This is a genomic window from Achromobacter sp. ISS7 (genome assembly GCF_056523125.1).
This window is the reverse complement of record NZ_JAWRZD010000001.1, coordinates 1745799-1976484: the sequence shown is the minus strand read 5'-3', so window position 1 is coordinate 1976484 and position 230686 is coordinate 1745799. Positions and strand designations below refer to the sequence as shown.

At 69.3% G+C, this 230686-nt stretch carries 178 protein-coding genes (1 of these 178 running past the window's edge); 82 read left to right on the top strand and 96 right to left on the bottom strand.

Annotation, left to right across the window (positions count from 1 at the left end):
- The 5 genes in view from AC1HFW_RS08870 to AC1HFW_RS08850 are tightly spaced (at most 4 nt apart) and all read left to right on the top strand, a layout consistent with a single transcriptional unit that may run on beyond the window.
- Nucleotides 1–1551, top strand: partial view of a TauD/TfdA family dioxygenase gene (locus AC1HFW_RS08870; RefSeq protein WP_479282804.1) — the final stretch only. Its footprint begins 2856 nt before the window's first position; only the last 1551 of its 4407 coding nucleotides appear in the window; its start codon lies off the left edge, out of view; its stop codon occupies nucleotides 1549–1551.
- A gap of 4 nt (nucleotides 1552–1555) precedes the next feature.
- Nucleotides 1556–4696, top strand: a complete 3141-nt coding sequence (locus AC1HFW_RS08865) for a non-ribosomal peptide synthetase (protein ID WP_479282802.1) — start codon at nucleotides 1556–1558, stop codon at nucleotides 4694–4696.
- Nucleotides 4693–12558, top strand: coding sequence for an amino acid adenylation domain-containing protein (locus AC1HFW_RS08860; RefSeq protein ID WP_479282800.1), 7866 nt, complete (start codon nucleotides 4693–4695; stop codon nucleotides 12556–12558). Before AC1HFW_RS08865 ends, AC1HFW_RS08860 begins: the two co-directional genes overlap by 4 nt.
- The gene (locus AC1HFW_RS08855; protein WP_479282798.1) at nucleotides 12558–20411 is read left to right on the top strand and encodes an amino acid adenylation domain-containing protein; all 7854 of its coding nucleotides are present in this window, start codon (nucleotides 12558–12560) and stop codon (nucleotides 20409–20411) included. The genes AC1HFW_RS08860 and AC1HFW_RS08855 overlap by 1 nt, the downstream gene beginning before the upstream one ends.
- 4 nt (nucleotides 20412–20415) lie before the next feature.
- Nucleotides 20416–35505: a non-ribosomal peptide synthase/polyketide synthase gene (locus AC1HFW_RS08850; RefSeq protein ID WP_479282796.1), complete on the top strand. Its 15090-nt coding sequence runs from the start codon at nucleotides 20416–20418 to the stop codon at nucleotides 35503–35505.
- A 49-nt stretch (nucleotides 35506–35554) separates the two neighbouring features.
- Here the strand turns inward: AC1HFW_RS08850 and AC1HFW_RS08845 are convergent, their stop codons facing one another.
- From AC1HFW_RS08845 to fhuF, 6 genes are all read right to left on the bottom strand, one after another.
- Nucleotides 35555–36514, bottom strand: coding sequence for an alpha/beta hydrolase (locus AC1HFW_RS08845; protein WP_061071165.1), 960 nt, complete (start codon nucleotides 36512–36514; stop codon nucleotides 35555–35557).
- A gap of 8 nt (nucleotides 36515–36522) precedes the next feature.
- Nucleotides 36523–38616 (bottom strand): TonB-dependent siderophore receptor, encoded by a 2094-nt coding sequence (locus tag AC1HFW_RS08840; protein ID WP_479282794.1) that lies wholly within the window; start codon nucleotides 38614–38616, stop codon nucleotides 36523–36525.
- A 112-nt stretch (nucleotides 38617–38728) separates the two neighbouring features.
- Nucleotides 38729–40195, bottom strand: a complete 1467-nt coding sequence (locus AC1HFW_RS08835) for a diaminobutyrate--2-oxoglutarate transaminase (protein WP_479282792.1) — start codon at nucleotides 40193–40195, stop codon at nucleotides 38729–38731.
- Between the two features lie 65 nt (nucleotides 40196–40260).
- Nucleotides 40261–41556, bottom strand: coding sequence for a lysine N(6)-hydroxylase/L-ornithine N(5)-oxygenase family protein (locus AC1HFW_RS08830; RefSeq protein WP_479282790.1), 1296 nt, complete (start codon nucleotides 41554–41556; stop codon nucleotides 40261–40263).
- A gap of 8 nt (nucleotides 41557–41564) precedes the next feature.
- On the bottom strand, nucleotides 41565–42611 hold the full coding sequence (locus AC1HFW_RS08825) for a GNAT family N-acetyltransferase (protein WP_479282789.1): 1047 nt from the start codon (nucleotides 42609–42611) through the stop codon (nucleotides 41565–41567).
- Between the two features lie 172 nt (nucleotides 42612–42783).
- Complete coding sequence (gene fhuF, locus AC1HFW_RS08820; RefSeq protein WP_479282787.1) at nucleotides 42784–43584, bottom strand: siderophore-iron reductase FhuF; 801 nt, start codon at nucleotides 43582–43584, stop codon at nucleotides 42784–42786.
- A 158-nt stretch (nucleotides 43585–43742) separates the two neighbouring features.
- On the opposite strand from fhuF, the gene AC1HFW_RS08815 reads away from it, so the two are divergent.
- Nucleotides 43743–45452, top strand: a complete 1710-nt coding sequence (locus AC1HFW_RS08815) for a cyclic peptide export ABC transporter (RefSeq protein WP_479282786.1) — start codon at nucleotides 43743–43745, stop codon at nucleotides 45450–45452.
- 2 nt (nucleotides 45453–45454) lie between these two features.
- Here AC1HFW_RS08815 and AC1HFW_RS08810 read toward each other — a convergent pair whose 3' ends face one another.
- The 12 genes from AC1HFW_RS08810 to AC1HFW_RS08755 form a co-directional block, all read right to left on the bottom strand.
- Nucleotides 45455–46279: an ABC transporter ATP-binding protein gene (locus AC1HFW_RS08810; RefSeq protein ID WP_479282784.1), complete on the bottom strand. Its 825-nt coding sequence runs from the start codon at nucleotides 46277–46279 to the stop codon at nucleotides 45455–45457.
- Complete coding sequence (locus tag AC1HFW_RS08805; protein WP_479282782.1) at nucleotides 46258–47316, bottom strand: FecCD family ABC transporter permease; 1059 nt, start codon at nucleotides 47314–47316, stop codon at nucleotides 46258–46260. Before AC1HFW_RS08805 ends, AC1HFW_RS08810 begins: the two co-directional genes overlap by 22 nt.
- Nucleotides 47313–48353: a FecCD family ABC transporter permease gene (locus AC1HFW_RS08800; protein ID WP_479282780.1), complete on the bottom strand. Its 1041-nt coding sequence runs from the start codon at nucleotides 48351–48353 to the stop codon at nucleotides 47313–47315. The genes AC1HFW_RS08805 and AC1HFW_RS08800 overlap by 4 nt, the downstream gene beginning before the upstream one ends.
- Nucleotides 48353–49447 (bottom strand): ABC transporter substrate-binding protein, encoded by a 1095-nt coding sequence (locus tag AC1HFW_RS08795; RefSeq protein WP_479282778.1) that lies wholly within the window; start codon nucleotides 49445–49447, stop codon nucleotides 48353–48355. Before AC1HFW_RS08795 ends, AC1HFW_RS08800 begins: the two co-directional genes overlap by 1 nt.
- A 43-nt stretch (nucleotides 49448–49490) precedes the next feature.
- Nucleotides 49491–51713, bottom strand: coding sequence for a TonB-dependent alcaligin siderophore receptor FauA (gene fauA, locus AC1HFW_RS08790; protein ID WP_479282776.1), 2223 nt, complete (start codon nucleotides 51711–51713; stop codon nucleotides 49491–49493).
- Between the two features lie 104 nt (nucleotides 51714–51817).
- Complete coding sequence (locus tag AC1HFW_RS08785; RefSeq protein ID WP_006395129.1) at nucleotides 51818–53011, bottom strand: multidrug effflux MFS transporter; 1194 nt, start codon at nucleotides 53009–53011, stop codon at nucleotides 51818–51820.
- Between the two features lie 166 nt (nucleotides 53012–53177).
- Entirely contained in the window at nucleotides 53178–54146 is a 969-nt protein-coding gene (locus AC1HFW_RS08780; RefSeq protein WP_479286481.1) for a helix-turn-helix transcriptional regulator, read from the bottom strand.
- Nucleotides 54147–54300: 154 nt separating this feature from the next.
- Nucleotides 54301–55467, bottom strand: a complete 1167-nt coding sequence (locus AC1HFW_RS08775) for an aromatic ring-hydroxylating oxygenase subunit alpha (RefSeq protein ID WP_479282775.1) — start codon at nucleotides 55465–55467, stop codon at nucleotides 54301–54303.
- A gap of 41 nt (nucleotides 55468–55508) precedes the next feature.
- Nucleotides 55509–56300: a siderophore ferric iron reductase gene (locus tag AC1HFW_RS08770; protein ID WP_428993850.1), complete on the bottom strand. Its 792-nt coding sequence runs from the start codon at nucleotides 56298–56300 to the stop codon at nucleotides 55509–55511.
- Nucleotides 56255–58108, bottom strand: a complete 1854-nt coding sequence (locus AC1HFW_RS08765; protein WP_479282772.1) for an IucA/IucC family protein — start codon at nucleotides 58106–58108, stop codon at nucleotides 56255–56257. Before AC1HFW_RS08765 ends, AC1HFW_RS08770 begins: the two co-directional genes overlap by 46 nt.
- Entirely contained in the window at nucleotides 58105–58710 is a 606-nt protein-coding gene (locus AC1HFW_RS08760; RefSeq protein WP_479282771.1) for a GNAT family N-acetyltransferase, read from the bottom strand. The genes AC1HFW_RS08765 and AC1HFW_RS08760 overlap by 4 nt, the downstream gene beginning before the upstream one ends.
- 25 nt (nucleotides 58711–58735) lie before the next feature.
- Nucleotides 58736–60136 (bottom strand): lysine N(6)-hydroxylase/L-ornithine N(5)-oxygenase family protein, encoded by a 1401-nt coding sequence (locus AC1HFW_RS08755; protein WP_479282769.1) that lies wholly within the window; start codon nucleotides 60134–60136, stop codon nucleotides 58736–58738.
- Between the two features lie 367 nt (nucleotides 60137–60503).
- Between AC1HFW_RS08755 and AC1HFW_RS08750 the strand changes: the two genes are divergently transcribed.
- The 3 genes from AC1HFW_RS08750 (at nucleotide 60504) to AC1HFW_RS08740 (ending at nucleotide 62701) form a co-directional block, all read left to right on the top strand.
- Nucleotides 60504–61118, top strand: coding sequence for an ABC transporter ATP-binding protein (locus AC1HFW_RS08750; RefSeq protein ID WP_479282767.1), 615 nt, complete (start codon nucleotides 60504–60506; stop codon nucleotides 61116–61118).
- A complete protein-coding gene (locus AC1HFW_RS08745) occupies nucleotides 61109–61909 on the top strand; it encodes an ABC transporter permease (protein ID WP_061071178.1) in 801 nt (266 codons plus the stop codon). Before AC1HFW_RS08750 ends, AC1HFW_RS08745 begins: the two co-directional genes overlap by 10 nt.
- A 150-nt stretch (nucleotides 61910–62059) precedes the next feature.
- Complete coding sequence (locus AC1HFW_RS08740) at nucleotides 62060–62701, top strand: VTT domain-containing protein (RefSeq protein WP_479282765.1); 642 nt, start codon at nucleotides 62060–62062, stop codon at nucleotides 62699–62701.
- A gap of 83 nt (nucleotides 62702–62784) precedes the next feature.
- Here AC1HFW_RS08740 and AC1HFW_RS08735 read toward each other — a convergent pair whose 3' ends face one another.
- Nucleotides 62785–65013, bottom strand: a complete 2229-nt coding sequence (locus AC1HFW_RS08735) for an NADP-dependent isocitrate dehydrogenase (protein WP_006395119.1) — start codon at nucleotides 65011–65013, stop codon at nucleotides 62785–62787.
- Between the two features lie 446 nt (nucleotides 65014–65459).
- Between AC1HFW_RS08735 and AC1HFW_RS08730 the strand changes: the two genes are divergently transcribed.
- Both AC1HFW_RS08730 and ilvA read left to right on the top strand, forming a co-directional pair.
- Entirely contained in the window at nucleotides 65460–66986 is a 1527-nt protein-coding gene (locus AC1HFW_RS08730) for a winged helix-turn-helix domain-containing protein (protein WP_479282762.1), read from the top strand.
- Between the two features lie 322 nt (nucleotides 66987–67308).
- A complete protein-coding gene (ilvA, locus tag AC1HFW_RS08725) occupies nucleotides 67309–68823 on the top strand; it encodes a threonine ammonia-lyase, biosynthetic (protein ID WP_479286480.1) in 1515 nt (504 codons plus the stop codon).
- On the opposite strand, the gene AC1HFW_RS08720 is transcribed toward ilvA, so the two are convergent.
- From AC1HFW_RS08720 to AC1HFW_RS08705, 4 genes are read right to left on the bottom strand one after another with little or no spacing between them, the layout of a single operon-like run.
- On the bottom strand, nucleotides 68820–69692 hold the full coding sequence (locus AC1HFW_RS08720; RefSeq protein WP_479282760.1) for an ABC transporter ATP-binding protein: 873 nt from the start codon (nucleotides 69690–69692) through the stop codon (nucleotides 68820–68822). The genes ilvA and AC1HFW_RS08720 overlap by 4 nt on opposite strands.
- Before the next feature lie 4 nt (nucleotides 69693–69696).
- Nucleotides 69697–70152 (bottom strand): azurin, encoded by a 456-nt coding sequence (gene azu / locus AC1HFW_RS08715; RefSeq protein WP_006395115.1) that lies wholly within the window; start codon nucleotides 70150–70152, stop codon nucleotides 69697–69699.
- Nucleotides 70153–70185: 33 nt separating this feature from the next.
- Nucleotides 70186–71262, bottom strand: coding sequence for a FecCD family ABC transporter permease (locus AC1HFW_RS08710; protein WP_006395114.1), 1077 nt, complete (start codon nucleotides 71260–71262; stop codon nucleotides 70186–70188).
- A gap of 20 nt (nucleotides 71263–71282) precedes the next feature.
- Nucleotides 71283–72404, bottom strand: coding sequence for an ABC transporter substrate-binding protein (locus AC1HFW_RS08705; RefSeq protein WP_006395113.1), 1122 nt, complete (start codon nucleotides 72402–72404; stop codon nucleotides 71283–71285).
- A gap of 215 nt (nucleotides 72405–72619) precedes the next feature.
- Here AC1HFW_RS08705 and AC1HFW_RS08700 point away from each other — a divergent pair, with 215 nt between their 5' ends.
- Nucleotides 72620–73303: a response regulator transcription factor gene (locus AC1HFW_RS08700; RefSeq protein WP_061071182.1), complete on the top strand. Its 684-nt coding sequence runs from the start codon at nucleotides 72620–72622 to the stop codon at nucleotides 73301–73303.
- Nucleotides 73296–74615, top strand: coding sequence for a sensor histidine kinase (locus tag AC1HFW_RS08695; protein ID WP_479282757.1), 1320 nt, complete (start codon nucleotides 73296–73298; stop codon nucleotides 74613–74615). Before AC1HFW_RS08700 ends, AC1HFW_RS08695 begins: the two co-directional genes overlap by 8 nt.
- Here the strand turns inward: AC1HFW_RS08695 and AC1HFW_RS08690 are convergent.
- The 10 genes from AC1HFW_RS08690 to kdgD (AC1HFW_RS08645) form a co-directional block, all read right to left on the bottom strand.
- The gene (locus AC1HFW_RS08690) at nucleotides 74593–76926 is read right to left on the bottom strand and encodes a TonB-dependent receptor (RefSeq protein ID WP_479282756.1); all 2334 of its coding nucleotides are present in this window, start codon (nucleotides 76924–76926) and stop codon (nucleotides 74593–74595) included. The genes AC1HFW_RS08695 and AC1HFW_RS08690 overlap by 23 nt on opposite strands.
- A gap of 142 nt (nucleotides 76927–77068) precedes the next feature.
- Nucleotides 77069–77809, bottom strand: a complete 741-nt coding sequence (locus AC1HFW_RS08685; protein ID WP_006386910.1) for an amino acid ABC transporter ATP-binding protein — start codon at nucleotides 77807–77809, stop codon at nucleotides 77069–77071.
- 60 nt (nucleotides 77810–77869) lie between these two features.
- On the bottom strand, nucleotides 77870–78973 hold the full coding sequence (locus AC1HFW_RS08680) for an amino acid ABC transporter permease (protein WP_006396239.1): 1104 nt from the start codon (nucleotides 78971–78973) through the stop codon (nucleotides 77870–77872).
- A gap of 1 nt (nucleotide 78974) precedes the next feature.
- Nucleotides 78975–80159, bottom strand: coding sequence for an amino acid ABC transporter permease (locus AC1HFW_RS08675; protein ID WP_479282754.1), 1185 nt, complete (start codon nucleotides 80157–80159; stop codon nucleotides 78975–78977).
- Nucleotides 80160–80162: 3 nt separating this feature from the next.
- Nucleotides 80163–81371, bottom strand: coding sequence for an aminotransferase class I/II-fold pyridoxal phosphate-dependent enzyme (locus AC1HFW_RS08670; protein ID WP_006395106.1), 1209 nt, complete (start codon nucleotides 81369–81371; stop codon nucleotides 80163–80165).
- Nucleotides 81372–81476: 105 nt separating this feature from the next.
- Complete coding sequence (locus AC1HFW_RS08665) at nucleotides 81477–82493, bottom strand: amino acid ABC transporter substrate-binding protein (protein WP_006395105.1); 1017 nt, start codon at nucleotides 82491–82493, stop codon at nucleotides 81477–81479.
- A 441-nt stretch (nucleotides 82494–82934) separates the two neighbouring features.
- Entirely contained in the window at nucleotides 82935–83657 is a 723-nt protein-coding gene (locus tag AC1HFW_RS08660; protein WP_479282752.1) for a FadR/GntR family transcriptional regulator, read from the bottom strand.
- 233 nt (nucleotides 83658–83890) lie between these two features.
- A complete protein-coding gene (gene kdgD / locus AC1HFW_RS08655) occupies nucleotides 83891–84805 on the bottom strand; it encodes a 5-dehydro-4-deoxyglucarate dehydratase (protein WP_061071187.1) in 915 nt (304 codons plus the stop codon).
- A 293-nt stretch (nucleotides 84806–85098) separates the two neighbouring features.
- On the bottom strand, nucleotides 85099–86679 hold the full coding sequence (locus tag AC1HFW_RS08650) for an aldehyde dehydrogenase (NADP(+)) (RefSeq protein WP_479282751.1): 1581 nt from the start codon (nucleotides 86677–86679) through the stop codon (nucleotides 85099–85101).
- Nucleotides 86680–86741: 62 nt separating this feature from the next.
- Nucleotides 86742–87656, bottom strand: a complete 915-nt coding sequence (gene kdgD, locus AC1HFW_RS08645; protein WP_061071187.1) for a 5-dehydro-4-deoxyglucarate dehydratase — start codon at nucleotides 87654–87656, stop codon at nucleotides 86742–86744.
- Nucleotides 87657–87902: 246 nt separating this feature from the next.
- Here kdgD (AC1HFW_RS08645) and garD point away from each other — a divergent pair, with 246 nt between their 5' ends.
- Both garD and AC1HFW_RS08635 read left to right on the top strand, forming a co-directional pair.
- On the top strand, nucleotides 87903–89477 hold the full coding sequence (garD, locus tag AC1HFW_RS08640; protein ID WP_116520929.1) for a galactarate dehydratase: 1575 nt from the start codon (nucleotides 87903–87905) through the stop codon (nucleotides 89475–89477).
- Between the two features lie 128 nt (nucleotides 89478–89605).
- Nucleotides 89606–90583 (top strand): Bug family tripartite tricarboxylate transporter substrate binding protein, encoded by a 978-nt coding sequence (locus AC1HFW_RS08635; protein WP_061071189.1) that lies wholly within the window; start codon nucleotides 89606–89608, stop codon nucleotides 90581–90583.
- Nucleotides 90584–90672: 89 nt separating this feature from the next.
- Here the strand turns inward: AC1HFW_RS08635 and AC1HFW_RS08630 are convergent, their stop codons facing one another.
- Entirely contained in the window at nucleotides 90673–91395 is a 723-nt protein-coding gene (locus tag AC1HFW_RS08630; protein WP_479282747.1) for a ProQ/FinO family protein, read from the bottom strand.
- 109 nt (nucleotides 91396–91504) lie between these two features.
- Here AC1HFW_RS08630 and AC1HFW_RS08625 point away from each other — a divergent pair, with 109 nt between their 5' ends.
- From AC1HFW_RS08625 to copD, 3 genes are all read left to right on the top strand, one after another.
- Entirely contained in the window at nucleotides 91505–91960 is a 456-nt protein-coding gene (locus tag AC1HFW_RS08625; RefSeq protein WP_241074862.1) for a hypothetical protein, read from the top strand.
- A 187-nt stretch (nucleotides 91961–92147) separates the two neighbouring features.
- Nucleotides 92148–92504, top strand: a complete 357-nt coding sequence (gene copC / locus AC1HFW_RS08620; protein WP_006395099.1) for a copper homeostasis periplasmic binding protein CopC — start codon at nucleotides 92148–92150, stop codon at nucleotides 92502–92504.
- 1 nt (nucleotide 92505) lies between these two features.
- Complete coding sequence (gene copD / locus AC1HFW_RS08615) at nucleotides 92506–93393, top strand: copper homeostasis membrane protein CopD (protein WP_006395098.1); 888 nt, start codon at nucleotides 92506–92508, stop codon at nucleotides 93391–93393.
- A gap of 17 nt (nucleotides 93394–93410) precedes the next feature.
- Here copD and AC1HFW_RS08610 read toward each other — a convergent pair whose 3' ends face one another.
- The 14 genes from AC1HFW_RS08610 to AC1HFW_RS08545 form a co-directional block, all read right to left on the bottom strand.
- Complete coding sequence (locus AC1HFW_RS08610) at nucleotides 93411–94871, bottom strand: hypothetical protein (protein WP_479282744.1); 1461 nt, start codon at nucleotides 94869–94871, stop codon at nucleotides 93411–93413.
- Complete coding sequence (locus AC1HFW_RS08605) at nucleotides 94865–95578, bottom strand: glutamine amidotransferase (RefSeq protein WP_479282742.1); 714 nt, start codon at nucleotides 95576–95578, stop codon at nucleotides 94865–94867. Before AC1HFW_RS08605 ends, AC1HFW_RS08610 begins: the two co-directional genes overlap by 7 nt.
- A 158-nt stretch (nucleotides 95579–95736) precedes the next feature.
- Nucleotides 95737–97113, bottom strand: coding sequence for an LLM class flavin-dependent oxidoreductase (locus AC1HFW_RS08600; protein WP_006395095.1), 1377 nt, complete (start codon nucleotides 97111–97113; stop codon nucleotides 95737–95739).
- A gap of 58 nt (nucleotides 97114–97171) precedes the next feature.
- The gene (locus AC1HFW_RS08595) at nucleotides 97172–98038 is read right to left on the bottom strand and encodes an ABC transporter ATP-binding protein (RefSeq protein WP_479282740.1); all 867 of its coding nucleotides are present in this window, start codon (nucleotides 98036–98038) and stop codon (nucleotides 97172–97174) included.
- Between the two features lie 18 nt (nucleotides 98039–98056).
- Nucleotides 98057–98881 (bottom strand): ABC transporter permease, encoded by an 825-nt coding sequence (locus tag AC1HFW_RS08590; protein WP_479282738.1) that lies wholly within the window; start codon nucleotides 98879–98881, stop codon nucleotides 98057–98059.
- The gene (locus AC1HFW_RS08585) at nucleotides 98878–99720 is read right to left on the bottom strand and encodes an ABC transporter permease (protein ID WP_192579573.1); all 843 of its coding nucleotides are present in this window, start codon (nucleotides 99718–99720) and stop codon (nucleotides 98878–98880) included. Before AC1HFW_RS08585 ends, AC1HFW_RS08590 begins: the two co-directional genes overlap by 4 nt.
- Before the next feature lie 13 nt (nucleotides 99721–99733).
- On the bottom strand, nucleotides 99734–100828 hold the full coding sequence (locus tag AC1HFW_RS08580; RefSeq protein WP_479282737.1) for an ABC transporter substrate-binding protein: 1095 nt from the start codon (nucleotides 100826–100828) through the stop codon (nucleotides 99734–99736).
- Nucleotides 100829–100909: 81 nt separating this feature from the next.
- Nucleotides 100910–102436, bottom strand: a complete 1527-nt coding sequence (locus tag AC1HFW_RS08575; protein WP_479282735.1) for an amidohydrolase family protein — start codon at nucleotides 102434–102436, stop codon at nucleotides 100910–100912.
- A 148-nt stretch (nucleotides 102437–102584) separates the two neighbouring features.
- Nucleotides 102585–104711 (bottom strand): laminin G domain-containing metallophosphoesterase family protein, encoded by a 2127-nt coding sequence (locus tag AC1HFW_RS08570; protein ID WP_479282733.1) that lies wholly within the window; start codon nucleotides 104709–104711, stop codon nucleotides 102585–102587.
- 58 nt (nucleotides 104712–104769) lie between these two features.
- Nucleotides 104770–105588 (bottom strand): sulfate ABC transporter permease subunit CysW, encoded by an 819-nt coding sequence (gene cysW, locus AC1HFW_RS08565; protein ID WP_479282731.1) that lies wholly within the window; start codon nucleotides 105586–105588, stop codon nucleotides 104770–104772.
- A 3-nt stretch (nucleotides 105589–105591) separates the two neighbouring features.
- Nucleotides 105592–106434, bottom strand: a complete 843-nt coding sequence (gene cysT / locus AC1HFW_RS08560; protein WP_035361542.1) for a sulfate ABC transporter permease subunit CysT — start codon at nucleotides 106432–106434, stop codon at nucleotides 105592–105594.
- Nucleotides 106435–106523: 89 nt separating this feature from the next.
- A complete protein-coding gene (cysP, locus tag AC1HFW_RS08555; protein WP_479282729.1) occupies nucleotides 106524–107540 on the bottom strand; it encodes a thiosulfate ABC transporter substrate-binding protein CysP in 1017 nt (338 codons plus the stop codon).
- A 185-nt stretch (nucleotides 107541–107725) separates the two neighbouring features.
- Nucleotides 107726–108406 carry a hydrolase gene (locus AC1HFW_RS08550; protein ID WP_006395080.1) on the bottom strand — a complete coding sequence of 227 codons (681 nt, stop codon included), beginning with the start codon at nucleotides 108404–108406 and terminating at the stop codon, nucleotides 107726–107728.
- A 134-nt stretch (nucleotides 108407–108540) separates the two neighbouring features.
- Nucleotides 108541–109485, bottom strand: coding sequence for a LysR family transcriptional regulator (locus AC1HFW_RS08545; RefSeq protein ID WP_006395079.1), 945 nt, complete (start codon nucleotides 109483–109485; stop codon nucleotides 108541–108543).
- A 181-nt stretch (nucleotides 109486–109666) separates the two neighbouring features.
- Here AC1HFW_RS08545 and AC1HFW_RS08540 point away from each other — a divergent pair, with 181 nt between their 5' ends.
- The 8 genes from AC1HFW_RS08540 (at nucleotide 109667) to AC1HFW_RS08505 (ending at nucleotide 118635) form a co-directional block, all read left to right on the top strand.
- Nucleotides 109667–110872 (top strand): aminotransferase class V-fold PLP-dependent enzyme, encoded by a 1206-nt coding sequence (locus tag AC1HFW_RS08540; RefSeq protein ID WP_479282728.1) that lies wholly within the window; start codon nucleotides 109667–109669, stop codon nucleotides 110870–110872.
- Between the two features lie 44 nt (nucleotides 110873–110916).
- Complete coding sequence (locus AC1HFW_RS08535) at nucleotides 110917–112470, top strand: ABC transporter substrate-binding protein (protein ID WP_006395077.1); 1554 nt, start codon at nucleotides 110917–110919, stop codon at nucleotides 112468–112470.
- 7 nt (nucleotides 112471–112477) lie between these two features.
- A complete protein-coding gene (locus AC1HFW_RS08530) occupies nucleotides 112478–113434 on the top strand; it encodes an ABC transporter permease (RefSeq protein WP_061071200.1) in 957 nt (318 codons plus the stop codon).
- The gene (locus AC1HFW_RS08525) at nucleotides 113431–114261 is read left to right on the top strand and encodes an ABC transporter permease (RefSeq protein WP_035360405.1); all 831 of its coding nucleotides are present in this window, start codon (nucleotides 113431–113433) and stop codon (nucleotides 114259–114261) included. Before AC1HFW_RS08530 ends, AC1HFW_RS08525 begins: the two co-directional genes overlap by 4 nt.
- The gene (locus AC1HFW_RS08520; RefSeq protein WP_479282725.1) at nucleotides 114258–115124 is read left to right on the top strand and encodes an ABC transporter ATP-binding protein; all 867 of its coding nucleotides are present in this window, start codon (nucleotides 114258–114260) and stop codon (nucleotides 115122–115124) included. Before AC1HFW_RS08525 ends, AC1HFW_RS08520 begins: the two co-directional genes overlap by 4 nt.
- The gene (locus AC1HFW_RS08515) at nucleotides 115121–115942 is read left to right on the top strand and encodes an ABC transporter ATP-binding protein (RefSeq protein WP_479282724.1); all 822 of its coding nucleotides are present in this window, start codon (nucleotides 115121–115123) and stop codon (nucleotides 115940–115942) included. Before AC1HFW_RS08520 ends, AC1HFW_RS08515 begins: the two co-directional genes overlap by 4 nt.
- 139 nt (nucleotides 115943–116081) lie before the next feature.
- Nucleotides 116082–116480 (top strand): DUF2946 family protein, encoded by a 399-nt coding sequence (locus AC1HFW_RS08510; protein WP_479282722.1) that lies wholly within the window; start codon nucleotides 116082–116084, stop codon nucleotides 116478–116480.
- A 91-nt stretch (nucleotides 116481–116571) separates the two neighbouring features.
- Nucleotides 116572–118635, top strand: a complete 2064-nt coding sequence (locus AC1HFW_RS08505; protein ID WP_479282721.1) for a TonB-dependent copper receptor — start codon at nucleotides 116572–116574, stop codon at nucleotides 118633–118635.
- On the opposite strand, the gene AC1HFW_RS08500 is transcribed toward AC1HFW_RS08505, so the two are convergent.
- Nucleotides 118625–119539: a LysR substrate-binding domain-containing protein gene (locus tag AC1HFW_RS08500; protein WP_006395069.1), complete on the bottom strand. Its 915-nt coding sequence runs from the start codon at nucleotides 119537–119539 to the stop codon at nucleotides 118625–118627. The genes AC1HFW_RS08505 and AC1HFW_RS08500 overlap by 11 nt on opposite strands.
- A 108-nt stretch (nucleotides 119540–119647) precedes the next feature.
- On the opposite strand from AC1HFW_RS08500, the gene metC reads away from it, so the two are divergent.
- The 8 genes from metC (at nucleotide 119648) to AC1HFW_RS08460 (ending at nucleotide 129177) form a co-directional block, all read left to right on the top strand.
- Nucleotides 119648–120796 carry a cystathionine beta-lyase gene (gene metC, locus AC1HFW_RS08495; RefSeq protein ID WP_479282719.1) on the top strand — a complete coding sequence of 383 codons (1149 nt, stop codon included), beginning with the start codon at nucleotides 119648–119650 and terminating at the stop codon, nucleotides 120794–120796.
- Between the two features lie 155 nt (nucleotides 120797–120951).
- Nucleotides 120952–122067, top strand: a complete 1116-nt coding sequence (locus AC1HFW_RS08490) for an amino acid ABC transporter substrate-binding protein (RefSeq protein WP_479282718.1) — start codon at nucleotides 120952–120954, stop codon at nucleotides 122065–122067.
- Nucleotides 122068–122086: 19 nt separating this feature from the next.
- Nucleotides 122087–123235: an amino acid ABC transporter permease gene (locus tag AC1HFW_RS08485; RefSeq protein ID WP_479282717.1), complete on the top strand. Its 1149-nt coding sequence runs from the start codon at nucleotides 122087–122089 to the stop codon at nucleotides 123233–123235.
- Nucleotides 123232–124329 carry an amino acid ABC transporter permease gene (locus AC1HFW_RS08480; protein ID WP_479282715.1) on the top strand — a complete coding sequence of 366 codons (1098 nt, stop codon included), beginning with the start codon at nucleotides 123232–123234 and terminating at the stop codon, nucleotides 124327–124329. The genes AC1HFW_RS08485 and AC1HFW_RS08480 overlap by 4 nt, the downstream gene beginning before the upstream one ends.
- The gene (locus AC1HFW_RS08475; RefSeq protein WP_006395064.1) at nucleotides 124326–125081 is read left to right on the top strand and encodes an amino acid ABC transporter ATP-binding protein; all 756 of its coding nucleotides are present in this window, start codon (nucleotides 124326–124328) and stop codon (nucleotides 125079–125081) included. Before AC1HFW_RS08480 ends, AC1HFW_RS08475 begins: the two co-directional genes overlap by 4 nt.
- Nucleotides 125082–125159: 78 nt before the next feature.
- The gene (locus tag AC1HFW_RS08470; RefSeq protein WP_061074326.1) at nucleotides 125160–125663 is read left to right on the top strand and encodes a sigma-70 family RNA polymerase sigma factor; all 504 of its coding nucleotides are present in this window, start codon (nucleotides 125160–125162) and stop codon (nucleotides 125661–125663) included.
- Nucleotides 125650–126636, top strand: coding sequence for a FecR family protein (locus tag AC1HFW_RS08465; RefSeq protein WP_479282712.1), 987 nt, complete (start codon nucleotides 125650–125652; stop codon nucleotides 126634–126636). The genes AC1HFW_RS08470 and AC1HFW_RS08465 overlap by 14 nt, the downstream gene beginning before the upstream one ends.
- A 162-nt stretch (nucleotides 126637–126798) precedes the next feature.
- Nucleotides 126799–129177: a TonB-dependent receptor gene (locus AC1HFW_RS08460; RefSeq protein WP_479286478.1), complete on the top strand. Its 2379-nt coding sequence runs from the start codon at nucleotides 126799–126801 to the stop codon at nucleotides 129175–129177.
- 24 nt (nucleotides 129178–129201) lie between these two features.
- Here the strand turns inward: AC1HFW_RS08460 and AC1HFW_RS08455 are convergent, their stop codons facing one another.
- Nucleotides 129202–130074, bottom strand: coding sequence for a LysR substrate-binding domain-containing protein (locus tag AC1HFW_RS08455; protein ID WP_116520901.1), 873 nt, complete (start codon nucleotides 130072–130074; stop codon nucleotides 129202–129204).
- Between the two features lie 130 nt (nucleotides 130075–130204).
- Between AC1HFW_RS08455 and AC1HFW_RS08450 the strand changes: the two genes are divergently transcribed.
- Together AC1HFW_RS08450 and AC1HFW_RS08445 are read left to right on the top strand one after the other, a co-directional pair.
- Nucleotides 130205–131326: an agmatine deiminase family protein gene (locus AC1HFW_RS08450; RefSeq protein WP_479282710.1), complete on the top strand. Its 1122-nt coding sequence runs from the start codon at nucleotides 130205–130207 to the stop codon at nucleotides 131324–131326.
- Nucleotides 131327–131385: 59 nt separating this feature from the next.
- Entirely contained in the window at nucleotides 131386–133059 is a 1674-nt protein-coding gene (locus AC1HFW_RS08445; RefSeq protein WP_006395058.1) for an NAD(P)/FAD-dependent oxidoreductase, read from the top strand.
- Between the two features lie 6 nt (nucleotides 133060–133065).
- Here the strand turns inward: AC1HFW_RS08445 and AC1HFW_RS08440 are convergent, their stop codons facing one another.
- Nucleotides 133066–133989: a LysR family transcriptional regulator gene (locus tag AC1HFW_RS08440; protein WP_479282706.1), complete on the bottom strand. Its 924-nt coding sequence runs from the start codon at nucleotides 133987–133989 to the stop codon at nucleotides 133066–133068.
- Nucleotides 133990–134091: 102 nt separating this feature from the next.
- On the opposite strand from AC1HFW_RS08440, the gene AC1HFW_RS08435 reads away from it, so the two are divergent.
- The 3 genes from AC1HFW_RS08435 (at nucleotide 134092) to AC1HFW_RS08425 (ending at nucleotide 136316) form a co-directional block, all read left to right on the top strand.
- Nucleotides 134092–135111 (top strand): aldo/keto reductase, encoded by a 1020-nt coding sequence (locus tag AC1HFW_RS08435; protein ID WP_479282704.1) that lies wholly within the window; start codon nucleotides 134092–134094, stop codon nucleotides 135109–135111.
- Nucleotides 135112–135125: 14 nt separating this feature from the next.
- A complete protein-coding gene (locus AC1HFW_RS08430) occupies nucleotides 135126–135548 on the top strand; it encodes an SRPBCC family protein (protein ID WP_479282703.1) in 423 nt (140 codons plus the stop codon).
- 141 nt (nucleotides 135549–135689) lie between these two features.
- The gene (locus AC1HFW_RS08425; protein ID WP_479282701.1) at nucleotides 135690–136316 is read left to right on the top strand and encodes a dihydrofolate reductase family protein; all 627 of its coding nucleotides are present in this window, start codon (nucleotides 135690–135692) and stop codon (nucleotides 136314–136316) included.
- A gap of 22 nt (nucleotides 136317–136338) precedes the next feature.
- Here the strand turns inward: AC1HFW_RS08425 and AC1HFW_RS08420 are convergent, their stop codons facing one another.
- Complete coding sequence (locus tag AC1HFW_RS08420; protein ID WP_061071217.1) at nucleotides 136339–137259, bottom strand: AraC family transcriptional regulator; 921 nt, start codon at nucleotides 137257–137259, stop codon at nucleotides 136339–136341.
- A 233-nt stretch (nucleotides 137260–137492) separates the two neighbouring features.
- Here AC1HFW_RS08420 and AC1HFW_RS08415 point away from each other — a divergent pair, with 233 nt between their 5' ends.
- Nucleotides 137493–138872, top strand: coding sequence for an NAD-dependent succinate-semialdehyde dehydrogenase (locus tag AC1HFW_RS08415; RefSeq protein ID WP_479282699.1), 1380 nt, complete (start codon nucleotides 137493–137495; stop codon nucleotides 138870–138872).
- A gap of 84 nt (nucleotides 138873–138956) precedes the next feature.
- On the opposite strand, the gene AC1HFW_RS08410 is transcribed toward AC1HFW_RS08415, so the two are convergent.
- Genes AC1HFW_RS08410 through prpB form a run of 3 tightly spaced genes read right to left on the bottom strand, consistent with a single transcriptional unit; the run spans nucleotide 138957 to nucleotide 143610 of the window.
- Entirely contained in the window at nucleotides 138957–139934 is a 978-nt protein-coding gene (locus AC1HFW_RS08410) for a Bug family tripartite tricarboxylate transporter substrate binding protein (RefSeq protein WP_479282697.1), read from the bottom strand.
- A 38-nt stretch (nucleotides 139935–139972) separates the two neighbouring features.
- Nucleotides 139973–142642, bottom strand: a complete 2670-nt coding sequence (gene acnA / locus AC1HFW_RS08405) for an aconitate hydratase AcnA (RefSeq protein WP_479282696.1) — start codon at nucleotides 142640–142642, stop codon at nucleotides 139973–139975.
- Nucleotides 142643–142701: 59 nt separating this feature from the next.
- On the bottom strand, nucleotides 142702–143610 hold the full coding sequence (gene prpB, locus AC1HFW_RS08400) for a methylisocitrate lyase (protein WP_006395047.1): 909 nt from the start codon (nucleotides 143608–143610) through the stop codon (nucleotides 142702–142704).
- Between the two features lie 174 nt (nucleotides 143611–143784).
- Between prpB and prpR the strand changes: the two genes are divergently transcribed.
- A complete protein-coding gene (gene prpR / locus AC1HFW_RS08395; protein WP_479282694.1) occupies nucleotides 143785–145731 on the top strand; it encodes a propionate catabolism operon regulatory protein PrpR in 1947 nt (648 codons plus the stop codon).
- Between the two features lie 73 nt (nucleotides 145732–145804).
- Entirely contained in the window at nucleotides 145805–146443 is a 639-nt protein-coding gene (locus tag AC1HFW_RS08390) for a LysE family translocator (protein WP_479282692.1), read from the top strand.
- Nucleotides 146444–146468: 25 nt separating this feature from the next.
- On the opposite strand, the gene AC1HFW_RS08385 is transcribed toward AC1HFW_RS08390, so the two are convergent.
- Together AC1HFW_RS08385 and AC1HFW_RS08380 are read right to left on the bottom strand one after the other, a co-directional pair.
- Nucleotides 146469–147428, bottom strand: coding sequence for a tripartite tricarboxylate transporter substrate binding protein (locus tag AC1HFW_RS08385; protein ID WP_479282690.1), 960 nt, complete (start codon nucleotides 147426–147428; stop codon nucleotides 146469–146471).
- Nucleotides 147429–147494: 66 nt separating this feature from the next.
- Nucleotides 147495–148304 carry an amidohydrolase family protein gene (locus AC1HFW_RS08380; protein ID WP_479282688.1) on the bottom strand — a complete coding sequence of 270 codons (810 nt, stop codon included), beginning with the start codon at nucleotides 148302–148304 and terminating at the stop codon, nucleotides 147495–147497.
- 72 nt (nucleotides 148305–148376) lie between these two features.
- Here AC1HFW_RS08380 and AC1HFW_RS08375 point away from each other — a divergent pair, with 72 nt between their 5' ends.
- Nucleotides 148377–149279 carry a LysR family transcriptional regulator gene (locus AC1HFW_RS08375; RefSeq protein ID WP_479282686.1) on the top strand — a complete coding sequence of 301 codons (903 nt, stop codon included), beginning with the start codon at nucleotides 148377–148379 and terminating at the stop codon, nucleotides 149277–149279.
- Nucleotides 149280–149484: 205 nt separating this feature from the next.
- Here the strand turns inward: AC1HFW_RS08375 and AC1HFW_RS08370 are convergent, their stop codons facing one another.
- The 3 genes from AC1HFW_RS08370 to AC1HFW_RS08360 are packed head-to-tail and all read right to left on the bottom strand — an operon-like array spanning nucleotide 149485 to nucleotide 155381.
- Entirely contained in the window at nucleotides 149485–152211 is a 2727-nt protein-coding gene (locus tag AC1HFW_RS08370; RefSeq protein WP_479282684.1) for a helicase-related protein, read from the bottom strand.
- On the bottom strand, nucleotides 152201–154138 hold the full coding sequence (locus AC1HFW_RS08365; protein WP_479282682.1) for a hypothetical protein: 1938 nt from the start codon (nucleotides 154136–154138) through the stop codon (nucleotides 152201–152203). Before AC1HFW_RS08365 ends, AC1HFW_RS08370 begins: the two co-directional genes overlap by 11 nt.
- Nucleotides 154125–155381: a hypothetical protein gene (locus AC1HFW_RS08360; RefSeq protein ID WP_479282680.1), complete on the bottom strand. Its 1257-nt coding sequence runs from the start codon at nucleotides 155379–155381 to the stop codon at nucleotides 154125–154127. Before AC1HFW_RS08360 ends, AC1HFW_RS08365 begins: the two co-directional genes overlap by 14 nt.
- A 479-nt stretch (nucleotides 155382–155860) precedes the next feature.
- Between AC1HFW_RS08360 and AC1HFW_RS08355 the strand changes: the two genes are divergently transcribed.
- A complete protein-coding gene (locus AC1HFW_RS08355; protein WP_479282679.1) occupies nucleotides 155861–156829 on the top strand; it encodes an SLAC1 anion channel family protein in 969 nt (322 codons plus the stop codon).
- Between the two features lie 27 nt (nucleotides 156830–156856).
- On the opposite strand, the gene AC1HFW_RS08350 is transcribed toward AC1HFW_RS08355, so the two are convergent.
- Entirely contained in the window at nucleotides 156857–158074 is a 1218-nt protein-coding gene (locus AC1HFW_RS08350) for a hypothetical protein (protein WP_479282677.1), read from the bottom strand.
- Nucleotides 158075–158275: 201 nt separating this feature from the next.
- Between AC1HFW_RS08350 and AC1HFW_RS08345 the strand changes: the two genes are divergently transcribed.
- Nucleotides 158276–159343: an aldo/keto reductase gene (locus AC1HFW_RS08345; protein ID WP_479282675.1), complete on the top strand. Its 1068-nt coding sequence runs from the start codon at nucleotides 158276–158278 to the stop codon at nucleotides 159341–159343.
- A 51-nt stretch (nucleotides 159344–159394) separates the two neighbouring features.
- The gene (mgrA, locus tag AC1HFW_RS08340; RefSeq protein WP_479282673.1) at nucleotides 159395–160435 is read left to right on the top strand and encodes an L-glyceraldehyde 3-phosphate reductase; all 1041 of its coding nucleotides are present in this window, start codon (nucleotides 159395–159397) and stop codon (nucleotides 160433–160435) included.
- Between the two features lie 85 nt (nucleotides 160436–160520).
- On the opposite strand, the gene AC1HFW_RS08335 is transcribed toward mgrA, so the two are convergent.
- Nucleotides 160521–161684 carry an MFS transporter gene (locus AC1HFW_RS08335; RefSeq protein WP_479282671.1) on the bottom strand — a complete coding sequence of 388 codons (1164 nt, stop codon included), beginning with the start codon at nucleotides 161682–161684 and terminating at the stop codon, nucleotides 160521–160523.
- A 120-nt stretch (nucleotides 161685–161804) separates the two neighbouring features.
- On the opposite strand from AC1HFW_RS08335, the gene AC1HFW_RS08330 reads away from it, so the two are divergent.
- Complete coding sequence (locus AC1HFW_RS08330) at nucleotides 161805–162719, top strand: LysR family transcriptional regulator (RefSeq protein ID WP_479282669.1); 915 nt, start codon at nucleotides 161805–161807, stop codon at nucleotides 162717–162719.
- A 57-nt stretch (nucleotides 162720–162776) separates the two neighbouring features.
- Here AC1HFW_RS08330 and AC1HFW_RS08325 read toward each other — a convergent pair whose 3' ends face one another.
- A complete protein-coding gene (locus AC1HFW_RS08325; protein ID WP_479282667.1) occupies nucleotides 162777–163391 on the bottom strand; it encodes a TetR/AcrR family transcriptional regulator in 615 nt (204 codons plus the stop codon).
- A gap of 95 nt (nucleotides 163392–163486) precedes the next feature.
- On the opposite strand from AC1HFW_RS08325, the gene AC1HFW_RS08320 reads away from it, so the two are divergent.
- On the top strand, nucleotides 163487–164608 hold the full coding sequence (locus AC1HFW_RS08320) for an MBL fold metallo-hydrolase (RefSeq protein WP_479282665.1): 1122 nt from the start codon (nucleotides 163487–163489) through the stop codon (nucleotides 164606–164608).
- Nucleotides 164609–164642: 34 nt separating this feature from the next.
- Here AC1HFW_RS08320 and AC1HFW_RS08315 read toward each other — a convergent pair whose 3' ends face one another.
- Nucleotides 164643–165728, bottom strand: a complete 1086-nt coding sequence (locus AC1HFW_RS08315) for a hypothetical protein (protein WP_479282663.1) — start codon at nucleotides 165726–165728, stop codon at nucleotides 164643–164645.
- A gap of 457 nt (nucleotides 165729–166185) precedes the next feature.
- Here AC1HFW_RS08315 and mqo point away from each other — a divergent pair, with 457 nt between their 5' ends.
- From mqo to AC1HFW_RS08285, 6 genes are all read left to right on the top strand, one after another.
- Nucleotides 166186–167886: a malate dehydrogenase (quinone) gene (gene mqo / locus AC1HFW_RS08310; protein WP_479282661.1), complete on the top strand. Its 1701-nt coding sequence runs from the start codon at nucleotides 166186–166188 to the stop codon at nucleotides 167884–167886.
- Nucleotides 167887–168057: 171 nt separating this feature from the next.
- Nucleotides 168058–169023: a hypothetical protein gene (locus tag AC1HFW_RS08305; RefSeq protein WP_479282659.1), complete on the top strand. Its 966-nt coding sequence runs from the start codon at nucleotides 168058–168060 to the stop codon at nucleotides 169021–169023.
- A gap of 163 nt (nucleotides 169024–169186) precedes the next feature.
- Nucleotides 169187–170512: an MFS transporter gene (locus AC1HFW_RS08300; protein WP_479282657.1), complete on the top strand. Its 1326-nt coding sequence runs from the start codon at nucleotides 169187–169189 to the stop codon at nucleotides 170510–170512.
- Entirely contained in the window at nucleotides 170509–171528 is a 1020-nt protein-coding gene (locus tag AC1HFW_RS08295; RefSeq protein WP_479282655.1) for a histone deacetylase family protein, read from the top strand. Before AC1HFW_RS08300 ends, AC1HFW_RS08295 begins: the two co-directional genes overlap by 4 nt.
- A gap of 67 nt (nucleotides 171529–171595) precedes the next feature.
- Nucleotides 171596–172567, top strand: a complete 972-nt coding sequence (locus AC1HFW_RS08290) for a LysR family transcriptional regulator (RefSeq protein ID WP_061071239.1) — start codon at nucleotides 171596–171598, stop codon at nucleotides 172565–172567.
- 129 nt (nucleotides 172568–172696) lie between these two features.
- Entirely contained in the window at nucleotides 172697–173320 is a 624-nt protein-coding gene (locus AC1HFW_RS08285) for a glutathione S-transferase family protein (protein ID WP_006394992.1), read from the top strand.
- A 72-nt stretch (nucleotides 173321–173392) separates the two neighbouring features.
- Here the strand turns inward: AC1HFW_RS08285 and AC1HFW_RS08280 are convergent, their stop codons facing one another.
- Entirely contained in the window at nucleotides 173393–173851 is a 459-nt protein-coding gene (locus AC1HFW_RS08280; RefSeq protein ID WP_006394991.1) for a DUF6389 family protein, read from the bottom strand.
- A 78-nt stretch (nucleotides 173852–173929) separates the two neighbouring features.
- Here AC1HFW_RS08280 and AC1HFW_RS08275 point away from each other — a divergent pair, with 78 nt between their 5' ends.
- From AC1HFW_RS08275 to pdxR, 6 genes are all read left to right on the top strand, one after another.
- Nucleotides 173930–174460 (top strand): GbsR/MarR family transcriptional regulator, encoded by a 531-nt coding sequence (locus AC1HFW_RS08275; RefSeq protein ID WP_006394990.1) that lies wholly within the window; start codon nucleotides 173930–173932, stop codon nucleotides 174458–174460.
- Nucleotides 174461–174571: 111 nt separating this feature from the next.
- Nucleotides 174572–175828 (top strand): SDR family oxidoreductase, encoded by a 1257-nt coding sequence (locus AC1HFW_RS08270; RefSeq protein WP_479282652.1) that lies wholly within the window; start codon nucleotides 174572–174574, stop codon nucleotides 175826–175828.
- The gene (locus AC1HFW_RS08265) at nucleotides 175825–176298 is read left to right on the top strand and encodes a DUF2269 family protein (RefSeq protein ID WP_061071241.1); all 474 of its coding nucleotides are present in this window, start codon (nucleotides 175825–175827) and stop codon (nucleotides 176296–176298) included. The genes AC1HFW_RS08270 and AC1HFW_RS08265 overlap by 4 nt, the downstream gene beginning before the upstream one ends.
- Before the next feature lie 282 nt (nucleotides 176299–176580).
- Nucleotides 176581–177567 (top strand): amino acid ABC transporter substrate-binding protein, encoded by a 987-nt coding sequence (locus AC1HFW_RS08260; RefSeq protein ID WP_061071242.1) that lies wholly within the window; start codon nucleotides 176581–176583, stop codon nucleotides 177565–177567.
- Between the two features lie 36 nt (nucleotides 177568–177603).
- On the top strand, nucleotides 177604–178806 hold the full coding sequence (locus tag AC1HFW_RS08255) for a trans-sulfuration enzyme family protein (protein WP_479282650.1): 1203 nt from the start codon (nucleotides 177604–177606) through the stop codon (nucleotides 178804–178806).
- Between the two features lie 63 nt (nucleotides 178807–178869).
- Entirely contained in the window at nucleotides 178870–180366 is a 1497-nt protein-coding gene (gene pdxR, locus AC1HFW_RS08250; protein ID WP_479282649.1) for a MocR-like pyridoxine biosynthesis transcription factor PdxR, read from the top strand.
- A 53-nt stretch (nucleotides 180367–180419) separates the two neighbouring features.
- Here pdxR and AC1HFW_RS08245 read toward each other — a convergent pair whose 3' ends face one another.
- The 10 genes from AC1HFW_RS08245 to AC1HFW_RS08200 all read right to left on the bottom strand — a co-directional run bounded on the left by AC1HFW_RS08245 (nucleotide 180420) and on the right by AC1HFW_RS08200 (nucleotide 189159).
- Nucleotides 180420–181400: a Bug family tripartite tricarboxylate transporter substrate binding protein gene (locus tag AC1HFW_RS08245; RefSeq protein WP_479282647.1), complete on the bottom strand. Its 981-nt coding sequence runs from the start codon at nucleotides 181398–181400 to the stop codon at nucleotides 180420–180422.
- 91 nt (nucleotides 181401–181491) lie between these two features.
- Entirely contained in the window at nucleotides 181492–182292 is an 801-nt protein-coding gene (gene hpaH, locus AC1HFW_RS08240; RefSeq protein WP_479286477.1) for a 2-oxo-hept-4-ene-1,7-dioate hydratase, read from the bottom strand.
- A 49-nt stretch (nucleotides 182293–182341) separates the two neighbouring features.
- Entirely contained in the window at nucleotides 182342–182749 is a 408-nt protein-coding gene (locus AC1HFW_RS08235) for a nuclear transport factor 2 family protein (RefSeq protein ID WP_479282646.1), read from the bottom strand.
- Nucleotides 182750–182767: 18 nt separating this feature from the next.
- Nucleotides 182768–183994, bottom strand: a complete 1227-nt coding sequence (locus tag AC1HFW_RS08230; RefSeq protein ID WP_479282644.1) for an NAD(P)/FAD-dependent oxidoreductase — start codon at nucleotides 183992–183994, stop codon at nucleotides 182768–182770.
- Nucleotides 183991–184311, bottom strand: a complete 321-nt coding sequence (locus tag AC1HFW_RS08225) for a non-heme iron oxygenase ferredoxin subunit (RefSeq protein ID WP_035361513.1) — start codon at nucleotides 184309–184311, stop codon at nucleotides 183991–183993. Before AC1HFW_RS08225 ends, AC1HFW_RS08230 begins: the two co-directional genes overlap by 4 nt.
- A 2-nt stretch (nucleotides 184312–184313) precedes the next feature.
- A complete protein-coding gene (locus tag AC1HFW_RS08220; protein ID WP_479282642.1) occupies nucleotides 184314–185582 on the bottom strand; it encodes a Rieske 2Fe-2S domain-containing protein in 1269 nt (422 codons plus the stop codon).
- Between the two features lie 22 nt (nucleotides 185583–185604).
- Nucleotides 185605–186096, bottom strand: a complete 492-nt coding sequence (locus AC1HFW_RS08215) for an aromatic-ring-hydroxylating dioxygenase subunit beta (RefSeq protein WP_006394982.1) — start codon at nucleotides 186094–186096, stop codon at nucleotides 185605–185607.
- 28 nt (nucleotides 186097–186124) lie between these two features.
- Nucleotides 186125–187225, bottom strand: coding sequence for a cupin domain-containing protein (locus tag AC1HFW_RS08210; protein ID WP_479282640.1), 1101 nt, complete (start codon nucleotides 187223–187225; stop codon nucleotides 186125–186127).
- A gap of 67 nt (nucleotides 187226–187292) precedes the next feature.
- Nucleotides 187293–188291, bottom strand: coding sequence for an ornithine cyclodeaminase family protein (locus AC1HFW_RS08205; RefSeq protein ID WP_479282638.1), 999 nt, complete (start codon nucleotides 188289–188291; stop codon nucleotides 187293–187295).
- 16 nt (nucleotides 188292–188307) lie between these two features.
- On the bottom strand, nucleotides 188308–189159 hold the full coding sequence (locus AC1HFW_RS08200; RefSeq protein ID WP_479282636.1) for a fumarylacetoacetate hydrolase family protein: 852 nt from the start codon (nucleotides 189157–189159) through the stop codon (nucleotides 188308–188310).
- Between the two features lie 219 nt (nucleotides 189160–189378).
- On the opposite strand from AC1HFW_RS08200, the gene AC1HFW_RS08195 reads away from it, so the two are divergent.
- Nucleotides 189379–190113, top strand: coding sequence for a GntR family transcriptional regulator (locus tag AC1HFW_RS08195; RefSeq protein ID WP_479282635.1), 735 nt, complete (start codon nucleotides 189379–189381; stop codon nucleotides 190111–190113).
- Between the two features lie 79 nt (nucleotides 190114–190192).
- Here the strand turns inward: AC1HFW_RS08195 and AC1HFW_RS08190 are convergent, their stop codons facing one another.
- Nucleotides 190193–190540, bottom strand: a complete 348-nt coding sequence (locus tag AC1HFW_RS08190) for a hypothetical protein (RefSeq protein WP_068980914.1) — start codon at nucleotides 190538–190540, stop codon at nucleotides 190193–190195.
- Nucleotides 190541–190659: 119 nt separating this feature from the next.
- Between AC1HFW_RS08190 and AC1HFW_RS08185 the strand changes: the two genes are divergently transcribed.
- The 12 genes from AC1HFW_RS08185 (at nucleotide 190660) to AC1HFW_RS08130 (ending at nucleotide 204068) form a co-directional block, all read left to right on the top strand.
- A complete protein-coding gene (locus AC1HFW_RS08185) occupies nucleotides 190660–191802 on the top strand; it encodes an NAD(P)/FAD-dependent oxidoreductase (protein ID WP_479282633.1) in 1143 nt (380 codons plus the stop codon).
- 13 nt (nucleotides 191803–191815) lie between these two features.
- Nucleotides 191816–192187 (top strand): RidA family protein, encoded by a 372-nt coding sequence (locus AC1HFW_RS08180; protein WP_479282631.1) that lies wholly within the window; start codon nucleotides 191816–191818, stop codon nucleotides 192185–192187.
- A gap of 131 nt (nucleotides 192188–192318) precedes the next feature.
- Nucleotides 192319–193764, top strand: coding sequence for a M81 family metallopeptidase (locus AC1HFW_RS08175; RefSeq protein ID WP_479282629.1), 1446 nt, complete (start codon nucleotides 192319–192321; stop codon nucleotides 193762–193764).
- Between the two features lie 49 nt (nucleotides 193765–193813).
- Entirely contained in the window at nucleotides 193814–195391 is a 1578-nt protein-coding gene (locus AC1HFW_RS08170; RefSeq protein WP_479282627.1) for an ABC transporter substrate-binding protein, read from the top strand.
- A 106-nt stretch (nucleotides 195392–195497) separates the two neighbouring features.
- Entirely contained in the window at nucleotides 195498–196433 is a 936-nt protein-coding gene (locus AC1HFW_RS08165) for an ABC transporter permease (RefSeq protein ID WP_479282625.1), read from the top strand.
- Nucleotides 196434–196446: 13 nt separating this feature from the next.
- Nucleotides 196447–197322 carry an ABC transporter permease gene (locus AC1HFW_RS08160; RefSeq protein ID WP_479282623.1) on the top strand — a complete coding sequence of 292 codons (876 nt, stop codon included), beginning with the start codon at nucleotides 196447–196449 and terminating at the stop codon, nucleotides 197320–197322.
- Between the two features lie 10 nt (nucleotides 197323–197332).
- Nucleotides 197333–198346, top strand: coding sequence for an ABC transporter ATP-binding protein (locus tag AC1HFW_RS08155; protein WP_479282621.1), 1014 nt, complete (start codon nucleotides 197333–197335; stop codon nucleotides 198344–198346).
- A complete protein-coding gene (locus AC1HFW_RS08150; RefSeq protein WP_479282619.1) occupies nucleotides 198343–199335 on the top strand; it encodes an ABC transporter ATP-binding protein in 993 nt (330 codons plus the stop codon). The genes AC1HFW_RS08155 and AC1HFW_RS08150 overlap by 4 nt, the downstream gene beginning before the upstream one ends.
- Before the next feature lie 28 nt (nucleotides 199336–199363).
- Nucleotides 199364–200818 carry an N-acyl-D-amino-acid deacylase family protein gene (locus tag AC1HFW_RS08145; protein WP_241074156.1) on the top strand — a complete coding sequence of 485 codons (1455 nt, stop codon included), beginning with the start codon at nucleotides 199364–199366 and terminating at the stop codon, nucleotides 200816–200818.
- Nucleotides 200819–200912: 94 nt separating this feature from the next.
- On the top strand, nucleotides 200913–201557 hold the full coding sequence (locus AC1HFW_RS08140; protein ID WP_035360387.1) for a helix-turn-helix domain-containing protein: 645 nt from the start codon (nucleotides 200913–200915) through the stop codon (nucleotides 201555–201557).
- Nucleotides 201558–201883: 326 nt separating this feature from the next.
- Nucleotides 201884–203176, top strand: coding sequence for an APC family permease (locus tag AC1HFW_RS08135; RefSeq protein ID WP_104021493.1), 1293 nt, complete (start codon nucleotides 201884–201886; stop codon nucleotides 203174–203176).
- Nucleotides 203177–203216: 40 nt separating this feature from the next.
- Nucleotides 203217–204068, top strand: coding sequence for an SAM-dependent methyltransferase (locus AC1HFW_RS08130; RefSeq protein ID WP_479282617.1), 852 nt, complete (start codon nucleotides 203217–203219; stop codon nucleotides 204066–204068).
- A gap of 30 nt (nucleotides 204069–204098) precedes the next feature.
- On the opposite strand, the gene AC1HFW_RS08125 is transcribed toward AC1HFW_RS08130, so the two are convergent.
- The 7 genes from AC1HFW_RS08125 to AC1HFW_RS08095 all read right to left on the bottom strand — a co-directional run bounded on the left by AC1HFW_RS08125 (nucleotide 204099) and on the right by AC1HFW_RS08095 (nucleotide 212226).
- On the bottom strand, nucleotides 204099–205247 hold the full coding sequence (locus AC1HFW_RS08125; protein WP_479282615.1) for a zinc-binding metallopeptidase family protein: 1149 nt from the start codon (nucleotides 205245–205247) through the stop codon (nucleotides 204099–204101).
- A 16-nt stretch (nucleotides 205248–205263) separates the two neighbouring features.
- The gene (locus AC1HFW_RS08120) at nucleotides 205264–206217 is read right to left on the bottom strand and encodes an LD-carboxypeptidase (protein ID WP_035361507.1); all 954 of its coding nucleotides are present in this window, start codon (nucleotides 206215–206217) and stop codon (nucleotides 205264–205266) included.
- Between the two features lie 393 nt (nucleotides 206218–206610).
- The gene (locus AC1HFW_RS08115; RefSeq protein WP_006394962.1) at nucleotides 206611–207336 is read right to left on the bottom strand and encodes an RNA pseudouridine synthase; all 726 of its coding nucleotides are present in this window, start codon (nucleotides 207334–207336) and stop codon (nucleotides 206611–206613) included.
- 206 nt (nucleotides 207337–207542) lie between these two features.
- Nucleotides 207543–208721: a cystathionine beta-lyase gene (locus tag AC1HFW_RS08110; RefSeq protein WP_479282614.1), complete on the bottom strand. Its 1179-nt coding sequence runs from the start codon at nucleotides 208719–208721 to the stop codon at nucleotides 207543–207545.
- 153 nt (nucleotides 208722–208874) lie between these two features.
- The gene (gene ydiK, locus AC1HFW_RS08105) at nucleotides 208875–209975 is read right to left on the bottom strand and encodes an AI-2E family transporter YdiK (protein WP_006394960.1); all 1101 of its coding nucleotides are present in this window, start codon (nucleotides 209973–209975) and stop codon (nucleotides 208875–208877) included.
- Between the two features lie 73 nt (nucleotides 209976–210048).
- Nucleotides 210049–211104 carry a DNA-binding protein gene (locus tag AC1HFW_RS08100; protein WP_479282612.1) on the bottom strand — a complete coding sequence of 352 codons (1056 nt, stop codon included), beginning with the start codon at nucleotides 211102–211104 and terminating at the stop codon, nucleotides 210049–210051.
- A gap of 219 nt (nucleotides 211105–211323) precedes the next feature.
- The gene (locus AC1HFW_RS08095) at nucleotides 211324–212226 is read right to left on the bottom strand and encodes a LysR family transcriptional regulator (RefSeq protein ID WP_479282610.1); all 903 of its coding nucleotides are present in this window, start codon (nucleotides 212224–212226) and stop codon (nucleotides 211324–211326) included.
- 129 nt (nucleotides 212227–212355) lie between these two features.
- Here AC1HFW_RS08095 and AC1HFW_RS08090 point away from each other — a divergent pair, with 129 nt between their 5' ends.
- From AC1HFW_RS08090 to AC1HFW_RS08080, 3 genes are all read left to right on the top strand, one after another.
- Nucleotides 212356–213288: a 2-hydroxyacid dehydrogenase gene (locus AC1HFW_RS08090; RefSeq protein ID WP_061071265.1), complete on the top strand. Its 933-nt coding sequence runs from the start codon at nucleotides 212356–212358 to the stop codon at nucleotides 213286–213288.
- Nucleotides 213289–213442: 154 nt separating this feature from the next.
- Nucleotides 213443–214441 (top strand): Bug family tripartite tricarboxylate transporter substrate binding protein, encoded by a 999-nt coding sequence (locus tag AC1HFW_RS08085; protein ID WP_006394956.1) that lies wholly within the window; start codon nucleotides 213443–213445, stop codon nucleotides 214439–214441.
- 1 nt (nucleotide 214442) lies between these two features.
- Entirely contained in the window at nucleotides 214443–215543 is a 1101-nt protein-coding gene (locus tag AC1HFW_RS08080) for an NAD/NADP octopine/nopaline dehydrogenase family protein (protein ID WP_479282608.1), read from the top strand.
- Here the strand turns inward: AC1HFW_RS08080 and AC1HFW_RS08075 are convergent.
- Nucleotides 215459–216460 carry a LysR family transcriptional regulator gene (locus AC1HFW_RS08075; RefSeq protein WP_061071268.1) on the bottom strand — a complete coding sequence of 334 codons (1002 nt, stop codon included), beginning with the start codon at nucleotides 216458–216460 and terminating at the stop codon, nucleotides 215459–215461. The genes AC1HFW_RS08080 and AC1HFW_RS08075 overlap by 85 nt on opposite strands.
- A 100-nt stretch (nucleotides 216461–216560) precedes the next feature.
- Here AC1HFW_RS08075 and AC1HFW_RS08070 point away from each other — a divergent pair, with 100 nt between their 5' ends.
- Together AC1HFW_RS08070 and AC1HFW_RS08065 are read left to right on the top strand one after the other, a co-directional pair.
- Nucleotides 216561–217643: a site-specific integrase gene (locus AC1HFW_RS08070; RefSeq protein ID WP_479282605.1), complete on the top strand. Its 1083-nt coding sequence runs from the start codon at nucleotides 216561–216563 to the stop codon at nucleotides 217641–217643.
- 118 nt (nucleotides 217644–217761) lie between these two features.
- Nucleotides 217762–219315: a sensor domain-containing diguanylate cyclase gene (locus AC1HFW_RS08065; protein ID WP_238889754.1), complete on the top strand. Its 1554-nt coding sequence runs from the start codon at nucleotides 217762–217764 to the stop codon at nucleotides 219313–219315.
- A gap of 12 nt (nucleotides 219316–219327) precedes the next feature.
- On the opposite strand, the gene AC1HFW_RS08060 is transcribed toward AC1HFW_RS08065, so the two are convergent.
- The gene (locus AC1HFW_RS08060) at nucleotides 219328–219744 is read right to left on the bottom strand and encodes a DoxX family protein (RefSeq protein ID WP_006394950.1); all 417 of its coding nucleotides are present in this window, start codon (nucleotides 219742–219744) and stop codon (nucleotides 219328–219330) included.
- Between the two features lie 123 nt (nucleotides 219745–219867).
- On the opposite strand from AC1HFW_RS08060, the gene soxR reads away from it, so the two are divergent.
- Both soxR and AC1HFW_RS08050 read left to right on the top strand, forming a co-directional pair.
- Nucleotides 219868–220332, top strand: coding sequence for a redox-sensitive transcriptional activator SoxR (soxR, locus tag AC1HFW_RS08055; RefSeq protein WP_006394949.1), 465 nt, complete (start codon nucleotides 219868–219870; stop codon nucleotides 220330–220332).
- Between the two features lie 213 nt (nucleotides 220333–220545).
- Nucleotides 220546–222309, top strand: a complete 1764-nt coding sequence (locus AC1HFW_RS08050; protein ID WP_479282602.1) for a GGDEF domain-containing protein — start codon at nucleotides 220546–220548, stop codon at nucleotides 222307–222309.
- A 77-nt stretch (nucleotides 222310–222386) separates the two neighbouring features.
- On the opposite strand, the gene AC1HFW_RS08045 is transcribed toward AC1HFW_RS08050, so the two are convergent.
- Entirely contained in the window at nucleotides 222387–222536 is a 150-nt protein-coding gene (locus AC1HFW_RS08045) for a hypothetical protein (RefSeq protein WP_006394947.1), read from the bottom strand.
- A gap of 489 nt (nucleotides 222537–223025) precedes the next feature.
- Here AC1HFW_RS08045 and AC1HFW_RS08040 point away from each other — a divergent pair, with 489 nt between their 5' ends.
- Complete coding sequence (locus AC1HFW_RS08040; protein ID WP_006394946.1) at nucleotides 223026–223604, top strand: TetR/AcrR family transcriptional regulator; 579 nt, start codon at nucleotides 223026–223028, stop codon at nucleotides 223602–223604.
- Nucleotides 223605–223686: 82 nt separating this feature from the next.
- Nucleotides 223687–224166 carry a nuclear transport factor 2 family protein gene (locus tag AC1HFW_RS08035; RefSeq protein WP_479282600.1) on the top strand — a complete coding sequence of 160 codons (480 nt, stop codon included), beginning with the start codon at nucleotides 223687–223689 and terminating at the stop codon, nucleotides 224164–224166.
- Nucleotides 224167–224179: 13 nt separating this feature from the next.
- Here AC1HFW_RS08035 and AC1HFW_RS08030 read toward each other — a convergent pair whose 3' ends face one another.
- From AC1HFW_RS08030 to AC1HFW_RS07985, 10 genes are all read right to left on the bottom strand, one after another.
- Nucleotides 224180–224632, bottom strand: coding sequence for a type II secretion system protein N (locus tag AC1HFW_RS08030; RefSeq protein WP_479282598.1), 453 nt, complete (start codon nucleotides 224630–224632; stop codon nucleotides 224180–224182).
- Nucleotides 224633–224655: 23 nt separating this feature from the next.
- Nucleotides 224656–225309 carry a PulJ/GspJ family protein gene (locus tag AC1HFW_RS08025; protein WP_479282596.1) on the bottom strand — a complete coding sequence of 218 codons (654 nt, stop codon included), beginning with the start codon at nucleotides 225307–225309 and terminating at the stop codon, nucleotides 224656–224658.
- Nucleotides 225306–225746, bottom strand: a complete 441-nt coding sequence (gene gspI / locus AC1HFW_RS08020) for a type II secretion system minor pseudopilin GspI (protein WP_479282595.1) — start codon at nucleotides 225744–225746, stop codon at nucleotides 225306–225308. The genes AC1HFW_RS08025 and gspI overlap by 4 nt, the downstream gene beginning before the upstream one ends.
- Nucleotides 225718–226251 (bottom strand): type II secretion system minor pseudopilin GspH, encoded by a 534-nt coding sequence (gene gspH / locus AC1HFW_RS08015; protein ID WP_479282594.1) that lies wholly within the window; start codon nucleotides 226249–226251, stop codon nucleotides 225718–225720. Before gspH ends, gspI begins: the two co-directional genes overlap by 29 nt.
- Nucleotides 226248–226832, bottom strand: a complete 585-nt coding sequence (locus AC1HFW_RS08010) for an RNA polymerase sigma factor (protein ID WP_006394938.1) — start codon at nucleotides 226830–226832, stop codon at nucleotides 226248–226250. The genes gspH and AC1HFW_RS08010 overlap by 4 nt, the downstream gene beginning before the upstream one ends.
- Entirely contained in the window at nucleotides 226816–227439 is a 624-nt protein-coding gene (locus AC1HFW_RS08005; protein WP_006394937.1) for a transposase, read from the bottom strand. Before AC1HFW_RS08005 ends, AC1HFW_RS08010 begins: the two co-directional genes overlap by 17 nt.
- A gap of 106 nt (nucleotides 227440–227545) precedes the next feature.
- Nucleotides 227546–228100: a transposase gene (locus AC1HFW_RS08000; protein ID WP_006394936.1), complete on the bottom strand. Its 555-nt coding sequence runs from the start codon at nucleotides 228098–228100 to the stop codon at nucleotides 227546–227548.
- Between the two features lie 136 nt (nucleotides 228101–228236).
- On the bottom strand, nucleotides 228237–229220 hold the full coding sequence (locus AC1HFW_RS07995) for a FecR family protein (RefSeq protein ID WP_006394935.1): 984 nt from the start codon (nucleotides 229218–229220) through the stop codon (nucleotides 228237–228239).
- Between the two features lie 99 nt (nucleotides 229221–229319).
- Nucleotides 229320–229835: an RNA polymerase sigma factor gene (locus AC1HFW_RS07990; RefSeq protein ID WP_006394934.1), complete on the bottom strand. Its 516-nt coding sequence runs from the start codon at nucleotides 229833–229835 to the stop codon at nucleotides 229320–229322.
- Between the two features lie 37 nt (nucleotides 229836–229872).
- Entirely contained in the window at nucleotides 229873–230460 is a 588-nt protein-coding gene (locus AC1HFW_RS07985) for an STN domain-containing protein (protein ID WP_061074332.1), read from the bottom strand.
- Between the last annotated feature and the right edge of the window lie 226 nt (nucleotides 230461–230686).

Below are 230686 nucleotides of genomic sequence, written 5' to 3'. Positions count from 1 at the left end.
ATCGGCTTCTTCGTCAACGTGCTGCCGATCCGGCTCCACGTTCCCGAGGCGGGCCCTTTCACGGATTGGCTGGCGCAAGTTCGGGACACCCTGCTGGCGGATCACGAACACCGCGAAGTGCCTTTCGATCGCATCGTCGAGGCGGCGGGCGTGCCGCGCGAGCGTGGCCGCAATCCGCTGGCGCAGGTGCTGTTCGTCATGCAGAACACGCCCGCTTGGCCGTTGGCGCTGCCGCAATTGCAGGTGACCACGCTGCCGGCGCCGTTGCCCGAAGCCAAATTCGACCTCGCGGTATTCGTCCACGAGCGCGAGGACGCCTTCGAGGTCGAGTGGATCCATGCCCGCGCCCGCTACCAGCAGGCCACGGTGGCCGCCGTCGCCGAAGAATGGACATCCCTGTTGCGCCAGCTTGGCCGGCAAGCCGACCTGGCGCTCTCTTTTCGCCCTGAACCCCTTTCCAAGGAGGCCGGCATGTCGATGACCCCAGCTCCTGCGGCCAACAAGCAGGAAAAACTGAAGAAATTCGCCGCTCGCGCGCCGCTGGCGGGCGCGCCGGCGCCGCGCCCACTGGTGCGCACCTCGTTCCTGTCCAGCGAGCGGCAGTTCCCGCTGGTGGTCCAGGCGCTGGATCCGACGCTGGATGCGGTGGCTTGGGCGTCTGCCCAGCGCGACCAGATCGAGGCGTGGATCGCCCAGCATGGGGGCATCCTGTTCCGCGACTTCGCGATCGCCTCGCCCCAGCAATTCGAGGCCTTTGCCGAATCGGTCGAACCGACGCTGTTCGGTGGCTACGGCGACCTGCCGAAGAAGGAGGGCGGACGCAACACCTATCGGTCGACGCCGTATCCGGAAAAGCAGATGATCCTGTACCACAACGAGAGCGCCCACCTCGACAGTTGGCCTCGCAAGCAATTGTTCTACTGCGAATTGCCGTCCCGGGTCGGCGGCGCCACGCCCATCGTCGACTGCCGCGAAATGCTGCGGCGCCTGCCGGCCGATCTGGTCGCCGAATTCGAGCGCAAGGAACTGCTTTACGTACGCACCTTCACCGAACGCTTCGACGTGAGCTGGCAGTCGTTCTTCAAGACCGATGCGCGGGCGGACGTCCAGGCGCGCCTGGATGAACGGGGCGTGGCCTACCGTTGGCTGGACGACGACACGCTGCAGACCCGCACGCGCTGCCCGGCTGTCATCACGCATCCCGTGACGGGCGAGCGGGTGTTCTTCAACCAGGTGCAACTGCATCACCTCCATTGTCTCGAGCCGGAGGTGCGGGAGCACATCATGGAGACGATCGGCCTGGAGCGGGCGCCGCGCCACGTCACCTTTGGCGACGGTTCGCCCATTCCGGATGCCGCCATGGACCTGATCGGCGCCGCCTACGAGGCTTGCGCGGTCCGTTTCGACTGGCGCCGGGGCGACGTCGTCATGCTGGACAACATGCTGGCCGCGCATGCGCGGGATCCCTACGAGGAACCGCGCAAGGTCGTCGTCGCGATGGGGGCCATGTTCGATCGCGCGGACCTGGCGCCGCGCGCGGCGGGGGAGTGACCGGATGCAACCGAATCCCGTACTGCGGTCGGACAGCGCCCTGGCGCTGAGCATGGAACAGCGCGCGCACGAAGGCGCGGCGCAACCGGTGACATTGTTGGTTCGCCTGCCGGCGGGCTGGGACGAGCCGGCGTTGCGCCGGGCGCACGCCACGGTCCTGGACCGGCTGCCGGCGGCGCGGCTGGTGTTCGGCGAGGTGGCGGGCTTTCACGGCCTGCGGCAGGCGAACGGCGCCGCGCCGGAAGGTTCCTGGCGCACATACCAGGCGGATATGGCCGATCCGGACGCGCGTCCGCAAGCCTACGGGGCCTGGCGGGCCGACCTGGCGCTGGCGCTGCGTTCCGGTCGTCACACCGGCCTGCACGCGGCCTGGTTCGATGCCCCCGAGGGCGGCTGGCTCGCGCTGGGGGCATCGCCGCTGGTGGCCGATGGCGGCTCGCTGCATGCCCTGGCCGAATCGCTGCTGGGCACGGCCCGCGGTCTCGCCACCGGGGACGACGAACCGTTCGACTACCTCAACTACGTGCTTTGGCGACAGGACATCGAGGCCGATGACGCCGCGCCGGCCCAGGCCTACTGGGCCGCCCATGCCACGGCAACGGCTGCCGTGCCGCGCCTGGCGTTAAGGCGCGACGAGGCTGGCACGGACGAGGAATCCCCGGCCATTCAGGTCGCGCTGGATGAAGCGTTGGCGCGGGCCGTGGATGCGGTCGCGGCGCGGCTGGCGCGCTCGCACGAAGAGGTGCTGCATGCCGCATGGTTGGCATTGCTCGGACGTCTGCAAGGGGATGGGCCGCTGGTATCGGGTTGGCAGCACGATTGCCGGGATGACTACGAGATGCTGGTGGGCGCGGTCGGAGCGTACGAGAAACGCCTGCCGCTACATCTGTCCTGGAGCGGCGAACAGTCCTTCGAGGACTGGACACGGGCATTGGCGGACCTGCGGACGACGCATCGCGAAGTCCAGGAGCACTGGCAGGGTGGCGGCCAGGCGGCGCACACGGCGCTCGGCTTTGCCAGCCGTCGCGCCGGCGCAGGCTTTGAAGGGGTTTCAGTGGTCGATGCGCCGCTGCCGACGGCATTCGAGCTGGGCTTGAGCGTCATTGGCGATGCCGCGGGACGGCCCGTTCAACTGTGGCTGAACGCTCGGCCCGGGGCGTACGAGGCCGCCGCGCTGCGGACACTGGCTGCCCACTATCGCGATGTCCTGACGGCCTTGGGCGCGGATCCGCGATTGCCGCTGGCGCGGGTATTGGAGCCGGCCGAACCTGCGTGCCTGCAGGGGCCGGCGCTCGAGGTTGGCACCCGTTCGCTCTATGAACGCATTGCGCAATGGGCGCGCGATACCCCGCAGGCGCCGGCCGTGGTCGATGTCGAGCAAGGTATCACCCTGGATTACGCCACCTTGTTCGAGCGGGTGGAATCGCTGGCGGGCGCACTGCAGGCGCGCGGCGTGCGGGCGGGGACGGTCGTGGCCCTGCACCTGCCGCGCAGTGCCACGCTGGTGGCGGCGATGCTGGCGGCATGGCGTTGCGGCGCGGCCTATCTTCCGCTGGATCCGGCCTGGCCGGCGGCCCGCATCGAGACCATTCTGCGTGACGCGAACGCCGCGGCCGTGGTGGCGCCAACGGCCGCAACCCTGCGGTATCCCGTGCCGGCGGTCGCGCCCGAGATGGACGCCACGCAGGCGGAACCGGCCGCGTTCGACCCGGGGTCGGCGCGGGATGGCCACGCGTACATCCTCTACACCTCCGGGTCGACGGGAACGCCCAAAGGCGTGCCCGTCGGCCAGCGCCAGCTGCTCAATTACGTGGTGGCGGCCAGCCAGGCCATGGCGCTGGCGCGGTGGCGCCGCTGGGCCATGACGGCCACTATCGCGGCCGACCTCGGCAACACGGCGGTGTACGCCGCGTTGCTGCATGGCGCCGCGCTGGTGATCGCGCCGGAGCCGGCCCTGCACGACGCCAAGGCCTATGCCCGATTCGTCCGGCAGCAGGGCATCGATGCCGTGAAAATGGTGCCTTCTCACCTGGCCGCATTGCTGGAGGACGAGGCGAGCGCCGTGCCGGCGTGCGTCGTGCTCGGTGGCGAGGCCACTTCGGGCGCGCTGTTGCGGCGCATCCTCGCCTTGGCGCCGGCGTGCGAAATCCATAACCACTATGGCCCGACAGAGACCACGGTGGGGGTGCTGGTGCACCGCGTCGCCGGCCCGGACGATACCCGGGGCGGCATCGTGCCGCTCAGCCAGCCGCTGGCCAATTGCCGCGTCTACCTGCTCGATGGCGAGGGCCGACCGGTGCCCGTCGGGGCGCTGGGTGAACTGCATGTGGGCGGGGCCCAGGTCGTGGAGGGCTATCTCGGCCAGCCGGAACACCGCGCTTTCGTGGCCAATCCGCTGGCGCCGGGCCAACGCTGCTACCGCACGGGCGATCTGGCCTATTTGCTGCCCGGGGGCCGCTTGCGGCTGGCGGGGCGCGTCGATCACCAGCTGAAAGTGCGCGGATTCCGAGTCGAGCCCGCGGAGATCGAGGCGGCGTTGCTGGCGCAGCCCGGCGTCCTGCAGGCGGTGGTGCTTGCCCACGACGTGGCGCAGTCGGTGCAACTGGTCGCTTTCGTCGTGGCGCGGGTCGAACCGGCCGAGATCGAGGCGCGACGCGAATCCCTGCTGCGGGCGTTGGCCGAGGCGCTGCCCGAGCCCATGATGCCGGCCCGCATCGTTTTCCTGCCGGTGCTGCCTCGACTGGCCAACGGCAAGATCGACCGGCTGGCGCTGGCGCCGCAACTGGATCAGGCGGCCGAACCGCTCGACCTGCCGCGCGACGCGCTGGAGACCGTCATCGCCGACAGCGTGGCGACCCTGCTGCAGCGCGATCGCGTCGGCGTGCATGACGATTTCTTTGAACTGGGCGGGCATTCGCTACTGGTCATCAAACTGGTGACGCGCCTGCGCAAGCAATTGCGCGAGGAGGTGGAGCCGGGCCTGGTGTTCGATCATCCGACCGTGGCCCGGTTGGCCGCCGCGCTGCGCGCCCAGGCCGCCGATGCCGCCGCGCTGGATGAGGTGGCGGCGGCGCGTATGCAACTGGCGGCCCTGGCGCCGCAGGAACGGGCGGCCCTGGTCGCCACTCTCTCGGAGTCCGCATGAGTTCTGTCAATCCGTCCCTCCTGAAAGCGTTGCTCGACGAGGATCAGGACGATGCGCCTGAGGACCTGGACGTGCCGGCGTATCCGGACGACCAGGACGCGCCGTTGTCGTTCATGCAGGAACAGTTGTGGTTCCTGGGCCGGCTGGACCCGACGTCGACCGCCTACCATCTACCGCGGGCCGTGCGATTGAAGGGCCCGCTGGATGTCGCCGCGTTGCGCGAGGCGTTCGCGGCCCTGGTCGCGCGCCACGATATCCTGCGCACGACCTTCCATGACGACGACGGGCAGCCGCGCCAGCGGGTGCTGCCGGCCGGGCGCTTTGCGCTGCCGTTGCACGACCTGGGACCGCTCACCCCCGCGCTGCGGGAAGCCGCCGTGCGCGAAATGTGCGAGCGCCTGGCCGGGCATGCCTTCCAGCTGGATCGCGAACCCGCGCTGGTCGCGTCGGTGGCGCGCCTGGGGCCGCGCGAGCACGTGCTGGCCTGGTGCATGCACCACATCGTCTCCGACGCCTGGTCCAATCCCATCTTCATGCGCGACCTGGCGGACGCGTACCAGCAAGCGACGCAGGGCCAGCCCCCGGCGCTGCCGCCGTTGCGCCGCCAGTATCGTGATTTTGCCGCCTGGCAACGGGACCAGGCCGAGGCCGGACGCTACGCGGCCAGGCTCGATCATTGGGATGCCCATCTTGGCGACGACCTGGTCGACCTGGACCTGCCGACCGATCACGCCCGTCCCGCCGTGCTGGAGACGCGCGGCGCGACGCACTATTTCGAGGTGCCGGCCGGGCTGGCGGGCGAGATCAAGGCGCTGTGCGCGCAATTGCGCTGCACGCCTTTCGTGGCGCTGTTCGCGGCATGGCAGATTCTGCTGGCGCGCCTGAGCGGCCAGCGCGGTTTCGCCGTGGGCGTGCCCAGCGGCAATCGCACGCGGGCCGAATTGCAGGATGCGATCGGCTTTTTCGTCACCACGCAGGTGTTTCGCGTCGACGTGGCGGCGGATCAGACCTTGCGGCAGGTGTGCGAGCGCGTGCGCGCGGATGCGCGGGCCGCCCTGGCGCATGCCGATCTTCCCCTGGATCTGTTGATGGCGCGGCGTGGCGTGGCGCGGGATCCCGCGCGTACGCCGCTCTACCAAACCCTGTTTGGCCTCCAGGTTGGCAGCATCGGTCCCGGCCTGTCGCTGCCCGGCCTGGAAGTGGCGCGCGAGCCCATGCCGGAGGGCGGCGCGAAGATGGAGTGGTCGCTGGACATGCTGTGGGATGAGGCGAAGCAGGGGCCCGTGCTGCATGGACGTCTCGAGTTCAACACCGCGTTGTATTCGGCCGACACGGCGGGCCGCATGGCCGAACGTTACCTGCGGGTGCTGCGCTGCCTGGCCAGCACGCCGGATACCCGCGTCGGCGCGCTCGATCTGGTGGCGCCGGACGAGCATGCCCGGCTCCAGGCCTGGAGCCAGGGCCCGCTGGGCGCCGCTTTCGACGAGCCGGTGCAGGCGTGGATCGCCCGTCAAGCCGCGGCCACGCCCGCGGCCGTGGCGGTGGTCAGCGGCGCGGACAGCCTGACCTACGCGGAATTGATGGCGCGGGCCGACGATTGGGCCGCGGCGTTGCAGGCGTGCGGGGCCGGGCCGGACGCGCCGGTGGCCATCGCCATGGAACGCTCGCTGGAAATGGTGGTCGGGATCCTGGCCGTGCTGCGCGCCGGGGCGGCCTACGTGCCGCTGGATCTCGATTATCCGGCCGAGCGCCTGGGCTACACCCTGCGCAGCAGTGGCGCCCGCATCCTGCTGGTGGCGGGAGGCCTGCCCGAGGTATTGCGCGAGGCGGCGCCCGAACGGGTGCTGGACCTGCGCCAAGCCCCGCCCGCCGGCGGTGACTGGACGCCGGTGCCCACGCATGGGGAACATATCGCCTACATCATCTATACCTCGGGCTCGACCGGCAGGCCCAAGGGGGTGGCGAACCGGCACGCCGGGCTGGCGAACCGCCTGCGCTGGATGCAGGACGCCTACGGCCTGGAGCCGGCGGATGTCGTGCTGCAGAAGACGCCATTCGGCTTCGACGTGTCGGTCTGGGAATTCCTGTGGCCGCTCATGGTCGGCGCGCGCCTGGTCATGGCCGCGCCGGGCGACCACCGTGATCCGGAGAAGCTGGCGGATCTGATCGTGCGCCATGGCGTGACCACGCTGCACTTCGTGCCATCGATGCTGCAGGCGTTCCTGGCCTGCGGCGAGGCGGCGCGCTGCGCGTCGCCGCGGCGCATCCTTTGCAGCGGCGAAGCCTTGCCCGCCGATGTGCGTGATGCCGCGCTGGAAGCCTGGCCCGGCGCGGGCCTGTACAACCTGTATGGGCCGACCGAGGCCGCGATCGACGTGACGGCGACGGCTTGCGCCCGGGAGGACGGCGGCCGCGTTCCGATTGGCGCACCCATCCAGGCCACCCAGGCCTGGGTCCTGGATGCGGACCTGAACCTGACGCCGCCAGGCGCGGCGGGCGAACTGTATCTGGGTGGCGTGCAGCTGGCGCGCGGCTATGTGGGCGCGGCCGGTCTCACGGCGGATCGCTTCGTCGCGGATCCACGGGGCGACGGGGCGCGGCTGTACCGCACCGGCGACCTGGCCGCGTGGCGCGATGATGGCGTGCTGCTGTACTTGGGGCGCACCGATCACCAGATCAAGATTCGCGGCTTCCGTGTCGAACTCGGCGAGATCGAGGCGCGTCTGGCCGCGCGGCCTGAAGTGGGCGCCGCCGTGGTGGTGGCCCAGTCCACGCCCCAGGGGGCAAAACTGGTGGCGTATGTGAGCGGTTCGGACGAGGCCGCCGGCGCGCCGGACGCGGCGGTATTGCGCGCCGCGCTGGGCATGGCGCTGCCGGACTACATGGTCCCGGCCGCGATCGTGGTGCTGCCGGCGTTGCCCCTGAGCGACAACGGCAAGATCGACCGCAAGGCCTTGCCCGCCGTGAACTTCGCGCAGGCGGGAGGGCAGGCTGCGCCCGAGGGCGCGGTGGAGGTCATGCTCGCCGGCATCTGGCAGGAAGTGTTGGGCGTGGAGCGCGTGGGCCGCGACGACAACTTCTTCGAACTTGGCGGCGATTCGATCCTGACGCTCAAGATCGTGGCCGCCGTGCGCAAGCAGGGCTGGCGCGTCTCGCCGCGTGATGTCATGGAGCGGCAGACGATCGCGGCGCTGGCCCGCGCGGCAAGCCCGCTGCGGGAAGCGGCGGGCGCGCAGGCGCCGGCGCAGGGCGAGGCGCCTCTCACGCCGGCCCAGCGCGGCTTTTTCCAGCTCGATCCGGCGTCGCGCGACCATTGGAACCAGTCCGTCGTGTTGCGGCCTGAAGGTGTCGTCGATGCCGCGCGGCTGGAACGCGCGATGAATGCGGTGCTGGCGGCGCACGACGCGTTCCGCCTGCGCTTCGAGGCCTCGGGTGAAGGCTGGCGGCAACGGTACGAAGCGGCCCCTGTCGCGCCGAGGCTGGTCCGGACCGCGCTGCGTCCGGGCGAAGACCGCGAGGCGCGGCTGGCCGCGCTGTCGCGGTCGATGCAGGGCGGCCTGGACCTGGCGCGCGGCCCGGTGGTGGCGGCAACGTGGCTGGACGAGGGCGAGGCGGGCGCCGGCACCCTGCTGTGGGTGGCGCATCACCTGGTGGTGGACGGCGTGTCGTGGCGGGTGCTGGTCGACGATCTGCAACGCGCCTACCAGGATCCCGAGGCCGCGCTGCCCCAAGGGCCTTCCCTGAAGGCATGGGGCCAGGCGTTGCGCATCTACGGCGAACGTCCCGAAACCCTGGCGCAGCTCGACCATTGGAAGCAGGCCTGCGGCCAGGAGCCCGCGCGCTTGCCGCTGCGTCGTCCCGACGGCGCCAACCGGGTAAGCGATCAGCGCAGCGTGGTGCTGAGCCTGCCGGCCGCGCGGGCGCAGGCCCTGTTCGCCGCTGCCGCGCGCAGCTTGCGCGCCCAGGCGCACGAAGTGCTGTTGAGCGCGGTCGCGCATGCGCTGGGACAATGGATGGGCCAGGACAGCGTGCGGATCGAACTGGAAGGACACGGCCGCGAGGAAGGCGCGACCCACCTGGCCGCCGACCGCATCGTGGGCTGGCTCACGGCGCTGTATCCGGCGTGCCTGCCGGCCGGCGCGGCCGATCCGGGCGAGGCGCTGGCGCAGGTCAAGGCCGCGCTGCGCGGCATACCGGACAAGGGCCTGGGCTACGGCGTGCTGCGTCATCTGGCGCCACAGGGCGCGGTATTGGCGGATCTGCCGTACCCGGCGATCACCTTCAATTACCTCGGCCGGGTCGACATGGCCGGTAGCGGCTGGCGCTGGACCGGTGAAAGCGCCGGCGCGGACCGCGCCGGTGACGGCCGGCGCCGCAACATCATCGACATCGGCGTATCCCTGCGGGAAGACGAGCTGCGCTTCGTCTGGACATACAGCGCGGCAATGCTGGACGAGGCCGATGTGCGCGCGCCGGCCCAGGCGTGCCTGGACCGCCTGCTTGCCCTGGCGCAAGCCCTCGACCGGCCTGGGGCCGGTCGGATGGCGCCGGAGGATTTCCCCCTGGCCGCCGTGACGCAGGCGCAGCTGGACAGGCTCGCCGTGCACGCGGATGACGTCCAGGACATCTATCCGCCCACGCCGTTGCAGGAAGGGCTGCTGCTGCATACCCTCATGACCCCGGGGTCCGGCATGTACCTGATGCAGGATCGCTACCGCTACGGCGAACGGGTGGATCCGCGGGCGGTGGCGAACGCCTGGCAGGCCGTGGCGCGCCGCCACGAAGCCCTGCGCGCCGGCTTTGCCTGGCACAGCGGCGAACGACCGGTGCAGGTGATCCTGCGCGAGATCGAGGTGCCGGTATTGGTGCATGATTGGCGCGCGCTGCTACAGGCCGAGGGGCTGGCGAGCCTGGAGCGGTTGCTGGCCGAGGAGCGCGACAGCGGCTTCGACATGGCGCGGGCCCCCTTGTGGCGGATTCACCTGGCCCGCACCGCCGAGGCCGACCTGATGATCGTGAGCTATCACCACATCCTGATGGACGCGTGGTGCCGCTCGCTGTTGCTGGCGGATTTCTTCGCCGCCTGCGAAGCCCAGGCCCGGGGCGTCGAACCGCCCCGGGCGGCCAGCGTGCCGTTCCGCGACTACATCGCCTGGCTCGGGCGCCAGGACCTGGCGGCGTCGCGCCAGTACTGGCGCGACACCCTGCGCGGTTTCAACGACATCACGCCGCTGCCGCTCTCGATGCGTGCCGAGGTCCGCGCCGATGCCGCGCGAGCGGCGGATGCGGTGCTGGCCCTGACGCCCGCCCAGACCACCGCGCTGCAACAGATGGCGCAGCGCCATCAGCTGACGATGAATACCTGCGCGCAGGGGGCCTGGGCCTTGTGGCTGGCGCGTTGCGCGGGCGTGGACGAGGTCGTGTTCGGCGTCACCGTGGCCGGCCGCCCGACCGAACTGGATGGCATCCAGCAGACCATCGGCCTGTTCATCAACACCTTGCCGCTGCGAGTGCCGGTGCCATGCGCCACTGGTGCCAGCCGGTTGGGCGTGGCGCAGTGGCTGCGCCAGGTGCAGGATCGCAACGCCGGGCTGCGCGAGCACGAGCAGGTCTCGCTGGCCGAGATCCAGGCCGATGCGGACGTCCCGCGTGGCTCGTCGCTATTCGAAACGCTGTTCGTGTTCGAGAATGCGCCTGTCGAGGAGGCGTTGTTGGCCCAGGCGGCGCGGATCGGCGCGCGTGCCGACGGCGCCCGCACGCACACAAACTATCCGTTGACCGTGGTGGTCAAGCCGGGCGATGCGCTGGTGCTGCAGATCACCTACGATCCGGCCCGTTTCGAGGCCTCGGAGGTGCAGGCCGTCCTGACCGGCCTGCGGCACGTGCTGATGCAGTTTGCCAGCCAGCCCGACGCCGCGCTCGACGGGATCGAACTGCTCGATCCCGAGCAGGGACGCCTGGCGCTGGCGGCGGGAGCCGGCCCCACGCCGGATTATCCGTTGGACGCGGGCTATGCCGTGCTGTTCGAGGCGCAGGCGCGCCGGTATGCCGATCGCATCGCCGCGCGCGACGCGATCGGCGAGATCCGCTATGTCGCCCTGGACCGGCTGGCGAACCGGCACGCGCATGCGTTGGCGCTGGCCGGCGTGCGCCGTGACGACGTGGTGGTCGTGCTGGCCGAGCGCGGCATTGCGATGCTTGCCGGCGTGCTGGGCGTTTTCAAGGTCAATGCGGCCTATCTGGCCCTCGATCCGTCGCAGCCGCCACAGCGGATTGCCCAGATCTTCGCCCTGAGCCGGGCGCGGGCGCTGGTGGTGGATCCGGTCGCCGCGCGCCAGCATGCGTCCTTGATCGACACGCTGCGCGGCACGGTGCCGGTGCTGGCATTGGCCGACGTGCCCGAGGCCGGCGCGGATCGTGGCCCGGCCGAGCCGGCCCGCCCGGGCCAGGCGGCCTACGTGATCTTCACTTCCGGGTCGACCGGCACGCCCAAGGGCGTCGTCGTGACCAGCGCCGGAATGCTCAACAACCAATTGAGCAAAGTCCCTGCGCTGGCCCTGGGAATGGACGATGTGATCGGACAGACCGCGTCGCAGAGTTTCGACATCTCGGTGTGGCAATTGCTCGCGGGCCTGCTGTGCGGCGCCTGCGTGGACATCGTGCCGGACGCGGTCGCGCGCGATCCGCAGGCGCTGATACGCCATGCCAATGCGCGTGGCATCACGGTGCTGGAGTGCGTGCCGGCGCTGATCCAGGGCATGTTGATGGGCCAGGCCGAGGACATGCCGCGGCTGCGCTGGATGCTGCCGACCGGCGAAGCCAGCCCGGCCGCGTTGGCCCGGACCTGGTTCGAGCGCTATCCGGGCGTGCCATTGATCAACGCGTACGGCCCCGCGGAGTGCGCCGACGACGTGGCCCTGCACCGGCTCGACACGGCGCCGACTGACGCGGGCGCGGCGTTGCCCATCGGGCGGGCCACCGACCACACCCGCCTGTATGTGCTGGACGCGAATCTGGCGCCCACGCCGGCCGGCGTGATCGGCGAGCTGTGCGTGGCCGGCGTCGGCGTGGGCCGCGGCTACCTGGCCCAACCGGGACTGAGCGCCGATCGCTTCGTGGCGGACCCCTGGGCCCTGACGCCCGGCGCGCGCATGTACCGGACAGGCGATCTCGCGCGCTGGCGCTCGGAAGGCGTCCTGGAATACGCGGGGCGCCGCGACCATCAGGTCAAGGTGCATGGTTTTCGCATCGAGCTGACCGAGATCGACGCCGTGCTCGCACGCCAGCCGGGCATCAGGCAGGCCATCACCACGGTGCGCGACGACGGCCAGGGCCGGCGGCTGGTCGCCTACGTGGTGCCCGTCGATCCGGCGGCAGCCATGGAAGGCGGCCGCCAGGACTGGTGGCAGCCGGCACGCGAGGGGCTGGCGGCGGCCTTGCCCGCGTACATGGTGCCGACCGTCTGGATGACGCTCGACCGCCTGCCGCAGACGCCCAACGGCAAGATCGACCGCAAGGGCCTGCCGGCGCCCGATCCGTTGCGGACCGGACGCGAGCACGTGGCGCCCGAGGGGCCGTTGCAGCAGCAGCTGGCGCGGATCTGGGGCGACGTGCTGGGCGTGGCGCGGGTGGGCCGCCATGACAGCTTCTTCGAGCTGGGAGGGCATTCGTTGCTGGTGATGCGCGTCGTCGCCAGGATCCAGGTCGATCTGGGCCTGGAGGTGCCGCTGGTGGCGCTATTCGAATCGCCGACGCTGGCAGCCTTTGCCGAGGCCGTGGACCGCGCCGGCGCGCGGGCGCAGTCGCAGGACCGGGCGCTTCAGGACATTGGCGCCTTTATCGATACGCTGGAGACACACTGATGGACGACACGCTGGCCAGGCAGATCGCCGCCAAATTTGCCACGTTGGCCGCGCCGCAGCGCCGTGCCGTGTATGAAAAGATGCGCGAGCAGGGCCTGGATCCCGGCGCACTGCCGATCCTGCCGCGCGACCGGCCGGCCGTCATGTCCCACGCCCAGGAGCGCCTGTGGTTCCTCTGGCGCCTGGCGCCGGAGGACGCCTCGTACCATCTGCCCGGGGTGTTGCGACTGCGCGGCGACCTGGATCCCGACGGCGTCCGGGCGGCCTTTGACCGGCTGTTGGACTCGCATGAGTCGCTGCGGACGCACTTCGACATGGACGAGCTGGGAATGGGCCGGCCGGTGGTTCAGGCGCAGGCCCGGGTGGCGCTCGTCGAGTCGGACCTGCGCGGCCTCGGTGCGAACGCGGAGCAGGGCGCGAAGGAACTGGCCGCGCAGTGGATCGCCGAGCCGTTCGACCTGTTGGCCGGGCCGCTGTTCCGGGTCGGACTGATCCGGATCGGCCCCCAGGATCATCTATTGGTCACCGCCATGCATCACATCGTGTCGGATGGCTGGTCCATGGGCGTGTTGATCGAGGAATTCGTGCAGTCCTATGCGGACTGGCGCAGCGGCAAGACGGGCGCGGTTGCCGCCGGGCGGCTGCGCTATGCCGACTATGCGCACTGGCAGCGCGATCTGCTGGAGGCCGGAGAACGCGAACGGCAGGTTGGCTATTGGCGGTCGGCGCTCGACGCGGACCAGCCGCCGTTGGTGCTGCCCGGCGACGCCCGCAAGCGGACGGGCGCACCGTATGCGGCCGACGCGGTGACGCGTCGGCTCCCCGCCACGCTTGCCGGCGCGCTGCGCGGCCTGGCACCCGGCGGCTCCCTGTTCGTGACGCTGCTGGCGGCATTCCAGGCATTGCTGGCGCGCTACGCGGGCCAACATGACCTCAGTGTCGGCGTGCCCGTCGCAGGGCGTGGCCGGCCCGGGCTGCAGGACGTGGTCGGCCTGTTCGTGAACACGCAGGTCATGCGCGCCCGGCTGGCGCCCGCGACCTCGTGGCGCGACCTGCTGGAACAGGTTCGGCTGGCCTGGCTGGAGGGGCAGGCCCACCAGGAGTTGCCGTTCGATCAATTGGTCGACGCGCTGCGACCGCCCCGCGTGGCGGGCGAAACGCCGTTGTTCCAGGTGCTGTTCAATCACCAATCGCTGCCCGCGCGGCATGACTGGCGCGTGGCGGACCTGGTGTGCCAGCCCGTCGCGATGGCGGCGCCGATGTTGCCTTTCGAGCTGCAATGCGACAGCGTCGAGTACGACGATGGCAACGTGCAGTTCACGCTACGCTACGCCCGCGACGTGCTGTCGCGCGCGCTGGTCGAACGGATGGCAGACGCCTACGAGACCCTGCTGCGCGAGTTGGCGCGGGCGCCGGACGCGGCCGTGCTGGCGGTGCCGTTGATCGACGCCGAGGCCGAGCCGCTGCAAAGGGCTTGGGAGCGAGGCGCGGCCTTGCCGGTTGTGGAGGGGTCGGACGACCCGATGCCGGTGCGCATCGCGGCGCAGGCGCGGCGCACGCCGGGCCGGGTGGCGCTGCGGGTGGGCGAGGCGGCCTTGACCTATGCCGAGCTGGACAGCCGCGCCAACGCGCTGGCGTGGCGGCTGCGGCAGGCCGGGGCGGGGCCGGAGCAGGTGGTGGGCATCCTGGCCGAACGCTCGGTGGAGATGGTGCTGGCCCTGCTGGCGGTGCTCAAGGCGGGCGCGGCCTACGTGCCGCTGGACCCGGAATACCCGGACGAGCGGCTGGCCTACATGATGGCCGACAGCGGCCTGGGGCTGCTGCTGGCACAGCCGGCGCTGGCCGCTCGCGCCGCCACGCTGGCGCCGACGGCGCGGGTGCTGGCGCTGGACGAGGCCCTCGTCGCTGGCTCGGCCGAGACGCCGCCCGAGGTGGCGTGGCACCCGGAACAGCTGGCCTACGTAATTTACACGTCGGGCTCGACCGGCCGCCCCAAGGGCGCGGCCAACCGGCATTCGGCCTTGGGCAACCGGCTGGCGTGGATGCAGCACGCGTATGACCTGCAGGCCAGCGACACAGTGCTGCAGAAGACCCCGTTCAGCTTCGACGTATCGGTGTGGGAGTTCTTCTGGCCACTGGCGCAGGGCGCGCAGCTGGTGCTGGCGGGACCGGGCGAACATCGGGAACCGGAACGGCTGGTGCAGTTGATCGAAGCTCATGAGGTGAGCACGCTGCACTTCGTACCGTCGATGCTGCATGCGTTCCTGAGCCATCTGGAAGCATCGCCGGATCGGCGCTGCGCCAGTCTGAAGCGCATCGTGTGCAGCGGCGAGGCGTTGAGTCCGGAACTGTTGCAGCGCGCGCTGCGGTGCCTGCCACAGGCCGAAGTGGAGAACCTGTACGGGCCGACGGAAGCGGCCATCGACGTCACCGCGTGGCATGGTGCGCTTGACGAACAAGGCCAGGCCCCGGGCATCGTCCCAATCGGCCGCCCGATCGCGGGCGTACAGACGCGAGTGCTGGATGGAAACCTGAACCCGGTACCGGTCGGCGTGGCCGGCGAGCTGTATCTGGGCGGCGCCGGGCTGGGTCGAGGTTACCTGGGCCGGCCCGGTCTGACGGCGGACCGCTTCGTGGCCGATCCGGACGGCGGCGGCGCACGCCTGTACCGCACGGGTGATCTGGCGCGCTGGCGCGAAGATGGCGAACTGGAATACCTGGGCCGGCTGGACCACCAGGTCAAGATCCGCGGCCTGCGCATCGAGCTGGGCGAGATCGAGTCGGCGCTGCTGGCGCAGGACGGCGTGGAGCAGGCAGCGGTGCTGGCGCAGGATGGCCCCGCGGGCGCGCGGCTGGTGGCCTACGTGGTGCCGGCCTCGGTGCCGGTCACCGCATTGCGCGAAGCGCTGGCGGCACGGTTGCCGGACTACATGGTGCCAGCAGCCTTCGTGACGCTGGACGCGCTGCCGGTCAACGCCAACGGCAAGCTGGACCGCCGCGCGCTGCCGCAGGCGAGCTTCACGGCGCAGCAAGCCTACGAGGCGCCGCAGGGCGAGGTAGAAATCGCGCTGGCGGCGATCTGGTCGCAGGTGCTGGGCGCCGAGACCGTGGGCCGCCACGACAACTTCTTCGAGCTGGGCGGCGACTCGATCCTGAGCCTGCAGATCGTGGCGCGGTTGCGCCAGGCGGGCTGGCGCATCACGCCGCGCCAGGTGTTCGAGCGCCAGACGGTGGCGCAACTGGCGGCGGTGGCCGAGGCGGCGCGGGGCGAGGCGGTGGCGCAGGGGCCGGCCTGCGGCGAGGTGGCGCTGCTGCCGATCCAGGCGCAGTTCCTGGCGCAGCCGCTGGCCACGCACGATCATTGGAACCAGGCGGTGCTGCTGCACAGCGACGCGCCGGTCGATGGCGACGCGCTGGCCCGGGCGCTGGCCGCGCTGGTGGCGCACCACGACGCGCTGCGCCTGCGGTTCAGCCGTGAGGGCAATGGGTGGCGCCAGCGCTACGCCGACGTGGACCTGGGTGACGGCACAGGGCTGTTGTGGCGCCGAAATGCAACGGATCGCACGCAGATCGAAGCAGTCTGCGACAGCGCGCAACGCAGCCTGTCCATCGGCCAGGGCCCGCTGCTGCGTGGCGTCCTGATCGAGGTGGCCGATGGCTCCTGGCGCGTGCTGCTGGCGATCCACCACCTGGCGGTCGATGGCGTGTCGTGGCGCATCCTGCTGGAGGATCTGCGCACGGCCTATGGCCAACTGGTGGCCGGTGAACCGGTCCGCCTGCCGGCGCGCACCAGCAGCTACGGCGACTGGTCGAGCCATCTGTGGCAAGCGCATTCCCCGAGCGCGGCAGAGTCGGCCTATTGGCGTGCGTTGCTGGCCGGCGATGCGCTGCCGGTGGACCACCCGCAAGGCGCCAACCAGGTGGGCGACCAGCGCCAGGCCGTATTGGCGCTGGACGAAGCCACGACCCAGGCGCTGCTGCGCCAGGCGCCCGCGGCGTATCGCACGCAGGTCAACGACCTGCTGCTGGCGGGCCTGGTGCGGGCGCTACGGCGTTGGGGCGGCATGACGCAGGTGCGGATCGACCTGGAAGGGCATGGCCGCGAGACCGGCGACTCGCCACTGGATCTGTCGCGCACGGTGGGGTGGTTCACGAGCGTGTATCCGGTGGTGCTGACCGCCGAGGACGATGACGCGGCACTGATCACGGCGGTCAAGGAGTATTTGCGCGCCGTGCCGGGACGGGGACTGGGCCACGGCCTGCTCGATGCCCAGGGGGTGGCGCAATCTTCGATCCTGTTCAACTATCTGGGCCAGTTCGAGGAGACGGGGGCCGGGCAAGGCTGGCGCATCGCGGCCGAAGGCGTGGGCGCGGGCCAGTTGGAGACGGCGCCGGCCTCGCATGCATTGACGATCAACGGCCAGGTGTACGCGGGCACGCTGCGCCTGACGCTGGGTTACAGCGGCGAGCGCCACGACGCGGCGCGCATGCAGGCGCTGGCCGACGCCTATGCGCAGGCGCTGCGCGAGCTGGTGGCGCACTGCGCCAGCGGCGCGCAGGGCGTGACGCCGTCGGACTTCCCCCTGGCCGGGCTGGACCAGGCCACGCTGGCGGCGCTGCCGATTGGCGCGCCGGTCTCGCAATGGGAGGACCTTTACCCGGTCACGCCGATGCAGGCAGGGATGCTGTTCCACAGCGCCTGGGCGCAGAGCGAGGAAGAGGGCGAGCCGGCCTACGTGAACCAGCTGTGCGTGGACGTGCAGGGGCTGGACGAGGCGCGCTTCGAGGCGGCCTGGGCGGCGGCGCTGGCGCGCCACGAGGTATTGCGCACGGGCTTCGTGCAGGGCGCCGGCGCGCCGCTGCAATGGGTGGCGCGCGAGGTGGCCGTGCCGTTCGAGCGGTGCGAACGGCTGGACGCGGACGCGGCGCAGTTACAGGCGCTGGCGCGCCAGGCGCGGCGCGGTGGCTTCGACCTGTCGCGGCCGCCGCTGATGCGGCTGCTGCTGGTGCGCACGGGCGCGGACCGGCACCACTTCATCTGGACGCACCACCACCTGCTGCTAGACGGCTGGAGCGTGTCGCAGTTGCTGGGAGAGGTGCTGCGGGCCTACGAAGGGCAGGAAGTGACGCGCGGCATCGGCCGCTACCGGGATTACCTGGCCTGGCTGGGCCAGCGCGATGGCGTCGCGATGCAGGCGTACTGGCAAGGTGTGACCCGGATGCTGGACGAACCCACGCTGCTGGCACCGGTTGTGCCGCATGGCGCGCAGGACGGCTCCGACTCCTTGTCGCGGTCACTCGATGCCAGCGTGACGCTGGACGAAACGCAAACCCGGCGCCTGACCGCGGCCGCGCGCCGTCATCGCATCACATTGAACACGTTGCTGCAGGCGGCCTGGTCGCGCGTACTGGCGCAAGCCACCGGCCATGACACCGTGGCTTTCGGCGTGACCACGTCGGGGCGTCCGGACAGCCTGGCCGATGCCGGACGCATCCTCGGCCTGTTCATCAATACGGTGGCGCTGATCGTCCCGAGCGCCGCGAACCAGGAGCTGGGTGAATGGCTGCGGGCCATCCAGGCGCAGAACCTGGCGTCGCGCGAAGCGGAGCATGTGCCGCTGGCCGATGTGCAACGCTGGGCCGGCCACAATGGCCGGGCGCTGTTCGATACCCTGCTGGTGTTCGAGAACTATCCCGTGGACGCGGTGTTGCGGGGTACTGGCGGCAGTGTGCGATTCGGTGAACTGGCCACCGAAGAAGACACCAACTTTGCCTTGACCGTGCTGGCGTCGGGTGATCGTTGCCTGAGCCTGCGCCTGCGCCGCGATCCGGCCCGGGTGCCGGCCGCCGCCATGCGGGCCTTGGCGCAACGGTTGCTGGCGCAGTTGATGGGGATCGCGACGCACGACGGCGCCGTCGGCGCGCTGGCGATGCCCATCGCCGCCGAAGACAGCGAACGGCTGGCGCATTGGGAGCGGGCCGAGGCCTTGCCGGCGGCGGACGGTTCGGACGACCCGATGCCGGTGCGCATCGCGGCGCAGGCGCGGCGCACGCCGGACCGGGTGGCGCTGCGGGTGGGCGAGGCGGCCTTGACCTATGCCGAGCTGGACAGCCGCGCCAACGCGCTGGCGTGGAGGCTGCGGCAGGCCGGGGCGGGGCCGGAGCAGGTGGTGGGCATCCTGGCCGAGCGCTCGGTGGAGATGGTGCTGGCCCTGCTGGCGGTGCTCAAGGCGGGCGCGGCCTACGTGCCGCTGGACCCGGACTACCCGGACGAGCGGTTGGCCTACATGATGGCCGACAGCGGCCTGGGGCTGCTGCTGGCGCAGCCGGCGCTGGCCGCTCGCGCAACAGCGCTGGCGCCGACGGCTCGGGTGCTGGCACTGGACGAGGCCCTGGTCGTCAGCACCGCCGAGGCGCCGCCGGAGGTGGCGTGGCACCCGGAGCAACTGGCCTACGTGATCTACACGTCGGGTTCGACCGGCCGGCCCAAGGGCGCGGCCAACCGCCATTCGGCGCTGGGCAATCGGCTGGCGTGGATGCAGCAGGCGTACGGTTTGCAGGCCGGCGACACGGTGCTGCAAAAGACCCCATTCAGCTTCGACGTATCGGTGTGGGAGTTCTTCTGGCCGCTGGCGCAGGGCGCGCAGCTGGTGCTGGCCGGGCCGGGCGAACATCGGGAGCCGGAACGGCTGGTGCAACTGATCGAGGCCCACGAAGTGAGCACGCTGCACTTCGTGCCGTCGATGCTGCATGCGTTCCTGAGCCATCTGGAAGGATCGCCGGATCGGCGCTGCGCCAGCCTGAAGCGCATCGTGTGCAGCGGCGAGGCGTTGAGTCCGGAACTGTTGCAGCGCGGGCTGCGGTGCCTGCCACAGGCCGAAGTGGAGAACCTGTACGGGCCGACGGAAGCGGCCATCGACGTTACCGCGTGGCATGGTGCGCTTGACGAACAAGGCCAGGCCCCGGGCATCGTCCCAATCGGTCGCCCGATCGCGGGCGTACAGACGCGAGTGCTGGATGGAAACCTGAACATGGTACCGGTAGGCGTGGCTGGCGAGCTGTATCTGGGCGGCGCCGGGCTGGGTCGTGGCTACCTGGGCCGGCCCGGGCTGACGGCGGACCGCTTTGTGGCCGATCCGGACGGCGGCGGTGCACGCTTGTACCGCACGGGCGATCTTGCGCGCTGGCGCGAAGATGGCGAACTGGAATACCTGGGCCGGTTGGACTACCAGGTCAAGATCCGCGGCCTGCGTATCGAACTGGGCGAGATCGAGTCGGCGTTGCTGGCGCAGGACGGCGTGGAGCAGGCGGCGGTGCTGGCGCAGGACGGCCCCGCGGGTGCGCGGCTGGTGGCCTACGTGGTGCCAGCGGATCTGGCCGTCGCCACGCTGCGCGAAGCGCTGGCCGCGCGCTTGCCGGACTACATGGTGCCGGCGGCCTTCGTGACGCTGGACGCGCTGCCGGTCAACGCCAACGGCAAGCTGGACCGCCGCGCGCTGCCGCAGGCCAGTTTCACGGCGCAGCAAGCCTACGAGGCGCCGCAAGGCGAGGCCGAGATCGCGCTAGCCGCGATCTGGTCGCAGGTGCTGGGCGCCGAGACCGTGGGCCGCCACGACAACTTCTTCGAGCTGGGCGGCGACTCGATCGCCGTGATGACGGCCACCGCCATGTTGCGGCAGCGCCATGGCGTGGAATTGTCGCTGCGGGCGGTGTTCGACACCCCGACCCTCGCGGCCATCGCGGCCCAACCTGAACTCGCGCGGCTGCGCAATGGCGCCGGCGCGACTGGGCAAGACGAGCGACAGGCGGAACTTGCCGCCATCGACTCGCTGTTGAACGAATTGGAGATTTGAGCACATGGGACTGGATCCTCGCACGCTGGCCGAACGCATCGCAAAACTGGATTCCGTGCAGCGCCAGGCGCTGTTGGACAGGTTGCTGGAGCAGGGTATCGACCCCGCATCGCTGCCGGTCGTGCCGTTCCCCGGCAGGGAAACCTACCCCCTTTCCCACGCCCAGAACGCGCTTTGGCTGACCTGGCGCATGGCGCCGGACTCCGCGGCCTACAACCTGTCCGGCACGCTGGCGTTGTCCGGCCCCCTGGATGTGGACGCGCTGCGCCGCGCGGCGCGGCGGCTGGCCGCGCGCCATGCCGTGCTGCGGACCGTCTTCGAGGCGAGCGATGACGCGGCGCCGGTGCAGCGGGTGCTGGCCGATCCGGCAGTCGAATGGCGCCAGGTATCGGTGCGGGAAGTCGATGCGGACCAGCGCATGGAAGCCGCCCGACGGGCCAGCGTGGCGATGGTGGAGGCCGCATTCGACCTGGCGCATGCGCCGGCCTGGCGGCTGGGCGTGGTCAGCCTGGATGCGGAGCAACACTGGCTGACGCTGTGCGTGCATCACATCGTGGCCGATGGCTGGTCGCAGGCGATCCTGGTGCGCGAGCTGGCGGCCCTCTACGACGAGGAGGCGACCGGCGCCGCCGCGGCGTTGGCGCCGCTGCCGGTACAGTTTGGCGACTATGCGTCGTGGTTGCGTGAGTGGCATGCGCTGCGGCGCCTGCCGGCGCAGATGGAATACTGGAAGGCCCGCCTGGCCGGCTTGCCCGAGAACCTGCGGCTGCCGCTGGACCGGCCGCGTCCGGCGCACCGCGACGCGGTCGCCGGCTCGCACACGTTGCGGCTGGACGCCGTCACCAGTGACGCCGTGCGCCAATTGGCGCGCGCCAGCGGCGCCTCGGTGTTCATGGTGATGCTGGCGGCATTCAAGTACACGCTGTCGCGCTATTGCGGCGCGGACGACGTCCTGGTGGGCACGCCGCTGGCCAATCGCGACCAGGCGGAAACGCATGGCCTGATCGGCTATTTCACCAACACCGCGGTGCTGCGCACCCGTGTGAACCGCGACGCGAGCCTGCGGGAACTGGTGGCCGACGTGCGCGATACGGTGCTGCAGGCGCAGTCCCATGCCGATTGCCCCTTCGATGTGCTGGTGTCCGAACTCGCCGGCGAGCGGGTGCCCGGCTTGAACCCGTTGTTCCAGGTCAAGTGCACGGAGCAGGCGCAGGGCGATGCCATTGGCGCCGGTTTCGGTTCCCTGGGGATGCGGCCCATGTCGCTGCACGCGCAACAGGCGCACTTCGACCTGAGCCTGGACGTGACCAATGGCCGCGATGCCATCCAGTGCCAGTTCGACTACGCCGCCGATGTGTTCGACGCCGCGACGATCACGGCGTTGGCCGAGGCGTTCGGCCAATGGCTGCGCCAAGGCGTGGCCGACGCGGATATCCCCCTGGTCGAGCTGCCGTTGGCGCATGCCTCGGGCGAAGCCGGCGGCGAGACGGTGGCGTGGGCGGCGACGGATGTGCTGACGCTGTGGGACGCCTGGGTCGCGCATGCGCCGACGGCGACCGCCGCGGTGCAGGAAGACCGCAGCCTGTCCCGCGAGGCGCTGGACGGCATCGCCACCACGCTGGCCGGCAGATTGCGCGGATTGGGCGTGTCTTCGGAGACGCGCGTCGCCGTGCACGCTGGACGCGGCCTGGCCTTCGTCGCCGGCATGCTTGCCGTGTTGCGCGCGGGCGGCGCCTATGTGCCGCTGGATCCCGCGTTGCCCGAGGCGCGCCGCCGCCAGTTGATCGATGACAGCGGCGCGATTTGCGTGCTCTGCGAAACGGAATGGGAGCCGGCGGGCGTGCCTTGCCTGGATATCGACCTGAGCGCGTGCGCGGCGGTCGAGAAGCCGGTGGCGGTGGCTGTCCATCCCGCTCAGACGGCCTATCTGATCTACACGTCGGGCTCGACCGGCCAGCCCAAGGGCGTGGCGGTCAGCCGGGGCGCGTTGGCCAACTATGTGCAGGGCGTGCTGGCGCGCCTGGAATTGCCGGGGACGGCGCGCAGCATGGCCATGGTTTCGACGGTGTCGGCCGACCTGGGGCACACCACCCTGTATGGCGCCCTGTGCGGCGGCTGCGCCTTGCATCTGATCGCGCCGGAGCGGGTCTTCGATCCGGACCGGTTCGCCGAATACATGCGCCAGCATGAGGTCGACGTGTTGAAGATCGTGCCCAGCCATCTGCAGGCGTTGCTGCAGGCCGCGCGGGCCGCGGACGCATTGCCGCGCCATACGCTGGTGTTGGGCGGCGAACGCACGCCGGGCGCGCTGCTGGACACCGTCCGCGAACTGGCGCCGGCGTGCCGGATCTACAACCACTATGGCCCCACCGAAACGACGGTCGGCGCGCTGGTGCAAGCCGCGGCGGACACCGGCCGGGAAGAGGGCAGGAACCTGCCCATCGGGCGGCCGTTGCCCAATCTGCGCGCCTATGTCCTGGACGCCTATCTCGACCCGGTGCCGGCCGGCGCCGAGGGCGAACTGTACCTTGCCGGCGCCGGCCTGGCGCGCGGCTACCAGGGACGGCCGGGCCAGACGGCGGAACGTTTCGTGGCCAGCCCCTTCGGGACGGGTGAGCGGCTGTATCGCACCGGCGATCGCGTCCGCATGAATGCGCAGGGCGCCCTGGTCTACCTGGGGCGCGGCGACGACCAGGTCAAGGTGCGCGGCTACCGGGTCGAACCGGGCGAGATCGCCGTCCTGTTGCGCGCGCAGTCCGGCGTAGCGGCCGCGGCGGTGGTCGCGCGGCACGACGACGGGCGGACAGCGCTGCACGCCTACGCGGTGGCGGCGGGCGAGGCGGTGGCGGATGCATTGGCGGTGCTCGCCGAAAAACTGCCGGATTACATGGTGCCGGCCACGCTGACCTGGCTGGACAGCCTGCCACTGACGGCCAACGGCAAGCTCGACACCCGTGCCTTGCCGACGCCCGCCGTTCAGGCGCAGGCCGATGGCGAGACGCCGCAAGGCGAGGTCGAGCTCGCGTTGGCGGGCATCTGGCAGGAAGTACTGGGCGTGCCGGCGGTCAAGCGGCAGGACAATTTCTTCCAACTGGGTGGCGACTCCATCCTGAGCCTGAAGGTCATGGCGCGCGCGCGTCGCCTCAAGCTGCCGATCAAGCCCCGCCAGATCTTCGAATGCCAGACCCTGCAGGCGCTGGCCCGGGCGATCAGTCCCCAGCCGCAGGCCGAGCCGCCAGCCGCGGCCGCCGGCGGCCTGGCGACCCCGGCGCAGGAACCCGCCGCAACGGTCGCGGCCCCTGCCCAACAGGACGAACCGGCGCCGCAGCACCCCGGGCATCGCATGGCGGTGCTCTCGCATGCGCAGCAGCGGCAATGGTTCCTGTGGCGCATGGATCCCCAGAGTTCGGCGTATCACATCAGCGGCGCGCTGCGCTTGTCGGGTGCGCTGGACGAGGCCGCGCTGGCCGCCGCGTTCGAGGCGCTGGTGGCGCGCCATGCCAGCCTGCGTACGCGATTTGTCGCGACCGACGATGGCCAGGCCGAGCCGGTGGTGCAGCCACCGGGGCCGTTCACCTTGCTGCGCCAGGCCGCCAGCGATCCCCTGCGGGCGCAACGGGCGGTGCAGGCCTGGACGCAGGAACCCTTCGACCTGGAGGTGGGGCCGCTGCTGCGCGTGGGGTTGCTGCGCCAGGCGCAAGACGACCATGTGCTGGTCGTGGTCATGCACCACATCATCTCCGACGGCTGGTCCATGCAGGTGATCGTGGAGGAGTTCGCGGAACTGTACCGCGCCCGTGTCGAGGGTCGGGCCGCCGCGCTCGCGCCCGTGGGCCTGGCCTATGAAGACTACGCGGCCTGGCAGCGCGGCTGGCTGGCGCGGGGCGAGGGCGAACGCCAGCGCGAGTACTGGCTCCGCACCCTGGGCGGCGAACAGCCGGTACTGCAATTGCCGACGGCGGCGCCGCGCCAGCCCAACGCTTCGTATCAGGCGGCGCGCCACACCTTGTATTTGCCCGCCGACCTAGTCACCCGGCTGCGCGCCGCGGCGCAGGCACGAAGCGCCACGCTCTTCAGCGCGCTGCTCGCGGGTTTCCAGGCCGTGCTGTACCGCTATAGTGGCCAGGCGGACGTGCGCGTCGGCGTTCCGATCGCCAACCGCCATCGCGGCGACACCGAACGCGTGGTGGGCTTCTTCGTCAATACGCAGGTCCTGCGCGGGCGCTGCGATCCGGGCGAGACACTGGACGGGCTGCTGGCCCAGTTGCGCGACCGCGCGCGCGAGGCCCAGGAGCACCAGGATCTGCCCTTCGAGCAACTGGTCGATGCGCTGCAGCCCGGACGCGATGGCCATACGCCCTTGTTCCAGGTGCTCTTCAATCACCAGCGTCCCGACTACCGCGCCTTGCGCGACCTGGGCGGCTTGCGCACCAGTGACTACGGCATGCCCGAACAGCAGGCGCAGTTCGAGCTCAGTTGCAATACGGCGGAACTGCCGGATGGCCGGGTCCAGGTGGCGTTGTTGTATGCGCGCGAGCTGTTCGACCCGCGCTTGATCGTCCGTTTGGGAAGCCATCTCGAACGGATGCTGGAAGCGTTGATCGACATGCCGCAGCAGCGCCTGGACCGCGTGGCGTTGCTTTCCGACGCCGAAGCGGCCCAGGTGATGGCATGGGGCCGCGCCACCGAGGCAGACCCGACCGCCGCGCATGACACGCTGCACGGCCTGATCGAAGCGCAGGCGCTGCGCCAGCCCGGCGCCATCGCCTTGAGCTGCGACGGCGCGCAGATGGACTATGCCGCGCTCAACGCGGCGGCAAACCGTATCGCGCATCGGTTGATTGCGCTGGGTGTGGGGCCGGAAACCAAAGTGGGCGTGGCCTTGCCGCGCTCCATGGCGCTGGTCCAGGCCCTGCTGGGCGTGTTGAAGGCGGGCGCGGCCTATGTGCCGCTGGATCCGGCCTATCCGGAGGATCGCCTGCGCTATATGGCCGCGGACAGCGGTTTGCGGGTGGTGCTGACGGGGCAGGCCCAGGCCGATGGCCTGGCTTGGCTGCGTGAAGACCTGCCCGGCGTCACGCTGGCGTGCATCGACGGGGACGAGGTGTCGCAAGCGCCGGCGCACAATCCCGCGCTGCCCGTGCATACCGACAACCTTGCGTACGTCATCTACACATCGGGCTCGACCGGCCGGCCCAAGGGTGCGCTGTTGGCGCATCGCCAGGTGTGCCGGCTGTTGTCGCGCACCGCGCATTGGTTCGGCTTTGGCCCCCAGGATACCTGGACGCTGTTCCATTCCTACGCTTTCGACTTCTCGGTGTGGGAGCTGTTCGGCGCGCTCTGCACCGGCGGGAAGCTGGTTGTGGTGCCGTACGAGCAGAGCCGCGAGCCGGAGGCGATGCTGGCGTTGCTGCGACGCGAGCAGGTCACTGTGTTGAACCAGACGCCGTCGGCGTTCCTGCAACTGATGCAGGTGCCCGGGCTGCTGGGCGCAACGACGTCCACCGGCCTGGCGTTGCGTACCGTGATCTTTGGCGGCGAAGCCCTGGATCCGCGCAAATTGAAACCCTGGTTCGACCATGTCGGCGACGCGATGCCGGCCTTGGTCAATATGTATGGCATCACCGAGACCACGGTGCATGTCACGCACCGCCTGCTGCGGCACGACGATCTGGCGGCGGGCGGCAGCCCCATCGGGGTGGGCATTCCCGACCTCGGCCTGCACGTCTACGACAACGAGCTCAACCCCGTGCCGCCCGGTGTCAGCGGCGAGCTGTATGTCAGCGGGCCGGGCCTGGCGCGCGGCTATCTGGGCCGCGGCGGGCTGAGCGCCGAACGTTTCATCGCCGATCCGGCGGGCAGCGGCGGCCGCTTGTACCGCACGGGCGACCTGGCGCGCTGGCGCGAGGATGGCGAACTGGAGTACCTGGGACGCGCGGACCAGCAGGTCAAGATCCGCGGCTTCCGCATCGAGCTGGGCGAGATCGAGTCGGCGCTGCTGGCGCAACCGGGCGTGGAGCAGGCGGCGGTGCTGGCGCAAGACGGTCCCGCGGGCGCGCGGCTGGTGGCCTACGTGGTGCCTGCGAATCTGGCCGTCGCCACGCTGCGCGAAGCGCTGGCGTCGCGCTTGCCGGACTACATGGTGCCGGCGGCCTTCATGACGCTGGACGCGCTGCCGGTCAACGCCAACGGCAAGCTGGACCGCCGCGCGCTACCGCAGGCCAGCTTCACCGCACAGCAAGCCTACGAGGCGCCGCAAGGCGAGGTAGAAACCGCGCTGGCGGCGATCTGGTCGCAGGTGCTGGGCGCCGAGACCGTGGGCCGCCACGACAACTTCTTCGAGCTGGGCGGCGACTCGATCCTGAGCCTGCAGATCGTGGCGCGGTTGCGCCAGGCGGGCTGGCGCATCACGCCGCGCCAGGTGTTCGAGCGCCAGACGGTGGCGCAACTGGCGGCGGTGGCCGAGGCGGCGCGGGGCGAGGCGGTGGAGCAAGGACCGGCCCGTGGCGAGGTGGCGCTGCTGCCGATCCAGGCGCAGTTCCTGGCGCAACCGCTGGCCACGCACGATCACTGGAACCAGGCGGTGCTGCTGCACAGCGACGCGCCGGTCGATGGCGACGCGCTGGCCCGGGCACTGGCCGCGCTGGTGGCGCACCACGACGCGCTGCGCCTGCGGTTCAGCCGCGAGGGCGATGGCTGGCGCCAGCGCTACACAGATGTGGATCAAGGCGATGGCGAGGGGCTGCTGTGGCGGCGGTCGGCCGCCGACCGCGCGCAGATCGAATCGATCTGCGACGGCGCGCAACGCAGCCTGTCCATCGGCCAGGGCCCGCTGCTGCGTGGCGTCCTGATCGAGGTGGCCGATGGCTCCTGGCGCGTGCTGCTGGCGATCCACCATTTGGCGGTGGACGGGGTGTCGTGGCGCATCCTGCTGGATGACCTGCGCACGGCCTACGGCCAGCTGCTGGCCGGTGAGCTGGTCCGCCTGCCGGCGCGCACCAGCAGCTACGGCGACTGGTCGGGGCATCTGTGGCAGGCGCATCGTCCGGACGCGGCGCAGGCCGCCTATTGGCGTGCGTTGCCGGCCGGCGATGCGCTGCCGGTGGACCACCCACAAGGCGCCAACCAGGTGGGCGACCAGCGCCAGGCCGTATTGGCGCTGGACGAAGCCACGACCCAGGCGCTGCTGCGCCAGGCGCCCGCGGCGTATCGCACGCAGGTCAACGACCTGCTGCTGGCGGGCCTGGTGCGGGCGCTACGGCGCTGGGGCGGCATGACGCAGGTGCGGATCGACCTGGAAGGCCACGGCCGCGAGACCGGTGACTCGCCACTGGACCTGTCGCGCACGGTGGGCTGGTTCACCAGCGTATACCCGGTGGTGCTGACCGCCGAGGACGATGACGCGGCACTGATCACGGCGGTCAAGGAATATCTGCGCGCCGTGCCGGGACGGGGGCTGGGCCACGGCCTGCTCGATGCCCAGGGGGTGGCGCGATCTTCGATCCTGTTCAACTATCTGGGCCAGTTCGAGGAGACGGGGGCCGGGCAAGGCTGGCGCATCGCGGCCGAAGGCGTGGGCGCGGGCCAGCTGGAGACGGCGCCGGCCTCGCATGCATTGACGATCAACGGCCAGGTGTACGCAGGCACGCTGCGCCTGACGCTGGGCTACAGCGGCGAGCGCCACGACGCGGCGCGCATGCAGGCGCTGGCCGACGCCTATGCGCAGGCGCTGCGCGAGCTGGTGGCGCACTGCGCCAGCGGCGCGCAGGGCGTGACGCCGTCGGACTTCCCGTTGGCCGGGCTGGACCAGGCCGCGCTGGTGGCGCTGCCGATCGACGCGCCGGTGTCGCAATGGGAGGACCTTTATCCGGTCACGCCGATGCAGGCAGGCATGCTGTTCCACAGCGCCTGGGCGCAGAGCGAGGAAGAGGGCGAGCCGGCCTACGTGAACCAGCTGTGCGTGGACGTGCAGGGGCTAGACGAGGCGCGCTTCGAGGCGGCCTGGGCGGCGGCGCTGGCGCGCCACGAGGTATTGCGCACGGGCTTCGTGCAGGGCGCCGGCGCGCCGCTGCAATGGGTGGCGCGCGAGGTGGCCGTGCCGTTCGAACGGTGCGAACGGCTGGGCGCGGACGCGGCGCAATTGCAGGCGCTGGCGCGCCAGGCGCGGCGCGGTGGCTTCGACCTGTCGCGGCCGCCGCTGATGCGGCTGCTGCTGGTGCGCACGGGCGCGGACCGGCACCACTTCATCTGGACGCATCACCACCTGCTGCTCGACGGCTGGAGCGTGTCGCAGTTGCTGGGAGAGGTGCTGCGGGCCTACGAAGGGCAGGAAGTGACGCGCGGCACCGGCCGCTACCGGGATTACCTGGCCTGGCTGGGCCAGCGCGATGGCGCCGCGATGCGGGCGTACTGGCAAGGCGTGACCCGGACGCTGGACGAACCCACGCTGCTCGCACCGGTTCTGCCGTCCGGCCAGATCCGACAGCAGGGAGACACGGCCGCGGGCCATGCCGACCTGCTGCTCGATTGGGACGAAGCCGCGACCCAGGCGCTGGTCGCATTTGCCCGGGCCGAGCGCGTGACCGTCAACACCCTGGTGCAGGCGGCCTGGGCGCATGTGCTGGCGCAGGCCACCGGCCACGACACCGTGGCCTTCGGCGCCACCACGTCGGGCAGGCCGGAAGCCTTGCCCGGTGCGCAGGCCATGCTCGGGCTGTTCATCAATACGCTCACCATGGTGGTGCATGTGCCGACGGCCTCGCCCACGGGTGACTGGCTGCGCCGGATCCAGGCCGACAGCGTGGCGTCCCGGGAATGGGAGCACGCCGCCTTGGCGGACGTCCAGCGTTGGGCCGGCCACAATGGCCAGGCGCTGTTCGATACGTTGTTGGTATTCGAGAATTTCCCGGTGGACGAGGCCCTGCGCCAGTCACGGCCCGCCGGACTGGCCTTCGAAGGGCTGGCCAGCCGCGACCACGCCAGCTATGCGTTGAGCCTGGTGGTGGCGCAGCGGGAGAGTTTGAGCCTGCGGTTGAGTTACGCGCGGTCGCAGGTCGACGACGCGGCCGCCGCGGCCTTGGTGGCGCGCGTCGATCTGGCGTTGCGCGGCCTCATGCGGGACGGCGCCGCACCGGTTGCCGATCTGTGCACGCTTACTCACGAAGACAGCGCACGCCTGCGTGGCTGGGAGCGGGCCGAGGCCTTGCCGGCGGCGGACGGTTCGGACGACCCGATGCTGGTGCGCATCGCGGCGCAGGCGCGGCGCACGCCGGGCCGGGTGGCGCTGCGGGTGGGCGAGGCGGCCTTGACCTATGCCGAGCTGGACAGCCGTGCCAACGCGCTGGCGTGGCGGCTGCGGCAGGCCGGGGCGGGGCCGGAGCAGGTGGTGGGTATCCTGGCCGAGCGCTCGGTGGAGATGGTGCTGGCGCTGCTGGCGGTGCTCAAGGCGGGCGCGGCCTACGTGCCGCTGGACCCGGACTACCCGGATGAGCGGTTGGGGTACATGATGGCCGATAGCGGCCTGGGGCTGCTGTTGGCGCAGCCGGCGCTGGCCGCCCGCGCCGCCACGCTGGCGCCGACGGCGCGGGTGCTGGCGCTGGACGAGGCCCTGGTCGCCGGCTCGGCCGAGGCGCCGCCGGAGGTGGCGTGGCACCCGGAGCAACTGGCCTACGTGATCTACACGTCGGGTTCGACCGGCCGGCCCAAGGGCGCGGCCAACCGGCATTCGGCGCTGGGCAATCGGCTGGCGTGGATGCAGCAGGCCTACGGCCTGCAGGCCAGTGACACGGTGTTGCAGAAGACCCCGTTCAGCTTCGATGTATCGGTGTGGGAGTTCTTCTGGCCGCTGGCGCAGGGCGCGCAGCTGGTGCTGGCGGGACCGGGCGAACATCGGGAGCCGGAACGGCTGGTGCAACTGATCGAGGCCCACGAAGTGAGCACGCTGCACTTCGTGCCGTCGATGCTGCATGCGTTCCTGAGCCATCTGGAAGGATCGCCGGATCGGCGCTGCGCCAGCCTGAAGCGCATCGTCTGCAGCGGCGAGGCGTTGAGCCCGGAACTGTTGCAGCGGGCCTTGCGGTGCCTGCCGCAGGCTGAAGTAGAGAACCTGTACGGGCCGACCGAGGCGGCTATCGATGTGACGGCTTGGCATGGCGTACTGGATGAAGATGGCCTGGCACCGGCCATTGTTCCGATCGGTCGTCCTATCGCCGGCGTGCAGACGCGGGTGCTGGATGGAAACCTGAACCCGGTACCGGTCGGCGTGGCCGGCGAGCTGTACCTGGGCGGCGCCGGGCTGGGTCGAGGTTACCTGGGCCGGCCCGGGCTGACGGCGGACCGCTTCGTGGCCGATCCGGACGGCGGCGGCGCACGTTTGTACCGCACGGGCGATCTGGCGCGCTGGCGCGAGGATGGCGAACTGGAATACCTGGGCCGATTGGACCACCAGGTCAAGATCCGCGGCCTGCGCATCGAGCTGGGCGAGATCGAGTCGGCGCTACTGGCGCAGGACGGCGTGGAGCAGGCGGCAGTGCTGGCGCAGGATGGCCCCGCGGGTGCGCGGCTGGTGGCCTACGTGGTCCCGACGAATCTGGCCATCGCCACGCTACGCGAAGCGCTGGCGGCACTCTTGCCGGACTACATGGTGCCAGCGGCCTTCGTGACGCTGGACGCGTTGCCGGTCAACGCCAACGGCAAGCTGGACCGCCGCGCGCTGCCGCAGGCCAGCTTCACCGCGCAGCAAGCCTACGAGGCGCCGCAAGGCGAGGTCGAGATCGCGCTGGCGGCGATCTGGTCGCAGGTGCTGGGCGCCGAGACCGTGGGCCGCCACGACAATTTCTTCGAGCTGGGCGGCGACTCGATCCTGAGCCTGCAGATCGTGGCGCGGTTGCGCCAGGCGGGCTGGCGCATCACGCCGCGCCAGGTGTTCGAGCGCCAGACGGTGGCGCAACTGGCCACGGCCGCCGAGGCGCTGGGTGACGCGGGCGATACCGCTGCCGAGCGCCAGGCGGCCGGGTCCCAGGGCCTGCAAGACCACGCCGGCGCGCCTTCGCTGGCCAGCCTGGGGCTGCGGCCCGAACAGGTCGAGGACGTCTATCCGTTATCCCCGACGCAATCCGGCATGCTGTTCCATACCCTCGAGGCGCCGGGTTCGGGCCTCTATGTGAACCAGCTCAGCGTGCCGGTCCAGGGATTGGACGCGCCGCGCCTGGTCGCGGCCTGGCATGCCATGGTGGCGCGTCACCCCGTCCTGCGCACGGCGTTCCTGTGGCAGGAGGGAATGACGCGGCCGCTGCAGCTCGTGCTGCGCCAGGCGCCGTCGCCGGTCGAAGAGGTCGATCTGCGTGGCCACGAGCCGCACGAGCAGCAGGAACGGGTGCGGCGCCTGGCCGGGCGGGACCTGTTGCTGCCGTTCGATTTCCTGCGTCCGCCCGTCGTCCGCCTGACTTTGGCACGGACAGACGAAAAGGCGTATCAGTTGATCTGGACATACCATCATCTGCTGTTGGATGGCTGGAGCGCCTCGCGGCTGATCGGGGAATGGCTGAGCGCCTACGGCGGGCAGTCCCTGGGCCAGGCGGGGCCAGGGTATGGCGACTACGCCCGTTGGCTCGAAGGCCAGGATCGCGCCGAGAGCGAACGGGTCTGGAAGCATGAGCTGCGCGATTTCGACGGGCCGACCTTGCTGGCGCAGGCGGCGCGGCAGGTCACGCAGGCCGGCGCCGCCGCGCCCACGGACGACGCCATGCCGGCGCAGGCCGACTACGGCAAGCTGTATACCCGGCTCGACGGCGCGGCGACCGAAGCGCTGCGCCGGCTGGCCCGGGAACAGCGGGTCACGCTCAACACCGTGGTGCAGGCGGCATGGGCATTGGTGCTCAAGCGCTACACCCAGCAGGACACCGTGGTGTTCGGCGCCACCGTGGCGGGCCGCCCCGCGACGCTCGCGGGCGTCGAGGAGATCGTCGGCCTCTTCATCAACACGTTGCCGGTGCCGGTTCGCCCGGATCCGTCCCTGTCGCTCTCGGCCTATCTGCAAGCCTTGCAGCAGGGCAACCTGCGCCTGCGCGAGCAGGAGCACAGCGCGCTGGCCGACGTGCAGCGTTGGGCAGGTTCTTCCGGACGGCCGCTGTTCGACAGCATCGTGGTGTTCGAGAACTACCCGATCGACGAGACCCTGCGCCGTGGCGATCGCCACGGCCTGCATTTTGGCGCCATCGAAGGCATGGGCCTGACCGGCTACGCGATGGACCTGCAGGTAGTGGCCCGCGACGATCTCGAGATCGAGTACTGCTACGCGCGCGCCGACATCGCGCCGTGGCTGGCCGCCCGCATGCGGCGCCAGATGGAATGCCTGCTTGCCGCCATGGCGGCGCATCCCGGGCGCACCCTGGGCGAGCTGCCCTGGCTGGATGAGGCCGAATGGCATGATCTGGGGCGGTGGACCGTCGACGCCGACCAGGCGCCGGCGCCGGCCGACGGCCATGGCTACGTTCACACCCTGATCGCGCGCCATGCCCTCGAGCGTCCGCAAGCCCTGGCCGTCGTGATGGGGCTGGCGGGCCTGACCCATGGCGAACTCGAGCAGCGGGCCAACCAGCTCGCGCATCACCTGGTGCAGGCTGGCGTGGGGCCGGAGCAGCGGGTCGGCGTGGCCATGCCGCGCTCGCTGGATACGCTGGTCGTTTTCCTCGCGGTGCTCAAGGCCGGCGGCGCCTACGTGCCGATGGATCTCGAACACCCGGCCGAGCGGCTGGCCTATGTCATGCAGGACAGCGGCATGCGCCTGGTCGTGACGGCCGCCGAGTCGCCAGCGCATCTGCCCGCCGTCCAGGGCGTCGTTCGCCTGGGCTACGTCGCGGACGCGTTTGCGACGCGGCCGGTGACGCCGCCGCGGGTACGGCTGTCGCCCGACAACATGGCTTACGTGATCTACACCTCCGGGTCCACGGGCAAGCCCAAGGGCGTGGCGGTGACGCATGGCCCCCTGGCCATGCACTGCCGTGCCACGGCCCGCATCTATGGCCTGACGCCGGACTCGCGCGAGCTGTTGTTCATGTCGTTCTCGTTCGACGGCGCGCACGAGCGCTGGCTGACCGCGCTCACCACCGGCGCGCAACTGGCCGTGCGCGGCCCGGACCTGTGGACGCCGGAACAGGCCCTGGACGCGCTGCGCCAGCACGGCACCAGCCACGTGGCATTCCCGCCGGCCTACCTGACGCAACTGGCCGATTGCGCCGCGCAACAAGGCGAGGCGCCGCCGGTGTCGCTCTATGTCTTCGGCGGCGAAGCCATGCCGCGCGCCGCCTACGAACGGGCGCGGGCCCATCTGCGGCCGGATTGGTTCATCAACGGCTACGGGCCGACCGAAACCGTGGTCACGCCGCTGATCTGGAAGACCCCCGCCAGCGCCAGCTTCGATACCGCTTACGCGCCGATCGGCAAGCCGGTGGGCGAGCGCACGGTCTACGTACTCGACGCCGACCTGAATCCCGTCCCGCCCGGGCACCTGGGCGAGCTTTACGTCGGCGGCTACGGCGTGGCGCGCGGGTATCTGGGCCGGCCCGGCCTGTCGGCGGATCGTTTCGTCCCCGATCCCTTTGGCGCGCCCGGCGCCCGCATGTATCGCAGCGGCGACATGGTGCGCTGGCTGGCCGACGGCAATATCGAATATGCGGGCCGGGGAGACCACCAGGTCAAGATCCGCGGGTTCCGCATCGAACTGGGCGAGATCGAGGCGCGCCTGATGGCGCTGCACGGGGTCGCCGAGGCCGCGGTGATGGTGCACGAGGGACCCGCGGGCAAGAAACTGGTGGCCTATGTGGCGCCGGCGGCCGAGGTCGGCGCCGACTTCACCGCCGGGTTGCGCGCGCTGTTGGCGGCGCAATTGCCCGACTACATGGTGCCGGCGGCCTTCGTCCGCCTGGCGCGGCTGCCGCGCCTGGTCAGTGGCAAGCTCGATCGCGCCGCGCTGCCCGAGCCAAGGCAGGTCGAAGCGCGCGAGTTCCATGCGCCCAGCACCGACGCCGCCCGCCGCCTGGCCGAAATCTGGCAGGACGTGCTGGGGGTGCCCAGCGTGGGGCAGCGCAACAATTTCTTCGAACTGGGCGGCGATTCCCTGCTCAGCCTGAAGGTGCTGACGCGGGTGCGGGCCTTGCGTGATCCCGCGCTGACCTTCACCCTGCGGGACCTGATGCAGCGGCCGACCATCGGCCAACTGCTGCGGATCGAGGAAGCGCCGTCGCCCACCGCGCGCGCCAGCCTGCCGCTCAATGGCGGCCAGGGCGACGCGGCGCCCTTGTTCTGCGTGCACGCCGGCATGGGGACGCTGTTTGATTACCAGCCGCTGGCGCGTGCGCTGGATGGCGGGCGCGCGGTCCATGGCCTGCCGTTCCGCATGCTGGATGATCCGGCGCATCGTGACGTGTCGCTCGCGCAGATGGCCCGGGACTACTGCGCGATGATCCGCGCGCGCCAGCCCCAGGGGCCGTATCACCTGCTGGGCTGGTCGCTGGGAGGGACGCTGGCGGCCTTGATGGCCGCCGAGCTGGAGGGGCAGGGGGAATCCGTGGCCTACCTGGGGCTCATCGACCCCTATGTGCCGGGCCGGGAGGACGGTGCGCTGCGTGAGTGGCAGGAAGACCTTGGCCACTTCGCCGCGGCGTTGGGGTTGCCCAGGCCCGCGCCAGTCACAGGGAGTGCCGGCGCGGCCGCGGTGCCCATTTCACTTGACGCCGTGCAGGCGCGCCTGGCGCCATGGGTGGCGGCGGCGGAGGGCGCCGAAGGCTATGGTGCGCTCGGCGCGGATGAATTGGCGCGTATCTTCCTGGCGGCGCGTGCCTTGCAGGCCCTCTCGTTGCAGGCGGGGCCGGTCGGCGAAGTTCGCGCGCCGCTCGACTGCTGGTGGACGCCGCCGCGCGCCCGGGCGGTGCGTGACGCATGGGCCGAACAGCTGGGGCAGCCCGTGACGGCCGAGCGCGAGATCGACGTGGACCACTACGCGATCATGCGCGACCCGAACCTGCTGCGCGAAGTGGTGCAGGCACTGGCGGCGCTGCCGCTGGCGCAAGGGCAGGCGTGCATGGTGGAGAAATGAAAATGGGCCGGCGCTCTCGGGCGCCGGCCCCTTCATTGCATCAGGCGGGTCAGGCGGACGTGGCGCTGTCGAAGCTGCGGCGCAGATGATCCGCGAGATCGCGGCGCAACCCGGCCGTCTGGGCGACGATGTTGCCGAAACGGGCAAAATCGTGGGTCATTCCGGCATGCACGCGCAGTTCGGTGCGCACGCCCGCCGCCCGCAGACGATCGGCATAGGCCCGACCTTCGTCGATCAGCAGATCGTGTTCGGCCAGCGCCACATGGGCGGGAGGCAGGTTGCGCAGATCGGGGTGCGTCAGCGGCGCGAAGCGCCAATCCCGCGCGTCGCCGTCCGGGCCCAGGTAGTTCGCGTACATCCAGGCGAGGGTGTCGGCCTCGAGCAGATAGCCGCGCGCGTAGCGACGGCGCGACGGGCTGTCGTCGCCCGGGCTGGTGCAGGGATAGAGCAGCAGCTGCGTCAGCGCGGCCGGGCCGCCGTCGTCGCGGGCCTGGATGCAGACGGTGGTGGCCAGCGTGCCGCCGACGCTGTCGCCACCGACGGCCACGCGTCGGGTATCCAGGCCAAGCGCCGCGCCCTGGTCATGCAACCAGCGCCAGGCATCCACGGCGTCGTTGAACGCCGTGGGAAAGCGATGCTCCGGCGCCAACCGGTAGTCGATTGCCAGCACGGCGCAATCGGCCAGCGCGGCCAGGTCCCGGCACAGGGAATCGTGCGAATCCAGTCCGCCCACGACGTAGCCGCCGCCATGGAAGAACAACAGGACCGGCAAGGCGGTATCGGCGCGGCTTTGATAAAGGCGCGCGCCGATACGCGCGCCGTCGCGGCACGGCACGTCCAGGTCGCGCACCTGCGCCAGCGGTGCTCCCGGAGCGTCGATGACCGCGGTGGCCGCATCGTAGCCGAGCCGGGCGAGGGCCGGCCCGGCCTCGTGCATGGGCCGGCCCTCGCTGGCGGCGGCCAGCTCCAGGAAGGCGGCCAGATCGGGATCCACCTCGCCGTCGAGCATCGCGCCGCTTACCATCGATAGGCCACGCTGGCGATGAACGTGCGCTCCAGGCCGTATCGGCAGTTGGACTGGGTGTTGTTGCGGCACACGATGGTCTCGCGGTTGAAGAGGTTGGTGGCATCGAGCGCGAAACGCCACTTGTCGAGCTGGTAGCTCAGGCCGGCGTCGACCATGAACGACGAGCCGTTTTCCATGGTGTTGGCGACATCCACATAGGTCTTGCCGACGTAGCGCACGCCGACGCCCATGCCCAGTCCGCGCAGCGCGCTGTCGGACAGGGTGTAGTTGACCCATGCCGAGGCCATGTGGCGCGGCGTCACGATGGGCGTGTTGTTCTTCTCGAGCGGATTGTTGCTCTGGGTCACGGTGACATCGTTCAGCGTATACGAGGCCACCACGTCCAGGTTGCGGATCAGTTCGGCCTTGCCTTCGAGTTCGATCCCGCGCGAACGGATCGCGCCGGTCTGGACGCTGAAGTTGATGTTGCGCGGGTCGGGGGTCAGCGCATTGCGCTGCGTCAGGTCGAAGAACGACGCGGCCACCATGCTCTTGGAGCCCGGCGGCTGGTACTTGATGCCGAACTCGTATTGCTCGCCCTTGGTCGGCTTGAAGGGGGTGGCGTCCATCGACACGCCCGCTTGCGGGTTGAACGAGGTCGAGTAGCTCACGTAGGGCGTGACGCCGGAATCGAACAGGTAGGCCAGCCCCAGGCGGCCGGTCAGCGCGGTATCGTTCTGGCGGGTGGTGCTGCTGGTCAGGTTGTTGCGGCTTTCGGACCTGGCCCAATCGTGCCGCAGGCCGGCCGTCACCACCACGCGATCGACCTTGATCTGGTCCTGCAGGTACAGACCGTACTGCCGGTTGACGTCCTTCTGGTCGATGAAGGCGTTGGCGGCGCCCGGATACGGAATATTCTGGTCGTATACCGGATTGTTCAGGTCCAGGTCGGGCGCGAAGCCCTGGCGATACCATTGCTGGCCGTCCTGGAAGCGGTAGTCGAAGCCCGCCAGCAAGGTATGGACGGCGCGGCCGGCATTGAAGCGGAATTCTCCCTGCGTGTCCACGACCACGCCATCGGCGCTTTCCTTCGAGACCATGGCATAGCGGCGCAAGGTGTGGCCATCGGGCCTCAGCCCCTGGGCGTAGAGGTCACGCTGGTCGAGCTTGCCATGCTGGTAGCGCGCATTCTGGCGCACCGTGACGCTGTCATTGAACCGGTGCTCGAACAGGTAGCCGATGGCGTACTGTTTGCGGTCGTATCGGTTGAAGCCGTAATCGCCCACCGGCACGTGGGTCGGGTACACCGGGCGCGACTCGCCGTCGGTCTCGTCGTGCTGATAGTGGGTCAGCAGCGTGAACGAAGTATCCGAGTTCGGACGCCAGGTGAAGGCCGGCGCGATGTAGCCGAGGTCGTCCGGGTAGCGGTGGTCGCCGTCATACTTCACCTGGGTGCCGCTATCGCGCAGAATGCCGGTCAGCCGGTACAGGTACTTGCGGTCCTCGTCGATCGGGCCGCCGATGTCGAAGGCGGCCTGGCGCCGGTCGAAGTTGCCGGCCTGCAGCACGACCTCGCCGAACGGATCCAGCGTCGGGCGCTTGGTGATGCGATTGACCAGGCCACCGGGCGCCACCTGTCCGTACAGTACCGACGAGGGGCCGCGGATCACTTCGACGCGTTCGAGCGCGTAGGGGTCGGTGCGTGCCCGGATCTGGTCATAGGGCAGCTGGTTCAGGCCGTCGCGGTAGTCGCCGGTTATCTTGGCGTCGAAGCCGCGCAGCACGATCCAGTCGTTGCGCACCTCGGCGCCGCCGAAGTTGGTGATCTGCACACCCGGAACATACTGGATCGCCTGCGACACGCTTTGCACGCCCCGATCGCGCATTTCCTGCGCGCCCACCACCGAGATGGATTGGGGAATCTCGCGCAACGGCGTATTGGTCTTGCTGCCCGAGGTGGTGTCTTCCGCCACGTAGCCCTGCACCGGGCCCGTGCCGGTATCGGCGGTGCCGCTGACGGTGACGCTGGGCAGCGTGCTGACGTTTTCCCCTGTGGCCTGTTGCGCAAGCACCGGCGCGGCGACGACCAGACCCAATAGCGTCAACGTGCGATGCGGGCGAAGCGTAAAGGCTGTGCGTGATGTGTTTTTATGGTCTTTCATGATGTCTTCAGGTAGTCGGGCGCGCCTGCTTCCAGGCTCGCCCTTTTTGAGAGCGTCAAGCTGCCTGGGCGGCCGCCGTCGGCTGTAACGGCGCACGCGCGTCTGGCGTGCTCCGGGCAAGGGAAGCCGTGTTCACGGCATGTCGGAGCGCCGCGGCGAAAATCTCGCAGACGTGGTCGATCTGCGCGGCGGTGATGATCAGGGGCGGCAGGAAGCGCACCACGCAACCGTGGCGTCCGCCCAGTTCGACGATCAGGCCGCGCCGCAGGCATTCGGCCTGCACCTGGCCCGCCAGGGCCGTGGCCGGCGCGCGGCCGTCGTCCTGGGCGGGGTCGATCAACTCCACGCCCTGCATCAGGCCGCGGCCGCGTACGTCGCCGATCTGCGGCAGGTCGCGCTGCAGGGCGCGCAGATGCCCGGCCAGGCGTGCGCCCATTTCGGCGGCGTGATCGGCCAGCGCTTCTTCGCGCAGGACCTTCAGGGTGACGCTGCCGGCGGCCATCGCGAGCTGGTTGCCGCGGAAAGTGCCGGCATGGGTGCCGCTGGTCCATTGATCCAGGTCCTGGTCGTACACCACCAGCGACAGCGGCAAGCCGCCGCCGATGGCCTTGGACAGCACCACCACGTCCGGTTCGATGCCTGCGTGCTCGAACGCGAACCGCTTGCCCGTGCGGCAGAACCCGGATTGGATTTCGTCGGCGATGAGGGGCACGCCGGCACGCCGGGTCAGGTCGCGCACGCCCGCCAGCCAATTGGCCGGGGCCGGAATCACTCCGCCTTCGCCTTGCACGGGTTCCAGGATCATCGCCGCCGGGGTGGCCACGCCGCCCTCGGGATCCGTCAGGACCGATTCGATGTAGCGCAGGCCCGCTTTCACGCCGGCGTCGCCATGCAGGCCGAAGGGGCAGCGGTAGTCATAGGGATACGGCAGGAATTGCACGCCGGCCAGTGGCGAGCGCAGCGACTGCTTGGGTCGGGTGTTGCCCATCAGTTGCAGCGCGCCCTGGGTCATGCCGTGGTACGCGCCCTGGAAAGCCAGCACGTCGGCGCGGCCGGTGGCCGTCTTGACCAGTTTCAATGCCGCCTCGATGGCATCGGTGCCGGCCGGACCGCAGAACTGCACCCGTGCGCGCGCCGCCAGCCGCGCAGGCAGGAAATCGAGCAGATCACGCATGAATCGATCCTTGACCGGGGTGGTCAGGTCCAGCGTCAGCAAGGGCAGCTCGTCGCGCAGCGTGTTCTGCATGGCCTCGGCGACGGCGGCATGGTTGTGGCCCAGCGCGAGCGAGCCGGCGCCGGCCAGGCAGTCGATGAAGACGCGGCCCTCGACGTCCTCGACATAGATGCCTTTGGCCCGCCGCAGCGCCAGCGGAATGCGCCGGGGATAGCTGCGCGCGTTCGACTCGCGCTCGGATTGGAATTGCAGCAGCGGATGGTGCTTGATCACGTAAGGATGGCGCAATGCATCGTGCCTGCGTTCCAGGTCCTGCTCGGTCGTCGAGGGTGCGAGATGGGTTGCCATGAGAATTCGCCTTCAGTGAGCCGCCCGGCGCGGGCGGCGGGGCGGGGCGGCGGCAGCCGCCCCGGTCATGAGATCAACGCGGCCGCCGGCCGCACAGGCGCGGCGACGCGCGCGTCGGCGGGCATGTCCAGCAGGGCGCTACCGATTTCCTGTGAGCGGATCGCCAGGATCGACAACAGGCTGTCGCTGATGCCATGGGTGCTTTCGCTGCCGCCCTGCACATAGATGGCGGGCAGCAGGCGGTCGGTGGCCCGCACGCGGTAATTGCGATCGATCTGGAAATCAGGCAGGAAGGACGCCAGGGGATTGAGCAGCGCCCGGTGCTGGTCGCGCACGTAGCCGGTGGCCAGCACCACCGCGTCGTAGCGGCATTGCGTCCGGTCGCCGCTCTCGCTGTCCTGCAACTGCAGGGTGATCCCGTCGTCGCCAGGCTGCACGGCCGTGATCCGGCAATGGCGTTGCAGGCGATGGCGCGTCTCGCGCCGGACCCGCTGTTGATACAGCACGTCATAGATGCGTTCGATCAGTGCCAGGTCCGGCGCGGCATAGTTGGTGTGCCAGACGTCGGCCAGCAGGGCATCGCGCTCGTGCGGCGGGCGGTCGTAGATGTAATCGGTGTGTTCGGCGTTGAAAATCTCGTTCATGAAGGGGCTGTCGTCCGAAGGACGCAGCGCGCGGCCGCGGATCAGCAGGTCGACGGCCGGCTGGCGGGGATGGCCATGCAGGTCCATGAAGATTTCGGCGGCGCTCTGCCCGGCGCCCACCACGGCGACGCGGCCCAGCTCGCCGGTCTGGCTGATGGCGCTCAGGTATTTGCTGGAATGGATGACGCGCGCATCGTCCCGTGCCTGGGCGAAGATGTCCGGCACATTGGGGCGCCCGCCGACACTGACGATCAGGTTGCGCGCCAGGCGCTCGGTGATTTTTCCCTGGGCGTCGCGCGACACCACGCGCAGCAGCGTCACGGTGTCGCCGTCGAATTCGGGGCGGACCTCGATCACGTCTTCCCCGTAGCGCACCTGTTCGTCGAAATGGTCCGCCGCCCACTTCAGGTAGCCATTGAAGTCGTGGCGGCTCGGAAAGAAGGTTTGCAGGTTGATGAACTGCTGCAAGCGGCCCTCGGCGTGCAGATAGCTCAGGAATGAGAAGGGGCTGGCGGGATTGCGCAGCGTGACCAGGTCCTTCAGGAAGGAGATCTGCATGTGCGTGCCGTCGAGCATCATGTGCGGATGCCAGGCGAATTCCGCTTGCCGTTCCAGGAACAGGGCGCGCAGCGGCGGACCGGCGCGCTCGCGCAGGGCGATGGCCAGGGCGATGTTGGACGGCCCGAAGCCGATACCGATGAGATCGTGTACAAGCATGGCGGCCTTCAGTGCAAGGAGGGGGAAACGGGGCGGTCGGCCTGGCGCGGCTGGAGCGGCGTCAGTGCCTGGGGGGTGATGCCATCGGCGGCACGCGGGACCCAGAGCGATTCATTGAAGAACCGTTCGCGCGTGAGCGTGCCCAGCATGGCGCGTTTGTGGGGGAAGTCGAAGGTCTTTTCCAGCGCGTAGCCGCTGCGTGCCAGGCTGCGCAGCATCTTCGCGTTGTCGATGCGGGGCTCGATGACCAGGCGTTGCGTGCGGGGATCGTCCAGGAACAGGTAATGCGAGATCGACGGCATCCAGGCCGAGACGAAATGCTGGCCGCGATAGGCGGGATCGCCGATCAGTACATGCCAGCCGCGATCATGGTCGGCGGCGCCGCAGAACGCGGCGATGCGGTCCTCGCGGGCCCAGTAGGCCTCGACGTAGCCGAACGGCACTCCGTCCAGGCAGATCACCAGCGGCAGCGTATGCGCGTCCTCGGTTTGCTTGCGCAGATAGGCGCGGTGCTTTTCGATGGGGCCCGCCTCTTCCCAGAAGTGCGCGACCGTCGGGTCGTTCATCCACAGGTTGAGACGGACGGCATCGAGCTCTTCGGTGGCGACCCGCAGGGACAAGGTGGCCTGCAGCCAGGGAATGTGGCGCCGGTACACCACGCTGGCCGGCTTGGGCGGACGGCGCGGATGGCGGGCCGCGCCCGTCATGACGTAGTCCAGCGGGTAGGGCGCCGCCGCCGGGCCGGCGAGCCAGGGATGCTGCTGCTGCCAGAAGAGGCCGGCCTGGGCGATGATGGGTTCGTCCGGCGGGCGCCGCAATATCCCTTGCGTGAACAGCGGCGATTGGCGTGGCAACGGCGCGACCACGCGGATCGTGCGCGGGGCCGGGTGCAGCGCGAACGTGGCCTCCAGCGCGGCCAGCAATTCGGGCGTGTCCGGGCCGGTCGAGCAGGGTCCCAGCCAGTCGAGCTGGGCCTGGTCGCCGGCGTGGTGCAGGCGCCAGGCGCTGGCGGCATCGCGATCGATGACCTTGATGGTCAGGCAGGACCCTTGCATGACGGCTTCATGGGGCACCCCGCCGGGGTGGCAGAGATAACGGTGCGATTGCGCGTGTCCAATCGAGGTTTGCTTGGTGACGGGTGGCATCTGCGTCCAGGGAAGGAGAACAACCGGGCGGGCCGGCGTATGAAGCGCTCTTCTTAACTAGACGAATGAGAATCGCTGCCGTTCAGCAGGCCGCCGTGTCGACATCGGCGCATGGGCCGGCCACGCGCCGGGCGGCGCGATTGCATGGCGCGAGCGGGCACAGATCGCAGTAGCCATGGCCCGGCAACTGGTAATAGAGGCAGCAGCGGCGCAACAGCGTGTGGGTCGTGTCGCCCTGCGCGTTGCCGCGCGTGACCGCGCGCGCCGGCCGGTACATCGGGTTTTCGAGGCCGTCCCAATCGGGACGCGCGAGCAGCCAGGCGTGATCGGCGCGCAGGCCTGCATGCGTCGGCAGCATGCGCGCGAGTTCGCTGAAGATCACCTCGAGATAGCGGGCCGCATTGCCCCACACGATGCGCGGCGCCACGCCGCAGCATTCGGCCAACCGGGTGGCGACGGGCGCGATGTGGCCGTGCAGCAGGGTGGCATAGCGCTCGGCGCTGGGCGCGCCGGGCATGGCGTGGCCGTCGTGAGGCAGCAGGAAAGGCATGGGTGCGCCATCTTCGGCCAACGCCAGGCGAGCCTGCGTGGCGCCGACAGGCAGGACACGCTGCAGCACGCTGGCCGCCGCCACAACCGGAGGCAGCAGGCGCCAGAAATAGGTAAGCGACCAGACCGAGGCCAACGCCGCCAGGGGCGCCTGCGGATCCGTGACGGGCGGGTCGAGGTGGCGGGCGTAGGCCTGGCAGGCGGCGGCAAGCGCCGCCGGGCATTCCAGCCACGCCGCCACCGTTGGCGCCGTGCTGCCGGATGGCGCCAACGCCACCCCTGCGCCGTGCGTGCGCCATTCCCCGGGAAAGAGCGGTTCCAGGCAGGGGATCATGGGATGACGGCACCGTCACGGTTATGGCTCATAGGAATACAGACGAATCAGCCTGGCGAAAATTCAATGCCCAGGCGTTCGGCCCGATCCATGGGTAAATTTCGGCTCGGCCGGTTCGTCTATCCATAAGACCCCTCCGCTTTTTCTAGGAATCCGGCTTGATTACCCATTTGATCCGGCAGTCTCGCGCCGCGCTGGTCCTGGCGTCGCTTGCCTGCCTGTGCGCAGGCGTGGCCAGCGTGTTGCTGGTCGTCTTGATCAACACGGCATTGACGGCCGATCCCGATGCCCGCGGCGGGTTGGCATGGCAATTCGCGGCCGTCGCCATCTTCGCGATGCTGGCGCGCATGGCCGCGTCGTTGATGTTCGAACGCCTGGGGCAACAGGCCCAGGCCGATCTGCGCCGCTACATCACGGACCGCGCCATGCGCGCCGACTATGCCCGGCTCGAGGAAGTGGGCGCGGATCGCCTGCAGTCCGCGCTCACCGAGCACAGCGCCAATATCGCCCAGTACTTCGTGATGCTGCCCGCCATCCTGACCAACGCGGTGATCGTCGTCGGCTGCCTGCTCTATCTGGCGCTGCTGTCCTGGCAGGTATTCCTGGTGGCGGTGCTGGTGGTGGGCCTGGGATCGCTCGGCTACCATTTCGCCCATCTGCGGGCCATCCGTCACCTGGAGGTGGCCGCGCGTGAGCAGGACGGCCTGTTCGCGGGCTTCCGTTCGGTCAACGCGGGCGCCAAGGAATTGCGGCTGCACCAGGGCAAGCGCGCCGCCTTCACGCAGGACGTGCTGCATCGCTCCATCGAGGCGGTGCGGCGCGCCCGCACGCGCGGCATGTCGATCTTCGTGGTGTCGACCAGCTGGAGCCATTTCCTGATCTATGCCTTCATCGGCCTGGTGCTGTTCGCCCTGGCGGGCGAGGGCGCCAGCCAGCAGCGCGTCATGACGGGTTTCGCGCTGGTGTTCCTGTACATGGTGGCGCCGCTGGAGGCGCTGCTGCTGAACATCCCGCGCGCCAACCTGGCGCGGGTGGCGGCCCGGCGCATCGATGCGATCGTGGGGGGGCTGGTGGCTTCCGAATCCGCCGCGCCGCCGGCCGAGTCGCCAGCCACGCTGCGATCGGTGGCCTTGCGGGGCGTCACCCATGTCTACTATCACGAGCAGTCCGACGATACCTTCCAGCTCGGGCCGGTGGACCTGGCTTTCGGTCCCGGCGAGATCGTGTTCCTGGTGGGGGGCAATGGCAGTGGCAAGACCACGCTCGCCAAGCTGCTGGTGGGCCTCTACCGGCCGGAACAGGGCGCGATGACCGTCGATGGCGTCGAGGTGACGGACGCCAACCGGGATGCCTATCGCCAGCGCTTTTCGGCGATCTTCTCCGATTTCCACCTGTTTGACCGCCTGCTCGAAGCCAGCCGGGGCAACCTGGATGACGAGGGCAATCGCTGGCTCGAACGCCTGCTGCTGAACCACAAAGTGCAGGTGCGCGACGGCGCCTTTTCCACGCAGGCGCTGTCGCAGGGGCAGCGCAAGCGGCTGGCACTGGTCGTGGCCTACCTGGAGAACCGCCCGTTCATCGTGTTCGACGAATGGGCGGCCGACCAGGATCCGGTGTTCAAGGACGTCTTCTATCGCGAACTGCTCCCCGAGCTGAAGGCGCGTGGCAAGACGGTGCTGGTGATTTCACACGACGACCGCTACTTCGACCTGGCCGATCGCATTCTGCGCATGGAGCACGGGCAATTGCTGGGCGAGACCGCAAAGGCGCCGGCCACGCCCGCGTCAGCGCCGGCGGGGACTCGCCCGGGCTTGATCGACGCGGCGATTCCCCGGGCGGAAATGGTGCCTGGCGCAAGCCCTATCTGAACTCAGCCCTGGCCGCCGCGCCGGGGCACGATCATCGGGCTGCCGGTCTCCGGATCCGGCAGTACCCGGCATTCCAGGTCGAACACCTGCCGCATGGCGTCCTCCGTGACCACCTGCCGCACCTCGCCCTGCGCGGCGATGCGGCCGCCCCGCATCATGACGACGCGGTCGGCGTAGCGGAACGCCAGGTTCAGGTCGTGCAGCACCACCACCAGCGTGCGTCCGGCCCGGTGCAGGCGCGCGCACAGTTCCAGCAGGTCGATCTGGTGGCGGATGTCGAGAAAAGTGGTGGGTTCGTCCAGCAGCATGATGCCGGCGTCCTGCGCCAGCACGAGCGCCAGCCAGGCGCGCTGCCGCTGGCCGCCCGACAGCGTGTGCACCGGCTGGTCGGCCAACTCCGCCAGGTCGGTGTCGGCCAGGGCCGCGTCGACCGCCTGGGCGTCGGCCGGCGACCACTGCCGCAGCAGGGTCTGGTGCGGATAGCGGCCGCGCGCCACCAGGTCGCGCACCGTGATCATTTCCGGCGCTACCGGATTCTGCGGCAGATATGCCAGGCGCCGCGCCACCGCCTTGCGTCGCAGGCTGGCCAGGCTGGCGCCGTCCAGGAAGGCCTGGCCGCGGCTGGGCGCCAGCGCGCCACCCAGCACGCGCAGCAGCGTGGACTTGCCACAGCCATTGGGGCCGACCACCGCCGTGAAGGCGCCCGGGGCCACCGCCAGCGACAGCTCCCGCAGCACGGGCGTGTCGCCATAGGACAGGCTGACCTGCCGCAGTTGCAGGGCGGACATGCCGTCGGCCGGATCGTTCAGGTCGAGGTCTTGCGCCATTCGAGCACCAACAGGAAAGCGAGATAGATGCCGCCGATGCCGGCGCTCAGCACGCCGACCGGCAGGCCATTGGGCCCGGCGGCGCGGGCCAGCAGGTCGGCGGTCGCGAGCAGCACGGCGCCGGTCAGCGCCGCCAGCAGCGGCTGTGGACCGCTGGCGCGCACGCAGCGGCGGGCAATTTGCGGCGCCGACAGGGCGATGAAGGCGATCGGGCCCGCCACCGTGACGGCGGCCGCGGCCGCCAGCACCGCCACCAAGGTGGCGGCCAGCCGGCTGCGCGAGGGCGTGGCGCCGAGGGCCTGGGCCAGGTCATCGCCCATTTCCAGCAAGCGTAGCCGGGCGCACAGCGCCAGCCCCAGCGGCAGCAATACCGCGCAGGCGGCGCCGATCAGGGCCGCGTCGGCCCAGGTCTTGCCCGCCAGGCTGCCGTTGAGCCAGGCGGCGGCCAGGTAGGCTTGCTCGCGCCGCAGGTTGGACAAGCCATATTGCACGAAGGCGAAGGCGATCGCGCCCACCGCGATGCCCGCGATGACCATGCGCTGGGGCGCGGCAAAGCCGGCGCCGGAGCCGAACCAGACGCCGGCCGTGGCCAGCAGCGCGCCCGCGGCAGCGCCCCAGGCCACCGGCATCAGCCCCGGCCAGACCATGGCCACCGCCACCGCGCCCGCCGACGCGCCGGCCGTCAGGCCGATGACGTCGGGGCTGCCCAGGGGGTTGCGGGTCAGGCTCTGGAACAATGCGCCGGACAGGCCCAGCGCGGCGCCGGCGCCCAGGGCCGCGAGCACGCGCGGCAGGCGCACCGTGTGCACCAGCCATTGCTCCACGGCGCCGCCCGCGCCTTGTAGCGCCAGCCACAGCGCGCGCCAGGAAAGGCCGGGATCGCCGGCCCGCAAGGTCGCGATGACCACGGCGCAGGCCAGCATCAGCAGCAGCGCCGCATAGGCCAGCGCGCGCGGCGCGACGGGCCACGCGAGCCAGTTGCCGGCGCGCAGCAGGCATGCGGGCCGCGGAGCGGAAAATGGGACGTCCCGGGTCATGCCAGGCCCCGCGCGCGGCCACGCAGCGCCGCCAGCAGGAAGGGCGCGCCGATGAAGGCCACCACCACGCCCGTCAGCAGTTCGGCCGGCGCGCGCAGCAGCCGCGCCAGGATGTCGGCGACCAGCATCAGCAGCGGACCGAGCACCACGCAATAGCCCAGCAGCCAGCGCAGGTCAGGGCCGGCATAGCGGCGCGCGATGTGCGGCACGGCCAGGCCCACGAACGCGATCGGGCCCGCGGCGGCGGTGGCCGCCGCGGCCAGCACCGCCACGCACAGCAGGCCCAGCATGCGGTACAGCCCGGCCCGCAGCCCCAGGGCCTGCGCCAGCGCCTGGCCCAGCGTCAGCAGGTTGAGCGGCCGCGCCAGGATCGCCGCCAGCAGCAGGCCGGCGCCGATGTAGGGCGCGGCGCGCAGCGCGGCCTCCAGCGATTGGCCCGCCAGCGAGCCTACCGCCCAGAAGCGGTAGGCATCGAAGATGTCATCGCGCAGCAGCGCCACGGCCTGCACGTAGGCGAACAGCACCGCGTTGACCGCGGCGCCGGCCAGGATCAGCCGCACGGGCTGCAAGCCGCGGCCGCCCGCGCCGATCAGGTACACCGCCGCCGCGGCCGCCAGCGCGCCGGGCAGGGCGGCCCAGAACGGATGCGCGGGCAGGCCGCCCAGCAGCAGCGCCGCCGTCACGATGGACGCGGCCGCGCCGGCGTTCACGCCGAGCAGGCCGGGCTCGGCCAGCGGATTGCGGGTCAGCGCCTGGATCAGGGCGCCGGCGACGGCCAGGGCGGCGCCGGTCAGCAGGGCCAGCACGGTGCGGGGAATGCGCGAGGCGACCACCAGTGCGGCGTGGCTGTCATCCGGCCGCAGCAGGACGCGCCAGACCGTGGCCGCCGACAGGCCGTGCGAACCGAGCCACAGGCTGGCCAGGGCGGCGGCGGCCAGCAGCATACAGGCGGCCAGCAGCAGCGGCGCCCGCAAGCGCCGCGCGGCCAGGGTTGGCGTATCGGGCCGTGCGGCGGGCGGCAGGGGGAACCGCCGCATCAGTCGCCGGCTCCGTCGCCACGGGCATGGCGCGCGGCCTCGGCCAGGCGGGGCGCCAGCCGGTCCAGCATCCAGGCCACCGCCAGCGGCGTGCCGGAGGACGAGGCCATGACCAGCGCCGGGTCGCTCAGCGCCACGTAGGCGCCGCGCCGCACGGCCGGGATCGAGGCATACAAGGGCAGGGCCGCGGTGCGGTCGCGCTCCTCGGGCGTATAGAACCAGGACACCAGGATATCGGCGTCGCCCAGGGCGTCGGCGTGTTCGAACCCCAGGTAATGGGCGAAGTGCCCGGCGCTGGCGCGCAGTCCGCGCACCGAAGGCGCCAGGGTCAGGCCCATGGCCGTGAGCGTGTCGACGCGGGGATCGCCGGCGACGTAGGCGGCGAAATTGCCGGAACCCAGGTCGGCGCGCACGTAGGCGAAGGTCTTGCCGGTCAGTTCCGGGTAGCGGCGCGCCACCTGGGCCAGGACGTCATGGATGCCGCCCTTGAGCGACGCGGCGGCCTCGGGTTTGCCCAGGGCGGCCGCGATCAGGTCGATCTGCGTGTCCACCGGCGTCAGGAACGGTTGGTCGGGATAGGCCACCACCGGCACCAGCCGCGACAGCTGTGCATACGCCTCGGGGCTGACGCCGGAGAAGGGCGCCAGCACCACGTCGGGGCGCAGCGCGATGATCTTCTCGATGTCCAGCTCGGGATAGACGGTGATGCGCTCGGGCAGCGCCTGCCCCCGGGCTTCGATGGCGGCGCGCACCCAAGGCCAGTAGTGCTCGGGGTCGCCGCCCCAGTCGGCGCGGCCCACCCCCACGGGCACCACGCCCAGCGCCAGCGCCAGGTCATCGGCGCCCAGGCCGAGGGTGACGACGCGCTTGGGCGGGGCCGGGATCACCGCCTCGCCCAGGGCGCTGCGCAGCGTGACGGGAAAGCCCGGGACGGACGCCGTGGCCGACGCGCCGGCCGAGGACGGCGCGGACGCGGCCGGCGCCGGCGCCGGCGCGCGCTCGCAGGCGGCCAGGGTCAGCACCATGGCCAGCGCCGCCACGCCGGCCAGGGCATGGCGGCGCATGCGCGCCGTGACAGCCGGATTCAAACGCATCGTGCCGCAACACTCCCTGGCTGGTCGCCGTATGCCATCGCCATCAGTACTGCGCGCGCACGGTCAGCATGACGTTGCGGGGCGCGCCGTACCAGCCCTGGCTGTAAAAGCCGATCTGGTCGTAGTACTTGCGGTCGAAGACGTTGTTCAGGTTGAGGGTGGCCGAGACCTGCTTGCTGAAATCGAAGCGGGCCATCAGGTTGACCAGCGCGTAGCTGCTCTGCTCGACATCCACGTTGCCGCGCGGGCTGGCGGCGGACTGGTACATGCGGCTCTGCCAGTCGACGCCGCCGCCCACCGTCAGGCGGTGCAGGTCGCCCGGCAGGCGGTAGGTGGTGTACACCTTGAACAGGCTGCGCGGGTGGCTGGTGTTGATGGCCTTGCCGTCGGCGTCCTTGGCGGTGAAGTGGGTGTAGCTGGCGCCGATGTTCCAACCGGGCGTGAGCTGGCCGCTGGTTTCCAGTTCGAAGCCCTCGACCTTGGCGCCGGCCACGGCGCGATAGGCCTGGGTGCCGGGCATGCCGATGACCGATTCGCCCGGGATGGCCTGCGCAAGATTGTTCTGGCGCGTCTGGTAGAGCGACGCGGAGGCGTTCAGCAGCCCTTCCAGGTAGGCGGCCTTCAGGCCGATCTCGTAGCTCTTGCCGTCGATGGGCGGCAGGATCGAGCCACTGGGCGTGCGCGCGTTCTGCGGCTGGAAGATCTCGGTATAGCTGGCGTAGGCCGTGTAGGTGCTGTTGATGTCGTACAGCAGGCCGGCGTAGGGCGTGAACTGGTCGTTGATCTTGTATTGGCGCTTGCTGCCGAAATAGGTCTGGTTGGTTTCCCAGTTGCTCCAGCGGCCGCCGACGATCAGGTGCAGCGGGTCGGCCAGCGAAAAGCGCCCGACCGCGTAGGCGCCGGTCTGCTTGACGCGCATGTCGTCGGCGGGCGTCTTGTTGGCGGCCCAGGTCGGCTCGGCGACGTGATCCTGGCGCCAGTCGAAGAAGCTGCCAATAGCCGGCTTGGCGCCGGTCTGCAGGTATTGGCCGATATTGCTATGGTCATTGACGCTCATCCAGCCCAGCGCCAGTTCGTGCTTGCGGCCGAACAACTGGAACGGACCCGATACGGTCAGGTGGATGTCGTCGCGCGAACGGTCGCCGTCATAGTTGTTGAATGCGCTGCTCATGCCCGCGCCGGTGACGCGGTTGGGGTAGCCGCCGCGGAACAGGTGCTTCATGCGATAGTCGCCGTCGTTGTGGCTGTAGGCGGCGCGCACCTTCCAGTCATTGGCAAAGCGATGCGTGAGGTCGACGAAGGTGGTGGTGGACTCGGTGTCGATGCGGGCCCAGCGGGTATTGTTGGCCACCGAGCGGTTGAAGTCGGTGCGCGAACCGTCGCTGTAGAACAACGGAAAGCCGCTGCCGAAGCCCCGGCTCTGGTTGCGCGAATATTCGACGCCGGCGGTCAGTACCGTGTCCGGCGTCAGGTCGGCGCTGATGATCCCGTAGAAGGTGCGCTTGCGCGTATCCAGGAACGTCACGTAGCTGTCGCCCTGGTCGTACGCGGCGACGAAGCGCGAGCGGATGCGGCCGCCTTCGGTGATGGGCACCGACAAATCCAGATTGCCGCCGACCTGGTCCCAGCTGCCGGCGCTGGCGCTGCCGGACAGGGCGAATTCGCGCAGCGGTTTCTTGCGGATGAAGTTCACCGCCGCCGACGGGTTGCCCGAGCCGGTCATCAGGCCGGTGGCGCCGCGCACGATCTCGACCCGGTCGTAGATGGCCGCGTCGATGTCGGTGGCGCCGTAGTTCCAGAGGCTGAGAATGGGCGAATTCAGGCCGTCGAACTGGAAGTTGTCGATGGCGAAGCCGCGCGACGAGAACGACAGCCGGTTGCTGTCGCTGCGCGTGACCGAGATGCCGGGCGCGCTGGCCAGGATCGAACCGGTGTCGCGCAGGCCCTGGTCCTCGATCTGCTGGCGCGTCACCACGCTGACGGACTGCGGCGTCTCGCGCGGCGACAGCGTCAGGCCGGTGGCGGTGTTCATTGCGTCGGTGGTGTAGGAGTGGGTGCCTTCCGTGGTGCCCGGGATACCCGCGCCGCTGACGGTGACGGCGGGCAATTGCGCCACGTCATTGGACGCGTCGCCGGCGGCGGCCGCATTCTGGGCGTTGGCTTGTTGATGGGCGAGTGCGGAGCAGAGCAGGGCCGTCTGGATCGCGTAGGCAAGGGGACGCACCCGGCGCGGCTGCGCGGCGGGCGAGGGCGGAACGGACGACATGAGAACAAGCTCCAGCGGTAAGGTTTGGTAATGAGAATTATTGATTTTTACCGTTGGATTGATGTATGCGCCGCGATGCGATGCGTATGGCAAACGCCGCCGGGCTATCCCGCCTTGGCCGGCGCTTCCGCCAGAGGCGCGGCGCAGCGGTGCAGCCACGCCCATCCCGCCGCGCTGGCCGCCACGAACAGCAGCATCGCCGCCGCCAGCCGCAGCGGCTGGCCATAGACCAGCGGCACGCCCCAGCCGCTGGCGAGCGAAAACGTCAGCATCTGCATGAAGCCCAGCACCGATGCCGCGGTGCCCGACAGATCCGGCACGTGCCCCAGGATGCGCAGGGTCATGGCCGGCACCCCCATGGCCAGCCCGCAGGTGAACAGCCCGGGCAGCAGCACCGCCCAGGGCAGGCGCGGCGGCTCGGCCGCGGCCATGTACAGCACATAGGCCAGGCAACTGCCGCCCATCAGCAGGAAGGCCAGCAACGTGATGCGGCCATCCGACCAGCGGCCGGCCTTGCGCGCCGCCACCAGGGCGCCCGCCATCGCGCCCACCACCAGCGGCACGAACAGATAGGCGAAGTCCGTTTCCGGCAGGCCCAGCACATTGCTGATGAAGTCGGGCGCCGCGCCGATCAGAAAGCCCTGGGCGGCGAACAGCAGGCTGAACGCCAGCCCCAATGCGGTGTAGCGCCGGTTGCCCAGCACGCGCGCGTAGTTGGCGGCCAGCGTGCGCCAGGCCAGCGGCTGGCGCCGTTCGGGCGGCAGGGTCTCGGGCAGGCGCCGCGCGCACAGCAGCCAGGCGGCGCCGGCCAGCAGGGTCAGCAGCAGGAACACCGCGCGCCAGCCCTGGTGCGCGGCCAGGTAGCCGCCCAGAATGGGCGCCAGCGCCGGCGACAGGTTGAACACCAGGATCAGGTAGGACATGGCGCGGCGCGCCACCGCGCCGTCGTAGCAATCGCGGATGATGGCCTGGCCGACCACGATGCCGGCGCCGGCCGACAGGCCCTGCACCGCGCGCCCGGCCAGCAGCCAGCCGAAGCCGGGGGCCAGCGCGGCCATCAGCGAGCCGCAGACGTACACCGCCAGCGCCGCCAGCACGATGCGGCGCCGGCCCAGCGAGTCGGACAGGGTGCCGTGCAGCAGCAGCATCGACGCATAGCAGGCCATGTAGACGCCGAGCGTCAGCTGCACGGTCTCCTGCGGCACGCCGAACTCCCGGCCCAGCGCCCCGAACGCGGGCAGGTAGGCGTCGATGGTGGCGGGCGCGACACAGGACAGCAAGCCCAGCATCAGCACCATGACGGGAAACGAGGGCAGGGGTTCGGGGCGTGACACGGGGGTATCCATGGCGGGCGCTTCCGGGGAGGGGAAGCTCTGCCGCATGGTCGCCCGTCACCGCGGATTGCAGGAATGGGAAATGCCGTAAGACCAATGGGCGCCGCCGGAAGCCATCCACGGCTGCCGCTCAGTTCAGTTCGCTGGGGGCGATGCCGTAGCGTTCGCGGAACGCCGTGGCGAAGTTGGTGGCGTGGCGGTAGCCGACGAAATGCGCTGCCTGCTGCACGCTGCAGCCCTGCGCCAGCTGCTCGCGCGCCACTTCCAGGCGGCGTTCGCGCAGCCAGCTGAAGACCGAGCGCTGGTAGGTGGCCTGGAACTTGGCGCGCAGGGTGCTGGGGCTCATGCAGGCCAGCCGCGCCAGGTCGTCCAGCGTGTGTTCCTCGCCGGGCGCGCTGTGCAGGCGCTCGCGCACCCGCTCCAGCAGCTGGCGGTCGCGTTCCGACACGGCGTTCTCGGCCGGCGCGCGCTGTTCCAGCGTGGCCAGGGCGTGGGCCAGCAGCTGGGTGCCGACGCCTTCGCGCAGCATGTTCCGCAGTGGGCCGTCCCAGCCGCAGTCCAGCAGGTGCTCGATGGCCTGCAGCAGATGGCCCTGCACCTGCCAGCGGCGCAGCCGCAACGACGGCGAACGCAGCGCCTTCCAGATCATTTCGCTGGTCTGGTCGTCGCCCGCGCCATCCGGGTCGGACAGCGACAGGTTGACGCTGCGCAGGCGCTGCCCGGCGGCATGGGTGCCGGTCATGGCGACGGTGTCGCCATACAGCGCGCTGACGCCGCTATGCGCCGCCAGGCGGACGTCGTCATGGCGGTCGATGCGGGTCTGGGCGTGGCCCTGCAGCATGACGATGGCCGAGAAGCGCGGCGACATCATCGAGGTGGCTTCGTAGTGCTGGTGCACGCGCACGTCGGACAGCACCAGCGTCAGGCCAGGCCGGATGGCATAGGTGTCGACCCGGCCTTCGGCGATGCACAGGGTTTCCGGGTCGGCGCGCACCGCGCCCGTGAGCTGCGGCAGGCGGTAGCGGAAACCGCTCTGGCTGCCCATGCGGTTGAAGTCGGCGACGGTGAATTGGGCGGGGGAGGCTGATGGGTTCAAGATCGTCACTCGCGTTACGGGATGAGCCCTTTGGCGGGGCGAAACGCCTCGTCAAATGTGAGAATGAGAATAGCATATGTTCTCATTGTTACGGCTTTTTGCCGAAGTGCTCCGGCACCGCTATTGCTCCGGGCTCCTGCCTGCGCCTTCCGGCGTCTCAAGGCGCGGCGCAATCTCCCAGCTCGTCGCCCATGACGTCGCGATACCACTCATGGAAATGCTGCATCCCGTCCTCCATCGGCGACTGGTACGGGCCGCTTTCCGAGGTGCCCCGGCGCAGCAGCGCCAGCCGGCCGGCATCCATGCGCTCGCCGATCTCGTCGTCCTCGATGGCGGTCTCCATGTAGGCCGCGCGCTGGGCCTCGACGAATTCACGCTCGAACAGCGCGATTTCCTCGGGGTAGTAGAACTCGGCGATGTTGATGGTCTCCTGCGGACTCTTGGGATACAGGGTCGACAGCACCAGCACGTGCGGATAGAGCTCGATCATGTGGGTCGGGAAATACGTCACCCAGATCGCGCCGTAGTCGGGCGCCGAGCCGCCGCGGTAGCGCATCAGCGTGTCGTGCCAGTCGCGATAGACGTCCGAGCCGGGCTTTTCCAGCGAATCGTGCACGCCCACGCGTTGCAGACTGTGTTGCCGGCCGAACTCCCAGCTCAGGTCGTCGCAGGTGACGAAGCGGCCCAGGCCGGGGTGGAAAGGCCCGACGTGGTAGTCCTCCAGATACACCTCGATGAAGGTCTTCCAGTTGTAGTTGCACTGGTGCACCTCGACGTGGTCGAGCACGTAGTCGGAGAAATCGAACTCGGGCCGGTCGAACAGGTGGCCCAGGTCGCGCTGCGGATCGCGCGGGCCCTCGAACAGCAGGCCGTGGCAGTTCTTGAGGGGGAAGCGCGGCAGGTTCAGGCACGGCGTGCTGGGAAACTGCGGCGCGCCCAGGATCTGGCCCTGGTTGTCGTAGGTCCAGCGGTGCAGCGGGCAGACGATGTTGCCGCCGCTGGCGGACAGGTTGCCGGCGGGATTGCCCGGGCCGGTCACCGCGCCGGTCTCGCCGCCCAGGATCAGCGCCTGCCGATGGCGGCAGACGTTGGACACCAGCTCCACCCCGCGCGCATTGCGCACCAGCACGCGGCCGCCTTCCTCGTGCGGCAGGCGGCGCCAGTCGCCCGGTTCGGGCACGCCTTTCTCGTGGCCCACGTACAGGGCCGATTGCTTGAATATCCGTTCCTGTTCGCGGGCGAACAGGGCTTCGTCGAAATAGGCCCGAACGTGCAGCGGGCTCAAGGCCTGCTGCACATGCTCGAGGCGGCCAATGTCCGTCATATCCGACTCCTTGTGCCGTCCCGCAAGGCCCCGGGCCGCTGTCAGGCGGGCACGGCGCTCTCGGCGTCGATCCGGGCAATGCGTTCGGCAAGATCCAATTTGGGGCAGGTGCTGCAATAGTCGCCATCGCGCCTGCGGAAATAGTGACAGCAGACCTGCCGGTCAACGGCGATGACCGGCAGCGAGGCGCGCTGCCAGGTCAGGTAGCCGCTGCGTCCTTGCAGGCCCAGCAGGTTCATCCATTCGGTGGCCTGGCGCCGCGCTTCGTCATTGGCGGCGGCGCCATCGTCGTGGCGCGCGGCCAGCAGGGCATACAGCACGCAATCGGCCTGCATGCTCTCGGCGGCGCGCGGGCTGACCCGCAGCACCTGGGTCAGCTCGCGGTAGAAGGTGGCGCAGATGTTGCGCAGCTGCGCGGCGGCGGCCTGCATGCGCTGGCGCAGGCAGGCGCGCAGGGGTTCATGGCGGTCCAGCGTGTAGCCGATGATGAAGCCGTCGTCCGGCACCGGCTGGGTCATGCTCGACAGATCGGGCACGATCGCGCTGCGATGCGCGGCGATCACGCTCAGGTAGACGGGCTGCCAGATCAGCAGCCCCCAGCAGCGCAGGGCCAGGTAGTGCGGCCCCGCTTCCGGATAGCGCTGCCCCCAGACATCGCGCAGTCGCGCGATGGCCTGGGCGTTGTCGGCGCCCGGGCGGATGCCCGGGCCGGCGGCCGGCGCGACCTGGCCCGACAGCCCGGGCACCAGGCGGCCGGTCAGGTCCAGCAGATCGTCCAGGTCGCGGTTCACGCAAGCGCCCGCGCGGTGTCGGCCTGGCCCTGGCCCAGCCATTGCGGCCGGTAGGGGGCGATCGGGTTGGCCAGGTTCGGCGCCATCTGGAAGCTGCCGATGGGATCGGCCAGGTTGACCATCTGCAGGTTGTTGGCCAGCTGCAGGCGGTTCAGGCACGAATGGATCATCTCGGGGGCGAACAGGTCGTACTGGCGGTACTTCTCCAGCCGTTCCGGATGCGCCTCCTGGTAGGCGGTGACGCGGCCGGCCACCAGTTTCCAGAAGGCGTCCTCGGCCATCACGCCATCGTCGGCCAGCACCTGCGCCAGGTGGCGGAAGTAGCCCTCGAACACATCGACGAAGATGGTCAGCAGCTTGTATTCCTCGGGCACGTCGGCGGCCAGGCGGCGGGCGTTCTCGGGCAGCGCGGCGTCCGGGTTGAGAATCGACGATTCCTCGGCGATGTCCTTCATGAAGGCGCGCACCGGCACGTGGTCCTCGATCACCAGGATGACGTTCTCGCCGTGCGGCATGAACACCAGGTCGTGGGCGTAGAAGCAATGCACCAGCGGCGTCAGGTAGGCGTCGACGTAGCGCTCGAGCCACGTGGCCGCGTCCAGGCCGGAGGCGCGGATCAGCTCGGGCAGCAAGGCGCCGCCCTGGGGATCGACGTGCAGTAGCGCCGCCATGGTCATCAGGCGCTGGTTGGGACCGATCAGCGCGGTGGGATTCTCGCGCCACAGCGCCGAGAACATCTTCTTGTACGGCGTGTCGACTGAGATGGCGGCTTCGTAGTAGTAGTTGCGAAAGCCCAGCGAGGCCGCCTCGCGCAGGATGGTGAAGCCGTTCTGGCGCAGCCACGGGTCGGCCGAGATCAGCCCGTGCAGGTATTCGTTGATGGCCGGCGTGCCGGACATGTAGTACGGCGACAGGCCGCGCATGAAGCCCATGTTCAGGATCGACAGCGAGGTCTTGACGTAGTGCTTGCCGGGCTGGCTGATGTTGTAGAAGGTGCGGATCGACTGCTGCGCCAGGTAGTCGTCGTCGCCATAACCCAGGCACACGATCTTGCGCGTGGCCACGTAGGGGGCGAAGGCTAGCGACAGCTTGTTGAACCACTGCCACGGATGCGAGGGCATGAAGAAGTAGTCGGCCGGGTCCAAGCCCTGGTCGCGCAGCATCTGCGTGTGGCGGGCGACGGTATCGGCGCCCAGCTCGTCGCGCAGCAGGCTGTCGTAGTCCATGGTGGACAGGCACGCGAAATGGGCGTTGTCCTTGTGCACCGCCAGCCACATCACGCGGATCGGGCTGGCGCATTCCGGCGCGTAGACGTGGTAGTCCTCGGCGTCGAAGCCCAGGCGGCCGTTGTTGGCGACGAAGCTGGGATGGCCTTCGATCATCGAGGTCTCGATGGTCTGGTAATCGGCCACGGCCAGCGCGGCGGCCGAGGGCGCGGCGCGGGTGTGCTTGTAGGCGCTGCCGTGCAGCGTGCTGGTGATCTCGTCCAGGTAGATCGGCAGCCGGTCCTCGGGCATGCCGAGCTTGTCGCGGATCTCGATCACGAACTGCAGCGCGTCCAGCGGCGCCGGCGTGCCGGCCATGGTCTTGCTGATCGACTCGGGCGGGATGCGCCAGTGGCGCATGGCCATCAGTTGCGCGTCGAAGCGGTATTCGGCGTGGCCGTCGGCCAGCACCAGGCGGTAGCGGTCGAAGCCGGGCGCGTCGGCCGGGCCCAGGCGCTCGGGTTCCAGCAGCCATTCATGGGCGTATTCCGAGATGGCCTTCTTCACCAGCAGGCGGTTCACTTTTTCCCAGGCCTCGGGGGCGAGGTGGCTGGCGATCTGGGCGGGATGGGGCTGGGTGTTCATAGGGACGACTCCTGGAGTTGGGCCTGTTCAAACTGCTGCCGGGTGCAGAAGGCGATGCTGGCGGTCTTCTCGCGAAAACGCGCCTGGCCGGCGTAGACAAAACCCATGGCCAGGTTGAGTGCATGGATTTTGCTGTTGTTGCTGTCGGGTTCCACCACCACGCGGCGGGCCTGGAGGCGGTCGAACATGAAGCGCATCACGAAGGCGAGCACGTCGCGGCTGAAATGGGGGATGCGCACCCGCGGCGGTCCGATGAAGATGTGCATGCCCAGGTCGCCGGGCCGCACTGGATAGTGCTCGCCGACCTGGTCGTGGGCGGGGTCGTAGCATTCCACCAGGAAGGCCGGATGGCCGTCGTGGCTGCCGAGCCAGGCGCCAGCGTGGCCGCTGTCGGCCAGCGCCTCGTAGAACTCGCGCACTTGCGCGTCGGTGAAGGTCTGCATCGACCAGAAATGGGCGTAGTCCATCGCGAACCACTGGCGCAGCAGCGCGGCGTCGCGCGCGGGGTCGAGTGGGCGCAGCTCCAGGCCGCGGCCCTCGTCGTAGTGGCTGCGCGCGTGGCGGTCGATCTCGCCCAGAAAAGCGGCGGTCATGGTGATCATGGGGAGCTCCTCGTGCGGTCGCGGGTCAGACCGTGGCGGCCCGATGGCCGTCCAGCATCGGCATTAGTTCCGGCGCGACGCCGCCGCGACATGCCGCCACCGCCGGCTGCGGCGCGCGATGGCCCAGCACGCCGCTGGCGGGCGGACGGAAGTCCTGCAGCGCGGTGCGCGGCTCGATGGCGTAGTGTTCGTGGCCGGTCAGCTCGCGCAGGATCTGCGAATTGCGGTAGCAGCAGAAACCCAGGTCCGGATTGGTCACGCCGTGGCTGAGCAGGCCGCTGTTCTGCACGAAGATCTCGCTGCCGCCGTGGTCGATGGTGTAGTTGCGCGCGATCTGGTAGCCGCCGTCCTCGGCCCAGGCGATGCGGTCGTTGATCGGGTTGACGCACGTGGGAATGCTGCGGGTGTAGCCGGTGGCCAGCACCAGCCCGTCGGCCGCGTGCGAGAACGCCTGGCCGGTGTCGACGTGGCGGAACTCCAGGTGGTAGCGGGCGGCGTGGCGGTCGTAGCGGCTGGCGCGCAGTTCGGCGTTGGTCAGCAGCGTGTAGCGGCGGTCGCCGTTGTGGATCTTCTCGTCGAGCAGGTCGTAGATCTGGTTGATGAGCGAGGCGTTGATGCCCTTGTACAGGCTGCTCTGCTCGGCCAGGATCTGGCGCCGGCGCGCCTCGGGCAGGTCGTAGAAGTAGTTGGTGTAGTCGGGCGAGATCAGTTCCAGCGTGAGCTTGGTGTTCTCCATCTGGAAAAAACGCGGCGAGCGCGTGATCCAGGCCAGGCTGTAGTCGTGCTCGTCGCTGTCGCGCAGCAGGTCGTGAAACACCTCGGCCGCGCTCTGGCCGCTGCCGACGATCGTGATCGACTGCCGGCGCTGCAGCGCCTCCTTGTGGCGCAGATAGTCGGCGCTATGCACATAGGGCGCCTCGCGCCGGTCGCAGCAGGCCGGCAGCACCGGCTGCGAGCCCAGGCCCAGCACCAGCTTGCGGCAGCGGACCATGAAGCGTTCGCCATTGATGCTGTGCTGGCCGGTGACCAGGTAGGTATCGGTCTCGGGATCGTGCAGCACGCTCTGCACATCGCTGTTGAAGCGCAGATTGGGCAGGCGGGCGGCCACCCACTTGCAGTAGCGGTTGTACTCGGCGCGCGTCAGGTAGTGGTTCTCGCGCATGTAGTACGAGTAGATGCGGCCGGTCTGCTTGCAGTAGTTCAGGTAGCTGTATTCGCTGCGCGGATCGGCCAGGCTGACCAGGTCCGCCAGGAACGGATTCTGCAGCGTCGACGCCTCGATCAGCATGCCGGGATGCCAGTCGAAGCCGGGCTTCTTGTCGAGGAACAGGGCGCGCACGCCGGGCAGCGGGGCCGACAGGCAGGCAAGGCTGAGATTGAACGGGCCTAGGCCGATCGCGACGAAGTCATAGATTTCACGGTTCATGATGCTGACGCCTTTTGCTGAGTCTGCGTTTCACAGGCGGCGCCCGGTGGTCGGGGCGCCGCGGGACAGGGCCGGCCGTGGCGCCTAATCGGGCGGCACGGGACACGACGAGCGGGTCTGCCCATCCGTCCACCGCATCAACAAAGGATTTCCAGCGCCGGTATTGCACGAATCAAACATCTGTGTCGGTATGATTTTCATTTGCAATATGGACACTCTAGCAAATGGTTTTTTGGCGCGCGGCGTCGCCAAAGGCAAGCAGGCGGCGCCCATATGCAGGGTGGCGAAGCGCATAGGGACATGGCCGCCGCGCATAAGCTCATGCGGCGCGCGGCCCGCGCCATGTCGGCGGGTTATGCTTGCCGCCATGTCAGATAAACCTCCTGTGCTCAGGCTGCGCGGCGTCTACAGCGAACGCCTGTCGCCGGTCAGCCTCGATCTCGCGGCGGGCGAGTGCGCCGCCATCACCGGCCCCTCGGGATCGGGCAAATCACTGCTGTTGCGCCAGGTGGCCGACCTCGATCCGGGCCATGGCGAAATCGAACTCGACGGCGCGCCGCGCTCGGGCATGCGCGGCCATCAATGGCGCCGCCAGGTGATCTACTGTCAGGCCGAGGCCGGCTGGTGGGACGACCACGTGGCGCCGCACTACACCGATGCGGCCCGCGCGGCCGATCTGTTCCAGCGGCTGGGCCTGGCGCCGGAAAAAATGGATGCGCTGGTGCAGGAACTCTCCACCGGCGAACGCCAGCGCGCCGCCTTGGCGCGCGCCCTGGCGCTGGCCCCGCGGGCCCTGTTGCTGGACGAACCCACCGCGGCGCTCGATCCCGAAGCCACCGCGCGGGTCGAGACCGAGCTGCATCGCTATCTCGATGGCGGCGCCGCCATCCTGATGGTGACGCACAACCCCGAGCAGGCGCGGCGCATGGCGCGGCGCGGCTGGCGCATGGAGCAGGGCAGGCTGGAGCCGCAATGGACGTGATCAAACTGCAGGCGCTGGACCTGGTCATCGCCTCGCTGCTGGTGCTGCTGTCGGCCGGCATCTCTTTCGCGCTGCGGCTGAACCTGCAGCGCCAGGTGCTGTGGGCGGCACTGCGCACTGTGGTGCAGCTGCTGCTGGTCGGCCATATCCTGCGCGTCGTGTTCGCGCACGCCGCGCCCTGGCTGACCGCGCTGGTGGTGGCGGTGATGATGGCGCTGGCCGCGCGCGAGGTCGCGGCCCGGCCCAAGGCCCGGCTGGCGCGCCATGGCAACGGCCAGGTGGGCGCGATGGCGGTGGTGGCCACCACGGTCGTGACCGCGTTGTTCATCCTCAGCACGGCGCTGCGGCCCGAGCCCTGGTACGACCCGCGCTACACCATCGCGCTGGTCGGCATCGTGCTGGGCAGCGTGCTGAACGCGGCCAGCCTGGCGCTGGACGGCGTGCTGTCGGGCGTGCGCCGCGACCGGCTGGCGATCGAGGCGCGCCTGTCGCTGGGCGCCACCGCGCACCAGGCCTTCGCCGCGCTGCTGCGCGAATCGGTGCGACGCGGCATCGTGCCCAGCATCAACCAGATGTCGGCGGCCGGCATCATCACGCTGCCCGGCATCATGACCGGCCAGATCATCGCCGGCATGGATCCGATCGACGCGGCCAAGTACCAGATCCTGCTGATGTTCCTGCTTTGCGGGGCCAGCGGCATGGCGGCCATGGGCGCGGCCTACGGCGCCATGCGGCGCCTGACCGACGAGCGCGGCCGCCTGCGGCTGGACCGCCTGCTGTCCGAACGCTAGGCGGCGCCCGCCCGGGGCGCACCTGTTGGCCCGCGGCCGGTGTCGTCGGCGCGGCCAAATTTGATGAAATATCGACGGGGCCCCCGGCATACTCGGCGTTTTCATAAGCAGGCCGGCATTGCCGGCCGCCGCGACAAGGACCGGATCCGCATGAGTATTACCGAGCTGTTCTCGTGGCTGACCAGCAAGCAGGGCCTGATGGCGTTGCTGGCGCAGAACTGGGTGCTGGGCACCTGCATCATCGCCGCCATCGTGTTCATCGAGACCGGCCTGGTGGTCATGCCGTTCCTGCCGGGCGACTCGTTGCTGTTCGCCGCCGGCGCTTTCCTCGGGCTGGCCGGGATCGATCCGATCGTCTCGCTGGCGGCGATCACCTTTGCCGCCATCGCCGGGGACGCGCTCAACTACGCGATTGCCTCGTCGCGCTGGGGCCAGAAACTGGCGCACAGCCGCTGGGTCAAGCCGGACCACCTGGAACGGGCGCGCGACTATTTCGCCCGCTACGGCGCGATGACCATCACGGTGGCGCGCTTCGTGCCGATCGTGCGCACGCTGGCGCCGTTCGTGGCCGGGCTGTCGCAGATGCCGCGCCGCACCTTCTTCATCTACAACGTGGTCGGCGCCATCGCCTGGTGCGGCTCGATGCTCCTGGCGGGTTACTGGCTCGGGTCGATCGCCTGGGTGCGCGCCAACCTGCACTGGGTGTCGGTCATCATCATCGGGTTGTCGCTGATCCCGGTGGCGCTGCAGTGGCTGCAGATCCGGCGGGCGCGCAGGGTGTCGCAGGCCTGAGCGGCGAAGAAAAAGCCGGCGGCTCCGCGAGGAACCGCCGGCTTTGACGCGACCAGGCCAGGCGGCCCGGGACGCGATGGGGCTTAGCCGATGTTGGCCAGCACCTGGTTCAGCGTGGCGCTGGGGCGCATGGCGCGGCTGGCCTTGTCTTCGTTCGGCTGGTAGTAGCCGCCGATGTCGACCGGCTTGCCCTGGGCGGCCTTCAGTTCTTCCAGGATCTTGGCTTCGCCTTGCACCAGCGCGGCCGCGGCCGGGGCGAACAGCGCGGCCAGGGCGCGGTCGTCGGTCTGCTCGGCCAGGGCCTGGGCCCAGTACGTTGCCAGGTAGAAGTGGCTGCCACGGTTGTCCAGGCCGCCGACCTTGCGGTCGGGCGACTTGTTCTCGTCCAGGAACTTGGCGGTGGCCAGGTCCAGCGTCTTGCCCAGCACCAGGGCGCGGGCGTTGTCGTAGGCGCGGCCGAGGTGATCCAGCGAAGCGGCCAGGGCCATGAATTCGCCCAGCGAATCCCAGCGCAGGAAGCCTTCTTCCAGGAACTGCTGCACGTGCTTGGGCGCCGAACCGCCGGCGCCGGTCTCGAACAGGCCGCCACCGGCGACCAGCGGCACGATCGACAGCATCTTGGCGCTGGTGCCCAGTTCCATGATGGGGAACAGGTCGGTCAGGTAGTCACGCAGCACGTTGCCGGTCACCGAGATGGTGTCCAGGCCTTCGCGGATGCGCTTGAGCGAGAACTTGGTGGCCTCGACCGGGGCCAGGATGCGCAGATCCAGGCCGTTGGTGTCGTGGTCGTTCAGGTACTGCTTGACCTTGGCGATGACCTGGGCGTCGTGGGCGCGCTTTTCGTCCAGCCAGAACACGGCCGGCGTCTGGCTGACGCGGGCGCGGGTGACGGCCAGCTTGACCCAATCCTGGATCGCGGCGTCCTTGGTCTGGCACATGCGCCAGAGGTCGCCGGCCTCGACGGCCTGCTCCAGCAGCACCTTGCCGGCGGCGTCGGTGACGCGCACGGTGCCGGCGGCGGGGATGACGAAGGTCTTGTTGTGCGAGCCGTATTCCTCGGCGGCCTGGGCCATCAGGCCGACGTTGGGCACGCTGCCCATCGTGACCGGATTGAAGGCGCCGTGTTGCTTGCAGTCGTCGATGACGGCCTGGTAGACGCCGGCGTAGCAGCGGTCGGGGATGACGGCCTTGGCGTCCTGCAGCTTGCCTTCGGCGTTCCACATCTTGCCCGAGTCGCGGATCATGGCGGGCATGGAGGCGTCGACGATGACGTCGCTGGGCACGTGCAGGTTGGTGATGCCCTTGTCGGAGTTCACCATGGCCAGCTGCGGCAGCGTCTTGTAGGCGGCGTCGATGTCGGCGGTGATCGCGGCCTGCTGGTCGGCGGGCAGCGATTGGATCTTGGCGTACAGGTCGCCGATGCCGTTGTTGGGATCGAAGCCGGCCTGCTTGAGCGCGGCGGCGTGCTTGGCCAGCACGTCCTTGTAGAACACGGACACCACGTGGCCGAAGATGACGGGGTCGGAGACCTTCATCATGGTGGCCTTCAGGTGCACCGAGAACAGCACGCCCTGGGCGCGGGCGTCGTCGATCTGGGCCTGCAGGAAGGACTTGAGCTTGGCGGTCGACAGCACGGCGGCGTCGATGATCTCGCCGGCCTTGACCGGGGTCTTTTCCTTCAGCACGGTCTTGCTGCCGTCGGCGGCCGTCAGTTCGATCTTGACGTCGCCGGCAGCGGCGATCAGGGCCGACTTCTCGGTGCCGTAGAAGTCGCCGCTGTCCATGTGCGAGACGTGCGACTTGGAGTCAGCCGTCCACGCGCCCATCTTGTGCGGGTGCTTGCGGGCGTAGTTCTTGACCGACAGCGGGGCGCGGCGGTCGGAGTTGCCTTCGCGCAGCACGGGGTTGACGGCGCTGCCCTTGACCTTGTCGTAGCGCGCCTTGACGTCGCGTTCGGTGTCGTTGGCCGGGGCGTCCGGGTAGTCGGGCAGCTTGTAGCCTTGTTCCTGCAGTTCCTTGATCGCGGCCTTCAGCTGCGGCATCGAGGCGCTGATGTTCGGCAGCTTGATGATGTTGGCTTCGGGCTGGACCGCCAGGGCGCCCAGTTCGGCCAGGGCGTCGCCCAGCTTCTGGCTGTCATCCAGGTAGTCGGGGAACAGGGCGATGATGCGGCCCGCCAGGGAGATGTCGCGGGTCTCGACCGTGATGCCAGCGGACTTCGCGAAGGTCTGGACGATCGGCAGCAGGGAACGGGTTGCAAGCGCCGGAGCTTCGTCGGTGAGGGTATAGATAATCTTCGGAGTAAGAGACATGATCCTTGAATCTGTTCGGCGGTGGCGCTAGGCGCAAACCCGAACATGCTATGCGGCGTCAGCCGGTAGATGTTGTCGAGAGTGGGTTCGTATGGGCAGACCCGGGCCAGGCCCCGATCGGCTCAACATGGCGCTGCCCGTCCTTTATTGCTGGTCCAATTGCCCGACCGCCTGGAAGGTGCGAGTGCCACGAACCAAACATTGTAATACCGTGACCCGCGTGGCGGGCGCGGAAATGGGCGCCAATCGTCCGCGGCGCGTGCGGCGGACCTCGAAAAACCGGAATTTTCCCCCAGGAATGGCGCCAAATTGACGCAACCTGCTGGCTTCGACCTGCAAGTATTGGCTAATATTCGGCATCTTCCCGCGCCGCCTGGCGGCGCGGGGCAGAGCGGGGCGCCGGATGACGATGGGCGTTGTAGCGCCCCGGCGCGGAGAAGAAATCAATGCGGTTTGGCAATTTGTTGTTCGATCCGAAGTTCCGCTACGCCAGCCGTTCCGATGGCAAGACAATCCAATTCACCCCGGTCGAGACCGCCGCGTTGGCGCTGTTGACCGAACACGTGGGCCAGATCCTGCCGCGCCAGCGCCTGCTGGACGCGACCCAGCGCGGCGAGGCCGAGGCGCTCGAGCGCAGCGTCGACCTGCTCATCAACCGCCTGCGCGGCAAGCTCGGCGATTCAGCCCGCGCGCCGCGCTTCATCGCCACCAGCTACGGCGAAGGCTACAGCTGGATCGCCGCGCCCGAGGCGGGGCCGGGCGGCGACGTCTATGTCGCCATCGGCCCGGCGGCCGGGCCCGAGGCGTTGCGCGCCGAGCCCCGGGTGCGGGCCTTCCTGACCGACCTGGCCGGCGCGCTGCGGGCGCGGCTGCCGAGCGAGCGCGGCGTCAGCCTCTTGTCGCTGGCCGCGGCGAACGAGGCCAACGCGCCGTTCCGCGTCGAAGTCGGGCTGCGCCAGGACGAGGCCGGCGTGCATTGCGCGGTGGTGCTGCGCGAGGCCGCCAGCGGCGCCGCGCTGCGCGCCGAGCGCTGGACCATCGCGCCCACGGACGAGGCCGAGGTCGGCCACACCGCCGCCTCCGCCTTCGCCGCCTCGATCAAGAGCGAGATCTGGCGCAGCCTGGCGCGCGCCCGCGGCGATGTGGCCGGGCCCACCGACGAGCCGATCGAATTGCGCCTGCATCGCGCCGCCGTGCTGCTGGCGCGCACGCCGCAAAGCTGGCTGGAGTCGGAGGCCGAGCTGGAAAAGCTGCGCGCCGAGCAGCCGGACGATCCGCAGACCGCGCTGATGTGGGCCTCGCATCTCTACGCCAAGCTGGTGCTGGACCTGGCCAGCGATCCGGCGGAACTGGAGCCGCGGATCGAGGCGCTGGTGTTCCAGGCCCTGCCGCACGTGCGGGGCAATCCGATGCTGGCGCTAGCCGCGGCCAAGCTGCTGTGCTTCGTCAGCCACGGGCATCTGGAACTGGCCGAGGCGCTGGCCGAAGAGGCCTTCGCCCACAGCACCGCGTTCGCGTCGGCCTTCGCGGTGCTGGGACAGCTGCGGCTGAACCGTGGCCGCCTGCGGGAGGCCATCGATTACTTCGACCAGGGCATCGAGCTGGCCGAGGCCGGCTCCGAATTCCAGGTGTTCCTGATGGTGCTCAAGTGCACCACGCTGCTGGCGCTGGACGACCGCCAGGCCTGCCTGGCGGCCTGCGAGACGCTGTACCGGACCAAGCCGCTGACGCGGGCGCAGATGGGGCTGTTCCTGTCCTCGCCCGACGAGGTGCTGCCCGACGACCTGCGCCAGATCCTGCTGGGGCTGGACGCGGACCTGCTGCGCCGGCTGCTGGCGCACTTCGAATACCTGTTCGTGCGGCGGGTGCCGGACGCGGCCGGCAGGAAGAACATGTTCCGCGGCGTGCTGGCGCAACTGGCGCGGCACCGGCCGCTCGATGGCTTGCCGCCGCGGGTGAGCGCCTACCTGTAGCCGCCCGCCGCCGCCCGCCTTTGCGAGGCGGGGCGGTTCGACTTGATAGTCCGATTTGACAAACGGCCGCGCATGCGGGAAGCTACGGCCCATGACTTCCCGCGCCGTTCGCATTTCGCTGATTATTACCATCATTCCTGGAATGGTGGGTTAGCGCGCGACCGCAGTCAGTCAAACAAACCCGCCCCACGAGGCGGGTTTTTTGTTGCCGCCTCTGCCGGGCCCAGCCCCCACGCCGCAGAGAGTTTTCATGCAACAACCGCAAGCCGCCACCGCCAAGACGTCCGAGACCGACACCTTCACCCCGGGCCACGCCACGCCCATGGAATACCTGCGCCAGATCCTGACGGCGCGGGTCTACGACATCGCCCGCGAGACCGAACTGGACCTGGCCCAGAGCCTGTCGCGCCGGCTCGGCAACCGCGTGCACCTGAAGCGCGAGGACAACCAGCCGGTGTTCTCCTTCAAGGTGCGCGGCGCCTACAACAAGATGCGCAACACGCCGCAGGCGGCGCTGGAGCGGGGTGTCATCACCGCTTCCGCGGGCAACCACGCCCAGGGCGTGGCGATCTCGGCGGCGCGGCTCGGCGTGCGCGCCACCATCGTGGTGCCGCAGACCGCGCCGCAGGTCAAGGTGGACGCGGTGCGCGCCTTTGGCGGCCCGACGGTGCAGGTGGTGCTGGCGGGCGATTCCTACAGCGATGCCTACGCCTACGCGCAGACGCTGGCCCGCGACCAGGACCTGGCTTTCATCCCGGCCTTCGACGACCCTTACGTGATCGCCGGCCAGGGCACGGTGGGCATGGAGATCCTGCGCCAGCACCCGGGGCGGCTGGACGCGGTGTTCGTGCCGATCGGCGGCGGCAGCCTGGCGGCGGGCGTGTCGGTGTACATGAAAGCGGTGGATCCGTCGGTCAAGGTGATCGGGGTGCAGACGGTTGATTCCTGCGCCATGGCGCAGTCGATCCAGGTGGGCGAGCGGGTCAGCCTGGCCGAGGTCGGCCTGTTCTCGGACGGCACGGCGGTCAAGCTGGTGGGCGAGGAAACCTTCCGCCTGTGCCGCCAGTACCTGGACGAGGTCATCCTGGTGGACACCGACGCGGTCTGCGCGGCGATCAAGGACGTGTTCCTGGATACGCGCAGCGTGCTGGAGCCGGCGGGCGCGCTGTCGCTGGCCGGGCTCAAGCAGTATGTCGAGCGCGAGGGCGTGAGCGGCCAGTCGCTGGTGGCGATCACGTCGGGCGCCAACATGAATTTCGACCGCATGCGCTTCGTGGCGGACCGCGCCGAGGTGGGCGAAGCGCGCGAGGCGGTGTTCGCCGTGACGCTGCCCGAGGAGCGCGGCAGCTTCCGCCGCTTCTGCGCCGTGATGGGCGCGCGCAGCGTGACCGAGTTCAACTACCGCATCGCCGACGCGAACACCGCCCGCATCTTCGTCAGCGTGCAGATCGCGCGCCGCGGCGAAGGCGCGGACATCATGCGCAGTCTGGAGCAGGAGGGCTTCGCGGTCAGCGACCTGAGCCACAACGAGGTCTCCAAGCAGCACATCCGCTACATGGTGGGCGGGCGCTCGCCGCTGGCGGGCGGCGAACGGCTGTTCCGTTTCGAATTCCCGGAGCGTCCGGGTGCGTTGATGAAGTTCCTGTCGGCGATGGCGCCAAACTGGAACATCAGCCTGTTCCACTACCGCAACCAGGGCGCGGACTTCAGCTCGGTGCTGGTGGGCATCCAGGCGCCGCTGGCGGACGACGCGGCGCTGGACCGCTTCCTGGCGCAGCTGGGCTACGCGCATTGGGAAGAGACGGCGAACGAGGCCTACCGCCAGTTCCTGATCTAGGCGGTGGCGGGGCGCCTGTCGCCGGGCTGCGCCGTGGCGGGCGCGACCGGCGTGAGCGTGCCGTTCGTCAACCCGTTATGGGCCAGCCCATGATGGGCCAGCCCATCCACATGCACCTGCGGCTGGCCTTGCGGACAGCGTTCCACCCGGGCCAGCACGCCGTAGGCGCGGCGCAGCGTATCGGGCGTCACGACCTGATGCGGCGGGCCTTCGGCCAGCAAGGCGCCGCCGTGCAGCAGGAGGGCGTGGTCGGCGTGGCGCAGCGCGATGTTCAGGTCGTGCAGCACCACCAGCGTGATGAGGCGATGGCGCGCGGTCTGGCGGCGCAGCACGTCCATCACGTGGAACTGGTAGTTCAGGTCCAGCGCCGACAGCGGCTCGTCCAGCAGCAGCAGGCGCGGGCGCCGCACCAGCGCCTGCGCCAGCGAGGCCAGCTGCTTCTGGCCGCCGGACAGTTCGTCCAGGTAGCGGCTGGCAAGGTGGCGGATGCCGAGTTCGGCCAGCACCTGCATCGCCTCGCGCATCAAGGCGTCGCCGCCCTGGCGCGCCCGGCCGGAGCGGGCCGCCACCAGCACCGATTCCAGCACGGTCATGTGCACGCCCTTGGGCAGGGCCTGGGGCATGTACATGGCATGCTCGGCGCGGCGGGCCGGCGAGAGGCCGGCGAAGTCCGCGCCGTCCAGCCGAAGGTCGCCGCCGAGCATGGGGTTGAGCCCCGCCAGCGTCTTGAGCAGCGTCGATTTGCCGCTGCCGTTCGGCCCCAGCAGGGCCGTCAGCGTGCCTTCGGGCAGCGGCGCCGCCCGCAGGTCGCGCAGCACCGGGCGGTTGCCGTAGCCGGCGGTCAGCGAGCGGATCTCCAGCGAGGCCATGGCGTCAGGGCTGCAGCGCCAGCGTGCCGCGCATGTGCTGGGCGTGGGCCGGGAACGAGCAGTAGAAGGTGTACGACTGACCCGCCGCCAGGCGGCTGACCGGGAACGTGACGGTGGCGGTTTCGCCGCCGCCGAGCATCGGCGTCTTGGCCAGGATGCGGGCGTCGCCGGGCGCCAGGAAGTCGTGCGCCGCGCCAGCCTTGATGCCGTCGACCATCACCGCGTCGATGTCCTCGGTCTTGGTCAGCACCCAGTTGTGGCCGGCCTTTTCCTTGCTGTTCTTGCCGGTGTGGATGAGGCGCACCGTGAAGTCCTTGCAGGTCGCGGGCACCACGATGTGGGCGGGCGCGAACTTCTTGCCGGGCTGGCCTTCGACGTCGATGCTGCAAGCGGGATCGGCGGCGTGGGCGGCGCCGGTGGCCAGCAGGGCGACGAGGGCGAGCGGGTAACGGTATTGCATGGGGAGGCGTCTCCGGGGTCGAGGGGAAAGGGGTCAGCTGCGCTTGAGGGCGCGGATGACGATGGTGAGAAAGAAGGGAATGCCGACCAGCGAGGTCACGATGCCGACCGGGATCAGGGCGCCCGGCAACACGGTCTTGGAAGCGACCGAGGCCAGCGACAGGATCAGGGCGCCGGCCAGCGCGCTGCCGGGCAGGTAGTAGCGATGGTCCTCGCCCAGCAGCAGGCGGGCGATGTGCGGCGCCACCAGGCCGACGAAGCCGATGGTGCCGACGAACGACACCGCCAGCGCCGCCAGCGCGCTGACCCGCAGCAGGCTGACCAGGCGCAGGCGCTTGACGTCGATGCCGAAACTGGCGGCGCGTTCCTCGCCCAGGCGCACGGCGGTGAGTTTCCAGGCGTCGCGCAGCGAGAACGGCAGCGCCAGCGCCAGCGCCGCGGCCATCACGCCCACGGTTGTCCAGGTGGCGCGCGCCAGGCTGCCCATGGTCCAGAACACGATGCCTTGCAGCGCTTCCTCGCTGGCGATGAACTGCAGCAGCATGACCAGCGCCTGGAACGAATACACCAGCGCGATGCCGAACAGCACCACGCCCAGCGTCGAACCGCCGCGCCAGCGCGCCACGCGCTCCAGGATCAGGACCGACACCAGGGTGCTGGCGAAAGCCGACAACGACACCACCATGCCGGGCGGCAGCGCCGGCACGTGCCAGTCCAGCGTGATGGCCAGCGAGGCGCCGAACGCGGCCGCGGCCGACACGCCCAGCGTATAGGGGCTGGCCAGCGGGTTGTCCAGCATGGTCTGCATCTCGGCGCCGCCCAGGCCCAGGGCCACGCCCACCAGCAGCGCCATCAGGGCGTAGGGCAGGCGGAACTGCCAGACGATGACGCGGGTGCCGGCGTCGGCCGCGTCGGGGTGCAGCAAGGTGCGTAGCAGGTCCAGCGGCGCCAGGCCGGCCGGACCGGTGGCGATGTCGGCCAGCAGGCTGGCGGCGATGGCCAGCGCCAGCACCAGGGCCAGCGCCAGCCGCCGCCGGCGGGTGCGATGGTAGCGGGCGACGGGATCGTCCAGGACGCCCTCGGCGGCAAGGACCGTAGCGGAAGTCTGCATGATGGCGAGCCTGCCTGCCGTCAACGGGCGGCGGGTGCGGTCCAGTAGGTGCCGGCGCCGTCGACGTCGAGGAAGTCGCGGTACAGCGTGGCCATCGTGGCGTCCGGGTCCAGCGCCGCGGCGCGTTCGGGGTACAGCCACTTGGCCATGGCTTCGATCGCCGCGACGTTGTAGGGCGAGTTGTAGAACGCGTGCCAGATGCCGAAGGCGCGGCCGCGCTTGACCGCGTCCAGGTCGCGGATGCCGTCGCGTTGCAGCACGGTCGAGAGGCTGGCGGCGGACACGTCGGCGGCGGCGCCGGGGCCGACCAGCAGGCCGGGACGGCCGGGGTCGGAGCGGCTGCCGGTGGCGATGTAGACCTGCGGCTGGGCCTTCAGCAGGAATTCCATGCTGACGTCGCCGATCGCGCCCGGCAGCACCGGGGCGGCCACATTGACGCCGCCTGCGGCTTCCAGCAGGTCGCCGAAGCTGCCGTTGCCGGTGGTGTGGCAGCAGGCGGGCCAGACGCCGGCCAGCATTTCCACGAACACGCGCGGACGCTCGGCCTGCGGCACGGGCTGCACCAGCTCGCGGACCTTGGCCAGGTGCGATTCATAGAACGCGATGTAGCGCTCGGCCTGTTCCGGGCGGTCGAGCGCCTGGCCCAGGATGCGCAGGCTGGGCACGGTGTTCTGCACCGGATGCTGGCGGAAGTCGATGAACACGACCGGAATGCCGGCCTGCTGCAGCGAGGCGATCATCGGGTTGTTGCGGCCCGGGCCATGCCCGCTCAGGCTGAAGATGGCGACGTCCGGCTTGAGCGAGACGATCTTCTCAGGGCTGACGCTGGCCTCCGAGGTGGTGCCGATCAGCGGCACCTCGGCCGCCTTGGGAAAGCGCTTGATCAGCTGCTGCCAGGAATAGGGGTCCTGCTGCTTGAGCTCGCCCTGCCAGCCGACCACGCGCGCCACCGGGTCGGCGCGGTCCAGCAACGCCATGGCGAAGACGAAGCGGCCTTCGCCCAGCAGCACCCGCTGCGGATGATCGGGCACGGTGACGACGCGGCCTGCCAGGTCGGTCACCTGGCGGGCCTGGGCGCCGGGCAGGGCGCAGAGCAGGGCGGTGGCGGCCAGCGCCGCGCGGAACATGTTTTTCAAACGCATGGGGAGATCCCGATCCAATGGCCACGACACGCCCCGCGGGCTTGCGGGTAACGCGAACCATTCCTATCGGCGAGCAGTCTCCGCCATCGCGGTTCAAGAATTCGTTAAGACGCGCGCCCCTCTGTGGCGGCACAGCCGCGAAATCGGCCCAATCCGCGCCCGGATACCGGTCGCGCTTACAATCTGAGATTGATTTCCATTCCCCGCTCCGCCCCATGCGCGTTCTTGTCATCGAAGACGACCCCGATATCCTCGCGAACATCACGCATCACCTGACGCGCCGCGGCTACATCGTCGATTGCGCCGAGGACGGCTTGCGCGGCTACGCCATGGCGGCCGAGGGCGGTTTCGACCTGATCGTGCTCGACCTGATGCTGCCGCGGCTGGACGGCTACGACCTGTGCCGCCGGCTGCGCACCGAGGCCGGCTGCGATACGCCGGTCATCATGGTGACGGCGCGCGACACGCTGGACAACCGGCTGACGGGATTCGACGCCGGCGCCGATGATTACCTGGTCAAGCCCTTCGCCCTGGCCGAGCTGGCGGCGCGCGCCAAGGCGCTGCTGCACCGCGCCAGCGGGGCCGGCGCATCGCGGGTGCTGCGGGTGGGCGACCTGACGCTGGACACCGGCACCCTGGCGCTGGCGCGGGCCGGACAGCCGCTGCGGCTGCCGCCGTCGCCGCTGCAATTGCTGATGCTGCTGATGCGCGCCAGCCCCGCGGTGGTGCACCGCGGCCGGCTGGAAGAGGCGTTGTGGCGCGATTCGCCGCCGGACAGCGACAGCCTGCGCACCCATATCCACCAGATCCGCCACGTGGTGGACAAGCCGTTCGCCACGCCGCTGCTGCATACGGTGCACGGCATCGGCTACCAGTTGCGGGCGGTCGACGATGCGTAGCGCGCGGCGCGGGCTGGCGCGCTACCTGGTGCGCACCTACCTGCTGCTGGCGCTGCTGGTCGGCGGCGTGCTGACCTGGGTGTCGATCTGGAGCGTGAACACACTCGAAGTCCATCTGCAGCGCATCGACATGGGCATGGCGGTCGAGCGCGTGCGCAGCGACTTCCTGGCAGGCATCGATCCGGGCCGGCCGCACCGGTTCTTCCATGGCGAGCCGGGCAGCGCGGCGTTTCCGCAAGGGCTGCGCGGCCTGGCGCCGGGGTTCCACAAGATCGAGCGCGAGGGCCGCGTCTGGCACGTGATGGTCGACGACAAGGACGGCCAGCGCTACATGCTGCTGCGCGACTACACCGAATACGAACGCAACCAGTCCACCTCGCACTGGACCGTGGTCAGCGGCCTGGCCGGCGGCTTGGTGCTGGCGTTCGTGCTGGGCACCCTGGCGACGCGGCGCATGCTGCGGCCGCTGGCGCGGCTGGCGGCGCAGGTCACGGCGCGCGGCGCGCAGCCGCCCCAGACCCGCCTGGCCGCGGACTATCCGCCGGACGAGATCGGCCGGCTGGCGGACGCCTTCGACGCCACCTACAACCAGCTCGAACAGGCCCTGCGGCGCGAGCAGCTGTTCACCGCCGACGTCGGCCATGAACTGCGCACGCCGCTGATGGTGATCTCCAGCTCATGCGAGCTGCTGCTGGAAGAACCCGGCCTGGACGCCGACGGCAGCGCCCGCGTGCGGCGCATCGCGGCGGCCGCGGCCGACATGGGCGAGCGGCTCGATACCTACCTGATGCTGGCGCGCGGCCGCGATGCCGGCGACCAGTTCGCGCGCGAAAGCGCCGGCGGCGCGGCGCGTGAACAACTGGCGGCCTGGAGCGCGATGGCGCAGCGGCGCGGCATGTCGCTGGTGCTCGATGCGCCGGCGCAGGCGAGCGCGGCGGACCCGGACGACGCGCCGGCTGGCGCCGCGCAGGCCGACCCGCCGCGTTTTCCCGCGCCCTTGCTGCGCGCGCTGTTGTCCAACCTGATCCGCAACTCGCTGCAATACGCCGGCCCGGGCGCGCGGGTCACGATCAGCGCCGGCCCGCATTACCTGCAGGTGGCCGACGACGGACCGGGCATCCCTCTGGAACGGCAGGAAGCCGTCTTCAGCCCGTTCGTGCGCGGCACGCAGGCCGATGCCGGCAACCTGGGGCTGGGCCTGTCCCTGGTGCAGCGCATCTGCGAGCACCAGGGCTGGCGCGTGTCGCTGCGCTCCGCGCCAGGGCAGGGCAGCGTGTTCCGGGTGGACCTCAGAACGACAGCTCGGCCGTGAAGGTCACGGTGCGGCCGGCGCCCGGCACGCCATAGAGCTGGAAGCCGTCGAGCGAGGCGCCGACGCGGCTGTAGTAGAACTTGTTGAACAGGTTCTCCACGTTCATGCCCAGCGTCAGCGACTTGTCGACGCGGTAGCGCGCGGCCACCGAGTGCAGCCAGTAGGACGGCGCCTTTTCATCGTCGCGCACCCAGATCGGATGGTTGCCGTACGGCCCGGAGACGGTGGAACTGTTGTTGTTCTTGCCGCCCACGTACTTGTTGTCGGTGTAGCGCCGCTTGCCCACGTACTGCGCGCCATAGCTCAGCGACAGCTTGTCGGTGGCCGCGTAAGTGGTCCACAGGTTGAACGTCAGATCGGGCACGTTCTTGGCTTCCTCGCCGCTGTTGGCGCCCTTGGTGATGCGGCTCTTCATGGCGCTGACGCCGGCGAACGCCGACCAGCGCGGGGTGATGTTGCCCGCCAGCCCCAGCTCGATGCCGTCGACCCGCTTGGCCGGCAGCGCGCGCACCACGTCGGTGGCGTCGTCGCCGTACTCCCAGGAGTCGGACAGCTCGGTGCGGAACACCGCGCCGGTCAACGACAGGTCGCCCTGGGCCAGGTCCCATTTGCCGCCCAGTTCGTAGGTCTTGGACACCGCCGGTTTGTAGCTGTCGCCGCCGGTGGCGCCGTAGATGTTGTTGTTGGTCGACGCGCCCAGCGCGGACGGCTGCGCGGCTTGGCTGTAGGAGGCATAGATGCTGGCTTCGGGCGCCGGCTTGTAGGTCACGCCGACGCGCCCGCTCCAGGCGCCATCCTCGACCCGGTTGGTGCTGTGCTTGCCGGCCGCACCGCTGACCTGGGTGACGCGGAACCGGTCATAGCGCAACGCGCCCTGCAGCAGCCATTGCGGCGTCAGCGTCAGGGTGTCGCCCACGTAAAGGCCCGTGTTGAAGACCTCGGCGCGATTGCCGTCGGCGCCCTTGACGGTGTCGACGCCGCCCATGTCGACGCCGCCATTGGTGCGCAGGTCGAAGGTCGGATTGGTCGAGGGCGCCTTGATGGTGCGCTCGTGGTCGCCGTAGGTTTCCTTGTAGAACTCCACGCCCGTCACCAATTGGTGCTTGATGGCGCCGGTCTGGAAGTCCAGGCTCAGGTTGGTCTGGTTGGCCAGGATGGTGTAGCGCTTGGAGGTGCCGAAATCGTTGCCGCGCAGCTGGCCGTAGGGGCTGGGATTATCCAGCGGCACGTAGCCGCTGTACGACGGGATGCCATCGGCGCTGTTGACCAGCGGCCCGGCGCCAACATAGCCGTAGGAAGTGCGCGAGGTGCTGTTCAGGCGTGCCGGCGACAACACGCCGATGCGGTCGGTCTGCTCCCAGCGGCTGATGTTGGTCAGGTGCACGCGGTCGTTGAAATCGTGCTCCGCCTTGAGCGTGGCCTGGTCGGTGCGGGTCTGCTCGGTGTACAGCGACGGGTCGCCGTACCAGGCGTTGCGCGACACGTTCGGCATGCGCTTGCCGCCGGTGCCCCGCTGGATCGGCACGCCGCCGTCGGGAATGTTGTTGTCTTCCTGGTGCAGGTAGTCCAGGGTGATGCGGGTGGGCGTGCCCAGCCCCATCGCCAGCGAGGCGGCCATGCCGGAGCGGTCGAACTCGGTCACGTCGCGCTCGGCCACGCCGTTGTGGTGGCGCATCAGGTTGATGCGCAGCGCCGAGCTGTCGGTCAGTTCCTGGTTCAGGTCGGCCGTGATGCGGCGGTAGTGGTCGGTGCCCAGGCCGCCCGAGGCCTTGTAGAACGACCCCAGCCGGGCTTCCTTGCTGACCAGGTTGACGCTGCCGCCGACCGCCGAGACGCCGGACTCGATCGAGCCGGTGCCCTTGAAGACCTCGGCCCGTTCCAGGTTGAAGATGTCGGTGCGGCTGGACATGCCGGCGTCGCGGATGCCGTCCACGGTGATGCTTTGTTCCGCCGAGAAGCCGCGGATGGTGAACATGTCGCCCCAGCCCAGGTTGCCCTCGCCGGAACTGAAGGTGATGCCGGGGACATTGCGCAGCACATCTTGCAGGCTCTGGGCATGCTGTTCTTCCAGCACCTCGTGGGGCACCACCGTGATGCTCTGCGGGGTGTTCAGCAGCGGCTGGACGAACTTGCCGGACTGCACCTGGTCGGCCTTGTAGGGCGCGGGGCTGTCGGCCTGCACCGTCACCGGCGCCAGCACCGTGGCGTTGTCGGCGGCTGGCTGCGCCTGCGCGCTGGCGGCGGCGCCAAGCGCCACGCCCAGGGTCTTGAGCGCCACCGCGCCGGGATGAGAGGGTTTGTACTGCGCCATGATCGGGTTCCAGAAAGAGTGCCAATGAGAATCGTTGCGATTCTAGGAAGGCGCGTCTCAAGATCTCGTTAAGGCGTGGGCCGCCGCCTTCCGGGGAAGGCGTTTTCACGCTGGGCGCATAGGCGGGCAGGCCCGCCCGGCCTCAATGCAGGATCTGGCTCAGGAACAGCTTGGTGCGCTCGTTCTGCGGGTTGTCGAAGAACTCGTCCGGGCTGTTCTGCTCGATGATCTCGCCGCGGTCCATGAAGATGACGCGGTTGGCGACCTTGCGCGCGAAACCCATTTCGTGGGTCACGCACAGCATCGTCATGCCGCTTTCCTGGGCCAGGTTGACCATCACGTCCAGCACTTCCTTGACCATTTCCGGGTCGAGCGCCGAAGTCGGCTCATCGAACAGCATGATCTTGGGGCTCATGCACAACGAGCGGGCGATGGCCACGCGCTGCTGCTGGCCGCCCGAGAGCTGGCCGGGGAATTTCTTGGCCTGGTCCGGGATGCGCACGCGCTCCAGGTACTTCATGGCCGTGGCCTCGGCTTCGGCGCGCGGCTTCTTGAGCACCCACATCGGGCCCAGCGTCAGGTTCTCCAGCACCGTCAGGTGCGGGAACAGGTTGAAGTGCTGGAACACCATGCCGACGTCCTTGCGGATGGTCTCGATGTGCTTGAGGTCGTTGGTGAGCTCCGTGCCGTCCACGATGATGTGGCCTTTCTGGTGCTCTTCGAGCCGGTTGATGCAGCGGATCATGGTGGACTTGCCCGAGCCGGACGGCCCGCACACCACGATGCGCTCACCCGGCGCCACGTCCAGGTTGATGTTGCGCAGCACGTGGAACTGGCCGTACCACTTGTTCACGTCCTGCAGTCGAATGATGGCATCAGACATGCCTGTACTCCCGTAAATATCGCGTTGCGGGCCCGCCTGGGGCGGGCCCGCGGCAAGGTTCTATCGTGCGTGACCGGTGGCCAGGCGTTTTTCCAGCGCCTGGCTGTATTTGGACATGGAGAAGCAGAAGACGAAGTAGATCAGCGAGATGAACAGATACGCCTCCACCCCGAATCCGCGCCATGCCGCGTCGGACAGGGCCGCCTTGGCCGCCAGCGTCAGGTCGAAGATGCCGATGATCACCACCAGCGAGGTGTCCTTGAACAGCGCGATGAAGATGCTGACCAGCGGCGGGATCACGATCTTGAGCGCCTGCGGCAGGATGATCTTGCGCATCTGCTGCCAGTAGTTCAGGCCGAGCGAGTCGGCGCCTTCGTACTGGCCCTTGGGGATCGCCTGCAGGCCGCCGCGCACCGTTTCGGCGATATACGCGGCCGCGAACATGATGATCGCGATCTGCGCGCGCAGCAGCTTGTCGATGGAGAAGCCCTCGGGCAGGAACAGCGGCAGCATCACCGACGACATGAACAGCAGGCTGATCAGCGGCACGCCGCGGATCAGCTCGATGTACACGACGCACAGCGCCTTGATGGCCGGCATCTTCGAGCGCCGGCCCAGGGCCAGCAGCACGCCGATCGGGAAGGCGAAAGCGATGCCGAACGTCGACAGGATCAGCGTCAGCGGCAGGCCGCCCCAGCGCGCGTTCTCGACGTAGGTCAGGCCCAGCACGCCGCCCCACATCAGGATCGCCACGGCGGTCAGGCCGACGGTCCAGATGATGGCGAGCTTCCAGTTCCAGAAACGGCGGATGCCGCTGCACACGATCACCGCGACCAGGATGATGGTCGCGATCAGCGGGCGCCACTGCTCGTCGAACGGATAGGTGCCGAACAGGATCAGCCGGTGCTTCTCGATGATGAAGGCCCAGCAGGCCCCGCCCACGGAAGCGCGGCATTCCTGCGCGTTGGCGGCGGTGTAGTTGGCCTTGATGAAGGCCCATTCCACCAATGCCGGCACCGACATCAGCAGGAACCACGCCACCAGCACCGTGATCAGGATGTTCAGCGGCGAGGAGAACAGGCGCGAGCGCAGCCACGCCCACGCGCCGACATGGGTCTTGGGCGGCGGCAGCCCTTCGCTGGGGATATGCGTAGTGCTGCTCATATCAACGCTCCACCAGCGCAATGCGCTTGTTGTACCAGTTCATGAAGATCGAGATCGACAGGCTGACCGTGAGGTACGCGCCCATGATGATGAGAATGCCCTCGATGGCCTGCCCGGTCTGGTTCAGCGTGGTGTTGACCACCGACACGATGTCCGGATAGCCGATGGCCACGGCCAGCGAGCTGTTTTTCAACAGGTTGAGATACTGGCTGGTCATGGGCGGGATGATGACGCGCAGCGCCTGCGGCAGCACCACCAGGCGCAGCACCTGCTTGCGGCGCAGGCCCAGGGCGCCGGCCGCTTCCCATTGGCCATTGTTGACCGCCTGGATGCCCGAGCGCACCACTTCGGCGATGAAGGCCGCGGTGTAGATCACCAGGCCCAGCAACAGCGCCGCGAATTCCGGCGTCAGCGTCAGGCCCCCCGTGAAGTTGAAGCCCTTCAGCTCCGGCACGTCCAGCGTCAGCGACGCGCCGCTGGCCAGCCAGCCGATCACCGGCAGGCAGATCAGGAGGCCGATGGCCGCGCGGCCCAGCGGGAACACGTGGCCGGTGGCTTCCTGGCGCTTCCTGCCCCAGTGGCCCAGGAACAGGATGGCGACGATGGCCAGGCCAAGGCCGGCCAGCACCCAGTCGAGCGAGGCGCCTTCCAGCCCCGGCACCTTCAGGCCGCGGTTGGAAATGAACACGCCCGGCAGCGGGTTGTGCGCCTGGCGCGGGCCCGGCATGTTCTCGGTGATGAGCGCATACCAGAAGAACAGCTGCAGCAGCAGCGGCACGTTGCGCATGACCTCGACGTAGATCGAGGCCAGCCGCGCCACCAGCCAGTTCCTGGACAGCCGGCCGACGCCGATCAGCACGCCCAGCATGGTGGCGGCCACCAGCGCCAGCAGGCCGACCCGCAGCGTATTGAGAATGCCGACCACGATGGCGCGGCCATAGGTGTCGGCCGGCGCGTAGGCGATGGGCGATTCGCCGATGGCGAAGCCGGCTTCGCGCGTGAGAAAGCCGAAGCCGGTGGCGATGTTGCGCAGCGCCAGGTTCTGCAGCGTGTTGTGGACCAGGAACCCGATCGCCGATCCCGCCAGCGCCAGCGCCAGGGCCTGGTAGGCCAGGGCGCGGGTGGCGGGATCGTTCCAGGACCAGCGGCGCGGTGGCCGCGCCGTGGCGTTGTTCTGCTTGTCCACGCGTCAGCCCGCCATCAGCGCGTTGACCGCGGCGGCCAGCCGGTCCATGCCCTGTTCGATCACCTCGGTGGCGGTGGCGAACGAGAAGCGCACATAGGGCGACAGGCCGTAGGAACCGCCGTCGATCACCGCCACGCCGGCCTGGCGTAGGAAGAACAGGCTGACGTCCAGGTCGGTCTTGAGCTCGCCGTCCGGGCCCTTGCGGCCGATCAGTCCGCCGACGTTGGCATAGACGTAGAAGGCGCCGTCGGGCGTGGCGCAGGAAATGCCGGGAATCGCGTTCAGGCGCCGCACGATCAAGTCGCGGCGCGCCTTGAAGATGGCGACCATCTCGGCCACGCTGGACTGGTCGCCTTCGAGCGCGGCCTGGGCCGCGGCCTGCGAGATGGCGCTGGGGCAGCTGGTGCTTTGCGACATCACCGTGCTCATGGCCTTGATCAGCTCGGCCGGGCCGGCGCCGTAGCCCACGCGCCAGCCGGTCATGGCGTACGACTTGGACATGCCGTTGACGATCAGGGTGCGGTCGGCCAGCTGCGGCTCGACCTGCACCGGCGAGACGTGCGCCTCGGCGCCGTAGCAAAAGGGCGCGTAGATCTCGTCGCTCAGGATCCAGACGCGCGGATGGCGCAGCAGCACCTCGGTCAGGGCGCGCATCTCGGCGCGGCTGTAGACGGCGCCGCTGGGGTTGCTGGGCGAATTCAGGATCAGCCAGCGGGTGCGCGGCGTGATGGCCGCTTCCAGGCTGGCCGCGTCGAGCTTGAAACCCTGCGATTCGGGGCCGGTCACGACCACCGGCTTGCCGTCGTTGAGCAGCACCATGTCGGGATAGGACACCCAGTACGGCGCGCACACGATCACTTCGTCGCCCGGTTCCAGGCTGGCGGTCAGGGCCGCGCCGATGATCTGCTTGGCGCCGGCGCCCACGGTGATCTGGTCCAGGCCGTACTTGGCGCCGATCGCCTGTTCCAGGCTGGAGGCGATGGCGCGGCGCAGGCCGGGCGTGCCGTTGGGGCTGGTGTAGCGGATGTCGCCGCCGGCGATGGCGTCCTGGCCGGCGCGCGCGATGTGGGCCGGCGTGGGCATGTCGGGCTCGCCCAGGGTGAAGTCGGCGATCTCGCGCCCGGCGCGGCGCAATTCGTCGACCACGATCTTGGCGGCCATGCTGGGGGAGGGTTTGATCTGCTTGAGGCGGGCGTTGACGATGCTGTTCATGGTGACTGCTTCAAAAAAAGCGGAGGCCGGCGCGTGGCGGCCGGTCCGCGGAAATCGGAAAAACGCGGCGCGGCCCGGCGCCATCACCGGGCCGCGCGAGGCCACTCAGCGCACGGGCCAGCCGTACATCAGGCCGCCCTGGGTCCACAGCTTGTTCAGGCCGCGGTCCAGCTTCAGGGGGCTGTCCTTGCCCATGGCGCGGTCGTAGCTTTCGCCGTAGTTGCCGACCTGCTTAATGATGTTGTAGGCCCACTTGTCATCCAGGCCCAGGTTCTTGCCCATGCCCGGCGTCACGCCCAGGATGCGCTGCACATTGGGGTTGGTGCTCTTGAGCATCTCGTCGACGTTCTTGGAGGTGATGCCGTATTCCTCGGCCTCGAGCATGGCGTTGAGCGACCAGCGCACCACGTTGAACCATTGCTCGTCGCCCTGGCGCACCATGGGGCCGAGGGGCTCCTTGGACAGGTTCTCGGGCAGGATTTCCCAGTCATCCGGTTTGGCCAGGCGGGTGCGCATGTTGGCGGCGGTGTTGGACTTGTCGTTGGTGTAGGCGTCGCAGCGGCCCGACTCCAGCAGGCGGAAGTTCTCGTCGTAGTTCTCGACCAGCACCGGCTTGAAGGTGATGCCGCGGGCGCGGAAGTAGTCGGCCAGGTTCAGTTCGGTGGTGGTGCCGGGCTGCACGCAGACCGTGGCGCCGTCCAGTTCCTTGACCGTCTTGACGTTCATCGACTTCTTCACGATCAGGCCTTGGGCGTCGTAGAAGTTCACGCCCACGCCAATCAGGCCCAGCGTGGTGTCGCGCGTCAGGGTCTGGGTGGTATTGCGCGACAGCATGTCGATCTCGCCCGATTGCAGGGCCGTGAACTTGGCCTGTGCCGTCAGCACGTTGCCCTTGACCTTGGAGGCGTCGCCGAACATCGCGGCGGCAACGGCGCGGCACATGTCCACGTCCAGGCCGGTCCATTCGCCCTTGCTGTCGAGCACCGAGAAACCGGGGATGCCGGCGAAGCCGCACTGCAGGAAGCCTTTTTTCTTGACGGCTTCGAAGGTGACGCCGGCCTGGGCGCCGGAGGCAACGCACAACAGGGTCGCCGCGACGGCGGTGGTCAGGAACTTGCGCATGAAAGTGTTCTCCAGGGATACGGAAGGGCAGGGAATGGCTAGGAAACAGACCGGCGGCGCACCGTCGCGTCCCCCGGGCGGGCGGGATGGGACATGCGGGTCGGACGGGGAGGGGGAAAGGCGGGGCGTCGGCGCCGTCGGCCTTCCGGGCGGCCTTACCTGCGAAGGCGGGTGGCGTAGCGTTGGAAGGTCGGGCGGGGGGCAGGCAACAGGCTCATCGGCGGCACTTGGACGGCAGATCTTGCGTAACTGATGAGACGTATGATGGCAGCCATCATACAAGTTAGCAAGTCAGGGGATTCCCGTAATTTGCAACATCGGTGCCGGTTATATGGCGCCGCCGGCAGGGCGCCGGGCGGGGCAAGACCGAGGCGCAGGCCGGGCCGCGCGGGGGTCGATGGGCGGCCTGCCGTGGCCGCCCGGAATGCGCCGCGGGGCCGGTCAGGCCGTCGGGTTGGACAACAGCTTGCGGTAGCGGGCGATGCTGTCGCCCAGGTGGCGGGCCATGGCGGCGCGCGCGGCGCCGGGGTCGCGGCGCATGATGGCGGTCAGGATGGCTTCGTGCTCGTGCACGTTGCGGGACTCGTAGACTTCGAGTTCCTCGGGCGTCTTGCCGCCGTGCTTGATGTTCAGGTCCAGCATCACGTCGCGCACCGCCGCCTGCAGCAGGGCCGGGAAGTGCGGGTTGTTGGAGGCGCGCGCGATCGACAGATGGAATTCGTAGTCGGCCTTGACCGCCGCTTCCATGTCGCGGGTGGCGCGGTTGAAGGCGTCGAAGGCTTCGACGATGCCGCTCAGGTCGGCGGCGCTGCGGCGCTCGGCCGCCAGGCCACAGGCCTCGACTTCAAGGCCGGCGCGTAGTTCCATGATGTGCAGCGCCCAGCGCGGGTCGGCGGCCGGGGCGACGACGAAATCGATGGGCTTTTCGCGGTCTTCGGTGACGAACACGCCGATGCCGGCCTTGCTGACCAATCGGCCGCTCAGGCGCATCGAGGCCACGGCCTCGCGGATCACGGTGCGGCTGACGTCGAATTCGGCGCACAGCGCATGCTCGGACGGCAGTTTGTCGCCGGGGCGGTACTGGCGGGCATCCAGGCGCTTGGTCAGTTCGTCGATCACGACGTCGGTCAGGCGCGATCGCTGGCGGGGCCGGGGAGTTTCCATTGTCTCTCTTGTAGGGTTGCGGCGCCGGGAGGGCCGGAAGCCCTATGATAAACGCCCGATGCCGTATGACAGCATACAGGAGCATTATCGGGCCGTGCCAGCGGGCGGGTTCGCGGCCGTGGCACGCCGAAAGCAGGACGCCCTCCGCTGGGCGGAGGGCGTCCTGGCGCGAGACCGCTGCGCGGACCCGCTGGGGCAGCGGACGGCGCGTGGGCCGCCCGGCTGGCTGGCGCTTACTGCGGGCCCAACTTGCGGATCAAGGCGTCGAGCATCTCCATTTCCTCGGGATGCAGATCGGTCAACGGGGCGCGCACCGGGCCGGCATCGTGGCCGACCAGCTTGGCGCCGGCCTTGACGATGCTGACGGCGTAGCCGGCGCAGCGGTTGCGGATCTCCAGGTAAGGCAGGAAGAACTCGTCGAGCAGGCGGTTGGTGGTGTCGTGGTCCTGGGCGGCGATGGCGCGGTAGAACTGCATCGCGGTCTTGGGCACGAAGTTGAAGACGGCCGACGAGTACACCGGCACGCCCAGGGCGCGGTAGGCCGCGGCATAGACCTCGGCGGTGGGCAGGCCGCCCAGGTACGAGAAGCGGTCGCCCAGCTTGCGGCGGATACGGACCATGGCCTCGATGTCGCCGACGCCGTCCTTGAAGCCGACCAGGTTGGGGCAGCGCTCGGCCAGCTGGGCCAGCTTGTCGGCCGACAGGCGCGACTGGGCGCGGTTGTAGACGATGACGCCGATCTTGACGGACTTGCAGACCTGTTCGACGTGGTCGGCGATGCCTTGCTGCGAGGCTTCGGTCAGGTAGTGCGGCAGCAGCAGCACGCCCTTGGCGCCCAGGCGTTCGGCTTCCTGCGCGTAGGCGATGGCCACGCGGGTCGGGCCGCCGGCGCCAGCCAGGATCGGCACCTTGCCGGCGCAGGTGGTGACGGCCGTGCGGATGACGTCCGAATACTCATCGGGCGCCAGCGAGAAGAACTCGCCCGTGCCGCCGGCGGCGAACAGGGCGGTGGCGCCGTAGGGAGCCAGCCATTCCAGGCGCTGGGCGTAGGTCTTGGCGTTGAAGTTGCCTTGCGCGTCGAAATCGGTCACGGGGAAGGAGAGCAGCCCTTCCGAGACGATGGCCTTGAGTTCCTGGGGTGTGGTCATGCCTGGGTCCATTGATGCGAAGTGAAGGCCGCCGTGGCGTCATGCCCGCGGCCAGGGATTGGGTAACTGATGATGTATGTCATCGTACAACATACAGGATGAGTGAGCAATGTTGGAAATGAGCGTACCGACGTTGTCGTACAACATCGCCCGACGGAGAACGGCCGGACGCGGCGAGGCGGGCGGATCGCGAGGACGGACGTCGCGAGCGACAGCGTGCCTGTCCTGCGCACCCGCCAAAAAGAAAAACGGGCGGCTCATCGCCGCCCGTTCCTGGCTTCATTGGCAGCGGATCAGGCCGACAGCACGCCGTCGGTCATGCGCGGCAGGCCGAGCGGATTGGCGCGCTTGAGGCCGTCGGGCAGCAGCGCGTCGGGCAGGTCCTGGTAGCAGACCGGGCGCAGGAAGCGGCGGATGGCGGTGGCGCCGACCGAGGTCGAGGCGGGGTTCGAGGTGGCCGGGAACGGGCCGCCGTGCACCATCGCATGGCTGACTTCGACGCCCGTCGGGTAGCCGTTGGCCAGGATCCGGCCGGCCTTGCGTTCGAGCACCGGCAGCAGGGCGCGCGCGACGTCGGCGTCGGCCTCGTCCACGAACAGTGTCGCGGTCAGCTGGCCTTCCAGGTGCTCGGCCACCGCGCGCATCTGCGCGGCGTCGCGGCACGCCACCACCAGCGAAGCGGGGCCGAACACTTCGGCCTCCAGCTCGGGCGAGGCCAGGAAGCGGGTGGCGTCGGTGCCGAAGACGGCGGGGCCGGCCGCATTGGCGGCGGGCCGCGACGCTTCGCCGCGTCCCAGCGTGGCGACGCTGGCGTGGCCGGCCAGCGCCTGTTCGCCTTGCGTGTAGGCCGAGAAGATGCCCGGCGTCAGCATGGTGGCGGCGCCCTTGGCCTGCACCGCCTGGCCGGCGGCCTGGCGGAAGCGATCCAGCGCCGGGCCTTCGATGCCGATCACCAGGCCGGGGTTGGTGCAGAACTGGCCCACGCCCATGACCAGCGATTCCACGAAGCCCTTGGCGATGGTTTCGGCGCGCGCTTCCAGGGCGGCGGGCAGCAGGAATACCGGGTTGATGCTGGACATCTCGGCGTACACCGGGATCGGCACCGGCCGCGCGTTGGCGGCCGCCACCAGGGCCAGGCCGCCGCGGCGCGAACCGGTGAAGCCGACCGCGGTGATGGCGGGGTGCGTCGCCAGGGCCGTGCCGATTTCGTTGCCGGCGCCGAACAACAGCGAGAACACGCCTTCCGGCAAGCCGTGCTTAGCGACGGCCTGCTGGATCACGCGGCCCACCATTTCGGAGGTGCCGGGATGGGCGTTGTGCGCCTTGACGATCACCGGGCAACCGGCGGCCAGCGCCGACGCGGTATCGCCGCCCGCCACCGAGAACGCCAGCGGGAAGTTGCTGGCGCCGAACACCGCCACCGGCCCGAGCGGCACGTTGGCCAGGCGCAGGTCGGCGCGCGGCAGCGGCTGGCGGTCCGGTTGGGCGGGGTCGACGGTGGCGTCCAGGAAATAGCCATCGCGCACTACCCGCGCGAACAGGCGCAACTGGCCGACCGTGCGGCCGCGCTCGCCCTGCAGGCGGGCCAGCGGCAGGCCGGTTTCCAGATGCGTGCGCTCGATCAGCGCATCGCCCAGCGCCAGGATGCCCTCGGCGATGCTTTCGAGGAATTGCGCGCGGGTCTCGAGCGGCGCGGCGCGGTAGGAGTCGAACGCGGTCGCGGCCAGTTCGGCGGCGCGCGCCACGTCCTCGGCGGTGCCGGCGCAGAAGCCGGGTTGCAGCGGCTCGCCGCGGGCCGGGTCGATGGCGTGCAGCGGCGCGCCAGCGCCCTTCACGGCCTGGGCGCCGATCAACATGTTGCCGGTCAAAGTCATGCAGTCTCTCCGAATGAAAACGCCCCCGGACCGGGGGCGAACAGGTAGGGCGCGAAGCGGGCTTACTGCGGACCCAGCTTGCGGATCAGGGCGTCGAGCATCTCCATTTCCTCGGGATGCAGATCGGTCAACGGGGCGCGCACCGGGCCGGCATCGTGGCCGACCAGCTTGGCGCCGGCCTTGACGATGCTGACGGCGTAGCCGGCGCAGCGGTTGCGGATCTCCAGGTAAGGCAGGAAGAACTCGTCGAGCAGGCGGTTGGTGGTGTCGTGGTCCTGGGCGGCGATGGCGCGGTAGAACTGCATCGCGGTCTTGGGCACGAAGTTGAAGACGGCCGACGAGTACACCGGCACGCCCAGGGCGCGGTAGGCCGCGGCGTAGACCTCGGCGGTGGGCAGGCCGCCCAGGTACGAGAAGCGGTCGCCCAGCTTGCGGCGGATGCGCACCATGGCCTCGATGTCGCCGACGCCGTCCTTGAAGCCGACCAGGTTGGGGCAGCGCTCGGCCAGCTGGGCCAGCTTGTCGGCCGACAGGCGCGACTGGGCGCGGTTGTAGACGATGACGCCGATCTTGACGGACTTGCAGACCTGTTCGACGTGGTCGGCGATGCCCTGCTGCGAGGCTTCGGTCAGGTAGTGCGGCAGCAGCAGCACGCCCTTGGCGCCCAGGCGTTCGGCTTCCTGCGCGTAGGCGATGGCCACGCGGGTCGGGCCGCCTGCGCCAGCCAGGATCGGCACCTTACCGGCGCAGGTGGTGACGGCCGTGCGGATGACGTCCGAATACTCATCGGGGGCCAGCGAGAAGAACTCGCCGGTGCCGCCGGCGGCGAACAGGGCGGTGGCGCCGTAGGGGGCCAGCCATTCCAGGCGCTGGGCGTAGGTCTTGGCGTTGAAGTTGCCTTGCGCGTCGAAATCGGTCACGGGGAAGGAGAGCAGTCCTTCCGAGACGATGGCCTTGAGCTCCTGCGGCGTGGTCATGGGCGGGTTTCCGTAAGTGGCGGGTCACCGCAGGCAGGCGAGCCTGTCGTGCGGATCCAGTTTAATAGGTACGTCATCGTACAACATGATTTTGGTCGATTCAACCAATCTCCTGGCGCACAGCGGGCAGACATTGGGGAAATCCGCAATGTGGACCAAGCCCGTCCAAACGCATAATCGCTCAGGTTGTACGATAACGTATCGCGCGCCGCCTACCGCGACGCCACTTTCGCAGAGGATTCCACCATGCTGCCCGCGGCTGGCCCAGCGCCCGTGCTGATCAAGATTCATCCCGACGACAACGTCGCCATCGTGGCCAATGATGGCGGCCTGGCGGCCGGCGCCGCGCTGCCCGACGGCCTGACGCTGGTCGAGGCCGTGCCGCAGGGCCACAAGGTGGCGCTGCGCGACCTGGCGGCGGGCGAGCCGGTGCGCCGCTACAACGTCATCGTGGGCTACGCCGCGCGCGATCTGCCGCGCGGCAGCTGGGTCAATGAACGCGTCACCACCATGCCCGCCGCGCGCACGCTGCGGGACCTGCCGGTCGGCACGCACAAGCGCGCGCCGCTGCCGCCGCTGGAGGGCTACACGTTCGAGGGTTACCGCAACGCCGACGGCACGGTCGGCACGCGCAACATCCTGGCGATCAGCACCACGGTGCAATGCGTGCAGGGCGTGGTCGAACACGCGGTCGAACGCATCCGCCGCGAACTGTTGCCGCGCTACCCGAACGTCGACGGCGTGGTGGGCATCGAGCACACCTACGGTTGCGGCGTCGCCATCGACGCGCCGGGCGCGGCGATCCCGGTGCGGACCCTGCACAACATCGCCCGCAATCCCAACTTCGGCGGCACCGCGATGGTGGTGAGCCTGGGTTGCGAGAAACTGCAGCCCGAACGCCTGCTGGCGCCCGGCGCGATTCCGATCCGCGCCGGCCAGGGCAGGGCGGGGGACGACGGCGTCGATACCATCGTGCTGCAGGACGACGAGCACGTGGGTTTCGAATCCATGATCGCCAATATCATGCGCACCGCCGAGCGCCACCTGCAGGCCCTGAACCAGCGCCGCCGCGAAACCTGTCCGGTGTCCGAGCTGGTGGTGGGCGTGCAGTGCGGCGGCAGCGACGCGTTCTCGGGCGTGACCGCCAACCCCGCGGTCGGCTTCGCGGCCGACCTGGTGGTGCGCGCCGGCGGCACCGTGATGTTTTCGGAAAACACCGAGGTGCGCGACGGCATCGACCAGTTGACCGCGCGCGCCGCCACGCCCGACGTGGCAGAGGCGCTGGTGCGCGAAATGGCCTGGTACGACGAATACCTTCAACGCGGCAGCGCCGACCGCAGCGCCAACACCAGCCCCGGCAACAAGAAGGGCGGCCTGTCCAACATCGTCGAGAAGGCGATGGGGTCGATCATCAAGTCCGGCACGTCCAATATCGACGGCGTGCTGTCGCCGGGCGAGCGGCTGACGCGCAAGGGCCTGATCTTCGCGGCCACGCCGGCCAGCGATTTCATCTGCGGCACGCTGCAACTGGCGGCGGGCATGAACCTGCATATCTTCACGACCGGCCGCGGCACGCCTTATGGGCTGGCGCAGGTGCCGGTGATCAAGGTCGCCACCCGCAGCGACCTGGCGCGGCGCTGGCACGACCTGATGGATGTGGATGCCGGCCGCATCGCCACCGGCCAGGCCAGCATCGAGGACGTGGGCTGGGAGCTGTTCCGGCTGATGCTGGACGTGGCCAGCGGCCGGCGCCAGACCTGTGCCGAGACGCTCAAGCTGCACAACGCCCTGGCGCTGTTCAACCCGGGTCCGGTGACCTGACGTCTTTCCGGCGGGTCCGCCAGGGGCGGATCCGGCGCAAGCGGCACCCCGGCGCGCGGCGGCGGGGGCTCGACCGGGCCTGCCGCGGCCGGCCCGGACACACGACCTACAACGACAACGGAGACAACATGGATTCAAACAGAAGGCACCTGCTGGCGGGCGCGGCCGCGCTGGGACTGGCGCGCCTGACGCCGGCCTGGGCCCAGGCGGACGCATGGCCGACGCGGCCGGTGCGCATCGTGGTGCCGTACCCGCCCGGCGGCTCGTCGGACATCATCGCCCGCGTGATCGCGCCGCGCCTGGCCGAGGCGCTCAAGCAGACGGTGGTGGTCGAGAACAAGCCCGGCGCCAACGGCAACCTGGGCGCCGGCATCGTGGTGCAGTCGGCGCAGGAAGGCCACACGGTGCTGCTGTGCGATGTCGGCGCGCTGGCGATCAGCCCGTCGGTCTACACCAAGCTGTCGTTCGATCCGTCCAAGGACCTGCGCGCGGTCGGCATGCTGGCGTACTCGCCGCACGTGCTGGCGGTGCATCCGGACGTGCCCGCCAAGACCGTGCCGGAGCTGGTGGCGCTGTCGAAGAAGCAGCGCCTGAATTTTGCCGTCACCGCCATCGGCAGCGCGCCGCACCTGGCGGCCGTGGCGGTGCAGCAGGCCACCGGCGCGCAGTGGGAGTACGTGCCCTACAAGGGCGGTTCGCAGGCGGTGACCGACACCATCGGCGGCCAGACCCAGGTCATCATGAACGGCCTGCTGGCGACGCTGCCGCACATCAAGGGCGGCAAGCTGCGCGCGATCGCGATCTCGAAGAAGGAACGCATGCAGCTGGTGGCCGACATCCCCACGATTTCGGAACAGGGCGTGGCGGGCTTCGAGTCCGGCACCTGGCAGGGCGTGATGGCGCCGGCCAACACCAGCGACAAGACCGCCAACCTGCTGGCCACGCTGATGGGCCAGATCGTCAACCAGCCCGACGTGAAATCGCAGCTGAACGAGCAGGGCGCCGAGATCGTGGTGCGCGATCCGGCGCAACTGGCGCAGTTCTTCAACAGCGAGCGGGCGCGCTGGGCCAAGGTGGTGCAGAGCGCCGATATCCGGCTGGATTGATCCGGGCGGCCGGCACGACCGGCGCCCCAAAAAACCGCGGACCGTGAAGCGCCTGGCGCCGCACGGTCCGCGGTTTTTGGAGACAGCGATCAGTCGGCGGTCGGCGTATCCGACGGCGCCTGGGTCGGCGTGTCCACCGAGGTATCGACAGACGCTTGCAGCGAGGTATCGACAGACGCGTCCACGGACGTATCGGCGGCGGCGGGCGCGGCAGCCTCGGCCTGCGCCGGCTGCTTGGCGCCTTCCGCGGCCGGCTTGCCCTTGTTCGCATTGCCCTTGCCGCCACGGCCGCCGCCCGCCTTGGCGTGGCGGCGCGAGGCCATGCGCTTGGCGTGCTGCGCTTCGTTGGCGGTGACGGCGCCGGCGGGTTCGCCGTTCAGGTCCACGCGCGCGGCGGCCTCGACCATGCAGTCCCAATATCGACGGCCATCACACCAGGTCTTGACGGCCTGCTTGATCTCGTCGGCGCTGAGCTGCAGGGCCTTGGCGTGTTGCACCAGGTCCTCGAGCACGCCCAGCTTGAGCGGCACCTTGGGCGCCGGCTTCTTGGGAAAGGCCTTGGGGAATTGCCGTTGCAGCCGCGAAATGGCGATCAGCACCGGGTCGACCGCCGGCGCCTCGCGTCGCTCGCCGGCCGGCGAACGCGCAGGTTTCTTCCGGGCGGCAGCCGCATCGTCGGACGGACGCGCGGATGGCTTGCGCGACCCCGCTTCGTTGGTGGCCGGACGGGCGGGTTTCTTTTTGGAAGCCGCCTCTTCGGGAGCCTGCTTCAACAGCAGTTCTCGGATTGCGGCGAGCTGTTCTAGACCCATGGTGTGCTGCGACTTCAAATGTTGAAAGCGTGGAGCATAACAGTTGTGGCGGGTCAGATTGAAGTTGCGGCCGTCCGGCGGCCGTCGTAAGCTCGGGGCCACCATGGGGATGCACACGCCGGTTACGTTTACGAGCCCGTCCGCCGCCGCCCGTCGCGCGGTGGCGTGGCTGGCGGCGGCGTTGCTGGTTTTCCAGTCGCTGGTGGCCTCCACGGCGTTCGGCGCGCCCGCGCCGGCGGTGTCCGCCGCGGCGTCCGGAAAGGGCGCCAGCGTCATCCTCTGCACCGCCAGCGGCCCGCGTGTGATGGTGCTGGAGGCGGATTCCCCGGCCGGCCCGTCGGCGGCCGGCCATGACGCCGGGGCCAAGGGCGGCCCGTTGCCGCACTGCTGCGCCTCGACCTGCGCCATGCTGGGCGGGGCTTGCCCGCCCGCGCCGGCCGGCGTGGCCTGGCGCCTGCCGGCCGCGCTGCCGGCGCTGCCCTTTGTGGCCGACGCCGCGCCGCGTCTGCGCGGCGAACCGGCCTGGCTGCCCCAGCAATCCCGGGCCCCGCCACGCGCGGCCTGATGCCGTCTTAGCGCCGCGCTGGCTCGGCATTGCCGGCTCGCCCGCCGTTCACGCGCACGGGATACCGGCCGTGGCGCCCGCCGCGGCCCGCCCTGCGCTCCATTTCCTTCGTGACTGTTCCGCGCGCCTGCCGCGTGTCCCTTTTTCGCCATGCGGCCTTGCGCCGCCTGTTTTCCAGGAGTTCATCATGTTCAAACCCGTTCTGATCGCCGCCACGCTGATCCTGGCCCCGCAATGGGCCTGGGCCCATGCCCACCTGCAGCGCGCCACGCCGGCCGACAAGGCCGAAGTGGCCACGCCGTCCTCGGTGAGCGCCAGCTTTTCCGAAGGGCTGGAGCCCGCGTTCTCTTCGCTGACCGTGCTGGATGCCGCCGGCAAGCCCGCCGTCACGGCCAAGGCGGCGCCGGCGCCCGGCGACGACAAGACGCTGGTGCTGCCCGTGGCCAAGCCCCTGCCGGCCGGCGCCTACACGGTCAAATGGCAGGCGCTGTCCAAGGACGGCCACAAGACCGACGGCGCCTGGACCTTCACGGTCAAGCCTTGAAATGACGTCGTTGTTGCTGGCGTTCGCGCTGTGCCGGGCCCTCGCCGCCGGCGCGGTGGCGGTGTTGTTCGGCGCTGGCGCGATGCTGGCCCTGGGCGGTTCGCCCCGCCTCGGGCTGGAGGCGGAAGCCGCGCTGCGGCGCGTTTTCCGCCTGGCGGGGAGCGTCGGGCTCGCCGCCACGCTGTGCCTGTTGCCGCTGCAGGCCGCCAGTATCGCCGGCGACTGGCACGCGATGCTCGATGGCGACATGCTCGATACGGTGATCCTGCAGACTCGCTACGGCCAGGTCTGGATCGTGCGGGCGCTGGCCACGGCGGCGCTGCTGGGCGTGGTGCTCGGCCTGCGGCCCGGCAGCCCCGGCCTCATCGCCGGGGTCGCCGCGCTGGCGCTGGCGCCGCTGGCCTTGAGCGGCCATGCGGCGATGGACGAGGGCTGGCTGGGGCTGGCGCACGCGGTGAATGACTTCCTGCACGTGCTGGCGGCGGCGTTCTGGCTGGGCTCGCTGCCGGTATTCCTGCTGTGGCTGGCGGCATGGCGGCGGCCGGGATGGCGCCGGGACGCCACGCGCGCGCTGCTGCGGTTTTCGGCCTGGGGGCATGTGGCCGTGGCCGTGCTGCTGTTGAGCGGGGTGGCCAACGCGGTCCTGATCCTCGGTCCGGGGCTGCCCGACCTGGCCACCGGCTATGCGCGGCTGCTGTTGGCCAAAGTGGCGCTGGCGCTGGCCATGACGGCCCTGGCGCTGCGCAATCGTTATCACTGGATCCCGCGCATCCGCTCAGGGCCCGTGCCGGCGCTGCGCGCGATCCGGCGCAACACTGTGTGGGAACTGGCGCTGGGCGCCTTGCTGCTGGCGGTGGTGGGCCTGCTGGGGCTGATGTCGCCGCACTAGCCGGGCGCGGCGGGCATTCAGCCCGCCAGCACCAGCAGCAGCGCCAGGCCCAGCAGGATGGCGAATGCGCCCAGCGCGAACGGCAGCAGTTGCGCGTAGACCGCGCGTTCCTGGCCGCGGCCGTGGGCCAGGCCGGCGGCGATCGACATGCGTATCGGCGAGAAAAACCCCATCGACGTGCCGGACACGTGCAGCAGTGCGGCCGCCGCCGGCAGGCTCAGGCCGGCGTGCAGCGCCAGCGACAGCTGCGACGGCATGAACAGGCTGTTGGGCGCGTTGCCGCTGTTGGCCAGGATGCCGAAGGCGCCGGCCAGGAGCGGCGTCAGCAGCAGCGTCCAGTCCTGCAGGCCGCGGAACAGCCCGTCGGCGAAGGCCTGCGAAATGCCGGCGCCCGCCAGCACCTCGGCCATCATCGCGAACAGGAACACGGACAGCACCGCGTGCTTGCCGGTGTTCCAGGCATGGCGGGCATTGCCGGCCAGCAGGCCGGGCTGGCGGCGCCACAGCGCCATCAGCAGCGCGCCTGCGATCAGCCAGCTGCCGGCGTGCAGGAACGGCGCCCAGGCGGGCAGGTCGGGGTACGGCGCGATCCTGGCCAGCCCCGCCAGGGCCGGGTTCAGCCCCGGCGCCAGGCGGGTCACGACCAGGCAGGCAATCAGCAGGATGTAGGGCAGGGCGCCGCGCGCCGCCGTGCGCAGCTCGGCGCGGCCGGGCCGGCGGTCGAGCACGAAGCGCAGCACGATCAGCGGCCCATAAGCGGCCAGCAAGGCGGTCTCGGGGCCCAGCAGCGCCGTGGCCGCCGTCAGCAGCCCCAGGCAGGCCAGCATCCAGCCGGCTTCGCGGAGGCGTTCGCCCGCCGCCACCGGCAGGCCGGCGCGGCTCGCGGTGCGCCAGAACAATGTCATCCAGACGATCATCAGCAGCGCCACCGGCACCATGCCGACCAGCGCCAGCTGCGCCGCCGGCACGCGCGCATAGGCCGAAGCCAGCAGCGTGCCGCTGCCCATGGCGCCCCAGGGGATCAGGGTCTGGCTCAACAGCGCGAACACCATCAGCTCGCGCGGCTTGAAGCCGAGCGGCCGGATCAGCAGTACCGTGCCCAGCATGCCGACGCCGAAGCCGGTGGCCGACTCCGCGAACGGCCCCACCAGGAAACAGGCGAAGAACAGCAGGCGGCGCCGCGCCAGAGGGTCGGCCGGCGCCTGGGCGGCGCCGTGGCCGGCATCGCCGCGCGCGGCCATTTGCCAGAACAGCAGGCCGCCCAGGATGTAGGGAGTGATGATGGCGCCGATCCACACACCGCGCGCCAGGGCATGGCCGAGTTGCCCCGCGCCGAAGACGCCGGGCGCCGTGAACAGGGCCACGGGCGCGGCCGCCAGCAGGCCCAGCACGGCGGCCAGGGTGGTGTTCAAGCGGCCGCTGGCGATGGCGGCGATGACGATCAGCGCCGGCAGCGACCACAGCAGATAGGTCAGCATGCCGCCGCGAAGCCGCGCAGGATCGATTGGGCGTGCGGGGTGGGCGCCAGCGCGGCGCGCAGGGCGGCGATGTCGTGCCCCTCCGCCGCGAACACGTCCTGGCGCCGCGCCAGGCAGGCGTCCATCAGGCCGGCGGTGAATTCGGGGTGGAACTGCACCGACAGCGCGCGCGGGCCGTAGCGCAGCACCTGGTGCGGATCGTGCGCCGTGCCCGCCAGCACCGTCGCGGTCGCGGGCGGTTGCAGCACGCTCTGCTCGTGCGTCAGGTGCGCCAGGAAGCGGTCGGGCAGGCCCGCCAGCAGCGGATCGGCGGCCGCGGCGGGCAGGCGCTGAACCGCATGCAGGCCGATTTCGCGGCCGCGCGGGTGATAGTCGACCACGCCGCCGAACGCGTGCGCCATCAACTGATGGCCGTAGCAGATGCCCAGCAGCGGCAATTGCGCCGCCATGGCGTCGCGCAGCCACTGCGCGGTGCGTTCGCTCCACGGCTCGCGGTCGGTGACCATGGACCAGGAGCCGGTCAGCACCGCGCCGCGCAGCGAGGCCGGGTCGGGCAGGGTGTCGGTGGCGGCGGGATGGAGCACGGCCAACGGAACCTCGACGCCCTCCAGGGCGGCGGCGACCCAGTCGGCCTGCTCCCCGTGAGTAGCGCGCAGGTCTTCGGGCGGGTGGCCCATTTGCAGGATGGCGAGCGGTTTGTGCGGCATGTCGGTGGCGGAATCGGCGCGGCCCGGACCGGGCCCCGCGCCATGATGAGGCCAGCGCGGTCATTCATCAATATGAAAAACCGCCTATCTGCTATGAGCCAGGATGATATCGCCGGGGCGCCGGCCAATGGCCGCCTGGCGCCCCGGCGGACCCGGCTTCAGGCGGCGGCGGTTTCCGCCTCCGTGGCGCCGGCGCCCACCGGCGCCACGGCCCGATGCGGCGGGCGCGCCAGCCCGAGATGCTGGCGCAGCGTGGCGCCCTCGTACTCGCTGCGGAACAGGCCGCGGCGGCGCAGTTCCGGCAGCGCCAGCTCGATGAAGTCGTCCAGCCCGCCCGGCAGCCACGGCGACATGATGTTGAAGCCGTCGGCGCCGTCCTCCTCGAACCATTGCTGCAACTGGTCGGCCACGCTTTGCGGCGTGCCGACCACCTGCTGGTGGCCGCGGGCGCCGGCGATGCGCAGGTAAAGCTGGCGGATCGTCAGGTTGTCGCGCCGCGCCAGGTCGATCAGCAGCTGCTGGCGGCTCTTGCCGCCGTTGGTCTCCGGAATGTCGGGCAGGGGCCCGTCGACCGGATAGCCCGACAGATCGAAGCCGCCGATCATGTTGGACAGCAGCTGCACGCCGACGACCGGATGGATCAGGTCCTGCAGGCGCGCGAATTTTTCCTCGGCCTCTGCCTGGGTGCGGCCGATCACGGGGAAGATGCCGGGCATGATCTTGATATCGTCGGGATCGCGGCCATACTCGACGGCGCGGCCCTTGATGTCGCGGTAGAACGCCTGGGCCTCGTCGAAGGTCTGGTGCGCCACGAAGATGACCTCGGCGGTGCGCGCCGCCAGGTCGCGTCCGGCGGGCGAGGCGCCGGCCTGCACCACCACCGGGCGGCCCTGCGGCGAGCGCGACACGTTCAGCGGCCCGCGCACCGAGAAATGCTCGCCGCGATGGCGCAGCGGATGCAGCTTGGCTGGGTCGAAGTACTGGCCGCTGTGCTTGTCGCGCAGGAAGGCGTCGTCCTCCCAGCTATCCCACAGCCCCAGCACCACGTCGTGGAACTCGGCGGCGCGGGCGTAGCGGCGGGCGTGCTCGACGTGCTCGTCCAGGTTGAAGTTCTGCGCCTCGCCCTGGCCGCTGGAGGTCACCAGGTTCCAGCCCGAGCGGCCGCCGCTGATGTGGTCGAGCGAGGCGAACTTGCGTGCCACGTGGTAGGGCTCGTTGTAGGTGGTCGAAACGGTGGCGATCAGGCCGATCTTCTCGGTCACGGCGGCCAGCGCCGACAGCAGCGTCAGCGGCTCGAAGTGGTCGCTGCGGGCGGTGCGCGACAGCGACGCCAGATCGGTGTTGCGCACGCCGACCGAGTCGGCCAGGAAGATGGCGTCGAACTTGGCGGCCTCGGCGCGCCGCGCCAATTCGGCGTAGTGGCGGAAATTGACCGGCGCGTCGGCCTGGGCGTCGGGATGGCGCCAGGCGGCGATGTGATGGCCGGTCTGCATCAGGAAGGCGCCGAGCTTGATCTGGCGCGGGGAACGGGTCATGGGGATGACTCCAGCAATGGGGTGGCCGGCAACGCTGCCGGGGATCGGAACGGGAACCTCACCAGGCCATGCGCAGCGAGGCCAGCGAGGGCAATGCGGGCACGCCGGTGGTGGCATCCACGCCCAGCGGCGGGCTGTCATCGGCGGGCGCGCCGTCCGGTTCCAGGAAGTCGGACAGCACGTCGTCGCGCAGCCTGATGAAGCGCGGGTCGCTGCGGTTGCGGGCATGCGGCAGCGGCACGTCGACGATGCGGCGGATGCGGCCGGGGCGCGGCTGCATGATGACCACCCGGTCGCCCAGGTAGACCGCTTCCTCGACGTCGTGCGTCACCAGGATCATGGTGATGCGCTCCTTCTGCCAGATGCGCTGCAGTTCGGCCTGCAGGCGCGCGCGGGTCAGCGCGTCGAGCGCGCCAAAGGGTTCGTCCAGCAGCAGCACGCGCGGCCGGTTGACCAGGCCGCGCGCGATCGCCACGCGCTGCGCCATGCCGCCGGAGATCTGGTGCGGGTACGACTGTTCGAAGCCCTCCAGCCCGACCAGGGCGACGTGCTCGGCCACGCGGTCGCGCTTTTCGGTGCTGGAAATGGCGGCGTTGCGCAGCCCCACCGCGATGTTCTGCGCCACCGTCAGCCACGGGAACAGGCGGTGGTCCTGGAACACGATGCCGCGTTCCGGGCCGGTGCCGCGCACCGGTTCGCCGCCCAGCGTGATGGCGCCCTCATAGGTATCGTCCAGCCCCAGGATCAGGCGCAGCAGGGTGGATTTGCCGCAGCCGCTGGCGCCGACGATGGAAACGAACTGGCCGGCGGGGATGTCCAGGTCCACGCCCGTGAGCACCTGCAGCACGCCGCCTTCGGCCTGGGCGCTGGGATAGCGCTTGCCGACCGCCTGCAGCGACAGGTCCAGCGAAGAATGTTGAGCCATGCTTGAGTCTTCCTGCGGTTATTGGTCCTGCCCGCGCAGGCGCGCGAGCCGGCGTTCGGCCACGCGGGCCAGGGCATTCATGAGCCAGCCGATCACCCCGACCACGAACATGCCGAAGATCACCAGGTCCATCTGGAAATGTTCGCTGCCCTCGATCAGCAGGTTGCCGATGCCGACGCCCGCCACCAGCAGGTATTCGGCGCCGATGGTGGCCAGCCAGGAATAGATCAGCGCCAGGTAGACGCCGGTGAAGATCGCGGGCGCGGCGGCCGGCAGCACCACCTGGGCGAAGGTCTGCCAGCGGCTGTAGCCGTACACCCGCGCCACCTCCAGCAGCTTGGGCGGCGCGTTGCGCACCCCGTCGCAGGTGTTGACCACCACCGGCACCAGCGCTGCCAGCGACAGGAACACCACCTTGGCGGTGTCGCCCAGCCCGAACCACACCGAGATCAGCGGAATCCAGGCGAACAGCGAGATCTGCTTGAAGGTGTTGAAGCTGGGACCGACCAGCCGGTTGAACAGCGGCGACAGGCCCAGCAGCACCCCCAACACCAGGCCCGACACGGTGCCGATGGCGAAGCCGGTCAACTCGCGCCCCAGGCTCGCGCCCAGCGCTCGCCACAGCTTGCCGCCGACGATCTGGTCGGCCGCGGTGGCCAGCACCTTGCCGGGCGAGACCAGCAGGGCCGAGTTCACCAGGTCGGCGCGGGCCAGCAGCCACCACAGGGCGATGGCGGCCACCGGCAGCGCCAGGCCGCGCCAGCGGCCGCCGCCGCGCACGGCCAGCGGTTGCGCCAGCGCCAGTTCGGCGGCGTCGCGCGAGGCGGGCGTCGGGGCGCTCATGGCCGCACCTGCGCGGTGACGGCGGCGCCGCGGCGGCCGTGGATCAGGCGGGTCTCGGCCCAGTCCAGCAACCGGTCGATGGCGTAGCCGATGGCGCCCACCACGATCACCGCGGCCATCACCAGGTCCAGCTGGAACAACTGGCGGCCGTAGACGATCAGGTAGCCCAGGCCTTCGCTGGACGCCACCAGTTCCACCACCACCAGCGACAGCCAGGCCTTGGTGAAGCCCAGCCGCAGCCCGGTGAACAGCGTCGGCAAGGCCAGCGGCACGACCACCTCCAGCACCTCCTGGCGGCGGCTGTAGCCATAGACCCGCGCCACTTCGCGCAGCGCCGGGCTGGCCTGGCGAAAACCCTGCAGGGTGTTGAGCGTGACCGGCACCAGCGCCGCCTTGGCAATCAGGATGTACTTGAGCGGTTCGCCGATGCCGACGATCAGCAGCACGAACGGCAGCCAGGCCAGCACCGGGATCTGCACCAGCGCGTTGAAGGTCGGCAGCACGTAGGCTTCGAGCCGGCGCGACAGGCCCATGGCCGTGCCCAGCAGCAGGCCCAGCAGGCTGCCCAGCGCGAAGCCGACCAGCACCCGCTGCAGGCTGGCGCGGGTGTTCAGCCACAGGTCGCCGCTGGTGGCCAGGTCGCGCAGGGTGTCCCAGACGAAGGCGGGCGGCGGCAGCACCTGCGGCGAGATCCAGCCCTGGCTGGCGCCGGTCTGCCACAACGTCAGCAAGGCCAGCGGCAGCAGCCAGGGCGCGGCGGTCCAGGCCGCCTGGCGCGCCCAGGCCGGCGCCGGGGCCAGGCGCGGCAGGGCGGAGGAAGAGAGGGAAGACAAGGCCATGGCGGCGCTCCGGTCAGCGCGCGGCGGCCTGGGCCGGCCCGGCGACCGGCTTGCCGGCGGCGTCGAACGCGGTCCAGTAGCGCTCCAGCCCCTGCGCCTTGAGCGCGTTCTGCAGATAGCGCGGATCGAACCAGCCGTCCAGCGAGACCTCGCGGCGGATCAGCTTGAGCTTGGCGGCGTCGGCCACCACCGCCTTGTAGCGGGCGATGATGAAGTCGTCGATCAGCGGCGAATTGCGCGCGGCCAGGTCCTGCTTGTCGAATTCGGCCGCCCACGAGGCGTAGGGCACGCCGCTCTTTTCCCAGATCTTGAACAGGGCGTCGCGGTTCTTCTCGTCGGACGACCATTGCGCGGCGCGCACGAACACGTCCACCAGCTTCTGCACCTGGGCCGGATTCTCGCGCTCGAAGTCCTCGCGCACCAGCAGCGAGGCCTGGCGCGTGTAGGCGGGGTCCTGGCCCTGGGTGCTGTAGATGACCTTGGCCAGGCCCTGGTCGCGCACCTTGAACCACTCGTAGCCGCCGAAGGCCGCGTCCACGCCGTTGGACACCAGCGCGGCCTGGGCGCTGCCCGCGTCCAGGTTCACCCCCTTGATGTCGCGCTCGGCCAGGCCGTGCGCGGCCAGCACGTTGATCGCCACCAGGTGGCCGTTGGTGCCGCGGAAGATCGACACCTTGCGATCCTTCAGGTCTTCGATGGACTTGAGCGGCGAATTCGGCGGCGCCACCAGGTACAGGTTGTTGCGCGCGCCGCTGACCAGCAGCAGCTTGGTCTTCAGGCCGTTGGCGCGGCCCACCACCTGCGGCAGGTCGCCCTGGTAGGCGAAGTCGATCTGCTTGTTCGACAGCGCCTCGTTGACGGCCGGGCCGGCGCCCTTGAAGAACAGCCATTCGACCTTGACGCCGTCGGCGGCGAAGGCCTGTTCCAGCCACTGGTTGACGCGCACCACGCCGCCCGGAGAGCCGCCCCAGGTGATCGGGTCGCCGCCGCCGGCCGTGGCCACGCCGACGCGGATCACGTCGGCGGCCCGGACGCTGCCGCCCCACGCCGCCAGGGCCACCAGGCCCAGCGCGGCAACGCGTTTACTCAGGATCATCAATGACTTCATGGAAAGACTCATTCAGAAAAGGATCGGGCAACCGGCCGGCATCACGCCGCCCGGCGGTCAGGCAAACAACGGCGGGCGGGATCAGGCGGCCGCGCGCGCGGGCGCGGCGGCGGCGAGCTTGCGCTCGATGGCGGTGCCCTGGAAGAAGGCCGGATTGGCCTCGGTGTAGAAGCGGTAGGGGTTGCCGAACACCAGCGCCTTGAAGTCCTGCGCGCTGATCACGCCCTGTTCGACCAGGTCCCAGCTTTCGGCCAGCGGCGCGGTCAGGTCGGGCACGTCCCAGTGGCCGATGTCCGAGGACCAGATGGCATTGATCTTGACGCCGAGCGGGTTGACCTTGTCGTTGAAGGCCGCCGCCACGGTGCGGTCGTCGGATTCCGAGCCAAAGTAGAAGCTGTCGACCCAGCGCTTGCGGATGTCCTCGACCGATTCGATGCCGGCGGCGGCGAAGTCGTCCAGTTCGTCCGGATGCGGGTCGCGGCTGTGCGGCAGGGCCGAGATGCCCAGGCTGTCGCGCAGCAGTTGCTGCGGGTCGATGTCGCGGCCGCGGATGAAGTCGGCGCCATAGCGCTGGAACAGCTCGTGCAGCAGCGCCACGTCGGCGTTGGCCGGGTTGTAGTTCTGCACCGCCGCGCGGTTGCGCTTTTCCCAGCGGTCCACCAGATGGGTGTAGACGTGCGAACCCCAATCGGCGCCGCCTTCCAGCAGCGCCACGCGCAGGTTCGGAAAGCGCCGCGTGACGCCGCCGAAGAACAACGCCTTGGCGAAGGCCTGCGAGCCATCGGCGAAATGGCCGATGTGGTTGAACATGTAGTTGCTGATCGACTGGCGGCCGGTCCAGCCCTGGCTGCCGTAGTGGGTGGTGACCGGCACGCCCAGTTCGACCACCTTGGCCCAGAACGGGTCGTAGTCGTACTCGCTGTCGATGCCGTAGAAGTCGATGTAGCTGGCTTGCTTCGAGATCTCGGGATGGTCGGCGGCGGGATACTTGCGCGCGATCGCCTTGATCGGGCGCTTCACGCCGCCGGCGATATTGATGACCTTCAGCCCCAGGGTCTTGACCGCGAACTCAAGCTCCTCGATGCCTTCCTGCGGGGTGTTCAGCGGGATGCCGGCCACCGGCGTCAGGCGGTCGCTGTATTTGCGGTACTGGTCGGCGTGGAAGTGGTTGATGGCGCGGTGCAGCGGCTGGCGGAATTCGTCGCCCGCGGCCAGCGGCGCCAGCACGTCGTTGGGGAACAGCACGGAGTAGTCCGCGCCTTGCTCGGCCAGGCGCTCGTTGAGCAGCTCGGGCAGGGTGTAGGTGGCCAGGTCCAGCGTGTTGCGCGTGACCCGCGCCCACCAGGGCGAGCGCAGGGTGCGGTTGTCCTGGCGCTCGGCCGGGGTCTGCTGGTACCAGTCCTTGCCTCCGCTCCTGGTGGCGAAGCGCGAGCCCAGCGCCTTGCGCAGCGCGTCCACCAGCTTGCCGCCGCCATAGTGTTGGACGTAGTCCTCCAGGACCGGCGCGTAATCGTTGACGTGCACGTCGGTGTCGATCACCGGGAAATCCAGGGTCGCCTTGACGGCGGCGGACCGTGACGCGTGGCTCGGGTGCAAAGGCTGGTTCATGCTGGCGCTCTCCGTGGGTCATGTCGCGAGGCGCAGGGGAAGTCCCTGCTTGCCTGGCAAACATTACGGGAGCGCCGCGCGGCGCCCAACGAAGGATTGGTTGTTTAGTTGTGCGTCATGACCAAATAACCGCGCGGCGGTGCCGGCATCAGCTGCTACGGCGCGCCGTCAGCCACTGCGACGGCAGCAGGGCATGGTCGACGATCCGCACTTCGCCGATGCTGCCGAAGAAGCCGTCGGCGCGCGCGCCGTCCCACGATCCGGCGCCGATCACCCAGGGCATGTTGGCCGCCAGCGTCGCCAGGCCCGGCGCGTCCGAGGTGTTGCGCAGCACCGGCGCGCCCTCGACGTACAGGATGGTCTCGTGGGTGGTGTTGTCGTTGACGATGGCCACGTGCATCCACTTGTCGGCGATGATCTCGCCCGACCAGTTGGTCTTGGCGTCGCGGGCGCCGGTGCGCTCGGGCACCACTTCCCACTGGATCTCGCGCAGGCTCGAGATGGCGAACAGCAGCGGCGGCGATTCGGGGTCGCCGCCGTTGAAGCCGGGCAGGCTGCCACGTTTGCCGTCGCGCGTCATGATGTTCATCCACGCGTGCTTCTGCGCGGTCCAGTCGCGGTCGATCTTGATGAAGGCTTCGACGGTGTAGCCGTTGGGCACCGTCTCGGCGTTCAGCGCGGCCGTGGTGGCGGTGGTGAAGTAGCTCATGCGCGGGGTGTTCTTGTCGGTATTCAGGAAGCGCACCGAGCCAGGGGCCGCCGACAGGTAGTGGTGGTCGTTGGACCACACCACGTCACCCAGTTGCGCGCCGACCACGCCGTCGATGTTCAGCGCCGCGCGGCTGACCGGGTTGTTGCCGGTGCGGTCCTGGACCACCTGACCGACCGGCACCGGCTGACCGTCGGCGCCGCCGAAGAAGCGCCAGTGCGCCAGCGTGCCGGACACCTGCGGGTAGTCCTCGCTGTCGGCCGCGGGTTTCTGGGTGGTGGTGGCCGGGTCGGTGTAGTTGGCCAGGATCAGGGCGCGCGCCTGTTCGACCAGCGACGTGTGCGTGGGCGCGGCGGCCTTGAAGTCCTTGTTGAAGCGGGCGAAACGCTTGGCGAAGTCCATCTTGATGGTGAATTCTTCGTTGGCGCCGGTCAGCACCGCCTGGTCGAAGGCGTTGAGCGTGGCCCGGGGCTTTTGTGGCACCCACGGCGAGAACGACAGCACGCGGATCTCGTTGTCGGTCAGGTCGAACTCGTAAAGGCGCATCAGGCCGTTGCCGCCCTGGTAGGCCATCTGGTAGTCCACCACCATTTCCTCGACCGGATTGCCGAAGGCGTTCATCTTGGTCAGGTGCGCCGCGCCGTGATAGTGGCCGTTCAGCGTCATGAAGATCTGGTCGTTGTCGCGGATCAGCTTGTCCCACAGCATCAGGCCATAGGGCACTTCGAGCGGGGTGACGCCATCCTTGTCGATGTTGAGCAGTTGGTGGTTGACCAGGATCACCGGCAGCGTCGGATTGGCGCGGATCACCTGGTTGGCCCAGGCCAGCCCGGCGTCGGAGATGCGCCACGACAGCGACAGCACCATGAACTTCTGACCCTCGGCCTGGAAGATGTGATATTCGTGGAAGCCGCTGGGGTCGCGACCGCCAAAGGTGGCCTGCTTGCTGGCGCGGTCGGCGCCAAAGGTCTGCAGATAGGGTTCCGCGGCCAGGTTGCGCTGCGCGTCGGTGGCGCTGGCCTGGCTGCTGGGGTCGACGTAGTCGCGGTCCAGGATCACGTCGTGGTTGCCCGCCAGGATCGAGTAGGGCACCTTGGCGTCTTCCAGGATCTTCATGGCCTTGCTGGCCACGGTCCACTGGTCGGGCTTGCCCTGCTGGTCGACCACGTCGCCCAGGTGGATCAGGAACGGAATATCGAGCGACCTGGCGTTGTCGGCGACCCATTGGGTCTGGGCCTTGTACGGCTCGCTGCCGTACTTGCGCATGAACTGCTGGTTCTCGGCGTCGGTGGCGTAGCGCGAATAGAACTGCGTGTCCGGCAGCACCGCGACGGCGAAGCTGGAGATGTTTTTGGGCGGCGGCGGCGCGGGTGTGGGGGGAGCCGACGTGTCGTCGTCCTCGTTGTCGCTGGCGCAGGCCGAGAGCAGCAGCGAACCGCCCACGGGCATCAACGTGGCCCCCAGGCCGGCCTTCAGCAGGCTGCGCCGGCGCGGATCGGCCGCCACCGGAAGATTGTTGTGGGTCTCGGCAAGCTCATGATTGCCGTCATGTTTGTCGTGCGCCATCTGTACCGCCCATGGGTCGAAAAAGTGGGAAGCTTAGAAACGCCGAATGACGGATGTGTTAAGTCTGCGTGAAGATTGTGCGTCGCCGCTCCATCACGGTCTTCACCACCAGGGTCAGCAGGGCCATGCAGGCCAGCAGCGCCGCCGCGGTGAAGGCCGCGACGGTCTTGTAGTCGTCGTTGAGATGCTCGATCAGCAGCGGCAGCGTCAGGGTCTTGCCGCGGATGGCGCCCGCCACCACCGACACCGCGCCGAACTCGCCGACGGCGCGCGCGTTGGTGATGACCGCGCCGTACAGCAGGCCCCACTTGATGTTCGGCAGCGTGACGCGGCGGAAGATCTGCCAGCCGCCGGCGCCCAGGGTCAACGCGGCGAGTTCCTCTTCCTGGCCCTGCGCCTGCATCAGCGGGATCAGGATGCGGGCCACGAATGGCGAGGTCACGAACACCGTCACCATCAGGATGCCGGGCCAGGCGAACATCAGCTGCACGCCGTGGCCGCTGAGCCAGCGGCCGAAGATGCCTTCCAGCCCGTACACCACCAGGTAGCACAGCCCGGCCACCACCGGCGAGGTGGCGTAGGGAATGTCGACCAGCGCCACCAGCAGGCGGCGGCCGCGGAAATCGTAGCGCGTCACGCACCAGGCCAGCAGTACGCCGAACACCAGGTTGACCGGCACGCTGACCACCGCCGCCAGCAGCGTCAGGGCGATGGCCGCGCGCATGTCGCTGGCGCCCAGGTTGGCCAGCAGCGCGTCCAGGCCGCCGGCGATCACGCGGGTGAAGATGAGGGCCAGCGGCAGGGCCAGCAACAGCAGGGCGGCGAGCAGGCCGGCGCCGATCAGCAGGCGGCGCGGCCAGGGATTGGAAGCATGCATGGTTCAGATCCCCGGCACGCGTTGCCACGGCAGCAGCCGGCCCTGCAGCGCCTGCAGCAGGAACAGCAGCAGCAGCGACGCGGCCAGCACCACGGTGGCGATGGCCGCGGCGGCCGGATAGTTGTACTCGGCCAGGCGGCTGAAGATCATCAACGACGTCACCTCGGTCTTGTAGGGAATGTTGCCGGCGATCATGACCACCGCGCCGAACTCGCCCAGGCTGCGGATGAACGCCTGCGAGCCGCCGGTGAACAGGGCCGGCACCAGCGCCGGCAGCAGGATGCGCCATGCGGTCTGCCCGGGGCTGGCGCCGAGGGTGCGGGCCGCTTCCTCGTATTCGCTGCCGATGTCGGCCAGCACCGGCTGCACCGATCGCACCACGAACGGCAGGCTGGTGAAGATCATCGCGATGACCAGCCCGGGAAAGGCATAGGAAATCTTGATGCCGAGCGGCGCGAACCACTGGCCGACCCAGCCGCCCGGCGCCAGCAGCACCGACAGCGTCAACCCGGCCACGGCCGTCGGCAGCGCGAACGGCAGGTCCACCGCGGCGTCCAGCAGCGCGCGTCCCGGGAAGCGGTAGCGCACCAGGATCCAGGCCAGCAGCAGCCCGATCACCAGCACCACGGCGGTCGAATAGGCCGCCGCCAGCAGCGTCACGCGGTAGCTGGCGAGCACGCGCGGATCGGTCACCGCCTGCCAGTACTGGCCCCAGCTCATCTGGCTGCTGTAGAGCGGCAGCGCCGACAGCGGCAACAGGATCACCAGGGTAATGAACAGGCTGCTCAGGCCGAAGCTCAGGCCGAAGCCCGGCAAGATGGGATGCTGGCGGAAAAACGTAGGCATGCGGACCGGGACGGAAATGCGCCGGCAGCCCATGCGGGCAGCCGGCGCGTCAAGCGGATGGTGGGCAGGCGAATGATCGGGAAACGGCCTCAGCGGCCCGCGCCCAGCAGTTGGTCGAGCACGCCGTTGGCGGCGAAATGGGTCTTGGTGATCTGGTCCCACGAACCCAGCACTTCCTGCGGATTGATCAGGCGGATCGCCGGAAAGCGGCTGGCAGCGGCCTTGACCGCCTCCGGATCGTGCACCCGGTAGTTGAAGTCGGTCAGCAGCTTCTGGATGGCGGGCGAGTACTGGAACTGCAGATAGGCCTCGGCGACCTTGCGCGTGCCTTTCTCGTCGGCCACCTTGTCCACCACCGCGACGGGGAACTCCGCCAGCACGCTGACCGGCGGCACCACTACCTCGAAGCCCTGCGCCTTGAATTCATCGCCCTTGGCGATGTTGTTGACCTCGGATTCGAAGGTCAGCAGCGCGTCGCCCTGGTTGTTCTGCGCGAACGCCACGGTCGCGCCGCGCCCGCCGGTGGGGAAACTCTCGACGTTCTTGAGCAGCTTGCCGACGAAGGCGCGGGTCTGGGCGTCATCGCCCTTGAACTTCTCGTTGGCGTAGAGCCAGGCGCCCAGGTACGAATAGCGCGCGTTGCCCGAGGTCTTGGGATTCGGGAACACCAGCTTGACGTCGTCGCGCACCAGATCGTCCCAGGTCTTGATGTTCTTGGGATTGCCCTTGCGCACCAGGAAGGCGATGGTGCTGTAGTAGGGCGAGCTGTTGTTGGCGAACTTCTTCTGCCAGTCGGCGGCCAGCAGCTTGTTCTGCGCCAGGATGTCGACGTCGGGCACCTGGTTGAAGGTCACCACGTCGGCCTTCAGGCCCTGGATGATCGACTGCGCCTGGCGCGAGGTGCCGGCGAACGACTGCTCGATGCTGACATCCTGCCCGGTTTTGGCCTTCCAGTCGGCCTGGAATTTCGGATTGATGGCGGCGAACAGTTCGCGCGCGATGTCATAGGACGTATTGAGCAGGGCCTGGGGCGCTTGCTGGGCTTGGGCGGCGCTGGCGGGCAGGGCCGTCAGCGTCAGGGCCGAGGCGAGCAGTCGTTTGAGCAAAGGGCTTCTCCGGATGAAGGACGCAACGCGGGAAACCCGCGGCCGGGGCGGAAGGCCCCGAGACCGCATGATGCGGACGCCGGCCGGCGTTTGGAAATATTCAATTACCTTTAACTCATAGCCGGACGTTGTATCCCTCCTGCCGCGGCCGTCGCGGCCGCGGCCTTGCCTATCTCGCAGCCGCGTCAGGCGCGCTGCGAATCCAGCGCTTCCTGGGTGCGCTCGACGTCGCGGGCCTTGGCGTAGCTTTCGTTCAGCAGGCGGTACGACGGGAAGATGTCGCCATAAATGTCGGCCCATTGCGCCGCGTCGTCGCGGTGCCAGGTGCGCTGCAGTTCTGAGGCCACCGCCGCCGTGTCCATCGGCACCACGCCGGCCTGCACCACGCGCGCCAGCGTGATTTCCTGCGCCATCTTGGAATAGGTGCCCGACGCGTCGATCACGGCGAACACCTGGTAGCCGTCGGCCACCGCGGCAATGCTGGGAAACGCCATGCAGACGCTGGTGATGGTGCCGGCGATGATCAATTGCTTGCGGCCGGTGGCCTTCACGGCCGCGACGAAATCGGGATTGTCCCAGGCGTTGATCTCGCCGCGGCGGGCGATATAGCGGGCGTGCGGGGCGTGTTCGTGGATTTCGGGGATCAGCGGGCCGTTGGGGCCTTGCGGCACCGACGCGGTGGTGATCACCGGCATCTTGCTCAGCGTGGCCATCCGGGCCAGCGCCGAGGCGTGCGCGCGCACCGTGGTGAAGGGCATGTCGCCGATGGTCTGGAACAGGCCGCTCTGGTGGTCGATCAACAGCATCGCGGCCTGGTCGGGCTGGATGGCGGGACGGGCGCCGTTGAAGTTCGCGGGTTGGCTCATGGCAGGGCTCCAAGGGGTGAATGATCGGAGCACTGACGATAATTTAAGGACGGTGATGGCGGTAGTTAGCGTTATTTGCCATCAGTGTTCCAAATTCAGGACGCCACTATCGATTCCCGGCGCGGAAATCGGCGTCACGGGAACGCCATCAGCGCGTCGCTCTCGCCGGGGTCGGGATCGATCAGCTCGACCCGTTCCGGCGCCATCTCCTTGACCAGCCGGATCAGCATGCGGGCGAACTCCCGCGCCTGCTCGGACGGCGCGAACGCGCTGGGCAACAGGAAGCCATAGGGCATGGTGAGCCGCGGCTCGAAGTCGCGCAGCACGATGCCGGGCACGTTGGCCGCCAGGATCGGGTCGGCCAGCGCGATGCCCATGCCCAGCGCCGCCAGCTGGCAGGCAGATTGCCCGGACGAGGTCTCCATCACCAGCCGCAGCGGCAGCCGGCGCTTGGCCATCAGGTCGTCGATGTGCTGGCGCAGCAGGGTGAACGGACGCAGCGCGATGAAGGGCTCGTCCTGGATGTCTTCGGCGCTGACCACCGATTTGGCGGCGAGCCGGTGGCCCTCGGGCATGGCGATCACCAGCCGCACCTGGGCGAAGGTGCGCGAGATGATGCCGGGAAAGTCGATCGGCAGCGCCGCCACGCCCAGGTCGAACTGCTGGCCGGACATCCACAGGCCGACGTCGACCCGCGAACGCACTTCCAGCGACACCCGCGTGTGCGGATGGCTGCGCGCGAATTCGGCGATGGCGCGCGGCGTGACGCTGTAGGCGAAGTAGGGCTGGGTCAGGATGCGCAGCCACGCGTCCTGCTTGTTGCGGATCGAGTCGGCGATGCGCGAGACCTCTTCGAAGCCGGCCAGGATATGGCGCGTGCCTTCGTAGAAGCGCAGGCATTCCTGCGTCGGGATCAGGCCGCGCCCCTGGCGCAGGAACAGCGGAAAGCCGACTTCGTCTTCCAGCGCCGAGATCAGCCGGCTGATCTGCGGCTGGGTGCGATGGATGCGGTGCGCGGCCTCGGTCACGCTGCCGGTCTCGAGCACGGCGCGCAGCGCCTGCAGGCGGTTCAGCCGCATAGGGACAAACCCCGATGGGGGGCACAGGGGACTGGCGCGCGGTGGCTGCCGCGCCAGAGGGAAAAGCGCCTTGGTCGCGCCGACACATTACAAAAGCGCATGAATCGATACTCCAAACGAAATTGACGCATGAATTCACGCAATCTTAGGATCATCCCACCTTCAATGAAAGAGGCGCGGCGTGAATATCCTCGACAAACCGGTTTCCGTGGGCGGACCCGCGGCACTTTTTCCCGATGACCGCAATGGCATCGAACAGCTCGACTGGAGCAACATCGGCGACGCGTTCCCGATCAAGCAACGGCGGGCCTACCTGAACAACGCCTCGATCGGGGCGCTGAGCCTGCCGGTGGTGGCGGCGGTGAACCGCTTCATGGAGGACGTGCGCGACAACGGCCGCAACGCCTATCCCGAGTGGTGCCGCTACGCCGAGGAAACCATCAAGGCCCGCATCGGCCGCCTGATCGGCGCCCACCGCGACGAGATCGCCTACGTCAAGAACACCACCGAAGGGCTGGTGAACGTGGCCAACGGCTTTCCCTGGCGCGACGGCGACAACCTGATCCTGCCCGACATCGAATACCCGTCCAACGTGTACTGCTGGATGAAGCTGGCCGCGCGCGGCGTGACCATTCGCTGGGTCAAGAACCGCAATGGCCGCATCCTGGTCGATGACATCCGCAAGCTGATGGACGACCGCACCCGCCTGGTGTCGCTGAGCGCGGTGCAGTTCTCCAACGGCTTTCGCCAGGACCTGGAGGCGACCGCCAACCTGTGCAACGAACGCGGCGTCTACCTGAACCTGGACGCGATCCAGTGGGCCGGCTCGCTCGAGCTGGACGTCGAAAAGCTGGGCGTCCATTTCCTGTCGGTGGGCGGCCACAAGTGGATGCTGGCGCCGATCGGCACCGGCTATTTCTATTGCCGCAAGAGCGTGCTGGGCCTGCTGGATCCGCCCAGCGTGGGCTATCACAGCGTCGACAGCACCGAGGACCACATGCACTACCTGCTGGAGTACCGGGCCAACGCCGGGCGCTTCGAGGAAGCCCTGGCCAACTTCACCGGCATCTGGGGCCTGGACGCCGCCGTGCGCATCCAGCTGGCGCTGACGCCGGCCCGGATCGAGGCGCACATCCTGGAGCTGACCGACTACGCCAGCGCCGCGCTGCAACGCAAGGGCTACCAGATCGTCAGCTCGCGCACGCCGGGCGAGGCCTCGGGCAACCTGTCGTTCAAGCACCCGGGCCAGGACGCGCAGGAACTGGCGCAGCGCCTGCGCGACGCGGGCGTGGACCTGGCGGTGCGCGGCGGCAACCTGCGCATTTCGCCCAGCTATTACAACGATTCCAGTGAAATCGACCGCCTGGTCGAGGCGCTGCCGTCCTGACGGCGCGCCCGGCGGCGGATAATCCAGAGCACAAGGGGTACAACATGACGTTCAAGCAGACATGGCGCCGGATGGCGCAACTGGTGGGCGCATGCGCGCTGGCGGCAGCCGCCGCGGGCGCGCAGGCGGCCGATACGCCCAAGCCGGGCGGCACGCTGCGTTATGGCACGGTGTCGGAAATCGTGTCGCTCGATCCGCACGTCTACGGCGGCAGCGCCTGGAAAGTGCTGATCGAGGCGCTCTACAGCCCGCTGGCGGGCTACGACAAGAGCGGCGCCATCGTGCCGCGCCTGGCGCAAAGCTGGGATCAGCCCGACGCCCGCACCATCGTGTTCCACCTGCGGCCCGACGTGGCCTTCCAGGACGGCACGCCGGTGACCGCCGACGACGTCAAGTTCTCGCTCGACCGCATCCTGGACCCGGCCACCGGCGCCACGCTGCGCTCGAACCTGCTGGGCGCCACCGTCACCGTGGTCGACCCGGCCACCGTCAAGGTGGAAAAGCCGTCGCCCGACGCCACCATGCTGAGCGTGCTGGCCTTGCCCGAAGCGGCCATCGTGTCGCGCAAGTGGGTCGAGAGCGGCGCCAACCTGAAGCTGTCGGCCAACGGCACCGGCCCGTTCCAGTTGAAGAGCTACGAACCCGCCGTGCGCGCCAGCCTGGTGCGCAATCCGCGCTACTTCGTGGCAGGGCAGCCGTACCTGGACGGCGTCGATTTCCGCATGATCAAGAGCGACGACGCGCGCGTCAACGCGCTGCGCAGCCAGTCGCTGGACATGATCGACTTCGTGCCGTGGAAGGACATCGACGTGCTGCGCCGCAATGCCGGCACCAAGATCGACACCGCCGGCGGCGCCTTCATGAGCGTCTGGTTCAACACCAGCAAGAAGCCGTTCGACGACGCCCGCGTGCGCCGCGCGGTGTCCTACGCCATCGACCGCGAGGCCGTGTCCAAGGCCGCCTTCTTCGGCTATGGCAAGCCGATCTATGGCGCGCCGACGCCCGAGGATTCGCCGTATTACGACAAGTCGCTGGACGGCACCTACAAGCGCGACACCGCCAAGGCCCGGGCGCTGCTGGCCGAGGCCGGCTACGGCAATGGCGTGGACGCCTCGATGGTGGTGTTCCAGGGCCTGGGCATCTACACCACGATGGCGCAGGTGGTTCAGGCCAACCTCAAGGAAGTCGGCATCAACCTGAAGCTGGAGCCGGTCGAATGGGCCACGCTGGTCGAGCGCAAGAACCGCGGCGACTATGACTCGATGATCTACGGCGTGTCGGTCAAGCTGCCCGACCCGGACGCCTACGCCTATTACCTGGGCGGCGACTCCAGCTACTGGGCCAAGCCGATCGGCTACCGCGATCCCGAGCTGGAGAAGCTGCTGGCCGAGGGCCGCGCGTTGACCGATCCCAAGGCGCGCCAGCCGATCTACCAGCAGGCCGAGAAGCGCATCCTGGAGACTAGCCCGTGGGTGTTCGTGAGCTGGCGCGAGCAGGCCCAGGGCTACCTGCGCAAGGTGCACGGCTATACGCAGCTGGGCGGCGCGCTGAGCGAAAGCAGCCCGGGCATCTCGCTGCCCACCATGTGGATCAACTGAGGCCGGCATGCTGCCTTTCCTGTTCAGACGCCTGGCGTCGGCCATCGTCACCCTGGCGCTGGCGACGGGCGTGGTCTTCATCGCCATCCACCTGCTGCCGGGCGACCCGGTCGCCATCATGCTGGGCGACCAGGCCGGCAGCGACCCGGTGGCCGTGGCGCGGGTGCGGGCCCAGCTCGGCCTGGACCTGCCGCTGGGCACGCAGTTCACGCACTGGGCCGGGGCGCTGGCGCACGGCGACCTGGGCGTGTCGCTGCGCACCGGCGAGCCGGTGGCCGACGAGCTGGCGCGGCGCATTCCGCGCAGCCTGGAACTGATCGGCGCCGGCCTGCTGGTGGCCGTGCTGCTGGGGGTGCCGCTGGGCGTGGTGGCGGCGCGTTCGCGCGGCCGGCTGGCGGGCGCCGCGGCCTCGGTGGTGGCGGTGGCCGGGTTCTCGGCGCCGGTGTTCGTGCTGGGCATCCTGCTGGTGCTGCTGTTCAGCCTGGCGCTGGGCTGGCTGCCGTCGTCCGGCTTTGTGGCGTTCTCGGACGATCCCGTGCAGCACGTCCTGGCGCTGATCCTGCCGTCGCTGACCATCGGCCTGAACTTCATGGGCGTGGTGGCGCGCATGACCCGCGCCAGCCTGTCCGACGTCATGGGCCGCGACTACGTCAAGCTGGCCCGCGCCAAGGGCCTGCCGCGCGGCAAGGCGATCCTGCGGCACGCGCTGCCCAACGCGCTGGTGCCGGTCATCGCCATCGTCGGCGTGCGCGCCGGCAACCTGCTGGGCGGCACCGTCATCATCGAGGCCCTGTTCGATTGGCCGGGCTTGAGCTCGCTGCTGGTGAGCGCCGCCTTCTCGCGCGACTATCCGGTGATCCAGGGCTCGCTGCTGGCCATCTTCGCCTTGTTCATCCTGATCAGCCTGGTCATCGACCTGGCGCAGGGTTTCGTCGACCCCCGCATTCGCAGGCCATCCGCATGATTGCATTCCTTCGAGCTTCCAAGGCCGGCGTGCCGGTGCTGCTGGCGCTGGGCTTCCTGACGGTGATGGTGCTGGCCGCCGCCCTCGGGCCGGCGCTGGGGCTGGCCGATCCCTATCGCATCGACGCCGCCAATCTGCTGTCGTCGCCATCGTGGCAACACTGGCTGGGCACCGATGAACTGGGCCGCGACCTGCTGGCGCGGGCGGTGTATGGCGCCCGCGTGTCGCTGTCGGTGGCCGCGGCCGCCGTGATCCTGGCCGGCGTGCTGGGCGTGGCGGTGGGCGTCGGCGTGGCCTTCCTGGGCCGGCGCGCCGAGTCCGCCGCCATCCGCGTGGTGGACGTGTTCGTGTCGCTGCCCGAGATCTTCGTGGCGCTGGTGGTGCTGGCCTTCATCGGCGGCAACCTGCCGACGCTGGTCGGGACCATCGGCATCCTCTATGCGCCGCAGTTCGCCCGCGTCGCCTGGGGCGTGGCGCGCGGCATCCGGGCGCGCGAGCACGTGCTGGCCGCCAGTTCGCTGGGCGCGGGCAGCGGCTGGATCATCTGGCACGAGGTGCTGCCCAACATGCGCTCGATCATCGCGGTGCAGGCCTCGTTCACGTTTTCCTTCGCGATGCTGCTGGAAGCGGGCCTGAGCTTCCTGGGCCTGGGCGTGCGTCCGCCGGTGCCGTCGTGGGGGCAGATGGTGGGCTCGCTCAAGGACTACCTGTTCACCAATCCGTGGCCGGTGCTGGTGCCGGCGCTGGCGCTGTTCTTCACGGTGCTGGCCGTCAACGTGCTGGGCGACTGGCTGCAGGACGCGCTCAATCCGGAGTTGCAACGATGAGCCCCGAGACGGAAGTGCTGCTGTCGGTCAGGAACCTGACCGTCGATTTCGATACGCCCCAGGGGCCGTTCGCCGCCGTCAAGGGCGTGGACCTGACCCTGCGGCGCGGCGAAGTGGTGTGCCTGGTGGGAGAGTCCGGCTCGGGCAAGTCGGTCACCGGCTTTTCCCTGATGGGGCTGGTGGACGCGCCCGGACGCGTCGCGGCCGACGAGCTGCGCTTCGACGGCCGCGACCTGCTGCGCGCCAGCGAGCGCGAACGCGACGCGCTGCGCGGCAAGGACATCGCCATGGTGTTCCAGGAGCCGATGACCGCGCTCAACCCCGGCCGCAGCGTCGGCAGCCAGATCGCCGAAGTCATGCGCATCCATGGCGATATCAGCCGCCAGGCCGCGTGGGAACGGGCGGTGGCGCTGCTGGAGCGGGTCGGCATCCGCGAACCGGCGCAGCGCGCCAAGTCCTATCCGCACGAACTGTCCGGCGGCATGCGCCAGCGGGTCATGATCGCCATCGCCTGCGCCTTGTCGCCCCGGCTGATCATCGCCGACGAGCCGACCACCGCCCTGGACGTGACGGTGCAGGCCCAGGTGCTGGAACTGCTGTTCTCGATCCAGGCCGAGACCGGCGCCGCCGTGCTGTTCATCACGCACGACCTGGGCGTGGTGGCCGAGATCGCCGACCGCGTGGTGGTGATGCGCGCGGGCGAAGTGGTGGAGGAGGGCGACGTGGCGCAGATCTTCGGCCGGCCCGCCCATCCCTACACCCAGGCACTGCTGGCCGCCGTGCCGGACGTCGACGCGCCGCGCGACCGCGGCCGCCGCCTGACGCCGCGTGCGCGGGCCGCCGCACAAGGAACCCCGTCATGAGCGAATTCATTCTGCGCGCCGAAGGCGTCACCAAGGACTATGTCGCCGCCCGCGGCCTGCTGGGCCAGCCGACGCGGCTGGTGCAGGCGGTCAAGGGCGTCAGCCTGGCGGTGGCGCCGGGCACCACGCTGGCGCTGGTGGGCGAATCGGGTTCCGGCAAGAGCACGCTGGGCCGCTGCATCGCCGGGCTGCTGCGCCCGACCTCCGGCCGCATCGAGCTGGCCGGCCACGACGTGCGCCATCTGGCGGGCGGCCGGCTGATGGCGTTCCGGCGCCAGGTGCAGACGATTTTCCAGGATCCGTATTCCAGCCTGAATCCGCGCCGCCGGGTCGGCGACGCCATCATGGACGGCATGGTGATCCACAAGCTCTATTCGCCCGATGAACGCCGCGACCGCATGCAGGCGCTGCTGGCGCGGGTGGGGCTGCGGCCCGAGCACGCGCAGCGCTTCCCGCACCAGTTCTCGGGCGGCCAGCGCCAGCGCATCGCCATCGCCCGCGCCCTGGCGCTGGAGCCGCGCTTCATCATCGCCGACGAGGCGGTGTCGGCGCTGGACGTCTCGGTCAAGGCGCAGGTGCTGGACCTGCTGGCCGACCTGCAGGCCGAGCAAGGGCTGACCTATCTGTTCATCTCGCACGACCTGGGCGTGGTGCGGCACTTCGCCGACCGGGTGGCCATCATGGCCGCAGGCGAGCTGGTGGAAGAGGGCGACTGCGACCGCATCTTCGAGGCGCCCGCGCAGGACTACACGCGCAGGCTGATCGCCGCCGTGCCACGGCCCGATCCGTCGCGCCGCCGCCTGCGCCAGGCGGCCTGATCCGGCGCGCGGGTTTGATCCGCATCAAGCCCGCGCCACAGTCACGGCCAATGACGCCTTTCCAAGCGTCCTACAAGGCTGCGCGCGTCTTTCTGGCCGGATACCGCGTGCTACCATCGGCGCCTTCGAGGGGATGCGAATGCAGACGGGCGCCAATACCGGGAGACGATGGACCGCGTTAGCCGCGGTGTTCCTGTTCGTTTTCCAGGCGTTGATGGCCTCCGCCGCGCTGCCCGGTCCCGGCGCCACGCCGGGCGCCACCACCATCATATGCACGGCCAGCGGCCCGCGCGTGGTCACGCTGGACACCGAGGGTGGCGTCACGCAGGACGCGCGGCAACACAGCGGCGCCTTGCCGCATTGCTGCTTCGCCGGTTGCGCCATGCTCGGTGCCGCCGCGATGCCCGGTCCGCTGCCGCTGGCCTGGCGCCTGCCCCTGGTCCGGCAGGCGCTGCCGGCCCCCACCGTCGACATCCATTTCTCCAGCGCGCAGGCGCGATTGCCACGGCAGTCGCGCGCGCCGCCCATCCTGGCCTGAACCCCCGCCTGTTCCCGTTGTTGCTGGCGCGCCTTGTCCGCGGCCCGCGTTGCCGCGCGCGCGTCCAGCCCGTTCAGATCCAGAGACTCACATGCACAAGAACAAGGACATCCTGCGGGCGACCAGCCTGGCCTGCGCCCTGGCCGCGTCGTTTCCCGCCTGGCCACAGGCCGCCGACGCCATCACCACCACCGATCCGGTGGTGATCACCGGCGTCGCCCCGAGCGCGCCACTGACCGTCACGACCGATCCGAAGATCCCGCGCCAGCCCCTGCCGGCCAGCGACGGCACCGACTACCTCAAGACCATTCCCGGCTTCTCGGCGATCCGCAACGGCGGCACCAACGGCGACCCGGTGCTGCGCGGCATGTTCGGCTCGCGCCTGAACATCCTGACCAACGGCACCTCGATGCCCGGCGCCTGCCCGGCGCGCATGGACGCGCCCAGCTCGTACATCTCGCCCGAGAACTTCGACAAGCTCACCGTCATCAAGGGGCCGCAGACCGTGCTGTGGGGTCCGGGCGCGTCGGCCGGCACCATCAGGTTCGACCGCGACACGCCGCGCTTCAGCGAGCCCGGCGTGCGCTTTGACGGCAGCCTGGTGGGCGGATCAAACGGCCGCAACGACCAGGCCGCCGACCTGACCGTCGGCAACGACAAGGTCTACACCCGCATCACCGCCAACCATTCGCACGCCCAGGACTACAAGGACGGCGACGGCAACAAGGTGCCGTCGCGCTGGGACAAGTGGAACGCCGACCTGGCGCTGGGTTTCACGCCCGACGCCGACACGCTGTATGAGCTGACCGCCGGCACCGGCGACGGCAACGCGCGCTACGCCGGGCGCGGCATGGACGGCTCGCAGTTCAAGCGCGAAAGCTTCGGCCTGCGCTTCGAGAAGCGCAACCTGGGCGGCGTGCTGGACAAGCTGGAGGCGCAGCTCTACTACAACTACGCCGATCACGTGATGGACAACTACACGCTGCGCCAGCCGGATCCGCACGGCATGATGCCGATGGCGATGGCCTCGGACGTGGACCGCGCCACCTGGGGCGGCCGCATCGCCGGCACCTGGAACCTGGCGCCGGACCTGAGCCTGGTGACCGGCCTGGACTTCCAGGAAAGCCGCCACCGCTCGCGCAGTGGCAACGCCAAGGTGTCGTACCGCGATAACAGCTGGGTCAAGGACGCCAGCTTCGCCAACACCGGCGTCTTCGGCGAACTGACCTGGCATGCCGCCGACGACAGCCGCGTCATCGGCGGTGCGCGCGTCGACTGGGCCTCGGCCAGGGACTTCCGCCGCAGCAGTGGCTCGAAGATGATGCCCATGCCCAACCCCACGGCCGGCGAACGCCGCACCGACACGCTGCCCAGCGGCTTCCTGCGCTACGAGCGCGACCTGGCCGCGGTGCCGGCCACCGTCTACATCGGCCTGGGCCACGCGGAACGCTTCCCCGACTACTGGGAGCTGTTCTCGCCGTCCAAGGGGCCGGACGGCTCGGTCAACGCGTTCCGCGGCGTCAAGCCGGAAAAGACCACGCAGCTGGATTTCGGCGCGCAGTACAAGACCGACACGCTGGATGCGTGGCTGTCCGGCTACGCCGGCTACGTCGACGACTTCATCCTGTTCGACTATGCCAAGGGCGGCATGGGGGGCATGGGCGGTTCGGCGCAGGCCCGCAACATCGACGCCCGCATCGCCGGCGGCGAACTGGGCCTGTCATACCGGGTGGCGCCGCGCTGGAAACTGGGCGCGACGCTGGCCTACGCCTGGGGCCAGAACCGCAGCGACGGCCGCGCCTTGCCGCAGATGCCGCCGCTGGAAGCCAAGCTCAGCGCCGCCTACGACGACGGCACTTGGTCGGCCGGCGCGCTGTGGCGGGTGGTGGCCGCGCAACGCCGCTATGCCCTGAACGAGGGCAACGTGGTGGGCAAGGACTTCGGCCCCAGCGCCGGGTTTGGCGTGTTCTCGCTGAACGGCGGCTACGCGGTCAGCAAGCAGGTCAAGCTGTCGCTGGGCGTGGACAACCTGTTCAACAAGACCTACGCCGAGCACCTGAACCTGGCGGGCGACGCCGGCTTCGGCTTTGCCGCCAATACGGCCTTCAACGAACCCGGGCGCACCTTCTGGGCGCGCCTGAGCTTCAAGTACTGAGCGCCGTCCGGATCCGCTTGAGATCCCGTTCCAGCTCGATGCGCATCGCTTTCAGCAACGCCCGCGCGTTCTCCGAAAGCGGTGTGCCGGGCCGGAACACCAGCAGGCAGGCAAAGCCGATATCCAGTTCCAGCGGCTTGATGGTCAGCCCGCGCGCCAGGTAGTCCAGCGCCATGACCGGATGCACCAGGCCGATGCCGACGCCGTGCAGCGCGAACTCGCAGACGGAATTGGAGTAGGGCGTCTCCAGCACCGGCCGCAGCGCCAGGCCCTGGTCGTGCAGCGCCGTCTCCAGGCGCCGGCGGCTGGCGTCCTCGGGGTTGAGCGCGATGAAGGGATGCTCGGTCAGGTCGCGCAGCGTGATGCGCGGCCGCGCCGCCAGCGGATGGCGGCTGTGCATGGCGATCACGCCCGGCAGCCGCAGGAATTCGGAATGCTCCAGGCCCGCCACCGATAGCTCGTCGGCCATCAGGCCGAAATCGAGCTGGCCGGCCGTGACCTGCTGCAGCACTTCGCGTGAACTCATGATCTGGAACGACATCTGGATGCGGCGGTCCTGCAGGCCGAACGCGGCGATCGCGCGCGGCATGAAACCGGTGCCCAGCGCCGGCAGCGACCCCACCGCCAGGCGTCCGACGCCGAACGATTTCAGGCTGCGGATGCGGTGCTCGATCAGCTCGAAGCCGGCGAAGCAGCGATCCACTTCCTCCATCAGCGCGCCGGCCTCCTGGGTCGGCACCAGCCGGCCGCGCACGCGCTCGAACAGGCGCAGTTCCGACGAGGTTTCCAGCTTGCGGATGGCCTGGCTCACCGCCGGCTGCGAAATGCCCAGCAGGGTGGCGGCCTTGCTGGTGGTGCCGGCCTGCATCACGGCCCGGAAGACCTGGATCTCGCGCATGTCCATCTATAAGTCCCGCTTATTGACTAAGTTTTTTCGATTGTTGAGGCAATGGGAAGAAAGGCAGACACTGGCGCTGTTCCCGATCACTCCTAAGCTCAGCAAATAGATTAGATGAAAGCTATCAATCAGACTAATAGAGATTTCGCCAGCCTGTCGCCCGCGGTGCAGCGCGCCTCGACCGTGGTGTTCGACTCGCTCGACGCCTTCGTCAACCGCAAGCACCGCCAGCCCGACGGCTTCAGCTATGGCGTCACCGGCACGCCCACCGCGCGCCTGCTGGAAGACCGCATCGCCGCGCTGGAAGGCGGCCGCCACTGCGTCATCACGCCGTCCGGCGCGGCGGCGCTGATGACGGTGGTGATGGGCTTCGTGCGCGGCGGCGACCACCTGCTGCTGTCGGCGGCCTGCTATGGCGCGCTCAAAACCTTCGGCGAGAAGTGGCTGGCGCACATGGGCGTGGACGTGGAGCTGTACGACCCGTCGATCGGCGCCGGCATCGAGGCGCTGATCCGCCCGGCCACCCGCATGATCTGCATCGAGGCGCCCGGCACCGTCACCATGGAAATGGCCGACGTGCCCGCCATCGCCGCCGCCGCGCGGCGCCACGGCGTGCTGACCATGATGGACAACACCTGGGCCAGCCCGCTGGGCTTCCAGCCGCTGGCGCATGGCGTCGACTTCAGCGTCGAAGCCGCCACCAAGTTCTTCGGCGGCCATTCCGACGTGCTGATGGGCAGCATCAGCATGAATGACGACGGCCACTACGCCGTGCTGCGCGAGACCCAGAGCATCCTGGGCCAGCAGGTCAGCCCGGACGACTGCTTCCTGGTGCTGCGCGGGCTGGAGACGCTGGCGCTGCGGCTGCGCGCGCAGAGCGACGCGACCCTGCGCGTGGCCGAGTGGCTGCAGGCCCAGCCGCAGGTCGAGCGCCTGCTGTATCCGCCGCTGCCGTCCGACCCGGGCCATGCCCTGTGGCAGCGCGACTTCCGCACCAACGGCTGCCTGTTCTCGATGGTGCTGGCGCCGGCGCCCGAGGCGGCCTTCAACGGTTTCTTCGACTCGTTGCGCCATTTCGCCATCGGCGCCAGCTGGGGCGGGGTGCACAGCCTGGCCGCCTATTACCCGGCGGGGTTGCAGGCCGGCCGCGCCTTCCCGGCGACCGATCGGCCCATCGTGCGCCTGTCGATCGGCCTGGAAGACGTGGACACGCTCAAGGATGACCTGCGCGGCGCATTGGCGGCGTACCAGGCGCGGCGCTGAGCGCCAGGCCGGATGTGGCGGGCGGCGCACGCGCCCGCCATGGCGGCCATCCCGGATGCCGGCTAGCGCCGGCGCCGTTCAACACCGGCCGGCCGCGCATGGCCGACCGGCACGAAGCGCCCCGAGGCGCTCACCACATAGCAAGGGGAATTGCCATGTTCAGCTTCAAGCAGACTTACCGTTGTCTCGCCCTGGCCATCGCGGCCTGCGCCCCGGCCGCGCTTCCGCTCCCGGCGCAGGCCCAGGCCGCGGCCCAATCCACGCCACCCGCGCCCGCGGCCGGCGCCTCGCCGGTGGCGGCCGCCGTCACCCAGACCAACAGCCCCACGGTGGACCAGATCCGCGCCCGCGGCTATGTCATCTGCGGTTCCGGCCACGGCACCACCGGCTTTTCGGCGCCCGACAAGGACGGCAACTGGAAGGGGCTGGACGTCGACACCTGCCGCGCCATCGCCATCGCGGTGCTGGGCGACGCCAGCAAGGCGCGCTTCGTGCCGCTGACCGGCCAGCAGCGCCTGACCGCCTTGCAGACCGGCCAGATCGACGTGCTGCCGCGCACTACCTCGTGGACCCTGCGGCGCGACGCCAACGGCATCAACTTCACCTATCCGAACTACTACGAGTACGACGCCTTCATGGTGCGCAAGGACCTGGGCATCACCCAGACCAAGGACATGAACGGCGCCACCATCTGCGTGCAGACCGGCTCCACCAACGAGGTCACGGTGGCCGACCTGTCGCGCAAGTTCAAGCTGGGCCTGAAGACGGTGCTGTTCGACAACGTCGCGGCCTCGCGCCAGGCGTTCTTCTCGGGCCGCTGCGACGGCCTGATCACCGACGCCTCGGCGCTGGCGGCGGTGCGCGCGACCCAGGCGCAGAACCCGGACGACTACGTGATCTTCCCGGCCAGCGGCCACAGCGAAGCGCTGACGCCGTCGGTGCGCCACGGCGACGACCGCTGGTTCGACATCGTCAAATGGGTCATCCAGGTGCCGATCGCGGCCGAGGACATGGGCATCACCCAGGCCAACGTCGACGACATGCTCAAGTCCAACGACCCGCGCATCGCCCGCTTCCTGGGCACGGAGCCGGGCAACGGCAAGGCGCTGGGGCTGAATGAGCGCTGGGCTTACAACATCGTCAAGCAGCTGGGCAACTACGGCGAGATCTTCGAGCGCAACGTCGGCAAGAACAGCCCGATGAAGCTCGAGCGCGGCATGAACCGCCTGTATCGCGACGGCGGCCTGATGTACCCATACGTCTTCAACTGACCGACGCGCGAGTCTCATCATGTTCAAGCGACTCTGGTTCGACGGCCGGGCCCGGGCCGTCCTGGCGCAGCTGCTGATCGCCTGCGCCTTCGTCGGCACGGTGGGCTGGCTGGCCTGGAACGCCCACGCCAACCTGACCCAGCGCGGCATCGCCATGGGCTTCGACTACCTTGGCGAGGCGGCCCGTTTTCCCATCGCCGAAAGCCTGCTGGCGTACCAGCCCACCGACAGCTACGGCCGCGCCTTCCTGGTGGGGCTGGTCAACACGCTGTACATCTCGGCGCTGGTGATCGTGGCCTCGACGCTGCTGGGCTTCGCCTTGGCGCTGGCGCGCCGCAGCCGCCATCCGCTGGTGACGGGCGTGGCCACGGTCTACCTGGAAGCCGTCCGCAACACGCCGCTGGTGGTGCAACTGCTGTTCTGGTACAGCCTGGTGACGATCAACCTGCCGCCGGCGCGGCAGGCGTTGCAGCCGCTGCCCGGCGTGTTCCTGTCGGTGCGCGGACTGTTCTTTCCCAGCCTGTCGCTGCAGGGCGATACCCAGCCGCTGTGGTGGGCGCTGGGCGCGGCGGCGCTGCTGCTGTGGGGCGCGTGGCGTCTGGCGCGCCGCGCCGTCGCTCCGCGCATGCCGTGGCGCGGCCTGGGCCTGCTCGCGGCGGTGGCGCTGGTGGCGGCCGCGGCGGGGTGGGGCGGCGCCTCGCTGCACGCCGACGTGCCGGCGCTGCGCGGCCTGAATTTCGCCGGCGGTAGCGCCTTCACGCCGGAGTTCACCGCCTTGCTGGTGGGGCTGACGATCTATTCGGCGGCGTTCTCCGGCGAGATCATCCGCGGCGGCATCGACGCGGTGCCCGCCGGCCAGTGGGAAGCCGCGCATTCGCTGGGCCTGAAACCCGGCGCCGCGCTGCGCTGGATCGTGGTGCCGCAGGCGCTGCGCGTGATCATCCCGCCGATGACCAGCCAGTACCTGTCCATCATCAAGAACACCACGCTGGCGCTGGCGGTGGGCTACCCGGACCTGTCCTTCGTCATCACCACCACCATCAACCAGACCGGCCAGGCCATCGAGGGCGTGGCGGTGCTGATGGCGGTGTACCTGAGCATCAGCCTGAGCGTGTCGCTGTTCATGAATCTGTACAACCGCCGCATCCTGAGGACGCAACGCGCATGAGCCTGTCCCATCCTTCCTCCCTGCCGCCGCAGGCCCTGCGGCCGCCGCGCGAGCGCCGCGACAGCGTCTGGCACCGCCTGTTCGGCAGCGCCGTCAGCGCGGTCGCCACCGTGGCCACGCTGGCGCTGGTCCTGGCCGCGGCCGGCAAGCTGCTGAACTGGGCGGTGCTGGACGCCGTCTGGCCGGGCGCCACGGGCGACGTCTGCCGCCAGGCCAGCGGCGCCTGCTGGGCCTTCCTGGGCGAAAAGATGCGCCAGATCCTGTTCGGCATCTATCCCCCGGGCGAGCAATGGCGGCCCACCGTGGTCTGCCTGTTCATCCTGGCGATGACGGTGTTTTCGCTCAGCCCGCGCCAATGGCGCGCGCGCACGGCGGTCCTCTGGATCGCCGGCCTGGCGGCCGGGCTGATGCTGATGCAGGGCGGCGTGTTCGGCCTGGCGCGGGTGCCGACCTCGTCGTGGGGCGGCCTGCCCATCACGCTGCTGCTGGCGGTGTGTGCGCTGGGCGCCGGCCTGCCGCTGGGCGTATTGCTGGCGCTGGGGCGCCGCGGCAGCCTGCCGACGGCGCGCTTCATCAGCATCGGCGTGATCGAGCTGATCCGGGGCCTGCCGCTGGTCAGCCTGCTGTTCATGGCGTCGATCGTGCTGCCCATCATGCTGCCGGCCGGCATGACCATCGACAGCCTGCTGCGCGCCGGCATCGCGCTGACGGTGTTCTCGGCCGCCTACCTGGCCGAGGTGATCCGCGGCGGCCTGCAGGCGATCCCGCCCGGGCAGGCCGAGGCCTCGCGCGCGCTGGGCCTGTCGTGGTGGCAGATGACACGGCTGGTGGTGCTGCCGCAAGCGCTGCGCAAGGTGATCGCGCCGCTCACCAACACCGCCATCGTGATGATCAAGAACACCAGCCTGGTGCTGATCGTGGGCCTGTTCGACCTGCTCAGTTCGGGGCGCGCGGCGCTGACGGATCCGGCCTGGCCCACGCCCTACGTCGAGACCTATCTCTTCATCGCATCGATCTATTTCTGCATCTGCTTCGGCCTGTCGCGCTATTCGATGTGGCTGGAGCACCGCTACAAAAAAGGGGAACTCCGATGACCACGCCTTCCGCCGCCACGCCACCCGCCATCGCCATTGCCGGCATGCACAAGTGGTACGGCGAATTCCATGTGCTGCAGGACATCAACCTGCAGGTCCGGGCGGGCGAACGCCTGGTGATCTGCGGGCCGTCCGGCTCCGGCAAGTCCACCATGATCCGCTGCATCAACCGGCTCGAACGCCACCAGCAGGGCTCCATCGTGGTCAACGGCGTCGAGCTGAGCGACGACCTGCGCGCCGTGGACGGCGTGCGCACCGATGCCGGCATGGTGTTCCAGCACTTCAACCTGTTTCCGCACCTGACGGTGCTGGAGAACTGCATCCTGGCGCCGGTCCAGGTGCGGCGCATGCCGCGCGCGCAGGCGGTGGAGTTGGCCATGCGCTACCTGGAGCGGGTGCGCATACCCGACCAGGCCGGCAAGTATCCGGGCCAGTTGTCGGGCGGCCAGCAGCAGCGCGTGGCCATTGCCCGTTCGCTCTGCATGCAGCCGCGCATCATGCTGTTCGACGAGCCGACCTCGGCGCTGGATCCGGAGATGGTCAAGGAAGTGCTGGACACCATGACCTCGCTGGCCGAGGACGGCATGACCATGCTGTGCGTGACCCACGAGATGGGCTTTGCCCGCAACGTCGCCGACCGAGTGGTGTTCATGGATGGCGGCCGCATCATCGAGATGGGCGAGCCCGGCGCGTTCTTCGACAACCCCAGGCATGAACGCACCCGTGCATTCCTGGAGCGCATCCTGCATTGAGGGCAGGGGCGTGGTCCGACGAGGTTTGTCTATGCAAATGGAAACCATTATCATGCATGCCTCTATCGATTGCGCGCCATGTCATTGCGTTCGTCCCGCCCATCCGGCTTCCTGGCCTATTACGAAGAACTGCTCGCGGTCTGGACCCGGAAGCTGGGCTGCCGCGACGCCGCGCGCGATCTGACCCACGACGCGCTGGTCAAGTGCCTGGAAACGGACCCGGCGCAGGTGGCGCAGCCGCGCGCCTACCTGCACCAGGCCGCGCGCAACGCGGCCGTTGACCAGTTCCGCCGCGACGGCGGGCAGGAATGGGTGCCGCTTGATACCATTGCCGACCACGCCAGCCCCCTGGGCGACCCGATGGCCCAGGCGCGCACCGGGCAGTTGGGCCAGGCGCTGGAAGCGGCGCTGGCGGAACTGCCGCTCAAGTGCCGCCAGGTGTTCGTCTGGCAGCGGCTGGAAGGCCTGACGCAGGCCGAGATCGCCGAGCGCATGGGATTGAGCAAGAACATGGTCGAGAAATACATGATCCGTACCGCCCTGCATCTGCGGGAACGGCTGGGGGCCTATGCGCCCAACTGACGCCGCATCGCCCGGACACGCCGGCCACGCCGCCGGCGCCGATGCCATCCGCGCCGACGCGGCGCGGTGGTTCGCGCGCGCCCATTCCGGCGAGTGGGACGCCGCGCAGGAACAGGCGCGCGCCGACTGGCTGGCCGCCGATCCGCGCCACGCCTACGAGTACCGCATGCTGGAATCGATCTGGCAGGCCGCGGACAGCGTCGCGCCCGAACGCCTGCGCGCCCTGGCCGAGCCGCCGCGCCGGACGACCCATGCGGGGCGGCGAGCGGCGCTGGCCTTGAGCCTGGGCGCCGCGATCATCGCCGTGGGCGGCTGGGCGCTGTGGCCGCGCGGCGCGGGCTGGACGGAATACCAGACGCAGGTCGGCGAACTGCGCAGCGTGGCGCTGCCCGATGGGTCCCGCGCCGAATTGAACAGCAACAGCCGCATCCGCGTGCGCTTCGACGATGCCGAGCGGCGCGTGGCGCTGGTTGAAGGCGAGGCGTTGTTCTCGGTCGAAAAGAACGCCGCGCGCCCGTTCGTGGTGGATGCCGGGCTGGGCACCGCGGTGGTGACCGGCACGCGCTTCGACGTGCGCCGCGACGCGGAGCAGGTGCGGGTGCTGGTGGAGTCCGGCTCGGTCAAGGTGGCCGGCGCACGCGACGCCGCGGCCGTGCCGGTCGAGGCCGGGCAGGGCGTGCGCATCGGCGCCGCCGGGCAGGCCGACCGGGTCGAGCCCGTCGACGTGGCCGCGACGCTGGCCTGGCGCGGCGGCCAGATCCGCTTCAGCAATACCGACCTGGCCAGCGCGGCGCGGGAAGTGTCGCGCTACCGCCCGCATCCGGTGGTGCTGGCGCCGGGCATCGAGCATCTCACCGTGACCAGCGTGTTCCAGACCCGCGACACCGACGCCTTCCTCACGGCCTTGCCGCACATCCTGCCGGTGCGGGTGCGCCAGCTGCCCGACGGCCGCAGCGAAATCGCGCCGCGCTGACGCGGTTACAAAATAGTTGGCCCGGACATTCAGGTTTTTTCGCCGTATTGCGTCTTCTTCTTGATTCCGTGGGGCATGGGGCCTACCGAGAACGGATCAGGAGCAGAAGCTGTGGTTCACAAGAAAATGGGACAAGGCGCGCCGGTGGGTGCGCGCCTGACGATGGCCGCGATGGCGGCATTGCTGGCGTTCGGACCGGGGATGGCCAGCGCGCAGGCAACGGCGCCCGTCGCCATCGACATGCCGGCGCAGTCGCTCGACCAGGCGCTCAAGCGGCTGGCCGAAGCGCACGGGCTACAGATCTTCTATGCGCCCCAGACCGTGGCGGGCATGCAGGCGCCGGCGCTGTCCGGCTCGATGACGCCGCAGCAGGCGCTGGCGGCGCTGCTGCAGGGCAAGCCGCTGCGGTTGCGGCAGGAGGGCACGGCCACCATCATCGAACCCGAGGCCGCCAGTGCGGCCACCGTGCTGGCGCCGATCGAGGTCAGCGCCTCGCGCACGGCCAGCAACCTGGTGAGCCCGGTGCAGCAGACCATCGTGCTGGAGCGCGACGCCTTGCAGGAACTGCGCACCGGCTCGGACAGCCTGGCCACCGTGCTGGCCAAGACCGTGCCGGGCATGGCCGATTCCAGCCGCACCATGACCGACTACGGCCAGACCCTGCGCGGACGCGGCGTGCTGGTGCTGGTGGACGGCATTCCGCTGAACACCAACCGTGATTCGTCGCGCAACCTCGCCAACGTCGATCCGGCCACCATCGAGCGCGTCGAGGTGCTGCGCGGCAGCAGCTCGATCTACGGCGCCGGGGCCACCGGCGGCATCGTCTCGATCACCACGCGGCCGGCCGGCGGCGAACCGGTGGCCGAGACCACCGTGACCGCCGTCAGTCCCCTGAGCCGGCTGAGCGGCGACGGCCTGGGCGGACAGCTGCAGCAGCATTTCGCCGGCAGCCAGGGCATGCTGGACTACGCGCTGGACCTGGGCGCGCGCCACAACGGCGCCTCGTACGACGCGCGCGGCCGCCGCATCGCGCCCGAGCCCAGCCAGGGCGACCTGTTCGATTCGAACATCTACAGCCTGGGCGGCAAGCTCGGGCTGCGGCTGGACGACAAGCAGCGCCTGCAGCTGTCGGCCAGCTACTACAACGCCGACCAGAACTCCGACTACACCTCCGATCCCTCGGTCGGCCGGCTGCCGCCCGGCACGGCGCGCGCGCTGCCGCTGAGCGGCCTGGACCTGGCGGACCAGAACCAGATCCGCAACACGCTGGTGAACCTGGAATACCAGCACCTGGACCTGCTGGGCAGCAAGGTCACGGCGCAGATGTACTACCGCGACTACTACACGCGCTTCACGCCGTTCGACGCGCGCGCCGTGGTCACGCGCGGCGGCAACGTCGATCAGGTCATGCAGAACAGCAAGGTGTTCGGCAGCCGTCTCACCATCGACACGCCGCTGGGCGAGCAATCGAAGCTGCTGTGGGGCATGGACTTCAACCAGGAACGCAGCGACATGCCGATCGACGTGTTCGACGCGGCGGCCTACGACGCCAGCGGCGGCCGGGTGTTCCGCAAGACCGGCCGCCTGACCTACATGCCCGAGCTGACCTCGCGTAGCACCGGCATCTTCGGCCAGCTGGAACACCGCTTCAACGAGCAATGGTCGGTGCAGGGCGGGGCGCGCTACGAGTACGCCACGGCGCGCTTCGGCGACTTCGTGCCGCTGTCGCAGTCGCGGGTGGCGTCGCCGGCCTCGGTGCAGGGCGGTTCGGTCAGCTACGACGCCTTCCTGTTCAACGCCGGCCTGACCTATGCGCCGATCCGCGGCCAGGAGCTGTACGCCAACTTCAGCCAGGGCTTCCAGCTGCCGGACATCGGCGTGCAGATGCGCAACGCGCGGCCGGGCTTCGATATCGGCTCGTCGGACCTGCAGCCAGTCAAGACCAACAACTACGAGCTGGGCTGGCGCGGCGGGGTGGGCAATACGACCGCGTCGCTGGCGCTGTTCTACACCACCTCCAAGCTGGGCGACGTGCAGAGCTTCAACAACGGCCTGATCCTGACCCGCACCGAAGAGCGCATCCACGGCATCGAGGCGACGGTGGACTACCTGACCGACGACGAGAAGTGGGGCACGGGCGGCACGTTCACCTGGATGAAGGGACGCGAACGGCCCGACAACGGCCAATGGCGCGACATGACCGGCTACCGCATCCCGCCGCTCAAGCTCACCGCGTACCTGCAGTACCGCCCGAACGAGCGCTGGAACAACCGCATCCAGGCCAACTACTTCGGCGGCAAGGACTACCGGCTGGACGGCGTCGAGGGCTTCGGCCGCCGCGACGTGGGCAGCTACTTCACGGTGGACCTGATGAGCCGCTACCAGGTCACGCCGAAGGACACGGTGATCGTCGGGGTCGAGAACCTGTTCAACCGCGACTATTACCCGCTCTACAGCCAGCTGATGCGCACCAGCACCAATACCAGCCGCCTGCCGGCCCCGGGCACGGTGCTGACCCTGACGTACCAGCATCGCTGGTAGGCGTCGACGGCCCTGGCGCGGCGCTCAGCGCCAGGGCTGCCAGTCCACCCCGAGGTGCTCGCACAGCCAGGCGCAAAAACCCGCGGCCAGCGCGTTGCGGCTATCGCGGTGCACCAGCCAGCGCCAGGTCGGGCCGCGCACGGTCTGTGGCGTCATCGGCGCGAGCAGTCCTTCCGCGCAGGCGCGCTGCGCCAGCAGCGCCGCCACCAGGCCGATGCCCAGCCCCTGGCTCGCGGCGTCCAGCAGTTGCCCCGGATCCGAGAAGTTCAGGCCGCTGTCACGCTGGCCCACATCGGCGCCGCCCTGCATGCGCCAATAGCTCCAGTCCATTTCGCGTTCGCCATGCAGCGTGGTGCGTTGCGCCGGATCGGCCGCCAGCAGGCGCGGATGGCAGGCGGCGAACAGCCGGTCCTCGCACAGCACGCGGAAATCGCAATCGGCCTGCGGGCCGATATCGTCGCGCAGGGCGATATCGATGGTCTGCGTGGCCATGTCCGGCGCCGGGTCGCTGGTGTAGAGCCACAGGTCGACCTCGGGATGGCGGGCGTGGAACGTGTGCAGGCGCGGCACCAGCCAATGGCGCGCGAACGCCGGGCTGGTGTTCACGATCAGCTGGTTCGGTTTGCGGTACTGGTCCAGGCGGCGGATGCCCGTCGCCAGTTGCAGCAGCATCGCCTGGGTGGTGCCGAGCAGGTCGGCGCCGGCGTCGGTCAGCGTCACGCTGCGTCCCTGGCGCAGGAACAGCGGTTGTTCCAGGTAGGTTTCCAGGCTGCGGATCTGCTGGCTGATGGCCGACTGGGTCAGGTGCAGTTCGTCGGCGGCCTTGTGGAAACTGCCCAGGCGGGCGGCGGCCTCGAAGCCGCGCAACACGTTCAGCGGGGGCCATTGTTTGAGCATATTGATAAGCAAATCTAATCAGATGTCCGCTAAATATATCGCTTGTTGGCGGTGCGCGGCGCGCTCTACGATGCATTCATGGGTCGCAGGCCCGATTCTTCCCTTGTTTTCACGCTGATTGGATTTGCTTATGTTTACCCGCCGCCATTTCGTCAAACAGCTATCCGGGCTCGCCGCGGGCCGGGCGCTTGCCGCCGCCGGCTTCGGGCTGGCCGCGAGCCCAGCGCGGGCCGCTTCCGGCGAGCCGTGGCGCATGCCCGACGAAGCCGACCGGCAGGCCCGGGCCTTCATCGCCTTTGGCGCACAACCGGCGATCTGGAAAGACTTCACGCCCGATGTGCAGGCCGCGCAGGGACGTATCGCGCGTGCCATCGCGCGCTACCAGCCGGTCACCGTGTTCTGCCGCGAGGCCGAGACGGCGCTGGCCCGGCGCCACTGCGGCGACGCCAACACCACCTATCTGGCCGCCGACCTCGACGACATCTGGATGCGCGACATCGGCGCCAACTTCCTGGTGAACGGGCAGGGCGGCCTGACCGCGATGGATTTCAATTTCAACGGCTGGGGCGACAAGCAGCGACACCAGGCCGACGCCTTGCTGGCCGAGCGGGTGGCCAGGGTGACGGGCGCGCGCCACGTGCGCAGCGAACTGGTGGGCGAGGGCGGCGGCATCGAGGTGGACGGCCGCGGCACCGGCATCATGACCGAAAGCTGCTGGGTCAACCGCAACCGCAATCCGGGCTGGAGCCGCGCCGAGGTCGAGGAGGAGTTGAAGTTCTGCCTGGGGCTGCGCAAGATCATCTGGCTGCCGGGCATCAAGGGCAAGGACATCACCGACGCCCACGTCGACTTCTACGCCCGCTTCGCGCGGCCTGGCGTGGTGGTGGCCAACCTGGAGGAAGATCCGGACTCGCACGACTACGACGTGACGCGCGCGCACCTGGATATCCTCCAGTCCGCCACCGACGCCGACGGCAACCCGCTGCAACTGCACACGCTGTCGCCGCCGCGCCGCCCCAGGGCCAGCGTCTACCAGGAAGACAACGACGATTTCGCCGCCGGCTACATCAACTACTTCGTCATCAACGGCGCCGTGATCGCGCCCGAGTTCGGCGATGCCCGCGCCGACGGCAAGGCGCGGGACCTGCTGCGCGCGCTGTATCCCGGCCGCGACGTGGTGCAGCTGGACATCGACGCGATCGCCGCGGGCGGCGGCGGGATCCACTGCGTGACGCATCAGTTGCCGGCCTAGGCGCGTGTTCTAATACGCGTTTTACGAGCCCTTGAACCCTGACACGGTTCCCCTGCCTCATGTTGCGCCTGACCGAAATCATCCTGCCCCTGTCGACCTCCCAGGACGACATCGAAAATACCCTGCGCGACGCGGCCTGTAGCCGCCTTGGCATCGCCCCGCAAGCCTTGCTCGCGCTCACCATCTTTCGCCGCAGCTACGACGCCCGCAAGCGCAGCGCGATCACGCTGACCTATTCCATCGATGTCGAGGTGGCCGACGAGGCCGCCGTCCTCAAGCGGCTCGCGGGCCTGCGCACCGTCGCGCCCACGCCCCCTATGGAATACCAGTACGTCGGCCAGGCGCCGACGGACCTGCCCGAAGGCAGCCGCCCGGTGGTGATCGGCTTCGGCCCGTGCGGCCTGTTCGCCGCGCTGATCCTGGCGCAGATGGGTTTCCGGCCGATCATCCTGGAACGCGGCCGGGTGGTGCGCGAGCGCACCAAGGACACCTGGGGACTGTGGCGCAAGAACACGCTGCAGCCTGAATCGAACGTGCAGTTCGGCGAGGGCGGGGCGGGCACGTTCTCCGACGGCAAGCTCTCGACCCAGGTCAAGGACCCCAAGCATTACGGCCGCAAGGTGCTGCAGGAATTCGTCGCCGCCGATGCGCCGCCCGAGATCCTGTACGTCAGCAAGCCGCACATCGGCACCTTCCGCCTGGTGAAGATGATCGAGCAGATGCGCGCGCAGATCGCATCCCTGGGCGGCGAGTTCCGCTTCGAGAGCCGCGTCGACGACATCGAGATCGAGGACGGCCGGGTGCGCGGCGTGCGCCTGGCGGGCGGGGAATTCATCGCCGCCAGCCACGTGGTGCTGGCGGTGGGCCACAGCGCCCGCGACACCTTCCGCATGTTGCATGCGCGCGGCGTGTTCATGGAACCCAAGCCGTTCTCGCTGGGGTTCCGGATCGAACATCCGCAATCCGTGATCGACCGGGCCCGCTTCGGCCCCAGCGCCGGCCATCCGGTGCTGGGCGCGGCCGATTACAAGCTGGTGCATCACGCCGGCAACGGCCGCGCGGTCTACAGCTTCTGCATGTGCCCGGGCGGCACCGTGGTGGCGGCCGCCTCGGAGCCGGGCGGCGTGGTCACCAACGGCATGAGCCAGTACTCGCGCAACGAGCGCAACGCCAACGCCGGGATCGTGGTGGGCATCGAGCCCAAGGACTTTCCCGGCATCGAGCAGTCGCCCCTGGCCGGGCTCGACTTCCAGCGTCACTGGGAGGCGCGCGCCTACGAGCTGGGCGGCGGCGACTACAGCGCGCCGGCGCAACTGGTGGGCGACTTCCTGGCCGGCCGGCCCTCGACCGCGCTGGGCAGCGTCACGCCGTCGTACAAGCCGGGCGTCACGCTGACCGACCTGTCGTCCAGCCTGCCGGACTACGCGATTGCCGCCATCCGCGAAGCGCTGCCGGCGTTCGAGCGCCAGATCAAGGGCTTCTCGATGCATGACGCGGTGCTCACCGGGGTCGAGACCCGCACGTCGTCGCCGCTGCGCATCACGCGCCGCGACGACTTCCAGAGCATGAACACCGACGGCCTGTTCCCGGCGGGCGAGGGCGCGGGCTACGCCGGCGGCATCATGTCCGCCGCCATCGACGGCATGAAAGTGGCCGAAGCCGTCGCGCTACACGTGCTGGGCAAGCCCGGCATCACCGGCGGCAACCGCCGCGGCGCCAGCGACGACTATTGATTCAGGTCAGGCCGGTTCCTTCCCGGCGCTTTCCCGCGTGGCGCCGCTGCCCGCCACCAGCGTCTTGCGGAAAATCTCCACCAGCGGACGCAGGTTGACCTTGTGCCAGGCCGCCCACAGCGGCGTCCGGTAGGCAAACCACGACAATTCACGCAGCACCACGCCGGCCGGCGCCTGATGGCGCAGGCTGCGCTGCACCGTGGTCACGCCCAGCCCGGCCGCCACCAGCCCCAACGCGGCCAGCGGTTCCGTCGCCTCCAGCGAGATCGCCGGCGTAAAGCCGGCCTTGGCGCAGGCGGCGATAAAGGTGTCATGCCGCAGCGCGCTTTCCTTGTGCATCACCCCGATCCACTTCTGCGCGGCCAGGTCCTCGGCGGTGATGGCGTCGGCGTCCGCCAGCGGATGCCCGGCGGGCAGCGCCAGCAGCATCGGATCGTTGAGCACCTGGGCGGCTTCCAGGTCGGGATCGTCCGGCGCCGGCGGTTCGCACACCAGCGCGACGTCCAGGCTGCGCTGGCGCAGGCCTTCGAGCTGCACGTCCGATTGCTGGTTGTACAGGGCGATGTGCACGGCCGGGCGGCCATCCCGCAGGGCGCGCAGGGCATCGGGCAGCACGCCCGAATGCATGGCGTATTCCAGGTAGCCGATGCACAGGCCGCCCTCGTCGCCGCGACCCAGCCGCCGCGCCAGCGATTCGAGGCGGCTGGCGTGGGTCAGGAAGGCGCGCGTCTCGGCCAGGAAGGTGCGCCCGTCGCGCGTCAGGCGGATGCGCTGCTGCGAACGCTCGAACAGCACCAGCCCGAGTTTTTCCTCCAGCTGGGCGATCTGCCGGCTGAGGGGGGATTGCGAAATATGCAGCCGTTCGGCCGCGCGCCCGACGTGCTCGTCTTCGGCGACGGCGACGAAATAGCGAAGTTGGCGTAGATCCATCGGTAAGACCATGAATGACTCAAGTTGCGCAAATTATGTCTTGGACAGACTTAACTGGCAATCCTAGACTGGCTCCACTTCAACTGATTTGCAGGAGCAAACATGAGCATCAAAGACAAGCTGGCCGGCGGCCTCATCGGCTTCGGCACCGCCCCGCTGGGCAATATGTTCCGTGACATCCCGGAAGCGGAAGCGCGGGCCACGGTGGACGCCGCCTGGGACCAGGGCGTGCGCTATTTCGATACGGCACCGTTTTACGGCGCCGGCCTGGCCGAGATCCGCCTGGGCGAGGCGTTGGCCCGCCGCGACCGCGACGACTACGTGCTCAGCACCAAGGTCGGCCGCCTCGTCCTGGACGAAGTCGAGGACGCCGCCGCACGCGCCCTGGGCGAGAAAAGCGGCCTGTTCGTGGCCGGCCGCCCCAACAAGATGGTCAACGACTATTCCGCCGACGCCACGCTGCGCTCGATCGAGGACAGCATGAAGCGCCTGAAGACCGACCGCCTCGATATCGTCTGGATCCACGATATCGCCCAGGATTTCTATGGCGACGACTGGCTCTCGTACTTCGAAGTGGCGCGCAAGGGCGCCTTCCGCGTCCTGACCCGGCTGCGCGACGAAGGCGTGATCAAGGCCTGGGGCCTGGGCGTGAACCGGGTCGAGCCGATCGAGCTGACCCTGGACCTGAGCGAGGCGCGGCCCGACGGTTTCCTGCTGGCTGGCCGCTATACGCTGCTCGACCATGAACGCGCCTTGCAGCGCGTGATGCCCAAGGCCGCCGAACGCGGCACCGACATCGTGGTCGGCGGCCCGTACAGCTCCGGCATCCTGGCCGGCGGCTCGCACTTCGAATACCAGAAGGCGCCGGCCGACATCATCGCCAAGGTCGAGCGCATCAAGGCCGTGGCGCAGCGCCACGACGTCGGCATCAAGGCGGCGGCGCTGCAATTCTCGCTGGCCAACCCGGCCGTGGCCGCCGTGATTCCGGGCGCGAGCCGGCCGCAGCGCATCGCCGAGGACGCCGCGGCGCTGCAGGCGGTCATCCCCGCCGATTTCTGGCGCGACCTGCGGGAACAGGGCCTGGTGGCCGCCAACGCGCCGCTGCCCATCGACCGTCACTGAACCCGGAGACCGCAATGGCACTAGCCTCTGCAAGCATCACCCTGGCGGCCACGCCGGACCGCGTCTGGCAACTGATCGGCGGTTTCGACTCGTTGCCCGACTGGCTGCCGTACATCCCCCGCAGCGAACTGAGCGAAGGCGGCCGCGTGCGCAGCCTGCTCAACCCCGCCGGCGACGCCATCGTCGAACGGCTGGAAGCCTTCGACAATGACGCGCGCAGCTACACCTATTCGATCCTGCGGGCGCCGTTTCCCGTCACCGGCTACCGCTCCACGCTGCGCGTGGTCGGCCTGGACGACGGCCGCGCGGCTCGGGTCGAATGGTCGGGGCGCTTCACGCCGGCCGGCGTGAGCGACGAGCAAGCGTCAGACCTGTTCGAAGGCATCTACCGCGACGGCCTGGCCGCGTTGCGGGACACGCTGGCCACGATGGCCTGACCGCGCGGGGGAGGGCCGGCCGCGGCCGTTCCCCGCCCGCTGGCCGGCCGACGCCCCCGTCGCGCCGGCCCTGTCGATTTTCGCCAGCGCCGTTCGTCGTAGTGCCAGGGATCCCTCCGATCCACTTTCCTGGAGAACGGCATGCGCAAACTCATCGTTTCCCTCTTCACCAGCCTGGACGGCGTCGTGCAGGGCCCCGGCGGGCCGAATGAAGACCCGGCCGGCGGCTTCTGTCTGGGCGGCTGGACCGTGCCCTACGCCGACGACATCATCGGCCGGCACGTGCGCGACCTGATGGCGGCGCCGTTCGAACTGCTGCTGGGCCGGCGCACCTACGACATCTTCGCGGGATATTGGCCGCACGTGCCGGCCAGCTCGGGCAGCCGCGGCCTGGCGGACCGCCTCAACAGCGTGCCCAAGCACGTGGTCACGCACCGGCCCGAGGGCCTGTCCTGGCTGGGCAGCCGGGCGCTGTCCGGCGACCTGGCCCAGGCGGTCCGCGCGCTCAAGCGCCAGGGCGGGGCGGACCTGCTGACGTTCGGCAGCGGCGACACGGTGCGCCAGCTGCTGGCGGCGGATCTGGTGGACGATCTGTCCCTGCTGGTCTACCCGGTCATGCTGGGGGCCGGCAAGCGCGTGTTCGGCGACGACGCGCAGGCGCGCGCCTTCACGCTGGAACGGGCCGACGCCACGCCGGGCGGCGTGCTCGTCAGCCGCTACCGGCGCGGCGGCGAAGTGCGCACGGGATCGTTCGAAGACGGCGAGTGAACCGCAAGCAGCGGGCCGTGCCTCAGTGCGATGACACGTAGGTCGACGCGGCGAAGGCCGGCGGCACGGCGAACTCGGCCTTCATGCGCTTCACTTCCTCGACCGGGCTGCGGCCAAAGACGCGCTTGAACTCGCGGCTGAACTGCGACGGGCTGTCGTAGCCGACCGCCGCGCTGGCCGCCGCCGCGGTGAGCCCGTTGCGCACCATCAGTAGCCGCGCCTGGTGCAGGCGGGTGGACTTCAGGTACTGCATCGGCGAGGTCTGCGTCACCGCCTTGAAATGCACGTGGAACGCCGGCACGCTCATGCCGGCCTCGCGCGCCAGCTGGTCGACGTCCAAGTCCTGCGGGTAGGCCGCATGGATGCGCCGCAGCGCCCGCGTCACCTTGCCGAAATGCCCCTGCATGGACAGGGCCGCGCGCATCGACGGCCCCTGGTCGCCCGTCAGGATCTGGAAGTAGATTTCGCGCACCAGCGACGGGCCGAGGATTTGCGCCTCCATCGGCCGGCTCATCGCCTCGAGGAACCGCAACACCGACTCGGACAGGCGCGGGCTCATCGGGCTGGACATCATGCCCTTGGGCTCGGCCGCCGCGACGCCGCCCAGCTGGTCGATCTGCAGCATCAGGTCCGCGGCCAACTTGAAATCCAGATGCATGTAGAGGGCCAGCAGCGGCTCCTGCTCGCTGGCGTCCGTCTCCATCGTGAAGGGCACGGGCACCGAGACCACCAGGCAGTGGCGCGCGTCGTACAGATAGGTGGCGCCGCCGAAGTGGCCGCGCTTGCGGCCCTGGCACACGATCACGATGCCCGGGTCGTACAGCACCGGCACGGACTTCAGCGGGCGATTCGAGCGCAGCAGGCGCACGTCCGGCAGCACCGTCAGGTTGTAGCCCTCGTCGGGCGCCAGCGCCTGCAGCAGGGCAACCGTGCGCTGGCGCACTCGCGCCTGCGAGTCGTCCGCCCGCTGGGCATCGCGGACCGGGGCGTCATCGGGCCCCGGTGGCGGGACCAATAGTGAGTTTTTCCGGGACTGCCTGGAAGTTGCCATTTCAATACTTTTAGGCAATGAACAAAGATTCAATGCCATGGATGCTGGATTGCTGCAATTTTATTATGCAATCCATGCCGGCGATACCCCGAGCCGGCGCCATCCCACCTGTAAAGGCAGACATCATGATCCACGTATACAACCCCGCCGACGGCTCCCTGGTCGGCCAGGCGCCCGAGCTGACCGGCGCCGAGGTGCAGGCGGCCATCGACCGCACCTGCGCCGCCTTTCCCGCCTGGTCGCGCAAGCTGGCCCGCGAACGCGGCGACCTGCTGCGCCGCTGGTTCGAGCTGATGCGGGCCGACAAGCGCGCCTTCGCCGAAGTCATGGTGCAGGAAAACGGCAAGTGCCTGGCCGAAGCGCTGGGCGAAATCGACTACGGCCTGGGCTTCGTCGAGTGGTACGCGGAAGAGGCCAAGCGGGTCTACGGCGACACCATCCCCTCGCACGCCGCCCACGCCGAAGTCCTGGTGTTCAAGGAGCCCGCCGGCCCGACCGCGGCCATCACGCCCTGGAACTTCCCCTTCATGATGATCGCCCGCAAGATCGCCACCGCGCTGGCGGCGGGTTGCACCATGATCATCAAGCCGTCCGAACTGACGCCGCTGACGGCCTACAGGATGCTCGACTACGCGCGCCAGGCCGGCATCCCGGCCGGCGTCTTCGAGATGGTGACCGGCGACCCCAAGGACATCGGCGAACGCTTCACCGGCGATCCACGCATCCGCAAGCTCTCGTTCACCGGCTCGACCGCCGTGGGCAAGCTGCTGGCCTCGGCCTGCGGCAACGATCTGAAGAAGATGACGCTGGAATTGGGCGGCAACGCGCCGTTCATCGTGTTCGACGACGCCGATATCGAAGAAGCCGCCACCCAGCTGGTCACGGCCAAGCTGCGCAACTCGGGCCAGGTCTGCATCTCGCCCAACCGCGTCTACGTGCACGACGCCATCCATGACCGCTTCGTCGCGGCGGTGGCCGGGAAGGTGGCGCGGATCCGCGTCGACCAGGGCATGCAGGAGGAATTCGTGGTGGGGCCGCTGATCAACGCCGCGGGCGTGGACAAGGTGGCGCAGCTGGTGGACGACGCCACACAGCGCGGCGCCCAGGTCGCCCTGGGCGGCCAGCGCCACGCGCGGGGCGGCAACTTCTACGCGCCCACCGTGCTGACCGGCGTGGACGACACGATGCGGATCGCCCGCACCGAGATCTTCGGGCCGGTGTTCGCGATCTACCGCTACGGCGACGAGGACGAGGTGGTGCGGCGCGCCAACGACTCCGAGTACGGCCTGGTGGCGTACGTGTTCACCCGCGACCTGGCCCGTTCGCTGCGCCTGTCGCGGCGCATCGAGGCCGGCATGGTGATCCTCAATTCCGGCTCGGTGGGCACCGCGTCGGTGCCGTTCGGCGGCATCAAGCACTCGGGTTACGGCCGCGAGGGCAGCCACTACGGGATCGAGGAGTACGTCGAGGTCAAGTACGTGCTGGTGGCGGGCCTGGACAAGTGATGCGGGAGCGGCGCCGGCCCTCAGGCATGCCGGCGCCGCTCCCGGGGCGGGCGGCCGTGGCGCCGCCCGCCCCAGTGGCGACGCTCACTCCGCCTTCATGTTGGCGCTCTTGACGATCGCGCCCAGGCGCTTGTCCTCGGCGGCGATGAAGCTGCCGAACTTCTCCACCGAGCCAGGAATCGCCTCGTAGCCCGCATCCACCAGCTGCTGGCGGACCTTGGGCGTGGCCATGACGTCGGCGATGGCCTGGTTCATCGCCTTGATGAGGTCCGGCGGCGTGCCCTTGGGCGCATACATGCCGCCCCAGTGGGTGATGTTGATCTGGGCGAAGCCCTGTTCCGCGGTGGTGGGCGTGTCGGGCAGCAGCGGCGAGCGGTGGTCCGCCGTGGCCGCCAGCGCCCGCACGCGGCCGGAAGCGATGTAGTTGCGCACCGACACGGCCGCCTCCGAGGCGGCGTCGACCTGGCCGCCCATCAGCGCGGTGGAACTCTCCGAGCCGCTCTTGTAAGGCACGACCGTCACCGGCACCTTGAGCGCCTGGCCCAGCATTTCCGCGACGAAATGGCCGGTGCTGCCGGTGCCGGCGGTGGCGAACAGGATGGGACGCTTTTCCTTGGCCGCCTGTTGCTGCCAGTCCTTGAGCGAGTGGATCTTGCTGTTGGCGCTGACGACGATGACCGACGAGGACTCGAACAGCAGCCCGACCGGCACCAGGTCGCTGTCTTCATAGGGCATCTTGCTGCGCAGCAGCTTGTTGGTGATGGCGCCATTGCCGGCCACCAGGAAGGTGTAGCCGTCGGCCGGCGCCTTGGCCACCATGTCCGAGCCGATGATGCCACCCGCGCCGGGGCGGTTGTCGATGATGACGGGCTGCTTGAGATGGTCGGACAGCCCGGTGGCGAAGATGCGCGTCATGTTGTCGAGCTGGCCGCCCGCCGAGAACGGCACGACCAGGCGCACCGGCTTCTCGGGCCAGCCCGCGGCGCTGGCCGCGGACGCCGTCATCAGGCCCGTCGCGAGCGCGAGGGCGTACAGGGGATACTTGAGTCGGTCGAACTTCATGTTGTCTCCTTGGTAGGGCGTGAGGCGTTGCCTCATCTTTATGGTTGTGAAGCGTGCTGCGAATCCTCCAGGGCCTGGCGCAGGACCGCGGGCAGGATGCCCCCGGCACGCCAGATCTCCATTTCGTGCGCGTTGTCCAGGCGGCAAAGCAGGGCCAGCGTGCGCGGCGCGCCGGCGCCGCGGATCACGCATGTGGCCGAGCCCTGTGGCGCCAGGTCGGCCGCAATCTCGAGGTCGAACGTCTCGCTGCCGTCCAGGCCCAGCGTCAGGCGCGTGACGCCTGCCGGCAGCTGCAGCGGCAGGACGCCCATGTTCACCAGGTTGGAACGGTGGATGCGCTCGAAGCTCTCGGCGATCACCGCGCGCACGCCCAACAGCCGCGTGCCTTTCGCGGCCCAGTCGCGCGACGAACCGTTGCCATAGTCCTTGCCCGCCACCACCACCACCGGCACGCCGGCATCGCGGTAGCGCATGGCCACGTCGTAGATCGGCTCGACCGCGCCGTCCGGCTGGTGGCGGGTCAGGCCCGCCGGGCCCTGCGGCAGCAGCTCGTTGACCAGGGTAGGCTGGGCGAAGGTGGCGCGCATCATCACGCGGTGGTTGCCGCGGCGCGCCAGGTAGGTGTGCAGCGCATCGGCCGACACGCCCAGCGACAGCAGGTAGCGCCCGGCGCTCGACTCGGGCGGAATCTCGTTGGCGGGCGAGATATGGTCGGTGGTCACCGAGTCGCCCAGGATGAGCAGGGCGCGCGCGCCCTCGATGCGCACGCTGCCGTCCTGCGGCGGCACATCCAGGTAGGGTGGCCGGCGCAGGTAGAGGCTGTCGGCGTCCCACGGATAGCACGCGCCGCTGCCGCCAGGCAGGGCCTGCCAGGCCGGATCACCCTCGAACACGTCGCGGTAGCGCTCGGTGAACATCATCGGCCGCACGTAGTCGGCCACCACGGCGTCGATCTCGGCGTCGCTGGGCCACAGGTCCGCCAGCATCACCGCCGTGCCATCGGCGCGCCAGCCGACCGCTTCGCGCTGCAGGTCGCGCATGACCGTGCCGGCCAGCGCGTAGGCCACCACCATCGGCGGCGACACCAGGTAATTGGCGCGCGCCAGCGGATGGACGCGGCCGGGGAAATTGCGATTGCCCGACAGCACCGCCGCCACCCGCGGCGAGCCGTCGGCGATACGCTGCTCCACCGCCGGCGAGAGCGAGCCCGACAGGCCGGCACAGGTCGCGCAGCCATAGCCGGCGGTATGGAAGCCCACCGCGTCCAGCGCGGCCTGCAGCCCGCTGGCGCGCAGGTAATCGGTCACCACCCGCGAGCCGGGCGTGAACGAGGTCTTGGTCCACGCCGCGGGCCGCAGCCCCAGCGCCTGCGCCTTGCGCGCCAGCAGCCCGGCGGCCACCAGCAGGCGCGGGTTGGAGGTGTTGGTGCAACTGGTGATCGCCGCCAGCACCACCGCGCCCTGCGGCAGGTCGGCATGTTCATGGCGGGGCAGGGCCGCGGTGGCCTTGGCGAAGGTCAGCGGCACTTCCTCCAGCGCCATGCGGTCCTGCGGCCGGCTGGGGCCGGCGGCCACGCGCGTGAACTGCGCCAGGTCGACCTCGACCAGCCGGCTGTAGCCGGGACGCTCCTGCGTGCGCCAGAGTCCGGCGGCCTGCGCATAGCGCCGCACGCGCGCGATGTGCGCCGCGCCGCGGCCGGTGCGCGCCAGGTAGGCCAGGGTTTCCTCGTCGACCGGAAAGTAGGCGCAGGTGGAACCGTATTCGGGCGCCATGTTCGCCAGCGTGGCGCGGTCTTCCAGCGACAGCACGCCGTCGAGCGCCTCGCCGGTGAACTCGACGAACTGCGCCACCACCTTGGCCTCGCGCAGGATGCGGGTCAGGTTGAGCACCAGGTCGGTGGCGGTGATGCCGGGCGCCGGGCGGTTGAACAGGCGCACGCCGATGACCTCGGGCGCGCGCAGCACCAGCGCGTCGCCCAGCATCGCGGCTTCGGCCTCGATGCCGCCGACGCCCCAGCCCAGCACGCCCAGCGCGTTGACCATGGTGGTGTGGCTGTCGGTGCCGACCAGGGTGTCGGGACAGGTCACCGCCACGCCTTGCGCGGTGCGCCGGGTGGTCGCCACCTCGGCCAGGTACTCGATGTTGATCTGGTGCAGGATGCCCTTGCCGGGCGGCACCAGGCGCAGGTTGTCGAACGCGCCCTGGGCCCACTTCAGGAAGGTGTAGCGCTCGCGGTTCTGGCGGTACTCGCGTGCCTCGTTGGCCTGGCGCGCGCCGGCGTGCCCGCCTTCCTCGGCGATCAGCGAATGATCGACGATCAGGTCGGTGGGAATCAGCGGATTGATGCGGCGCGGGTCGCCGCCGCGCGCCTGCAGCGCATCGCGCATGGCGGCCAGGTCGATCAGGCTGGGGATGCCGCTGACGTCCTGCGCCAGCACCCGCGTCGGATGCAGCCAGACATCGGCCGGCGTGTCCGGCGCCGACGCGTCGGGATGATAGGCCTGCAACAGGGCCAGCGCATGCGGCCGGTGGCCGTGGCTGGCGCTTTCATGCCGCAACGCGTTCTCGATCAGCACGCGCGCCACGTAGGGCAGGCGGCCGGCCTGCAGGCCGTGCTCGGCGGCGAACGCCGGCACGCTGAAATGGCGGCCATATTCCGCGTCCGGGTCGTAGGCCTGCAGATAGGGATCTTGCTCGGGGGGCTGCACGATACGTTTGTCTCCGTTCCGTTGTCGCCGGGTCGGCGCCCGGCTGTCTTCATGGCGTGTCAGGCGGCCTTGCCAGCGTACAGCGCGTCCAGCCGTTCTTCATAGGCGAAATAGCCAATGCTTTCATAGAGTTCCATGCGCGTCTGCATCTGGTCGATCACGCCGCGCTGGGTGCCGTCGCGGCGGATCGCCTCGTAGGTGCGCTGGGCCGCGCGGTTCATGGCGCGAAAGGCCGACAGCGGATAGAGCACCATGCCGACCTGGGCCGCGGCCAGTTCCTGCACCGTCAGCAACGGCGTCTGGCCGAACTCGGTGATGTTGGCCAGGATGGGCGCCGGCAACGCGCGGGCGAAATCGCGGAAGCCTTCGAGGTCGTACACCGCCTCGGGAAAGGCGATGTCGGCCCCGGCCTCGATGCAGGCGGACAGCCGGTCCAGCGCGCTCTGGCGGCCCTCGCTGGCCAGCGCGTCGGTGCGGGCGATGATGACGAAGTGCGGATCGGTGCGGGCATCGACCGCCGCCTTGATGCGATCGACCATCTCCGGCAGGGTCACCACTTCCTTGTTGGGGCGATGGCCGCAACGCTTGGCGCCGGCCTGGTCCTCGATCTGCATGGCGGCGGCGCCGGCCGCGATCATCGACCGCGTGGTGCGCGCCACGTTGAAGGCCGACGCGCCGAAACCGGTGTCGACATCGACCACCAGGGGCAGGGGGCAGACCTCGGTGATGCGGCGCACGTCGGTCAGCACGTCCTCCAGGCCGACGATCCCCAGATCGGGCACGCCCAGCGACCCCGCGGCCACGCCGCCGCCCGACAGGTAGATGGCGCGAAAGCCGGCCTGCCGCGCCAGCAGCGCATGGTTGGCGTTGATGGCGCCGACCACCTGCAAGGGCTGCTCGGCCTGCATCGCCTTGCGCAGTCGCAGGCCGGCGCTGGCGGGCAGGTCGGATTCGGGGGAAGTCGTCATGGTGTCGCTCCGTGGGGGATAAGGGCAGGGGGATGAGGTTCCATCAAGCAAGATGCATGCCAATCGCGCCTTCCCTGGGACGGGCGGCGACCGGGCAGGGTAGGGTTTTCATAATTGAAATGCGGCCATCGCAATGATGAAATCGCCATTTCGACCTTCGCACCCGATGCCGCCATGCTGACTGTCCCGACGCCCGTGGAATCCGACCCGGCGGCGCTGCCGCGCATCTGGGCCGTGGGCGTGGCGCGCATCGCGCGCACCTTCGCCCAGATCCTGCCCAGCTACGCCCAGCGTGGCGAATTCAAGTTGATCGAGGCCGGCTTCGACGCGGCCGCCAGCGTCATCAACGACGCCGCTCGCCAGGGCCGCGTCGACGTGGTGGTGGCCGCCGGCCTGAACGGCAGCTACCTGCGGCGCCACGTCACGGTGCCGGTGGTGCAGGTCAAGATCAGCGGCTTCGAGGTCATGAACGCGCTGGCCACGGCGCGCCGGATCTCGCCGCGCGTGGCCTTGCTGGGCCAGCATGCCCAGTATCCGGAGCTGCAAACCTTCATGCAGACCTTCGCCGTCGACATCCTGGTGCGCACCTATCGCGACCAGGACGATGCGCTGGCCCAGGCCAAGCAGCTCAAGGACGAAGGCATCGAGGTCCTGGTCGGTTCGGGCCTGATCGTCGACTATGCCGAACGCATGGGGCTGGCCGGCGTGCTGGTGTATTCGCTGGCCACGGTGGCCGCGTGCATCGAGGACGCCATCGAAATCACCCGCCTGCAACGCGTCGAGTCCAGCCGCCGCGACTACCTGAACGCCGTGCTGGCCAATCTCGACGAAGGCGTGGCCGCCGTCGACGCCGCCGGCCGCGTGCAGGCGCTCAATCCGGCCGTGGAACGCCTGCTGGGCATCACCGCCGCCGGCCTGGCCGGACGACGGCTCGAGGAAATATCGCCCGCGCTGTCGCTGGACGAGGTGCTGCGCAGCGGCAAGCGCGAGGCCGAATCGGTGCACCGGTTGGGCGGCAAGATGGTGGTGGTGAACCGCATTCCGCTGGCCAGCGGCGCGGGCCTGTCGGGCGCGGTGCTGACCTTGCAGGAAGCCGGCGCCATCCACCGCGCCGACCGCAGCCTGCGCACGCGGGCCCGCACCCGCGTTCGCACCGTGCGCTACACGCTGGACGACCTGCACGGCCAGTCCGTGCCGCTGGCAAAGGCCCGCATGCTCGGCCTGCGCTACGCCCGGGTCGACTCGACGGTGCTGATCGGCGGCGAAAGCGGCACCGGCAAGGAAGTCATGGCCCAGGGCATCCACCAGGCCAGCGCGCGCCATCATTTCCCCTTCATCGCGGTCAACTGCGCCTCGCTGCCCGAAACCCTGCTGGAAAGCGAACTGTTCGGCTACGAGGACGGCGCCTTCAGCGGCGCCCGCCGTGGCGGCAAGCCGGGGCTGTTCGAGGCGGCCCACAACGGCACGTTGTTCCTGGACGAGATCGGCGACATGCCGCCGGCGCTGCAGATCCGCCTGCTGCGCGTGCTGCAGGAACGTCAGGTGATGCCGGTGGGCGGCAGCGAACCGGTGCCCGTCAACGTGCGCATCATGGCCGCGACCCATCGCGACCTGGCGGCCATGGTGGCGGCCGGCGCCTTCCGCCAGGACCTGTTCTTCCGCCTGAACATCCTGCGCATCGACATGCCGACGCTGCGCGAACGGCACGACGACATCTGGCTGCTGGCGCAGAACCTGTACCAGCGGGTGCGGCAGAACCTGGGCCTGGCCGGCGAGCCGCCGTTGCCCGAGGCCTTGCGCGACGCATTGCTGGCCTACGACTGGCCCGGCAACATCCGCGAACTGGAAAACGTGCTGGAACGCCTGGCGGTGTTCCTGGCGGAGCTGCCCGACACGCCGCCGGACGAACAGGTGCGGCGCATCGTGGCCGACGTGGCGCCGGAACTGACGCGAAGCGCCGCCCGGTCCGAGCCGGGCGACCTGGCCGCGCATGGCCGGCGCCAGCAGGCGGCCCACGTGCGCGAGGTGCTGGCGCGCTGCGGCGGCGACCGGCGCAAGGCCTGCGAACAGCTCGGCATCAGCCCGACCACGTTGTGGCGGTGGTTGCGCACGGGCGGGTAGGGGCCGGTATCATTGGCGACGCCAAGCGCGGGCAGGGCGGCCGACCCTCGCCAGTCAATTCCAGGAGATCACGATGTTCCCGATGGAAGTCCTCATTACCTATCTGTTCGCCTGCGGCATCATCGTGATCTCGCCCGGCCCGGACAACATCCTGGCATTGAGCCGCGGCCTGAGCCAGGGCAGCGTGGCGGCCGCCATGTCGTCCCTGGGCGCGGCCGGCGGCATCATGGTGCACACCGTGGCCGCCACCTTCGGCCTGTCGCTGCTGATGCAGACCTCGGAAATGCTGTTCTGGACCATCAAGCTGGCGGGCGCCGCCTATCTCATCTACCTGGGCGTGAAGGCATTGCGCGCCAAGGACCTCGTCACCATCCGCCGGGCCGACCACCTGCCGTTGCGCAAGGTGCTGACGGTGGGCTTCTTCTCCAACGTCCTGAACCCCAAGCCCGGCCTGTTCGTGCTGGCCTTCCTGCCGCAGTTCGCCGACAGCGCGCGCGGTTCGGTACAGGTGCAGATGCTGGTCTATGGCGGCATCTTCGCCGCGCTGACCTTCGTGGTGTTCTCGATCGTCGGCGCCTTCGCCGCCCGGCTGTCGGGCTGGCTGGTGTCCCGCCCCGTGGTCGCCGCGCGGCTCAATGCCGGCGCCGGGCTGACGCTGATCGGCGCCGGCATCCTGGTGCTGACGCTGCGCTCCGGCTCCAGCCGCGGATGAGGGGCGGGCGCTTGCCCGCCCAGCCTCATTTCGACGACAACTTGAGCCCTTCGGCAACCTTGCCCAACGCGGCGTACTCCCGTTCGATCTGCGCACGGAAGGCGTCGCCGGTCAGGATGGCGATCTGTTCGCCCGCATCCTCGACAAAGCTGCGCGTCGCCGAGGATTGCGCCGCCGCGGTGAACGCCCGCTCCAGCGCCTGCACGCGCTCGGGCGGCGTGTTCCTGGGCGCCAGGATGCCGCGCCACAGCAGCGTCTGTTCCTCGCCCAGGCCCAGTTCGTTCAGGCTGGTGGCTTGCGGCAGCGCCGCCACCTTGTCGGCCGAGGTCAATTGCAGGCATTTGACCTTGCCGCTCTTCACGTAGGGCAGCACCGGCGGAATCGAGCCCACGTACATGTCGATGTGGCCGCCCAGCAGCGCCAGCAGGGTATCGCCAGCCCCCTTGTAGGGAATGTCGCGCTGATGGATGTCCTGGCGGTTGAAGATGCGCTGCGCCGCCAGCTGCCCGGGACCGCCCGCGCCATCGGTGCCGAAGGTATAGCGGTTCGGCGCCTTGCGCAGCAACTGCATCAGTTGCTTGCCGTCCTCCGCGGCGAAGTCGTGCTGCACGCACATGACGTAGGGCGCGCTGGTCAGTTGGGCAACGGCGATGTAGTCCTTGGGCGTATAGGAAACCGGCGTGGTGTGCGGCGCCACCGTGACCGGCCCCAGCCAGACCCCGGCGATCGTGTTGCCATCGGGCGCGGCGCGCACCATCTGCGTCACGCCGATGCTGCCGCCGGCGCCGCCCACGTTGACCACCACCACCGGCGCGCCCAGGTGCGGTTCGGCATCCTTGGCCAGCATGCGGAAAAAGCCGTCGGTGCCGCCTCCCGCCGTAGTGGGAACGATCAGGCGGATCGGCTCGGCGGCAAGCGCGCCGCCCGCGATCAGCGAGCCAAGGGCCAGGGCAATCGCCCGGACGGGAAAGGAAAAACGGGGCATGGCAGTCTCCTGGTGTGGCATCGGCCGCAAGCCGACGCCACGGGTCGTTGATTGTTATGGGAAAAATCAGTCTGCAAAATCGAACAGCAGCCTCGGGGTATCGCGCAGGATGATGTCGCGCGGGCCGGGGTCGGGCAGCCACTCGCCCAGCCAGCCCAGGCAGCGCGCATAGTCGACCTCGCTCTCGTTCGACACCCAGGGCCAGTCCGTGCCCCACAGCAGGCGCTGCGCGCCGGCTTCACGCAGCAGCAGGGCGGTCAACGCCGCCGCATCCTGGCCCGCCAGGCGGTAGGGCGCGGACAGCTTGATCCAGGTCTGGCCTTGGGCAAGGGCCTCGCGCAGCAGGCCCAGCGTGGGAAACCCCGGCGTCAGGCCACCAAAATGGTCCAGCACCAGCCGCACGCCGCTGGCCAGGATCGGAGGCAGCACCGCGGCCAGATGCTCGCCTTCGACGTAGACCTCGACGTGCATGCCGCGCTCGCGCAAGCGCGGATAAAGAGCGCGGTAGGCGCGGCTGCCGCTGTCCGGCAGGGGCTGGCGCCGCAACCAGTTCAGGCGCACGCCGCGCACGCCATGGGCGTACAGGCCGTCCAGCTCGGCATCGCCGATCTCCGGCTCGACGATGGCGGTGCCACGCAGGCGGCCGCCCGCGGCTTGCAATGACCGCAACAGCAGGCGGTTGTCGTTGCCGTAGAAGCTGGGCGCGGTCAGCACGCCATAGCGGATGCCGTGGGCGTCCAGGACCCGCAGGTATTCGTCGACCTCGGCATGGCGCAACGGCGCCGAATGGCGGCCGGCGATCAGCGGCAGATCGGTGCGCAGCACATGCGCGTGGCAGTCGGCGGCGCCGGCGGGAAGATTCAGCGGTGATGTCATGCACCGCATCCTATCAATAGGATTTACTTCCATCTAATTAAAGTTCTTGGCAGTTTTGTATAAACTTTCCTGATGAGACGATTTTCCATTCCCCAGATGGAAGCCCTGCTGGCGATCGCCCGGCTGGGTTCATTCCAGGCCGCCGCCGAGCACATGAATGTGACGCAGCCGACCATTTCCCTGCGCATCCGCGAGCTGGAATCAGCGCTGGGCGTGCGCCTGTTCGAGCGCGAGGGCAGGCGGGCGGTGCTGACGGCAGAAGGGGTGCTGGCGCGGCGTTACGCCGAGCAGGCGGTCGGCGTGCTCGATGAACTGGAAACCCGTTTGCGCACCGGCGACCCGCTGCAGGGCCGGTTGCGGGTGGGCGCGTCGGAAACCATGGCCATGGCCTGCCTGCCGGCCATCGTCAGGCAGCTCGAACAGCGTTATCCGCGCCTGCAGGTCGAACTGACCATCGCTAACAGCCTGGTGCTGAGCGAGCGCCTGAACACCAACCAGCTCGATATCGCCTTTCTCATCGACGCGGGCGTCAGCCATCACGTGCAGGTCGAACCGTTGGCCTGGGCCGAGGTGGCCTGGATCGGCCTGGACCCGCGCCCGCGATTGCGGGCAGTGGACCTGGCCGCCCAGAAACTGTTCGTGGTGCCGCCGCCGTCGCCGCTGCATCAGGTCGTGGCCGCCTGGTGCAACCAGGAACGCACGCCATTGCCGGAGTTCAGCACCTGCACCAGCGTGGCCGTCATCGTCGGACTGATCACGGCCGGCGTCGGCATGAGCGCGCTGCCGGTCGGCCTGATGGCCGATGCGCTGGCACGAGGCGCCGTGATGCGCTACGAGCAGGACCGGCCGTTTTCTCCGTTGCGTTTGTGCGCGGCATATCCGCGCGTGGCCGACATGGCGGGGCTGGACGCCGTGGTCCGTATCGCAAGGCAGGAACTGGCGCAGGCACCGTATTTTTCGGTGATCGAGGCTTGAGATCGGGGAAAGATGAGGCGGCTGGGTGGGATTGGATCCACTCTGCTGCCGGGTTTGGGCGTAATTCGCATAATGTATATTATGTAAAGTAAAGAATGCACTGTCCATACCCATAAGCACCCCATCTCGGTCATGGGTTCCAGGCAAAGCGCTGGTGAGCTCCAAGGCTTTCCCTTTCCCCCGCTATTCAAGGCTTGAGCACTTCCTAGAGAGCGCTGCTACCTGGTGTGAAATCGATCCTGATCTGGCTGATCGCATCCCGAGCCTCCGCCGGCAACTGGCTGAGGACATCGGGCGGCAGAATTTCGCCAAACAATTGTGAGCGCAGTACTTTGGCCCGCTCCTGCACGATCTCGGTACGCAAAGCGTCATAACTACCTTCGATGGAGATCGTGTGGATGTCGATCGTCGGCGCAGCCCCCTGTTCTTCCTGTAGCCATTGCTCGAAAGCCCTCATCCAGTGGCTATCTTGACGGTCCACCCGACCTATCTGTTGTTCGATGCGGCCAGGGTTCCAGTCAAGATGAAACAGCACCACATGCCGACAGGCGCGGTGCAGGTTCAAGCCTTCGCTGGCCACCGCAGCCTGGCCGATAAGCACATTAGGATGGATTTTCGTGTCATTGAAGGCCCGCTGCCTCACGCGCCGCGTACCCGGCTTGGTATCGCCATACAACATTTGTGAAAACGGACTCATCCTAAACACGTCTATCCTGCCACCGGCTTGCTCAGCTTCTTCCACCAAATGCCGCTTCACCGCCTTGCGACGTCCCATCAGCATATCGGCCAGCTCGCCTGATTCGCTATCGAACTCCGTAGGCTCGGCATCGCAGATGGCCGACAGCATGGTCCTGGCACGTTGACGCAGTTCCTGCACGATGACGTTGTTCGCCACCAGCCCACTGTCCGTTTCCGTTCCTACTATCATGCATTGCACTAACCAATTGGTTAGTTGCTGTGCATCATCGTCGCTGGCGTTTTCACTGGCCTGACTATCGTCGTCGAGTTCAGGCACCTGCAGAAAATTGTCGACTTCACTACGGCACAATTGTCGCAAATAAGCACGCCCCTGGTGATACTGCTCGCTAAGCTTCTGCGATGATGTGACGAAATCTGCAATCTGTGCCTCGCTGAATTTGAAATCGCCATCCGCCATCCAACGTCGAATGTCAGCATCTCCAGCATGCAGACCGGTGGGCAATGCGATCGGTTTTCCATCGCGGACGTGCCTCAAGTAGTGGCGAATGTTCAAGGCCCTGTTGAGTGCGCGCATCGGCTCGAGGAAAGCACCGAACACCAGCACTTTTTCCTTGCGCTCGGAGATTTCCTCGATCAAGGCGACAGCAGCCTTGATGCGAGGGTGCCACTGGAGATTGATGTCCCCCCTCTCCTCTTCTGCGCCGACACCTGCCCCATATTGCAGGTGCCGTAGTCGCTGCAGCCAATAGGCTTGCCTTTTCTTCTGAGCCGCCCCGTCCGCATTTTCCTGCACAGTGTGCTGGTCGCCCTCGTTGTCGGGAACGATCGCCGCTTCAGACCACAACGGCAAACCTTGCGAGGACCGTGCGCCTGCGGTTTTCATCGCTTGCTCGGTTTCAATGCCGCGGGAGGCTACCGCCAAACACTCAGTCTGAGCGAGAAAGTCGCGCTCCCGCTGATCCAGGTCACCCAGACGAACGGTGCGGGCTGGCAGGAACCTGCGATGTGGATGAGCCTGCTCCTTCAGGCCCTGGCCTTGGCTGCGACTATATCGCTGGACATCCGGGTGATCACGCCAGAGGCGGCGAGTCACCAACGGCCTGAATGCCTGCTGGAACGCTGCCGCTGCCTCTTTGACGGCGTTGACCTGAACCGGGCTGCCAATGGTCAAGCCGGTCACCGCCTCGGAGAAGCGTACCGCAATATTGGTCAAGCCCTCGATTTCCCCGGACTCCAATCCGATACGTTGCAGAATGCCGCTCCACTGGGCCGCGTCCATTTCCATTGGTGTGGCTGTCAGCACCAGGCGCTTGGCCCTGAGCGTACTCGCACCTGGTCGCAGCAGAATGTGATTAAGGCAAGCCGACATGCGCGAACTGAGGGCTTCCTGCATCTTCCTATTCTTTTTCCCGCTTTCTGTGTCCACCGCTTCCGACCCCAGGCGATTCTTATGGGCTTCATCGATGACGATCAGGTCGACATCGCCAATGAGCTCGCCGATGAGATGCTGGAAAAGCCTTTCGTTTTCCTGCGTTTTTAGTGAGATTCCGTTGACTCGGCCCAGATCTGCATGCTCGAGAGCCTGCCTGAATGTAGGGGGTAAATGATCGTGTAGCCAATCAATGGCCGCCTCTTGTCCGGAAGACAGGGCCAGCTTTTTCGCCCCTTTCACGCTACGACCATCGAACATCTGGCCCTTTAGCGCAAACGGCAAGCCCCAGCGCTCGTCGTCGCTGTTTTTCCCCAGGCGTAGTGGCACGCCGAAACGGTGGGAAACGAAGACGAATGGAGCTCGCCGGGAAACGGGAAAAATTGGGTTGCCATCCTCGCTGAGAAACAGGTCACGATAGGTTTTGAGTTCGACACATGCCGGCGACAACGACTGTTCGAGACCGGAGAGTCGGCACTCGGGCGGCAAGGCATTGAGCTGCTTCAAGAAGGAGCCCAACTCATCCTCACGCCACTGTGCGATCAGACCTGGTGGGACCAAAAAAGCAACCCGGCCGCCACAGGACGCGACACAGACGGCCAATGCGATGGCCAACCGGGTCTTGCCCAGGCCAACCTCGTCGGCTACCAGCACCCCACGACATTCTTGCAAACGATCAGCGATCCAGCGCAGCGACGCATCTTGGTCCGAGCGCCACAGCGCTTGGGTCTCTTCCGAGAGCAGCTGATCCACCGCCGCCAGCAGGCGTAAGCGGCCTAGCACTTCACTCCATTCAATGGCCATGCGATTCTCCATTGGGAGCAGTAGCAGATTCTGACCAGCGCGCCTGCAGTTCAGAGATCAGTACTGCATAACTCTCGTGCATTGGATGTAGCTGCGTGAGCCAGGCGGGCCTGAATCCGTCTTCAAGCAGCGCCGGGAACAGGCTTAGTCGCAACGCCCGGACCTGCGCCAGATCCTCAGGCGTGACCTGCTCTAGCAACAACATGCGCACTTGACTTACCCAGAGCGGAAATTGCGTTGGCGTCAACGTCGACTGCCGCCGTGCGATGGCTTCGATCACTGTGGCCAACCAGCGCAACGGGTAATTTAGGCGAGCAGTTGCATTGGAAGATGGCCGGGCTACCACCTCGCTGCTGCCGTCGTCGACAGCGTCGATGGCGTACGCCGGTATGTCTGGAAAGACTTGCAGTCCTTCCAGGACGTCGTCGGCACCCAGTTGCGGCGGCGGCTGCCGGCAAAGAGTGCCGGCAGCCGACATCACCGGCACTTCGAAGGTCTCGGCATCTTCAGCGTGACGCCGTACAACCACAAAGGGTGGCGTTGGCCCAATATGTTCGAACACTTGCTGCGTCTGACCCACATCTTGCCAGATCGTGTCGCCTGCCAATCGGAACTGGAATGCAAAGGACTGTGCGGACCCGGCACTACGCACGAAATGCAGTTCGGAGTCCAGATGGCGCGCCAATAGCACCGGTGGCGGAGGTAGGGGCTGATGCAATGGATCACCGCTGCCCTCTTCCAATTCAGGTAGAGAACATTCGTCCATGAGGTCTCCACACGCCAGCGATTGCCAGAGCTGGGGAAGCAACAATGGCTCGGTCGTGACGATGCCAGCCTCGATGCTTCCAGCTTTTCCCTCCCCGGCACTGGCCTGCATGAGTGCATGCGACATCAGGCCCCGACACGACAGGTTGCCAGAACCCAGATAAAGCGCGCCCAGTTTTCCGTCGGCGGAATTGATGCGACGGCTGAGCCCAACGATGAACTTGGCGTGCAGCTGCGTGCGTCCTGGCCTGGCGCGCCTGGCAAACGGGTCAATGGGCAGATGCAGCTTCCACGCACCACGCCCACGACCGTTGGCGGTGGCTCGCAACCAACCTGCCAACGCCCCGGCCTGGGTCGGATTGAACACCAGGTGCCTTTCCTTGGCCTGTGGCGTCATGGACTCGATATTCGCCAGGATGGACGGCATGGCACCGACTTGCGCCCCTGCCTGCTCGAAAAAGCCAGAGCCAGCGATGATGGTATGGAAATCCGCCTTCTCAAAGCGCGGTTTGATCTGAGCGTACAAGGTCTTGTCCAGACTATGGATAAAGCGGGACGCGGGCGAGCGGGACCGCATGTGCGCCATCTGCTCACGCCACTGCTTCCACCATGGCAATGCATCGGAAAATGCCCTGAGGCTGGCACCGTACAAGCCAGACATCAAACGGTCGAGGAAGTCAAACGCCGCCTTGATGTCCTCACCCTCTTGCGATGGCTGTGCCTGGCATTGCCAATCGCATCGCCAGTACATGTCTATGAGAGACTGTTCGGCCCAACTGGCGCGGGTCCAGTTTCCGGTCGACACAATCAGGCGAAACGAGGTTGGCAAGTCGAAGGGCTGGTCGGCAAACGCCAACAAGGCCACCTTCGCATGCAATAGCGAAGTGCGCGCCTGCCAGATGGCGGCATCATCGTGCGCCAGGCGTATGAGCCCCGGTACCGCCGCGGCAGCCGCTAGCGGCTGCGAGGCATCGAGCATGAGCACGGCGCGCGGCCAGCCGCTGGCGGCACGGGTCAGCCGATCGTGGCCGGTGAATACCGAGACCGCGCGATCAAGCGTTTCGACATCGGCCGTCATGGCACACAGCGCCATGTGTGTGCCATGACATCCGGGTGGCGGCGCGAACAACGCATCCAGTGCATGGTCGTCACGTTGCACCATGAACCTCCTTCGTGCCCGATTGCAGGTCGTTCAGCAGTCGCTCCAGACGCAGCAAAGGACGCGGTATATCGCCAGTCTGGCTACCCCATTCGGCTTCGCCGGGCTCGGCATCGTCCACCAAGCGGCCACGCCCACGGCTTTGACACATCATCGTGTCCGAGGCGATCGCGAACAGTATGGGAGTGCGCCCGGCCAACTTGCGCACGCGATCAGCCAGCGCGACGGTTGGCCGCTGTTCCTGGCAAAACAACCTGATCTCCGCCGGTGCCTGGGACAGGCGCTGTAGCTTTTCTTCCATCACCGCGCAAGTCCTGGCAAGATTGTCGAACGCCTGAGAAATCGTGTCCTGTCCAGCCAGTATTGTGACTTCGATGCGCTCGTCACTGGCAAAACTGTCGACCAGGCTCTGGGCACATCTCAGCGCATTCAGCCTGAGCGCCTCGAGAGCGAAGCTGCCTTCCAGCCGTTCGCGGTGCTCTTGAGACTCAATGCCCAGCAGAAATTGCTCGCGAGCGTTCCCGTCAAAGCCATCCGCGAGCGGCCCGTCTCGACTCTCCAATAACCTCAAGACGTTGTCACGCTGCCGCGCTCCGGCGGCGTTGCGTAGTTGATATCGCACCAGCGCCCGTTCGGCCTGGCAATGACGATCAGGCAGCAAGGCTGTGCGCAACGATCTTTCGATCTGCTTCGGTGCCACGTGCGGCCGCGAAAACCAGTCGAGCAGCTTGTCATGCGCGCCGCTTGCTTCCCACACCGCCTCGACCAGCTCGCGCCCCGGCCGGGCCAGCCGCAGCGAACTGAATCGGGTTTCGGCGCGTTCGCAGAAGCCAAGGCCGGCGAGCGAGGCCGCTGCCGGCCGCCGGAACGGCACCGTCACATAGGCGCCGCGCTTGCTGACATCGTCGAACGACAGTTGATCCAGATCCTTGAACTTGCGCTTTCCTTGAATACGAGGATCCTTGCCATAAGTGTTCTCCCGTCGCAGCGCGATCCAACTGGCCAAGGCCTCGATACCTTCAGCCATGGCCGCGGCTGCCGCTGGCCGGCCAAGTTGCCCCGCTAGCGCGATGCCCATGCAACTCCAGCTCAGCTGGCGTACGAAGAAAGCGCCACCCAAGCCAGGCACGGCCCATTCGTTGAAAGCCATAATGGCTGGCCGCAAGCCGAAGTCCAGCCGCAGACGCGCATCGGGCACATCTTCTGGACGTATCGCGCCCCAGCTCGTCGTTCCTTTCAGATTCAAATCCCCTGCCCCCTATGAAAACACTCACACACGATCATCGTGATCGTGCGGCGGCGAGCCGCCGGCACACTTCCGCAAGCGCTCCCCAAATCGTCACCATCGCCACTCGAGCGTCACGGTGTGGACAGTCATAGCGGCACTCAAGGGTCGCTATCCTAGCGCGTTTGGATCTTTTGACGTTGGCCAATACCCGTACCGCGAACGAGCAATGGCGTCGCTAGGATGCGAATATGGGCCAGGTCATGCGGCAACCGAAGGGCGTCAGACCATCATGAGCTTGGTGCCGTCGCGAAGAATCCGGATTGTCATTGCCTTCCGCCATTGCGCGTCGACGGGGAGGAGCATGCTCGGCGGTGGCCCGGGAAACCACCACCCCACCGAATGAGACGATTTAGTGGAATGCCGAGCAAAAGAAGCATGATTAAAGCCCGCAATGCCACCACAATGAGCACCGTTCATCGCCCTTCCCCAGAGCACACATGCCCACCGCCGCCCCGCCCGCACCTGCCACTGCCCTGCCCGGCGGCGCGCTATCGAATCTGCCTGTCGCCCTATTCGGCTCCGTCATGGGCCTGACAGGGCTGGCCGTTGCCTGGCGCCTGGCGCAGGCCCGCTACGCCATGCCGCCCTGGATCGCCGACGCGATCAGCGCGGTCGCGCTGGTCACGTTCGGGGCGCTCGTCGCCGCCTATCTCTCCAAGGCGCTCATCCACCCCGACCGCGTGCGCGCCGAATTCCAGCATCCCATCGCCGGCAACATGTTCGGCACGCCAATGATCAGCCTGCTGCTGGCGCGCGTGCTGTGGGGCGTCGGCGCCACCGGCATGACGCTGTTGGCGTGGTGGATGGTGATGCGCTGGATCAGCGTGCGCCAGCAGCCCGACCACGCGACGCCCGCGTGGATCGTGCCGGTCGTCGGCATGCTCGACATACCCCTGGCGGTCCCCGCTCTGGGGTGGACGCAGGACATGCACGGCCTGATGATGTTCGGCACCTCGGTCGGGCTGTTCTTCGCCGTCCCGCTGTTCACGCTGATCCTGTCGCGCCTGATGTTCGCAGAGCCTTTCCCGAATGCGCTGCAGCCTTCGCTATTGATCCTGTCGGCGCCGTTCGCGGTCGGCTTTTCCGCCTATATGGCGACCACCGGCGCCATCGACGGCTTCGCGGTTGGCCTCTATATGGTGATGCTGTTCGTGCTGGCGGTGCTCATAACCCGCATGCGCGGCCTGGCGCGCTGCTGTCCGTTTCGCGTGTCGTGGTGGTCGGTGAGCTTTCCGCTGGCGGCATCGGCCGGCGCCGCGCTGAAGTACGCCGAGTTCGCGCGGCACCCGGTGGCGGATGCGATCGCGGCGGTGTTGCTCGCCCTGGCCAGCGTGGTGATCGTGGCCCTGGCCGCGCGCACCATGTGGGGCATCGTGCGCGGGGAATTGAAAACGCTGAATACCTGACAGGATGGGTCTGTCGGGGCGCCGGTGTCAGTTGCCCAGCAGGCGCACCGTCTGGGGGTTATAGCCAGCGTAGACCCCGACGCTGCAGGCGGCATGAGGTCGTGCCGCGGCCGGCAACCCGGTGGCGCGCACGGCAAGTTCGCCACGGGCGCGGATTTCCTTGAAGCGCTCGGCGGCCACCGTCCCGTCGGGCAGGAAATACAGCCGCACACGCGGCAGGCCCTTGTCCGGATCCCCCTGGGCGGCGGCGCTGAAAGCGGGCACCGTCACCGTCGCCTCGTGCCAACGCTGCGGATCTTCCAATGCCTGCCAGCGCACGCGCAGCGATTGTTCCAGGTCCAGCCTTGCCGGACTGCCGCCCTGCATCGGATCGCACCGCATTCCGGCAAGGCTGCGCGCCGCATGACCGCCCAGGTCCACCGCCTGGCCTTCGACCTCGAGCCGGGCGAGCGTCTGGGGAGTGTAGTTTTCCAGGCTGACGATCGTCAGTCCCGGGATGCGCGCCGCGGTCATCGCGTCCTCGGTGCTGGCGGCGAAACGCGCCAGCGTCGGTGCCACCTCGACACGATCGGCGTAGTGGAAATACTGGTACACCAGCAGCGCCGCCTCGCCATAGCGGTACGCCCGGTTCAACGCGTCCAGGTCCGGCGCGGGCAGGCGCAGCAGCGGTAGCGAGGCGCCCGGCTTGCCGTCGACGTCGTAGTACGTGTAGCGCGTGATCCCGGGCTTCAGACGCGCGCCCTCATAGGGGAAGTCGTCGAGCGCGGTGGGCGTGGGATAGCGGCGAAAGCGCGAGAACCGGCGATGCTCGGCCGAAGCCGGCTCCATGTAGGGCGAGCCGCCGCCAGAGGACGCAGAGGCGTAGCGGTAGTCCAGCCACAGGGTCTGGCCGCTGAAGTTGACGTGGCTTTCCTCGATGGCCGGATTGGCGCGGCTGAATTGATTGCCCTTCTCCTGGCGGATCGACTCGTCGATCGGCACGATCAGCGTGGCCAGCAGCGGCGGCAGGAGCAGCAGCGCATGAATCCGTCCGGGCGTCTTGCCCCGGTCCCGCACCAGGTAGGCGATCCAGGTCAGCGCCAGCACGATGGCCAGCGGGCCGCCGAACAACACCGCGTACGACAGCAGCGCGACCACGCCCCAGCCGAGGTTGTCGGAGAAGACGGCCATCAGTCCCAGGCCGGCCAGCAGGCTTGCCAGCACGAACGAAACGATGATGCCAAACAGGTAGTGGGTGGTCTTCATGCCCATCCGATGCGAAGACAAGTACGCCAACAATAGCAGAGCGTGGGCGGCGCGCCGATTGATCTATCCGATAGATGGGTGGCATCAAAATACAGAACTACAAAAATCAATCGAGGGCGCCCACACTTCATTTCATCCCGGGCCGGGCGCCGCGGCAGCCGCCGCGCACCGGCTGGTTCAACCACCGCAAGGACCTGACTCATGAAGTACCTCCCGCTGGGCCGCTCCGGCCTACTCGTTTCCCAATATGTGCTGGGCACCCTGACCTTTTCCGGCACCAACGGCTTTGAAGCCCTGGGCGACATCAATGTCGACCAGGCGAGGCGCATGGTCGACATTGCCCTGGAAGCCGGCGTCAACGCCTTCGATACCGCCAACCTGTATTCCAAGGGAGATGCCGAAACCCTCCTAGGCCAGGCGCTGGCCGGGCGCCGCGACCAGGTCCTGGTCTTCAGCAAGGGCCGCTCGGGCATGAGCGATGGACCCAATGGCGGCGGCGCCTCGCGCGCGCACCTGACCGTGCAGCTGGAAAACAGCCTGAAGCGGCTCGGCACCGACTGGCTCGATTTGTACTTCGTGCATCAATGGGACGGCGTGACACCCGTCGAGGAAACCGTCGAAACCATGTCGGGCTTCGTCAAGAGCGGCAAGATCCGCTATTGGGGCATCTCGAACTACAGCGGCTGGGCCGTGGCCCAGACCGCCATGGTCGCGCAGGCCCCGGGCTTCGTGCCGCCTGTGGCACACCAGATCTACTACACCCCGGAAGGCCGCGACGCCGAGTACGAACTGCTGACCGCCAATCAGGAGTTCGGCCTGGATTCGATGATCTGGAGCCCGCTCGGCCAGGGCCTGTTCGGCGGCCGCGCCAGCGCCGACGGCACCCTGCCTGCGGGTTCGAGGCAGGCGGCGGCGGGCTGGCTCGAGCCCTACGTCTCGGACTGGGACCGGTTCGCCAAGGTGCTGCGGGCGATCGAACAGGTGGCCAGCCAGACCGGCCGCCCGGTGCCGCAGGTCACGCTGGCCTGGCTGCGCGACCGCCCCGGCGTCGGGACGATGGTGCTGGGCGCGCGCGATGAACGGCAACTGGCCGAGAACCTGGCGTCCCACGATCTCGTGCTGACGGCCGAACAGTCGGCGTTGATCGAGGCCGCGGGCCGCCCGCGCCCGATCTACCCCTTCTGGCACCGCGCCATGTGGGCCACCGACCGCCCCACGCCGAGCGAACGCGGCTATCTCGACGGCTACCGCCAGACCATCGGGCTGTGAACCGGCCCGCCCGTCTCTGCCCTCTTCCTTATCTCCTACAGGGAACCTGCAATGCACTACCAACCTTCCTCCTCGCGCTATGACGGCGCGATGCCCTACCGCCGGGTCGGCCGCAGCGGCATCCACCTGCCGGCGATTTCACTCGGCCTGTGGCAGAACTTCGGCGGCGTGGATGTGTTCGAGACCGGCCGCGCCATCCTGCGACGCGCCTTCGACCGCGGCGTGACCCACTTCGACCTGGCCAACAACTACGGGCCGCCCGCAGGCTCCGCGGAAGAGAACTTCGGCCGCTGGATGGAGCTCGATTTCAAGCCCTACCGTGACGAACTGGTCATTTCCACCAAGGCCGGCTGGCAGATGTGGCCCGGTCCCTATGGCGGCCCGAATGGCTCGCGCAAGTATCTGATCGCCAGTTGCGAGCAAAGCCTCAAGCGCATGGGGCTGGATTACGTCGACATCTTCTACTCGCACCGGGTCGATGCCGACACGCCGCTGGAAGAAACCATGGGCGCGCTGGCGCAACTGCATCGGCAGGGCAAGGCGTTGTACGTCGGCATCTCGTCGTATTCGCCGGAGCTGACCCGCCAGGCCGCGGCGATCCTGGCCGAGGAGCGCGTCCCGCTGTTCATCCACCAGCCCAACTACTCGATGCTCAATCGTGGCATCGAAAACGGCTTGCTGGACACGCTGGACACGCTCGGTGCCGGTTGTATCGCCTTCTCCCCGCTGGCGCAGGGCTTGCTGACGTCCAAGTACATCGGCGCAACCCCCGACAGCGGCGCCCGCGTCCAGCGTGGAACGTCGTTTCAGCAACGCATGCTGAGCGACGAGAACCTGGCGCGGATCCGCGCGCTCGATGCGCTGGCCGACCAGCGCGGTCAGTCGCTCGCGCAGATGGCGATCGCCTGGGCGCTGCGCGACCCGCGGGTCAGCTCGGCCCTGATCGGGGCGCGCACCGTCGCGCAGCTCGATGATTCGCTGGATGCGGTCAAGCGGCTCGACTTCACGCCTGAGGAACTGCGCGAGATCGACCGCCACGCCCAGGATGGCGACGTGGATCTGTGGAAGGTGTCCTCGCGGATCGGCGCCTGACCCCTGTTCCATGATGCGCAGCCGCCCCGCCTGCTCCCACCCGCCTGCGGGCGACGCCGCCGCGTTCGAGGTGGCGCCGCCCGCCTTACACGGCCACCTTGCGGATGCCGAACAAGGCGATCACGCCCATCGTCACGGCGACCACGCCCAGGCCCATGCGCAAGGTGCCCAGGTGGGCGACGGCGCCGATCAGCGGCGGCCCGAACAGCATGCCTGCGTATGCAAAACGGGCCACCCCCGCCACGCCGGCGGCGGCGCTCATGCCGGGCAGCTTGCTGCCGGCCAGGAAGAACAGCGGCATGAAGTTGGCCACTCCCAGCCCCATCAGCGCCAAGCCCACACCGCTTGCCAGCGGCTGGGGCCAGGAGATCGCCAGCGCGATGCCCAGGAATCCCAGCCAGGCGCTGACCCCAAGCAACCGCCGGGCCGAGACCCGGCGGCGCAGGAAGTCGGCGCTGAAGCGGCCCAGCGCCATGCCGAGGGAGAAAACCGCGTAACCGTAGCTGCTCTGTTGCAGGCTGGCGCCCGCCACGTCGCGCATGTAGATGGCGGCCCAGTCATACATGGCCCCTTCGCAGACCAGCCCCAGGAACGCCACCGCGCCCAGGATCCAGAGCGCGCGCGGCGTGCCGTGGGTAGGCGTGACGGCCGCCGCGTCGGGCGCGCTGGCGCGAGGATCGGGCAGCAAGCGGCCGCGCGCGTACAGCGCGCTGGCCAACAGCGGGCCGGCCACCAACGCCGCATGCACGGCCATCGGCATCCCGATGGCCAGCAGTCCGCCGCCGAGCGCCGCGCCCGCCATGCCGCCAAGACTGAACATGCCGTGCATGGTCGACATGACCGGCCGCCCTCCCTGCGATTCGATATTCGCGGCCTGGACATTCATCGCCACGTCGAACGCGGCCATGGCCATGCCGAACAGCGCCAGCACCGCCAGCAGCAACGGGAAGGACGGCGCGGCCGGAATCGCCAGCAGCGCGGCCGCGTAGGCGAACCCGCTGAGCGTCAACGCGCGCGCGCTGCCTGCCCGCGCCACCCAGCCGCCCACCAGCTTCATGGCCGCCACCGCGCCCGCCGCCACGCTCAGCATGGCCAGGGACATCATCGCGTCATCGGCCTGGAAACTGCTCTTGATGACCGGAATCTGCACCCCCCAGGTCGCGAACGTGACTCCGTTCATCAGGAACTGGAGCAAGGTGGGCAACTGCGCGCGACGTTCGGGCGCGATGGACGGGGAAACGGCTGGCATGGACTTTTGCGGTATATCGAGTCAAACGGAGAATGCACTATGCTCGGTTTGCTTCTATCTGATAAATGCTGTTTATTGAATGGATCCATCTATCTAGCAGATAAGTGACGGGAACCCATCATGGAACTACGACAACTGCGTCACTTTCTGGCGGTCGCCGAGGAAGCCAATTTCACCCGCGCCGCCGAGCGCTGCCACATCGTCCAATCGGCGCTGTCCACCTCCATTCGCCTGCTCGAAGAAGAGCTCGGCGCCAGGCTGCTGGTGCGCACCACGCGGCACGTCAGCCTGTCGGCGGCGGGCCAGGCGTTCCTGGAGCAGGTGCGGCGCGCACTCGACCTGCTCGATCGCGCGGCCGACGATGTCGCCGACATCAACGCCATCCGCCGCGGCAAGCTGTCGATCGGCGCGGTGCAAAGCCTGCCGGCCTTCCTGGATCTGCCGGCCCTGCTGTCGCGTTTCTACCAACGGCATCCGGACATCGAGATCCGGCTGGTGCAAGGCGCGGCGCTCGACCTGAACGACAAGGTGGCGGTCCGCGAGATCGACCTGGCCATCCTGCCGATCGAGGAACGCAGCGATCGCCACGTATCGCATATCGTCGCCTGTGACGACATGGTGCTGGCCTGCAGCCACGCGCATCCGCTCGCGGGCCGCAAGTCGGTCACGCTGGCGCAGTTGGCCGACGCGTCCTTCGTCGATTTCGTGCCTGGACAGGGAACGCGCCGACTGGTCGATCGCGGCTTCGCCGAGGCCGATGTGCAGCGCCGCGTCGCCTTCGAAGTCGGCGACCTGGAGACGTTGATGCATCTGGTGGACCAGGGCCTGGGCGTATCGCTGCTGCCGGCCGACCTGGCCACGCGCCGCGGCCAGCGGCTGGTCCGGGTGCCCCTGAAGGGCAAGACGCTATGCTGGGAACTGGTGGTGACGCACCTGGCGGCGTCAGGCGAGGATGCCACGCCCCTGCTCGACCCCGCGCCGCTGGCGTTCCTGGACATGCTGCTCGAGGAAACCGCGGATCAGCGCGAGGGATAGCGTGGGCGCGGCGCCATGACACGACGCCATCAACCTGCTAGCGCGGCACGCCTGCCATCAGCCGCGCCCGTAGCACCCCAGGAACATCGCCACCGCCGAATCCACCACCCGCTCGCGTTCGGCCGGTTGCAACGGCGGCTGGCCCAGCGTGACCTGCGGCCAGAACGCGAAGCTCTTCACTAACCCCTGCAATTGCTGGCCAGCGAATTCCGCGTCGATGTCGGCCAGGCGGCCGTCGGCGATGGCGGCGCGGATCCAGGCGGTCTCGCCGCCCTCTTTCGCGCCCATGCGGCAGACGATGGCCTGCGCCCGTTCCGGCGTGTGGATGATCTCGGCCATGGCGACGCGCGCCAGGTCGATGAAGTTGGGGTCGCCCAGCAGTTCCAGCTTGCGCATCAGCAGCTGCCGCAGCTGAACATCCAGCGGCTGGTCGGCGCGATAGGCCACGCTGGCGTTGGCGATGCTGCGGTTCCACAGGTGTTCCAGCATCAGCCCGAACAGTTCGTCCTTGCTGGGAAAGTGGTTGTAGACCGTGCGCTTGGACACGCCCGCGGCCGCCGCGATGCGGTCCATGCTGGTGGCCTCGTAGCCCGCCGTGCGGAATTCCTCCACGGCGGCGCTGAGGATAGCCTCGCGCTTCCTGTCGGTGAGCCGCCGCGGAACTTCTGCCATGGGAACGTCCTAATGAATAGATAGCAAAAATTTTACACTCTGCGGTGTACTTTCAAGAAAAAGGAAACTACACTGCCCAGTATACTTTTTGGTGGATGCCCCGTCCGCCTGCCCTCTTCCCCGCCAGGACCTCCGCCGTGACTCCCTCGACGCCCGACGCTTCCTCCAACCCGCCGTCCGGCCCGACGCATCATCGCGACGGCCGCTTCCACAACGCCCGCCCGCGCCCGTCGCTGGGATTCTGGCAAGGGCTCAAGCTGACCTGGTCATTCCTGTTCGGCAAGCCGGCCGGCACCGTGCCCGACCAGCCCATTCCCGTGCGGCCGCTGACCCGCGCCGAACTGGGCGCCGCGCCCGACCGCAGCCTGTTCCGGCTGGGGCACTCAACCCTGCTACTGAAGCTGCGCGGCCGCTACTGGCTCACCGACCCGGTCTTTTCCAAGCGCGCCTCGCCGGTGCAATGGGCCGGCCCAGCCCGCTTCCACGCGCCGCCCGTGGCCCTCGACGACCTGCCGCCGATCGCCGGCGTGATCCTGTCGCACAACCACTACGACCACCTCGACCGCGCCGCCGTGACGCGGCTGGCCGCGCGTACCGGCCGCTTCATCGCGCCGCTGGGCGTGGGCGACCAGCTGATCGCCTGGGGCATCGATCCGGCCAAGGTCGAGCAGCTCGACTGGTGGCAGTCCACCGAGGTCGACGGCCTGCGCCTGACCGCCACGCCGGCGCAGCATTTCTCCGGCCGCGGCCTGAGCGACAGCGACCGCAGCCTGTGGGCGTCCTGGGTCATCGACGACGACGGCATGCGGGTGTTTTTCAGCGGCGACAGCGGCTACTTCGACGGCTTCAAGGCCATCGGCGACGCCTACGGACCGTTCGACCTGACCCTGATGGAGACCGGCGCCTACGACAAGCGCTGGGCCTTCGTGCACATGCAGCCCGAGGAAACGCTGCAGGCCCACCTGGACCTGCGCGGCCGCTGGCTGCTGCCGATCCACAACGGCACCTTCGACCTGGCCATGCACGCCTGGCAGGAACCGTTCGAGCGCATCGCCGCCCTGGCCGCCGAACGCGGCGTCGCGCTGACCACCCCTGAAATGGGCGAGCGGCTGGACCTGAACGCGCCGCATCCGGGATCGCCCTGGTGGCGGGCCGTTGCCGCGCGCCAGCCGGCGTCCGGCGCGTGCCGCCGCCTGACGCCATGCCGGGCCAGGTAAACCGGCAAGGCCGGCCGCCGCGGCCGGTCAGGTATCAGTCGAAACGCCCGAAGATGTGGCTGCAGTGGGTATACGGGTCGTTGGGCGTGCGGCGGTCCTTGGTGAAGTAGTCGATGATCATGCCCTCCTGCAGCTCGAAGCTCAGCGTGCATTCATAGGTGTACTGATAGCTCTGGGCGCCGGCCGACGGGGCGCATCGCGGCGGCGCGTTGGGGCCATGCGTCAGCTGCAGGCTCTGGCCGGGCGGGCAACCGCCGCCGCCGCTGGCCGAGGTCGAGCGCGCTTCCTGGCGGTAGTACTGCAGCATGCGGTTGCCGCTCTTTTCCGTGGTGCCGGTGGGCGGCCCCCAGACCCGCAGCAACTCGGCCTCGGGCTGGCCGATCCAGGCATCCATCGTGCGCCGCACGGCCGACATTTCCCGCTTGCGGCGGGCATCGGCGCGCGCCTGCGGATTCTGGACGTTGGCAATCTGGCGGCTGGCCTGCTTGTCCTGCGCCACGCTCTTGTCGGCCTGGGCGCCCGCGTCGGCCAGGGCTTTCTTGCGACGCGCCTCCAGATCCTTCATCTCGCGTTCCAGCTCGGCGTCCGAGCGCGGCTTGCTGGCGGGCCGGGTGCCGTCGGCCCACAGGGTCTTCCAGGTCAGGTCGGTGATCTCGCCCGTGTTCAGCGGGCCCATGTAGAGCCAGCCGCGCGAGCGCTGGTCGGCCTTGCGCGCCGCGACCCGCTGGGCGCTGCCGCGCGGGCCCATGTCGCAGGCGAAATCGATCAGGGCCTGGCCCACCGCGTTCTTCGGCGGACGCGCCGGCTGGTCGGGCGCGGTCGTCAGCTTGCCGCCGCGCGGCGACAGCTGGATCAGCTTCTCCTCCAGTGTCTGCCGCGCGCAGTCGATGATCATGTTGGATGAGACCCACTCCGGCGCCTTGGCGTTTTCCAGGATCGTCAGGGTCTCGAGCTTGTAGGTCTTCTCGGCCATCGGCACGGCGTCGAGGTAGGTCTCGTCGACGGTGACGACGATGCGGCTGGGCTTTTCGCCGCCGGCATAGACCATCCAGCGTTCGCCGGCATGGACAGGCGAGATGGCAACGGCGGCCAGGATCGCCGTGGTGGCAAGTCGGTTCAAGAATGCGCTCCCAATGGGCCGGCGAAATTGCGCGTCATAGTATAGGAACCCGGATGGGAAACACCAGACCCCGCCGTCCGTCCGTGAGGGCGGCGCGGCCCGGCCGCTTTGCTCGCGCCAATGTGTTTACAATCACGGCGCAACGCGTATTGCGCCAAAACCAATGCCCGCGACCCGGGTATTGCGGCCGGACGAAGCCGCTTCGTCTAGTCTAGGGCCTGCACGCAAGACCTGACACGGGCTCCCGCCCCAGGGATACCCGGCCGCTTGGCCGGGTGCCGGGGCCCGTCAGGCACCCACCCAACCCTGTTCGCAACCTCCCCGCCCCGGCTTGCCGCCTTGGACGCGTGGATCGCTGTTTGCGTGTTTGATCGCCCCGGAGGTGCCCACGCCCCTTTTCTCCGTAGTGCCTACAACGACAACAACATAATCCTTTGAACCGTAAGGTCTAATACCCATGAGAAAGTTTCTCAAGATCGTGGGCAGCCTGGTCGTGACGGTGGTGATCGCGGTCGCCCTGTTCCTGTACTGGCCCCTGCACCAACGTTCGGTCCCGGCGCCGGACAACGACAAGCCCCTGGACGCCGTGCTCGTCGGCGGCGGCATCATGAGCGTGACGCTCGCCACGTATCTGCAGGAATTGCAGCCGGACTGGCGCGTCGAGCTCTTCGAACGGCTGGACGGCGTGGCCCTGGAAAGCTCCAACGGCTGGAACAATGCGGGCACCGGCCACTCGGGCTTCGCTGAACTGAACTACACCCCCGAGATGCCCGACGGCTCGGTCGACATCAAGCGGGCCATCAACATCGCCGAACAGTTCGAGGTCTCGCGCCAGTTCTGGGCGCACCAGGTCAAGACCGGCCGCCTCGGCCAACCGTCGGACTTCATCAACCCGACCGGCCACATGAGCTTCGTGTGGGGCGATGACCGCATCGAATACCTGCGCAAGCGCCGCGATGCGCTGGTCAAGAGTCCCCTGTTCTACGGCATGGAATACTCGACCGACGCGGCGCGGATCCGCCAATGGGCGCCGCTGCTGATGGAAGGCCGCGACGCCAGCCAGAAGGTCGCCGCCACCTACATGCCGCTGGGCACCGACGTGAACTTCGGCGTCATCACCAACCAGCTGACCCAGGGCCTGCAACGCAATCCCAACTTCAAGCTGCAACTGCAGCATGAAGTGACGGCGCTGCGCCAGAACGACGACAAGACCTGGAACGTCACGGTCAAGGACCTCAAGACCAACCAGGAACGCACGGTGAAGTCGCGCTTCGTCTTCATCGGCGCGGGCGGCGCCTCGCTCAAGGTGCTGCAGCTGTCCGGCATTCCCGAATCCAAGAACTACGCCGGCTTCCCGGTGGGCGGCCAGTTCCTGGCGTTCGACGCGCAGGCCATCGCCGGCCGCCACGAGGTCAAGGCCTATGGCATGGCCGATACCGATTCGCCGCCGATGTCGGTGCCGCACCTGGATGCGCGCAAACTCGACGGCAAGCCGGTGGTGCTGTTCGGCCCGTTCGCGCTGGCCACGACCAAGTTCCTCAAGCAAGGCTCGTCCTTCGACCTGTTCTCGTCGGTGAACCACAACAACGTCACCAGCATGGTGGACGTGGGCCTGGAGAACCTGGACCTGGTCAAGTACCTGATCAACCAGGCGCAGTTGACCGATGCCGACCGCCACGCCCAGCTGCTCAAGTACTTCCCGCAGGCCAAGCCCGGCGACTGGCGCCTGGTGATGGCCGGCGAACGCGTCCAGGTCATCAAGCGCGATCCGGAGAAAGGCCCGATCCTGCAGTTCGGCACGGAAGTGGTGACCGACAAGGACAACACCATCGCCGCGCTGCTCGGTGCCTCGCCCGGCGCCTCGACCTCGCCGCCCATCATGCTGAACCTGCTGGCCAAGGCCTTCCCGCAGCAGATGGAAGCAGGCTGGAAGACGCGCCTGAAGGAGATCATCCCGTCGTACGGCCAGAAGCTCAATGACAGCCCCGCGCTGACCAATCAGATCCGCGCCATGACAAGCCAGGTGCTGCACCTGCCGTACGTGGAAGTGCCGGTGCCGGACGCGACGCCGGCCGCGGCGCCCACGGCGCCCGCGACCGGCGCGCCGGCCCAGCCGGCGCCAGGCCGCAACGCCAATACCGAAATGCAGGCGCTGTAACGGCCTGCCCCGCCCTCCCCGCGTGGGAGGGCTTTTTTTTGCGCGCGGCGGCCCGCGAAGTCACGCCGCCAGCCGCCGCGCCGCGCGCCTTCGCTCCCTCTCATGGCCGGGATGGCCGCGTCGGTCACTGTGCTAAGGTGCCCCATCGGCAACCGGATTATGACAAGACCCATGCGCAATCCCCTGACTTGCCCGCGGCCGTCACTGGCCGTCGCCCTGTTGTCGCTGGCCCTGGCCGCCCTGGCCGGGCCGCTGCAGGCCCGCACCGTCTACAACGACAAGGGGCTGCGCGTCGAGGAAGCCGACATCGGCTTCCAGGACTACCAGGAAGGCAAGCGGCGCAACGCCAGCCAATACACCTTGACCTACCAGCGCCAGCCGCTCTGCGGCAAGGGCGTCAAGCTGGGCGCACGTTTCCTGCCGGCCGCTGATCCACGCAGCAATCGCGACTATTTCTGCGGACCGGCCAAGGCGATCAACGCCCACGGCGTGCTGGCCTTCGTCACCCGCACGTCGGGCCACGGCAACCTGCTGTACCTCGATGTCGGCGGCGGCGACCTGCGCATCACCGACATTGCGGTGCAAAAGGAAGGCGACGGCGACAGCATCGGCGGCCTGGTGTTCCTGGACGCCGGCGAGCCCGGCTGGACGCGCTACGAAAACGGCTGGTACGAGACCACCCTGATCCGCCACGAACCGTTCCAGGTCGTGAAGCTGGGCCGCGGCCGCCTGCTGGATATCGACAACGGCGTGGCCTTCCTGCTGGTGCCGCGCGGCCAGGAGGTGCAGACCGTCAAGCCGGCCAGCGTGGGCCAGACGGCCAATGGCACGCCGGTCGTGATCGCGGCCGAACTGCGCCAGCGGCCAACGGCGCTGCGGTTTCGCGCGGTGGAGGTGAACAGCGGCCGCGAACTGGCCAGCGTGGCCGCGCCCGATGTCTGCCTGGAGGCGCCGACCATGGACTTCTGGGGCAACGGCGGCGCCACGTCGGCACAGGTGCCTTACACCGAGTTGGCCGTGTGGCGGGCGCGCAATCTGGTCTATGCCGCCGGCGCCAAGCCGTCCTTGCGCCTGGCGGCGGCCAACGAACTGCGCCCCGCCGCCAACTGCCAACGCGAGTGGCAGCTGGCGCGCTGATCCGTGCTGGCCGGGCGTTCTGCGCCCATCTTCAGTCAAACTTAGGGTTTCTACTCATAAATCCGCTGAATTTCGCGGATAAGAATTCAGAATTTTTCTTATGGTGGGGGCGCGCGTATAACGGTCTACGCAGCAACCTCAACCCACCTACAGAGAGAAAATCATGAGGGGAAATTCCAAGACGGGCCACCAGCCGGTGCGCGCGTCGACCGCCGCTTTCATCGGCACGATGATCGAGTGGTATGACTTCTACATCTACGCCACCGCCGCCGCGCTGGTGTTCGGCAAACTGTTCTTCCCGTCGGCCACCGGCTTCTACGGCACCCTGGCCGCCTTCGGCACCTTCGCGGTGGGCTTTTTCGCGCGGCCGCTGGGCGGCGCCCTGTTCGGCCACATCGGCGACCGCATCGGCCGCAAGAAATCGCTGGTCATCACGCTGTTGATGATGGGCACCGTGACGGTGCTGATCGGCCTGTTGCCCACCTATGCCTCGATCGGCTTCTGGGCGCCGGTGCTACTGGTGCTGTTGCGCATCGTGCAAGGCGTGGCGGTGGGCGGCGAATGGGGCGGCGCGGTGCTGATGGCGGGCGAGCATTCGCCGGACAAGAGCCGCCGCACCTTCTTCGCCTCGTTCGCGCAGCTGGGCAGCCCGGCCGGCCTGATCCTGTCGATGCTGATGTTCAAGCTGGTGACCGGCCTGGACGACGCCGCCTTCCTCAGCTGGGGCTGGCGCGTGCCGTTCCTGTTCTCGGCGGTGCTGCTGCTGGTGGGTTTCGTGATCCGCCTGAGCGTCAACGAGTCGCCCGACTTCCTCGAGGAAAAGCAGGCCCAGGCCAAGCGCGCCAAGCCGGCCCGGGCCCCGCTGGCCCAGGTGCTGACCGGCGCGCCGCGCCTGCTGGCGCTGGCCGTGGGCGCCAACGTGCTGGGTATCGCCGGGTTCTATTTCACCAGCACCTTCATGATCGCCTACACCACCCAGTACGTGGGCCTGAACCGCGCGGTCATCCTGGACTGCCTGCTGGTGGTGTCGATCATGCAGTTCTTCATCACGCCGCTGGCGGCGTATATCGCCAGCCGCGTGGGCAACCTGCGCTTCCTGGGCGCCACGGCGCTGGTGTCGGTCTTCACGCCCTACGCCATGTTCAACCTGGTGGACCTGGGATCGCTCGGCGCGATCACGCTGGGTATCGGCGTGGCGGTGCTGTTCATGGGCGCCTATTATGCGGTGATCGCCGGCTTCGTCAGCGACAGCTTCCCCACCGCGATCCGCTATACCGGCATTTCCATGGCGTACCAGTTGTCCGGCGCCATCTTCGGCGGCCTGACGCCGATGCTGGGCACGGTGCTGGCCGAGAACTTCAAGGGCCAGTGGTGGCCGCTGGCGCTGCTGTTCTCGGTGATCTCGCTGCTTTCGCTGGTATCCGTGCTTTCGCTGGGCGCCTACCGCCAGCGCCATGTCCAATTCCAACCCGAGGCTCAACAAGCATGAAGGCGTACTTCCACGACGACCAGAAACTGCACCATCCGCAGACCTATTTCTCGCGCGGCAAGATGCGCACGCCGCAGGAAGTGCCGTCGCGCCTGGACGCGCTGGCGCACGCCGCGCGCGCCCTGGGCTTCGACGTGCAGGCGCCGGCCGACCACGGCGGCGCCGCGCTCGAGGCGGTGCACACGCCCGCCTACCTGCAATTCCTGCGCAACGCCCATGCCGACTGGAAGAAGCTGCCCGAGGACTGGGGCGACGAAGTCGTCTCCAACGTCTTCGTGCGCGAGCCCAACGCGCTGCGCGGCGTGCTGGCGCAGGCCGCCCGCTACCTGGCCGACGGCAGTTGCCCGGTGGGGCCGCACACCTGGCATTCGGCCTACTGGTCGGCGCAATGCGCCATTGCCGGCGCCGACCGCATCGCGGCCGGCGACCGCCACGCCTACGCCATCTGCCGTCCGCCCGGCCACCATGCGCGCCGCGACGCCGCCGGCGGCTTCTGTTACCTGAACAACGCCGCCATCGCCGCGCAGCGCCTGCGCGACACCTTCGGCCGCGTCGCCATCCTGGACACCGACATGCACCACGGCCAGGGCATCCAGGACATCTTCTACGAGCGCAGCGACGTGCTGTACGTCTCGATCCACGGCGACCCCGAGAATTTCTATCCCGTGGTGGCCGGTTTCGAGGACGAGCGGGGCGCGGGGGAAGGCTACGGCTACAACCTCAACCTGCCGATGCCGCACGGTTCGCCCGAGTCGGTGTTCTTCGACCGGCTGCGCGAGGCGCGCGCCGCGATCGAGCAGTTCCGGCCCGACGCGCTGGTGCTGTCGCTGGGCTTCGACATCTTCGAGAAGGATCCCCAGGCCATGGTGGCGGTCACGGAAGACGGCTTCGAACGGCTCGGCCGCGAGGTCGCCGGCCTGAAGCTGCCGACCTTGATCGTGCAGGAAGGCGGCTACTATATCGAGGGCTTGGAATCCAACGCAGCGCGTTTCTTCGCGGGGCTGGCCGGCGCCTGAATCCAGGCGTGGGGCCGCGGCGGCGGGCGCCGGCCCGCCCCTTTCGCAGCCATCGTCCCGGCCCCCCATGCCCTCTGCCCCCGCCCGCCCCGCCAATACCCACTCGCTCGCGCCCGAGCGCATGGACTGGAACCTGCTGCGCACCTTCATGTTCGTGGTGCAGGCGCGAGGCGTGGGCCGGGCGGCGCAGGCCTTGCACCTGAGCCAGCCGGCGGTCAGCCAGGCGCTCAAGCGGCTCGAGGACGCGGTCGGCGGCATGCTGCTGCACCGCCGCAACGGCGAATTCCGCCTGACCGGCCTGGGCGAGGAAATCTACGCCGTCGCCCGCGACATGTACGGCACCATGGCGCGCATCGAGACCGCCGCCGCGCAGGACAAGGATGAGGTCGCCGGCACGCTGCGGCTGCTGGTCATGAGCCGCATCCAGAGCGCGGCCTATGACGACTTCCTGGCGGACTTCCACCAGCGCCATCCCAAGATCGAGTTCCATATCGAGGTGCTGCCCAGCGCCGACATCCTGGACGCGCTGTCCAAGCGCGTGCCGGCGCTGGGCCTGTGCCTGTGCCGCAAGCCGGTCGAGGCGCTGGAGCGCCGGCTGTTCCTGCGCCACCACTATGCCGTGGTGTGCGGCCGCCGCCATCCACTGTTCTCGCGGCCGCGGGTCGGGATCGAGGACCTGATGGACCAGAATTTCGTCTGCTTCGCCAGCGACCAGATCGGCGACACGCTGTCGCCGCTGACCATCTTCCGCGACGAGCAGGGGTTCACCGGACGCATCGTCGGCACCTCGCCGCACATCGAGGAGGTGCGGCGCATGGTGGTGGCCGGCATCGGCCTGAGCTTCCTGCCCGAGCACCTGATCGTGCAGGACGTGGTCAACGGCGAGCTGCGGCGCCTGCCGCCCAACGAGAGCGTGGCCGAGATCGACGTATTCCTGACCTGGCACCGGCAGCGCAAGCTGAGCGCGGTCGAAATGGCCTACCTGGCCGCGTTCGAGCGTTTCCTGGCGCGCACGCCGCTGGCCGCCCGCGCGCGCTGAGGCCGTGGCGCCGCATCCCGGGCCGGCGACGGCCTGCCCCGTTCGATGACCGGCAAGATATCCCTGCCCGGCGGCCCCGGTTCTGGCGATAATGACCGTTCCCCATCGCTTCGCCACCAGAGGACGCACATGTCTCGTTGGACCTTCTATACCGCGCCGGGCACCTGCGCCCTGGCCACCCATATCGCCCTGCACGAAGCCGGCGCCGACTTCGAGGTCGTGAAGCTGGACTTCAGCGCCGGACAGCAGCAAAGCCCCGAGTACCTGCGCGTCAATCCCAAGGGCCGGGTGCCCGCGCTGGCCACCGAGCATGGCGTCCTGACCGAAACGCCGGCGCTGCTGGCCTTCGTCGCGCAGTCCTTTCCCCAGGCCGGCCTGGCGCCGCTGGGCGACGCCTACGCCTTCGCGCGCCTGCAGGAACTGAACAGCTACCTGGCGTCCACCGCCCACGTGGCGCACGCGCACAAGCGGCGCGGCGCGCGCTGGGCCGACGACCCGGCCGCGCATGAAGCCATGCGCGCCAAGGTGCCCGAGACCATGACGACCTGCGCCGCCTACCTGGAATCGCAGATCGCCGGGCCGTGGGCGCTGGGCGAGCAGTTCAGCGTGGCCGACGCCTATCTCTACACCATCGGCAGCTGGCTGGAGGGCGATGGCGTCGACCTGGCGCGTTTCCCCAAGCTGGGCGCCTACCTGGCGCGGGTCGCGGCGCGGCCGGCGGTGCAGCGTGCGCTGGCCGACGCCAGCCAATGACGCGCTGAGCGATCCGGCCACGGCCGGATCCCCTGGCGGCCGGACCGCCACATGGCGGCCCGGGTCGTGGCTTCAGCGCGCCGCGTCCGCCGCCAGGCTGCGCGGCGTGGTCGTGCCGTACTCCTCGTCCGCATAGATGCAGGCGGGCAAGGGCGACACGGCGCGGCCGCCCTGCTCCCACAGCGCTTCGAGCCAATCGGCCGCGGTGTCGGCAATGACGTCCTGCACGCAAAAACCGGGCTCGCGCCCGAACAGCGGCACCTTCGGCGACACGCCCTCTTCGCCGTGCACCACGTCGAACAAATGCCGATAGCCGTCGATGGCCTTGTTCAGCACGTACAGGTCGGGGCCGTCCAGGCCGATGACGATGGAAAACGTTCCTTCGCCGTCCTGGTCCGGAAAGATGCCGAACTGGATCTCGCGCGCCTTCTCGGGCAGGCGCGGAAACAGGCCCTGCAGGGTGAGTAGCGCATCGGCGGTATGGGCATCGAGCACGCGCCGCAGCGCTGCCTGGTAGTCTTGTTGGTTCATGCCGCCAGCTTAGCGGATCGGATTCATTTCTGTTATTTCTGTCTTGACAGAAATAACAGAAATACCTACAGTGGCCGCATGACACTGACACCGATCGCCGAACGCTTCATCCTCCATTGGGGCGAAATGGGCTCGCGCTGGGGCGTGAACCGCACCGTCGCGCAGATCCACGCCCTGCTCTACCTGCTGGGCCGCCCCGTGCCCGCCGAGGAAATCGCCGAGACCCTGGGCGTGGCGCGCTCGAACGTCAGCAACAGCCTCAAGGAATTGCAGGCCTGGCGCCTGGCCCGGGTGGTGCACGTCATGGACGACCGGCGCGACCACTTCGAGACCTCCACCGACATCTGGGAGCTGTTCAAGCTGATCGTCGAGGGCCGGCGCCAGCGCGAGATCGATCCCACGCTGACCATGCTGCGCGACACGCTGGCCAGCCCCGAGATGGCCGACGAGACCCCGCTGACCGCGCAGCGCGTGCGCGAAACGCTGGATTTCCTCGAGATCCTCACCACCTGGTCGGATGAAATGCTGCGCATGAAACCGGAGACCCTGATGAAGACGCTCGGCGTGGGCGCGAAGATCAGCAAGACGATGCGGCGCACCAAGGGGTGACGCCACGGCGGGACCGGGTTCCCGCTTTTTTTTGGTCCCGATATTTCTGTCTATACAGAAATATCAGAAATAAAAGAATCGAACGATGAAAACCCACGGAGGGCGGAATCCATGAACATCCTGGTATGCGGCGCGAACGGGTTCGTCGGCCGGGCGCTGTGCGAGGCCCTGGAGCGCGATGGCCACCGGGTGCTCAGGGGCGTGCGCCAGCCCCGACGGCAGGACGAGATCGCCGTGGACTATCTGGCCGACACGACCCCCAGCGACTGGGTGGACCGCTTGCGCGGCATCCACGTCGTCATCAATGCGGTCGGCATCCTGGTCGAAAGCGGCGGCCGCGATTTCGACCGCATCCACCGCCGCGCGCCGATCGCGCTGTTCGAGGCCGCGCTGCGGGCCGGCGTCAGGCAGGTGCTGCAACTGTCGGCGCTGGGTGCGCAGCATGGCGACACCCCCTACTTCCAGAGCAAGCGCGCGGCCGACGACCATCTGCGCGCGTTGCCGATCGCGCACCACATCCTGCGGCCGGCGCTGGTCTATGGCGCGCAAGGCGCGTCGGCGCGCTTCTTCCGCGCGCTGGCGTCGTTGCCGCTGCATGTCCTGCCGGCGGGCGGACGGCAAGCGCTGCGCCCGATCCACGTCGACGAGCTGGCCGAGATCGTCGTCCGGTTGGTGCGCGGCGCGGCCGACGCCCCGGCGGTGCTGGACCTGGTGGGCGGCGCCGAAACCACCTTCCGGCGCATGCTGGCGACCTATCGCCAATCGCTGGGGTTTCCCCCCGCGTGGACCCTCGCCGTGCCCGGGGCGCTGGTCGGCGCCGGCGCCATGCTGTTCGACCGCGTGCCTGGTTCGCTGCTGACGCGCGACACCTGGCGCATGCTGCGCGCCGGCAACAGCGCGGACCCTTCCATCACCACGCGGGCGCTGGGGCGGATGCCCGCGGGGCCGGACGCCTTCATCACCCCGGCCGAGGCGCCCGCGTTGCGCCAGCAGGCCCTGGCGGCCTGGCGACCCGCCCTGCTGCGCGCCGTGCTGGCGCTGATCTGGCTCTGGACCGCCGTGTGCAGCGCCTTCATCTATCCGGTCGAAGGCAGCCTGGCGCTGCTGGCGCCCGTCGGCCTGCATGGGCCGGCGGCCATGGCCGCCCTCTACCTGGCGGCGGCGCTGGACGGCGCACTGGGCATCGCCACGCTGTGGCGGCCCGGGCGGCGGCTATGGGCCGCGCAGCTCGCGCTGGTCCTGGCGTATTCGGCGGTGATCGCCGTCGCGCTGCCGGCCTTCCTGTGGCATCCCTTCGGCCCGCTCCTGAAAAACACCGCCGTCATCGCGCTTCTGTTCATTTTGCTCTGCGAGGAAACCCGACCATGAACGCCTATCTCACGATCAAGACCCTGCACATCCTGTCGTCCGTCCTGCTGGTGGGAACCGGCTTCGGCACCGCGTTCTACCTGTTCTTCGCCAACCGCACCGGATCGGTGCCAGTCATCGCGGCGGTCTCCAAGCTGGTGGTGCGGGCCGACCTGTGGTTCACCACGCCGGCCGTGGTGGTGCAACCGCTGTCCGGCCTGTGGCTGGCGCATGCCGCCGGCTGGCACTGGAGCACGCCCTGGATCAGCCTGTCGATCGGCCTGTATCTGCTGGCGGGCGCCTGCTGGTTGCCGGTGGTCTGGCTGCAGCTCGAGATGGCCCGGATGGCCGCCCGCGCCCAGGCCGACGGCGCCGCCGCGCTGCCGCCGCGCTACTGGCGCTTTGCGCGCCGCTGGGAATGGCTGGGCTATCCGGCGTTCGTGGCGATGGTCGTCGTCTACTACCTGATGGTGGCCAAGCCAGCCTGGTGAGCACCGCCGCAAGCGGACCACTTTGACGCAATTTCACTGAACCAGAACCGCGCGGCGATCCGGCGCGCCGCCGCCGGGTTACGGTGTTTCTCCCAGGGGCCGGGCTCGCGCCCTGCGACGCGAGCCCGGCCCCGGCGCGATGGCGCCTGGCGAAACGGTGTTTTCCCTCATGTACACAAAGTGTCCTTGAAGACACATTGCGTCCGACGACGCCGGCCCCTGCCGCCGCGCCGCCTACCCTGGGGAGAGCACGCAGTGAACATTCCACGAATCCTTGGCGCCATGGGCCTGGCCCTGTTCAGCGCCCATGCGGCCCACGCCGGCGCCACCTTCGACACCGTCAAGAAGCGCGGCTTCGTGCAGTGCGGCGTCACCACCGACCTGCCCGGCTTCGCCTACACCGACAGCAAGGGCATCTGGCAAGGCATCGACGTCGACACCTGCCGCGCCCTCGCGGCGACGATGTTCGGCGACGCCACCAAGGCCAAGATCGTGCCGCTGACCACCCAGGCCCGCTTCACCGCGCTGCAATCGGGCGAGGTCGACGTGCTGACGCGCAACACCACCCAGACCATGACGCGCGACACGACGCTGGGCCTGATCGGCGCGGGCATCAACTATTACGACAGCCAGGGGCTGATGGTCCACACCGCGCTCGGCGTCAAGAGCGCCCGCGAACTGGGCGGGGCCACGGTCTGCGTGCTGCCCGGCACCACCACGGAGCTGAACCTGGCCGACTGGTTCCGCGGCAACGGGCTGGACTTCAAGCCGGTGGTGCTGGAGCGCTTCGACGAGATCCTGCGCAGCTTCGCCGCCGGCCGCTGCGACGCCATCACCGCCGACAAGTCGATGCTGGCCGCGACCCGCCGCAACCTCGGCGAGGCCGACCTGGCCATCCTGCCCGAGCCCCTGTCCAAGGAACCGCTCGGACCCATGGTCCGGCAAGGCGACGAGCAGTGGTTCAACACGGTCCGCTGGACCCTGAACGCGCTGCTGGAGGCCGAGGAATACGGCATCACGCAGCAGAACGTGGACCAGCAGCTCAAGAGCGCCAACCCCAACATCCAGCGCATCCTCGGGGTGACGCCGGGCCTGGGCAAGAACCTGGGCGTGGACGACAAGTGGGCGTACCAGATCATCAAGCAGCTCGGGAACTACGGCGAGATCTACGAACGCACCCTGGGCATGCAGAGCGCGCTCAAGCTCGAGCGCGGCATGAACGCCCTCTATACCCACGGCGGCCTGATGTATGGCTGGCCATTGCGCTGAATTTCCACCCACCCGACGCCACGCCGAGGAATCCGCATGAAAGAAGCACGCAACGCCCGCCCCGAGCTCCAATTCGCGACCCGGGCCATCCACCACGGCTACGATCCCGCCGCCCACCAGGGCGCGGTGACCCCGCCGGTCTTCATGACCTCGACCTACGCGTTCGAGTCGACCGCCGATTTCGAGGCGGTGTTTTCCGGCGATAGCGATCGCTGCGTCTACGGCCGCCAGCAGAACCCCACCCAGCAGCTGCTGGAAACGCGGCTGGCCGCGCTGGAGGGCGGACAGGCCGCGCTCGTCACGGCGTCGGGGATGGGCGCGATCGCCTCGACCCTGCTGACCTTGCTGTCCGCCGGGGACGAGATCGCCGTGCACCACACCATCTACAACACCGCCAGCGCGCTGATGAACGAAGGCCTGCCGCGCTTCGGCATCAAGGTGGTGCGGGGCGACCTGAGCACGCCGCAAGGCACCGCGGCCGCCATCGGGCCGTCGACCCGGCTGGTTTATTTCGAGACCCCGATCAATCCGTCCGCCGAGGTGCTGGACATTGCCCGCATCAGCGCCGCCGCGCAGCAGGTCGGCGCGCGCGTGATCGTCGATTCGACCTTCGCCTCGCCGGCGCTGCAACGGCCGCTGGAACTGGGCGCGGACCTGGTCATCCATTCGCTGACCAAATACCTGAACGGCCATGGCGACGTGCTGGGCGGCGCCGTCATCGGCGACCGCGAGACGATCGAGGCGATCCGCGCGGCGGGCACCAAGTACCTGACCGGCGCGACGCCATCGCCCATGTCGTGTTTCCTGGTGCTGCGCGGCCTGAAGACGCTGGCGCTGCGCATGCGGCAACACAGCGACAACGCCTTGGCCGTGGCCGAGATGCTGCGGGAACATCCGGCGGTGGCCAAGGTCACCTACCCCTTCCTGGCGGATTTTCCGGACCGCGAGATCGCGCGGCGGCAGATGTCGGCGGGCAGCGGCATGGTGTCGTTCGAACTCAAGGCCGGATTCGACGGCGTGGCGCCCATGATGGACCGGCTGCGCGTCATCTCGCGCGGCATCAGCCTGGGCGACACCGATTCGCTGATCTACCACACGGCCGGCATGATCCGCGCAAGGCAACGGGTCAGCCCCGGATTGCGGCTGAGTCCCGGCGTGACGCCGGAACTGGTGCGCCTGTCGGTCGGGCTGGAGGACGCCCGCGACCTGATCGATGATCTGCGCCAGGCCCTGGCATGATCCTGGTCCGGCCGGCTCCGCGGCCGGTAATATCGGCAGTGGCAGCCATCGCCCGACCCATCCATGCCCCGCACCGCAAACCGCATCGAGCTTCCCGTCCTCGCGCCCCTTGACCGGGGCGCGGGGCGGCTCGGCCTGCAACTGGCGCAACAGCTGCGCGACGCCATCCGCGGCGGCGCGCTGCGGCCGGGCGATCCGCTGCCCGCCACCCGCCATCTGGCGGCGGCGCTGAAGGTGGCGCGCGGCACCGTGGTCGAGGCCTTCGAGCTGCTGGTGGCCGAAGGCTGGCTGGCGTCGAAGGCCGGCGCGGGCACCTCCGTGGCGCGACCGCCAGCGGCGGATCCCGCGCCCGCCACCTCCGCGGGCACCGCCGGTTTCGTGCGGCCGCTGCCGGCCGCCGCCGCGCGCTACGCCGCCGTCGCCGCGGCGCTGTATCCCTTGCCGGCCGCGCCCTTCGCCATTTCGGTGCCCGCCGGGCGGGTCGCGCCCGACGACTCCTGGCGCAAGCTCAGCAACCGCGTGCGCGCCAGCCGCGCCGCCGCGCCCGCCGGCTACGCCGATCCGCAAGGGCTGCGGCCTTTGCGCGCCGCCATTGCCGACTACGTGCGCAAGGCCCGCTCGGTCGCCTGCGAAGCCGACCAGGTCGTCATCACCGCCGGCACGCAGCAGGGCCTGCACCTGGCCAGCGCCGTGCTGCTGGGAGAGAACGACCAGGCCTGGATCGAGGATCCGGCCTATGTCGGCCTGACGGCGCTGCTGGAAGGCGGCGGCCGCGCCAGCCGCATCGTGCGGGTGCCGGTGGATGCCGAGGGCCTGTGCGTGGAGGAAGGCGTGCGGCGCGCGCCGCATGCCCGCGTCGCGTTCGTGACGCCGTCGCACCAGTACCCGCTCGGCATGCCGATGAGCATGGCGCGGCGCGAAGCCCTGCTGGCCTGGGCCCGCGCCCGCAATGCCTGGATCGTCGAGGACGACTACGACAGCGAACTGCGCTATGCCGGCCACCCCTACCCCGCTCTGCAGAGCATGGGCGGGCGCCAGGTGATCTACCTGGGCACGTTCAGCAAGATCCTGTTCCCATCATTGCGCATCGGCTACCTGATCGCGCCGCCCGACCTCGTGGCGGCATTCCGTGGCGCCCGCATCACGATGGACCGGCATCCGCCCACCGCCGACCAGCACGTGCTGGCCGCGTTCATCGCCGAAGGCCTGCTGGACCGCCACGTGCGGCGCATCCGCAAGGCCTACTCGGACAGCCGGCTGGCCTTGATCGACCTGCTGCGCGTGCACCTGCCGGCGGAACTGGCCCAGGTCCAGCCGATCGACCAGGGCGTGCACCTGCTGGTGTGGCTGCATGCGGCCATCGACGACGTCGCCCTGGCGCGCCGCGCCGCCGACGCGGGCGTCGCGGTGCGGCCGCTGTCGGTCACCTATGGCGAACAAGGCGGCCTGCGCCGGTCGGGCCTGATCCTCGGTTTCGGCGGCTATCCGGTCGACAGGATGACCCTGGCCGCGCAACGCCTGGCCAGTCTGATTCGCGACGCTGCGCGCCCGCGTGACTGACGGCCACGGCTTGCCGCGGCGGCGCGTTGCCGGGCCGCCACGGCAAGCCGGGTTCAGTCGATCGCCGCGCCCGCCGTCTTCACGACCTTGCCCAGCCGGGTGTATTCCTCGGCGCCGAACTCGGCCAGCGACTGGCGCGTGGTCGGCGACGGGATCGCGCCGCGCGATTCCAGCGCCTGCTTGACCTCGGGACGCGCCAGCGCGCGGCCCACGGCGGCGTTGAGCTTGTCCAGGATGGCGGTCGGCGTGCCCTTGGGCGCATACAGCCCGTCCCAGGCGAAGAACTCGTAGCCCTTGACCCCGGCCTCGCTCAGGGTCGGGATATCCGGATTCGAACGCACCCGCTGCGGCGTCGTGACGCCCAGGGCCCGCAGCTTGCCCGCCGCGATCTGGCCCGACACGTTCGGCATCACGTCGATCAGCAGGGAGATGCGGCCGCCCAGCAGGTCGGTCATCGCCGCGCTGCCGCCCTTGTAGGGAATGTGCATGATCTTGACGCCGGCCATCTGGTTCAACAGCTCACAGGCCAGGTGCGACGAGGTGCCGTTGCCGGCCGAGCCACAGGTCAGTTCGCCCGGGTGCGACTTGGCATAGTCCAGCAGTTGCGCCAGCGACTTGAAGCGGTCGTCGGTGGCGTTGACCACCAGCGCCGCGGCGATCACGGTGAAGCGCGAGATCGGCTCGAAATCGCCTGGCGCATAGCCGGGCGACTTGTACAGCCAGTGGTTGGTGGCCTGGGTGCCGTTGGTGCCATAGGACAGCGTGTAGCCGTCGGGGTTGGCGCGCGCGGCGATGGACGTGCCGATGTTGCCGCCCGCGCCCGGGCGGTTCTCGATGATGATGGACTGGCCGAGCTCGCGCGACAGCGGTTCGGCCACCAGCCGCGCCAGCGTGTCGCCACCGCCGCCGGCGGCGAACGGGACGACCAGCGTGATGGCATGGGTGGGCCAGTCGGCGCCTTGCGCCAGCGCCGGGCCGGCCGCCAGTGACAGGCACGCGGCCGCCAGGCGGATCGAGGTCTTGAAGGGGGTCATGGTTTGTCTCCTTGGGGGTGCGGGACGCGCGTCCGCTGGTTTTGGTGTATCGGGCGCGCGGAATGAAAAACGGGTCTGGGGCGGTGTCCGGTCACACAAAGCGGCAGCTGACCGCGCCGAGCGGGCCATAGTCCACGTGGAACGTGTCGCCCCGCTCTGCGAACACGGGCCGCGTGAACGAACCGCTCAGGATGATCTGGCCGGGCTCGAGCGCCACGTCGTAGCCGGCCAGCTTGTTGGCCAGCCACACCACGCCGTTGGCGGGATGATTGAGCACGCCGGCCGCCAGGCCGGTTTCCTCGATCACCGCATTGCGCGACATCATCGCGCCGACCCAGCGCAGGTCGACCGCGTCGACGCGCACCGGCCGGCCGCCCATCACCACGCCGGCGTTGGCGGCGTTGTCGGCGATGGTGTCGAAGACCTTGCGCGGCCGCTTGCTGTCGGGGTCGATCTGGTGCGAACGCGCGTCGATGATCTCGAGGGCGGGGATCACGTAGCGCACCGCGTCCAGCACGTCGAACAGCGTCACGCCGGGGCCCTCGAGGCGGCGCTCCAGGATGAAGGCCAGCTCGACCTCGACGCGCGGCACGATGAAGCGGTCGCGGGGGATCTCGGCGCCGTCCTCGAACAGCATGTCGTCCAGCAAGGCGCCGTAATCCGGCTCGTCGATCTGCGACGACAGTTGCATGGCGCGCGAGGTCAGGCCGATCTTGTGGCCGACCAGCCGGCGGCCGCCAGCGATCTTGGCCGCCACCCACTCGCGCTGGATGGCATAGGCGTCGGCAATCGTGATGTCGGGATGCTCCAGCGACAGCTGGCGCACCTGGGTACGGCTGCGTTCCGCCTGGTCCAGTCGCTGGGCCAGCCTCTTGATGGTCGCGGCATCCATGGGGTTTCCTTGGGGTGTCATGGGATTTTCCGGCAGGGTTTCGGGAATGTCATTCGGGCGGCAGGTGGCGCCGGCTGCGCTTTTCCGCCAGCAGCCAGTCCTGGCCGCTGGCGCTCAGCCGGTCCTGGCAGTCGCGGATGGCGACCAGGCGCGGCGCCCCGCCCTGCACCTGCGGATCGCTGTCGTAGGCGGTCAGGAAATAGCCCACCGCGACCTGCGAGCCGCTGTGTTCGAGCACGCGCAGATTGGTGATGACGTGGCAGGTGGTGCGCTGCGGCGGGCGCGCCTCGAGAGCCGCCAGCACTTCGCGCGGCCCGGTCAGCAACTGGCCCTGGCGCAGCCAGGTGCCGTCCGGCGCCATCAGCGCGGCGGCGGCCTCGTGGCGCCGGGTATCCAGCGCATGGAAGAAGGCCAGCACGACCGCCTCGCAGGCGGCCTTGACGTGTTCGGTCTGCATTCTGTTCTCCATCATGGTTCAGCCGATCCGGGCGCTGGACAGCGGCGCGTCGGCGCGCGCCAGTTGCGCCGGGTCCACCTGGGCGCCCTGGGCGATCCACTGGCGCAGCTGGCGCAGGTCGCGCGCCGCGTTCACCGCCACGGCGCCGACGACCCGGCCGCCTTCGTCCAGCGCGACCGACAGCAGCGCCCGCGCATCCGCCTGGGGCCGCAGGACTTCGCGCCCGGCCCGCGCCGGAAAGCCGGCGATCTGCACCATGGCGTCGTATTGTTCCGACCAGACCGCGCCGCTGGGCAGGTACGGCTGGCCGGCATCCAGCGCCGACAGCGCCGCCGCCGCGCCCTGGTCCTGCGCGTTCTGCCAGGATTCGAGGCGGATGGGGCCGCCGCCGGCGGGCGCCGCCACCGCCACGTCGCCCGCCGCCAGGACGTCCGGCGCCGAGGTGCGGCAGTATTCGTCGACCAGCACGCCGCGTTCGCAGGCGATGCCGGCCTCGCGCGCCAGGGCGTCGTTGGCCTGCATGCCGACCCCCAGCACCACCGCGTCGGCCTCCAGGCGGCCGCCGTCGGCCAGCTCGGCCACGCAGCCGCCCTCGGGCCGCGCATGCACCGCGCGCAGACTGGCGTTCAGGCGCAGCGTCACCCCTTGCGCGGCATGCAGCGCCGCCAGGTGGGCCGAGACGCCGGGCGGGACGCTGCGGGCGCACAGGCGCGGCGCCTGCTCCAGCACCGTGGTGGCGCAGCCCGCCTGACGCGCGGTGGCGGCCACTTCCAGGCCGATCCAGCCGCCGCCGGCAATGACGATGCGGCGGCCGGGGCCCAGGCGGGCGCGCAGGCGCAGGGCGTCATCGCGGGTCCGCAGCACATGGACGGCGCGGCCGTCGGCGCCCGGCAAGGCCGGCACGATGGGCCGGCCGCCGGTGCACAGGATCATCTTGTCGTAGTCGAGCACGGCGCCATCGGAAGTCTCGACCTGATGGCGCTCGGGCCACAGCCGGGTTGCCGCGACGCCGGGCCGGAACGTGATGTCCAGCTCGGCCAGCTTTTCGCACGAGAACAGCTCGGTGCTCTCGGGCGCGGCCTGGCCGCCCAGCACCGCCTTGCTCAAGGGCGGACGCTCGTACGGGGCATGCGGCTCGTCGCCCAGCAGCACGACGCGGCCGGCGTAGCCGTGGCCGCGCAACGTCGCCGCGGCCCAGCCGCCCGCCTGCCCCGCGCCGACGATGACGATGGCGCCCGCGCTCACGCCGCCTCCGGGCTCAGGTAGATGGTGCCGGCCTCGACCCGCACCGCGTAGCGCCGCAGGTCGGTGGTGACCGGCGGGCATTGCGGCTTGCCGCTGCGGATGTCGAACACGCCCTGGTGCAACGGGCATTCGATGGTGCCGTCTTCCATATAGCCGTCGGCCAGGCTGGCGTTGCCGTGCGGGCAGCGGTCCTGGGTGGCGCAGATCTCGCCCTGCAGGTCGTACAGGCAGACCGCTTCGCCCTCCAGCGCGACGCGCAGCGTGCCGGTGTCGGGGGAAATGTCGCCCACCTGGGCGACCGGAATCCAGGTGTCCATGGTCACAGCCCCATCGCGTTGCGGTAGTAGTCGTAGAACGAGCGGATCAACACCTCGGTCACCATGTAGTCGGCCGGCTCGGTGTCGCGGCCGCCCATCTCGACGATGCCGCGCGCCTCGGGATAGCCGGTGACGCCGATCTGCACCTGGTTCAGCATCTCGCTGTCGTCCATCGAGACGAAGCCGGCCGGCCCCAGCAGGTTGGCGTGCTTCAGGCGCAGGCGGGTCATTTCCTCGTCGTCGTCCTCGTAGCCGTAGTAGGTGAACACCAGTTCGTGCTCGGTCGGGCTGCGCGGGATCACGTGGCGGGTCTTGAGCGAATTGGCCTGGATGCCGAACTGGGCGGCGGGAAAGACCCAGGCGCCGCCGACCCGGCCGCGGTTGAATTCGGCGCGCGGCGTCACGGTTTCCAGGTCGAGCAGCTCCAGGTCGTCGCGGAAGCGGCTCATTTCGCTGGTGGCCTCGGTCTTCTTCTTGCCCTCGTTGTGCGACACCATCACGCTGTGCGCGCCGCCGCCGGTGGGAATGCACTCGGACTTCGAATCCGCGCGCCACAGGCCGAAGGTGATGTAGAAGGTATGCAGCAAGGTGGCGTGGTACGGGTCCTTCAGATTCTCCAGGTACATCTTCCAGTTGCTGGGGATCAGCTGGCGGCTGTAGCCGAGCAGCTTGAGCTTCTTGCCCGGCAGCATGTGGTCGATCTCGGCCAGCACCTCGGCGCCGCAGTATTCCTCGAAACTGGGCGCATCTTCGGCGAACGTCGCCCAGATCGAGCCGCCGCGATTGACGCTGCGCAGCTTGCGGATGCCGTTCTGCTTCGGATCGAAATCGCGCGGCATGCCGCCCTTGCCCATGGCGCCGCGGCGGAACGGCACGCCCTGCAGGTTGCCGTCCAGGTCGTAGTTCCATTGGTGGTACGGGCAGGTGAAGTCGGTCACCTGCCCGGTGTTCTGCCAGCAGATCTGCGCGCCGCGGTGGGCGCAGCGGTTCTCCAGCACGTTGATCTCGCCGCTTTCGGTGCGCACCATGATGACCGGGCGATTGCCGATCCAGTTGCGCTTGTAGCAGCCGGTCTCGGGCACTTCGCACTCCAGGCCGACGTAGTTCCAGGTGCGGCCGCCGAAGAACACGTCCATTTCCTTCTGGAAGATGGCCGGATCGGTGTAGACCCAGTTGGGAATGCGCGTGTAGCCCTCCTTGGGCCAGCGGCGCTCGAGATGGATGGGGGCCGCGGCGGGCGTGTCCAGCACGGCGGAATCGGAACAGGTCATGGCGGGTTTCCTGGCAGCGGGATCAGAGGGGAACGATGAGCGAGGTGCGCACGCGGTAGTTGTCATAGACGCAGTCGCGGCGGGTCAGCGCCAGCCCTTGCGGCGTCAGGCGCAGTTCGTCCAGGTAGCGGCCCACCATGTTCAGCGTGGGTTCGCGGTCGGACAGCGACTCCATCACGGCGAAGTTGGCCTGGGCCACGATGCGATCGCCCTGCGCCTCGATGACGCGCACGCCGCTGATGAAGTGGCGCAGCGAACGCGGCTCGAACATGGTGGTTTCGCGCAGCGCGGTGACGCGGTCGCGCAGCATGTTCTTGTTCATGCAATAGATCAGGCCGAGCGGCAGGCCGGCGTCGTGGTTCTCGCGCGACAGCACGCGGTAATGGCAGTCCTCGGTGAAGAAGTCGGGCCACTCCTCCAGCCGGTCTTCGTCCAGGCAGTAGGCGTAGTCGTCGTGGAAGTCGCGCAGGCGGGCGCGCAGCGTGGTGTCGTCGGGCAATTGGATCTGGGTCATGGGAATTTCCGGGATGCGGCGGGCGCGCTCAGGACGCGGCGGCCAGTTGCGCCAGGTTGCTTTCGAAGCCGCTCTGGCTGCCGAGCGCCAGGATCGGCTCCTGCATGCGCTCCTGCCAGATCAGCGATTCCATGGCGATCTGCAAGGGGTGGTCCTGCACCGTCAGGGCCGAGGTGGTCTCGGTGCCCGAGTGGTGCGAATGCATCGCCCAGCCGGGCGCCGACAGGATCAGGTCGCCGGCCTTCCAGTCCAGCCGCACGCCGTTGACCTTGCTGTAGCCGTTGCCGCGCAGGTAATAGTTGATGGCCGACGAGCTGTGGCGGTGCGGCACGTGGTGGTTGTCCGGCGGCGACGACGAGATCGTGGCGAAAAAGCTGTGGGTGGTGCCGATGCGCCGCTCGGTGGCCGGGTTGTACAGCACGAACAGGCGGCGGCCGTTGTAGCCGCGCGCCATGTCCTCGACGCTCGGCAGGTGGCGCGAGACGGCCGCCCAGGGCCAGTGCAGCGCCTTGGATTCGAGCACGTCGATGTCGATCAGCCACTCGTAGCCCATCAGCCAGGCGCCTTCCGGCGTGATCTGCTCGCGCAGCGCCAGGTCGCGGGCCCGCGCCGCCTCGGGCGAGCGGGTGGGCGCCGGCCGGGTGTTGGCGTCGGCCGGCGGCACGTCGCCCTCGAACTCCTCGACGTAGTGGATCTCCAGCTTCTCCAGCAGCGGCGCGTTGGAATACGACAGCCGCACCCAGGGCGTCTTGCCGTCATTGCGGTACGAATGCACCTGCATCGCCGGCGTGTTCCACACGTCCCAGCGGCCCACCGGGATGTCGCGGCCGGCCACCGTGGCCACGCCCTCCCCGCTGATACAGATCTCCAGCATGTTGGAGTTCTTGCGCAGGTTGAAGGTGCGTTCGCCCGGCTTGACGACGTTGATGGTGACGTCCGTGCCGGGGGCCAGGCCCAGGCCGGGCGCGCTCGCCTGCGGATGCGCGATGAGCGAAGCGCGGCGGCCGTTGGCGGGGCGCGGCGCGTCGATCAGGCGGGCGATCTCCAGGTCGATCTCCTCCTTGGGGATCACGATCGATGGCCATTTGTTCTGCTCGCGGGGCGCCGCCCCGCTGACGTCGATGAACATGTCTGTCTCCTGTGGCCGGCGGCGGTTTCGCGCCGGCGTCATGATGATTTGAAGGGGGTGATTGAAATCAGGGCTGCGCCAGCAGCAGGTTCTCGCGGGTCTGCGGCGGCAAGGCGACGCCCAGGCCGTGGTCGCGGGCGTGTTCGTACGCCACCTGCGCCATCGCCAGGTCCGACAGGCCCATGCCCATGCCCTTGAACAGCGTCAGCCGCGCGTCCGCCGCGCGCGTCTCGCCGCGCGCCAGCAGGTCGCCCAGCACCGCCACGCCGTCCCAGGGCGCGCCGTCCGCGCCATAACGTTCGCGCAATTCGCGCGAGCCGCGCCGGGCGTTTTCCAGGTCGTCGACCACCACGCGGTCGGCGCGCTCGAACACGTCCTGGGCGAATTCGGCCTTGGCCGGCAGGATCGCGCCCACCGCGTTCAGGTGGCGGCAATCGGCCAGCAGCGCCGCGTCGACGAACGGCTCGACGGCGCGCGTGATCAGCGTCACGATCTCGGCGCCGGCCAGCGCCTGTTCCAGGGTCGGCGCTTCCTCGACCGCGAAGTCGTATTTGCCGGCCACGGCCTCGACGAAGGCGCGGCGTTTTTCCGGGGTCGGGCTGTAGATCCGCACGCGTTGCAGCTTGCGCACCGCGGCCAGCGCCGCCAGTTGCGTCACCGCCTGCGGTCCTGTGCCGATCAGCGCGGCCCGCGCGGCGGCCTCGGGCGCCAGGGCCCGGGTGGCCACGCCGCTGATGGCGGCCGTGCGCAGCATGCCCAGCGCGCGCGCCTCGATCACCGCCCGCAACAGGCCGGTGTCGGCGTCGAACAGGCTGAACAGCGACCCGCCGCCCGCCTTGGTGTGGACCCAGGTCTTGAATCCGGCATAGCCGCCAGGGCCGGGCTGCACCGAGCCCAATGCATGCATCGAGCTGCCGTCGCCCCAGGTGGCCAGCGCCTTGGGCACATTGCGCGCGCCATCCCGCGCCTGCGCCACCAGCATGCGCTGCAGCGCGTCGATGGCGCGCGGGATGGTCAACGCCGCCACCACGTCTTTTTCGGTGAGATACCGCAGTGCTTCGGTCATGCCTGTGTCCTTCGGTTCATTGGGGCTGGACGGGTTCGTCCGCCACCGTATTGCGCAGCGTCCCGACGCCCGGCACCTCGATCTCCAGCGTGTCCCCGGCCGCCAGGAAGCGCGGCGGCTGACGGCTGGAGCCGACGCCCTCGGGGGTGCCGGTGGCGATCACGTCGCCGGGGGCCAGCGGCGTGAAGGCGCTGATGTAGGCGATCAGTTCGGGAATCGGGAAGATCAGGTCGGCCAGTTCGCCCTGCTGCACGGTCTCGCCGTTCAGGCGCGTCTCGATCCGCAGACCCGCGGGGTCGCCGATCTCATCGGCGGTGACCAGCCAGGGGCCGATCGCGCCGCTGCGCTCGAAGTTCTTGCCGGGGGTGACCTGGGCGTTGTGCTTCTGGAAGTCGCGCACCGAGTTCTCGGCCATGCAGGTGTAGCCGGCCACGTGGGCCAGGGCGTCGCGCGCCGCAATATGGCGCCCTGCCCGGCCGATCACCACCGCCAGTTCGCCTTCGTAGTCGAAGCGGTCGGAGGCGCGCGGCTTCCAGACCGGCGCGCCGTGCCCGACGAAACTGTCGGGGTAGCGGGCGAACAGCGAGGGATGGCGTGGCAGCTCACGCCCGGCCTCGGCCACGTGGCGGCCATAGTTCAGGCCGACGCAGAGGATCTTGCGCGGCGCCGGCACCGGGGGCAGCCATTGCAGTCCGGCCAGCGCAATGCCGGGGCCGTCGTGGCGCGCGGCCGCTTGCGCGATCTCGGCCACGCCCGCCGCCAGGGCGGTGGCCAGGTCGGGCCAGTACCGCGTCAGCGGCACGACCTCGGCGTCGCGCAGCACGCCCCAGGCCGGCTGGCCCGCGTATTCGAAGCTGTTCAGCCTCATCTTGTCTCCTGTCCTGTGGGCGGTCTTTCTGGCATGCAATTGAGTGACACATTGCATGCATTCAGTGGCTTTTAAGTGCCGAGACCGCTGTTTTTCCGAATTATTGCATGCAATTTTGATAAATCGCAAGGTCGTATTGTTTTTTTCATGCGCGATTGCATGCAATTTTGTAGGTACACTGGAGGCCCCTTTCAGACACGCTCCCGCCGACGCTCCGCCATGGCCGCTCAGATCGACAAAGTGATTTCCGAACTCCGGGACATGGTGCTTTCCGGCGCCCTGCAACCCGGCGAACGCGTGGTGGAACTGCAGTTCTCGGCGCGCCTGGGCGTGTCGCGCACGCCGCTGCGCATCGCGCTGACCGAGCTGGAAAAGGAAGGCCTGCTGGAACGCCTGCCCTCGCGCGGCTTTCGCGTGCGGGCGTTCACCGTCGACGAGATCGGCGACGCGGTGGAAGTGCGTGGCGTGCTGGAAGGCATGGCGGCGCGGCTGCTGGCCGAGCGCGGCGCCAGCGCCGAGGTGCTGGAACAGCTGGCGCAGGCGGTGGAGGAAGGCCGCGCCCTGCTGGCGCCGGCGCGGCGCGACCCCAAGGCCACGGTGGATGCGCGCGCGTGGGGGCAGATCAATCGCCGCTTCCACGAGATCCTGTGCGAAGCGGCCGGCAACCGCGCCCTGCTGTCGGCGCTGGAACACAACAACAAGACGCCGCTGGCCGGCCCGGCCGCGCTGACGCTGCCGTCCACGCCGTCGCAGCTGGAGACGCCGTTCGTGCTACGGGCGCAATCGGATCACGAGGACCTGCTGCGGGCGATCACGCGGCGCGAGGCGGCGCGCGCCGAGAACCTGATGCGCGAACACGCCTACCGCAGCCGCGAGAACAAGCGCGTGCTGCTGGAATCCCTGCGGGGCGGCGTGTCGGGGCCGGCGCTGCCGGTCGACAGCGCGGCGGCCTAGGACCGGGCCGCCCGCTTGACACCGGCAGGCGCGGCGCGAGGAAACGGCGGCCCGATGCGGCCGCCGGGCCAGGTTGCGTTCAGAACAGCCGGCGCACGCGCTCGCGGATGGCGCCGGCGTAGGCCCAGCACCACACCGCCAGCGCCAGCATCGCCACCGTGAAGTAGGCGCGCGCCTCGAGCGGCACGGGATTCAGGCGCGACAGCGTGGGAAACGGCTCGTAGCCGATGAAGTCGCTGGCGGCCAGCGCGCTGAACAGCAGCGCCAGCGCCGGGCCGGTGAAATGCGGACGTTCGCCGCGGGTCCGCGGATCGGCCCGGAAATACCAGTGGCACCAACGCAGCAACTGGATCACGACGGCGGCCAGCGGAACGACCAGGGCAAGCTGCAGCACGAGCAGCGCAACGATGACTTGAGTGGGAAGCATGGCCGCGATTTTACGCGGCCGCGCGATCGGCCATCGGGACAACCCCTATTACCCGCTCCGGTTCAAACAACTATCGTATTCGAGAATTATCAAATAAGAGAATTCTCGCTTCCGACAAAATGGCCGCAGACACAACCTACGATTACGCCGTCATCGGCGCCGGCATCGCCGGCGCCTCCGTGGCCTACCGCCTGAGCGCGGCCGCCTCCGTGGTGGTGCTGGAGCGCGAGGCGCAGCCCGGCTACCACTCCACCGGCCGTTCGGCCGCCATGTTCATGGAGACCTACGGCACCGACCAGATCAAGGCGCTGACGCGCGCCAGCCGCGATTTCTACGAACATCCGCCGCAGGGCTTCTGCGAGCATCCCCTGCTGAGCCCGCGCGGCGTGCTGTACATCGCCGCGCCCGGCCAGCAGGACCTGCTGCGCGAGGTCTACGACGACTTCCGCAGCCAGTCGCCCAACGTCACGCTGATCGACGCCGAGCAGGCAATGGCGCGGGTGCCATGCCTGCGCCCGGACCAGTTGTGCGGCGCCATCGAGGAACCTGACGCCCGCGACATCGACGTGCATGGCCTGCACCAGGGCTTCCTGCGCGCCATGACGCGCCAGGGCGCGGTGCTGCGCAACCACGCCGAGCTGGTCGCCGCCACCTACGCGGACGGCGCCTGGACCCTGACGCTAGCCGGCGGCGCTTCGCTGCGGGCGCGCGTGCTGGTGAACGCGGCGGGCGCCTGGGCCGATCACGCCGCCGGACTGTGCGGGGTGCGGCCGGTGGGCCTGCAACCGTGCCGCCGCACCGCGTTCACCTTCACCGGGCCGGACGACCTCGACTTCGCGCACTGGCCCGCCGTGGTCGGGGTGGACGAGAGCTTCTACTTCAAGCCCGACGCCGGCCAGTTGCTGGGCTCGCCCGCCAATGCCGATCCGGTGCCGGCGCACGACGTGGTCCCGGAGGAACTGGACGTGGCCACCGGCATCTACCGCATCGAATCGGCCACCTCGCTGACCATCCGCCGTCCGCGCCACACCTGGGCCGGGCTGCGCTCGTTCGTGGCCGATGGCGATTTCGTGATCGGCTGGGACCCGGCCACGCCCGCCTTCTTCTGGCTGGCGGCCCAGGGCGGCTACGGCATCCAGTCGGCCGCCGGCGTCTCGCGCCTGGCCGCCGACCTGCTGCTCGACCTGCCGCTGAACGCCACCCTGACCGCGCAGGGCGTCGACCCCGCGCGCCTGTCGCCGGCCCGTTTCTCCCGTTCCTGATAGGAGCCTTTCCATGAGCCAAGCCATCCAGCGCCTGCCCAGCAGCCTGCCGTTCCCGTTCTCGCGCGCCGTCAAGGCCGGCGGCTTCCTGTTCCTGTCGGGCCAGGTGCCGATGAGCGCCGCCGGCGAGGTGGTGCGCGGCGACATCCAGACCCAGACCCGCGCCGCCTGCGAGCGCATCGTCGAAAGCCTGGCGGCCGGCGGCGCGCGCCTGGACCAGGTGGTCAAGGCCACCGTGTGGCTGTCGGACATGAGCCATTTCGCGGGCGTCAACGAGGTCTACAAGGAATTCTTCGGCGCGGCGCTGCCGGTGCGTTCGACGGTGGCGTCGGCGCTGGCGCTGAACGTCGATGTCGAGATCGAAGTGCAGGCGTATATCGGATAGGACCCAAGCGGGTAGGCCCCAAGCGGGCAGAACCCGAGCAGGCAAGACAGAAGCGCGCAGGACTGGAGCGTCGGCACGGAGTCCCGGACGCGAACAGACGAACGGACAACCATTCAGAACGGAGCGATCGCATGAAGATTTTTTCCGGGTCCCTGGCGACCGAGACCAACACCTTCTCCCCCATTCCGACCGGCCTGTCGGCCTATCGGTCGCGTGGCTACTATCCGGCGGGCCAGCATCCGGACCGCATGCAGATGTTCTCCGGGCCGCTGTGGGCCGCGCGCCAGCGCGCCCAGGGCAAGGACTGGACCCTGGTCGAGGGCATGACGGCGGGCGCGACCCCGGCTGGCCCGACCACACGCCATGCCTATGAAACCCTGCGCGACGAACTGCTGGCAGACCTGCGCCGCGCCGGCAAGGTCGACATCGCGCTGTTCGGCCTGCACGGCGCCATGGTGGCCGACGGCTACGACGATTGCGAAGGCGACCTGCTGCGCCGGGCGCGCGAGATCGTCGGCCCGGACACGGTGATCGGCGCCGAACTGGATCCGCACTGCCACCTGACCGACGCCATGGTGAACAGCGCCGATTTCCTGGTGTGCTTCAAGGAATATCCGCACACCGACATCCTGGACCGCGCCTACGACCTGGTCGACCTGTGCGTGGCGCGCGCCGAAGGCCGCATCAAGCCGACGCGCGCGGTCTTCGACTGCGAAATGATCTCCATCATGCACACCAGCCGCGAGCCGATGCGCAGCTTCGTCGACGGCCTGCTGGCGATGGAAGGCAAGGAAGGCGTGCTGTCGGTGTCGATCGCGCACGGCTTCCCCTGGGGCGACACGCCCGACATGGGCTCCAAGGTGCTGGTCTACACCGACGGCGACGCCGGCCAGGCCGAACGGCTGGCGCGCGCGCTGGGCGAAGAGATCATCGGTTTCCGCGACCAGTTGGCGCCGCCGTACCCGGGCGCCGACGAGGCGCTGGACCAGGCGCTGGCCTTGGCCGACTTCCCGGTGGTGCTGGCCGACTCGGCCGACAACGCCGGCGGCGGCGCGCCCAGCGATGCGACCTTCATCCTGGAGCGCGTGCTGGCGCGCGGCATCCAGGACGTGGCGATCGGCCCGTTCTGGGACCCGGTGGCGGTGCAGCTGTGTTTCGAGGCGGGCGACGGCGCGCAGATCAAGCTGCGCATCGGCGGCAAGGTGGCGCCGGTGTCGGGCCAGCCGCTGGACCTGGCCTGTGAGATCGTCGCGCTCAAGCGCGACGCCATCATGACCGGCCTGGCCGGCACCCCCGCGCTGCTGGGCGATGTCGCCGTGGTGCGCAGCCAGGGCGTGACCATCGTCATGACCACCAACCGCACCCAGGCCATGGACACCGACCTGTTCACGCAGTTCGGCGTCGATCTGGGCGCGATGAAGCTGGTCATCCCGAAGTCGTCGCAGCATTTCTACGCCTCGTACTCGAAGATCGGCCGCCACGTCATCTACGTCGAGACGCCCGGCGCCATCACGCAGGACTACAACGCGCTGCCGTTCACCAAGCGCAAGTTGCCGAAATGGCCCTTCAAGGGCTGATATCCAACCATTGCCCAAGCAGGCAACCGGAAAAAACAAGGGGATGACCATGATGAAACGATTCAGCCTGCTGGGCGCCGCCGCCCTGCTGGCCTGCGGCCTGGCCGCGGGCCAGCCGGCCCAGGCCCAGACCAAGACGCTGCGGATGGTGCCGCACGCGGACCTGAAGACGCTGGACCCGCTGTTCAACACCGCCTATATCACCCGCAATCACGGCTACATGGTGTTCGACACGCTGTTCGCGCAGGACAGCCACGGCCAGCCCAAGCCGCAAATGGTCGAAAGCTGGACCGCGTCGCCCGACGGCATGGCCTGGACCTTCAAGCTGCGTCCCGGGCTGAAGTTCAACGACGGCACCCCGGTCACCGCCGAGGACTGCATCGCCTCGCTGCAGCGCTGGGCCAAGAAGGACACCATGGGCCAGGCCTTGATGGCCGCCGGCGCCGAACTGGCCGCCACGGGTCCCGACAGCTTCTCGCTGACGCTCAAGCAGCCGTTCGGCCTGGTGCTGGACGCGCTGGCCAAGCCGTCCGGCATGCCGCCCTTCATCATGCCCAAGCGCCTGGCGATGACGGATCCGAACACGCCGGTCACCGAGATGGTCGGCTCCGGCCCGTTCCTGTTCAAGCGCGATGAGTGGGTCCCCGGCAACAAGGTCGTGTACGTCAAGAACCCGGCCTATGTGCCGCGCAACGAACCGGCCGACGGCCTGGCCGGCGGCAAGGTCGCCAAGGTCGACCGCATCGAATGGATCTACATTCCCGACGGCAACACGGCCACCGCCGCGCTGATGAACGGCGAAGTCGACATGATCGAGCAGACCACGCCGGACTTCCTGCCGGTGCTGGAAAGCAACCCCGCCATCACCCTGAACACCTCGGTCGCGACCCAGGGCATGGCCATCGTCAACGCGCTGCACCCGCCGTTCGACAAGCCGCAGGCGCGCCAGGCCCTGTATTACCTGTTCAGCCAGAAGGAAATGCTGGCGGCCATCGGCTACCCGGAAAAGTACCGCGTCGACTACTGCGCCACGCTGTACATCTGCGGCTCGCCGCTGGCCACCGACGCCGGCGCGGCGCCCTACGCCAAGCCCGACCTGGCGCGCGCCAAGCAGCTGCTGCAGGAGGCCGGCTACAAGGGCGAGAAGATCGTGGTGCTCTACCCGACCGACCACATCAGCGCGCCCGCCGTCATGGTGTTGACGCAGAACATGAAGAAGGCCGGCCTCAAGGTCGACCTGCAGACCATGGACTGGGCCTCGCTGGCGGCGCGCCGCCTGAAGAAGGATCCGCCCGAGCAAGGCGGCTGGAGCCTGTTCCTGACCTGGGGCGGCTATTACGACGCCAGCACGCCGCTGACCAACCCGTGGCTGTCGGCCGCCTGCGGCAACAGCCTGCCCGGCTGGCCCTGCGACAAGGAACTGGACACGCTGCGCACGCAGTGGATCCAGGAACCCGACGCCGCCAGGCGCAAGGACATCGCGGCCAAGCTGCAGGCCCGCGCCTACGAGTCGGTGCCTTACGTGATGTGGGGGGAATTCAAGCCGGTGTCGGCCATCCGCGGGCTGTCGCACACGGAGCTGATGAAGACCGGCATCCCCGTGATGTGGAACGTCGAAAAACCATGAGGCGGCGCGGGGCCGCGCGTGCCCGGCACGCGCGCCCCGCTCCCGGACAATCAGGCCGCCGCCAAGCGCTCCGCGCGCGCCGCGCCAGGCCGGGGGGAAACCCAGCGTGAAATTCATCCTGCGCCGCATCGCGGCCGTCATTCCCGTCATGGCCGTGGTCGCGGTCGTGGTATTCCTGTTGATACACCTGTCGCCGGGCGATCCGGCGGCGGTGATCGCGGGCGACAACGCCACCACCGAGGACGTCGAGAAGATCCGCCAGAACCTGGGCCTGGACAAGCCGCTGCTGCTGCAGTTCGGCATCTGGGTCGGGCACCTGGCCACCGGCGACCTGGGCACCTCGATCGCCACCCAGATGCCGGTGGCGCAATTGATCGGCCAGCGCATGGGGCCGACCCTGTCGATCGCCATCTTCACCATGCTGTTCGCGGTGCTGGCCGCCGTGCCGCTGGGCGTGCTGGCGGCGTGGAACGCCGGCAAGTGGCTGGACCGCCTGGTGATGATCGGCGCGGTCTGTGCGTTCTCGGTGCCGGTGTTCCTGATCGGCTACAGCCTGGTGTACGGCTTTTCCATCAAGCTGGGCTGGCTGCCGGTGCAGGGCTACAAGCCGCTGGCCGAGGGCCTGGTGCCGTACTTGCGCCACCTGATGCTGCCCTGTCTGTCGCTGGGGCTGGTTTACATGGCCCTGCTGACCCGCATGACCCGCGCCACCATGCTGGAGGCGCTGTCGGAAGACTACATCCGCACCGCCCGCGCCAAGGGCCTGGCGGCCGGCCCGATCGTCTGGCATGCGCTCAAGAACGCCGCCAACCCCATCGTCACCACCATCGGCGTGGGCGTGGCGCTGCTGATCGGCGGCGTGGTGGTCACGGAAACCGTGTTCGCCATCCCCGGCCTGGGCCGCCTGACCATCGACGCCGTGCTGCGCCACGACTATCCCGTGATCCAGGGCGTGCTGCTGGTGGCCTCGGGCATCTACGTGCTGATCAACCTGCTGGTCGACCTGAGCTACCGCCTGTTCGACCCGCGCATCCGCTATTGAGAAGGGGCACTCCATGACCACCACCACCCTGCCCCTGGCCGTGCCGCGCCCGCGCTGGCGCCGCGCCGCCCGCTCGCTGCGGCGCCACCCGATGCTGTACGTCGGCTGCGCCATCCTGCTGGCGCTCGCGGTAATCGCGCTGGCCGCGCCATGGCTGACCGCGATCGATCCGCAGGACATCAACCCGATGGCGCGCATGAAACCGCCGTCGGTCGAACACTTCTTCGGCACCGACGCGCTGGGCCGCGACGTCTATGCGCGCACCCTGTGGGGCGCGCGGGTGTCGCTGCTGGTCGGCGTCGTGGTCGCGCTGGTGTCGACCGCGGGCGGCGTCCTGCTGGGCATGCTGGCCGGCTACTTCCGCCGCCTGGACGCCGTGATCATGCGCATCATGGACGGCCTGATGGCGATTCCCGGCGTGCTGCTGGCGATCGCGCTGATGGCCACGCTCAAGGGCGGCCTGGGCACCGTGATCGTGGCCATCGTGGTGCCCGAGGTGCCGCGCGTGGTGCGGCTGGTGCGGGCCCTGGTGCTGACCATCCGCGAGCAGCCGTACATCGAGGCGGCGGTGGCCGCCGGCACCCGCGTGCCGGCCATCCTGCTGCGCCACATCCTGCCCAACCTGTTCGCGCCGCTGATGGTGCAGGCCACCTTCATCGCCGCCTCGGCGATCCTGACCGAGGCCGTGCTGAGCTTCCTGGGCGTGGGCATCCCGCCGCAGACCCCGAGCTGGGGCAACATCATGGCCGAGGGCCGCAACTTCGTCGCGGTGGCGTTCCACATCATCCTGTATCCGGGCCTGTTCCTGGGAGTGGCCGTGCTGGCCGTCAATCTGGTGGGCGACGGGCTGCGCGACATGCTCGATCCGCGCCTGGCGAAAAAGCTGTAGGAGCGCGCGCATGCCATCCCAACCTGTCCTGCAAGTGAATGACCTGACCACCTGTTTCGACGGCGACGAGACCACGGTGCTGGCCGTGGACGGCCTGTCGTTCGACCTGATGCCGGGCGAGACCCTCGGCCTGGTCGGCGAATCCGGCTGCGGCAAGAGCGTCACCTCGCTGTCCATCATGCGGCTGCTGCGGTCGCCCGGGCGCGTGGCGCGCGGCAGCGTCGAGTTCGACGGCCGCGACCTGCTGGCGCTGCCCGAGAAGACCATGCGGGCCGTGCGCGGCAACCAGCTGTCGATGATCTTCCAGGAGCCGATGACCTCGCTCAATCCTGTATTCACGATCGGCCGCCAGATCAGCGAGCCGCTGATGCTGCACCAGGGCCTGTCGCGGCGCGAGGCCATGAAGCAGGCCGAGGCGTTGCTGGAGTTGGTGCAGATCTCCGACCCGGCGCGGCGCGTGCACGAATACCCCTACCAGCTGTCCGGCGGCATGCGCCAGCGCGCCATGATCGCCATGGCGCTGGCCTGCCAGCCCAAGGTGCTGATCGCCGACGAGCCGACCACCGCGCTGGACGTCACCATCCAGGCGCAGATCCTGCACCTGCTGCGCGACATCCAGGCGCGGCTGGGCACGGCGATCGTGCTGATCACCCACGACCTGGGCGTGGTGGCGCAGATGTGCCAGCGGGTCATCGTCATGTACGCCGGCCGCAAGGTCGAGGAAGGCAGCGTCGACGACGTGCTGGACCATGCCGCCCATCCCTATACCCAGGCGCTGATCCGCTCGCTGCCCGACTTCGTCGACGGCCAGGACCACACCGCGCGCCTGGCCGAGCTGCCCGGCATCGTGCCGGTGGTGACGCCCGAATCGCGTGGCTGCGCCTTCGCCGCGCGCTGCCCCGAGGCCACGCCGCGCTGCGCCGACGAGGCCCCGCCCGAGGTCGCCGCCGGCGACCGCCACCGCGTCTGGTGCTGGGCGCGCCAGGCCGCGCCCGCCGCCACGATGCAACGAGATCCGCGATGAACCTGCACGACGCTCCTTTCCCCGTCCCCGCCGCGGCGTCCGCGCCCTCCGCCCCCCTGCTGGAGGTGGTCGGCCTGAAAAAGCACTTTCCCGTGGACGGCGGCAAGGTGCTGCGCGCGGTCGATGGCGTATCGCTGTCGGTCGCCCGCGGCCAGACCCTGAGCCTGGTGGGCGAGTCCGGCTGCGGCAAGTCGACCACCGGCAAGTGCCTGATCCGGCTGACCGACCCCACCGAGGGCCGCATCCTGCTCGAAGGCGCCGACCTGGCCAGCATGAACAGCGGCCAGCTGCGCGCCATGCGCCGCCGCATGCAGTTCATCTTCCAGGACCCTTTCTCGTCCATGAATCCGCGCATGCGGGTGCGCGACATCATCGGCGAACCGCTGCGCAATTTCGGCTATGGCCGCGAGGCCATCCGCGAACGCGTGGCGCAGCTGCTGGCCCGCGTCAGCCTGCGGCCGGACGCGGCCGACCGCTATCCGCACGAATTCTCCGGCGGCCAGCGCCAGCGCATCGTCATCGCGCGCGCCCTGGCGCCGGAACCGGGCCTGATCGTCTGCGACGAGCCGGTCTCGGCGCTGGACGTGTCGGTGCAGGCGCAGGTCATCAACCTGCTGATGGACCTGCAGCGCGACCTGGGGCTGACGTACGTATTCATCTCGCACGACCTGAGCGTGGTGCGCCACATCAGCCACCACGTGGCGGTGATGTACCTGGGCCGGATCGTCGAGACCGGCACGCGCGACGCGGTCTTCAACCAGCCGGCCCACCCCTACACCCGCGCCCTGCTGGCGGCCGTGCCCTCGGCCCGCCGCGGCGAACGCGCCCCCGTGGCGGTGCTCAAGGGCGAGATTCCCAGCCCCTTGGCGCCACCGTCCGGCTGCGCCTTCCGCACCCGCTGCCCGCAGGCCCAGGCCCGCTGCGCCCAGGAAACGCCGTTGGCGCGCCCGGTCGGCGCCGGCCAGCTGGTCGCCTGCCATTTCGCCTAGGGCCTGTTCATACCAAGAGGAGATTCCCATGACCGCATCCGAATCACAGCCCTTTGACTACCTGTTCGTCGGCGGCACCGTCATCGACGGCGCCAACACGCCCGGACGGCGCGCCGACCTCGGCGTGCGCGGCGACCGCATCGCCGCCATCGGCGACCTGTCCGGCGCGGCCGCGCGCCAGCGCATCGACGTCAGCGGCCAGGTGCTGGCGCCCGGCTTCATCGACTCGCACACCCACGACGACAACTACCTGCTCAAGCGCCGCGACATGACGCCCAAGATCTCGCAGGGCGTCACCACGGTCGTCACCGGCAACTGCGGCATCAGCCTGGCGCCGCTGGCGCACGCCAACCCGCCGGCGCCGCTGGACCTGCTGGACGAAGGCGGTTCGTACCATTTCAAGCGCTTCGCCGACTACCTGGAAGCCCTGCGCGCCACGCCGGCGGCGGTCAACGCCGCCTGCATGGTGGGCCATTCGACGCTGCGCGCCGCCGTCATGCCCGACCTGCAGCGCGCGGCCACCGACGACGAGATCGACGCCATGCGCGCGCTGGCCGAGGAAGCCATGGCCAGCGGCGCCATCGGCATTTCGACCGGCGCCTTCTACCCGCCCGCCGCCCGCGCCACCACCGAGGAGATCATCGAGGTCTGCCGGCCCCTGAGCACGCACGGCGGCATCTACGCCACCCACATGCGCGACGAAGGCGAGCACATCGTGGCGGCGCTGGAGGAAACCTTCCGCATCGGCCGCGAGCTGGACGTGCCGGTGGTGATCTCGCACCACAAGGTCATGGGCCAGCCCAACTTCGGCCGTTCGCGCGAGACGCTGCCGCTGATCGAGGCCGCCATGGCCCGCCAGGACGTGTCGCTGGACGCCTATCCCTACGTGGCCGGCTCGACCATGCTCAAGCAGGACCGCGTGCTGCTGGCCGGCCGCACCATCATCACCTGGTGCAAGCCCTTCCCCGAACTGAGCGGGCGCGACCTGGACGAGGTCGCGGCCGAACGCGGCAAGTCCAAGTACGACGTGGTGCCCGAGCTGCAGCCGGCCGGCGCGATCTATTTCATGATGGACGAGCCCGACGTGCAGCGCATCCTGGCGTTCGGCCCCACCATGATCGGCTCGGACGGCCTGCCGCACGACGAACGTCCCCACCCGCGCCTATGGGGCACCTTCCCGCGGGTGCTGGGCCACTATGCCCGCGACCTGGGCCTGTTCCCGCTGGAAACGGCGGTCTGGAAAATGACCGGCCTGACCGCCGAGCGCTTCGGCCTGGCCGAGCGCGGGCAGTTGCGGCCGGGCTACTTCGCCGACCTGGTGGTGTTCGATCCCGCCACCGTGGCCGACACCGCCACCTTCGAACGGCCGACCGAACGCGCCGCCGGCATCCATTCGGTCTACGTGAACGGCGTGCCCGTGTGGCGCGAGCAGGCCTTCACCGGCGAGCACGCCGGCCGCGTGCTGGCGCGCACGCCCGCCTGAGCGGCGCCGCCTTATACAATCCGGCGTATGCGCGGCGGGGCTTGCGGGCCCCGCCCGCGTTCCCCTCCAACTCCCTAGACGCCCAGACCGCTACATGGCCCCTACCCGCAAGACGGCCCCACCCGACATCGTGGGCAAGGAAGTAATGGGCGCCCGCCTGCGCGCCGAGCGCAAGGCCCGGAAAATGACGTTGCAGGCGCTGTCGCAGGCCAGCGGCATCGCGGTATCGACGCTGTCCAAGGCCGAACTGGGCCAGATCGCCCTGAGCTACGAGAAGTTCGCCGCGCTGGCCCGGGCGCTGGACATCGACATGACGCGCATGTTCATGCTGGGCGATGCGCCCCAGGCCGAGGTGGCGCCCACCTACGTGAAGAACAAGCTCAGCGACGCGCGCGACTACGCCACGGACAACTACCACTACCGGCTGCTGATGGGCGAATACCCCGGCAAGAAGATGATGCCGATGCTGGCGCTGATCGATTCGCGCAAGGTGGTCGAGTTCGAGGACTACATTCGCCATCCCGGCCAGGAATTCGCGCTGGTGCTGTCGGGCAAGGTGCGCATCCAGTTCGAGAACGGCGACAGCGTGGTGCTGAACCGGCTGGAGTCCGCCTATTTCGATAGCGGCATCGGCCACGTCTACCTGTCGCTGAGCAAGAAGCCGGCCGAAGTGCTGGCCGTCTGCAGCGACCTGGACGAAGTGCCGTCGCGCCTGAAGCCGGCCTCGCCCAAGAAGTAGACCCTTTCCCTCGCTCGTCCCCCGCTCCCTGCGGGAGATCGCCCCCGCGTCTGACCGCATCGGCGGCGCGCCGCATCGACACGGCCCCGCAGTCTCCCGCCGTGGCTACGGGAAATCCCGTAGAAACTTTCCTTCCCCGCCCGGGGTCACTCTTTATTCAGCCATTTGTCAGGATAGATGCCTGGCACGCCGCGCGCCCGTGCGGCGGCGATCCCCGGGAGAATTCGATGCCGCCTCTGCCCCGCTCCTTGCGCCCCAGCCCCAGTGCAGCCGGCGCGCGGAGCGGCGCCGGCGCGCACGCGCTCGGTCCGCCCGGCCTGTCGGTGATGGATGCCACCGTGGTGCTGGTGGGCGTGGTGATCGGCATCGGCATCTTCGGCTTTCCTCCGCTGGTGGCGCAGCACGCCACGTCCGAGGCGATGTACCTGGGCTACTGGCTGGCCGGCGGCCTGGTGATGCTGGTGGGCGCGCTCTGCTATGCCGAGCTGGGCTCGGCCTATCCCGGCGCCGGCGGCGAATACCTGTATCTGTCGCGCGCCTGGGGGCCGCGCGTCGGCCTGCTGTTCGCCTGGGCGCGCTGCACCGTGATCCAGACCGGCGCGATCGCCGTGGTGGCCTTCATCTATGGCGACTACGCGCAGCAGCTGCTGCCGCTCGGCGCGCATGGCGCCACCGCCCACGCCGCGCTGTCGGTGATCGGCCTGACGGCGCTGAACGTGGCCGGCACGCGCCACTCCAAGCGCCTGCAATGGCTGTTCACGATCCTGACGCTGGTGGCGCTGACGGCGGTGCTGGGCGCCGCCCTGTTCACCGCGCCGCCCGCCGCGCCCGCGCCGACGCCGCTGGGCGGCAACGCCGCCGGGCTGATGGGCATGGGCATGGTGTTCGTGCTGCTGACCTACGGCGGCTGGAACGAGGCCGCCTATCTCAGCGGCGAGCTGCGCAACCCTGGCCGCAACATGGCGCGGGTGCTGCTGATCGGCACCGTGGTGGTGACGGGCGCCTATCTCCTGACCAACCTTGCCCTGCTGGAACTGTTCGGCCTGCAGGGCCTGCGCGACACGCCCGCGCTGGGCGCGGCGGTGATGCAGCTGGCCGCCGGCCCATACGCCGCCGCCCTGCTGAGCCTGGTGATCTGCGCCACCGCGCTCAGCACCATCAACGGCACCATCATCACCGGCGCCCGCGTGTACTACGCGCTGGGCCGCGACGTGCCACGGCTGCGCGCGCTGGCCGGCTGGAACGAACGCAACGAGACCCCGGTCAGCGCCTTGCTGGCGCAGGGCGTCATCACCCTGGCGCTGCTGGCGGTGGGCGCCTTCAGCCACAACGCGGTGCAGACCATGGTGGCCTACACCGCGCCGGTGTTCTGGCTGTTCATGCTGCTGGTGGCCGCGTCGGTATGGCGCCTGCGCCAGCTGGACCCGGCGCGTCCGCGGCCGTTCCGCGTGCCCCTGTATCCGCTGACCCCGGCCCTGCTGGCGCTGACCTGCGCCGGCCTGGTGTATTCCAGCGCCGCCTACGCCGGCGCCGGGGCCTTGATCGGCCTGGGCGTGCTGGTGCTGGGCGTGCCGATGCTGCGGCTGCTGCGCCCCGCCGAAGCGCGCGACCCGCGATGAGCCGCCCGCCCCGCTTTTCTTCGCCCTAGGAGTCTTCATCATGCAACGTGCCCGCTCGTCCCTCTCGCCCGCCCGCCGCTGGACCGTCATGGCATCGGCGCTGGCGCTGGCCTTGTCCCTGTCGGTCCTGGCCGAGGCCCGCGCCGCTGGCGCCGGCACCCCGGCCGCCGCGACCGAAGACTACGTGCCCGACGTCGGCCAGGATGGCAAGGACGTCATCTGGGTGCCAACCCCGCAGACGCTGGTGGACAAGATGCTCGACATGGCCCAGGTCACCCCGCAGGACCGCCTGATGGACCTGGGTTCCGGCGACGGCCGCACCGTCATCACCGCCGCCCAGCGCGGCCTGACCGCCAAGGGCATCGAGTACAACCCCGACCTGGTGGCGCTGTCGCGCAGCAACGCGGCCAAGGCCGGCATGTCGCGCCGCGCCACGTTCGAGGTCGCGGACCTGTTCGAGACCGACCTGTCGCAGGCCGACGTCATCACCATGTTCCTGCTGTCGACCATCAACGAAAAGCTGCGACCCAGGCTGCTGGAACTGCCGCCGGGCACCCGCATCGTGTCCAACACCTTCCGCATGGGCGACTGGGAGCCGGATGCCTCCGAAACCGTGACCGAGGCCTGCCAGACCTACTGCAACGCGCTGCTGTGGGTGGTGCCGGCCAAGGTCGATGGCCGCTGGCAGGTGGGCGGCCGCACCCTGCAGCTGGAACAGCAGTACCAGATGCTGTCGGGCAAGCTGGGTTCCAGCGAGATCTCCGACGCGCGCATGGATGGCCGCACCATCTCGTTCACCGCCGACGGCGTGCGTTATACCGGCGAGGTCAACGGCGCCACCATCCAGGGCAGCGCCGCCGGCAAGGGCGAATGGTCGGCGCGGCGCATCTGAGCGGCCGCGATGCCGGGGCCGGCCGCGGCATCAGCGCGCCGCGGCCCGGATCACCCGGTGCACGAACTGCAGCTTGCCCACCACGGCGGCGGGCAGCACGAAGGGATAGAAGTCGCGCTGGCCCATGCTGCGCGACAGCTCGTTGAGCACGCCGGTCAGCGCCACCCAGCCGTTGACCAGGTCGAGGAAGCCCTGGCCCTCGGGATCGTCCGGGTCGTACAGCGACGCCCGGGTGAAGGGATCGCTGACCTGCTCCAGCGGCACCCGCGCCACGCCGAAGCTGAAGGCCGTGTCCAGCGTGTCCATCATGTGCAGGTAGTGGGCCCAGGTCTCGGCCCAGTCCTCCCAGGGATGCGACGAGGCGTAGGCGCTGATGAAGCGCTGCGCCCAGTCGGCCGGCGCGCCCTGCTCGTAGTGGCGCCGCAGCGCCTGCGCGTAGTCGTCGCGCTCGTCGCCGAACACCTGGCGGAACGGCGCCAGCCAGGGGCCGCCGGCCACCAGCCGGTCCCAGTAGAAATGGCCGATCTCATGGCGGAAGTGGCCCACCAGCGTGCGATACGGCTCGTGCATCGCCTCGCGCACCTGGACCCGGTAGGCGTCGTCGGCCTCGCGCACATTGAGCGTGATCAGCCCCTGGCCGTGGCCGGTCAGGAGCGGCGCGCCGTCGTCGGACGGCGCCAGCAGGTCGAACGCCAGCCCGCCGTCGCCCGGCGCGCGCGCCCGCGGGATCGGCAGCCCCAACGTCAGCAGCTGGGCGATGACCTGGCGCTTGGCGCTCTCGACCTTGCGCCACAGCGCCCCGTTGCCCGGCACCGACAGATCGGGAATGGTACGGTTCAGTGCGCAGGCAATGCAAAGATCGTCGGCGCGCGTGGCCGGCAGCAGCCAATTGCAGGCGGCCGGCGACGAGAAATTGGCGCAGCGCTTGAAGGTCCTGCCGCGCACCCGCCCGGCCTCGACCCAGGTGCCGTCCGTCTTGCCCGGATCCAGCGCCACGACGTGGCCATGGCGCGGATCGAAGCCCAATTGCCGGTGGCAGTTCAGGCATTCGGTATTGTTGAAGAACACCCGCTGGCCGCAGACGCACTGGAACGCCTTGGCGCGGGCATGCCGCTGCCGCTGGCGCCGGCGTTCGGGCGCGTTCAACTGGCGGCTCAGGGCATCGAAGAAGGGATTCATGCGGCGGGTTTCCGGGCTACAGCGGCGCGGCCTGGACCGCCACCGCCTGCTCCAGCCGCAGGCCGCGCCGTTGCGTATCCAGCGTCACCCGCGCGCCGAGCGGCAGCGTCAGGTTGGGATCGCCATGGCCGCTGGGCCAGGCGGCCAGCACCGGGATGCCGCGCGCCTGGAATTGCTCCAGCAGCAGCGGAAACAACAGGCTCTGGCCGGCGGCGTCGCCTCCCGGCAGCCCCAGGCGGGTGAAATTGCCGGCCAGCACGCCCTTGATGCGATCGAACTTGCCGGCCGCGCGCAATTGCGACAGCAACCGGTCGATGCGCGGCAGCGCCTCGTTGACGTCCTCGATGAACAGGATCGCGTCGCGCGTGGCGATCTCGTGGCGCGATCCGATCATGGCGGCGATCAGCGCCAGGTTGCCGCCCACCAGCCGGCCGCTGGCCACGCCTGGCGCCAGCACCACCGGGTTGGATTCCGGCGGCGCGTCGATCCAGGCGCCCTGCCCGATCTGGCCGCCGACCATCGCCAGCACGTGGCTGGCGGTCGGCTCCTGCTTGCCGGCCACCAGGTCCTGCGCCAGCATCGGCCCGTGAAACGTCACGAAGCCCGCATGGCGCTGGATCGCCAGGTGCAGCGCGGTGATGTCGCTGTAGCCGATGAAGGGCTTCGGGTGCTGGCGCAACAGGCCGATATCGAGCCGGTCCGCCAGCCGCCACGAGCCGAAACCGCCCTGCAGGCACCACACCGCGTCGATGGCCGGATCGGCAAAGGCCGCGTGCAGGTCGTTGAGCCGGGCGTCGTCGTCACCGGCCAGGTAGTCGTACGGCGCATCGCTGCGCGTCAAGGCGGCCGGCATGATGCGCGGGTCGTAACCGCGCGCCTGCAGCCACTCCGCCGCCTCGAAGGCCGCGCCATCGGCGGCCGAGGCCGGCGCCACGATGGCGACGCGGCCGCCCGGACGCAGCGCTGGCACGGGCGCGTCGCGCGGCGGCGCCGCAGCGGACGACCCGGCAGACGGAGCCCCCTCGCCACGGTCGGGCGGCGCCGCCACCCGGCTCGCGCAACCCGCCAGCGCCAGGCTGGACAGGCCCAGCGCGCCAGCGGCCTTGAGCAGGCCGCGCCGTGCCGGATCCATCAGAGCGTGCCGCTCGCGTTGCCTTGCGGGCATATGCCATCCTTTCAGGTCAGTTTTTATTATTATTATTTATCAATAGCTTAAACAACAAATAGAGAAACAGGATGAAGTCTGGAATGCGCGATCCCAGAATTCGCTTGAACTCATTCCAGAATCCACTTTAAGTACGTAACTGCGTGTCGGGCAAACCAACACCACCCCGAACACGCCCGCGATCCGCGCGCCGTGACGCTAGAAACGTTCGTACTCCAACCGGTAGCGCCACTGCCCCACCGCCAGCCCGGCCATCGGCAGGCGGCCGATGCGGATTCGGCGCAGGGCTTGCAGTTGCAGGCCGACGCTGTCGCAGGCGTACTCGATGAAGCCCAACGCGGGCGTTTTCAACGCGAAGCGCAGGTGGCTCTCATTCTGCCAGCTGACCTTCATCGGCGTGGCCGGCCGGCCCTCATAGGCCAGGCCGCGCTGCAGGCGCGCCAGCGCGGCCGCGTCGAGCGTGCCGCGCACCTGCGCGATGTATTCCTGCTCGACGTGGCGCCCCTCTTCGATCAGCTTGCGCGCCACCGCGAATTCCTGGGTGTACACCACCAGCCCGCTGGCCGCGCGCTCCAGCGGCGTGGCCAGCTTCAGGCCATTGAACATGCGCTTGAGATAGCGCTGCCCGGAGCGGTCGCCCGGCATCAGGTTGGCGGGCACGACCAGGTCCAGCGCCGATTCGGCCGGATCCGAGGCCGACAAGCCGGCCGGCTTATGCACCAGCACGCTGACCGGGCGCATCTCTTCGAGGCGGGCGCCGGGCAGCAGGCTGATGGCCTGGCCGGGCTGGACGCGGTAGCCGGGTTCCTCGACCACCTTGCCGTCCACGGCGACCCAGCCGCCCTCGATGTAGCGTTCGGCGTCGCCGCGCGAACAGGATTGTTCGGTGGCCAGGCGCTTGGCCAGGCGGACGCTGTCGCTCATGGCCGGCCCGCCTGTCGGTGGGAGGCCTGGGAACGGGAAAGGAAAGCAATCGGCGGGTACGTCGTCATCTCGGATACTGCGTCAAAAACGGGAAAGGCCGGCGCCGCGAGGCATCGCGCGAACGCGGCGACAGCGCCTGGCTCGAGATGTTACGCCCTTTCCCGCGGCGGCCGCCGCGATCGGGCGCCGCGCCGGCCATTCCCGCGCTATGCAAGCGCCGCGAACGCCTGCTCCAGGTCCGCGATCAGCGCCGCGGGCGGCTCCAACCCCACGTTCAGGCGCACCAGCCGGTCGCCGTACGGACGCAGCGTGCGGCGCAGGTTGAAGTACGGCGCCGCCAGGCTGGTCACGCCGCCCCAGCTGTAGCCGATCTTGAACAGCGCGAGCCGGTCGACGAACGCCTCGATCCGCGCGCGGCTGGGGCCGTCCCGCAGCACGATGGAAAACACGCTGGCCGACCCGGTGAAATCGCGCTTCCAGATCTCGTGGCCCGGGCATGACGGCAAGGCCGGATGCAGCACCGTGCGCACTTCGGGCCGCCCCGCCAGCCACTGCGCCACCTCCAGCGTGCCGCGCTCCAGCTGCGCCAACCGCACCGCCAGGGTCTGCAGGCCGCGCAGCGCCAGGCTGCAATCGTCCGGCGAGGCCGCCATGCCGAGGAAATTGCGGGCCTCGCCCAGCGCCCGGTAGTGCGCCTCGTCGCGGCAGGTGACCGAGCCGAGCAGCAGGTCGCTGTGGCCGCCGATGTACTTGGTCAGCGCCTGCATGGTGACGTCCACGCCGTGCGCGAAGGCATCGAACAGCACGCCGGCGGCATAGGTATTGTCCAGCGCCACCACCGCGCCGGCCCGGTGCGCGGCCGCCGCGATCGCCGGCACGTCCTGGATTTCCATGGTGGCCGAGCCGGGGCTCTCGCACCAGACCAGCCGGGTATTGGGGCGCAGCAGCGCGGCGATGCCCGCGCCGATCAGCGGATCGTAGGTCTCCACCTCGATGCCCAGCCGCTTGAGCAGACCGCCGGCCAGCCCCTGGTTGGGGCCGTAGGCCGTATCGGGCAGCAGCGCATGGTCGCCGGCGCCGCAAAATGCCAGGTAGACCAGCGCGATGGCGGCCTGTCCGCCCGGCGTGATGAAGCAATGGCGGCCCTGCTCCAGTTGCGCGATGCGCGCGCCCAGCTCCAGCACGGTGGGCGTGCCGTGCAGGCCATAGGTGTACGGCGCCTTTTCCGCGTCCCAATCGTCGCGCAGGTCGGCGGCGCGCTCGAACAACGTGGTCGAGCCGCGGCTGGTCGGCGTGACCAGCGAGCGAAAGCCCGCCGGCGCCCGCGGGGTGGGGTCGACCACGGCGAGGCGCCAATCGAAGGGTTGCGTGGAATCGGTCGTCACGGAGGTCTCCTGGTTGGATGCGGGCCACGCGCCGCGAGCCGCGGCGCACCCGCCAAGGATACGGACCTGGCGGCAATAAAAATTGCACCAGCTTGCGGTTCCGGCGGGCGCCCGGCGCCAGGCACTGGAGGCCGATGCCCGGCCCGCGATGCCTCAGAGATCGGTGGGCTGCCTGGCGACGGCCGGCGCCTCGGGCGGCGGCACCTCGTCGACCCAGGCCTTGAGCAGCGTCGAGGTCACCGCCAGGATCACCGGCCCGATGAACAGGCCGACGATGCCGAAGGCGAACATGCCGCCCAGCACCCCGGCCAGGATCAGCAGCATCGACAGGTTCACGCCGCGCTTGATCAGCATCGGCCGCAGCAGGTTGTCGAGCATGGTCACCAGCACCGCCCACACCAGCAGCAGGATCGCCGCCACCTTCATGTCGTTCTGGAACAGCCAGATCACCCCGCCCAGCAACGGCAGGAACGGCCCCAGCTGGGCCAGGCACAGCATCAGCATCAACGCGGTGATGATCCCGGCCGCCGGCACCCCGGCGATCCACAGGCCCAGCCCGCCCAGCGCCGACTGCACCACCGCCGTCACCACGATGCCCAGCGCCACCGCGCGGATCGACAGGCCCGCCAGGCGGATCGCCGCCACGCCGCGATGGCCGGCCAGGCGGTTGGCGAAGCGCTGCACGAAATTGGCGGCGACGTCGCCCTGGCTATAGAGGATGCCGGCAATGACGATGGTGATCAGCATGTGCATGACGAACACGCCGACGATGGCCGCATTGCTCAGCAGCCACTTGGCCGCCATGGTCACATAGGGCTCCAGGCGCGCCAGCAACCCGCCCGCGCCGGCGTCGGCCAGCGCCTGCCATTCCTGCGCGATGCGCGGCCCGCCCAGCGGAATGCCCTGCACCCAGCCCGGCGGCGCCATCAGGGCGTAATCGGGCAGGCTCTTGATCGAGGTCATGATGGCGCCGCCATGCAGCGCCAGCGTCGAAATGGCCTGGTACAGCGGCAGCACGATCACCACCAGCAGCACGATCAGCATGGCCACCGTCGCCATCCAGCGGCGGCCGCCGCAGCGCTTCTGCACCGCCAGCATCACCGGCCAGGTGGCCACCACGATGGTGGTGGCCCAGATCAGCCCGAACAGGAAGGGCTTCAGCACATACAGGCTGCCGATCATCAGGGCCGACAGGATGACGACGACGAGCAGGTTGCGGGCAAGGTCCGCGGGCGGGCGTGGGTTCGGGTTCAAGCGGTGCTCCAGGCAACGGCCGCGCAAGGATCGGGCCGTGTACGAATTTATCCGAAATACCCGCCCATACCACCTATTTGGCGCCGCCCGACGTGGGCCGCACCGCGACCCGGGCGGCGATCAGGTGGCGCGTCAGCTCCAACAACTGCCCGTCGCGGGTCCGCAACTGGCCCAGCAGGTCCGTCACCTGGGCGTCGCTGGCCGCCAGCCGCTGGGTCAGGTCCTGTTCGCGGCGGCGCGAGGCCTGCAGCGCCTCCTGGGCGACGGCCACGTCGGCCAGTTGCCGACCCAATTGCGCCTGGGCCTCCCCGCGCGTGGCCAGGACCTCGGCCTGGACCGCCCGCAGCTGGTCGGCGGCATCCGCCTGCGCGCCACGCAGGCGCTCGGCCGCCTGCGCCAGGGCCTGACGCGACTGTTCGGCCTGTTGCTGCTGGGCGGCCTGGAGTTCGTCCAGGCGGGCTTGCAGGCGCTTGACGCTGCCGCGCTCGGCGTCCAGTTCGTTGAGCCAGCGGCGCTCGTGGGCGGCATGGCGCTCCTGGGTGGCGGCCAAGGCCTCGGCCTGCTCGCTCCGGGCGCGCTCGGCATCGGCCACGTGGGCCAGCAAGGCATTGCGCGCGTCCGCCAGTTGCCGCTGCTCGACCGCCAGGGCCTCGTCGCGCTGGCGCAGCTGCGCCTCGGCCGCCCGCAGGCGTTCCTCGGTGGCGGCCAGTTGCCCGGTCGCCACCTTCAGGCCCTCCTGCAGGTCGCGCTCGCGGTTTTCCAGATTGGCCTCGCGCAGGCGCAATTGTTCGGTGAGCGCGTCCAGCCGCTCGCCCTCTTCATGCAGTTCGGCCCAGCGCTGGCGATTGGCCTCGGCCTGCTCGGCGCGGGCGGCGGCCAGCGCCGATTCCCAGAAATGCGCGGCGGCCTGGGCCACCGGCTCGGGCACGGCGGCGGGGGCCGAGAAGGCGCCGGGATCCTGGATGCGGGCGCCCAGCGACCGGAACCAGGATTCCAGGTGCGGGCTGACCGTATTGGGCGAGCCGCGCCCGATCTTCTGGCGCACCCGCTCGATGGTCGGCCGCGCGCCCTCCAGCAGCAAGGCGTCGGAGGCGCGCCAGACATCCAGTTCCGTAATTCCCGTGGCCATGGCTCGATTTCCCGGATCAAAGCGGTTTTTTATTCACGATAATGGAATCTTATCGTGAGTAATTTCATATATACGTTAGATATCATACAGCATATGTATGAAATTATATTAACGCCGAAACGGGCAACGGAAAATACGGCCTGGCTAGGCCCAAGACCGCCCTGTAAACGCCTGGGCCGCCCTCTCCCCGGGGCGTCGCCACGACGAGGGGCGCCGGCGCTATCGGGCGCCAACATTGGCGCTGGTCTCTCGAAGCAGCGAGGCGAGCTTCTCTGCGGCGGGCGCCAGCCTGCGCCCCCGCAGGGTCAGGAGCCCCATCTGGCGCGTCAGCGACGGCGACAGCCGGCAGATCCGCAGCCCCTTGGGCGGCCTGGCGGGCAAAGCCAGCCGAGGAAGAATGGCGACGCCCAGCCCCGCCGCGGCCATCGCGATCAAGGTATGGGCCTGTATGCATTCGTACTTCGGCGTCAAGCGGACGCGCGCCCGCGTCGCCGCCTGATCCAGCAGGATGCGCAGCGACGTGGCGTTACTGAGCAGCAGCAAGGGCAAGCGGGCGACGTCCTTCAGCGCCATCGGATCCGCCGCCTCCGGGCACAGGCGAGGCGCCATCAGCGCGCAGATATCTTCGGCCACCAGCGGCTCGAAATCGCATTCGGCGCCCATCGGACCCGGAACCACGCCGAAATCCACCTCGCCCCGCAGCACCTGGGCCTGCACGTCCGCCGACTGCCGTTCGCGCACCGACATCCCGACGCCGGGATACAGGGCCTCGAAGCGGGCCAGCACGGGCGGCAGCAGCGCGGCGGCGGCAATCGGCGTTGCCGCGACCGCCACGTGGCCAGCCTGCAAGGCCAGCGTCTCCCGCACCTCCCTCACCCCCGCCTCGACCTCGCGCACGCCGCGCCGGGCGGCGTCGAACAACTGCTTGCCGGCCGCCGTCAGCTGGACGCTGCGCGTGGTGCGGTGGAACAACTCGGCGCCGACCTGCGCCTCGAGCAATTTGATCTGCGCGCTGATCGCCGACTGCGAGCGATGCACCTGTTCCGACGCGCCGCGAAAGCTCCGGGTCTCCGCGATCAGGAGAAAGGTGCGGAGCAGATTGAAATTGATGTCGGAAGCCATTGATCAGGATTTTTGAATAATTCCGGCTGATTTTAGCGATTGTTCTTCATTGAGAGGAGCACTACAGTCGCCCCCCGACACGCACAGCAAGGAGCAGATCGTGGCAGTTTCAGTGAGAGCAATCCGACTATGAGCATTTCCGTTCTGGTGCTCTGCGAGCTGGGTCCCGCGCAAGAGGCGGCCCTGCGGCAGCGCCATCAACCCACATTCGCGCTGACGCCCGAAGAGCGGGCCCGCGTCGTGCAGACTCGCGGCGCCGAATTCGAGGCGGTGCTGACCATCGGCCTGCTGGGGCTGCGCGCCGACGAAATGGACCGGCTGCCCCGCCTCAGGCTCGTCGCCAGCATGGGAGCCGGCTACGAGAATATCGACGTGGCGGCGGCCCAGGCCCGCGGCATCTGGGTGACCAACGGCCGCGGCGCCAACGATGAATGCGTCGCCGACCACGCCATGGGCATGGTGATCGCGGCGATGCGCGACTTCCTGGCGCTGGACCGGCTCTGCCGCGCGGGCGTCTGGCGCACGGCCATTGCCCTGCCCGCCAACGTCTCGGGCAAGCGCCTCGGCATCCTGGGCCTGGGGTCGGTGGGCGAACGCATCGCCAGCCGCGCCCGGGCCTTCAAGATGGCGGTCGGCTACCACAACCGCCGCGCGCGGCGGGAATTCGACTATCGGTACTTCGATGACGCGCTGGCGCTGGCGCGCTGGTGCGACGTACTGGTCTGCGCCATGCCCGGCGGCGCTGCGACGCGGCACATGGTCAACGCGGCCGTGTTGCGGGAACTCGGCCCGGGCGGCTACCTGGTCAATGTCGGCCGGGGCAGCATCGTGGATACGCAGGCCCTGGCCGCCGCGCTGGCGTCCGGCGGCATCGCCGGGGCGGCGCTGGATGTCTATGAAAGCGAACCCGCCCCGCCCCCGGAACTGATCGCGCAGGACCGCCTGCTGCTGACCCCGCACGTGGGCGGCTGGTCGCCGGAGGCGATCGCAGCCCAGTTCGGGATCTTCATGCTGAACCTGGAGGGCGTATTCTTCGGACGGGGGCCGGTCACCCCGGTGTAGCGCCGCCGCGCCAATGTCCGGACGGTCGCGGCCGCCAGGACATCGGCCTGCTCAGCCGCGCGCTCAACGTCCCGTTAAGGCGCGTTGACCATTTGTCGATGGCCGGCCCCGCGCCGCCTTCCTACACTGTGGCCATCAATTCCTGGAGATGGCCATGATCCCGCCGCGCAGTATCCGTCTGGCAACCTTGCTGCTTCCGTTCTGCCTGCTATGGGGCGGCAACGCCGGCGCCCAGTCCTCCACGGCCGCGGGCGCCTACCCGCAACGGCCCGTCAACCTGATCGTGCCGTGGCCGCCGGGCGGCGCGGTGGATCTGCTGGCGCGCCAGCTGGGCACCGTCCTGGCCAAGGAGCTGGGCCAGCCCATCGTGGTCGAGAACAAATCCGGCGCCAACGGCTCGATCGGCCACGCCCAGGCGGTGCGCGCGGCGCCGGACGGCTACACCACCCTGCTGGCCACCAACAGCACTTTCGTGATCGGTCCGCACCTGTACAAGCAGCTGCCGTACCAACATGAGCGCGACCTGGCGCCGGTGTCGCTGCTGGGCGCCAGCCCGCTGGTGCTGACCGTCAATCCCGCGTTGAAGGTCAAGACCTTGACGCAACTGCTGGCCCTTGCGCGGGAAAAGCCGGGTCGGCTCACCTTTGCCTCGGGCGGCCAGGGGTCCACCAGCCACCTGGCGGCCGAGCAACTGATGGCCCTGACCGGCATCGAGATGACCCATATCCCTTACCAGGGCGGCGGGCCCGCCGGCACGGCGGTGATGAGCGGCGAAGTCGACATGGCCTTCCTGGACCTGGGCGCCTCGCTGCCGTTCCTGAAGTCGGGCCGGCTGCTGCCCCTGGCCGTCTCCAGCGATCAGCGATCGCCGCTGTTGCCCGAGGTGCCGACCGTGGCCGAATCCGGCGTCAAGGACTTCGAGATCGCCACCGCCTTCGCCCTGTTCGTGCCGGCGCGCACCCCCGCCCCGGTGATCGACCGGCTCCACGGCGCCCTGGTCAAAGTGCTCGGCGACGCCGACCTGCGGCAGAAGCTGATCCACCAGGGCGTGATCGTGATGGGCACCACCCCGGCCGAACTGCGCGACTACACCACGCGTGAAAACCAGCGCTGGGGCAAGATCATCAACGACCGCCACATTTCGGTGCAATGACATGCAGCGCAACGATTTCCGTATCGCGATCGTCGGGGCCGGCGGCATCGGCTGCGCCACGGCGGCCTATCTGCGGGCCAGCGGCCTGCCGGTGGCGATGTGGTCGCCCACCGGGCGGCGCCTGCGGCCGCATGCCCAGCCCGGCCGGGCGCGCTTTGACTGCGTCGGCGCGCTGGACGGCGCCGTGGCGGTCGAACGGCTGGCGCGGCTGGCCGACCTGTCCGACTACAGCCATGTCTTCATCTGCCTGCCCGCGTCGCACTACCAGCAGGTCCTGCAAGACGCGGCGCCCCACTGGCGCGACGGCCAGACCTTGATCGTCAGCGGCGCCCTGTCGCTGGTGCCCCTGTGGCTGCGCCAAACGGCGGCGGCGCATGGCGCCGATGTCACGGCGGTCGGCTGGAGCACCACCCTCACGACCGCCCACTTCCTGCCCGACGGCCGCCTGCACCTGAACGCGCCACGCGGCCAGATCGGCATGGCCTGGCTGGCTCCGCCCGAGGGCGGCGGCGACGCGCTGGCCGACTGCCGGGCCCTGTTCGGCGACCGATTCGCGCCGGCCGACAACCTGCTGGCCAGCACCCTGGCCAACATCAACCCGATCGCGCATGCGGCGGAGGTGATCCCCAACCTCACCCGGATGGACCGGGCCGAGGCCTGGCCGCTGTTCGGCCACTTCACAGGGGTGGTCGCCAACATGGCGCAGGCGCTGGACCGGGAGCGGCTGGCGCTGGCCCAGGCCCTGGGATTCACGTTGCCGACCCTGGCGCAGCATTACTCGCGCTCCTACCACGTGCCGTTGGGTCCGCTCGAGGACATCGCGCGGGCCATCGATGCGCGCGGCGCCGGCCCGCTCGGCCCGGCCCGGCTGGCGCATCGCTACGTGCTGGAAGATGTGCCGTTCGGGCTGGTGTTTCAGGAACGGCTGGCGCGCCTGCTGGGCGTCGATTGCCCGCTGCTGTCCGCCTGCATCACCCTGCTGGAGGCGGTCTACGCGGAATCGTTCCGCGACCGCAATTACCTGCTGGCCGAGCTGCTGCCCGAAGGCATGTCGGCAGAGGCGCTGCTGGCGGCCTGCAGGAGCCCGTGCGCGGCATCGTGAAAGCGCTCGACGATGTCGTTCTGGTGCCACGGCGTCCGGTACACCATCACGATAGGAATCGGCTCCGGCAGCGCCTCGACCGGTAGCGCCACCAGGCTGCCGCGGGCCAGCCGCTCCTGTACCGTGCGTCGGGCCAGCAGACTCAGGCCCAGCCGGCGCTCGACCAGATTGAGATTGGTGATGGCGTTCATGGACTCGATGGCGGGCGCGATGGGCGGCAAGTTGTGGTCGAGCAGCAACTGCTCCAGCATCAGCCGGGCCTGCGTCGGCCGGGCCGGCAATATCCAGGCCTGCTGCTTCAGCTCGCGCCAGGTCCACGGCGCCGCCCGCGGCGCCAGCGCCAGCGGGTGATCGCTGGCGCACACCACGATCCACTGCTCCCGGCCCACTGGCCGGATCACCAACCCCTCCTGGCACAAGCCGCCCAGCTCGGACGAGGTGTTCATAGTCAGCAGGAGGTCGATCTCGCCGCTTTCGAGTTTGCGCTGCGTATCATCCAGCCGGCCCTCGACGATCTGCACCGGCGGCAGCGCGCCGTCGCCCGCCATGGCACGCAGCACGTCGGGCAGCAGCGACCAGGCGATGAAGGGCGGAGCCCCGATGCGCAGTACGGCATCGTGCCCCAACTTGCGGTCGCGCAGGTCATCGGCGAGATTGGCCACCTCGGACAGCAGCAGGCGCGCGCGGTGCACCAGGATGTCGCCATCGCGCGTCAGGCTCACGCCGCGCCCATGCCGCTCGAACACGGTGATGCCCAGCAGCGCCTCGACTTCCCCCAGGCCCTTGCTGACGGCGGCGGTGCTCAGGCAGAGCTTCTCGCCCGCGGCGCGCATGCTGCCGGTATCGGCCAGCACCGTCAGCAACTCGAACTGGCGCATCCGCAGCGCGGCGATCATGCGATAGGTGGAATCGTGCATCCGGGCGGCGCCTTCGGGTGGGTGGCAAAGTAGCGGAATGATAGTATCCCCGGGCCCTGCCACACCAGGCTCCCCGCTCCCGGTCATTCCCCCGCCCCGCATGCTGCCTACTTCTCCGGCCCCGCTGCCCCTGCTGGACCCCGGCGCGCTCGACCGCCAGGCCGACGCCGCCATGCGCGACCTGCTGCGCGAAGGCAGTTCGCCCAATACGGCCGCCAGCTATCGCGCCGCGATCCGCTACTGGTCGGCCTGGTTCGGCCTGCGCTATGGCCGGCCGCTGGCCCTGCCGCTGTCCGAGGCCGCGGTGATCCAGTTCGTGGTGGACCACGCCCAGCGGACCGGCGCCCAGGGGCTGACATCGGAGCTGCCGCCGGCGCTGGACAGCGAGTTGGTGCGGCTCAAGGCCAAGGGCCGGCTCGGGCCGCCCAGCCTGAACACGCTGCTGCAACGGTTGTCGGTGCTGTCCAAGGCCCATGAACTGGCCGGGCAGCCCAACCCCTGCCGCGCCGCCGCCGTGCGCGAGCTGCTGGCCCGCACCCGCCGCGCCTACGCCCGCCGGGGCGCGACGCCGGCGCGCAAGGACGCCCTGACGCGCGAGCCGCTGCAGGCGCTGCTGGACACCTGCGACGACTCCCTGCGCGGCCTGCGCGACCGGGCGTTGCTGCTGTTCGCCTGGTCCAGCGGCGGCCGGCGGCGGTCCGAGGTGGTCGGGGCCACCGTCGAGAACACCCGCAAGGTGGGCGAGGACTACCTGTATCTCCTGTCGCACTCCAAGACCAACCAGTCCGGCGCCGACCGCGCCCAGGACCGCAAGCCGATCGCCGGCGCGGCGGCGCTGGCCCTGGACGCCTGGCTGGCCGCCAGCGGCATCCGCCAGGGCGCCCTGTTCCGCCGCATCCGCCGTGGCGACGTAATCGGCGAGCCGCTGGCCGCCGCCGCGGTGCGCGCCATCGTCCAGGAACGCTGCCGCCTGGCGGGCATCGAGGGCGATTTCTCGGCCCACAGCCTGCGTTCGGGCTTCGTGACCGAGGCCGGACGCCAGAATGTGCCGCTGGGCGACGCCATGGCCATGACCGGCCATGCCAGCGTGGCCACCGTGATGGGGTATTTCCGGGCCGGCGCCGCGCCCCGGTCGCGCGCGGCGCGCCTGCTGGACACCCCAACCGGGGACGAAACGGCGTAGCGCGGCCGCCACATCCGTCCGGGAGACGGGAGCCCCGGCGCGCGCTTGCATACAATGGCGCCTGCCGGCACACCGCAGCGCCGCGCCCATAACGAGACCCATGCCTGCTGTGCTCCCCATGCGAATCAATCTACGCGGCCTGGTGCTCGCGCTTACGATATTCAGCGCCATCGCCGCTACCGCCAATGCCCTGTATGCCAGCTACCGGCTGCAGCGCGAACAGCTCATCACCACCACCCTGGAAGCGAACCGCGTCTACGCCGCCAAGCTGGCGCAGAGCGCCGGCGGCTTCCTCAAGGCGGCCGAGCGCCAGCTGGGCTACAGCGCGCGCCAGATCGCGCCGCACATGGACGCCCCGGACATGCTGGCGGCCGAGGTGCGGCGGGTGCAGGAGCAAAGCGACACTTTCAACTCGGTGGGCGTGGTCGGCCCCGACGGCGTGATCCTGGCCACCACCCAGGACTTCCGCAGCTTTCTCGGCACCCGGATCGACAGCCCGGGCAGCCGCGCCGCGCTGCAGAGCCGCCATCCGGTCATCACCAAGCCTTACGTCTCGATCGCCGGCAACCTGCTGATCAACCTGTCCTACCCCATACTGGCCGCCGATGGCCGCTTCCTGGGCTATATCGCCGGCACCCTGCACCTGCGCAAGGAAAGCGCGCTGGACGACCTGCTGGGCCTGCACCACTACACCGACGGCTCCTACCTCTACGTGGTGGATGGCGACGGACGGCTGATCTACCACACCGACGCGAGCCGGGTCGGCGAGGTGGTCAGTGGCAATCCGGTGATCGAGGCGGTGATCGAGGGCCAGGCCGGCGCGCGCCGGGTGGTCAATTCACGCGGGGTGGACATGCTGGCCGGCTACGCCCCGGTGCCCGCCAGCGGCTGGGGCGTGGTGGCCCAGCGCCCCACCGCCGTCACCCTGGAGCCGATCCGCGAACTGCTGTGGGCGTTGCTGGGCTACGCGGCGCCGCTGGCGCTGGTGTTCCTGCTGGCAATCTGGTGGTGCGCGCGGCAGATCTCGCTGCCGCTGTCGCAGCTGGCCACCAACGTCGAACACCATGACGTGGCGGTGGCGATGCAACGGGTCAAGTCCGTCCGTGCCTGGTATTTCGAGGCCGAGCGCCTCAAGCGCGCGGTGATCTGGAGCTTCACCACCCTGCAGGAGAAGATCGGCAAGCTGAACCTGGCCAGCATCACCGACCCGCTGACCGGCCTGCGCAACCGGCGCGGCACGCAGGACGCGGTGGACCACCTGCAGGCCTCGGGCACGCCGTTCTCGGTGCTGGCGCTGGACATCGACCACTTCAAGCAGGTCAACGACACCTACGGCCACACCGCGGGCGACAAGGTGATCCAGGACGTGGCCCAGCTGATGCGCGATTGCTCGCGCCCCGGCGACATCCTGTGCCGCAACGGCGGCGAGGAATTCCTGATCCTGCTGCCCGGGGTGGCGCCGACGGAAGCGGTGATCGTGGCCGAGCGGCTGCGCCAGCGCACCGCCGAACGCGAATTCCCGCAGGTGGGCGGCATCACGATGTCGGCGGGCGTGGCGCAGTGGCCGACCAGCGGGCCGGACGTGGTGCAGGTGTTCCACGCGGCCGACGCCGCCCTGTATGCCGCCAAGCAGCAGGGCCGCAACCGCGTGGTGCTGCACGGCACCCCGTAGGCAGGCCCGAGCCTAGGCCGCCAGCGCCCGGTAATGGCTGGCGATGGCGGCCGCGAACAGGCCGCCGATGACCGAGACGTGCTCCAGCGCGAAGAACAGGGCCAGCTTGGCCTGCGGTTCCGGCAGGCGCCAGAAGGCGTGCACGATGAAGATCGTCAGCACCAGGAACACCGCCAGCGCAGCGGCGGCCAGCCAGACCGCGCGGTCCAGCAGGATCAGGATCGAACCGGCCAGCATCAGCGCCGCCACCGCGATGTTGAACAGGCGCGCCGGCTCCAGCCCGGCGCCGCGCATTTCCGCCACCCCGCCCTGGAAGTCGATCAGCTTGGCGGCGCCCGAGGCGATGAAAACCACCGCCAGGCACAGCCGGGCGATGAACCAGAGCCAAGTGCTCTGAAGCAGGGATTCGATGTACTGCGGCGTCTGCATGGGTCCTGTTCCTGATGGTCGGCGCTGCCCCGCCCGGCGGACGGCGCGGCATGCGGATCCGGCGGGTTGCCAAATCCGGCGCGACGGACTATAAGACCTCAACCTAACTTGAGGTCAACTTCCATGGCGGGCGACAAGCCGATCGACATCACGCGGCTCATGACGGTGGGCGAAGTCGCCCGGCGCAGCGGCGTGCCGGTCTCGACGATCCACTTCTACGAAACCAAGGGCTTGATCCAGAGTTCGCGCAGCGACGGCAACCAGCGCCGTTTTCCCGGCATCGTGCTGCGCTACATCGCCATCATCAAGGTGGCGCAGCGCACCGGCATTCCGCTGGAGGAAATCCGCGAGGCCATGTCGCGCTTCCCGCAGGACGGCAACAAGCTGACGCCGGCGCAATGGAAGGCGCTGTCGTCGCAATGGCGCGCCAACCTGGATGAACGCATCCGCAAGCTGACCCGGCTGCGCGACGAGCTGGACAGCTGCATCGGCTGCGGCTGCCTGTCGCTCAAGGACTGTCCGCTGCGCAATCCGGACGACGTGCTGGGTCGCGACGGACCGGGGCCGCGCATCCTGGAACGGCCCTGAGCCGTCCGCCAGGCCTTCGGCGCCGCGTTTTTCCCGCGCCGGGACACAAATTGCACGGATTTCGCGTATCGGCGTAATCGACTGCATTCAATTGCAAAACTGTTTCGCCGGCATCGGCGCCCGCGCCAAGCGCCGCGTTGCGGCGGGCCTGGAGACCGCGTAATTACAGTATCCTGCGCGCACAGTCACATCGCATCAGGCCGGCCCATCCGTATGTTGCGCAGTAGATTTTCGATCAAGTCACTGGAACGCTATTTCCTGATATTGGCGGCGGGCGTGCTGCTGCCGATGTCGGTCCTGACGGGAATCCTGCTGCTCCAGAGCCGCGCCGCCTACCTCGCCACCGGCGACGCGCTGCGCGCCTTCGCCATCGTCCGCACCACCATCACGGCCATGGAAACGGTGTCCGCCGAGCGCGGTCCCATGAATGCCGCCCTGGGCGCCGACTACCCGGTCGGCGCGTCCCTGCTGGAAGCGCTGCAGGCGGCCCGCGAACGCAGCGACACTAGCATCGCCGAGCTGCTGGCGCTGTACCGCGCCCCGCTCAGCCCGAACAGCGCCCGGGAATTCACCAATGTCCAGCGCATCCGCTACGCGCTGATCAAGGCCCGCGAAAACGCCGACGCCCTGATCGCCACGCCGCGCGCCGACATCTCGGGCCAGCGCGTGCTGGCGGCGGTGAACGGCATGGTGGCGCTGGTGCCCGAGCTGCAGGCGGCGATGGCCGAGAGCGCCGGCGTGGTGATGCAGAACGAGGCCGACGCGCCCAACCTGCTGACCCTGGCGCTGCTGGCGAGCGAGCTGCGCGAGCAGGCGGGCCTGCTGGGCTCGACCTTCACGCCGGCGCTGGCCAAGCACCGCCAACTGACCGAGTCCGACGAATACCGCATGGAGCGGGTGCTGGGACGCATCGACCAGCTGCACGACCTGCTGGAAATGCGGCTGGCGGCGCGGCCGGACCTGCGCGCATCGCTGGCCTACGGCGACCTGCGGCACTTCTATTTCGGCGAGGGCATGCGCTATCTGCAAGAGGTGCGCGACATGGCGGCGCTGCAACCCGGCGGCGCCACCATCAGCGCGCGCGAGCTGGCCGCGACCTACGTGCCGCTGATGCATGCCATCAGCCAGTTCCGCGACCTGATGCTGGACCAGATGGAGGCGAGCATGCGCGAGCACCGGCGCCAGGCGATCCGGCTGCTGGTCATCACGCTGGTGGCCGCCACCGCGCTGGCGGCGGCGCTGATGCTGTCGCTGCGGCAGTTCCGCCTGCGCGTGATCCGGCCGTTCGTGCAGGCCACCCGCATCATCGGCGCCGTCGCCAACGGCACGCCGGCCGCCGCCATTCCGGTGGGCAAGTACCGCGGCGAGATCGACGGCATGTTCGAGGCGCTGAGCGTGCTCAAGGACAACGCCGCCGCGCGCAAGCGCGCCGAACTGGAGCGCGATCGCCTGATCGTCGACCTGGCGGTCATGGCCGAGACCGATTTCCTGACCGGCCTGCTCAACCGCCGCGCCTTCGAGAGCCGGCTGGATCAGGCCCTGTCGCAATGGCCCGGCGCCGGCACGGCATTGGCCTTCATCCTGTTCGACATCGACGACTTCAAGGGCATCAACGACACCTACGGCCACGCCAGCGGCGACGAAGCCCTGAAAACGGTGGCCGAGCTGTGCCGACAGACCTGGCGGCAAGCAGATGTGGTCGCGCGGGTGGGCGGCGAGGAATTCGCCGTGCTGTGCCACGTCCAGACGACCGCCCAGGCAGTGGAGATGGCCGAACGCATGCGCCAGCGCATCGCGCAGGCCCGGGTCGCGGCGGAAAACGGCACGGTGTTCGGGCTGACCGCCAGCTTCGGCGTGGCCCTGGCGCGCCAGCCCGGCGACGGCGCGGCGGACATCCTGTTCCGCTGCGCCGACGAACTGCTCTATCGCGCCAAGATGGAGGGCAAGAACCGGGTGGTGCCGGGAGAAACCCGCTGACGGCGGGCAGCCGCCTTCCCACAGTCCAAAAAAAACGCCGCGTCGGGTTCGACGCGGCGTTTTTGCCTTGAAGCGGGTCAGTCAGGGACGCGGGTCGCGTTCTTGTCCTGGGTGGCCTCGGTGGTTTCCGGGCGGGTGGAGGTTTCGGGGTCCGGGCGCGAACCTGGCGCCTTCCAGTTCAGCGGCGGAACTTCAAAGCGCGGTTTCTTGGCGATCAGTTGGGACATGTGCGTACTCTCCTGTGTGCGATGTCGGCCTGCCCTGCGCAGGGAACGACTCGGATATCCAGCGCGCCCGGGATGCTCTGGTGGCAATGCGAGGGAGGCATCAGGAACGGGCGCCAGGGCATGGCCCTGGGGTCGTCGACGAGGTAAAAGCCGGCGGCCAAGCGAGGCGCTTCAATGGACCCCGCCTGGGGGAAGGCCAAAACCCGGCGTCGGTATTGGCTTGGCGGGCACTCGGAATAATTGCCGGATCTTTGCGTGACGATCCAATGATTTTAGTATTAATTAACAGATAAAGCAAGCATCTTGAGTTTTGCTTATGTATCTGAATGGTGCGACGGTCCTGCCCACGGCGCCTGGGCCCAAGCCCGCGGCAACATGCACAGACCCGCGCGCACCGGTGTCGCGACACGCGCGTCACGAACCCGCTTGACCGCTGAGAACGATCGTTCTACGATGGCTCCAACTTGAATAGAACGATCATTCTCAGCCATGCCCGACACGCCTGACCTTCACGCCGACGACGCCCGCCAACGCCTGCTGCGGGCGACCGAACGGCTGGTCTACGCCGGCGGCATCCACGCCACCGGCATGGATCTCATCGTCAAGACCTCCGGCGTGGCGCGCAAGCGCGTGTACCAGTACTACCCGAACAAGGACGCACTGGTGGCCGCGGCGCTGCGGGCGCGCGACGAACGCTGGATGCGCTGGTTCATCGACGCCACGTCGCGGGCGGCCACGCCGCGGGCGCGGCTGCTGTCCATGTTCGACGCGTTGCGCGAATGGTTCGCCAGCGAGGACTTTCGCGGCTGCGCCTTCCTGAACGCCGCCGGCGAGATCGGCGACGAGGCCAGCCCGGTGCTGGCCGTGGCGCGCGAGCACAAGGCGCGGCTGCTCGATCACATCCGCGCCCGGGTGCGGGATGCCGATCTGCCCGAGCCCGACGAGGCCGCCGCGCAGTTACTGGTGCTGGTCGACGGCGCCATCGCCGTGGCGCTGGTCTCGCGCGATCCGTCCATCGCCGACAGCGCGCGCCGCGCCGCCGCCACGCTGCTGGGCCCCGGGGACTGAGGCCATGGCGCCACTTGCCCCCTTGCGCCCGGCCACGCCCTTGGCCTTCCCGTTTTTCCCACCCGCCTGCGAGGCACGCGCGATGACATCGACCCCCCCCCCCCGCCCTCCTCTTCCTCCCTTCACCCACGACAGCGCGGTGCAGAAGGTGCGCCTGGCCGAAGACGGCTGGAACAGCCGCGACCCCGACAAGGTGGCGCTGGCCTACAGCCTGGATACGCGCTGGCGCAACCGCGCCGAGTTCGTCGATAGCCGCGAGCAAGCGCGCGCCTTCCTGGCCCGCAAATGGGCCAAGGAACTGGACTACCGACTCATCAAGGAGCTGTGGGCCCACGACGGCAACCGCATCGCGGTGCGCTATGCCTATGAGTGGCACGACGATTCCGGCAACTGGTTCCGTTCGTACGGCAACGAGAACTGGGAGTTCGGCGAGGACGGCCTGATGACGCGCCGCTACGCCTGCATCAACGACCTGCCGATCCGGGAAGCCGACCGCAAGTTCCGCTGGCCGCTGGGCCGGCGCCCCGACGACCATCCGGGGCTGTCCGAACTCGGCCTCTGACCCGCGGCCGGCGCTACGGCACCCGCTTGATGCCTTCGCCGTCGTCGCCGGCCTGCGTCGGCAGCGGCAACCGGACCTCGCGGCCGCCGTGCTCGACGATCAGCGCCTGCGCATCGATGCCGACCAGGCGCGCCGAACGGGTGAGCTTGTCACCCATGGCGTAGGCCTGCGGCGGGCCGCCGTTGACCGACAGCACCGCCGCGCCGCGGCCGCCGCCGGCCAGCACGCCCGCCACCCGCACATCGAGCCTGGCCGGCCCCGGCGCCAGCCACGCGGCCACCTCGGCGGCGCCGTTGTCGCTCGCGGCGGGCGCGGCCATCGGCGCGGCGGGCGGGCGCGACAGCGGTTCGGTCAGGCGCAGGCCCCACCAGGCCAGTCCCGCGACCAGGGCCGCGGCGCCCGCCAGGCTGGCCAGGCGCGGCCAGGAGGTGCCGGCGGTCGAGTCGATGCGGAAGTTCAGCGCCATGGCGGCAGGCTCCAGGTCATAGGTCAATGCAGCAGCAGCACGCGGCGGTAGCGCAGCGGCGTCTGCCCCAGCACGCCGCGCGAGATCACCAGTTCCAGCGCCGTGGCCGGCTGTTCGCCCCGCCCTGGCAGCGCCACCCAGCCGCGTCCGGGCGCCCAGGCCCGCACGCTGAAGTCCAGCAATTCCTCCAGCACCGGCGTGCCGGCGTCCGCCGCGGGCAGGGGCAGTGGCATGGCGTCCGTCGGCCGTCCCGCCGTGCGCAGCAGGCGGCCCCCCTTGCGTTCCCAGATCACCCGCTGGCGCGCCTCGGGCTGCCCGGGCGCGCCGCGCACGATGTCGATGCGCGGCGCGGGCGTCTTCATGCCGCTGACCTGGATCGCGTCGGGCAGCAGCTGCGGCACGACGGCCACCGGCTCCGCCTCCTCGGCCCCGGGCGCGGCCGGCGCCTCGGCCGCGGACGGCTCGGCCAGCACCACGCTGCGCGCGGCGACATCGCGCTCGAACTGGTCGAAGGCGCGCTGCAACGCCAGCGCCTCGTCGGTGTGCTGGTCGAGCTTGCGGCTGGTCAGCGCCACGCTGTCGATGGCGCGCCAGGAGATCAGGCTGATGATGGCCATGATCATGATGGCGATGATCACCTCGATCAGCGTGAACCCGGCCTGGCGTCGCGGCGTCATGGAGAGCGGATCTCGACGATGCCGGACAGCGTCGCGAGGCGCGGCGTCGGGCGCTGGTCGAGATAGACCTCGACGGTGACCGTGCGCGCGCCCTCGCGGGCATCGGTGTAGCGGCTGTCGCACACCAGGGCCAGCGGCCCCTGCGGGCAGGCGGCCTTGTCGCCGCTGGCGGTCAGCGCGGGAGGCGCCAGCTGCAGCTCGATCAGCCGGTTCTGCGCCGACAGCAGCGCCAGCGCCCGCTCGCGCAGCACGCCGTTGTTGGTCGTCAGCATGCCGGTGGTGCGCATGACGGCCGCCAGCGCCACGCTGACGATGGCCAGCGCGATGAGGATCTCCAGCAATGTGAAGCCGGCCGCGCGCGCCGGGCGGCGCGGCGGCGAGCGGGACGGTTTGCGCGCGCGCCGCACGTCAGCGCACCAGGAAGCGGCCGCTGGCATCGCGCTGCACATCGACCTGGCCCGCCGCGTTGGACAGCGTCAGCCGCCACGGCGCGCCGAACCACTCGGCCGTCAGCAGCACCGGACCGGCGGGCGAGACCCGCACCGGGCCGGCCTGCCAGGGGCGCGGCCGCAACGCCGGATCCCGAGCGAAGTCCTCGACCCGGGTCGTGTCCAGCAGCGGCACCGCGCCATCCAGCGCCCAGGCGCCGCGCACGAAACGGTAGCCCTGCGCGTCGGCCTGCCAGGCGATGCTGCGGCCGTCGCCGCGCGCTTCGCCCTGCGCGGCGGCGAAACTCTCGGCCAGCCGCTTCGCGTCGTCGCGCAACTGGCGCGCCGGGTCGGTGCGGATGCTCAGCCCCAGCGCGGCCGTGGCGATGCCCACGATCACCAGCACCACCATCAGTTCGATCAGCGTGAAGCCGCGTTCAAGCGCCGCGCGGCGGCCGGCCCGGGCATGCGGCGCCCGCGGCGATGATGCAACGGCTGCGGCGCGCCGTGTCATGCCTGCAACCGCGCCGCCTGGGTCTCGACGTGGCGGCAGGCGTCGCGCAGCTGCCGCCGGACGATGCGTCCGGACACGCCGTAGCGGGCCGCCGCCTCGCTCTGCAGCATGCCTTCGATGCGCACGCCGATGAAGATCTCGCGTTGCTGCCGCGGCAGCGCCTCGATGACGCGCAGCACGCCGCGCATCGAGGAGCGCGCCTGCGCGATCCGCTGCGGCCCTGGCGCCGTATCCTCGATGTCGTCCCAGATCACTTCCGCCGCGCCCGGCAGCCGTTCCGCGCGCAGGCGGTCGATGGCGATGTTGCAGGCCATGCGGAACACATAGGCGCCAGGATTGAGGACGGCGGGCGCCGGCGCCGCGCCGCCCTCGGCCACCCGCAGCCAGGCGTCGTGCAGGCTGTCCGCGGCCAGGTCGGGGCAACCGAGATGGCCACGCAGCGCCTGCATCAGGCGCCCATAGTTCGCCGCGACGAATTCGCCCAGGCAGAGCGGACGCGCACGCGCCGCCTGCGCGCCGCCCGCGGCGAACTCGTCGCGACGCCGTCGCGCCGGCGGCGCCGGTTCAAGACACAGGGACATGGCGGCTCTCCATGGCGGCCCGGCCCCCGGGCGCAAGCGGGCGCCGTCCGGTGCCGGCCGGACGCTGGGCGGCCCGCTTGCGCATTGCCCAATTGGCCGGCGTCAGCAGGCCGTCGTCCAGCGCCTGGCGCAACAGCTCGGCAATGCCGGCGTGGCCCGCGACCGCGTCGAGCTCGTCGTCGAAGGCCGGCGCGCACTCGCAGCCGTTGCCCTCCGACAGGCCGGCGAACCAGCGGAACAACAGGTTGTAGGCGATCTGTTCATGGAAGTACGTCTTGCTGCCGGCGGGATAGAGCAGCTGCAGGATGTGGGTGCGGCACAGGATCGCCGCATCCAGCGTCAGCCCGCATTCCAGGCTGGCCTGACGCAGCAGCGCGGCATGCGCCCGCAGCGTGTCGTCGATGTGCTCGCGCAGGGCCACCAGCGGATGGCGCGGCGGCACATAGCGGGTCAGCTGGATCTGGCCGATCCAGGTTTCGTGCGACACGACCCAGACCCAGGGAGAACCGTAGCGGGATACCGATACGGGTTGCTGCCTGGCGCAATCGAGCACCTTCGACAGTTTGCGGTCCAGCTCGAGCATGCCTACGTTGACGGTCGCCGACATCACGCGCTCCTGGGGCCTGTTGGGCCCATGTCCGGTTTGGCCGCGCTGCGTATGGCGCGGCCTGTACCCCTAAGACGACTCGGCGCGGCGGAACCCGCCAGGTTTTTTATTCAGGACGGATCGCCCGCGCGCGCCATGCCTGCAGCAGCGCGCGGTTCAACGCGATGCCGGTGGCCTGCTCGATCGGCGTGACCGGCGCCCCGTCCAGCGACTGCGCCAGGATGTCGATCATGTCGGCGCTGGCCAGCACCCGTTCCAGCGCGTGGCCGAATTCCTGCGGGCTCCAGATTTCCTGGTCCAGCGACAGGCCGACGAACCAGCGGAACAGCAGGTTGCAAGAAATCTGCTCGTGCAGGCCGGCCTCGGTTTCGACGCCATAGAGCAGCTGGATCGCCAGCGCCCGCAACAGCGGCTGCGCCTCGATGCGCAGCATGGCGCGGATCGCGGCCGCATGCAGCCGCGGCTGGCTGGCGGCCACGGCCCGGTCGACATGGTCGCGCAGCGCGGCCAGCGGATGGCCGGCCGGATTGAACTCGACCCGGCGGGTGTTGCGGGACCAGACCTCGTGCGACACGATCCAGACCCAGGGCGAGCCGTAGCGATGCACCGACACGGGATGCTCCCACGCCGAATCCACCACGGCCGACAGATTCTCCTTCAACTCTCGAATACCGATATTCGGTTTACGCGACACGACTGCTCCCCATCGCGCGGACGCGGCATGCGCCCTCGATGGCGGTCATGCGCGGCCTGCCCTTATAGGACGAGATGGGCGGGCCAAACCCGCCACGCGGCGCTCAGCCCAGCAGCACCACGTTGCCCGGCAGGCGCGTGGCGGTCAGGCCGAAGGCCTTCTCGATCTGCACCAGCACCTTGTCGGTATCGCGGATCTCGAAGCGGCCGCTGAGGGCGCTGGCGCCGCGCGCGCTGTCCAGCAGCACCACGCGGCCGCGGCGGTAGCGGTTGATCTCGGCCACCACCTCGGCCAGCGGCGTCTGCCGGAACACCAGCGAGCCCTGGCGCCAGGCCGAAGTCTCGGCCGGGTCGATGCGCTGCACCTGGCCCAGTCCCTGCCCGTCGTAGAACAGGCGTTCGTTGGGGCCGAGCAAGGTGGCGCCACCGCCCAGCGCCACGCGCACCGAGCCGGCGATGCAGGTGACGCAGACCGTGCCGCCCAGGTTGCGCAATTCGAAGCGCGCGCCGCGGGCCTCGGCGCGGCCCTGCCCGGCCACCACCGTGACCGCGGTGGGCGAGGCCATGCCGTCGAACGCGGCCTCTCCGGCGATCAGCTCGACCCGCACCGCGCCCGGCTGCTCCGAACGCAGCGCGATGCTGGTCTGGGTGTTCATGTCCACCTGCACGCGCTCGCCCAGCCCGAACTGGCGCCGGTCGCCGGTGTCGGTGCGGTAGTCGGCCGACCATTCGTCCCAGGCCGGCCACAGGCGGAACGGCGGCGCCACCACGGCGGCCACCGCCGCGGCGGCCGCGCCGCTCAGGCCGGCGCCCAGGAACGCGCGCCGGCCCCAGCCGGCTCCGCGCGACGCCGCCGCCGACCGGCCACGCTGGCGCAGCACGGCCTGGCCCGCCGGCCCCATCTGCCGCCACAGCTGCCGCTGGGCGGCGAACGCCTGGGCGTGGCGGTCACTGGCGGCGCACCACTGCTTGAGCGCATCGGCTTCGCGCAACGTCGCCTGCCCGGACGCGATCAGGCGGATCCAGGCACGGGCCTGGCGTTCGATGTCCGCCTGTCTGCGATCGGCGGGCTGGGTTGCGGTATTCATTGCATGTTCTCTCGATGCCGCCGCGCCGCCACTGCGGGCGTTGGCGCGCGGTTTTTCCCCTTGACATCCATAGGACGACTCTCGCAGCCGGAACCCGCCTTATGGTGACAATAATTTACGTGTGCGCCGGGCACAGTACTCGTGGGCGTTGCGCAGCTCGCGTTCGACGGTGCGCAGCGAGACGCCCATGCGCTCGGCGATGTCGTTCTGGGGCAGGCCTTCGAGCCGCACGGCCAGCAGGATGTCGCGCTGGCGCGCGGGCAGCTCGCCCATGGCGCGGGTCAGCGCGTCGAGCTCCGCGCGTCCGGCGGCGATCTGCTCCGGGCCCGGCGCCGGGTCGGCGATGGCAAGCAGCACCTCGGCCTCGGCGACGGTCAGGCGCCGGTTCTCGACCCGCTGCTGGTCCACCGCCACGTTCACGGCCATGCGCATCAGGTAGGAACCGGGGCTGTCGACCGGACCGAGTTCTTCCTTGGCCTCCAGCCGCAGCCAGGTGTCCTGCAAGGCGTCGCTGGCCAGGTCCGGACACCCCAGGCGCCGCGTCAGGCGCGCCTTCAGGTCGTCGTAGCGTTGCAGCATGAAGTCGCGCAGGACCGACAGGCTGGTGGGCATCATGGATCCGTGTCAGTGCGGAAAGGACCGGCGCACGGCGTCAGTACGCCGGGCAGCCCTGATCGTGTTGCGCCGATTCCGGCACGATCAGCATCACGAAGGGTTGCTCCAGGTCGGCCGGCGGCGCCTTGTCGAGCACGGTCTGGTCCAGCGCCAGCACGATTTCGCCGTCCTTGTCCGTGTCGCCGGTCGAATCCAGCACCCGCGCATGTTCCAGCCGCCCCATCGGCGAGACCTCGAAGCTGACCGCGGCGCGGTAGCCGCCCGCGCGGGTCGCCGGATTGCGGCACAGGGCGTCGCGCACGCCGGCCTGGACCACGCCGTAATAGCTCCGGTAGAACGCGCCGCGGTTGGCGCCGGCACGGCGGCCGGACGAGGCGCCGGCTTCCCTGCGCGGGGCGGTCCGCAGGATGACGGCGTTGGCGGCCGTGTATTCCACCTCCAGCCCGGAACCTTCGATCAGCATGCGCAAAGCCGCCTCCGGCGTATAGATTCCCTTGACCGCGGCCGAACGCCGCCCCACCGCCAACGCGGCGCGATACACCACCGAACTGCCGGTGACGTTGCTGTACTGCTCAAGTGCCGATTGCAGCGGCTGCGCCGGCAGGTCGAAGTCGAAGACGCGCATGACCGGTTCCTGCGCGCCGGCCTGGCGCCAGCACAGGATCGCGCACAGCCCCCACGCGATCCACCAGCCTGTCCAACCCCGCCGGCGGCCTTGCGCCCGCGCCCCGCCCGCCCTGATTGGCTCCAGATGCATGCCCAGCCCTTGTCGCGCTCCCGCGGCTGAAGGGGAGCCGCAACACGTCGTGCTAATCGGTGAATGGGCAATGTAGGTCGCGCTTGTGACTGCC

What these genes read in the sequence shown, in the direction of transcription:
- AC1HFW_RS08865 (WP_479282802.1), top strand. Translation starts at nt 1,556, where the DNA reads ATGCAACCGAATCCCGTACTGCGGTCGGACAGCGCCCTGGCGCTGAGC.
- AC1HFW_RS08860 (WP_479282800.1), top strand. Translation starts at nt 4,693, where the DNA reads ATGAGTTCTGTCAATCCGTCCCTCCTGAAAGCGTTGCTCGACGAGGAT.
- AC1HFW_RS08855 (WP_479282798.1), top strand. Translation starts at nt 12,558, where the DNA reads ATGGACGACACGCTGGCCAGGCAGATCGCCGCCAAATTTGCCACGTTG.
- AC1HFW_RS08850 (WP_479282796.1), top strand. Translation starts at nt 20,416, where the DNA reads ATGGGACTGGATCCTCGCACGCTGGCCGAACGCATCGCAAAACTGGAT.
- AC1HFW_RS08845 (WP_061071165.1), bottom strand. Translation starts at nt 36,514, where the DNA reads ATGCTCGACGGCGAGGTGGATCCCGATCTGGCCGCCTTCCTGGAGCTG.
- AC1HFW_RS08835 (WP_479282792.1), bottom strand. Translation starts at nt 40,195, where the DNA reads ATGGCAACCCATCTCGCACCCTCGACGACCGAGCAGGACCTGGAACGC.
- AC1HFW_RS08830 (WP_479282790.1), bottom strand. Translation starts at nt 41,556, where the DNA reads ATGCTTGTACACGATCTCATCGGTATCGGCTTCGGGCCGTCCAACATC.
- AC1HFW_RS08825 (WP_479282789.1), bottom strand. Translation starts at nt 42,611, where the DNA reads ATGCAAGGGTCCTGCCTGACCATCAAGGTCATCGATCGCGATGCCGCC.
- fhuF (WP_479282787.1), bottom strand. Translation starts at nt 43,584, where the DNA reads ATGATCCCCTGCCTGGAACCGCTCTTTCCCGGGGAATGGCGCACGCAC.
- AC1HFW_RS08810 (WP_479282784.1), bottom strand. Translation starts at nt 46,279, where the DNA reads ATGGCGCAAGACCTCGACCTGAACGATCCGGCCGACGGCATGTCCGCC.
- AC1HFW_RS08805 (WP_479282782.1), bottom strand. Translation starts at nt 47,316, where the DNA reads ATGACCCGGGACGTCCCATTTTCCGCTCCGCGGCCCGCATGCCTGCTG.
- AC1HFW_RS08800 (WP_479282780.1), bottom strand. Translation starts at nt 48,353, where the DNA reads ATGCGGCGGTTCCCCCTGCCGCCCGCCGCACGGCCCGATACGCCAACC.
- AC1HFW_RS08795 (WP_479282778.1), bottom strand. Translation starts at nt 49,447, where the DNA reads ATGCGTTTGAATCCGGCTGTCACGGCGCGCATGCGCCGCCATGCCCTG.
- fauA (WP_479282776.1), bottom strand. Translation starts at nt 51,713, where the DNA reads ATGTCGTCCGTTCCGCCCTCGCCCGCCGCGCAGCCGCGCCGGGTGCGT.
- AC1HFW_RS08785 (WP_006395129.1), bottom strand. Translation starts at nt 53,011, where the DNA reads ATGGTGCTGATGCTGGGCTTGCTGTCCTGTGTCGCGCCCGCCACCATC.
- AC1HFW_RS08775 (WP_479282775.1), bottom strand. Translation starts at nt 55,467, where the DNA reads ATGACGGACATTGGCCGCCTCGAGCATGTGCAGCAGGCCTTGAGCCCG.
- AC1HFW_RS08770 (WP_428993850.1), bottom strand. Translation starts at nt 56,300, where the DNA reads ATGGCTGGGCCAGGGCCAGGCCGACACCGCGCGGGCGCTTGCGTGAAC.
- AC1HFW_RS08765 (WP_479282772.1), bottom strand. Translation starts at nt 58,108, where the DNA reads ATGAACACCCAGCCCCATCCCGCCCAGATCGCCAGCCACCTCGCCCCC.
- AC1HFW_RS08760 (WP_479282771.1), bottom strand. Translation starts at nt 58,710, where the DNA reads ATGATCACCATGACCGCCGCTTTTCTGGGCGAGATCGACCGCCACGCG.
- AC1HFW_RS08755 (WP_479282769.1), bottom strand. Translation starts at nt 60,136, where the DNA reads ATGAACCGTGAAATCTATGACTTCGTCGCGATCGGCCTAGGCCCGTTC.
- AC1HFW_RS08750 (WP_479282767.1), top strand. Translation starts at nt 60,504, where the DNA reads ATGTCAGATAAACCTCCTGTGCTCAGGCTGCGCGGCGTCTACAGCGAA.
- AC1HFW_RS08745 (WP_061071178.1), top strand. Translation starts at nt 61,109, where the DNA reads ATGGACGTGATCAAACTGCAGGCGCTGGACCTGGTCATCGCCTCGCTG.
- AC1HFW_RS08740 (WP_479282765.1), top strand. Translation starts at nt 62,060, where the DNA reads ATGAGTATTACCGAGCTGTTCTCGTGGCTGACCAGCAAGCAGGGCCTG.
- AC1HFW_RS08735 (WP_006395119.1), bottom strand. Translation starts at nt 65,013, where the DNA reads ATGTCTCTTACTCCGAAGATTATCTATACCCTCACCGACGAAGCTCCG.
- AC1HFW_RS08730 (WP_479282762.1), top strand. Translation starts at nt 65,460, where the DNA reads ATGCGGTTTGGCAATTTGTTGTTCGATCCGAAGTTCCGCTACGCCAGC.
- ilvA (WP_479286480.1), top strand. Translation starts at nt 67,309, where the DNA reads ATGGAATACCTGCGCCAGATCCTGACGGCGCGGGTCTACGACATCGCC.
- AC1HFW_RS08720 (WP_479282760.1), bottom strand. Translation starts at nt 69,692, where the DNA reads ATGGCCTCGCTGGAGATCCGCTCGCTGACCGCCGGCTACGGCAACCGC.
- azu (WP_006395115.1), bottom strand. Translation starts at nt 70,152, where the DNA reads ATGCAATACCGTTACCCGCTCGCCCTCGTCGCCCTGCTGGCCACCGGC.
- AC1HFW_RS08710 (WP_006395114.1), bottom strand. Translation starts at nt 71,262, where the DNA reads ATGCAGACTTCCGCTACGGTCCTTGCCGCCGAGGGCGTCCTGGACGAT.
- AC1HFW_RS08705 (WP_006395113.1), bottom strand. Translation starts at nt 72,404, where the DNA reads ATGCGTTTGAAAAACATGTTCCGCGCGGCGCTGGCCGCCACCGCCCTG.
- AC1HFW_RS08700 (WP_061071182.1), top strand. Translation starts at nt 72,620, where the DNA reads ATGCGCGTTCTTGTCATCGAAGACGACCCCGATATCCTCGCGAACATC.
- AC1HFW_RS08695 (WP_479282757.1), top strand. Translation starts at nt 73,296, where the DNA reads ATGCGTAGCGCGCGGCGCGGGCTGGCGCGCTACCTGGTGCGCACCTAC.
- AC1HFW_RS08690 (WP_479282756.1), bottom strand. Translation starts at nt 76,926, where the DNA reads ATGGCGCAGTACAAACCCTCTCATCCCGGCGCGGTGGCGCTCAAGACC.
- AC1HFW_RS08685 (WP_006386910.1), bottom strand. Translation starts at nt 77,809, where the DNA reads ATGTCTGATGCCATCATTCGACTGCAGGACGTGAACAAGTGGTACGGC.
- AC1HFW_RS08680 (WP_006396239.1), bottom strand. Translation starts at nt 78,973, where the DNA reads ATGAGCAGCACTACGCATATCCCCAGCGAAGGGCTGCCGCCGCCCAAG.
- AC1HFW_RS08670 (WP_006395106.1), bottom strand. Translation starts at nt 81,371, where the DNA reads ATGAACAGCATCGTCAACGCCCGCCTCAAGCAGATCAAACCCTCCCCC.
- AC1HFW_RS08665 (WP_006395105.1), bottom strand. Translation starts at nt 82,493, where the DNA reads ATGCGCAAGTTCCTGACCACCGCCGTCGCGGCGACCCTGTTGTGCGTT.
- AC1HFW_RS08660 (WP_479282752.1), bottom strand. Translation starts at nt 83,657, where the DNA reads ATGGAAACTCCCCGGCCCCGCCAGCGATCGCGCCTGACCGACGTCGTG.
- kdgD (WP_061071187.1), bottom strand. Translation starts at nt 84,805, where the DNA reads ATGACCACACCCCAGGAACTCAAGGCCATCGTCTCGGAAGGGCTGCTC.
- AC1HFW_RS08650 (WP_479282751.1), bottom strand. Translation starts at nt 86,679, where the DNA reads ATGACTTTGACCGGCAACATGTTGATCGGCGCCCAGGCCGTGAAGGGC.
- kdgD (WP_061071187.1), bottom strand. Translation starts at nt 87,656, where the DNA reads ATGACCACGCCGCAGGAGCTCAAGGCCATCGTCTCGGAAGGACTGCTC.
- garD (WP_116520929.1), top strand. Translation starts at nt 87,903, where the DNA reads ATGCTGCCCGCGGCTGGCCCAGCGCCCGTGCTGATCAAGATTCATCCC.
- AC1HFW_RS08635 (WP_061071189.1), top strand. Translation starts at nt 89,606, where the DNA reads ATGGATTCAAACAGAAGGCACCTGCTGGCGGGCGCGGCCGCGCTGGGA.
- AC1HFW_RS08630 (WP_479282747.1), bottom strand. Translation starts at nt 91,395, where the DNA reads ATGGGTCTAGAACAGCTCGCCGCAATCCGAGAACTGCTGTTGAAGCAG.
- AC1HFW_RS08625 (WP_241074862.1), top strand. Translation starts at nt 91,505, where the DNA reads ATGCACACGCCGGTTACGTTTACGAGCCCGTCCGCCGCCGCCCGTCGC.
- copC (WP_006395099.1), top strand. Translation starts at nt 92,148, where the DNA reads ATGTTCAAACCCGTTCTGATCGCCGCCACGCTGATCCTGGCCCCGCAA.
- copD (WP_006395098.1), top strand. Translation starts at nt 92,506, where the DNA reads ATGACGTCGTTGTTGCTGGCGTTCGCGCTGTGCCGGGCCCTCGCCGCC.
- AC1HFW_RS08610 (WP_479282744.1), bottom strand. Translation starts at nt 94,871, where the DNA reads ATGCTGACCTATCTGCTGTGGTCGCTGCCGGCGCTGATCGTCATCGCC.
- AC1HFW_RS08605 (WP_479282742.1), bottom strand. Translation starts at nt 95,578, where the DNA reads ATGCCGCACAAACCGCTCGCCATCCTGCAAATGGGCCACCCGCCCGAA.
- AC1HFW_RS08600 (WP_006395095.1), bottom strand. Translation starts at nt 97,113, where the DNA reads ATGACCCGTTCCCCGCGCCAGATCAAGCTCGGCGCCTTCCTGATGCAG.
- AC1HFW_RS08595 (WP_479282740.1), bottom strand. Translation starts at nt 98,038, where the DNA reads ATGGCTCAACATTCTTCGCTGGACCTGTCGCTGCAGGCGGTCGGCAAG.
- AC1HFW_RS08590 (WP_479282738.1), bottom strand. Translation starts at nt 98,881, where the DNA reads ATGAGCGCCCCGACGCCCGCCTCGCGCGACGCCGCCGAACTGGCGCTG.
- AC1HFW_RS08585 (WP_192579573.1), bottom strand. Translation starts at nt 99,720, where the DNA reads ATGGCCTTGTCTTCCCTCTCTTCCTCCGCCCTGCCGCGCCTGGCCCCG.
- AC1HFW_RS08580 (WP_479282737.1), bottom strand. Translation starts at nt 100,828, where the DNA reads ATGAAGTCATTGATGATCCTGAGTAAACGCGTTGCCGCGCTGGGCCTG.
- AC1HFW_RS08575 (WP_479282735.1), bottom strand. Translation starts at nt 102,436, where the DNA reads ATGAACCAGCCTTTGCACCCGAGCCACGCGTCACGGTCCGCCGCCGTC.
- AC1HFW_RS08570 (WP_479282733.1), bottom strand. Translation starts at nt 104,711, where the DNA reads ATGGCGCACGACAAACATGACGGCAATCATGAGCTTGCCGAGACCCAC.
- cysW (WP_479282731.1), bottom strand. Translation starts at nt 105,588, where the DNA reads ATGCATGCTTCCAATCCCTGGCCGCGCCGCCTGCTGATCGGCGCCGGC.
- cysT (WP_035361542.1), bottom strand. Translation starts at nt 106,434, where the DNA reads ATGCCTACGTTTTTCCGCCAGCATCCCATCTTGCCGGGCTTCGGCCTG.
- AC1HFW_RS08550 (WP_006395080.1), bottom strand. Translation starts at nt 108,406, where the DNA reads ATGAGCCAACCCGCGAACTTCAACGGCGCCCGTCCCGCCATCCAGCCC.
- AC1HFW_RS08545 (WP_006395079.1), bottom strand. Translation starts at nt 109,485, where the DNA reads ATGCGGCTGAACCGCCTGCAGGCGCTGCGCGCCGTGCTCGAGACCGGC.
- AC1HFW_RS08535 (WP_006395077.1), top strand. Translation starts at nt 110,917, where the DNA reads ATGACGTTCAAGCAGACATGGCGCCGGATGGCGCAACTGGTGGGCGCA.
- AC1HFW_RS08530 (WP_061071200.1), top strand. Translation starts at nt 112,478, where the DNA reads ATGCTGCCTTTCCTGTTCAGACGCCTGGCGTCGGCCATCGTCACCCTG.
- AC1HFW_RS08525 (WP_035360405.1), top strand. Translation starts at nt 113,431, where the DNA reads ATGATTGCATTCCTTCGAGCTTCCAAGGCCGGCGTGCCGGTGCTGCTG.
- AC1HFW_RS08520 (WP_479282725.1), top strand. Translation starts at nt 114,258, where the DNA reads ATGAGCCCCGAGACGGAAGTGCTGCTGTCGGTCAGGAACCTGACCGTC.
- AC1HFW_RS08515 (WP_479282724.1), top strand. Translation starts at nt 115,121, where the DNA reads ATGAGCGAATTCATTCTGCGCGCCGAAGGCGTCACCAAGGACTATGTC.
- AC1HFW_RS08510 (WP_479282722.1), top strand. Translation starts at nt 116,082, where the DNA reads ATGCAGACGGGCGCCAATACCGGGAGACGATGGACCGCGTTAGCCGCG.
- AC1HFW_RS08505 (WP_479282721.1), top strand. Translation starts at nt 116,572, where the DNA reads ATGCACAAGAACAAGGACATCCTGCGGGCGACCAGCCTGGCCTGCGCC.
- AC1HFW_RS08500 (WP_006395069.1), bottom strand. Translation starts at nt 119,539, where the DNA reads ATGGACATGCGCGAGATCCAGGTCTTCCGGGCCGTGATGCAGGCCGGC.
- metC (WP_479282719.1), top strand. Translation starts at nt 119,648, where the DNA reads ATGAAAGCTATCAATCAGACTAATAGAGATTTCGCCAGCCTGTCGCCC.
- AC1HFW_RS08490 (WP_479282718.1), top strand. Translation starts at nt 120,952, where the DNA reads ATGTTCAGCTTCAAGCAGACTTACCGTTGTCTCGCCCTGGCCATCGCG.
- AC1HFW_RS08485 (WP_479282717.1), top strand. Translation starts at nt 122,087, where the DNA reads ATGTTCAAGCGACTCTGGTTCGACGGCCGGGCCCGGGCCGTCCTGGCG.
- AC1HFW_RS08480 (WP_479282715.1), top strand. Translation starts at nt 123,232, where the DNA reads ATGAGCCTGTCCCATCCTTCCTCCCTGCCGCCGCAGGCCCTGCGGCCG.
- AC1HFW_RS08475 (WP_006395064.1), top strand. Translation starts at nt 124,326, where the DNA reads ATGACCACGCCTTCCGCCGCCACGCCACCCGCCATCGCCATTGCCGGC.
- AC1HFW_RS08470 (WP_061074326.1), top strand. Translation starts at nt 125,160, where the DNA reads ATGTCATTGCGTTCGTCCCGCCCATCCGGCTTCCTGGCCTATTACGAA.
- AC1HFW_RS08465 (WP_479282712.1), top strand. Translation starts at nt 125,650, where the DNA reads ATGCGCCCAACTGACGCCGCATCGCCCGGACACGCCGGCCACGCCGCC.
- AC1HFW_RS08460 (WP_479286478.1), top strand. Translation starts at nt 126,799, where the DNA reads ATGGCCGCGATGGCGGCATTGCTGGCGTTCGGACCGGGGATGGCCAGC.
- AC1HFW_RS08455 (WP_116520901.1), bottom strand. Translation starts at nt 130,074, where the DNA reads ATGCTCAAACAATGGCCCCCGCTGAACGTGTTGCGCGGCTTCGAGGCC.
- AC1HFW_RS08450 (WP_479282710.1), top strand. Translation starts at nt 130,205, where the DNA reads ATGTTTACCCGCCGCCATTTCGTCAAACAGCTATCCGGGCTCGCCGCG.
- AC1HFW_RS08445 (WP_006395058.1), top strand. Translation starts at nt 131,386, where the DNA reads ATGTTGCGCCTGACCGAAATCATCCTGCCCCTGTCGACCTCCCAGGAC.
- AC1HFW_RS08440 (WP_479282706.1), bottom strand. Translation starts at nt 133,989, where the DNA reads ATGGATCTACGCCAACTTCGCTATTTCGTCGCCGTCGCCGAAGACGAG.
- AC1HFW_RS08435 (WP_479282704.1), top strand. Translation starts at nt 134,092, where the DNA reads ATGAGCATCAAAGACAAGCTGGCCGGCGGCCTCATCGGCTTCGGCACC.
- AC1HFW_RS08430 (WP_479282703.1), top strand. Translation starts at nt 135,126, where the DNA reads ATGGCACTAGCCTCTGCAAGCATCACCCTGGCGGCCACGCCGGACCGC.
- AC1HFW_RS08425 (WP_479282701.1), top strand. Translation starts at nt 135,690, where the DNA reads ATGCGCAAACTCATCGTTTCCCTCTTCACCAGCCTGGACGGCGTCGTG.
- AC1HFW_RS08415 (WP_479282699.1), top strand. Translation starts at nt 137,493, where the DNA reads ATGATCCACGTATACAACCCCGCCGACGGCTCCCTGGTCGGCCAGGCG.
- AC1HFW_RS08410 (WP_479282697.1), bottom strand. Translation starts at nt 139,934, where the DNA reads ATGAAGTTCGACCGACTCAAGTATCCCCTGTACGCCCTCGCGCTCGCG.
- prpB (WP_006395047.1), bottom strand. Translation starts at nt 143,610, where the DNA reads ATGACGACTTCCCCCGAATCCGACCTGCCCGCCAGCGCCGGCCTGCGA.
- prpR (WP_479282694.1), top strand. Translation starts at nt 143,785, where the DNA reads ATGCTGACTGTCCCGACGCCCGTGGAATCCGACCCGGCGGCGCTGCCG.
- AC1HFW_RS08390 (WP_479282692.1), top strand. Translation starts at nt 145,805, where the DNA reads ATGTTCCCGATGGAAGTCCTCATTACCTATCTGTTCGCCTGCGGCATC.
- AC1HFW_RS08385 (WP_479282690.1), bottom strand. Translation starts at nt 147,428, where the DNA reads ATGCCCCGTTTTTCCTTTCCCGTCCGGGCGATTGCCCTGGCCCTTGGC.
- AC1HFW_RS08380 (WP_479282688.1), bottom strand. Translation starts at nt 148,304, where the DNA reads ATGACATCACCGCTGAATCTTCCCGCCGGCGCCGCCGACTGCCACGCG.
- AC1HFW_RS08375 (WP_479282686.1), top strand. Translation starts at nt 148,377, where the DNA reads ATGAGACGATTTTCCATTCCCCAGATGGAAGCCCTGCTGGCGATCGCC.
- AC1HFW_RS08370 (WP_479282684.1), bottom strand. Translation starts at nt 152,211, where the DNA reads ATGGCCATTGAATGGAGTGAAGTGCTAGGCCGCTTACGCCTGCTGGCG.
- AC1HFW_RS08365 (WP_479282682.1), bottom strand. Translation starts at nt 154,138, where the DNA reads ATGGTGCAACGTGACGACCATGCACTGGATGCGTTGTTCGCGCCGCCA.
- AC1HFW_RS08355 (WP_479282679.1), top strand. Translation starts at nt 155,861, where the DNA reads ATGCCCACCGCCGCCCCGCCCGCACCTGCCACTGCCCTGCCCGGCGGC.
- AC1HFW_RS08350 (WP_479282677.1), bottom strand. Translation starts at nt 158,074, where the DNA reads ATGAAGACCACCCACTACCTGTTTGGCATCATCGTTTCGTTCGTGCTG.
- AC1HFW_RS08345 (WP_479282675.1), top strand. Translation starts at nt 158,276, where the DNA reads ATGAAGTACCTCCCGCTGGGCCGCTCCGGCCTACTCGTTTCCCAATAT.
- mgrA (WP_479282673.1), top strand. Translation starts at nt 159,395, where the DNA reads ATGCACTACCAACCTTCCTCCTCGCGCTATGACGGCGCGATGCCCTAC.
- AC1HFW_RS08335 (WP_479282671.1), bottom strand. Translation starts at nt 161,684, where the DNA reads ATGCCAGCCGTTTCCCCGTCCATCGCGCCCGAACGTCGCGCGCAGTTG.
- AC1HFW_RS08330 (WP_479282669.1), top strand. Translation starts at nt 161,805, where the DNA reads ATGGAACTACGACAACTGCGTCACTTTCTGGCGGTCGCCGAGGAAGCC.
- AC1HFW_RS08325 (WP_479282667.1), bottom strand. Translation starts at nt 163,391, where the DNA reads ATGGCAGAAGTTCCGCGGCGGCTCACCGACAGGAAGCGCGAGGCTATC.
- AC1HFW_RS08320 (WP_479282665.1), top strand. Translation starts at nt 163,487, where the DNA reads ATGCCCCGTCCGCCTGCCCTCTTCCCCGCCAGGACCTCCGCCGTGACT.
- mqo (WP_479282661.1), top strand. Translation starts at nt 166,186, where the DNA reads ATGAGAAAGTTTCTCAAGATCGTGGGCAGCCTGGTCGTGACGGTGGTG.
- AC1HFW_RS08305 (WP_479282659.1), top strand. Translation starts at nt 168,058, where the DNA reads ATGCGCAATCCCCTGACTTGCCCGCGGCCGTCACTGGCCGTCGCCCTG.
- AC1HFW_RS08300 (WP_479282657.1), top strand. Translation starts at nt 169,187, where the DNA reads ATGAGGGGAAATTCCAAGACGGGCCACCAGCCGGTGCGCGCGTCGACC.
- AC1HFW_RS08295 (WP_479282655.1), top strand. Translation starts at nt 170,509, where the DNA reads ATGAAGGCGTACTTCCACGACGACCAGAAACTGCACCATCCGCAGACC.
- AC1HFW_RS08290 (WP_061071239.1), top strand. Translation starts at nt 171,596, where the DNA reads ATGCCCTCTGCCCCCGCCCGCCCCGCCAATACCCACTCGCTCGCGCCC.
- AC1HFW_RS08285 (WP_006394992.1), top strand. Translation starts at nt 172,697, where the DNA reads ATGTCTCGTTGGACCTTCTATACCGCGCCGGGCACCTGCGCCCTGGCC.
- AC1HFW_RS08280 (WP_006394991.1), bottom strand. Translation starts at nt 173,851, where the DNA reads ATGAACCAACAAGACTACCAGGCAGCGCTGCGGCGCGTGCTCGATGCC.
- AC1HFW_RS08275 (WP_006394990.1), top strand. Translation starts at nt 173,930, where the DNA reads ATGACACTGACACCGATCGCCGAACGCTTCATCCTCCATTGGGGCGAA.
- AC1HFW_RS08270 (WP_479282652.1), top strand. Translation starts at nt 174,572, where the DNA reads ATGAACATCCTGGTATGCGGCGCGAACGGGTTCGTCGGCCGGGCGCTG.
- AC1HFW_RS08265 (WP_061071241.1), top strand. Translation starts at nt 175,825, where the DNA reads ATGAACGCCTATCTCACGATCAAGACCCTGCACATCCTGTCGTCCGTC.
- AC1HFW_RS08260 (WP_061071242.1), top strand. Translation starts at nt 176,581, where the DNA reads ATGGGCCTGGCCCTGTTCAGCGCCCATGCGGCCCACGCCGGCGCCACC.
- AC1HFW_RS08255 (WP_479282650.1), top strand. Translation starts at nt 177,604, where the DNA reads ATGAAAGAAGCACGCAACGCCCGCCCCGAGCTCCAATTCGCGACCCGG.
- pdxR (WP_479282649.1), top strand. Translation starts at nt 178,870, where the DNA reads ATGCCCCGCACCGCAAACCGCATCGAGCTTCCCGTCCTCGCGCCCCTT.
- AC1HFW_RS08245 (WP_479282647.1), bottom strand. Translation starts at nt 181,400, where the DNA reads ATGACCCCCTTCAAGACCTCGATCCGCCTGGCGGCCGCGTGCCTGTCA.
- hpaH (WP_479286477.1), bottom strand. Translation starts at nt 182,292, where the DNA reads ATGGATGCCGCGACCATCAAGAGGCTGGCCCAGCGACTGGACCAGGCG.
- AC1HFW_RS08235 (WP_479282646.1), bottom strand. Translation starts at nt 182,749, where the DNA reads ATGCAGACCGAACACGTCAAGGCCGCCTGCGAGGCGGTCGTGCTGGCC.
- AC1HFW_RS08225 (WP_035361513.1), bottom strand. Translation starts at nt 184,311, where the DNA reads ATGGACACCTGGATTCCGGTCGCCCAGGTGGGCGACATTTCCCCCGAC.
- AC1HFW_RS08220 (WP_479282642.1), bottom strand. Translation starts at nt 185,582, where the DNA reads ATGACCTGTTCCGATTCCGCCGTGCTGGACACGCCCGCCGCGGCCCCC.
- AC1HFW_RS08215 (WP_006394982.1), bottom strand. Translation starts at nt 186,096, where the DNA reads ATGACCCAGATCCAATTGCCCGACGACACCACGCTGCGCGCCCGCCTG.
- AC1HFW_RS08210 (WP_479282640.1), bottom strand. Translation starts at nt 187,225, where the DNA reads ATGTTCATCGACGTCAGCGGGGCGGCGCCCCGCGAGCAGAACAAATGG.
- AC1HFW_RS08205 (WP_479282638.1), bottom strand. Translation starts at nt 188,291, where the DNA reads ATGACCGAAGCACTGCGGTATCTCACCGAAAAAGACGTGGTGGCGGCG.
- AC1HFW_RS08200 (WP_479282636.1), bottom strand. Translation starts at nt 189,159, where the DNA reads ATGAGGCTGAACAGCTTCGAATACGCGGGCCAGCCGGCCTGGGGCGTG.
- AC1HFW_RS08195 (WP_479282635.1), top strand. Translation starts at nt 189,379, where the DNA reads ATGGCCGCTCAGATCGACAAAGTGATTTCCGAACTCCGGGACATGGTG.
- AC1HFW_RS08190 (WP_068980914.1), bottom strand. Translation starts at nt 190,540, where the DNA reads ATGCTTCCCACTCAAGTCATCGTTGCGCTGCTCGTGCTGCAGCTTGCC.
- AC1HFW_RS08185 (WP_479282633.1), top strand. Translation starts at nt 190,660, where the DNA reads ATGGCCGCAGACACAACCTACGATTACGCCGTCATCGGCGCCGGCATC.
- AC1HFW_RS08180 (WP_479282631.1), top strand. Translation starts at nt 191,816, where the DNA reads ATGAGCCAAGCCATCCAGCGCCTGCCCAGCAGCCTGCCGTTCCCGTTC.
- AC1HFW_RS08175 (WP_479282629.1), top strand. Translation starts at nt 192,319, where the DNA reads ATGAAGATTTTTTCCGGGTCCCTGGCGACCGAGACCAACACCTTCTCC.
- AC1HFW_RS08170 (WP_479282627.1), top strand. Translation starts at nt 193,814, where the DNA reads ATGATGAAACGATTCAGCCTGCTGGGCGCCGCCGCCCTGCTGGCCTGC.
- AC1HFW_RS08160 (WP_479282623.1), top strand. Translation starts at nt 196,447, where the DNA reads ATGACCACCACCACCCTGCCCCTGGCCGTGCCGCGCCCGCGCTGGCGC.
- AC1HFW_RS08155 (WP_479282621.1), top strand. Translation starts at nt 197,333, where the DNA reads ATGCCATCCCAACCTGTCCTGCAAGTGAATGACCTGACCACCTGTTTC.
- AC1HFW_RS08150 (WP_479282619.1), top strand. Translation starts at nt 198,343, where the DNA reads ATGAACCTGCACGACGCTCCTTTCCCCGTCCCCGCCGCGGCGTCCGCG.
- AC1HFW_RS08145 (WP_241074156.1), top strand. Translation starts at nt 199,364, where the DNA reads ATGACCGCATCCGAATCACAGCCCTTTGACTACCTGTTCGTCGGCGGC.
- AC1HFW_RS08140 (WP_035360387.1), top strand. Translation starts at nt 200,913, where the DNA reads ATGGCCCCTACCCGCAAGACGGCCCCACCCGACATCGTGGGCAAGGAA.
- AC1HFW_RS08135 (WP_104021493.1), top strand. Translation starts at nt 201,884, where the DNA reads ATGGATGCCACCGTGGTGCTGGTGGGCGTGGTGATCGGCATCGGCATC.
- AC1HFW_RS08130 (WP_479282617.1), top strand. Translation starts at nt 203,217, where the DNA reads ATGCAACGTGCCCGCTCGTCCCTCTCGCCCGCCCGCCGCTGGACCGTC.
- AC1HFW_RS08125 (WP_479282615.1), bottom strand. Translation starts at nt 205,247, where the DNA reads ATGAATCCCTTCTTCGATGCCCTGAGCCGCCAGTTGAACGCGCCCGAA.
- AC1HFW_RS08115 (WP_006394962.1), bottom strand. Translation starts at nt 207,336, where the DNA reads ATGAGCGACAGCGTCCGCCTGGCCAAGCGCCTGGCCACCGAACAATCC.
- AC1HFW_RS08100 (WP_479282612.1), bottom strand. Translation starts at nt 211,104, where the DNA reads ATGGCCACGGGAATTACGGAACTGGATGTCTGGCGCGCCTCCGACGCC.
- AC1HFW_RS08095 (WP_479282610.1), bottom strand. Translation starts at nt 212,226, where the DNA reads ATGGCTTCCGACATCAATTTCAATCTGCTCCGCACCTTTCTCCTGATC.
- AC1HFW_RS08090 (WP_061071265.1), top strand. Translation starts at nt 212,356, where the DNA reads ATGAGCATTTCCGTTCTGGTGCTCTGCGAGCTGGGTCCCGCGCAAGAG.
- AC1HFW_RS08085 (WP_006394956.1), top strand. Translation starts at nt 213,443, where the DNA reads ATGATCCCGCCGCGCAGTATCCGTCTGGCAACCTTGCTGCTTCCGTTC.
- AC1HFW_RS08080 (WP_479282608.1), top strand. Translation starts at nt 214,443, where the DNA reads ATGCAGCGCAACGATTTCCGTATCGCGATCGTCGGGGCCGGCGGCATC.
- AC1HFW_RS08075 (WP_061071268.1), bottom strand. Translation starts at nt 216,460, where the DNA reads ATGCACGATTCCACCTATCGCATGATCGCCGCGCTGCGGATGCGCCAG.
- AC1HFW_RS08070 (WP_479282605.1), top strand. Translation starts at nt 216,561, where the DNA reads ATGCTGCCTACTTCTCCGGCCCCGCTGCCCCTGCTGGACCCCGGCGCG.
- AC1HFW_RS08065 (WP_238889754.1), top strand. Translation starts at nt 217,762, where the DNA reads ATGCGAATCAATCTACGCGGCCTGGTGCTCGCGCTTACGATATTCAGC.
- AC1HFW_RS08060 (WP_006394950.1), bottom strand. Translation starts at nt 219,744, where the DNA reads ATGCAGACGCCGCAGTACATCGAATCCCTGCTTCAGAGCACTTGGCTC.
- soxR (WP_006394949.1), top strand. Translation starts at nt 219,868, where the DNA reads ATGGCGGGCGACAAGCCGATCGACATCACGCGGCTCATGACGGTGGGC.
- AC1HFW_RS08050 (WP_479282602.1), top strand. Translation starts at nt 220,546, where the DNA reads ATGTTGCGCAGTAGATTTTCGATCAAGTCACTGGAACGCTATTTCCTG.
- AC1HFW_RS08045 (WP_006394947.1), bottom strand. Translation starts at nt 222,536, where the DNA reads ATGTCCCAACTGATCGCCAAGAAACCGCGCTTTGAAGTTCCGCCGCTG.
- AC1HFW_RS08040 (WP_006394946.1), top strand. Translation starts at nt 223,026, where the DNA reads ATGCCCGACACGCCTGACCTTCACGCCGACGACGCCCGCCAACGCCTG.
- AC1HFW_RS08035 (WP_479282600.1), top strand. Translation starts at nt 223,687, where the DNA reads ATGACATCGACCCCCCCCCCCCGCCCTCCTCTTCCTCCCTTCACCCAC.
- AC1HFW_RS08030 (WP_479282598.1), bottom strand. Translation starts at nt 224,632, where the DNA reads ATGGCGCTGAACTTCCGCATCGACTCGACCGCCGGCACCTCCTGGCCG.
- AC1HFW_RS08025 (WP_479282596.1), bottom strand. Translation starts at nt 225,309, where the DNA reads ATGACGCCGCGACGCCAGGCCGGGTTCACGCTGATCGAGGTGATCATC.
- gspI (WP_479282595.1), bottom strand. Translation starts at nt 225,746, where the DNA reads ATGCCAGCGGCCGCTTCCTGGTGCGCTGACGTGCGGCGCGCGCGCAAA.
- gspH (WP_479282594.1), bottom strand. Translation starts at nt 226,251, where the DNA reads ATGACACGGCGCGCCGCAGCCGTTGCATCATCGCCGCGGGCGCCGCAT.
- AC1HFW_RS08010 (WP_006394938.1), bottom strand. Translation starts at nt 226,832, where the DNA reads ATGTCCCTGTGTCTTGAACCGGCGCCGCCGGCGCGACGGCGTCGCGAC.
- AC1HFW_RS08005 (WP_006394937.1), bottom strand. Translation starts at nt 227,439, where the DNA reads ATGTCGGCGACCGTCAACGTAGGCATGCTCGAGCTGGACCGCAAACTG.
- AC1HFW_RS07995 (WP_006394935.1), bottom strand. Translation starts at nt 229,220, where the DNA reads ATGAATACCGCAACCCAGCCCGCCGATCGCAGACAGGCGGACATCGAA.
- AC1HFW_RS07990 (WP_006394934.1), bottom strand. Translation starts at nt 229,835, where the DNA reads ATGATGCCCACCAGCCTGTCGGTCCTGCGCGACTTCATGCTGCAACGC.
- AC1HFW_RS07985 (WP_061074332.1), bottom strand. Translation starts at nt 230,460, where the DNA reads ATGCGCGTCTTCGACTTCGACCTGCCGGCGCAGCCGCTGCAATCGGCA.